This is a genomic window from Ruegeria sp. SAZD013, assembly GCF_059612525.1.
The window spans coordinates 56938-231997 of sequence record NZ_JBXWQT010000019.1 but is presented as its reverse complement, the minus strand read 5'-3'; the positions used below and the strand labels follow the sequence as shown (position 1 = coordinate 231997).

General features: G+C 59.2%; 177 protein-coding genes, 2 tRNA genes, 2 pseudogenes and 1 riboswitch (1 of these 182 cut by a window edge). Of the genes and pseudogenes, 77 read left to right on the top strand and 104 right to left on the bottom strand.

The genetic code is table 11. The features are described 5' to 3' along the window. The first annotated feature begins 104 nt into the window (after positions 1-104). The gene (gene tcuA, locus AC2FLU_RS06245) at positions 105-1250 is read left to right on the top strand and encodes an FAD-dependent tricarballylate dehydrogenase TcuA (RefSeq protein ID WP_496811907.1); all 1146 of its coding nucleotides are present in this window, start codon (positions 105-107) and stop codon (positions 1248-1250) included. Next, complete coding sequence (tcuB, locus tag AC2FLU_RS06240; RefSeq protein ID WP_496715410.1) at positions 1240-2304, top strand: tricarballylate utilization 4Fe-4S protein TcuB; 1065 nt, start codon at positions 1240-1242, stop codon at positions 2302-2304. The genes tcuA and tcuB overlap by 11 nt, the downstream gene beginning before the upstream one ends. 359 nt (positions 2305-2663) lie before the next feature. Here tcuB and AC2FLU_RS06235 read toward each other — a convergent pair whose 3' ends face one another. Next, the gene (locus AC2FLU_RS06235) at positions 2664-3200 is read right to left on the bottom strand and encodes an invasion associated locus B family protein (protein WP_480474205.1); all 537 of its coding nucleotides are present in this window, start codon (positions 3198-3200) and stop codon (positions 2664-2666) included. A 179-nt stretch (positions 3201-3379) separates the two neighbouring features. Between AC2FLU_RS06235 and AC2FLU_RS06230 the strand changes: the two genes are divergently transcribed. Next, positions 3380-4378, top strand: coding sequence for an asparaginase (locus AC2FLU_RS06230; protein WP_496808906.1), 999 nt, complete (start codon positions 3380-3382; stop codon positions 4376-4378). Between the two features lie 5 nt (positions 4379-4383). Here the strand turns inward: AC2FLU_RS06230 and AC2FLU_RS06225 are convergent, their stop codons facing one another. The 11 genes from AC2FLU_RS06225 to AC2FLU_RS06175 form a co-directional block, all read right to left on the bottom strand. Continuing rightward, the gene (locus tag AC2FLU_RS06225; RefSeq protein WP_480605543.1) at positions 4384-4704 is read right to left on the bottom strand and encodes a YciI family protein; all 321 of its coding nucleotides are present in this window, start codon (positions 4702-4704) and stop codon (positions 4384-4386) included. A gap of 22 nt (positions 4705-4726) precedes the next feature. After that, positions 4727-5155, bottom strand: coding sequence for an SRPBCC family protein (locus AC2FLU_RS06220; protein ID WP_480474207.1), 429 nt, complete (start codon positions 5153-5155; stop codon positions 4727-4729). Further along, positions 5143-5472 carry an ArsR/SmtB family transcription factor gene (locus tag AC2FLU_RS06215; protein ID WP_480493917.1) on the bottom strand — a complete coding sequence of 110 codons (330 nt, stop codon included), beginning with the start codon at positions 5470-5472 and terminating at the stop codon, positions 5143-5145. The genes AC2FLU_RS06220 and AC2FLU_RS06215 overlap by 13 nt, the downstream gene beginning before the upstream one ends. Before the next feature lie 41 nt (positions 5473-5513). Beyond that, the gene (gene serB, locus AC2FLU_RS06210) at positions 5514-6392 is read right to left on the bottom strand and encodes a phosphoserine phosphatase SerB (RefSeq protein WP_480546631.1); all 879 of its coding nucleotides are present in this window, start codon (positions 6390-6392) and stop codon (positions 5514-5516) included. 35 nt (positions 6393-6427) lie between these two features. Continuing rightward, positions 6428-7156, bottom strand: a complete 729-nt coding sequence (locus AC2FLU_RS06205) for a metallophosphoesterase family protein (protein ID WP_480624890.1) — start codon at positions 7154-7156, stop codon at positions 6428-6430. A gap of 120 nt (positions 7157-7276) precedes the next feature. After that, complete coding sequence (gene serA / locus AC2FLU_RS06200; protein WP_480493919.1) at positions 7277-8872, bottom strand: phosphoglycerate dehydrogenase; 1596 nt, start codon at positions 8870-8872, stop codon at positions 7277-7279. Positions 8873-8968: 96 nt separating this feature from the next. After that, a complete protein-coding gene (locus AC2FLU_RS06195) occupies positions 8969-10123 on the bottom strand; it encodes a phosphoserine transaminase (RefSeq protein WP_480474210.1) in 1155 nt (384 codons plus the stop codon). Between the two features lie 196 nt (positions 10124-10319). Then, positions 10320-13175, bottom strand: a complete 2856-nt coding sequence (gcvP, locus tag AC2FLU_RS06190; protein ID WP_480493921.1) for an aminomethyl-transferring glycine dehydrogenase — start codon at positions 13173-13175, stop codon at positions 10320-10322. A gap of 113 nt (positions 13176-13288) precedes the next feature. Next, on the bottom strand, positions 13289-13654 hold the full coding sequence (gcvH, locus tag AC2FLU_RS06185; protein ID WP_496808907.1) for a glycine cleavage system protein GcvH: 366 nt from the start codon (positions 13652-13654) through the stop codon (positions 13289-13291). A gap of 18 nt (positions 13655-13672) precedes the next feature. Further along, positions 13673-14767: a glycine cleavage system aminomethyltransferase GcvT gene (gene gcvT / locus AC2FLU_RS06180; protein WP_480554425.1), complete on the bottom strand. Its 1095-nt coding sequence runs from the start codon at positions 14765-14767 to the stop codon at positions 13673-13675. A 288-nt stretch (positions 14768-15055) separates the two neighbouring features. Then, on the bottom strand, positions 15056-16252 hold the full coding sequence (locus AC2FLU_RS06175; protein ID WP_496808908.1) for a Zn-dependent hydrolase: 1197 nt from the start codon (positions 16250-16252) through the stop codon (positions 15056-15058). Between the two features lie 139 nt (positions 16253-16391). On the opposite strand from AC2FLU_RS06175, the gene AC2FLU_RS06170 reads away from it, so the two are divergent. The 4 genes from AC2FLU_RS06170 to AC2FLU_RS06155 are packed head-to-tail and all read left to right on the top strand — an operon-like array spanning position 16392 to position 19894. Further along, entirely contained in the window at positions 16392-17042 is a 651-nt protein-coding gene (locus AC2FLU_RS06170; RefSeq protein WP_480517941.1) for a histidine phosphatase family protein, read from the top strand. Positions 17043-17063: 21 nt separating this feature from the next. Next, positions 17064-17678, top strand: coding sequence for a glutathione S-transferase family protein (locus AC2FLU_RS06165; RefSeq protein WP_480474213.1), 615 nt, complete (start codon positions 17064-17066; stop codon positions 17676-17678). Between the two features lie 14 nt (positions 17679-17692). Then, positions 17693-18748: a saccharopine dehydrogenase gene (locus tag AC2FLU_RS06160; protein WP_496808909.1), complete on the top strand. Its 1056-nt coding sequence runs from the start codon at positions 17693-17695 to the stop codon at positions 18746-18748. Positions 18749-18751: 3 nt separating this feature from the next. Then, positions 18752-19894, top strand: a complete 1143-nt coding sequence (locus AC2FLU_RS06155; protein WP_480605513.1) for a saccharopine dehydrogenase family protein — start codon at positions 18752-18754, stop codon at positions 19892-19894. A 94-nt stretch (positions 19895-19988) separates the two neighbouring features. On the opposite strand, the gene AC2FLU_RS06150 is transcribed toward AC2FLU_RS06155, so the two are convergent. From AC2FLU_RS06150 to AC2FLU_RS06140, 3 genes are all read right to left on the bottom strand, one after another. Next, on the bottom strand, positions 19989-20192 hold the full coding sequence (locus AC2FLU_RS06150; RefSeq protein ID WP_480474216.1) for a DUF1127 domain-containing protein: 204 nt from the start codon (positions 20190-20192) through the stop codon (positions 19989-19991). A gap of 37 nt (positions 20193-20229) precedes the next feature. Further along, positions 20230-20457 (bottom strand): DUF1127 domain-containing protein, encoded by a 228-nt coding sequence (locus AC2FLU_RS06145; protein WP_480474217.1) that lies wholly within the window; start codon positions 20455-20457, stop codon positions 20230-20232. A gap of 245 nt (positions 20458-20702) precedes the next feature. After that, positions 20703-21020: a DUF3775 domain-containing protein gene (locus AC2FLU_RS06140; protein ID WP_209505065.1), complete on the bottom strand. Its 318-nt coding sequence runs from the start codon at positions 21018-21020 to the stop codon at positions 20703-20705. Positions 21021-21171: 151 nt separating this feature from the next. On the opposite strand from AC2FLU_RS06140, the gene AC2FLU_RS06135 reads away from it, so the two are divergent. Continuing rightward, positions 21172-21828 (top strand): sigma-70 family RNA polymerase sigma factor, encoded by a 657-nt coding sequence (locus AC2FLU_RS06135; protein WP_480517947.1) that lies wholly within the window; start codon positions 21172-21174, stop codon positions 21826-21828. A 10-nt stretch (positions 21829-21838) separates the two neighbouring features. Next, complete coding sequence (locus AC2FLU_RS06130) at positions 21839-22489, top strand: ChrR family anti-sigma-E factor (protein ID WP_496811906.1); 651 nt, start codon at positions 21839-21841, stop codon at positions 22487-22489. 63 nt (positions 22490-22552) lie between these two features. Here the strand turns inward: AC2FLU_RS06130 and AC2FLU_RS06125 are convergent, their stop codons facing one another. The 6 genes from AC2FLU_RS06125 to AC2FLU_RS06100 form a co-directional block, all read right to left on the bottom strand. Then, complete coding sequence (locus tag AC2FLU_RS06125) at positions 22553-23782, bottom strand: DNA recombination protein RmuC (RefSeq protein WP_480517951.1); 1230 nt, start codon at positions 23780-23782, stop codon at positions 22553-22555. Between the two features lie 52 nt (positions 23783-23834). Continuing rightward, complete coding sequence (gene mutL, locus AC2FLU_RS06120) at positions 23835-25697, bottom strand: DNA mismatch repair endonuclease MutL (RefSeq protein ID WP_496808910.1); 1863 nt, start codon at positions 25695-25697, stop codon at positions 23835-23837. Positions 25698-25958: 261 nt separating this feature from the next. After that, positions 25959-26888, bottom strand: coding sequence for a metal ABC transporter permease (locus AC2FLU_RS06115; RefSeq protein ID WP_496808911.1), 930 nt, complete (start codon positions 26886-26888; stop codon positions 25959-25961). Beyond that, positions 26885-28090 carry a metal ABC transporter permease gene (locus AC2FLU_RS06110; RefSeq protein ID WP_496808912.1) on the bottom strand — a complete coding sequence of 402 codons (1206 nt, stop codon included), beginning with the start codon at positions 28088-28090 and terminating at the stop codon, positions 26885-26887. Before AC2FLU_RS06110 ends, AC2FLU_RS06115 begins: the two co-directional genes overlap by 4 nt. Before the next feature lie 3 nt (positions 28091-28093). Continuing rightward, positions 28094-28897: a metal ABC transporter ATP-binding protein gene (locus AC2FLU_RS06105; RefSeq protein ID WP_480474224.1), complete on the bottom strand. Its 804-nt coding sequence runs from the start codon at positions 28895-28897 to the stop codon at positions 28094-28096. A gap of 3 nt (positions 28898-28900) precedes the next feature. Beyond that, positions 28901-29854: a metal ABC transporter solute-binding protein, Zn/Mn family gene (locus AC2FLU_RS06100; RefSeq protein ID WP_496808913.1), complete on the bottom strand. Its 954-nt coding sequence runs from the start codon at positions 29852-29854 to the stop codon at positions 28901-28903. Positions 29855-30052: 198 nt separating this feature from the next. Here AC2FLU_RS06100 and deoC point away from each other — a divergent pair, with 198 nt between their 5' ends. The 3 genes from deoC to AC2FLU_RS06085 are packed head-to-tail and all read left to right on the top strand — an operon-like array spanning position 30053 to position 34266. Then, positions 30053-31051, top strand: a complete 999-nt coding sequence (gene deoC / locus AC2FLU_RS06095) for a deoxyribose-phosphate aldolase (protein ID WP_480474226.1) — start codon at positions 30053-30055, stop codon at positions 31049-31051. A gap of 47 nt (positions 31052-31098) precedes the next feature. After that, the gene (locus tag AC2FLU_RS06090) at positions 31099-33432 is read left to right on the top strand and encodes an aldehyde dehydrogenase family protein (RefSeq protein WP_496808914.1); all 2334 of its coding nucleotides are present in this window, start codon (positions 31099-31101) and stop codon (positions 33430-33432) included. A 24-nt stretch (positions 33433-33456) separates the two neighbouring features. Then, positions 33457-34266, top strand: coding sequence for an SDR family oxidoreductase (locus AC2FLU_RS06085; RefSeq protein ID WP_480554417.1), 810 nt, complete (start codon positions 33457-33459; stop codon positions 34264-34266). Positions 34267-34288: 22 nt separating this feature from the next. Here AC2FLU_RS06085 and AC2FLU_RS06080 read toward each other — a convergent pair whose 3' ends face one another. The 7 genes from AC2FLU_RS06080 to AC2FLU_RS06050 all read right to left on the bottom strand — a co-directional run bounded on the left by AC2FLU_RS06080 (position 34289) and on the right by AC2FLU_RS06050 (position 42760). Next, entirely contained in the window at positions 34289-35599 is a 1311-nt protein-coding gene (locus AC2FLU_RS06080) for a M16 family metallopeptidase (protein WP_496808915.1), read from the bottom strand. Next, a complete protein-coding gene (locus tag AC2FLU_RS06075; protein ID WP_496808916.1) occupies positions 35596-36936 on the bottom strand; it encodes a M16 family metallopeptidase in 1341 nt (446 codons plus the stop codon). The genes AC2FLU_RS06080 and AC2FLU_RS06075 overlap by 4 nt, the downstream gene beginning before the upstream one ends. A gap of 81 nt (positions 36937-37017) precedes the next feature. Continuing rightward, on the bottom strand, positions 37018-37533 hold the full coding sequence (locus AC2FLU_RS06070; protein ID WP_480474232.1) for a DUF3035 domain-containing protein: 516 nt from the start codon (positions 37531-37533) through the stop codon (positions 37018-37020). A 50-nt stretch (positions 37534-37583) separates the two neighbouring features. Further along, entirely contained in the window at positions 37584-38060 is a 477-nt protein-coding gene (gene lspA, locus AC2FLU_RS06065; RefSeq protein ID WP_496808917.1) for a signal peptidase II, read from the bottom strand. Further along, positions 38060-39649 carry a bifunctional phosphoribosylaminoimidazolecarboxamide formyltransferase/IMP cyclohydrolase gene (purH, locus tag AC2FLU_RS06060; RefSeq protein ID WP_496808918.1) on the bottom strand — a complete coding sequence of 530 codons (1590 nt, stop codon included), beginning with the start codon at positions 39647-39649 and terminating at the stop codon, positions 38060-38062. The genes lspA and purH overlap by 1 nt, the downstream gene beginning before the upstream one ends. A gap of 22 nt (positions 39650-39671) precedes the next feature. Further along, on the bottom strand, positions 39672-41411 hold the full coding sequence (locus AC2FLU_RS06055) for a heparinase II/III family protein (protein ID WP_496808919.1): 1740 nt from the start codon (positions 41409-41411) through the stop codon (positions 39672-39674). Between the two features lie 89 nt (positions 41412-41500). Then, positions 41501-42760 (bottom strand): RsmB/NOP family class I SAM-dependent RNA methyltransferase, encoded by a 1260-nt coding sequence (locus tag AC2FLU_RS06050; RefSeq protein ID WP_496808920.1) that lies wholly within the window; start codon positions 42758-42760, stop codon positions 41501-41503. Positions 42761-42848: 88 nt separating this feature from the next. Here AC2FLU_RS06050 and AC2FLU_RS06045 point away from each other — a divergent pair, with 88 nt between their 5' ends. Next, a complete protein-coding gene (locus AC2FLU_RS06045; RefSeq protein WP_480605489.1) occupies positions 42849-43031 on the top strand; it encodes a DUF1674 domain-containing protein in 183 nt (60 codons plus the stop codon). A 4-nt stretch (positions 43032-43035) separates the two neighbouring features. Here the strand turns inward: AC2FLU_RS06045 and AC2FLU_RS06040 are convergent, their stop codons facing one another. After that, positions 43036-43890: a LysR family transcriptional regulator gene (locus AC2FLU_RS06040; RefSeq protein WP_480474239.1), complete on the bottom strand. Its 855-nt coding sequence runs from the start codon at positions 43888-43890 to the stop codon at positions 43036-43038. A gap of 99 nt (positions 43891-43989) precedes the next feature. Between AC2FLU_RS06040 and tmpA the strand changes: the two genes are divergently transcribed. The 3 genes from tmpA to AC2FLU_RS06025 are packed head-to-tail and all read left to right on the top strand — an operon-like array spanning position 43990 to position 46378. Continuing rightward, the gene (tmpA, locus tag AC2FLU_RS06035) at positions 43990-45126 is read left to right on the top strand and encodes a 2-trimethylaminoethylphosphonate dioxygenase (protein WP_496808921.1); all 1137 of its coding nucleotides are present in this window, start codon (positions 43990-43992) and stop codon (positions 45124-45126) included. After that, positions 45123-45713, top strand: a complete 591-nt coding sequence (tmpB, locus tag AC2FLU_RS06030; RefSeq protein WP_480493940.1) for a (R)-1-hydroxy-2-trimethylaminoethylphosphonate oxygenase — start codon at positions 45123-45125, stop codon at positions 45711-45713. Before tmpA ends, tmpB begins: the two co-directional genes overlap by 4 nt. Then, on the top strand, positions 45710-46378 hold the full coding sequence (locus AC2FLU_RS06025) for an ureidoglycolate lyase (RefSeq protein ID WP_496808922.1): 669 nt from the start codon (positions 45710-45712) through the stop codon (positions 46376-46378). Before tmpB ends, AC2FLU_RS06025 begins: the two co-directional genes overlap by 4 nt. Before the next feature lie 86 nt (positions 46379-46464). On the opposite strand, the gene dapB is transcribed toward AC2FLU_RS06025, so the two are convergent. After that, the gene (dapB, locus tag AC2FLU_RS06020) at positions 46465-47274 is read right to left on the bottom strand and encodes a 4-hydroxy-tetrahydrodipicolinate reductase (protein ID WP_480517976.1); all 810 of its coding nucleotides are present in this window, start codon (positions 47272-47274) and stop codon (positions 46465-46467) included. Positions 47275-47375: 101 nt separating this feature from the next. On the opposite strand from dapB, the gene rbfA reads away from it, so the two are divergent. The 7 genes from rbfA (at position 47376) to AC2FLU_RS05985 (ending at position 52911) form a co-directional block, all read left to right on the top strand. After that, complete coding sequence (gene rbfA / locus AC2FLU_RS06015; RefSeq protein WP_480474247.1) at positions 47376-47771, top strand: 30S ribosome-binding factor RbfA; 396 nt, start codon at positions 47376-47378, stop codon at positions 47769-47771. Beyond that, complete coding sequence (locus tag AC2FLU_RS06010; RefSeq protein ID WP_480474249.1) at positions 47768-48511, top strand: phosphodiester glycosidase family protein; 744 nt, start codon at positions 47768-47770, stop codon at positions 48509-48511. The genes rbfA and AC2FLU_RS06010 overlap by 4 nt, the downstream gene beginning before the upstream one ends. A gap of 54 nt (positions 48512-48565) precedes the next feature. After that, positions 48566-49471, top strand: coding sequence for a tRNA pseudouridine(55) synthase TruB (truB, locus tag AC2FLU_RS06005; RefSeq protein ID WP_480494047.1), 906 nt, complete (start codon positions 48566-48568; stop codon positions 49469-49471). 21 nt (positions 49472-49492) lie between these two features. Beyond that, complete coding sequence (locus AC2FLU_RS06000) at positions 49493-49996, top strand: DUF1643 domain-containing protein (protein WP_480517980.1); 504 nt, start codon at positions 49493-49495, stop codon at positions 49994-49996. Between the two features lie 95 nt (positions 49997-50091). Then, positions 50092-51126 (top strand): calcium-binding protein, encoded by a 1035-nt coding sequence (locus AC2FLU_RS05995; protein ID WP_496808923.1) that lies wholly within the window; start codon positions 50092-50094, stop codon positions 51124-51126. A 143-nt stretch (positions 51127-51269) separates the two neighbouring features. Further along, positions 51270-51539 (top strand): 30S ribosomal protein S15, encoded by a 270-nt coding sequence (gene rpsO, locus AC2FLU_RS05990; protein ID WP_480474255.1) that lies wholly within the window; start codon positions 51270-51272, stop codon positions 51537-51539. Between the two features lie 196 nt (positions 51540-51735). After that, positions 51736-52911: a S41 family peptidase gene (locus AC2FLU_RS05985; protein ID WP_496808924.1), complete on the top strand. Its 1176-nt coding sequence runs from the start codon at positions 51736-51738 to the stop codon at positions 52909-52911. A gap of 69 nt (positions 52912-52980) precedes the next feature. Here AC2FLU_RS05985 and AC2FLU_RS05980 read toward each other — a convergent pair whose 3' ends face one another. Both AC2FLU_RS05980 and AC2FLU_RS05975 read right to left on the bottom strand, forming a co-directional pair. Further along, entirely contained in the window at positions 52981-53880 is a 900-nt protein-coding gene (locus AC2FLU_RS05980; RefSeq protein ID WP_480493945.1) for a hypothetical protein, read from the bottom strand. Between the two features lie 175 nt (positions 53881-54055). After that, positions 54056-55768, bottom strand: coding sequence for an adenylate/guanylate cyclase domain-containing protein (locus tag AC2FLU_RS05975; RefSeq protein ID WP_496808925.1), 1713 nt, complete (start codon positions 55766-55768; stop codon positions 54056-54058). A 329-nt stretch (positions 55769-56097) separates the two neighbouring features. On the opposite strand from AC2FLU_RS05975, the gene pnp reads away from it, so the two are divergent. Continuing rightward, positions 56098-58248 (top strand): polyribonucleotide nucleotidyltransferase, encoded by a 2151-nt coding sequence (gene pnp, locus AC2FLU_RS05970; protein ID WP_480474259.1) that lies wholly within the window; start codon positions 56098-56100, stop codon positions 58246-58248. A gap of 176 nt (positions 58249-58424) precedes the next feature. Next, positions 58425-59429, top strand: a complete 1005-nt coding sequence (locus tag AC2FLU_RS05965; protein WP_496808926.1) for a Hint domain-containing protein — start codon at positions 58425-58427, stop codon at positions 59427-59429. A 12-nt stretch (positions 59430-59441) separates the two neighbouring features. On the opposite strand, the gene AC2FLU_RS05960 is transcribed toward AC2FLU_RS05965, so the two are convergent. Beyond that, positions 59442-60077, bottom strand: a complete 636-nt coding sequence (locus tag AC2FLU_RS05960; protein ID WP_480482813.1) for a DUF1326 domain-containing protein — start codon at positions 60075-60077, stop codon at positions 59442-59444. A gap of 265 nt (positions 60078-60342) precedes the next feature. On the opposite strand from AC2FLU_RS05960, the gene AC2FLU_RS05955 reads away from it, so the two are divergent. Next, complete coding sequence (locus AC2FLU_RS05955; protein WP_480622595.1) at positions 60343-61032, top strand: outer membrane protein; 690 nt, start codon at positions 60343-60345, stop codon at positions 61030-61032. Between the two features lie 129 nt (positions 61033-61161). Here AC2FLU_RS05955 and AC2FLU_RS05950 read toward each other — a convergent pair whose 3' ends face one another. Next, on the bottom strand, positions 61162-61812 hold the full coding sequence (locus tag AC2FLU_RS05950; protein WP_480517988.1) for a peroxiredoxin: 651 nt from the start codon (positions 61810-61812) through the stop codon (positions 61162-61164). Between the two features lie 214 nt (positions 61813-62026). On the opposite strand from AC2FLU_RS05950, the gene AC2FLU_RS05945 reads away from it, so the two are divergent. Then, positions 62027-63466: an aldehyde dehydrogenase family protein gene (locus tag AC2FLU_RS05945; RefSeq protein WP_480493952.1), complete on the top strand. Its 1440-nt coding sequence runs from the start codon at positions 62027-62029 to the stop codon at positions 63464-63466. Between the two features lie 61 nt (positions 63467-63527). Here AC2FLU_RS05945 and AC2FLU_RS05940 read toward each other — a convergent pair whose 3' ends face one another. Together AC2FLU_RS05940 and AC2FLU_RS05935 are read right to left on the bottom strand one after the other, a co-directional pair. Then, entirely contained in the window at positions 63528-63962 is a 435-nt protein-coding gene (locus tag AC2FLU_RS05940) for a glyoxalase superfamily protein (protein WP_480474265.1), read from the bottom strand. A gap of 177 nt (positions 63963-64139) precedes the next feature. Further along, positions 64140-64991, bottom strand: a complete 852-nt coding sequence (locus AC2FLU_RS05935) for a bifunctional helix-turn-helix domain-containing protein/methylated-DNA--[protein]-cysteine S-methyltransferase (protein WP_480474266.1) — start codon at positions 64989-64991, stop codon at positions 64140-64142. Between the two features lie 117 nt (positions 64992-65108). Between AC2FLU_RS05935 and nth the strand changes: the two genes are divergently transcribed. Together nth and AC2FLU_RS05925 are read left to right on the top strand one after the other, a co-directional pair. Continuing rightward, positions 65109-65753: an endonuclease III gene (nth, locus tag AC2FLU_RS05930; RefSeq protein ID WP_209505105.1), complete on the top strand. Its 645-nt coding sequence runs from the start codon at positions 65109-65111 to the stop codon at positions 65751-65753. Continuing rightward, the gene (locus tag AC2FLU_RS05925) at positions 65750-66739 is read left to right on the top strand and encodes an adenosine kinase (protein WP_480517990.1); all 990 of its coding nucleotides are present in this window, start codon (positions 65750-65752) and stop codon (positions 66737-66739) included. Before nth ends, AC2FLU_RS05925 begins: the two co-directional genes overlap by 4 nt. Positions 66740-66813: 74 nt before the next feature. Here AC2FLU_RS05925 and AC2FLU_RS05920 read toward each other — a convergent pair whose 3' ends face one another. Further along, positions 66814-67713, bottom strand: coding sequence for a LysR family transcriptional regulator (locus AC2FLU_RS05920; protein ID WP_480605464.1), 900 nt, complete (start codon positions 67711-67713; stop codon positions 66814-66816). A gap of 409 nt (positions 67714-68122) precedes the next feature. Beyond that, entirely contained in the window at positions 68123-68614 is a 492-nt protein-coding gene (locus AC2FLU_RS05915) for an RNA pyrophosphohydrolase (RefSeq protein ID WP_496808927.1), read from the bottom strand. A 137-nt stretch (positions 68615-68751) separates the two neighbouring features. Here AC2FLU_RS05915 and AC2FLU_RS05910 point away from each other — a divergent pair, with 137 nt between their 5' ends. Both AC2FLU_RS05910 and AC2FLU_RS05905 read left to right on the top strand, forming a co-directional pair. Further along, positions 68752-70779, top strand: a complete 2028-nt coding sequence (locus tag AC2FLU_RS05910) for an FAD-dependent oxidoreductase (protein WP_496811905.1) — start codon at positions 68752-68754, stop codon at positions 70777-70779. A gap of 405 nt (positions 70780-71184) precedes the next feature. Beyond that, positions 71185-72090 carry a LysR family transcriptional regulator gene (locus tag AC2FLU_RS05905; RefSeq protein WP_480474271.1) on the top strand — a complete coding sequence of 302 codons (906 nt, stop codon included), beginning with the start codon at positions 71185-71187 and terminating at the stop codon, positions 72088-72090. Positions 72091-72142: 52 nt separating this feature from the next. Here the strand turns inward: AC2FLU_RS05905 and AC2FLU_RS05900 are convergent, their stop codons facing one another. Further along, on the bottom strand, positions 72143-73060 hold the full coding sequence (locus tag AC2FLU_RS05900) for a hydrogen peroxide-inducible genes activator (RefSeq protein WP_496811904.1): 918 nt from the start codon (positions 73058-73060) through the stop codon (positions 72143-72145). Between the two features lie 98 nt (positions 73061-73158). Here AC2FLU_RS05900 and AC2FLU_RS05895 point away from each other — a divergent pair, with 98 nt between their 5' ends. After that, positions 73159-74121 carry a sodium-dependent bicarbonate transport family permease gene (locus tag AC2FLU_RS05895; RefSeq protein WP_480474273.1) on the top strand — a complete coding sequence of 321 codons (963 nt, stop codon included), beginning with the start codon at positions 73159-73161 and terminating at the stop codon, positions 74119-74121. On the opposite strand, the gene AC2FLU_RS05890 is transcribed toward AC2FLU_RS05895, so the two are convergent. The 4 genes from AC2FLU_RS05890 to AC2FLU_RS05875 are packed head-to-tail and all read right to left on the bottom strand — an operon-like array spanning position 74114 to position 77030. Next, complete coding sequence (locus AC2FLU_RS05890) at positions 74114-75016, bottom strand: OmpA family protein (RefSeq protein ID WP_496808930.1); 903 nt, start codon at positions 75014-75016, stop codon at positions 74114-74116. The genes AC2FLU_RS05895 and AC2FLU_RS05890 overlap by 8 nt on opposite strands. After that, a complete protein-coding gene (locus AC2FLU_RS05885) occupies positions 75013-75585 on the bottom strand; it encodes a peroxidase-related enzyme (protein ID WP_480474275.1) in 573 nt (190 codons plus the stop codon). The genes AC2FLU_RS05890 and AC2FLU_RS05885 overlap by 4 nt, the downstream gene beginning before the upstream one ends. 15 nt (positions 75586-75600) lie before the next feature. Next, a complete protein-coding gene (locus AC2FLU_RS05880) occupies positions 75601-76311 on the bottom strand; it encodes a GNAT family N-acetyltransferase (protein WP_480518002.1) in 711 nt (236 codons plus the stop codon). Next, on the bottom strand, positions 76308-77030 hold the full coding sequence (locus AC2FLU_RS05875) for a competence/damage-inducible protein A (protein ID WP_480474277.1): 723 nt from the start codon (positions 77028-77030) through the stop codon (positions 76308-76310). The genes AC2FLU_RS05880 and AC2FLU_RS05875 overlap by 4 nt, the downstream gene beginning before the upstream one ends. Before the next feature lie 50 nt (positions 77031-77080). Here AC2FLU_RS05875 and sfsA point away from each other — a divergent pair, with 50 nt between their 5' ends. Together sfsA and AC2FLU_RS05865 are read left to right on the top strand one after the other, a co-directional pair. Further along, complete coding sequence (gene sfsA / locus AC2FLU_RS05870) at positions 77081-77788, top strand: DNA/RNA nuclease SfsA (RefSeq protein WP_480624867.1); 708 nt, start codon at positions 77081-77083, stop codon at positions 77786-77788. An 86-nt stretch (positions 77789-77874) separates the two neighbouring features. After that, positions 77875-79572, top strand: coding sequence for an adenylate/guanylate cyclase domain-containing protein (locus AC2FLU_RS05865; RefSeq protein ID WP_496808931.1), 1698 nt, complete (start codon positions 77875-77877; stop codon positions 79570-79572). Positions 79573-79758: 186 nt separating this feature from the next. Here the strand turns inward: AC2FLU_RS05865 and AC2FLU_RS05860 are convergent, their stop codons facing one another. After that, positions 79759-80559 carry a helix-turn-helix transcriptional regulator gene (locus AC2FLU_RS05860; RefSeq protein WP_496808932.1) on the bottom strand — a complete coding sequence of 267 codons (801 nt, stop codon included), beginning with the start codon at positions 80557-80559 and terminating at the stop codon, positions 79759-79761. Positions 80560-80731: 172 nt separating this feature from the next. Here AC2FLU_RS05860 and AC2FLU_RS05855 point away from each other — a divergent pair, with 172 nt between their 5' ends. Both AC2FLU_RS05855 and speB read left to right on the top strand, forming a co-directional pair. Next, the gene (locus tag AC2FLU_RS05855) at positions 80732-81823 is read left to right on the top strand and encodes an extracellular solute-binding protein (protein WP_496808933.1); all 1092 of its coding nucleotides are present in this window, start codon (positions 80732-80734) and stop codon (positions 81821-81823) included. Positions 81824-81907: 84 nt separating this feature from the next. Then, on the top strand, positions 81908-82852 hold the full coding sequence (gene speB / locus AC2FLU_RS05850) for an agmatinase (protein WP_480605446.1): 945 nt from the start codon (positions 81908-81910) through the stop codon (positions 82850-82852). Positions 82853-83054: 202 nt separating this feature from the next. Here speB and AC2FLU_RS05845 read toward each other — a convergent pair whose 3' ends face one another. The 6 genes from AC2FLU_RS05845 to AC2FLU_RS05820 are packed head-to-tail and all read right to left on the bottom strand — an operon-like array spanning position 83055 to position 87249. Beyond that, positions 83055-84143 (bottom strand): flavin monoamine oxidase family protein, encoded by a 1089-nt coding sequence (locus AC2FLU_RS05845; protein WP_496808934.1) that lies wholly within the window; start codon positions 84141-84143, stop codon positions 83055-83057. After that, complete coding sequence (locus AC2FLU_RS05840) at positions 84140-84631, bottom strand: SDR family oxidoreductase (protein WP_496808935.1); 492 nt, start codon at positions 84629-84631, stop codon at positions 84140-84142. The genes AC2FLU_RS05845 and AC2FLU_RS05840 overlap by 4 nt, the downstream gene beginning before the upstream one ends. Before the next feature lie 21 nt (positions 84632-84652). After that, positions 84653-84814, bottom strand: a complete 162-nt coding sequence (locus AC2FLU_RS05835) for a hypothetical protein (protein WP_496808936.1) — start codon at positions 84812-84814, stop codon at positions 84653-84655. A 4-nt stretch (positions 84815-84818) separates the two neighbouring features. Beyond that, positions 84819-85496 (bottom strand): cupin domain-containing protein, encoded by a 678-nt coding sequence (locus tag AC2FLU_RS05830; RefSeq protein WP_480518013.1) that lies wholly within the window; start codon positions 85494-85496, stop codon positions 84819-84821. Positions 85497-85511: 15 nt separating this feature from the next. Next, the gene (locus tag AC2FLU_RS05825) at positions 85512-86525 is read right to left on the bottom strand and encodes an MBL fold metallo-hydrolase (protein WP_496808937.1); all 1014 of its coding nucleotides are present in this window, start codon (positions 86523-86525) and stop codon (positions 85512-85514) included. Between the two features lie 22 nt (positions 86526-86547). Continuing rightward, positions 86548-87249 carry a type 1 glutamine amidotransferase domain-containing protein gene (locus AC2FLU_RS05820; protein ID WP_496808938.1) on the bottom strand — a complete coding sequence of 234 codons (702 nt, stop codon included), beginning with the start codon at positions 87247-87249 and terminating at the stop codon, positions 86548-86550. A 108-nt stretch (positions 87250-87357) separates the two neighbouring features. Between AC2FLU_RS05820 and AC2FLU_RS05815 the strand changes: the two genes are divergently transcribed. Together AC2FLU_RS05815 and map are read left to right on the top strand one after the other, a co-directional pair. Continuing rightward, positions 87358-87903, top strand: a complete 546-nt coding sequence (locus AC2FLU_RS05815; RefSeq protein ID WP_496808939.1) for a TetR/AcrR family transcriptional regulator — start codon at positions 87358-87360, stop codon at positions 87901-87903. Between the two features lie 488 nt (positions 87904-88391). Further along, positions 88392-89204: a type I methionyl aminopeptidase gene (gene map, locus AC2FLU_RS05810; RefSeq protein WP_480493965.1), complete on the top strand. Its 813-nt coding sequence runs from the start codon at positions 88392-88394 to the stop codon at positions 89202-89204. Here map and AC2FLU_RS05805 read toward each other — a convergent pair. Genes AC2FLU_RS05805 through AC2FLU_RS05790 form a run of 4 tightly spaced genes read right to left on the bottom strand, consistent with a single transcriptional unit; the run spans position 89192 to position 91793 of the window. Then, a complete protein-coding gene (locus AC2FLU_RS05805) occupies positions 89192-89371 on the bottom strand; it encodes a hypothetical protein (RefSeq protein WP_480493966.1) in 180 nt (59 codons plus the stop codon). The genes map and AC2FLU_RS05805 overlap by 13 nt on opposite strands. Before the next feature lie 25 nt (positions 89372-89396). Next, positions 89397-90032 (bottom strand): HAD family hydrolase, encoded by a 636-nt coding sequence (locus AC2FLU_RS05800; RefSeq protein WP_496808976.1) that lies wholly within the window; start codon positions 90030-90032, stop codon positions 89397-89399. Further along, positions 90025-90585, bottom strand: coding sequence for a 16S rRNA (guanine(966)-N(2))-methyltransferase RsmD (gene rsmD, locus AC2FLU_RS05795; RefSeq protein ID WP_480474291.1), 561 nt, complete (start codon positions 90583-90585; stop codon positions 90025-90027). The genes AC2FLU_RS05800 and rsmD overlap by 8 nt, the downstream gene beginning before the upstream one ends. Continuing rightward, on the bottom strand, positions 90582-91793 hold the full coding sequence (locus tag AC2FLU_RS05790) for an NAD(P)/FAD-dependent oxidoreductase (protein WP_480622612.1): 1212 nt from the start codon (positions 91791-91793) through the stop codon (positions 90582-90584). The genes rsmD and AC2FLU_RS05790 overlap by 4 nt, the downstream gene beginning before the upstream one ends. A 99-nt stretch (positions 91794-91892) precedes the next feature. Between AC2FLU_RS05790 and AC2FLU_RS05785 the strand changes: the two genes are divergently transcribed. From AC2FLU_RS05785 to AC2FLU_RS05770, 4 genes are all read left to right on the top strand, one after another. After that, a complete protein-coding gene (locus tag AC2FLU_RS05785) occupies positions 91893-92378 on the top strand; it encodes a peroxiredoxin (RefSeq protein WP_480474293.1) in 486 nt (161 codons plus the stop codon). 103 nt (positions 92379-92481) lie between these two features. After that, the gene (locus AC2FLU_RS05780) at positions 92482-92727 is read left to right on the top strand and encodes a YMGG-like glycine zipper-containing protein (RefSeq protein WP_480518023.1); all 246 of its coding nucleotides are present in this window, start codon (positions 92482-92484) and stop codon (positions 92725-92727) included. 10 nt (positions 92728-92737) lie between these two features. Next, the gene (locus AC2FLU_RS05775) at positions 92738-93085 is read left to right on the top strand and encodes an EF-hand domain-containing protein (RefSeq protein WP_480518025.1); all 348 of its coding nucleotides are present in this window, start codon (positions 92738-92740) and stop codon (positions 93083-93085) included. A gap of 15 nt (positions 93086-93100) precedes the next feature. Continuing rightward, the gene (locus AC2FLU_RS05770; protein WP_480518027.1) at positions 93101-93412 is read left to right on the top strand and encodes a hypothetical protein; all 312 of its coding nucleotides are present in this window, start codon (positions 93101-93103) and stop codon (positions 93410-93412) included. Here the strand turns inward: AC2FLU_RS05770 and AC2FLU_RS05765 are convergent. Genes AC2FLU_RS05765 through AC2FLU_RS05750 form a run of 4 tightly spaced genes read right to left on the bottom strand, consistent with a single transcriptional unit; the run spans position 93409 to position 96151 of the window. Further along, on the bottom strand, positions 93409-93702 hold the full coding sequence (locus tag AC2FLU_RS05765) for a 4a-hydroxytetrahydrobiopterin dehydratase (RefSeq protein WP_209505128.1): 294 nt from the start codon (positions 93700-93702) through the stop codon (positions 93409-93411). The two genes, AC2FLU_RS05770 and AC2FLU_RS05765, sit on opposite strands and share 4 nt — an antisense overlap. Continuing rightward, positions 93699-94886 (bottom strand): GNAT family N-acetyltransferase, encoded by a 1188-nt coding sequence (locus tag AC2FLU_RS05760; RefSeq protein WP_480518029.1) that lies wholly within the window; start codon positions 94884-94886, stop codon positions 93699-93701. Before AC2FLU_RS05760 ends, AC2FLU_RS05765 begins: the two co-directional genes overlap by 4 nt. A 45-nt stretch (positions 94887-94931) precedes the next feature. Next, positions 94932-95699, bottom strand: a complete 768-nt coding sequence (locus AC2FLU_RS05755; RefSeq protein WP_496808940.1) for a glycerophosphodiester phosphodiesterase family protein — start codon at positions 95697-95699, stop codon at positions 94932-94934. Further along, on the bottom strand, positions 95696-96151 hold the full coding sequence (locus tag AC2FLU_RS05750) for a RidA family protein (RefSeq protein ID WP_480474299.1): 456 nt from the start codon (positions 96149-96151) through the stop codon (positions 95696-95698). The genes AC2FLU_RS05755 and AC2FLU_RS05750 overlap by 4 nt, the downstream gene beginning before the upstream one ends. Before the next feature lie 350 nt (positions 96152-96501). Here AC2FLU_RS05750 and AC2FLU_RS05745 point away from each other — a divergent pair, with 350 nt between their 5' ends. Together AC2FLU_RS05745 and AC2FLU_RS05740 are read left to right on the top strand one after the other, a co-directional pair. Beyond that, the gene (locus AC2FLU_RS05745; protein WP_480476848.1) at positions 96502-97272 is read left to right on the top strand and encodes an MlaA family lipoprotein; all 771 of its coding nucleotides are present in this window, start codon (positions 96502-96504) and stop codon (positions 97270-97272) included. Beyond that, complete coding sequence (locus tag AC2FLU_RS05740) at positions 97262-97861, top strand: MlaC/ttg2D family ABC transporter substrate-binding protein (protein ID WP_480554371.1); 600 nt, start codon at positions 97262-97264, stop codon at positions 97859-97861. The genes AC2FLU_RS05745 and AC2FLU_RS05740 overlap by 11 nt, the downstream gene beginning before the upstream one ends. A 102-nt stretch (positions 97862-97963) precedes the next feature. Here AC2FLU_RS05740 and fliP read toward each other — a convergent pair whose 3' ends face one another. From fliP to fliF, 4 genes and pseudogenes are all read right to left on the bottom strand, one after another. Continuing rightward, positions 97964-98695, bottom strand: coding sequence for a flagellar type III secretion system pore protein FliP (fliP, locus tag AC2FLU_RS05735; protein WP_480474301.1), 732 nt, complete (start codon positions 98693-98695; stop codon positions 97964-97966). Next, positions 98695-98982, bottom strand: coding sequence for a FliM/FliN family flagellar motor switch protein (locus tag AC2FLU_RS05730; RefSeq protein ID WP_267364617.1), 288 nt, complete (start codon positions 98980-98982; stop codon positions 98695-98697). Before AC2FLU_RS05730 ends, fliP begins: the two co-directional genes overlap by 1 nt. Next, the gene (locus AC2FLU_RS05725) at positions 98975-99571 is read right to left on the bottom strand and encodes a FliH/SctL family protein (RefSeq protein ID WP_480518033.1); all 597 of its coding nucleotides are present in this window, start codon (positions 99569-99571) and stop codon (positions 98975-98977) included. Before AC2FLU_RS05725 ends, AC2FLU_RS05730 begins: the two co-directional genes overlap by 8 nt. Continuing rightward, positions 99571-101032 (bottom strand): annotated as a pseudogene (gene fliF / locus AC2FLU_RS05720) (flagellar basal-body MS-ring/collar protein FliF). Before fliF ends, AC2FLU_RS05725 begins: the two are co-directional and overlap by 1 nt. A gap of 241 nt (positions 101033-101273) precedes the next feature. On the opposite strand from fliF, the gene AC2FLU_RS05715 reads away from it, so the two are divergent. Genes AC2FLU_RS05715 through AC2FLU_RS05695 form a run of 5 tightly spaced genes read left to right on the top strand, consistent with a single transcriptional unit; the run spans position 101274 to position 105905 of the window. Further along, entirely contained in the window at positions 101274-101771 is a 498-nt protein-coding gene (locus tag AC2FLU_RS05715; RefSeq protein WP_480554366.1) for a flagellar basal body-associated FliL family protein, read from the top strand. A gap of 9 nt (positions 101772-101780) precedes the next feature. Then, positions 101781-102263, top strand: a complete 483-nt coding sequence (locus AC2FLU_RS05710; RefSeq protein WP_480518039.1) for a hypothetical protein — start codon at positions 101781-101783, stop codon at positions 102261-102263. After that, positions 102260-102844 carry a MotE family protein gene (locus AC2FLU_RS05705; protein ID WP_480605405.1) on the top strand — a complete coding sequence of 195 codons (585 nt, stop codon included), beginning with the start codon at positions 102260-102262 and terminating at the stop codon, positions 102842-102844. Before AC2FLU_RS05710 ends, AC2FLU_RS05705 begins: the two co-directional genes overlap by 4 nt. Positions 102845-102891: 47 nt before the next feature. Further along, positions 102892-103761 carry a flagellar motor stator protein MotA gene (motA, locus tag AC2FLU_RS05700; protein WP_480518043.1) on the top strand — a complete coding sequence of 290 codons (870 nt, stop codon included), beginning with the start codon at positions 102892-102894 and terminating at the stop codon, positions 103759-103761. Beyond that, positions 103758-105905 (top strand): hypothetical protein, encoded by a 2148-nt coding sequence (locus AC2FLU_RS05695; RefSeq protein ID WP_496808941.1) that lies wholly within the window; start codon positions 103758-103760, stop codon positions 105903-105905. Before motA ends, AC2FLU_RS05695 begins: the two co-directional genes overlap by 4 nt. A 58-nt stretch (positions 105906-105963) precedes the next feature. On the opposite strand, the gene AC2FLU_RS05690 is transcribed toward AC2FLU_RS05695, so the two are convergent. Both AC2FLU_RS05690 and betB read right to left on the bottom strand, forming a co-directional pair. Further along, on the bottom strand, positions 105964-107331 hold the full coding sequence (locus AC2FLU_RS05690) for an MmgE/PrpD family protein (protein WP_496715153.1): 1368 nt from the start codon (positions 107329-107331) through the stop codon (positions 105964-105966). A 119-nt stretch (positions 107332-107450) separates the two neighbouring features. Continuing rightward, positions 107451-108905, bottom strand: coding sequence for a betaine-aldehyde dehydrogenase (betB, locus tag AC2FLU_RS05685; protein WP_480556392.1), 1455 nt, complete (start codon positions 108903-108905; stop codon positions 107451-107453). Positions 108906-109093: 188 nt separating this feature from the next. On the opposite strand from betB, the gene AC2FLU_RS05680 reads away from it, so the two are divergent. Continuing rightward, the gene (locus tag AC2FLU_RS05680; protein ID WP_480493982.1) at positions 109094-109423 is read left to right on the top strand and encodes a hypothetical protein; all 330 of its coding nucleotides are present in this window, start codon (positions 109094-109096) and stop codon (positions 109421-109423) included. A gap of 3 nt (positions 109424-109426) precedes the next feature. On the opposite strand, the gene AC2FLU_RS05675 is transcribed toward AC2FLU_RS05680, so the two are convergent. Together AC2FLU_RS05675 and trhO are read right to left on the bottom strand one after the other, a co-directional pair. Continuing rightward, positions 109427-109939: a potassium channel family protein gene (locus AC2FLU_RS05675; protein WP_209505145.1), complete on the bottom strand. Its 513-nt coding sequence runs from the start codon at positions 109937-109939 to the stop codon at positions 109427-109429. A gap of 65 nt (positions 109940-110004) precedes the next feature. Beyond that, the gene (gene trhO, locus AC2FLU_RS05670; protein WP_480474312.1) at positions 110005-110910 is read right to left on the bottom strand and encodes an oxygen-dependent tRNA uridine(34) hydroxylase TrhO; all 906 of its coding nucleotides are present in this window, start codon (positions 110908-110910) and stop codon (positions 110005-110007) included. Between the two features lie 97 nt (positions 110911-111007). On the opposite strand from trhO, the gene pncA reads away from it, so the two are divergent. Beyond that, a complete protein-coding gene (gene pncA / locus AC2FLU_RS05665; protein ID WP_480518055.1) occupies positions 111008-111601 on the top strand; it encodes a bifunctional nicotinamidase/pyrazinamidase in 594 nt (197 codons plus the stop codon). On the opposite strand, the gene AC2FLU_RS05660 is transcribed toward pncA, so the two are convergent. Beyond that, a complete protein-coding gene (locus tag AC2FLU_RS05660; protein ID WP_480518057.1) occupies positions 111598-112131 on the bottom strand; it encodes a hypothetical protein in 534 nt (177 codons plus the stop codon). The genes pncA and AC2FLU_RS05660 overlap by 4 nt on opposite strands. A gap of 164 nt (positions 112132-112295) precedes the next feature. Here AC2FLU_RS05660 and pncB point away from each other — a divergent pair, with 164 nt between their 5' ends. Continuing rightward, positions 112296-113588 carry a nicotinate phosphoribosyltransferase gene (pncB, locus tag AC2FLU_RS05655; RefSeq protein WP_480554357.1) on the top strand — a complete coding sequence of 431 codons (1293 nt, stop codon included), beginning with the start codon at positions 112296-112298 and terminating at the stop codon, positions 113586-113588. Between the two features lie 33 nt (positions 113589-113621). Here the strand turns inward: pncB and tnpA are convergent. Both tnpA and AC2FLU_RS05645 read right to left on the bottom strand, forming a co-directional pair. Then, positions 113622-114014 (bottom strand): annotated as a pseudogene (gene tnpA, locus AC2FLU_RS05650) (IS200/IS605 family transposase). Positions 114015-114204: 190 nt separating this feature from the next. Beyond that, a tRNA-Thr gene (locus AC2FLU_RS05645) sits at positions 114205-114280 on the bottom strand. A 238-nt stretch (positions 114281-114518) separates the two neighbouring features. Between AC2FLU_RS05645 and AC2FLU_RS05640 the strand changes: the two genes are divergently transcribed. The 3 genes from AC2FLU_RS05640 to arsJ are packed head-to-tail and all read left to right on the top strand — an operon-like array spanning position 114519 to position 117609. Continuing rightward, on the top strand, positions 114519-115352 hold the full coding sequence (locus tag AC2FLU_RS05640; RefSeq protein ID WP_496811903.1) for an arsenate reductase/protein-tyrosine-phosphatase family protein: 834 nt from the start codon (positions 114519-114521) through the stop codon (positions 115350-115352). Continuing rightward, on the top strand, positions 115349-116347 hold the full coding sequence (locus AC2FLU_RS05635) for an ArsJ-associated glyceraldehyde-3-phosphate dehydrogenase (RefSeq protein WP_480554353.1): 999 nt from the start codon (positions 115349-115351) through the stop codon (positions 116345-116347). The genes AC2FLU_RS05640 and AC2FLU_RS05635 overlap by 4 nt, the downstream gene beginning before the upstream one ends. Then, entirely contained in the window at positions 116344-117609 is a 1266-nt protein-coding gene (gene arsJ, locus AC2FLU_RS05630) for an organoarsenical effux MFS transporter ArsJ (RefSeq protein WP_496808943.1), read from the top strand. Before AC2FLU_RS05635 ends, arsJ begins: the two co-directional genes overlap by 4 nt. Before the next feature lie 200 nt (positions 117610-117809). Here arsJ and AC2FLU_RS05625 read toward each other — a convergent pair. Beyond that, positions 117810-117886, bottom strand: a tRNA-Arg gene (locus AC2FLU_RS05625). A gap of 115 nt (positions 117887-118001) precedes the next feature. On the opposite strand from AC2FLU_RS05625, the gene AC2FLU_RS05620 reads away from it, so the two are divergent. Both AC2FLU_RS05620 and AC2FLU_RS05615 read left to right on the top strand, forming a co-directional pair. After that, the gene (locus AC2FLU_RS05620) at positions 118002-119027 is read left to right on the top strand and encodes a LacI family DNA-binding transcriptional regulator (protein WP_267366879.1); all 1026 of its coding nucleotides are present in this window, start codon (positions 118002-118004) and stop codon (positions 119025-119027) included. Beyond that, positions 119024-120235 (top strand): winged helix-turn-helix domain-containing protein, encoded by a 1212-nt coding sequence (locus AC2FLU_RS05615; RefSeq protein WP_496808944.1) that lies wholly within the window; start codon positions 119024-119026, stop codon positions 120233-120235. The genes AC2FLU_RS05620 and AC2FLU_RS05615 overlap by 4 nt, the downstream gene beginning before the upstream one ends. Positions 120236-120238: 3 nt before the next feature. On the opposite strand, the gene AC2FLU_RS05610 is transcribed toward AC2FLU_RS05615, so the two are convergent. Both AC2FLU_RS05610 and hpaR read right to left on the bottom strand, forming a co-directional pair. Next, complete coding sequence (locus AC2FLU_RS05610) at positions 120239-120937, bottom strand: fumarylacetoacetate hydrolase family protein (protein ID WP_496808977.1); 699 nt, start codon at positions 120935-120937, stop codon at positions 120239-120241. Positions 120938-121539: 602 nt separating this feature from the next. Continuing rightward, complete coding sequence (gene hpaR / locus AC2FLU_RS05605) at positions 121540-121974, bottom strand: homoprotocatechuate degradation operon regulator HpaR (protein WP_480494048.1); 435 nt, start codon at positions 121972-121974, stop codon at positions 121540-121542. 189 nt (positions 121975-122163) lie between these two features. Between hpaR and AC2FLU_RS05600 the strand changes: the two genes are divergently transcribed. After that, on the top strand, positions 122164-122934 hold the full coding sequence (locus AC2FLU_RS05600) for an HpcH/HpaI aldolase family protein (protein ID WP_480518138.1): 771 nt from the start codon (positions 122164-122166) through the stop codon (positions 122932-122934). 4 nt (positions 122935-122938) lie between these two features. Here the strand turns inward: AC2FLU_RS05600 and AC2FLU_RS05595 are convergent, their stop codons facing one another. Next, positions 122939-124081, bottom strand: a complete 1143-nt coding sequence (locus AC2FLU_RS05595) for a DUF3095 domain-containing protein (protein ID WP_480605369.1) — start codon at positions 124079-124081, stop codon at positions 122939-122941. Between the two features lie 140 nt (positions 124082-124221). Between AC2FLU_RS05595 and AC2FLU_RS05590 the strand changes: the two genes are divergently transcribed. The 5 genes from AC2FLU_RS05590 to AC2FLU_RS05570 all read left to right on the top strand — a co-directional run bounded on the left by AC2FLU_RS05590 (position 124222) and on the right by AC2FLU_RS05570 (position 130463). Further along, entirely contained in the window at positions 124222-125394 is a 1173-nt protein-coding gene (locus tag AC2FLU_RS05590; protein WP_480474323.1) for an MFS transporter, read from the top strand. A gap of 21 nt (positions 125395-125415) precedes the next feature. Beyond that, positions 125416-126447, top strand: coding sequence for a glycosyltransferase family 4 protein (locus AC2FLU_RS05585; protein WP_496808945.1), 1032 nt, complete (start codon positions 125416-125418; stop codon positions 126445-126447). A 103-nt stretch (positions 126448-126550) separates the two neighbouring features. Further along, positions 126551-127573 carry an aspartate-semialdehyde dehydrogenase gene (locus tag AC2FLU_RS05580; RefSeq protein ID WP_480474325.1) on the top strand — a complete coding sequence of 341 codons (1023 nt, stop codon included), beginning with the start codon at positions 126551-126553 and terminating at the stop codon, positions 127571-127573. A 123-nt stretch (positions 127574-127696) separates the two neighbouring features. After that, positions 127697-129328 (top strand): DUF4139 domain-containing protein, encoded by a 1632-nt coding sequence (locus AC2FLU_RS05575; RefSeq protein ID WP_496808946.1) that lies wholly within the window; start codon positions 127697-127699, stop codon positions 129326-129328. A 217-nt stretch (positions 129329-129545) separates the two neighbouring features. Next, positions 129546-130463, top strand: coding sequence for an endonuclease/exonuclease/phosphatase family protein (locus AC2FLU_RS05570; RefSeq protein ID WP_496808947.1), 918 nt, complete (start codon positions 129546-129548; stop codon positions 130461-130463). 63 nt (positions 130464-130526) lie between these two features. Here the strand turns inward: AC2FLU_RS05570 and AC2FLU_RS05565 are convergent, their stop codons facing one another. Then, on the bottom strand, positions 130527-131063 hold the full coding sequence (locus tag AC2FLU_RS05565) for an SRPBCC family protein (RefSeq protein WP_480554343.1): 537 nt from the start codon (positions 131061-131063) through the stop codon (positions 130527-130529). 97 nt (positions 131064-131160) lie between these two features. Further along, positions 131161-131811: a carbonic anhydrase gene (locus AC2FLU_RS05560; protein WP_480474329.1), complete on the bottom strand. Its 651-nt coding sequence runs from the start codon at positions 131809-131811 to the stop codon at positions 131161-131163. Between the two features lie 144 nt (positions 131812-131955). Between AC2FLU_RS05560 and AC2FLU_RS05555 the strand changes: the two genes are divergently transcribed. The 3 genes from AC2FLU_RS05555 (at position 131956) to AC2FLU_RS05545 (ending at position 134525) form a co-directional block, all read left to right on the top strand. Next, entirely contained in the window at positions 131956-132345 is a 390-nt protein-coding gene (locus AC2FLU_RS05555) for a hypothetical protein (RefSeq protein WP_480554433.1), read from the top strand. Positions 132346-132408: 63 nt separating this feature from the next. Further along, positions 132409-133791, top strand: a complete 1383-nt coding sequence (locus AC2FLU_RS05550; RefSeq protein ID WP_496715140.1) for a leucyl aminopeptidase family protein — start codon at positions 132409-132411, stop codon at positions 133789-133791. Next, entirely contained in the window at positions 133788-134525 is a 738-nt protein-coding gene (locus tag AC2FLU_RS05545; protein WP_496808948.1) for a C40 family peptidase, read from the top strand. The genes AC2FLU_RS05550 and AC2FLU_RS05545 overlap by 4 nt, the downstream gene beginning before the upstream one ends. Here the strand turns inward: AC2FLU_RS05545 and AC2FLU_RS05540 are convergent. The 15 genes from AC2FLU_RS05540 to AC2FLU_RS05470 form a co-directional block, all read right to left on the bottom strand. Beyond that, positions 134522-134872: a DUF2794 domain-containing protein gene (locus AC2FLU_RS05540; protein ID WP_480474332.1), complete on the bottom strand. Its 351-nt coding sequence runs from the start codon at positions 134870-134872 to the stop codon at positions 134522-134524. The genes AC2FLU_RS05545 and AC2FLU_RS05540 overlap by 4 nt on opposite strands. Positions 134873-134945: 73 nt before the next feature. Further along, positions 134946-136610, bottom strand: coding sequence for an ABC transporter permease (locus tag AC2FLU_RS05535; RefSeq protein WP_496811902.1), 1665 nt, complete (start codon positions 136608-136610; stop codon positions 134946-134948). A gap of 122 nt (positions 136611-136732) precedes the next feature. Next, a complete protein-coding gene (locus tag AC2FLU_RS05530) occupies positions 136733-137950 on the bottom strand; it encodes a phenylacetate--CoA ligase family protein (RefSeq protein ID WP_480482433.1) in 1218 nt (405 codons plus the stop codon). A gap of 19 nt (positions 137951-137969) precedes the next feature. Continuing rightward, entirely contained in the window at positions 137970-138803 is an 834-nt protein-coding gene (locus AC2FLU_RS05525) for an ABC transporter ATP-binding protein (protein WP_480482435.1), read from the bottom strand. A gap of 111 nt (positions 138804-138914) precedes the next feature. Then, positions 138915-140198 carry an ABC transporter substrate-binding protein gene (locus AC2FLU_RS05520; RefSeq protein WP_480586919.1) on the bottom strand — a complete coding sequence of 428 codons (1284 nt, stop codon included), beginning with the start codon at positions 140196-140198 and terminating at the stop codon, positions 138915-138917. A 74-nt stretch (positions 140199-140272) separates the two neighbouring features. Beyond that, positions 140273-141349, bottom strand: coding sequence for a branched-chain amino acid ABC transporter permease (locus tag AC2FLU_RS05515; protein WP_480482437.1), 1077 nt, complete (start codon positions 141347-141349; stop codon positions 140273-140275). 3 nt (positions 141350-141352) lie between these two features. After that, on the bottom strand, positions 141353-141610 hold the full coding sequence (locus AC2FLU_RS05510; RefSeq protein WP_480474337.1) for a hypothetical protein: 258 nt from the start codon (positions 141608-141610) through the stop codon (positions 141353-141355). Further along, positions 141607-141861, bottom strand: a complete 255-nt coding sequence (locus tag AC2FLU_RS05505) for a hypothetical protein (protein WP_480474338.1) — start codon at positions 141859-141861, stop codon at positions 141607-141609. Before AC2FLU_RS05505 ends, AC2FLU_RS05510 begins: the two co-directional genes overlap by 4 nt. Further along, entirely contained in the window at positions 141862-142848 is a 987-nt protein-coding gene (locus AC2FLU_RS05500; protein ID WP_480474339.1) for a branched-chain amino acid ABC transporter permease, read from the bottom strand. 29 nt (positions 142849-142877) lie between these two features. After that, complete coding sequence (locus tag AC2FLU_RS05495; protein WP_480474340.1) at positions 142878-143696, bottom strand: ABC transporter ATP-binding protein; 819 nt, start codon at positions 143694-143696, stop codon at positions 142878-142880. Positions 143697-143774: 78 nt separating this feature from the next. Beyond that, on the bottom strand, positions 143775-145766 hold the full coding sequence (locus AC2FLU_RS05490) for an AMP-binding protein (protein ID WP_480606714.1): 1992 nt from the start codon (positions 145764-145766) through the stop codon (positions 143775-143777). A gap of 288 nt (positions 145767-146054) precedes the next feature. After that, positions 146055-146645 (bottom strand): hypothetical protein, encoded by a 591-nt coding sequence (locus AC2FLU_RS05485; RefSeq protein ID WP_480826511.1) that lies wholly within the window; start codon positions 146643-146645, stop codon positions 146055-146057. 110 nt (positions 146646-146755) lie between these two features. Then, a complete protein-coding gene (mutT, locus tag AC2FLU_RS05480) occupies positions 146756-147154 on the bottom strand; it encodes an 8-oxo-dGTP diphosphatase MutT (protein ID WP_267363933.1) in 399 nt (132 codons plus the stop codon). Beyond that, positions 147151-148377: a bifunctional glutamate N-acetyltransferase/amino-acid acetyltransferase ArgJ gene (gene argJ / locus AC2FLU_RS05475; protein ID WP_480622643.1), complete on the bottom strand. Its 1227-nt coding sequence runs from the start codon at positions 148375-148377 to the stop codon at positions 147151-147153. The genes mutT and argJ overlap by 4 nt, the downstream gene beginning before the upstream one ends. Before the next feature lie 5 nt (positions 148378-148382). Then, complete coding sequence (locus AC2FLU_RS05470) at positions 148383-149231, bottom strand: peptidylprolyl isomerase (protein ID WP_267363935.1); 849 nt, start codon at positions 149229-149231, stop codon at positions 148383-148385. A 177-nt stretch (positions 149232-149408) separates the two neighbouring features. Between AC2FLU_RS05470 and secA the strand changes: the two genes are divergently transcribed. The 3 genes from secA (at position 149409) to AC2FLU_RS05455 (ending at position 154725) form a co-directional block, all read left to right on the top strand. Then, entirely contained in the window at positions 149409-152126 is a 2718-nt protein-coding gene (gene secA, locus AC2FLU_RS05465) for a preprotein translocase subunit SecA (RefSeq protein ID WP_496808950.1), read from the top strand. Between the two features lie 100 nt (positions 152127-152226). Then, positions 152227-153144, top strand: a complete 918-nt coding sequence (locus AC2FLU_RS05460) for a hypothetical protein (protein ID WP_496808951.1) — start codon at positions 152227-152229, stop codon at positions 153142-153144. A 24-nt stretch (positions 153145-153168) separates the two neighbouring features. Then, positions 153169-154725, top strand: a complete 1557-nt coding sequence (locus AC2FLU_RS05455; RefSeq protein WP_496808952.1) for a phosphate ABC transporter substrate-binding/OmpA family protein — start codon at positions 153169-153171, stop codon at positions 154723-154725. A 3-nt stretch (positions 154726-154728) separates the two neighbouring features. Here the strand turns inward: AC2FLU_RS05455 and radC are convergent, their stop codons facing one another. The 13 genes from radC to dnaK all read right to left on the bottom strand — a co-directional run bounded on the left by radC (position 154729) and on the right by dnaK (position 166396). Then, positions 154729-155484 (bottom strand): RadC family protein, encoded by a 756-nt coding sequence (radC, locus tag AC2FLU_RS05450; RefSeq protein WP_209506928.1) that lies wholly within the window; start codon positions 155482-155484, stop codon positions 154729-154731. Positions 155485-155519: 35 nt separating this feature from the next. After that, positions 155520-156254 (bottom strand): ABC transporter permease, encoded by a 735-nt coding sequence (locus AC2FLU_RS05445; RefSeq protein WP_480518168.1) that lies wholly within the window; start codon positions 156252-156254, stop codon positions 155520-155522. Further along, positions 156251-156979: an ABC transporter ATP-binding protein gene (locus AC2FLU_RS05440; protein ID WP_480554331.1), complete on the bottom strand. Its 729-nt coding sequence runs from the start codon at positions 156977-156979 to the stop codon at positions 156251-156253. The genes AC2FLU_RS05445 and AC2FLU_RS05440 overlap by 4 nt, the downstream gene beginning before the upstream one ends. Next, on the bottom strand, positions 156976-157650 hold the full coding sequence (gene tenA, locus AC2FLU_RS05435; protein WP_480518170.1) for a thiaminase II: 675 nt from the start codon (positions 157648-157650) through the stop codon (positions 156976-156978). Before tenA ends, AC2FLU_RS05440 begins: the two co-directional genes overlap by 4 nt. Further along, a complete protein-coding gene (locus tag AC2FLU_RS05430) occupies positions 157647-158582 on the bottom strand; it encodes an ABC transporter substrate-binding protein (RefSeq protein ID WP_480474352.1) in 936 nt (311 codons plus the stop codon). The genes tenA and AC2FLU_RS05430 overlap by 4 nt, the downstream gene beginning before the upstream one ends. Before the next feature lie 18 nt (positions 158583-158600). Continuing rightward, positions 158601-159566 carry a ThiF family adenylyltransferase gene (locus AC2FLU_RS05425; RefSeq protein WP_496715473.1) on the bottom strand — a complete coding sequence of 322 codons (966 nt, stop codon included), beginning with the start codon at positions 159564-159566 and terminating at the stop codon, positions 158601-158603. Then, positions 159563-160159: a thiamine phosphate synthase gene (locus AC2FLU_RS05420; RefSeq protein ID WP_480622651.1), complete on the bottom strand. Its 597-nt coding sequence runs from the start codon at positions 160157-160159 to the stop codon at positions 159563-159565. The genes AC2FLU_RS05425 and AC2FLU_RS05420 overlap by 4 nt, the downstream gene beginning before the upstream one ends. Beyond that, complete coding sequence (locus AC2FLU_RS05415; RefSeq protein WP_480474355.1) at positions 160156-160920, bottom strand: thiazole synthase; 765 nt, start codon at positions 160918-160920, stop codon at positions 160156-160158. Before AC2FLU_RS05415 ends, AC2FLU_RS05420 begins: the two co-directional genes overlap by 4 nt. Positions 160921-160922: 2 nt before the next feature. Further along, a complete protein-coding gene (gene thiS / locus AC2FLU_RS05410; protein ID WP_480474356.1) occupies positions 160923-161117 on the bottom strand; it encodes a sulfur carrier protein ThiS in 195 nt (64 codons plus the stop codon). Then, positions 161101-162078, bottom strand: coding sequence for a glycine oxidase ThiO (gene thiO, locus AC2FLU_RS05405; protein WP_496808953.1), 978 nt, complete (start codon positions 162076-162078; stop codon positions 161101-161103). The genes thiS and thiO overlap by 17 nt, the downstream gene beginning before the upstream one ends. Continuing rightward, a complete protein-coding gene (gene thiD, locus AC2FLU_RS05400; protein ID WP_480518182.1) occupies positions 162075-162878 on the bottom strand; it encodes a bifunctional hydroxymethylpyrimidine kinase/phosphomethylpyrimidine kinase in 804 nt (267 codons plus the stop codon). The genes thiO and thiD overlap by 4 nt, the downstream gene beginning before the upstream one ends. Before the next feature lie 44 nt (positions 162879-162922). Next, a riboswitch (TPP riboswitch) is annotated at positions 162923-163027 on the bottom strand. 241 nt (positions 163028-163268) lie between these two features. Then, the gene (dnaJ, locus tag AC2FLU_RS05395) at positions 163269-164414 is read right to left on the bottom strand and encodes a molecular chaperone DnaJ (protein WP_480474359.1); all 1146 of its coding nucleotides are present in this window, start codon (positions 164412-164414) and stop codon (positions 163269-163271) included. A gap of 74 nt (positions 164415-164488) precedes the next feature. Then, positions 164489-166396 (bottom strand): molecular chaperone DnaK, encoded by a 1908-nt coding sequence (gene dnaK, locus AC2FLU_RS05390; protein ID WP_480474360.1) that lies wholly within the window; start codon positions 166394-166396, stop codon positions 164489-164491. A 212-nt stretch (positions 166397-166608) separates the two neighbouring features. Between dnaK and AC2FLU_RS05385 the strand changes: the two genes are divergently transcribed. Beyond that, positions 166609-167211, top strand: coding sequence for an alpha-ketoglutarate-dependent dioxygenase AlkB family protein (locus AC2FLU_RS05385; RefSeq protein ID WP_480554325.1), 603 nt, complete (start codon positions 166609-166611; stop codon positions 167209-167211). Here AC2FLU_RS05385 and AC2FLU_RS05380 read toward each other — a convergent pair. Then, the gene (locus tag AC2FLU_RS05380; protein ID WP_480482477.1) at positions 167208-168032 is read right to left on the bottom strand and encodes an ABC transporter permease; all 825 of its coding nucleotides are present in this window, start codon (positions 168030-168032) and stop codon (positions 167208-167210) included. The genes AC2FLU_RS05385 and AC2FLU_RS05380 overlap by 4 nt on opposite strands. A 122-nt stretch (positions 168033-168154) precedes the next feature. On the opposite strand from AC2FLU_RS05380, the gene cysQ reads away from it, so the two are divergent. The 7 genes from cysQ to AC2FLU_RS05345 form a co-directional block, all read left to right on the top strand. After that, complete coding sequence (gene cysQ / locus AC2FLU_RS05375) at positions 168155-168952, top strand: 3'(2'),5'-bisphosphate nucleotidase CysQ (RefSeq protein WP_496808954.1); 798 nt, start codon at positions 168155-168157, stop codon at positions 168950-168952. Then, positions 168952-169752 (top strand): 3-deoxy-manno-octulosonate cytidylyltransferase family protein, encoded by an 801-nt coding sequence (locus AC2FLU_RS05370; RefSeq protein ID WP_480518190.1) that lies wholly within the window; start codon positions 168952-168954, stop codon positions 169750-169752. The genes cysQ and AC2FLU_RS05370 overlap by 1 nt, the downstream gene beginning before the upstream one ends. Before the next feature lie 71 nt (positions 169753-169823). Continuing rightward, entirely contained in the window at positions 169824-170807 is a 984-nt protein-coding gene (gene galE / locus AC2FLU_RS05365; protein WP_496808955.1) for a UDP-glucose 4-epimerase GalE, read from the top strand. A gap of 7 nt (positions 170808-170814) precedes the next feature. Next, a complete protein-coding gene (locus tag AC2FLU_RS05360; protein ID WP_480554321.1) occupies positions 170815-171858 on the top strand; it encodes a glycosyltransferase family 2 protein in 1044 nt (347 codons plus the stop codon). Positions 171859-172043: 185 nt separating this feature from the next. Beyond that, a complete protein-coding gene (locus tag AC2FLU_RS05355; protein ID WP_480482893.1) occupies positions 172044-173030 on the top strand; it encodes a glycosyltransferase family 2 protein in 987 nt (328 codons plus the stop codon). After that, complete coding sequence (locus AC2FLU_RS05350) at positions 173027-174727, top strand: DUF5927 domain-containing protein (RefSeq protein ID WP_480554320.1); 1701 nt, start codon at positions 173027-173029, stop codon at positions 174725-174727. The genes AC2FLU_RS05355 and AC2FLU_RS05350 overlap by 4 nt, the downstream gene beginning before the upstream one ends. Positions 174728-174733: 6 nt before the next feature. Next, on the top strand, positions 174734-175060 hold the 5' end (the start) of the coding sequence (locus AC2FLU_RS05345) for a nodulation protein NodH (RefSeq protein WP_480554319.1). It continues 1125 nt past the right edge of the window; the window shows 327 of its 1452 coding nt (coding positions 1-327); it begins with the start codon at positions 174734-174736; its stop codon lies off the right edge, out of view.

Below are 175060 nucleotides of genomic sequence, written 5' to 3'. Positions count from 1 at the left end.
TTTGAAAGGCATCACAGCATCCCGCAGTCAAATCAAAGGACCAGCTACGCATCGGAAACGATTTGTGCAACACGCTCGGGGAGGACGAGTATTTTGACGATCTGATGCGCGTGACCAATGGGAACACCGATGAGGCACTCGCGCGGATGGTTATTCGAACCTCGCAGGACTGCCTTCCCTGGATGGAGGCGCACGGGGTGCGGTTTCAGCCTTCGCTGTCTGGCACACTGAGCCTTGGGCGGACCAATGCGTTCTTTCTGGGCGGCGGCAAAGCGCTGGTGAATGCCTACTACCGGAGGGCGCAGGATCTGGGCGTCGAGGTGCGCTATGAGGCCGAGGTGGTGCATGTGGGGATGGCCGAGGGTGCGTTTGCCCATGTTGAGTTGAAGGACGGCACGCACATCCAAGGCCGTGCATTGGTGATTGCCTCCGGCGGGTTTCAGGCCGATCTGGACTGGCTGGCCGAAGCCTGGGGCCCTGCGGCCCGCAACTTCCTGATCCGCGGTACGCCTTATAATCGCGGCGTCGTTTGGCGCGACATCCTGGATCAGGGGGCGGGCAGTGTGGGCGATCCGACCCAGTGTCATGCGGTGGCCATTGACGGGCGCGCACCGAAGTTTGACGGCGGGATCGTCACGCGGCTAGATTGTGTGCCGTTTTCAGTGGTTCTGAACAAGGACGGTCAGCGGTTTTATGACGAGGGCGAAGACGTCTGGCCGAAACGCTACGCGATCTGGGGGCGGCTGGTGGCGGCGCAGCCCGATCAGGTGGCCTATTCCATCATTGATGCACGCGCGCGCGATCTGTTCATGCCGTCGGTTTTTCCGCCCATCAAGGCAGAGAAGCTTGATGCCTTGCGGATCAAGCTTGGCCTGCCAGAACAGGCGCTGCGCACCATCGAGGCGTTCAATGCGGCCTGCGGCGACGGGCCTTTCAGTCCGCAGGAATTGGACGGCCTGGCCACCCAAGGCCTCACACCGCCCAAAACCAATTGGGCGCGTCCTTTGGTCGAGCCTCCGTTTTATGCCTATGAACTGCGGCCCGGCGTGACGTTCACCTATCTCGGGCTTCAGGTCGATGAAACCGCGCGGGTGCAGGCGAACGGCGCGCCGCTGCCCAACGTCTGGGCGGCGGGTGAAATCATGGCAGGGTCGATCCTTGGCGAGGGCTATCTGGCCGGGTTCGGGATGACCATTGGCACGGTCTTTGGCCGTATCGCAGGCAGGGAGGCCGCAGCGCATGTCAGCTGAAACAAGGCAAGAGGCCCGCCGGCAGATCGAGATTTGCAATGCGTGCCGCTATTGCGAGGGTTACTGCGCCGTGTTCCCGGCGATCACCCGCCAAACCGAGTTCGCCGATGGAGACATCACCCAACTGGCCAACCTGTGCCACAATTGCCGTGGCTGTTACTACGCCTGCCAATACACCGAACCGCATGAGTTTGCGATAAACCTGCCGCGCATATTGGCAGAGGTGCGTACCGACAGTTGGAAGGAGTTCGCATGGCCTTCAGGGTTTGCGCGGGCCTATGACCGGCACGGTGTTGCCATTGGCGCTTTGGTTGTTCTGTGCCTGTTTGCTTTGATTTTTGCCACTGGGACCTTGCAAAAGACCAACGATGGAGCCGGTTTTTATGCCTACATGAGCCATTCCTTGATGGTCGCCGTTTTTGCGCCCGCCTTTGTGTTGCCTTTTCTTGCTACGTTTGTGTCGCTGCGCCGGTATTGGACGCATGTAGAGGGCGGGCGGATCAGGCTGTGCGACCTAAACCGCGCGATGCGGGACGTGGCAAGCATGCGCAATCTGGCAGGTGGGCAGGGGCAAGGCTGTAATTTCGAAGATGAGGACCGGTTCAGCAATGCCCGCCGCATCGCGCATCAATTAACGATGTGGGGATTTTTGCTGTGCTTTGCATCGACCTCTTCTGGCACAGTACTGCATTATGTTTTTGATATGCCTGCACCCTATGGGTTGTTTAGTTTGCCAAAACTCTTCGGAATACCTGGCGGTCTCATGCTAAGCGCAGGCACCCTCTGTATGGCATCGCTCAAATTGCGGGCCGATGGGAGATTGTCCGATGCCCGTGTGCGCGGCGGCGACATGGCATTCGTCCTGTTGCTCTTTGCTGTCAGCACGTCTGGTCTGTTGTTATATGTCGCTTCAGATTCGGGTCTCGAACCCTATCTCCTCACGCTCCACCTTGCTTTGGTGCTGACATTGTTCCTCACGCTACCATACTCGAAATTCGTCCACGGCTTCTATCGGCTGGCCGCTTTGATCCGAAATGCGGACGGCGCAGGCTGAGCTCGTGCGACGCGAGGCAACTTAAAACGAATGTCTGCAAACCGCGAGAAAGTTGAAATGCACTCAGTCGTAGCGAAATGGCAGCTTTGTCCCGCAACTTGATCCTCGCCAACCAAAGTTTCTCTGCACCATGGCTGAATGGCAGCTATCTCCGCCGCCGCGCAGTGCCATGAACCGAGCACGTGCGGCGATTTTCACGCTGCGTGCGCTCGCGGCGAAGAATTCGAATTCACAGGTTGGGCTCAATCCTGCCATTTGAGGGCGGATTGAGCAATCGCAGCATGGACTGACCCACTTGACGGAAGTCCACATAAGAAAAGCGCCGCCAATGACGCGACCATTTGCTTAGGTCGGGGTGCTTACTTGGTGCAGCGCTTTTCGGCGTCTTCGATTGCTGCGGTAAAGCCCAGCAGCGAGAAGGTGTCCTTGGTTTGCGTGCCGCGTTCGGACCGGGCAGTCAGAACAGCCTCGGTTCCGCGTTTCAGCGCGGTGACGATCTTGGCGTCATCTGCATCTGACGCAGGCCAGGCCCACTCACCTTCGGTGAACAGTTCAAACTCGGACCCGTCGACATTCAGGTTCACTGTCGATCCCGGTGCAAACGGATAGCCGCCGGTAAAGGTCACTTGTCCTTTGACCTCGGCATTGGGCCGATAGAACACAAACAACAGGATGTCGCTGCGCCGCACGGATACGACGCGCCCGCCCCGGGTGTTCACGGTTTCCTTGGGGGCCGAAACGCTCCAGCATTCGGTGGGATCATCTTCGACAAAAACGCTCCAGTCCGTTTTTGCAGCAACCCGGTTTGTGCTTGTCGCCTGCTGGGCGATTGCAGAAGTCGCGGCGATGCCTGCCACACACAGGCCCGCAATCGTACGAACGAGCATTGATCCCATTTGTCCAGCCTCCTAGCTCGACCGATACCTCAAATCCATCGGACATGGCTGCGAACCCTTCCGGCCCGTCTATTCCGTTGCGCATTCCGATGATTGCCGACATACACACACTAACGCAGGTTTCGCCACAGGCGAAAGGGCGATTGGCAGAATTTTGCGCATTAATTTCGGAGGTCCAGATGACGCAGCCCGTAGCAATGACAGAACTGTGGCGTGGCAACTTGCTGGAAAGCCTGCATCTGGGCCACGCGGTCATCTGCGACGACTCCGGCCAGATCGTGCGCAGCTGGGGCGACCCGCAGGCGGTTATCTATCCGCGCTCTTCCGCCAAGATGATTCAGGCGCTTCCGCTGGTCACGTCGGGAGCCGCTGCAAAATACGGATTGAACAGCGAACATCTTGCATTGGCCTGCGCGTCACACAACGGGGCTGCGATCCATACCGACCGCGTAACAGCGTGGCTTGATCATCTGGGGCTGAGCGAGCACGACTTGCGCTGCGGGCCACAGGAGCCAGCGGACACTGCCGCGCGGGATCGGCTGATCCTGGCGGATGACACCCCGTGCCAGATCCACAACAACTGTTCCGGCAAGCATTGTGGTTTCCTGACACTGGGTCAGCATATGGGCGCAGGGCCGGAATATCTGGAAATCGATCACCCGGTGCAGCAGGCCTGCCTGTCTGCCATCGAAGAGACGTCAGGCGAAACCAGCCCCGGTTACGGTATTGACGGCTGTTCCGCCCCGAATTTCGCCGTGTCGCTGGCCGGGCTGGCCCGGTCGATGGCATGGTTCGCCAGCGCCTCGGATCGGTCCGACCGTTCCAGCGAGGCGGCGGTGCAATTGGTGGCGGCAATGGTAAAACACCCGGAACTGGTAGCCGGTGATACCCGTGCCTGCACCGAACTGATGCGCGCCATGAACGGGCGTGTTGCCATCAAGACCGGGGCCGAGGCGGTGTTTGTGGCCATCATCCCGGAAAAACGCATGGGCGTTGCGCTGAAGATCACCGATGGCACCACGCGGGCCAGCGAATGCGCCATCGCCGCTATTCTGGTGAGCCTCGGTGTGCTGGAGGCCGATCACCCGGCCACCCGCAAGTTCATGAACGCCCCGCAATACAGCCGCCGGGGGCTGGAATGCGGCGTGATCAAACCTGCGCCGGGTTTCCCCGGCTAAGGCCCCTACATCTCGATCTCGTGCACCTCGGCCACCTCGACCGAGCCCGAGCCATTGACGACCATCGGACAGCCCTTGGCCATCTCGGTCGCGGCTTCGATACTGTCGGCCTTGATCACGGTAAAGCCCGAGGCCGGGTTTGCGCCGCCATTGTCGAGAACCCCGCTGCTGCTGACCGTATAGGACTGTCCGACCGGGTTGCCGGGGATCTCTAACGCTTCGGCCATACCCTGAAACCATGCGCCCCAAGCGGCCATGGTCGCCTCAATCTCGGCGGGGTCGGTCGGGGTGTGTCCCCCGTGATAGACAAACAAATACTGGGGCATATCGCTCCTCCCTGATGAAACCTTATTTGCACTTCGCTTCGAGTTTGCGCAGCGAAGACGTCCAGCCCTGATTGTGGTTCGCGGCTGCTTCGGCATCGGCCAGTTCGCGGTGGTCCAAAACCAAGCGTGACCCTGTGCCCGTCGCTGTGACTGTGAAGGAAACGTGGCTTTCGGCCCCGCGCTGATCCTGATCGTCATGCCAGCCCCAGGTAAACCCCACCGAGTTTGGAGGGTCGACATGCGTGACGTGGCCCGAGACCTTGTATTGCTGGCCCTCGCTGTTTTCCATGACCGAATACCACGGGCCGGTGCGCGAGAAATCCAGATTATGCTCGGGGACATGCATCCCTTCGGGCCCCCACCATTGCAACAACCGGCTGCCGTCGCTGATCCATGCAAACAGATCCTCTGGGCTGACGGGGAAGTCCCGTTCCAGTTTCAGGTCGGCCATGACTTCTCCCTTTCGATGATATCACTGAGGCGATCGAGGCTGCTTTCCCAGAATTGCCGTTTGGAGATCGTCCAGTCGGCAATCATCCGCAGCCCGTCGGACCGGATGGAGTACATCCGTTGGGTGCCCCGCACGCGCTGCTGCACCAACCCTGCCTCGCGCAACACTTTCAGATGGCGCGAAATCGCAGCACCGGACATTCCGCGCCCTTCGATCAGGTCACCGGCGGGCAGTTCGCCCTGCTCCATCAGCTGCTCGACAATCGAGAACCGGGTGGCATCGGACAAAGCGGAAAAGGTGGTCAGAAGCGTGCTCATGACCACTATTTAACACAAATGTTAAATAATGAAAAGCCCTGTCAGGATTCGACAAAATCCGCGCGACTGTACCCTTGCAGGTAAAGCAGTGCCGTCAGGTCGCCGTGATTCACCCGCACGTCGCATTTCGCAGCCACCGACGGCTTGGCATGAAGGGCAACGCCGGTTCCGGCCCGCCCCAGCATGCCCAGATCATTGGCCCCGTCGCCCACGGCGATCACGTCATTTTCGGACAACCCAAGACGCGTGGAAATCTGCTCAAGCGCCTCGATCTTGGCTTGCCGCCCCAATATGGGACGCGCCACATCGCCCGTCAGTTTGCCATCTGCGGCCAGCAGAGTGTTGGCGCGGTTTTCATCGAACCCCAGCAGCTCTGCCACCCGCGCGGTGAAGGCGGTAAAGCCACCGGACACCAGTGCAGCATAGGCTCCGTTGGCCCGCATCGTTGCCAGCAACGCCTGCCCGCCGGGCATCAGGGTGATCCGTTCGCGCAGGACTTTGCCAATGACGCTTTCATCCAGATCCTTCAGCAGGCCAACCCGTTCGATCAGGGCACCTTCGAAATCCAGCTCTCCGTTCATGGCGCGGGCGGTGATGTCCTTGACCCTTTCGCCGACGCCAGCCTCATCCGCCAGTTCGTCAATGCATTCCTGCTGGATCATGGTGCTGTCCATATCGGCCAACAGCATCTTTTTGCGCCGCCCCTGTGCGGGCTGCACAATCAGGTCCACGCCCATGCCTTGCAAGTCTGCCCAAACGTCCCAGCGATTGGCGGGCATGTCACTCAGCTCAAACTCGACCGCCTCGTCCGGGCTGAGCCACAGGACATCTCCACCGCCCCACGCGTTGCGCAGCGATTCAGGCAAGGCACGGTCCAGCGAGGGTGCAACCGGGTTGGTCAGCAAAGTGGCGACGTACATATTCCAATCTCCAGTGTCATACCCATGCGGGACGGTCAGGGCGTCAACAGTGTTCGACCTTGTTCGGTCAGTTCCCAGCAATTCTGTCCCTCGAATACGGCGACGCCCGTCGGGCGTCCGTATCCGGCCCCCGTGTCCAGATTGATCCGGTTGCCATAATGCGTCGCCTGATCCACAGGCGTGTGACCATGAACGATCAGTTTGGGATGCGGGCCGTGGTAGTCGTGGAAGTCCTGTCTGATCCAGATCAGATCACTTGCCTTCTGTTCATTCAGCGGCACACCCGGACGGATACCCGCATGAACAAAGGCAATCTCGGGCGTCTGATGCATCGCCACCAGATCGCGCAGGAAGGTCAGGTGCGACTTCGGCACGGCTGTCTGAGCCATACGGTGCAGGTTTTCAAGGCGGATCTGACCTTCGAATTCCACCCCATAGCTGCGCAGGGTGTCGACCCCGCCCAACCTGTCATGCAGCCAGTGGTATCCCACCAACAAATGCGGATCGTGGCGCGGAGTGTCCTCCATGAACCAGGCAAACATGCGGTCGTGATTGCCCAGAAGAGTAATCCAGTTCCGGCCAGCATCACGCCCGGCAATCAGGCGGTCGATCAGCCCGCGACTGTCAGGGCCGCGATCCACGTAATCACCAAGAAACACGATCTGCGCATCGGGGCCGCCATCGCTTTGGATCAGAGACAGCGCGCGGTCCAGTTCGGCCACCTGCCCGTGCAGATCACCAATGGCATAGACTGGCAATGTCATAGAATCCTCCGGCGGTATGAGTCAGCTCGCTTGTGACTCAGATTGCGAAATCAGAGAAGAAAGGACCCGGGTATTCGTATAACCGGGTCCTGAACTGTTCCTCAAACTCAACAGCCGCGATCAGGCGACGTCGAATTCCAGCGGTTTGATCTGCGTGAACAGACCTGTTTCGGCAAGCTTTGCCCGTGCTTCGGCCGGGACCGGTTCGTCGACATAGAGCAACGCAATCGCTTCGCCGCCAGCCTCTGTGCGGCCGAGGGTAAAATTGGCGATGTTAACGTTGTTCTCACCCATGGTCTGACCCAGCGTGCCGATGATGCCGGGCACGTCTTCGTTGGTGGTGTACAGCATATGAGCGCCGACCTCGGCATCGATATTGATGCCTTTGATCTGGATGAAGCGCGGCTTGCCATCGCTGAACACCGTACCCGCGATCGACCGTTCACGTTTGTCCGTTACGACCGTGACCTTGATATAGCCATCAAAAACACCTGACTTATCCTGATTGGTGGTCGAGATTTTGATCCCGCGTTCTTTCGCGACCACAGGGGCCGAGACCATGTTCACCTCGGGGTTGAACTTTTTCATGATCCCCGCGACCACCGAACAGTTCAGCGCAGCCAGGTTCATTTCAGCGGCCACACCGTCATAGAGGATGTTGATCGCCTTGACCGGTTCATCCGTCATCTGGCCGATGAAGCTGCCCAGATGACCTGCCAGCTTGATCCACGGCCCCATCAGCTTGGCTTCTTCCGCTGTCACGCTGGGCATGTTCAGCGCGTTCTCGACCGCGCCCGTCAGCAGGTAGTTCGAAATCTGTTCAGCCACCTGCAAGGCCACGTTCTCCTGCGCCTCGGTGGTCGCCGCACCCAGATGGGGCGTGCAGACCACGTTGGGCAGGTTGAACAATGCGTTGTCCTTGGCGGGTTCCTCGCTGAACACGTCAAAGGCCGCTCCGGCAACATGACCGGATTGCAGCATTTCGGCCAGAGCCACTTCATCGACCAGACCGCCACGGGCACAGTTGATGATCCGTACACCCTTTTTGGTTTTGGCCAGATTTTCGCGGCTCAGGATGTTGCGGGTCTGATCGGTCAGCGGCACATGCAGGGTGATGAAATCGGCGCGCGCCAGCAGTTCGTCAAGCTCGACCTTTTCGACGCCCATCTTGGACGCTTTCTCTTCGCCCAGATAAGGATCATAAGCGATGACTTTCATCTTCAGGCCCAACGCACGTTCGCACACGATGCCACCAATGTTACCGGCACCGATCACGCCCAGTGTCTTGTTGGTCAGCTCGATCCCCATGAACTTGGACTTTTCCCACTTGCCCGCATGGGTCGAGGTGCTGGCCTCGGGGATTTGCCGCGCCACGGCGAACATCATCGCGATGGCGTGTTCGGCGGTGGTGATCATGTTGCCGAAGGGTGTGTTCATCACGATCACCCCTTTTTTCGAGGCTGCCTCTTTGTCGACATTGTCGGTGCCGATCCCGGCGCGGCCGATGACCTTCAGCCTGTCGGCTTTTTCCAGAAGGGTCGGTGTAACCTTGGTTGCCGAACGGATGGCGAGGCCATCATATTGACCGATCACCTCGGCAAGCTTGTCTTTGTCTTTGCCCAGCTCGGGCATGAAATCCACGTCAATGCCACGGTCGCGGAAAATCTGCACTGCGGTTTCGCTGAGATTGTCGGATACGAGTACTTTGGGAGCCATTTTGGTTGGTCCTTTGAATTCTTCAGGGGGTAGCGGGCTGACGCCCGCCTTACATCAGTGATGGGGTAGGCCGGGCTTCAGCCCGGCACATGAAACTCAGGCAGCCTGCGCCTGCGCTTTGATCTCGGTCGCAAAGGCCCATGCCAGCCAGGGCAGCATCGCCTGAATATCCGAGGTTTCAACCGTACCGCCGCACCAGATGCGCAGGCCCGCAGGCGCGTCGCGATAAGCGCCGATATCAAGTGCGATATTCTCGGCCTCAAGTCGCTTGGCGACCGCCTTGGCAAAGGCTGCACCGTCCTGAATACGCGCGTCGGTGAACTTCAGGCAGACCGAAGTGTTCGACCGTGTCGCCTCATCCTCTGCCAGGTTTGCGATCCAGCCGTTCTGGTCGCAGAACGCGTGTACCGCACCCGCATTGGCATCCGCACGCGCGATCAGCCCCTGCAATCCGCCCACCGAGCGGGCCCAGTCCAGTGCAAACAGATAATCTTCGACCGCCAGCATTGACGGCGTGTTGATCGTTGCCCCGGTAAAGATGCCTTCGATCAGCTTGCCGCCCTTGGTCAGGCGGAAAATCTTGGGCAGCGGCCATGCGGGGGTATAGCTTTCCAGCCGTTCAACAGCACGCGGGCTGAGGATCAGCATCCCGTGGGCTGCTTCGCCGCCCAGCACTTTCTGCCAGCTGAAGGTTGTTACATCCAGCTTGTCCCAGGGCAGATCCATCGCAAAGGCCGCCGAGGTTGCATCGCAGATCGTCAGGCCCTGGCGGTCATCGGCAATCCAGTCGCCATTGGGTACCCGTACACCCGAGGTTGTGCCGTTCCACGTGAACACCACGTCATTTGCGAAATCGACCGAGGCCAGATCAACGATCTGCCCGTAATCCGCGGTCTTCACCTCGGCGTCGATCTTCAGCTGCTTGACCACATCGGTCACCCAGCCGGACCCAAAGCTTTCCCAGGCCAGCATCTCGACCTTGCGCGCACCCAGCAAAGACCACAGCGCCATTTCAACCGCGCCGGTGTCCGAGGCGGGAACGATGCCAATGCGGTAATCCGCCGGAATGCCCAGAATCTCGCGCGTGCCTTCGATGGCCGCCTTCAGCTTATCCTTGCCGACAGCGGCGCGGTGCGACCGGCCCAATGCGGCATCAGCCAGTTTTGTCAGGTCAAATGTGGGGGGTTTGGCACAGGGGCCCGAAGAAAAACGCGGATTTGCCGGCCGCGTCGCCGGTTGTTCGATCGTCATGTGTATTACCCTTCCAGATACACGCCCCTCGTTGGGGAGGGGTGTCCCACGGACAGACCTAGGGGGCCTTCGCACCTGCAGCAAGCAGAAAAGACGCTTTACCGGGTAAAAACGACATCTGAAACGGGCACAAATCAGAACACGCGTTTCCGATTGGCGAAAAACCCCGCCGATGTTTCGGCGGGGTAGGGTTGTGTTACTCTGCGGCGTCTTCGTATGCGTCCATGGGTGGGCATGTGCAGACGAGGTTTCGGTCGCCGTATGCGTTGTCGACGCGGTTGACGGGGGACCAGTATTTGTCGACGCCCATGGAGCCCGGAGGGAAGCAGGCCTGTTCGCGGGTGTAGGGGCGGTCCCAGTCGCCGACCAGATCACGCACCGTGTGAGGGGCGTTTTTCAGCGGGTTGTTTTCCGCGTCGATCTTGCCGTCGATGATGTCCTGCGCTTCCGAGCGGATCGAGAGCATGGCGTCGCAGAAACGGTCCAGCTCGTCCTTGGGTTCGGATTCGGTGGGCTCGACCATCAGGGTTCCGGCCACCGGCCAGCTCATCGTGGGGGCGTGGAAGCCTGAATCGACCAGACGCTTGGCCACATCGTCGACGGTGACATGCGCCGCCTCGTCCAGCGGCCTTGTGTCGAGGATGCATTCATGCGCCACCCGGCCCGTTTCCGATGTGTAGAGGATCGGATAGGCGTCCTTGAGCCGCGCCGCGATGTAGTTGGCGTTCAGGATCGCCACCTTGGTGGCCTGCGTCAGCCCCGCACCGCCCATCAGCAGCACATAGGCCCATGAGACGGGAAGGATCGAGGGCGAGCCGAAGGGGGCCGCCGAGACCGGGCCCACGGCGGTGCCATATTCCGGGTGGCCCGGCAGATGCTCGGCCAGATGCGCCTTGACGCCGATCGGACCCATGCCGGGGCCGCCACCGCCATGCGGGATGCAGAAGGTCTTGTGCAGGTTCAGGTGGCTGACATCGCCGCCAATGTCACCGGGGCGCGACAGGCCGACCATGGCGTTCATGTTGGCGCCGTCGATATAGACCTGACCGCCGTGATCATGGGTGATCTGGCAGACCTCCTGCACGGTGGTCTCGAACACGCCATGGGTCGAGGGGTAGGTGATCATGCAGGCGGCCAGATGGTCCGAATGCTTTTCCGCCTTTTCGCGGAAGTCATTCAGATCGATGTTGCCCTTGTCATCCGATTTCACCGGCACAACCTGCCAGCCCACCATCTGCGCCGAAGCCGGGTTGGTGCCATGGGCCGAGGTCGGGATCAGGCAGACATTGCGCTGCCCTTCGCCACGGGCGAAGTGATAGTTGCGGATGGTCAGAAGGCCCGCATATTCGCCCTGCGCGCCCGAGTTGGGCTGCTGGCTGATTGCGTCATAGCCGGTGATCTGGCACAGCTTGTCGTTCAGATCCGCAATCATCTCGTGATAGCCCCGCGCCTGATCTTCGGGCACGAAGGGATGCAGGTTGCCGAACTCGGGCCAGGTGACCGGGATCATCTCGATCGTGGCGTTCAGCTTCATGGTGCACGAGCCCAGCGGGATCATCGCCCGGTCCAGCGCCAGATCGCGGTCGGCCAGACGGCGCATATAGCGGGTGATCTCGGCCTCGGCCCGGTTCTTGTGGAAGATCGGGTGGGTCAGGTACTCGCTTTCGCGCAGCGCGTAATCCGGCAGGCGGTATTGCTTGTTCGAGCTGTCATCCTTGCGGTCGATGCCGAAGGCACCCCAGACCGCCTCGATGGTTTCGGGGCGGGTCTGTTCGTCCAGGCTGATGCCCACGCGGGTCTCGCCGACCTTGCGCAGGTTGACGCCACGGGCCACGGCGGCCTCCATCACCACGTTCTGCAGGTGGCCGACCTCGACCGTGATGGTGTCGAAGAACACTTCGGGTTCCACCGCAAAGCCCGCCTCTTCCAGACCGGCGGCCAGGCGCGAGGTCTTGCGGTGCACCGATTGCGCGATCGCCTTGATGCCGTCGGGTCCGTGATAGACCGCATACATCGAAGCAATGACGGCCAGCAGCGCCTGCGCGGTGCAGACGTTCGAGTTCGCCTTTTCGCGGCGGATGTGCTGCTCGCGGGTCTGCAGCGCCAGGCGGTAGGCCTTGTTGCCGCGGCTGTCGATGCTGACCCCGATGATCCGGCCCGGCATCGAGCGCTTCAGCTTGTCGGTGGTCGCCATATACGCGGCGTGCGGGCCGCCATAACCCATCGGCACGCCAAAGCGCTGGGTCGAGCCGATGGCGATATCCGCGCCCATCTCGCCGGGGGATTTCAGCAGCGCCAGCGACAGGATGTCGGCGGCGACAACGGCGATGGCGTTATGTTCATGCAGCGCCGCGATCTCGTTCGTGAAGTCGCGCACATGGCCATGGGTGCCCGGATACTGGAAGATTGCACCAAAGACGGCACCTGCATCCAGCTGATCGGGATCGCCCACCTGCACGTCGATGCCCAGCGGCTCGGCGCGGGTTTTGATGACCGCGATGGTCTGCGGATGGCAGTTGCGGTCGACGAAGAAGGCCGCGTTATTGGCCTTGGACCGGCCGCCGCGCTTGGCCATTGCCATGGCTTCTGCCGCGGCAGTGGCTTCGTCCAGCAGCGAGGCGTTGGCCACATCGAGCCCGGTCAGGTCGCTGACCATGGTCTGGAAGTTCAGCAGCGCTTCGAGCCGGCCCTGGCTGATCTCGGGCTGATAGGGCGTGTAAGCGGTGTACCAGGCCGGGTTTTCCAGAATGTTGCGCAGGATCGGCGCCGGGGTGGTGGTGCCGTAATAGCCCTGACCGATCAGCGAGGTCAGAACCTTGTTCTTGCCCGCCACCTGCTTCATGTGAAAGAGCGCATCGCGTTCCGTCATCGCCGGGCCCCAGTCCAGCGGCTCCTTCTGCCGGATCGCGGGCGGGACGGTGGCGTCGATCAGCTGGTCCAGCGTCTTGAAGCCGATCACCTGCAGCATGTCGCGCATCTCGGTGGGCGACGGGCCGATGTGGCGGCGATTGGCGAAGTCATAGGCTTCGTAGTCGGTCAGTTTGAAGGCCATTGCAGCGCTCCTCAAAGAATGTCTCGCCCGGCCGCTCTGGCAGATGCCTCCGGCGGGAGTATTTGGAAAAAGATGAAGCGGGGAGCCCCGGTCTCTGGGGCTCCGGGCCGGATTTAGCCGATGAAGGCCTTGTAGCCGGCTTCGTCCATCAGATCTTCCAGCTGCGTGGCATCGGCGATCTTGATCTTGTAGATCCAGGCCTCGCCTTCGGGGTCGTCGTTCAGCGCGCCGGGATTGTCGGCCAGCGCCTCGTTCACCTCGATAATCTCACCATCAACCGGCGCGTAAAGCTCGGAGGCGGCCTTGACGGATTCGATCACGCCGATCTCGCTGTCCTTGTCGAACTCGTCGCCCACTTCCTGCTGCTCGACAAAGACCACCTCACCCAGCTGCTCGGCCGCGTGTTTGGTGATGCCCAGCGTGGCCGTGTCGCCTTCGACCGCCAGCCATTCATGCTCTTCGGAATAATAGGTTGCCATGGTGTCTCTCTCCTGACTTCAACGCTTGTAATTCTGTTTGACGAAGGGCAGCGCCACGATCTGCGCCGGTTGCGCCTTGCCCCGGATGATCAGGTTGACCTTCTCGCCCGGCTCGCCATGGCCCGCGGACACATAGCCCATTGCAACCGGGCCGCCGACCGTGGGGCCAAAGCTGCCCGAGGTGATCTGACCGATGGTGTTGCCCTCAAGGCATTGCACCTCGACCCCCTGACGCGCGGGCGCGCGGCCGTCGGGCTTGATGCCCACCAGCTTGCGCGCAGGCCCCTCGGCCAGTTCGCGCTGCACACGTTCCGCACCCGGAAAGCCGCCTTCTTCCTTGCGGCGTTTCTGCATCGCCCAGCCAAGGCTGGCCTCGACCGGCGAGGTGCTCTGGTCAATGTCATTGCCATAAAGGCACAGACCGGCTTCAAGCCGCAGGCTGTCGCGCGCGCCCAGACCCGCCGGTTCGCAATCCTCATGCGCCAGGAACGCCCGGGTAATCTCGATCGCCTTGTCTTCGGGGATCGAGATCTCGTACCCGTCCTCACCCGTGTATCCCAGCCGCGAGATGCGGCATTCGACACCCAGGATGTCAGCAATCGTGGTTTCCATGAACTTGAGGTCGCGCGCCGCAGGGCAGAGCGCGCCCACCACATCCTCGGCCTTGGGACCTTGCACGGCCACCAGCGCGCGGTCGAAGATCTCGGTCACTTCGACACCTTCGAGATTGTCGCGCATATGCGGAATGTCCTGATGGCGCAGCGCCGCGTTCACGACCACAAAGTAATGATCCCCCGCATTCGACACGATCAGGTCATCCATGATCCCGCCTTCGGCATTGGTGAAGAACCCGTACCGCGCCTTGCCTTCCTTCAGCGTCGCATAAGCCTGCGGACACAGAGCTTCCAGCTTCTCGCCCACATTCTCGCCCCGCAAAATCACCTGACCCATATGCGACACATCAAACAACGCCGCCTTCTCGCGGCACTGCTTATGCTCGCCCATGATCCCCAGCGGATACTGAACTGGCATCTCCCACCCGGCAAAATCAACCATCTTGCCGCCCAACTCAACGTGAAGCCCATACAACGGCGTGCGTCTAATCTCGGTCATCTTGGATACCTTTTCGTATCTTTCGGTTTCGAACGCATTCCCGTCAGTCTGCCCCACGCTATCAATTTTGCAACGATTCCGGTCAACTTGCGAACCAGAGTACCGCCTGTGGGACAAGTCTGTATACGGGCGTATGCATCCTTAGCGTTCCTATAGGAAACTTTTTTCCGTTAGGCAACATTGGTCTTTTGGCTTTTGCAAGGGTTTGCCGATCACAGTTTCGAGCGCGACGATAACACCAGACAAACCAACCGCAATGGCCTGTAAAAACAGTATTTTGCCCGCACCTTATCGCACCCGCTCTTCAAGTGACTGCACTGCGAGATCCAGCACACTCAGCCCGGCCACAAGATCGCTTTCGGCGGTATCTTCGGCAAAATCGTGGCTTATACCGTTGATTGACGGCACGAACAGCATCGCAACAGGCATCAGGCGCGACACGTTTGTGGCATCGTGCAGCGCGCCCGACGGCATCCTGCGCCAACTGCCGGGGGCCACCTGTTCGGCACCGTGTTCCAGCGCCACGCGCAGGGTCTGATCCATCGTGACGGGTTCCAACCCGAGCAAAGGGCCGTAGGTCAGCACCATGTCCTGTTCGCTGGCTATTTCCTGTGCTGTGGTACGGATGATCTCCTCCATCCGCGACAGCCGATCCGGATCGCCATCGCGCCACTGCATCGAGAACCGCGCCCGACCCGGCACGATGGACGACGCATTGGGGTGAAGGTCGACCCGCCCGATGGTCCAGACGGTTTGCGGTGTCACCACGTTGCGAAACCGTTCGTTGAGGCGCGTGCTGAACAGTGACAACGCCTGAAACGCATCGCGGCGCAAATGCATCGGCGTGGTGCCCGCGTGATTCTGCTGCCCTTCGAAGGTGATCGACATGTCCCGGATGCCGACGATATCGGTAACGACGCCGATCTGCTCGTTCGCTGCGTCCAGAGAGGGGCCCTGTTCGATATGCATCTCGACAAAGCCGCTGAACCGCGCGGGATCGACAAAACCCTGCGACAGGTCCGCCATGGAAGATCGGGCTTCGCCAAAGCTGACGCCAGAACCGTCGGTCAACACATCGGCCTTGTCCAGCGGCAGACCGCCGGACCAGACCGCCGAGCCCGTGGTCACACCGAACCGGCCTTCTTCGTCCTGAAAACTGACGACCGAGATCGGCTGGTCGCTGGACCGCGCGATCTCCAGCGCGGCAATCACGCCGAGCGCGCCGTCCAGCCAGCCGCCTTCGGGCTGGCTGTCGGAATGCGACCCCATGAGCAGAGAACGGCCAGGCGCCAGCCCGAACAGGTTGCCGACCGGGTCGAAATGCGGTGTCAGACCTGCGTCGGCCATACGGTCCGCCAGCCATTGGCGCGCCGCGATATCCGCTTTTGAATAGGCCGGGCGGATGACTCCTTTGCCCACACCCGAGGCACCGAATTCACGCAGCTTGTGCAGATCATCCAGAAAACGCGTGTGATCGACGGCCATGAATCCCTCCGGGCGCAGTTGGTCAGGGCGACCATAGCCAGAAACCGGACAGCTGCGAATGTTTTTCCGGCGAGATCAAGAAACCCCTCTGGTCCCGGCAAGGAACCTGCCCTAAGACTTCGGCGCAAGAGGGAGCGACATGTCACATATCACATTGGTGCGCCACGGGCAGGCAAACACGACAGCGCGCGACGAAGCAAGCTATGACAAGCTGAGCGATCTGGGCCATCAACAGGCCCGCTGGCTGGGCGCGCATCTGCGTGACACCCGCAGCCACTATACACGCGTCTATTGTGGCACCCTGACCCGCCACACCGAGACGGTGGCCAGCATGGAATTGACCGATCCTGTCTGCGACGCACGGCTGAACGAGATCGAGTATTTCACCCTTGCACAGTTGTTCGAAGAACAGCACGGCGTCGAAATCCCGACCGACCGCGAGGGATTTGTCGAACACTTGCCCAAAACCTTCGCGGCCTGGGCCAGTGGAAAGATCGAGAACGCTCCGGAAACCTTCGAGGCGTTTGAAGCCCGCGTCCGCGATGCGCTGCACGAGATCGGGACCGAGGGCGGACCGGCCATCGTCGTGACCTCGGGCGGGTTGATCTCGATGGTGGTGCGGCAGGCGATGGGGTTGGACATCCCGTCGATGGCGCGGGTGGCCCTTGCCATCATGAACACGTCGATGCATCGTCTGCACCCGATTGGCGCGCAGCTGAGCCCGGTCCTGTTCAATGCGGTGCCGCATCTGGAAGCACCTGACCGGCAGTTTGCGCAGACCCACCTGTAGGAAGCAGATTGGAGATCCCAGATGCAGCTTTATTATGCACCCCGAACCATCTCGGTCGCTGTTGCGATTGCTCTGGAAGAGGCCGGACTGGACTATGAAGCAATCAAGCTGGACTTTGCCGATGGGGAACAGACAAAACCGGCCTACAAGCAGATCAATCCCAAGGGGCGCGTTCCGGCGCTGGTGGTCGATGGCGGCATCCTGACCGAGACCGGCGCGTTGCTGGAATATATTGCGGCCAAGGCACCCGAGGCCGGGTTGGTGCCAGCTGATCCGGTCATGGCCGCCCGCATGCGCGAGGTGATGTTCTATCTGGCCTCGACCATGCATGTGAACCACGCCCACAAGCTGCGCGGGCATCGCTGGGCCGATAAGAAATCCAGCTGGAAAGACATGACGGACAAGGTCGCGCAGACGATGACTGCATCTTGCGACTATATCTCGTCAAACGGGCTGCGCGGGCCGTTTGTTCTGGGGGACGCGTTCTCTCTGGCCGATGCCTATCTTTATGTGGTTTGCAGCTGGCTGGAAGGCGACGGCGTCGATGTCTCGGCCTTTCCCAGGATCATCGCCTTCCGCGAGGCGATGGAGGCACGGCCTTCGGTTCAGGCGGTGCGCGCTGCCGGGATGCTCTGACAAAAGGAACTAAGATGACACATCTCTGGGTCAGGGCGGAACAGCGCCCGAACGAGGAACGGGTGGGGCTGACACCCGAAGGAGCCGCAGCACTGATCGCCGCAGGTATCCGCGTGACGGTTGAGGAAAGCTATGTCCGCGCCATTCCGATTGATGGCTACAAGGACGCTGGCTGTGCAATCGCGGCTGAGAATTCGTGGCCCGAGGCCCCGCTGGACGCGATCATCTTTGGCCTCAAGGAACTGCCCGAAGATGGCACCCCCCTGCCCCATCGCCACATCATGTTCGGCCATGCCTATAAGGGCCAGCATTCGGGTCGTGCGCTGCTGGAGCGGTTCAAGGCCGGGGGCGGCACGCTTTATGATCTGGAATATCTGGTGAGCGAAGATGGCCGCCGCGTTGCCGCCTTTGGTTACTGGGCCGGGTATGCCGGTGCTGCGGTAACGCTCAAGACGTGGGCGGCACAGCAACGGGGCGACGCATGCCCGCCGGTTGGAGTATATGCAGGCAAAGACGTTCTGAACGCTGAATTGCTGGCCGAGTTGGACGCCACCGGAGCCCCACGCCCCCGCGCCATCGTGATCGGTGCACTGGGTCGCGTGGGTACGGGGGCCGCAGACCTGTGCGACGCGATGGGCGTCGACGTCACCAAATGGGACATGGCGGAAACCGCCAGCGGCGGACCGTTTCCGGAAATTCTGGACCACGACCTGTTCCTGAACTGCATCTTCGCGCACCCCGGAACCCCGGTCTTTGTTCCGCGTGAGGCGTTGACTGCCCCGCGCACCCTGACCGCTATCGGCGATGTCGCCTGCGACCGGGACAGTGATTACAACCCGGTGCCGGTCTATGACCGTGCAACCACATGGGACGCGCCCGCTTTGCGCGTGGCAACCGATCCGGTGATGGACGTGATGGCCATCGATAACCTGCCGTCGATGCTGCCGGTCGAAAGTTCGGAAGATTATGCGGCACAGCTTTTGCCGTCGCTTCTGACCCTGACCGATCTGGACAGCGGCGTCTGGGGTCGGGCAGAAGCAACTTACAAAACACATATCGAAGGGATCTGAGCGATGACGATTCACTGGTGTGGCACCGGCCTGTCGGCCATCCCCGGCCTGCGCCGTCTGATCGAGGGCGGTCACAAGGTCACTGTCTGGAACCGGACGGTCGAAAAAGCCAGGGCCGAGGTTGGGGACCTGACCAACGATATTCGCGCCTTCGACATCGACGCTCTGGGTGGTGTGCTTGAGAAGGGCGACGTGATCGTGTCCATGCTGCCGGGCGACTGGCACGTACCACTGGCAGAACTGGCGATTGCGAAACAGGCCAATTTCGTGTCGTCATCGTATATCGCGCCCGAAATGCGCGCACTGGACGACAAGGCGCGCGAGGCCGGTGTGGCGCTGGTCAACGAAGTTGGTCTGGATCCGGGCATCGACCACCTGATGGCCCATGCACTGGTCGATGACTATCGCGCCTCGGATGCGTTCGATCCGCAAAACCACCTGAGCTTTATTTCGTATTGCGGTGGCATTCCCAAGATCCCGAACCCGTTCCGCTACAAGTTCAGCTGGTCGCCCTTGGGTGTGCTCAAGGCGCTGCGGTCGCCGTCGAAGTCGATCCGCGACTATGCCCCGCTGGACGTTGCCCGTCCGTGGGATGCGATCAGCAGCTATATCGCGCCGCTGCCAACGCCGGAAAGTTTCGAGGTCTATCCCAACCGCGACTCGATCCCGTTCAAGCCGCAGTACCAGTTCGAGGATCACTGGCCAGTCAGAGAATTCGTCCGCGGCACCCTGCGCCTGAACGGTTGGGCGGATGCGTGGTCGGATGTGTTCCGTGAAATCGAAACCCTGTCGGGCCCGGAAGGGGATGCGCGTCTGAAAGAGATGTCTGACCAGTTCTGGAGCGAAAACGCCTATGACGAAGGTGAGCCCGACCGCGTTGTGCTGTGTGTTGGACTGAAAGCCGAGAAAGACGGCGTTCCTGTCTGGCACAAGACCTATGTCATGGACGCCTGGGGCGATGAGCGCGGCACAGCAATGGCGCGTCTGGTATCGATCCCGGTTTCACTTGCCGTCGAGGCCGTTTTAAACCGCGCCATCCCGGCAGGCGTTCACGCAGCCCCGAGCGACCCAAAACTGGTACAGGGCTGGATGGCCGAGATCGACAGGTTGGCCCAGCACTTGCAGATCGTGGATCATACGGCCTGATCGCACGAAAAAAGCCATTCCAGAGTTTCTGGAATGGCTTTCATTGTTCTTCTTCAGGCATGGTAAACTCGTCTGGATTTCTCTGAAGGTATCTTCAGATATAGCGCTCGATGGTGTCTTCGACATCGCTGCGGTTGATGCCAAGCTCTGCCAGCTGATGGTCGGTCAGGCCGTTCAGATGCTGAGCGGCCCGAACGATATCCGGGCTGATGGCTCGAATGCGCATGGCGCGATCAAACAGCAACAAGGCGCTGGCGGCCGGGGTCGGTTGATTGGTCGAGGGGATAAAGTCAAACATACTGATTACCTCACGCAAGGGTTGCGAAACTTTCGGGTCACTGCTGGTAGGGTGCGTTGTGATACACGCTGTGATAAGCGCGCCGACGGATCTGGTCGCGGGGAATGCCGATATCGTTCAGCTGCTTGTCGCTGAGCTTTTCCAGCTTCCGAACGGTTTTTGAGAAAATCTGGCGTCGGAAATGTTCAACTTTTGCGTCGGCATATTTGGCAAAGAGGCCGTCCAAGAGGCCCTTATGAGTGTCAATCGTCTGTGCATGGGTCATTGCTGGTTCCTCCAATATTTGAGTTGCTTGGTTGTGATAGCTTCAAATAAGGGAGGCCACCGTTAAGGCCGCCAGTCGGAATCATTAAAGTTTGTTGAGATGACGCGTGCAGCTATTCGCGACCGGTCTGCCCTACCTGTTCCTCACTTACAGGAGTGCCCGCGCAGCGGAAGGCGCGTTGGCCTTGGTATCCGACGCTGGCGACCAACGCACAAGTCTGTATTTGGGTGATGCCGCCGAAGGGCCTACATCAGATCGTTTTCTACGTCTTCCGCAGATATTCCCAGTGCGTCCAGACCATTCTCAAGGTGGTCAGACATGTGCGGTGTTCCGATCAGGTAGTCTGCACAGGGGGTCGAAGCCTCGGACTTGGCGGTGGCGATGGCCTCGGCCAGATCTTCCGCGAAAAAGCTCTCGCGCCCGATCCACATGATGGCAACCAGTTCGGCCTGCTCGTCTTCGCTCATGCGGTCGATGAACGCCCGCAATTCGCCCTCGGCCCGGTTCAGTTCGCGGCCCATCATGGCGACCTGGGCGACTTTTCTTGCCGAGATTTCCAACATCTCTTCCACTCCTCGTGTTCGCGGTTGTTACGCCATCACAACCACCGACAGCGGCCTGCGTCTTTGATCTTGAACAAACAGGCGGATCAGCGCCGCGAACAAAATGTCCCGATAAAGTGATCCGGCTTGGGGCGTGCGCCGTAATGTGGTTATGTTTACCCAGACCAATACAGCGACCTTGGACGGACCAGCGGTTGAAACACCCGCCCCTCAACCTTGGCGCATCAACAAACACATCAAGGGTAGGCGGGTGAACGACATCAACGGCAAGCGCGAGACCAGGGCCGAATGGGTGGACCACGTCAGACGCATCCGGGATGCGCAGGATCAGGCGGCATTTGCCGATCTGTTCCAGCACTTCGCGCCGCGTATCAAGGCCTTTCTGATGAAGTCAGGGGCTGATGCCGCCATGGCAGAAGAGTGCGCGCAAGAGGTGATGGCGACCTTGTGGCACAAGGCCCACCTGTTCGATCCGACGCGTGCCACTGTGGCCACGTGGGTGTTCACCATCGCACGGAACAAGCGCATTGACGTGCTGCGCAAGCAACGCCGTCCTGAACCCGAGGATCTGGGTTGGGGTCCCGAGGCAGAGCCCGATCAGGATGACGTCATCGCGCTGCAACAGGAAACCGCGCAACTGCGCACCGCCTTGCAGGCGTTACCGGATGCGCAGCGGGACCTGATCGAGAAGGCGTATTTCGGCGACCTGAGTCACCGGGAAATAGCGTCACAAACCGGATTGCCACTGGGAACAATCAAGTCACGGATACGGCTGGCGCTGGATCGCTTGCGCCACGCGATGAATTGAGATGAGTAAGATGAACAAGTTGATCAAACATCACCTGATAGATGACCTGCTGATGGCCTATGCCGCAGGCAACCTGCCCGAAGCCTTCGATCTGATGGTCGCCACGCATCTGTCCCTATGCGACCGCTGCCGTGCGCGCGCAGAAAGCTATGACGCCGTTGGCGGGCAAGTTCTTGACAAGCAGAGTGAGGCAGTCAGCATGAGCGAAACCTCTCTGGCGGCCACGATGGCTTTGATCGCCAAGGGTGCTCCGGCGCCCAAGCCCGTTCGCCCGGGATGTGCAGTTCTGCCGGCCCCGTTGCAGGATTACGTGGGTGGAACAGTCAAGGACATCCGCTGGAGGCCGATTGGCATGGGCGTCAAACAGGCGATCCTGCCGACCACTAAAGACGCCACCGCCCGATTGCTGTTCATCCCAGCCGGTGCCGCCGTACCGGATCATGGCCATAACGGCATGGAGCTGACAATGGTTCTGCAAGGGGCTTTCTCGGACGAGGTTGACCGCTTTGCCCGCGGCGATGTCGAGATCGCTGACGAGGATCTTGAACATACGCCTGTGGCGGATATCTCGGAAGACTGCATTTGTCTGGCGGTTACGGATGCGCCGCTGAAATTCAACAAGCTGATGCCGCGCCTGTTCCAGCCCTTTCTGCGTATCTGAACGCTTGCAGGCGCTGGCCCATCAGAACCGGCCCGGTGCCGGTTCAGTTTTTCAACAGGATCCTCAGCCTTCGTGACGCGCCAGAGGTACAACCTCTGTTTCAGTATCGGGCGCGATTTCTTCGAAGTCGAAATTATCCAACCGCTGCGCCCGGCGGCCGGCCTTTTCGGCACTGATCTTGATTTCCGAGATATCCTTGGCCGCCTGACCGAAGTGACGGTCGAGGTTTGAAACGCGGTCACCCAGACGGTCCACATCCTTGTGCAGCAATCCCAGTTCTTTGCGGATCGCACCGGCCTGTTCACGCATGCGCGCATCTTTAAGGATCGCCCGCATCGTGTTCAGCGTGGCCATGCAGGTGGTGGGAGAGACGATCCAGACCCGTGCGGAGAACCCTTCGCGCACCACATCGGGCAGGCGGGCGTGCAGCTCGGCATAGATCGCTTCGGACGGGACGAACATCAGGGCACCGTCAGCGGTTTCCCCTTCGAGGATGTATTTCTCGGAAATGGCCTTGATATGCACTTTCACGGCAGCGCCAAAAGCCCGCAGGCATCTTTCAACATCTGCCTTGGTCTGCGCGGCGGCAAGTGCTTCGAAATCCTCAAGCGGGAATTTCGCGTCAATCACGATCGGGCCAGGCGGGTTAGGCAGATGCACCAGGCAATCCGCGCGCCTGCCGTTCGACAAGGTGGCTTGCAGCGAATAGCTGTCCGCGGGCAGTGCCTTGGACACGATATCGTTCAGCTGAATCTCACCAAACATCCCGCGCCGCTGCTTGTTCGACAGGATATCCTGAAGGCTGAGAACATCGCCCGAAAGTTTCGTGATATTGTCCTGCGCCTTGTCGATGGCGGCCAGACGTTCCTGCAGCTGCGTCAGTGATGTCGCCGTCTGTTTTGACGAACCGTGCAGGGTTTCCTTCATCCGTTCCTGCATCTCGGCCAGCGCGCGGGCCGATTTCATCGCGTTATCCGCCAGCCGGTCATTCATCTGCTGCTGGACCGAGGACAAGCGTGCCTCGACCGTCTGGATCACCTGTACCTGCGCGTTGGCTTGCGTGTCCGAAACATGCTGCAAGCCGCCGCGCAACTGTTCCTGCCCCTGCCCCAGCTGCTGCACATGCTGACCCAGAAGCGCCATCTGCCGCGCCAGCGGTTCCGCCATCCGGGCCGAGCGATTAGCGGCGCGCAACGACAGGAACAGCAGTAGCAGGATCAGCGCAACTGTTCCGCCCACGATAAGAACAACCGGGTCATCCAGTGCATATTCTGTTCCTGCAATCTTGATCATGTCGCCTCGAATGTTCTTGTTTTATTCTTACTAACCTGCAGTGGCCAATGGATCAACTGCGCCCGAACAGGCGTTCGATGTCGCTTAGCTTCAGTTCCACATATGTTGGTCGCCCGTGATTGCACTGGCCGGAATGCGGCGTCGCCTCCATCTCGCGCAGCAGCGCGTTCATTTCCTCGGCCCGCATACGGCGGCCGGACCGAACCGAGCCGTGGCAGGCAACCCGGCTGAGAATCGCCTCGATCCTTGCCTGCACCATCTGGCTTTCGCCCTGTTCGGCCAGTTCGTCGAGGATATCCAGGATCATCGCGCGCGCATCGACCTCGCCCAGAATGGCCGGGGTTTCGCGCACGGCAATGGCGCCTCCACCAAAGGGTTCGATGGTCAGCCCAAAACGGGACAGGTCATCACAGACAGCCATCAGACGGGCGCAGTCACCTTCGGACAACTCAACAATCTCAGGGATCAAAAGCGCCTGCGCCGCAACGCCCGTCTTGGCCATCTGTGTTTTCAGCTTTTCATAGACCAGCCGTTCATGCGCGGCGTGCTGATCAACGATCACCATTCCATCGGCAGTCTGGGCGATGATGTAGTTTTCATGCACCTGTCCGCGCGCGGCGCCCAGTGGAAGATTCTGGGCATCAGGCTCCTGACCCTGCGAAGCGGGTGCAACCGGGATCGGATCGACAATGCTGCCGCTGTAATCATGCGCCAGTTCCGCAAAACCCGGAGCCTGTGCCCGGTACGCAGCCTGGCGCGCTGCAGGCGACGGGCGATCCATCTGATAGACCCGCGCTGGTGCAGACTGCGCGGGTTCCGGTCGCATTGCACCCAAGGTCGCATTGGCCACGGTCGAGGACGCGCGATGCCCGGCCTCTGCCAATGCGTGGCGCAGGCTGGATACGATAAGCCCGCGCGCAACGCCGGGATCGCGGAACCGGACCTCGGACTTGGCAGGGTGAACGTTCACGTCAACCAATGTCGGGTCGCAGTCGATGAACAATGCCGCAGCCGGGTGACGGTCCCGGCTTAGGAAATCGAAATAAGCCGCCCGTAAAGCGCCGGTCAGCATCTTGTCGCGCACGGGACGCCCGTTGACAAAAAGGTACTGCGCCACCGCAGCGCCACGGGAATAGGTCGGCAGGGCCGCATAGCCAAAAAGCCTGAGGCCGTCGCGCGAGGCATCGACCCGCAGCGCATTCTCAGCAAACTCGCGCCCGATCACACGGGCAAGACGGGCGTGCAAGGCGTCAAACAGGTCGCCATTCTCGCGATCCGCGCGGAAGATCACGCGGCCTACGCCACCGCCCGAGACATCGCGCAGGGTAAATGTGACGGATGGCTCAGCCATCGCCAGCCGCTTCACCATGTCCGTGATCGCCTGCGCCTCGGCCCGATCGGTGCGCATGAATTTCAGCCGGGCGGGGGTGGCGAAGAACAGATCGCGCAGCTCGACCACCGTGCCCGCGCGCAGGGCGGCAGGCTTGACCGAACCCATCTTGCCACCCGCGACATGGATCTGCGCCGCATCCAGACCCGGCGCACGGCTGGTTATGGTCAGGCGTCCGACAGCCCCCAACGAAGGCAAGGCTTCGCCTCGAAACCCGAAGGTGTGGATATTCAGCAGATCCGATCCGTCGATCTTTGATGTGGCATGGCGCGACAGGGCAAGCGGCAAATCTTCAGCCGGGATACCGCACCCATCGTCGGTCACGCGGATCAGCGTCTTTCCCCCGTCGGCGATTTCGACGGCTACACGCGTGGCCCCGGCATCCAGTGCATTCTCGACCAGTTCCTTGACGGCCGAGGCCGGGCGTTCCACCACTTCACCCGCCGCAATACGGTTGATCGCAGCATCGTCAAGCTGTCTGATCACGGGGCGATTTTCGCTGATATTGGGGTTTGTCTGCGCCATACCCCTAGACCTAGCACAACCGCGCACGATTCTACCACCGGTTTGAGCATGTCTTCTGTTCGGAAAGGGGCACCCGGATAGCTGTGAATGAATCCCATTCCGTACCATCCGGGCGTACCAAAGTGAGTGGTGTGTTCAGCTAGTCAATGGGCAGCCCTCTAGCATGAGACTTCCCAAAAATCTGCTTAAGATTAACCTTAACGGCATCTGGGCAGAGTTTGGCCGATGACGCTCGGGCATCTGCGGCAGGAAAATGCCGTCTCAGGCTGATGTCTGAACACCAACACGAGTGCGGCATGGGCCAAACATGGCCGCCAGCGCCAGGATCAGCCCGGACATCGTTGCGATCATCCCTGCCGCACTGACCGCATCCGCTGCGCCCAGCCACAGGGGCCCGTATCCTGCCAGCACATACCCTGTCACGGCAGAGGTTATAGCGATCACGACGCTCCAGCCAATCTGCGCCTCAAGCCGGTTGGTCAGCATCCGCGCGGCTGCCGGAGGGCAGATAAACATCGCGATCACGATGATCGAGCCTACCGCGTCAAAAGCGGCAACCGCCGCGATAGCCGCAGTGATGACGAGCGCCATGCCCAGAAGTCCCGTGCGAATACCAATCGTGCGGGCGAAACCTTCGTCAAAGGTGGAAATCTTCAACGGCCGCCAAAACAGCCATGTAAACAGCATCACACCCACCAGTGTCAGCGCAATACGGGGCAGTTCCGGGGGCAATCCGGCAAGGGCCTGAGCGTCCAGCAGCGAGGACCACCCAGTCGCGTCCAGCCAGATCAGGCTTTCGAGATTACCGTAAAGCGCATGTTCCACGTCCAGATGCACGGTTGACGTATCCGTCTGCTCAAGCAGCAGGACGCCTGCCGCGAACATGGTGGTAAAGACCACGCCCATGGCGGCACCGGGTTCGATTTGACCCAGTCGGCGAATGGCCTCGATCAGAACCACGGCCACAATGGCAGCGCCCGCAGCACCCAGCATCATCGGCCAGGTCGATATTGCCCCGGTCAGCAGGAACGCCACAACAATGCCCGGCAGCACCACATGGCTGATCGCGTCCCCGATCAGTGCCTGTTTGCGCAGCACCAGAAAGTTGCCGGGCAAGGCGCAGGCGATGGCTGCGAACGTGCCAATCAGCAGCGGCGTCAGAGACAGCGGGACGAATTCTTCACCACTCATGCCGGTATCCCTTGCGGTCCGCCAATCTGGCGGTCGATCTCATCAATCTGGTCCCGTGTCAGAACGGTTTCGATATCGCGCAACCCGTCATAGAGCGCAGCTGTCGCCTCGTGCGCCTGATCGGCACGCACGATTTCCCATCGCTTTTCATCCCGCAGGGCTTTGGCCGCGCGGGCCTTACCGGTGTCCGTCGCCACGCCATCCGCCCGGACAAGCCCGGCACGCCGCAGCAAACGCAAGGTCAGGGGCTCATAGATCTTCTGCCCTTGCGCCATCGCCAGAAGCCCCTGACGAATATGCACTCGGCGCTGAAACCGCAGATGCCGCAGCACTGCCGCCAGAACGCCGCGCATCGGGGCGAAGAAGAGGGAGGCGAGGAAAAAGGCAAAGCTGACCAGCACGATAATCGGGCCGGTTGGAAGATTGGGCGCAGATGCGGATATGGCAGCGCCGATATATCCGGCCAGACCACCGGCCAGCCCGGCCAACAGAACAACGCGTTCCGAGCGGTCAGACCAGAACCGGGCGGTCACTGCCGGAATGATCAGCAAAGCCACGATCAGGATCAGGCCGACGATTTTCAGGCCGACCACGGTCACGGCCATGACCAGCCCCATCATGGCCAGATCGATACGATGCACCGGCAACCCGCGCGCCGCTGCATATTCGGGATCGAATGCGACAAGGGTCATCGGACGGCGGATGATCAGCACCAGAGCCAAGGTCAAGGCTCCACCAAGTGCGATGATCACCGCATCGGCCCACAGCATTCCGGCGGTCGAACCCAACAGGAAACCTTCCAGCCCGGCCTGACGGCCAACCCCCATGGATTGGATGACCGTCAGCAGTACGATTCCAAAGCCGAAGAACACAGACAGGATCGCACCGATCGCGGCGTCCTCAGCCAGGCGGGTACGCCGTGTCAGCCAGTTCATGCACAACAGACCAACCCAGGCTGAAATAGCGGACCCCACCAGCAGGCCCGGCAGGTTACGCCCGTCCCCGCCCAGTGCGACCAGCACCATGAAAGCGATACAGACGCCCGGCAGGGTTGCATGGCTGATTGCGTCGCTGACAAGGGCGCGCTTGCGCAGAAACAGGAATGTCCCCGTTACGCCCGCCGACACGCCCAGCAATGTCGCACCGATGGCAACCAGCGTGGCGTTATAGCCAAGCTGAAGGGTCAGAGCATCCCAAAGCATGAGTTATCCCAGCGCGCGTGAAATCTGATCGATCTGGGCCGTTGCCAACCTGCCACCATAGGCCGATTGCAGCGTTTCCGCAGTGAAAGCCTCGGCCACTGAACCCTCGGCCACCTTGCGGGTGTTGATCAGGAAAACGTGGTCGAAATAGTCGGTCACGGTGGCCAGATCGTGATGCACGACAACGACTGTCTTACTGGCCTCTTTCAGTGATTTCAGCACCGCGATGATGGCTTTTTCAGTAGCAGCGTCGACACCGGCAAACGGCTCGTCCAGTAGATACAGATCAGCATCCTGAGCCAGAGCACGCGCCAGAAACACACGCTGTTGCTGGCCACCGGACAGCTGGCCAATCTGGCGATCCGCGAAATCGCGCATTCCGACACGGTTCAGGCAATCCATCGCACGGGCCTTGTGGCGCGCGCGCAAGCGGCCCAACAGGCCCAGTTCACGCGACAGACCCATCAGAACCACGTCGATCACCCGTGTCGGGAAATCCCAGTCCACACTGGCACGCTGGGGAACATAGGCAACACGTGCGCGTTGCGAGTTCAGCGGCTGACCAAATACTGTCACCTGCCCCGACAATGGCGTAACGATGCCCAGCGCCGCCTTGAGCAGCGTTGATTTTCCAGCGCCGTTTGGCCCGATAATGGCGGTCATCGCGCCGGGCGTAACCGTCATATCAACCGAAAAGACCGCAGGTTTCTGTCCGTAGGAAACCGTCAGCCCCCGCACAGCCAGAGGGCTGTTATCCAGGTTTTGTTCCTGGACCGTCACACCTTCGTTGCTGATCAGCCCCAGCATCTCTCAGAACCCCGCTGACAGTTTGCCGTTCATGCCGCGATCGGGAACTTCTCCGCCCAATGCGCCTGCGATAACGGTGATATTGTGGTCCAGCATCCCGATATAAGTGCCTTCATAGGTGCCATCCTCGCCCATGGCATCCGAGAACAACTCGCCCCCGACCTTCACCTCGTGCCCTTTGGCTGCGGCCCCTTCGATCAGCGCGCGGATCGACCGGTCAGAAACCGAGCTTTCGACGAAGACCGCCGTGATCCTGCGATCAACCAACAGGTCAACCAGCTCTCCGATCCGGTTCAGGCCCGCCTCGGATTGGGTCGAGATGCCCTGAATGCCCAGAACCTCGAACCCGAAACTTTCACCGAAATAACCAAAGGCGTCGTGGGCGGTGACCAGAACCTTGTTGTGATCCGGTACGGTGGACAGGATTTTCTCGGCATAGGCCGTCAGACGGTCTATGTCGGCCAGATGGGCTTGTGCATTCGCGGCAAAAACCTCGGCTGCTTCGGGGCGTGCCTCGGTCAGGGCGCGCTGCACCTCCACAACAACCTCGCGCCACAGCACGGGCGTCATCCATAGATGCGGATCATACTTGTCGGCATAATTGTCGTGCGCGCGCAGCCTGGACTTGTCTACGCCTTCTGCAACCGCAATAACGGTCCGTTTCCGCTCAAGATCATGAAAGAAGTCTTCCATTTGCGCTTCGAGATACAGGCCGTGCCACAGAACCAGGTCTGCTCGGGTCATCGCCACAATATCGCTGCGCGTCTGGCGATAGGCATGGGGATCAACGCCGGGGCCCATAAGCCCTCTGACCTCAACCAGATCACCACCGACCTGACGCGCCGCATCTGCAATCATGCCCGTTGTGGCCACCACTTTCAGCGGTGCCCCGGCAAACGCCATGGCTGGCACCGAAAGGGCCAGAGCCAATAGTGCAAGGTAATGCCGACGAATCATTTCCAACCTCGATTTGGATGCGCGTTGGATCAAATATGAGAACCATTCGCAACTAAGTCAACGCTAATGAGAATTATTCGCAAGAAAACCTCTGTTATTTGTCCAAATGGTCAAAAATATTCGATCATTGCGCCGGAACGCCTTCCATTCCCGAGCCACCCGTGCGATTTTGTCGCAAACCTCCCAAAGGACGTAACCATGGATACGCAGAGCTCAGAAAGCCCCGTGCGCACCGCGCATCTGCCGCAAGTAACCGAACCCCGGAACCCCGGAATGGAACTGGATCTGGACTGGGTGCGCGCCGTTCAGGCCAATACTTCCGCGATTGAACGCCGTGCGGCCACATTGCCGGGCCGCCGTTCGGTCAAGAAGGAATATCAGGCTGCGTGGCTGCTGAAAGCCATCACGATGATCGACCTGACCACGCTGTCGGGCGATGATACGGTGGGCCGTGTGCGCCGCTTGTGTGCGAAGGCCCGTCAGCCGGTTGCGCCTTCGGTTCTTCAGGCTCTGGACATGCCGCCGATCACGACAGGGGCGGTTTGCGTCTATCACGATATGATCGAAACCGCTGTGGACGCCTTGAAAGGCACTGGCATTCCGGTCGCTGCTGTGTCCACCGGCTTTCCCGCCGGCCTGTCCCCGTTCCATCTGCGCGTGGCCGAGATCGAGGAAAGCGTGAAAGCCGGGGCCGAGGAAATCGACATCGTGATCTCGCGCCGTCATGTGCTGTCAGGTGACTGGCAGGCCCTGTATGATGAGATGAAGGCGTTCCGCGTGGCTTGTGGCGATGCCCATGTCAAAGCCATTCTTGCGACCGGAGAATTGGGCAGCTTGCGCAATGTCGCGCGCGCCTCGCTGGTCTGCATGATGGCCGGGGCGGATTTCATCAAGACCTCGACAGGCAAGGAAAGCGTCAACGCCACCCTGCCCGTGTCGCTGGTAATGATCCGCGCGATCCGCGATTACTATGACCGCACCGGATACCGGGTCGGGTATAAACCTGCGGGTGGTATTTCGAAAGCCAAGGACGCGCTGGTTTATCTGTCGCTGATCAAGGACGAACTGGGCGACCGCTGGCTGGAACCGGATCTGTTCCGCTTTGGCGCCTCGTCGTTGCTGGGCGATATCGAGCGGCAGTTGGAACACTATGTGACCGGAGCCTATTCGGCTGGTTACAGGCATTCGATGGGCTGAGCCCGTGGATATGTCTGGACAGTGAGTATTTGGGAAAAGATGAAGTCATGACAGTCAATGAGATTTTTGAGACCATGGAATACGGCCCCGCCCCCGAAAGCGCCGCCGAGGCGCTGGCCTGGCTGGTCGATCAAGGCGACAAGTTCGGACACTATATCGATGGTGCGTTCACCAAGCCTGGCAAAGGGTTTGACAGCCGCAACCCTGCGACCGGGGAGGTTCTGGCGAAACTGACGCAGGCCAAGCAGGCCGACGTGGACGCCGCTGTAGCCGCCGCGCGCAAGGCTCAGCCGAATTGGGAGAAACTGGGCGGCGCGGGCCGTGCGCGGTATCTCTATGCAATTGCGCGCCTGCTGCAAAAGCATTCGCGTTTGTTTGCGGTACTGGAAAGCCTCGACAACGGCAAACCGATCCGGGAATCGCGTGACATCGATATTCCGCTCGCGCAGCGGCATTTCTATTATCACGCCGGCATGGCGCAGCTGATGGAAAGCGAGCTGCCCGACGCCGAAGCGCTGGGTGTGTGCGGTCAGATCATTCCGTGGAACTTCCCCTTGCTGATGTTGGCGTGGAAGATCGCGCCTGCGCTGGCGATGGGGAATACGGTGGTTCTGAAACCGGCTGAATATACCTCGCTGACGGCGCTGTTGTTTGCCGATATCTGCACACAGGCCGGTCTGCCGAAAGGTGTCGTCAACATCGTCACCGGAGACGGTGCCGTGGGTGAGATGATCGTGGCCTCGGACGTGGACAAGATTGCCTTTACCGGCTCGACCGTTGTGGGCCGTCGCATCCGTGAGGCCACCGCCGGGTCAGGCAAGGAACTGACATTGGAACTGGGTGGCAAATCCGCTTACATCGTCTTTGATGACGCCGATATCGACTCTGCCATCGAAGGGCTGGTGGATGCGATCTGGTTCAATCAGGGTCAGGTCTGTTGTGCGGGCTCGCGCCTGCTGGTGCAGGAAGGCATCGCCGACCGTTTCCACGACAAGCTGCGCGCCCGGATGGACACGCTGCGCGTCGGCAATCCGCTGGATAAATGCATCGACGTGGGCGCGGTTGTAGACCCGGTTCAGTTGCAGACCATCAAAGGAATGGTCGAAAGCAACACTGCGGGCCGTGTGCACCAAGCCGCCTGCGATCTTCCCGCAAACGGCTGCTACTACCCGCCAACACTGATCTCGGGGCTCGAGACCTCGGACCCGTTGATGCAGGAAGAGATCTTTGGTCCGGTTCTGGTGTCTTCGACCTTCCGCACACCGGAAGAGGCGGTCGAGCTGGCCAACAACACCCGGTATGGTCTGGCGGCGACCGTCTGGACCGAGAATGTGAACCTTGCGCTGGATATTGCGCCCAAGCTGGTTGCGGGCGTGGTTTGGGTGAACGCCACCAATCTGTTTGACGCTGCTGCCGGGTTCGGTGGGGTCCGCGAAAGCGGCTTTGGCCGCGAAGGCGGCTGGGAAGGGCTGGCCGCCTATACCAAACCCAAGGGCAAGGCGAAGCCGCTGGCAAAGGTCGAGGCAGCCATGGGCGAAGGGGGCCCGGTCGACCCCATCGACCGCACCGCCAAGATGTATGTCGGCGGCAAGCAGGCGCGGCCCGATGGTGGTTATTCGAAACCGATTTGGGGCAAGTCCGGCCTGCTGGGCCATGTGGGTCTTGCCAACCGCAAGGACGTCCGCAACGCGGTCGAGGCTGCGGCAGGTGCCAAAGGGTGGTCCAGGACCACCGGCCATCTGCGGGCCCAGATCCTGTATTACATCGGAGAAAACCTTTCGGCCCGCGCCGATGAATTCGCGGCGCGGATCGACGCCATGACCGGCAGGAAAGACGGCGCGAAAGAAGTTGAGGCCTCGATCCAGCGCCTGTTTACTGCCGCGGCATGGGCCGACAAATATGACGGTCAGGTGCATGGCGTTCCGATCCGGGGCGTGGCCATCGCCATGAAGGAACCCGTTGGCGTGATCGGCGCGCTTTGCGCGGATGAGGCACCGCTGCTGGGTCTGGTCTCGGCTATGGCGCCTGCGATTGCGATGGGCAACCGGACGGTTCTGGTGGCCAGCGAGCCCTACCCGCTTGCAGCGACGGATTTCTACCAGATCCTTGAGACTTCGGACGTGCCCGCTGGTGTGGTCAACATCCTGACCGGTAGTCATGCCGAGCTGGCGAAACCGCTGGCCTCGCATCTGAATGTCGACGCTGTCTGGTCGTTCTCGTCCACTGACCTGTCGAAAGAGATCGAGGTCGTTTCAGCCGGGAACCTGAAACGGACCTGGGTCAATAACGCGACGGCATTTGATTGGAGCATGGACCATTCCCGCCGCTTCCTTCAGGCTGCAACCGAAGTGAAAAACATCTGGGTGCCCTACGGCGAGTAGGGCTCCCTGCCAAGGGAGGCCTAAATGGATTTCTCAGGAAAAACCGTCATCGTGATTGGCGGAACCAGCGGTATCAATCGCGGCATTGCCGAGGCTTTTGCGGCCTCGGGCGCCAAACTGGCCGTGGCCAGCCGGTCGCAGGAAAAGGTCGATGACACCATCGCTGCGCTGAAGGCCGCGGGCGCACAGGATTCGATTGGGGCTGCGTTTGATGTGCGCGATGCCGACGCTGTGGCGGCGGGACTGAAGCAGTTCCATGACGCCTTCGGGGATTTCGATGTGCTGATCTCGGGCGCGGCGGGCAATTTCCCGGCGCTGGCATCCGAAATGTCAGTCAACGCGTTCAAGACCGTGATCGATATCGACTTGATGGGCACGATCCACGTGATGAAGGGGGCCTATCCGTTCCTCAAACGCCCCGGTGCCAGCATCATCAATATCTCGGCCCCGCAATCCTATCTGCCGTATGAGGGCCAGTCCCATGTCTGCGCCGCCAAGGCGGGAGTCGACCAGATCACCCGCACCTTGTCAATGGAATGGGGTGTCGAGGGGATAAGGGTGAATTCGGTTGTGCCGGGGTTCATCGAAGGCACCGAAGGTGCGAGACGCCTTGCGCCCACCCAAAACGCCCACGAAGAACTTCGCCGGGACGTGCCGTTGGGCCGCTGGGGTCAGCCGCAGGACGTGGCCAATGCCTGCCTGTTCCTCAGCTCGGATCTGGCCAGTTATATCAGCGGCACGGTTCTGGCCGTGGACGGGGCACTCTATCAGCGCGGATCGGGCAAGTTCGGGCAGATGATGGGCGATATGCTGCGGAGTATGAAAAAGAGGTGAGCCGCAACTCACCCCTTGCAGTTCAGTTGGTAGTTTCCAGACCAACCGGCTTTCCAACAACAGTGAAATGCAGGCCGTCCGGGTCCAACAGTTCGGATGCAACGCGGTTCACGTCTTCCAGTGTGACCGCGTTCACCTTGTCATTGCGGGTGGCGATATAGTCGATGGGCAATCCCTCCATCTGCATCCCCACCATGATCCCGGCAATCTGTCCGCTGCCGTCAAAGCGCAGCGGATAAGCGCCGGTCAGATAGGTTTTGGCATCGTCCAGTTCCTTCTGCGTCACCCCTTCGGTGGCGGCGCGCGCCCATTCGTTTCGAATAACCTCTATCGCCTCGGCAATGCGGTCATTGGCCGATGACACCGACCCCAGGTAAACCGAGGCCAGATCCTTGGGCACAAGATAGGTTCCAACCCCATAGGTCAGGCCACGCTTTTCGCGCACCTCCTGCATCAGACGGCTTTCGAACCCGCCACCGCCAAGGATGTGGTTCAGGATATAGGCGGCAAAGAAATCAGGATCGTCCCGATCTATTCCGGCATGGCCAAACAGCGCCACGGATTGCGGGGTGTCAAACTCGACAACACTGATCCCGCCGGGGATGGTCACGTTGGCCTTGCCCGGGATGGGCTTGCCCGTTTCCGGCAGGTCGGCGAGCAACGTGTCAAGCAATGCGCCCAGTTCTTCGGCCGTTATATCGCCGACGGCCCCCACATAAAGGCGATCCTTGGCAAAAACGCTTTCATACGCCGTAACCACATCATCCCGTGTCAGCGCCGAGACACTTTCGATCGTGCCCTTGCCTTCGGAACCGTAAGGGTGATCGCCATAGGCCATCTGGGCAAAGTTGCGGCCTGCAATCTCGTTCGGGTCGGTCTGATCTGATCGCAGCCCGGACAGGATTTGCGCGCGCACACGGTCAACCGCGTCCTGATCAAAGCGCGGTTCGTGAATCGTCTCACGCAGCAGGTCGGAAACCTCATCCCGGTTTTCGGTCAGAAAACGTGCGGAAATCGAAACCGTGTCGTCACCGGCGTTATAGCGGAACGATGCGGCCAGCGCCTGAAGCTCGCGCGCATAGGTCCGCGCGTCCATTTCGCCGGACCCTTCCTCGATCAGCCCGCTCATCAGATAGACCGCGCCGCGCTTGTCCGGGTCGTCCAGCGACGTACCGCCACGGAAGCGCAGCTCAAGCGCGGTAAACGGGATCGAGTGATCCTCGACAAGCCATGCGGTGATCCCGCCGGGCGAGGTTACTTCCTCGATCTCGATCTCGGCCAAAGCGGGCAGAGCAACCAGACAGGTAATCAGCGTTGCGAGAAACCGTTTCATTGCGTCACCTCATCATCGCGCATCAGCCAGCCGGTGACCGACGCCTTGGGTTGCAGAACGTCGCGGGCGGCGGCGATGATTTCGTCTCCGGTCACGGTCTGAAGGATATCAGGCCATGCCTGCACGTCCTGTATTGTCAGGCCGCTGGTCAGGGCGCGCCCATAGCGGTTGCCGATCCCGTCCACATTGTCCCGTGCATAGGTCTGCGCGGCCCGCAACTGCATCTTGATGCGGTTCAGATCGTCCTCGTCGACACCTTCGGCAATGAAATCGGCCACGGCCTGGTCCATGGCATCCTCGGCCTCTTGCAGGGAAACCCCTTCGGCGGGAACGACCAGCAGGTCGAATGTTGTGTCGTCCAGCGAGACGTCACGATAGAACGCCCCGGTATAAACAGCCATTTTCTGATCGAATTGCAGCTTTTCGTTCAGGTAAGAGGTCGTGCTGCCCCCCAGAAGTTCCGCCAACAGAAATAGGGCTGCCGCCTTTTCCTGATCGCCCGGATCGCGTTCCGGCGCCAGATAACTGCGCTGGACATAGGGTTGCGCCACGCGAGGGTCCTTGAATGTCAGACGACGTTCGGCGGTTTGCGGGGGTTCCTGCGACCGGACCCGTTCCGGCAAATCCGCATTGGCGGGAATCACACCGTAATACTGATCGGCCAGAGTGCGAACCTCGGCGGGATCAACGTCTCCGGTGACAACCAGAATGGCGTTATTGGGCGCGTAGTGGGTCTGGTAGAAAGACAGCGCGTCTTCCAGTTCCAGTTCTTCCATCTCGTGCTTCCAGCCGATGATCGGCACGCCATAACGGTGATTGAGGTATTGTGCTGCGCTCATCTGTTCGCCGAACAGGGCGCGCGGGTTGTTCTCGGTGCGCTGGTTGCGTTCCTCAAGGATCACATCGCGCTCGGTCACGATATCTTCTTCGCTCAGGCGAATGTTCCGCATCCGGTCCGATTCCATGCGCATCATCAGCTCAAGCCGGTCGGCGGCGACGCGCTGGAAATAGGCAGTGTAATCATACGAGGTGAACGCGTTGTCGTTGCCGCCATTGGCCGCGACGGTGGCCGAGAATTCGCCCGGTGCCAAAGTATCTGTGCCCTTGAACAGCAGGTGTTCAAGAAAATGCGCGACACCCGACGACCCGATCGGCTCATCCGCCGATCCGGCGCGGTACCAGACCATGTGCTGCACAACAGGCGCGCGGTGGTCTTCGACCACGACGACATCCATGCCGTTGTTCAAAGTGAATGTGGTGACCGCTTCTTTCCCACCCTCGGCAAAAGCCGGTGTGGTGGCGATCAGGGCAGCCGACAAGGCAAGGGCCCGAACCATGGGGCATCCTCCGTTTCGTTTCTGTCATTCAAACTACGGTGGTGCGGCCCGGGTTCAAGCCCGATGACGGAAAGTTAAGAATTATTCATTCGGCGGCGAGGTTGGAGTCTCGACCCCGGCCCGGCGGGCGGCTTCGGTTTCCGAATACGGATCGATCGACTGGCGTTCGTAGACCTGATTATAGCGGTCGACAGGGAACAGGCGCAGACCGGTCCAGCGGCCCCGGCGTTTGCGGAATGCGGCGTCCTCGGCTTCGACCACCTGCCGCGTATCGGGTGACACGCCATAACGGCTGGACGCCGTCACAAGCGCCGCATCCGACGACGGCACACCAGCGTTGGGGTTCAGGGCGGCGGCATTACCACCCAGCGCGACCACCAAATCGGCTTTGGGGGTCGGGTCTGTCAGGTTTCCGCCACCCGGCGTGGGTGCCGGCAGAAACGCGTAATCCTGAGGCTGGGTCAGCGGCTTGACTGGCAATACCGAAAATTCATCCGGGCCCTGTCCCGGAGGCGCCAGATCCCGCAGTCCGGGATTCGAACATGCCGCGACCGCAGCGGCAACTGTCAGAACAAATATGGCGCGCGGCATCCGCATTGGTGTCTCCAGCCTGTTTCAGGCGCTTTTATCGCAAATCATTCCGCGCGTCACGAGGGCTTTTTGCCGTCAAACAAAACCAGCCCCAGCGCTCCGGCGAATATGAACACATCCGCCAAGTTGAACACAAACGGGTTGTTGATGCCACAGCAGGACATGTTCAGGAAATCCAGTACAAACCCATAGAGGAGCCGGTCGATCACATTCGCAAGCGCTCCGCCGATCAGAAGGCCGCCACAGAGCAACATGAATTTCGAACGCGTCGAACGACCAAGCCAGACAAGAACACTGATACAGATCACCACGGACACACTGATCAGAAACCAGCGTGCCGCCTCAGAGTCGCCCTGAAACAGGCCGAAATTAATGCCTCGATTCTCGCCGTATTTGAACACCAGCAGCGGTGGCAGAACATCGATACCGTCGGGCCGTTCAGCCACGCGCAGGACGTGAACGACCAGATATTTGCTGATCTGGTCGATCGCAAAGGCGGCCAAGGCTGCCCAGAGAAGCAGGCGTGACCGCATCAGTGACGGAAATGACGCATACCGGTGAAGACCATCGCCAGTCCGGCCTCATCGGCTGCGGCAATCACTTCATCGTCGCGCATGGACCCGCCCGGCTGAATGACGCAGGTCGCGCCCGCTTCGGCGGCTTCCATCAACCCGTCGGGGAAGGGGAAAAACGCATCCGATGCCACGGCCGAACCGATGGTCAGCGGCTGCGGCAAGCCCAGCGTTTCAGCCATGCGTTCGGCTTTCTTGGCCGCGATCAGGGCCGAATCCACTCGGCTCATCTGCCCCGCGCCAACACCCACGGTCGCGCCATCCTTGACGTAGACGATGGCGTTGGATTTGACGTGTTTGGCCACTTTCCACGCGAACAACAGGTCTCGCATCTGCGCGTCGGTCGGGGCTTTCTTGGTCACGACCTTGAGGTCGTCCATGCCGATAAAGCCGTTATCCTTATCCTGCACCAACAGCCCGCCAGCCACCTGACGGACGGTTTTGCCACCTTCGGTTACATCCGGCAGCGCCTCGGTCGTCAGCAGGCGTAGGTTTTTCTTGGCGGCAAAAATCGCCTTAGCCTCGTCCGAGGCACCGGGGGCGATCACAACCTCAGTGAAGATGCCTGTGATCTCTTGCGCTGTTTCTGCATCCAACGGCTGGTTCAGCGCAACAATGCCACCAAAAGCCGAGGTGCGGTCGCAGTCAAATGCCGCCTTGTACGCCTCGAGAAGGGTTGCACCTGTGGCTACACCGCAAGGGTTGGCGTGTTTGATGATGGCGCAAGCCGCGCCTTTCGCCGGATCAAACTCGGCCACCAGCTCAAAGGCCGCGTCCGTGTCGTAGATGTTGTTATAGCTCAGTTCCTTGCCCTGATGCTGTACGGCAGTGGCGGCGCCGGGGCGGTTGGTGCCGTCCGTGTAGAACGCTGCCTGCTGGTGGCTGTTTTCGCCATACCGCAAGGTCTGCTTCAACTCACCGGCAAACGCGCGGCGCTTGGGGGCGTCCAGTTGCAGCGCATCCGCCATCCAGTTCGAAACAGCGGCGTCATAGGCCGCTGTTCGTGCATAGGCCTTTTGCGCCAGCCACTGGCGGAAGCCATAGGATGTCTTGCCATAGTTTTCTTCCAGCTGATCCAGCAGGGACGAATAATCCTCGACATCCACCACCACGTTCACGAAGGCATGGTTTTTTGAGGCCGCGCGGATCATCGCCGGGCCGCCGATGTCGATATTCTCGATACATTCGTCATAGCCCGCGCCCTTGGCGACTGTTGCCTCGAACGGGTAGAGGTTTACGACCAGCAGGTCGATGGCGCCGATGCCATGTTCCTCCATCGCCGCAACATGGGTGTCATTGTCGCGCAGCGCCAGCAACCCGCCATGCACCATCGGGTGCAGCGTCTTGACCCGGCCATCCATCATCTCGGGGAACCCGGTGATTTCGCTGACATCGCGAACCTCAAGCCCTGCATCGCGCAGCGCCTTGGCGGTGCCGCCTGTCGACAACAGTTCGATCCCGCGTTCGGACAGCTCCTTGCCCAGCTCGATCAGCCCGGTCTTGTCGGAAACGGAAAGCAACGCGCGGCGCACGGGATGAAGGTCGGTCATGGGTCCAAAGGTCCTTTTGGCGTCAGTCAAACTTGGGCTCGTCCCGGTGTGTATCGCGCACGGCATAGGCTGTATCCTGCGCCTTGCTCAGCGTCCACCGGATGCGCGTCGCATACTCCATTGCGCGGCCAGATAGAACGATCTGTTTTGTCGCGCGTGGCTTTAAACGGCCTTTTTCAAGGTAAACACTTGGTTTGACAGATAATTTTCCCACGCCATCATGGCGGAAAACCCAGATCTCGCCGCTTTTGAGCGCCATCGACACTGCCGCCCCGCCCAGATCCAGCGCCGCGTCAACGTCAGGATGCAGATGAAAACGGATGTCATAGCCAACGCCCTTGAGGCCCGAGGCGTCCAACGCCCTGTCGAACTGACGCTTGGCCTTGTCGGTTGCGGTCAGCAGAATATCCTCGACCGTCAGCTCACGCCCGTCAAAGCGCAATTCGAATGTGCGCGCGTGGGTCAGCCCGAAGACTTTGACATATCCGTCATGCCCGGCCATGAAACGGATGCCTTCGAACGCATCTTCAAAATCGACCGGAACGTCCCGCGGCGCATCGACCAGCGCCTGACTTTCGCGGCCCGGCAACGGGTTGGCCAACCGCGCGCTCGAGAACCCGTCCAGACACAGGGTTGAGTGAGACGGGGTCGCGCGCCCGGCGCGGCGCCAATCCAGCCCGAAGCTGGCCCCCGATCCACAATTCACGATCAAAGGGCGCCGCCCCGAGGTCAGCTCGAACGCCAGCGTGGATGCGTGCGCGTTGAATGAAGCCGCTCCGGACGGCGGCGCGCTGGCATCCACGATCACTGTGGTGCGCGCTGCGGACAGGCGGGCATAGCCCATTGGCAATTCGGTCGCCGCCTTGTGCTTGACGCCACTTTGCGCAAGCGCCTGTTCCAGCCGCCCTTCGACCCCGCGCCCGCCACCGTGAAACCTTGCCAGCGCGCCATCCGCATGGCGCAGGCTGCGCAAGGTCGGTGCGATCCGCTTGATCGCCTTGGCCTGCGCAACGGGTGTGCCGCGTCCAAGGTCGCTGAGCGCCGCCGACGTCCAGCTGAGCAGCATGAACACTTCAAGCAGCTCTTCCGGGTTGCGTGTTGGAATACCGCCCTGTGCGTCCACCTGCCGGTCACACTCGCCAGCCAAAGCCCGCAGGGCCGGATCGGCCATCTGCTCCAACCCCTCCAGCGCCAACCCGGCTTGTACAAGACCGGCCAGCGCCTCGAAACGCGGCAACCCGGGTGTCGCGGCCTGCCAGCGTTTGGACAGGAACCATGTTTGCTGCGCCAAAGACCGAAAGAACAGCTTGCTTTGCTTTTCATCTGCCCCGCGCAGCAGAAAGAGTGCATGGTTGATCCAGCGCATCACCCGCCGCCCGGTCAGGTCAGGCACCCAGCCCGGGCCCTGCCCGCGGCCATGCGTCTCGATCCAGCCCCAAACCCAGCGCTGCGCTTTTTCCCGTGCGCGCATATCACCGACAGCGGCCAGATCATCCAGCCATGCAAAACCATGGCGTTCCTCGTCAAAGCCGGCGCTGGGGGCAATGACATCCCACAACGCGGTATCGTCTGCCTCGACCAGATAGCCGGCGAACAAGAGATTCCCCGCAACCAGCTGCCGCCCGCGCGCAAACGAACCAACGGTACGCGGCTGGGGCTGCGCAACAAACCCCGTAGCTGCCTTTTGCCGTTGGCTGAGACGCGCGTAGAAACGGTTCTGCAACCGCATCCACCGACTGGCCATGGTGTCCGAATTTGACATGCGCGTGTTACTCTGCCCCTTGCGCTCTGCTGGCGCTTGAGACCCAACGATAGACCGCGCCGATCGTCAAGTCATCGAAAAGCGTGCACTCAGGCGGATTTGTTCAGGCAGGCGATATAGAACCCGTCCATACCCCCGCGATCGGGCCAGTAGTCGGGCCGCAGACGCAGGCCGCCTTCCTCAGTGATCCAGTTGTCTTCGATGCCGGGTAAGTTCAGAGCGGCGCGATCAACACGCATGTCCGGATACATGCCCAGCGCGTCTTCGATCTGAACCTCGCCCTCATCCGGCAAGAGCGAACAGGTGCAATAGACCAGCCGCCCGCCGGGTTTCAGCAGCGTCCACGCATGGGCCAGCATCTGCGCCTGCAAATCAATCAGTCCGCCAAATTCCGAGCCATCCTTGGCAAAAGGCAAGTCAGGATGCCTGCGGATCGTACCCGTAGCCGAGCAGGGTGCGTCCAGCAAAATTGCGTCGTACTGACCCTGATGGTCCAGCGCGTCACCCACGATGACCTCTGCCTGCAACCCGGTCCGGGCGAGGTTTTCGCGCACGCGTTCGGTGCGCGCCGCGGATACATCCAGCGCCGTCACATCGGCCCCCGCCGCAGCCAGTTGCATCGTTTTGCCGCCCGGAGCCGCGCAAAGGTCCAACACCTTCTCGCCCGCCATCGGTGCCAGAACACGTACCGGCAGCGCGGCTGCCGCGTCCTGCACCCACCAATCCCCAGCCTTGTACCCCGGCAAGGCCGAGACCTGACCCGCATCCTGAATACGCACAGACCCGGTGGGCAGCTTTTCGCCCGGGGGGCCTTCTGCCCCCGGCTTCAGTGTAAGGTCCAGTGGTGCGCCCGCGAAATGCGCCTGTTCCATACCGGCAACCGCTTCGGCACCCCAGGCCGCGATCAGAGGTTCTCGCAACCACTCCGGCAGGCGCGGGACACGCATTTTCGGCCATGCCTCGGGACCCTCGGACGCGACCTTGCGCAAAACAGCATTCACCAGCCCTTTCAGACGCCCGTGCTTGTGCGAGCGGCTGATGATTTCAACCATGGAGTTCACCACCCCATGCGCGGCTTCCCCGTTGCACAGTTCGACCGCACCCAGCCTCAGCGCGTTGTGTACGGTCAGGGCGGGTGTTCGGTTCAGGTGGTTGTCCAGCAGACGGTCGGCGCGCTCCAGCCCGCGCAGGGTTTCCGACGCCAGCCGCTGGGCACGCGCGCGATCCTCTGGCCCCAACCGATCCAAAGCGCCCGCAGCGAGGCATTCAGACAACAGGCGGCCTTCGCCCAGAACCTGATCCAATAGATAGATTGCGCTGCGCCGTGCTGCTGTCGCGCTGTTTGTCATGGTACTGCCTTCATGTGACCTGTGCCCGCATTGCCATTGGCGGACGCGGGCGTATATCAAGGCTATGCACGGAAAGGAACCCGATGTCATGAGTGACGACCGCAAAGACCTGCCTCCCGCCGCCCAACGCGCGCTGGCTGAAGCGGAAGAACGCCGCCAAAAAGCCCGGGCCGAGGTCAGGGAAATGCCCAAGGAACTGGGCGGACGCGATGGGTTGGACCCCGCCCGTTACGGCGATTGGGAAAAGAAAGGCATCGCCATCGATTTCTAGGCCCTCAACCGCGCAGGGCCTTCAGAAAATCATCGATCAGGGCGCGCTGTTTCCTGGACTGCGCCCGATCTTCAGGCCATGTCAGCCAATACCCGTCCTTGGTTTGCAGCTCTGGCAGCTCCAATCTGCGCAACCGGCCATCCTTTAGATCACCGGATGCCAGCGGAACCGAGCCCAGAACGATCCCCATTCCGCGCCTTGCCGCCGAAACGGCGTGCTCCATCGAATCGAAACTGACATGTGATGGCGCGACTTCTCCATGCCCGCATTTCCGGACCCACTCGCGCCAGCCCGGACGTTCACCGCGCAGATCGATCAGGGGGGCACCCCATTCAACACCCGGCGCGGCCATCGGCACCAGCACCTCGCGCGCGATCAATACCGCGTCGCGCCCGGCCCACACCCCCCTGCCATAGCGGATTTGCAGCCAGGTGCGTTCCTCGTCCAGCGACGACCGGCGCGCAACCGAGTCGGTCATCACCCGCACCTCGGGGCGCAGATTTCGGAACACAGGCAGGGCTGGTACAACAAGGGCGTGAATGTTTGACGACAACCCGGCGACCCTGAGTTCGCGTGGCGATTTTCCAAACAGATCCTCGGTGTTGCGTTCCAACGCCAGCAGGCTGTCCTGCACGAGCGGCAGATAGCTTTCACCTTCGACCGTCAGCGACACGCCGCGCGCCTCGCGCACAAACAGGGACCGGCCCAGCCACGCCTCAAGATTGCCGATCCTTTGGCTGACAGCGGCCTGCGTCAACCCGAACTCTTTCGCCGCGGCCGAGAACCCGCCAAGCCGCCCGGCGGCTTCGAACACGCGCAACCAATCCAGCGGCGGTAATCCGGTCTTATTCTTAGCCATTAGTTTTTCCAAGCCTCAGCCGAAATAAGGATTAATTGTCGTAATGCCACGAACGGCGTATCTGCTCAACCAAAGCCCGCGCCGAACAGGAGACCCCCAATGCTGCGCACCGCCACCCACGACACCTCGATTGTTACAGTCGCGTTTGATACCGGGACCAAGGCCCGTTTCCACGCCATCTGGCTGCGCGACAACGCACTGGACGCTGATACCCGCGCACCGGGCAACGGTCAGCGCCTGATCACCATCGGCGATATTCCTGCCGACATCTCGGTCAGTTCAGCCGAGGTGGTCGCGGGCGACCTGCAAGTCACGTTCCAGCCTGAGGGCAAAACCGTTACCTTCCCGGCGGACTGGTTGGCCGAAAACGGCTATGACCGCGATCATGACATTGCGCTGGGTCGCATCGCCGCCGGCATCACGACCTGGGAGAGTGGCATCGCCGCGCCCAGCGGCGATTGGAACGAGGTCCATGCCAACCCGGCTGCCAAGCGCAATTGGCTGGCCGCTGTGGCCGAGTTCGGCTTTGCCAAGCTGACTGGCGGCCCGACCGAGCCTGAATCGCTGCTGAAGGTCGCTGACCTATTCGGCTATGTCCGCGAAACCAATTATGGCCCCTATTTCGAGGTGCGGACCGAGGTGAACCCGACAAACCTTGCCTATACCGGGCTTGGCCTTCAGGCGCATACCGACAACCCCTATCGCGACCCGGTGCCGACCTTGCAAATCCTCTATTGTCTGGAAAACTCGGCTGAAGGCGGGGATTCCATCGTTGTTGATGGCTTCCGCGCTATCGAAAAACTGCGTGACGCAAACCCCGAAGGCTTTGCCCTGCTGGCAGGATATCCGGCGCGGTTCGAATACAAGGGCTCGGACGGGGTCTGCCTGCGGTCACGCCGTCCGATGATCGAGTTGTCGCCGGATGGCGAGCTGATCGGCATCCGCTTCAACAACCGCTCTTCTGCCCCCTTCGTAGACGTGCCGTTTGACAAGATGGAGGCTTATTACGCCGCCTATCGCCAATTGGGGAATATCATCGACGATCCGGCGATGGGCGTTTCCTTCAAACTGGAACCGGGGGAAAGTTTTATCGTCGACAACACCCGCGTCCTGCACGCGCGGCTTGGCTATTCCGGAGCCGGATCGCGCTGGTTGCAGGGATGTTACGCCGACAAGGACGGGTTGCTGTCCACACTGGCGGCGATGGAGATGGCGCAGCCGGAGGCAGCGGAATGAAACCCGATTTCTCGACCCTGAACAGGGACAATATCGTTGCCTTCATCGGTGACATCTTTGCGCGCCGCGGCGGTGAAGAATATCTGGGCGAGCCTGTCACCATGGCCCAGCACATGCTGCAAGGCGCCACCATTGCCGAGCAGAACGGGATGCCCGAGGAAATCATCGTCGGCGCATTGCTGCATGACATCGGCCATTTCACATCCGAGTTCGGCACCTACCACCCGGATGACACCGAAGACCGCCACCATGAGGACGCAGGCGCCGAGGTACTGGAGCAGTTCTTCCCTTCGGTCATCACCGATTGCTGCCGCTATCACGTGGCGGCCAAGCGGTATCTGTGTGCCACCAAGCCCGAGTACTTCAATCGCTTGTCCGCCGCATCGGTTCACACGTTGGAACTGCAAGGTGGTCCGATGAGCGCCCAAGAAGTTGCCGCGTTCGAAGCCAACCCGAACCTGAAAGAGATCATTCAGGTCCGCTATCTGGATGAGGCCGGAAAACGCGCGGATATGGAAACCCCTGACTTTGCACATTTTGCGCCGATGGTGCAGCGTATGGTCGACAAGCACATGGAGGCCGCATGAACGCCCCGGAATATATCTTTGAAGCCAGCACCAAACCCTCGTTGCCCTGGCACGAGGTTCCCCTGATCCGCGCAACGGACGCCTCGGTCAAAGGTTATGGATATCTGGTCGATGATCCCGAAGAGTTCGAGATCGAGATCACCCGCTGGCCACAGCAGGGGTGGCGGCCGATCGACGAAGGCACAGGCGATGAAGGCGGCTGGGTCGAAGGCACCTTTCGCGGTGAGTGGAAGGGAGACGTGCTTTACGGCGAGAACGAAGCGGTCAATGGCCACTATGTCCTGGGATGGTCAACCGATCCGCAGCAGGCGCAGACAAGCCGCCAAACAGCGCCCCGCGATCAGGTGCTGCTGTGGCACATGAACTATCACCCGGATGGCGGGCAGATGTTCTGGCCGCTCGACAACAAACCCTTCATCATTCCTGCCGCGTTGCCCGGCGACAACCTGACGCCGGAAAAGGTGGTGGCGTTCTGGTGCGACGGTTCGCGCGGGCTGTATATCCATCCCGGTATCTGGCACGAGGGGATATTCCCGGTTGAAAACAACCAGCGGTTCCTCGACCGGCAGGGTGCGGTGCACGCTCGGGTCAGCGCTGATATCGGTCAGGAATTTGGCGTCTACCTCGCCTGCCCGCTGCGCGCCGACAAGATCAGGGACTTGTAAGAAAAGCACCGCTTGTTGCTGCGGTGCTTTTTTGGAGCACCGCATTCATTCGATTAGTTGATTTGACCGCGTATGTTTAGCAGCGCCTACAACCCCAACACATCCACCATGTCATACTGACCCGGCGCCTTGCCCTGCCCCCACAGGGCCGCCTTCAGCGCGCCGCGGGCAAAGATGGCGCGGTCCGTGGCCAGATGGCGCAGGACGATGCGTTCTCCGGGGGCGGCGAACAGGACATCATGCTCTCCGACAATGTCGCCGCCGCGAATAGCGTGAAAGCCGATATCTCCGCGCTTGCGCGCGCCGGTGATGCCGTCCCGGCCCCGGTCGGACACATCCGACAACTCGACGCCGCGCCCTTCGGCTGCGGCCTCACCCAGCATCAGCGCCGTGCCCGAAGGTGCATCGACCTTGTGATGGTGGTGACCTTCGATGATCTCGATATCGAAATCCTCATCCAATGCGGCCGCGACCTTTTTGGTCAATTGCACCAGAAGGTTGACGCCAAGGCTCATGTTTCCGGCCCGAACGATCACCGCATGGCGCGACGCGGGTTCCAAAGCTGCGATCTGTTCGTCGGACATGCCGGTGGTGCCGATCACATGCACACAGCGCGCCTGCGCGGCCAGCGCGGCAAATTCCAGAGTCGCTTCGGGCGCGGTAAAGTCGATTACGGCCTGCGCCTGTGCAAACGCCTCCAACGGGTCGTCGGTCACGGTCACGCCCAGCGCGGGGCCGCCCATCGCTTTGCCCACGTCCTGACCGATCCAGTCATGGCCTTTCCGCTCGACCACACCCACCAGGCGCGCCTGATCGCTGTCCGTCACGGTCTTGATCAGCATCTGCCCCATACGGCCCGAAGCCCCTGTAATGACGATCCCCGGAATATGGGTCATAGCGCTGGTCCTTTTTGTTCAGGTCGGCAATGTCGGCTCAAAGCCTCCTACCCCGTTCGCGCCCGCTTGGCAAAGCCCTGCTTTCGGCTTAGATCGAAGACATGGCAAAGAACAAATTCCATGATGGCCCCGGCCCGTCCCAACGGCAGCTGCGTGTCGGCGAACTGATCCGTCGCACTCTGTCCGAAGTTCTGGCGCGCGGAGATGTCCATGACCCCGACCTGAACCGCTTGTCGATCACAGTGGGTGAGGTGCGCACCTCGCCCGATCTGAAGATCGCCACCGCCTATGTGCTGCCCCTTGGCGGCCGAGGGCAGGAGGACGTAATCGAGCTGCTGGCCCGCAACAAGGGTGAGCTGCGGCGCATGGTCGGCAAGAAAGTCGGCCTGAAATTCGCGCCCGATCTGCGCTTTCGGCTGGATGACACGTTTGACCGTCTGGACGACACCCGCCGTATGTTCGAACAGGACGCGGTGCGCCGCGATCTGGACGAGTGATCCGCACGTTTGTCACATTGGCGACGCTTCTCTGGGCCGCGCAGGCAGGCGCGGTCACTTGTGAAAAGCTGACCCATGAGGACAAACGTTATACGGTTTGCAACGTTGATGCCGCCAACGAAGACCTGCGGCTGTTTCTGAACGGCGAAGACGGTCAGGTATTGGGGCATTTTTCGGCGGTCAACGAAGTGCTGGCCCCGGAAGGCAAACGGCTGGCTTTTGCAATGAACGCGGGCATGTATCACGACGACCGTTCACCCGTTGGCCACTATGTCGAGGACGGGCAGGAACAGATGCGTGTGATCGCCAACCCCGGCCCCGGCAATTTCGGGTTGCTGCCCAATGGCGTGTTCTGCATCCGCAAGGGTCGGGCGGATGTGTTTGAAACGCTTGATTACGTGGATCAGGCCCCCACCTGCCGCTTTGCTACCCAATCCGGTCCAATGCTGGTGATCGACGGAGAACTGCACCCGCGCTTCCTGCCCGATTCGACCTCGCTTTATGTTCGCAATGGGGTCGGCACCAGTTCCGACGGTACGCGAGCGGTGTTTGCGATCTCGGAAGATTATGTCACCTTCCACGAATTCGGGCGTCTGTTCCGCGATGTGCTTGGCACACCAAACGCGCTGTTTTTCGACGGCAATATCTCGCGGATGTATGAGCGGGCCAGCAACCGCTCGGATCTGGGATTCTCGCTGGGGCCAATTGTCGGCGTGGTCGAAGAAATGCCCGCAAATTGACAGCGGCAGAGTGATCCGCTAACTCGCGCGCCTTAGCAAGATTCAAGGTGCATGATGGGACGTAAACGCAAGGGTCGCGACATTTCCGGCTGGCTGGTGGTGGACAAGCCCGCGGGCATGACCTCGACCGCCGTGGTCAACAAGGTGCGTTGGGCGATGGATGCCAAAAAGGCGGGCCATGCGGGCACGCTGGATCCCGAGGCGACCGGCGTTCTGGCAATTGCCTTGGGTGAGGCAACCAAGACCGTTCCCTATATCACCGATGCGTTGAAAGCCTATACCTTCACTGTGCGCCTGGGGCAGGCCACCAACACGGACGATGCCGAGGGCGAAGTGATCGCGCAAAGCGATACGCGCCCCTCGGATGACGATATCAAGCAGGCGCTGACCCGGTTTCTGGGTGACATCATGCAGGTGCCGCCCAAATTCTCGGCGGTGAAGATCGACGGCCAGCGCGCCTATAAACTGGCCCGCGATGGTGAGGACGTGGAGCTGACCGCCCGCCCCCTCTGGGTCGAGGAACTGATCCTTGTCGACCGCCCCGACGAAGACCATGTGGTGCTGGAGATGACCTGCGGCAAAGGCGGCTATGTGCGCTCGATTGCCCGCGATCTGGGCGAGGCGCTGGGTTGTCACGCCCACGTCAAGGAACTGCGCCGCATCTGGTCCGGCCCCTTCGAGGCCGAGGACGGGTTAAGCATCGAGCAGATTGACGAAATGGCGAAAACAACCGCGCTGGACGAATATCTGCACCCACTGGAAACCGGCCTGTCCGACCTGCCCGAGCTGAAATGCACCGCCGAGGGGGCAACCCGTCTGCGCAATGGCAATCCGGGCATGGTGCTGGCCTCAGACATTGAATACGGCGACGAGGCCTGGGCATCGTTCGACGGCAAGGCCGTGGCCGTGGGCATCTATAAATCCGGTGAATTGCACCCTAGCCGGGTGTTCGTCGACTGAGAGCCGTGTTAGGCGAAGGGCATGATCACCCGTTCCCACACCAAGGGCGACGCGCCCTCGACCGCCATCTATTCCGATTGCGAGAAATACCGCTATAGCCTGACCCGCATCTGGGACCCTGAAGGGCGCAAGGCGCTGTTTGTGATGCTGAACCCGTCAACCGCGACCGAGGTGCAGAACGACCCGACGGTGGAACGCTGTGAACGGCGCGCACGCGCGCTTGGGTTCGGCGCGTTTCAGGTCACGAACATCTTTGCCTGGCGCGATACCGACCCGCGCAAGATGCGGGCTGCCGCCGATCCGGTCGGGCCCGGGAACGACGCGGCCATTCTTGACGGTGTGCGATGGGCCGATCAGGTCATCGCGGCCTGGGGTACGCACGGCGCGCATCTGGGACGCGGCCCTGCGGTGGAAACCCTGTTGCGAGGCACCGGCCAATCGCTGTTCCATCTGGGCCTGACCAAAGACGGTCATCCCAAACATCCGCTTTATATCGCATACACGCGTCAGCCTGAGGTCTGGTGACAAAGGATTAACCATTTTAAAGGTTTACCTTTGACCTGGTGACGGGCGACATGGGATATTCCACCCTCGGAGCATCATGCTTTCGGAGGGGTTCAATGTTTCTGGCCGGATTGCTTGGACTGGCCGCCATCGGCGGCGCTGCTTACGCGATGAGCGATTTTCTGATCGAAGAGGACGACACGCCGGATGAAAACCCGGAAGGTGAGCCATCGGCTGAGGTTGATACCGGTGAGTTTCTGGTCATCGGTGAAGGTGTCGAAGACCCGGAAAACGCTAACACCGAACCTTCGCCGGACAGTGGCGAGGCACCCTCCACCGGGACTGTGATCTCGGAATGTGAAGGCGATCTCGTGATTGCCGGTGGCGATGGTTCGGACGTGATTACCGGGCAGGACGGTGTCGATCAGATCAACGGCTACGGCGGGGACGACACGATAAACGGTGCCAAGGGCAACGACGTTCTGCACGGGGGCGACGGCGCGGATGAAATATCGGGCGGGCAGGGAAATGACATCCTGCACGGTGAGGCGGATGGCGACCTTTTGTTCGGAGATGACGGGGATGACGCCCTTTACGGTCACTTTGGTGACGACACTCTGGATGGCGGTGCGGGTGAGGACGAACTGTTTGGCGGTCAGGGCGACGACAGGCTGGACGGCGGCGCAGGGGATGATGCGTTGCAGGGCGGGTTCGGGGATGATGTTCTGAACGGTGGCGAAGGTGAGGATACTGTCTTTGGCGGGGACGGAAACGACTTTGTTTTCGGGATCGAAGAAGGTGCCGCCGAAAGGGATTTCCTGAACGGCGGTGCGGGTGACGATACCATTCTGGCAGGCGGCAACGACGTGGTGACGGGCGGAGCCGGGGCCGATGATATCGTGCTGAACCCCGGCGACGATCAGGTGACCGTGATGGGTTTTCAACCCGGCGAAGACAAGCTGCTGGTGACGTGGGAGGATGAGACCGACCCGGCAATCGAGGTTGAGGTCGACGCCGAAAACGCCAACCTGACAAGGGTTTTCATAGATGGCCAGGAAGTTGCGCAGGTATATGGTGCCGAAGGGATGACAGCGGCCGACATTCAGCTGATCACCGAAGCCCAGTTGGCGCAATACGGGCAGATGGCCTGAGCCCGTAGAAACCCTTTGCCATTTGGGTCAAATGCGCTTATACGCGCCCATCCGCATCGGAATCGGTGCGGTCTTCTCCATGGGCCTGTGCTGGACGACATCCCGGCCTGCGCCATCAACCCTAACCTTAAAAGGAGACCCCGATGTCGATCACTGCCGCTGAAAAAACACGCGTCATGCAAGAATTCGCAACCAAAGAAGGCGACACCGGTTCGCCTGAAGTTCAGGTTGCTATCCTGACCTCGCGCATCAACACCCTGACCGAGCACTTCAAGACCCACAAGAAAGACAACCACGGTCGTCGTGGTCTGCTGAAAATGGTTGCTCAGCGCCGTAAGCTGCTGGACTACCTGAAGGGCAAGGAAGAGGCGCGCTACCAGGACCTGATCAAAAAGCTGGGCATCCGCCGCTAAACGTAATTGTTACGTTTTGTACCGGTTCTGAACCCCGGTTTGTAAGATTTGTACGCCCGCCCAATAGGCGGGCGTTTTCTTATGTGGACGAATGTCAAGTATTCCAACCGACCAAAGCTGCAGTGGTAAACTCAATCTCGGTTGGCAAGGTGAGCCCAATCTGGACATTGACGAGTGGCCATGCGCATCGTGAGGCATGTCGCTCACGGAAGACCTAAACCAAATTTTAGAAACTGTCTTGCCGACCGATCCCAGCTTTCAGCAGATCGAATATGCGGTGATAGACAATTGCATTAGTGAAACCCGGCGATACGCCTTGGAAGGCTCCACCGAAGCCTTCTTGATGTCCGCGATGCGTCTACTGGCACTTCCCGACAATGGGCACACAAGGCTTATCCCGAACGATGCAATCACAGTGCTTCCGCTGAGGTTCGTGAGCGTAGGGCGTTCTGTGCAACTCGTCGGCGCGTTTCCAGAGATAACTGCACCGCGAGGAGAACTGATTGCAGTCAACGGCGCAGCTTTGAGCCAGATTGAAGCAAAGGCGGAACAGTTTCTTGCGGGAACATGCCAAAGGAAGCGAGTCATCGGACCGATTCTTTTGGCTTGGCCGTACGCCTTGGCACGTTTGGGTTTTTCGTCAAACGGTGGAACGACCGAGTACCGTGTGCAGGACGAAAATGGGCAGATAACCAATCTGAAAGTGGCAAATGGAAACACTGTTCCTGGATCGATGCTCTACCCGAGAAATGAGCACGGCAAGGATGATCCAACCTGGGTGCCTGAGACTTTTGCGGAAATAAAGGACTGGCAAGATCTTGGGCTATCAATAGCGTTGCCGAGCTTTTTTGCTCCGAACGAAACAACGCTGCACAAAGCCGTCTCAGCCGCGGTGGAACGCGTGCGCGCCCGTCCGAACGGAACGCTTTTGATTGACGTTCGCGGAAACACCGGCGGCGATTTTCTTCTGACTATGCCTTTGATAGACGCGATCTCGCAAATCGCAAGCAAGCAGGTTGTTGTGCTTGTTGATAAATTCACGTTTTCCGCGGCGATAGTGTTTGTGGCCATCCTCAAACATCGTTTGGGAAACAGGCTCAAACTCATCGGGGAAGAAATGGGTGACGGGTTGATGTTCTTTGCCGAGGGCGGGTTGCTCGATTTGCCGACCAGCGGGGCGGTTGTTCGATACTCATCAGCCTTTCACGATTGGAAGAATGGAAGGACTGACAAAACCACTCCGCCCGAAATCGCGCGGAAGATCGTTCCCGTAGGGGCACTGAATTTGGATTTGGAATGGGTCGCAAGTCGTGCAGATGAGGATGCGGACGGCGCCTTCTATCAACGAGTTCTCAGAAGCATGAGCACTTAGGCAAACAGCCGCGACGGCACCGCGGTGCCCATCCGCGACGCCGCTCGGTATGGCTTTTGATGTCTCTGGTCAGATTGCCTGCCACTTTTTGTAGGTATCGACCGCCAAGGCGGTGTCGATCACGAACATCGCAACCGCGGTTACCATCGCCAGCATCGACAGCCAGAACGACCCGCTTGCCGAGGCGACGGCCAGTGTCATGCCGCCGACGCAGGTGGCAATCGCAGCGGCTTTTTCAAGGCCGCTCATGTCGGTCAGAACGATGCCCGCAAGTTTGGTGAACCCGACGGACGCCTTGGCGACGCCCAGCATTGCCTTCATCATGGCCAGATCGCTGCCCGCCGTTCCGGCCTTGGCGATTGCACCGGCGTGGCGGCTGATCGGGCCGCTGCATTTGACAGCAATCCCGGCCCCGGCCCGCGTGACTGTCTTGGTTCCGAGCGCCTGATAAACCCCCAGCGCGGCCATGGCCATCGTGATGATATCTGCAAACGCCTTGGCGGCGGCCCCGATAAAGGTGTTCAGCGCAGCTTTCTTGCGCTTTTTCCTGCTGGTGCCCAGCGGAGCCCCCAAAAGCGGCGTGTCCCCCTGCATCAGGATCAGGCTGTCCGCAGTTTCATGCACCGAGAACGGCGCGGCATCGACGGGAACCGTGGCGGCTTCGGCCTCGGGTATCGGGTCGGGAGACAGGAACCGCGCCTTGATCTGCGCCTGCTGGTCGGCCGGTAGCGCGCGGATATCGGCCCCTTCGTCTGAGGCATAAAGCTCTTCCCATGCGCTTTCCATGATCGCGGCCACGTCCGCCGCGCTTGGTTCGGCGGCGGGGGCTGTCATCAGCGGCATCTTGGGGCCTGCATCAAGGTCGATGTCCTCCACCGCGTCCTCGGGGAGCTTGTCGAGCATCTCGATGAATGACTCGTCGAACACATCAGGGTTGAATGAAATGCCAGAGGCGGAATGGAGCTTCATGGGTAAACCTACTTTCTTTAACTTTGACACAATAAGCCTGCACAATAGACGAGTTTTGAATTCTCTCTGTGGTGAACATCACACTTGAACAGCCAGTCGCCCCCCCGGACGCCGCCAGCCGGGGCGCGCGCGGCGTTTCGTGGCAGCAGCAGGACGCGTGTCTGTAGATCAGCCGTTATTCGGGAAGACCGGCCTTTTTCCACCCTTCGCGCCAGCTTTCGGAACAGGCCGGAACGGTAAAGATCGGCAGCCTGGTCTGATCCGAGGAAGCGGTGATATCCGGGCGCAGTGCTTTCAGGTCGCTTATCGCCGCCTGCGCCGCTGCGGCATCGGACATCTGACCCAAGGCGGCAATAAGCATCAGGTGGCTCATGACAAATCCTGACCGAACGGCCAGAGCGTCACGCGCTGCGGCGGCGGCCTCGTCATACCGGCGCAGCTGAAACAGCGCACTTGCCCGGGCGATATGTGCCGCATGACGCATCGGGTCTTTCGGGCTGAGTTCAATGGCATGTGTTGCGTGGTCCAATGCCTCATCCGGTCGGTTCAACATGCACAGGTTGATGGAGGCGAGCATGTGGACGCTTGCAGCATTGGGGTTTTCGGCCAGCGCCTGTTTGAACGCCGCACGCGCACGCGGCAGGTCGCGGGCCAGCATCGAGATTGAATGCGCCGCATAAGCCATGGCAATGCCGTCGGAGCGGTCGCTCATGAGAACGCGTTCAGCCGCGCTGATGGCGGCCTTGGGCCCTTCGCCGATGGGATCAAGCCCCTGCACAAGCCGCTGAATATGCAGCCAGGCCAGCAGCCCTGCGGCAGCGGCGTAATCCGGGTCGCGGTCCAGCGCCAGCGTTGTCAGCCGGATGGCTTCGCGATTGGCGTCATCTGTCAGCAGATGAAAATGCGACAGCGCCTGAAGGTAGAGTTCATAGGCTTCGAGGTTTTCGGTCGGCTTGGCGCGGGACCGGTTCGTTTCGGCGTGGCGCAGCGATGGCTCGATCGCTGTGACGACCTCTTGCGTGACCTTGTCCTGAAGGTCGAAGATATCGTCCAGCACCCCGTCAAAGCGATCGGCCCACAGGTGGCTGCCATTTTCCGCATCAATCAACTGCCCGGTGATCCGGACACGCTGTCCGGCGCGTCGGACGGACCCTTCCAGCACATACCGAACCCCGAGCGTCAGGCCGACCTGTCGGATATCCGTCGTTTTTCCCTTGAAAATGAAGGACGAGTTGCGGGCCACGACCATCAGCCAGCGAAAGCGCGACAGTTCCGTGATGATGTCTTCGGTTATGCCGTCGGCAAAGAACTCTTGCTCGGGGTCGCCGGACATGTTGTTGAAGGGCAGAACGGCGATCCCCGGACGAGTGTCGGCGGGTGTAGCAAGATGGGCGGTTGAACCCTTTGGCCAGCACCAGACACCAACGCGGCGCGTGATGTTCTTCAGCTCGGCCTGCCCGCCGCCGTCGAACAGGGCCGCATCGCCCCGGTCAAGGCTGTGATGCGCCGTGTCCGAGATCAGGATCTGGTCGGGTTTGGCCAATGCTTCGAGCCGGGCAGCGACATTGATGCCATCACCGAAAATGTCTTCGCCTTCCGTGATGACCTCACCCGTGTGAATACCGATGCGCAGCCGCAGCCCTTCGGGCCTGTCGCAGGATTGCAGGGCAATCGCAAAATCCGACGCGTCGGACGTTGACCGGAATTCGGCGATCCAGCCATCCCCCATGCTTTTGATCAATGTGCCGTTGTGGGTTTCCAGCAGGGCAGTGAGCGTGTCGTCACGGAACGATTTCAGTGCTGCAAGTGTACCCTGCCGGTCCTGATCCATAAGCGCCGAGTACCCGACAACGTCAGCCGCCAGCACTGTCGTAAGCCGTCTTTTCATTCGCACCCCCAATGAAAGTGAGGTTAGCGCAGTGATCCGGTTCTGTCAGGCCATTTCCCGGACGGGGCAATGGCACGCATCGCACCATCATGCGGCCCCTGTGCCTTGTATCGCGCTGCGAGGGGTCAGGGCCTGCCTCAGCATGATCCGGCCAGCTTTTTCGGTTTCGCTTTCCTTCCAACGCATTCTCATGTATGCGCGCGGTATCTGAGACGTTGTGCCCTGACCCCGGCACTCGAACGGAAGATAAATGGGGTCGGCGGCAATGGGGCCGCCATGCAAAACCGGAGACCCGCAGGGGCGGGAGTGCTCCGTTCTAGGATACGCATATGTTTGATGTAACGAAGAAATCGATGCAGTGGGGCGAGGAGACGCTGACACTGGAAACCGGCAAGGTTGCCCGTCAGGCCGACGGCACCGTGATTGCCACGCTGGGCGAAACCAGCGTCATGGCCAACGTGACCTTTGCCAAGAGCCAAAAACCCGGTCAGGACTTTTTCCCGCTGACCGTACATTACCAAGAGAAATATTATGCCGCCGGTAAGGTTCCGGGTGGCTTCTTCAAGCGCGAGGCGCGCCCGACCGAGAAAGAGACGCTGACCGCGCGTCTGATCGACCGTCCGATCCGCCCGCTGTTCGTTGACGGTTTCAAAAACGAAGTTCTGGTGATGTGCACCGTGCTGAGCCACGATCTGGTCAATGATCCCGACATCGTTGCAATGATCGCCGCGTCGGCTGCGCTGACCATTTCCGGCGCGCCGTTCATGGGCCCGATCGCCGGTGCCCGCGTTGGATTCGTGGATGGCGAATACGTCCTGAACCCGACCGTGGACGACATGCAGGACCTGCGCCTGAACCCTGAACAGCGTCTGGATCTGGTTGTTGCCGGTACCAAAGACGCCGTGATGATGGTTGAATCGGAAGCCTATGAGCTGTCCGAGGCCGAAATGCTGGGTGCGGTGAACTTTGCGCATGAGCAGATCCAGCCGGTCATCGACCTGATCATTTCGCTGGCCGAAGACGCCGCGAAAGAGCCGTTCGAATTCGTCGCACCCGATTACTCGGAGCTCTACACCGCCGTGTCGGCTGCCGGTGAAGAGCAGATGCGCGCCGCGTTCGCGATCACCGACAAGCAGGAGCGCACCGCCGCTGTTGCCGCTGCCCGTGAAACGATCAAGGAAGCGCTGACCGAGGAACAGCTGGAAGACGCCAACCTTGGTTCGGCGATGAAAAAGCTGGAAGCCGGCATTCTGCGCGGTGACGTCGTCAAGGGCGGCAAGCGCATCGACGGTCGATCGACCACCGATGTTCGCGCCATCGAAGCCGAAACCTCATTGCTGCCGCGCACCCACGGCTCTGCCCTGTTCACCCGCGGTGAAACCCAGGCGCTGGCCGTGACCACGCTGGGCACCGGCGACGATGAGCAGTTCATCGACGCGCTGCACGGCAACTTCAAATCGAACTTCCTGCTGCATTACAACTTCCCCCCCTATTCGGTTGGTGAAGTGGGCCGCGTGGGTTCGCCCGGCCGTCGCGAAATCGGCCACGGCAAGCTGGCATGGCGCGCACTTCAGGCGGTTCTGCCTGCGCCGACCGACTTCCCCTATACCATCCGCGTGGTGTCCGAGATCACCGAATCCAACGGCTCCAGCTCGATGGCGTCAGTCTGCGGCGGTTCGCTGTCGATGATGGATGCGGGTGTTCCGCTGAAAGCTCCGGTTGCCGGTGTGGCCATGGGTCTGATCCTGGAAGATGACGGGTCTTACGCAGTTCTGACCGACATTCTGGGTGACGAAGACCACCTGGGCGATATGGACTTCAAGGTTGCGGGTACTGCAAACGGCATCACCTCGCTTCAGATGGACATCAAGGTCGCGGGCATCACGCCTCAGATCATGGAAACCGCCCTGGCACAGGCCAAGGACGGCCGGATGCACATCCTGGGCGAGATGGGCAAAGCCCTGTCCGAGACCAACGAGTTCTCGGTCCACGCGCCGCGCATCGAGACCATGAACATCCCGACCGACAAGATCCGTGAAGTGATCGGTTCGGGCGGCAAGGTCATCCGCGAGATCGTCGAGGTTTCGGGTGCCAAGGTCGACATCAACGACGATGGCGTCATCAAGATCGCATCGCCCGATGGGGAATCGATCAAGAAAGCCTATGACATGATCTGGTCGATCGTGGCCGAGCCGGAAGAAGGTCAGGTCTATACCGGCAAGGTGGTCAAGATCGTCGATTTCGGTGCTTTCGTGAACTTCTTTGGCAAGCGCGACGGTCTGGTCCACGTGTCCCAGATCGAAAACCGCCGCCTGAACCATCCGTCGGATGTTCTGAAGGAAGGTCAGGAAGTGAAGGTCAAGCTGCTGGGCTTTGACGATCGCGGCAAGGTTCGCCTGTCGATGAAAGTGGTCGACCAGGAAACCGGCGAAGAGATCGTTCCCGAGAAGAAAGAAAAGAAAGAGGAAAGCGCAGAGTAATCTGCCAACCCTTAGATTGAATGCGAAAGGCCCCGGTTTCGACCGGGGCTTTTTTTGTACGTGCGGTCAAGAACACCGGGTGTCCCGTGGCTTGGTAAATCAAATGTTAACACTTCATGCGTGTATTTACTCAACCATAAGGATGATCATGTTGCATTCAGGGATGCTTTTCGACCGTGGCCTCGATTACCGTTTTCGAAATCAGCGCAGACCCCTACAGCAATAAAAGCGTCGATATTACTGCCGCTTATTCCGTTGATATCACAGACAATGACGCCCTGTTGCAGGATCCCGACCCTGACAGCGCGCAGCTTGATCTGTCGACCCTGCCCGGTTTTTCCGGGACAAGCCAGAATTTCAGCACTTTCGAAAGCTATTCGGGAACGGTGAACGGGGCGCCTGTCACCTTCATTTTGGTTCAGTTCTCGAACCCGCGCTACATCATCGTCACCTCGGGTCAGGCGCAGCTGAACGATACGATCACGGGGACCAGCTTTGGCGGGACTGCAGCGCCAACCGCCTATCAGACCTTGCCGTCTTTCGTGTGTTTTACCGCCGGGTCCCTGATCCGGACACCCGCCGGGCTGCGCCGGGTCGAAACCCTGAACCCCGGCGACCCGGTTGTCACTGCCAAGGGCCATATCCGCCCGGTGCGCTGGGTCGGCAGGCGTCGCTTGTCAGCGCAGGAGTTGCAACAGGACCCTCATCTCTGCCCGGTCCGGATCATGGCGGGGTGTTTCGGGCCGAACAGCCCCAGCCGTGATCTGGTCGTCTCGCCACAACACCGGATCGCCGTCACCTCGGCGATGATGGAGCTGATGCATTGCGAGACCGCGATGCTGGCCCCGGCCAAGGGATTGATCAACGGGCGGACAATCGTTCAGGAGCTGCCCGCGCAAGGGGTCGAGTATGTCCATATCCTCTTTGACCGGCATGAGCTGGTGAATGTCGAAGGCGTCTGGTCCGAATCCTTCTATCCCGGCGAAACGACACTGGGCGCGATGGCACCCGCCACAAGGCGCGAGCTGTTCACCCTGTTCCCGGATCTGGCCCGCGGTGCCGGTGGCTATGGATCAACCGCGTTGCCGGTGCTGAAACCCTTTGAGGTTCGGGTGCTGAAGGCGGATCTGACGCTGCCCTGCTGGACTCCTGTCCCGAACACATCTGCACACGCCGCCTGACAGGGGTGCCGATCAGTGGGCAACCCCGCCGGGCCCGTGTTTCAGTAGATGCCACTGGCCATAGCTGTCCTTCAGGTCCAGCTTGATCGCGGCATCAGAGCGGGTCGAGGCGCTGCCGATCTCGGCAATGGAAAACTCGATCCCGCCGGGGATATCGATGCGGACCCGATGCGCGCCGCCGCCATGTGGGGCCTGGATCGGCTGTCCGGTGGATTTCAGGACATCACCAACGGTAACGCTGGCCGTGCGTTCTTCGAGGTCCATCTCGAATTCGATCGGCAGGTAGAGCGTGTCATGGACCGTCTCGCACATTGCCCTGAACACGTACCAATGCGTCGCCATTTCTTCGGTTTCTTCGCCGTGAAAGACCTTTTCCAGCGCGTCGCGCTGTGCCGGGGTTGCTGCGGGATCGACGATCACCTGCATCTCGCCGCCGCCTTCAAAGATCGGCCCCGGCCAGGCATAGATCAGCGCGGCCTTGGTCCCGCTGAGGTCGGTGTCGCCGAAATGCCCTTTGGTCACCTCAAGCACTTCGAACCCCCGGCAATCGCCATGGGTCGGCAACTCTTCGAACTGGCAGGGGCAGGCATAGCCGCAATTGCAGTTCCCGAAACTCTCTCCTTCAACATACCAATCTGTAAAAGCCATGGTCTTCTCCCGCTAAGTACAGTCCGACAGCCCTAGGTGATTGGTCTTATGCCTGAGTTTTGCCCCGGAACATCTTATCACAAATTGCCCCGAACCAGAACCTGAGGGCCGTGAGACGGCAGATGAACGGGCCTGCCCAGCCCCGGATCTATTCATTCACGCGCGTCCAAAACCCTGTGAAACGAAGTGATAACCCCGCGCCTTTCCTTTCCGCCAAGCCCGCCCACATCGAAGCCAAGCAGAGTTTGGAGCAACGGAGACAATCATGATCAAGCACGTTTTACTTACCTCAACGGCCCTCGCCGTCAGCGCGACGGCGCTTGCCGCGCAGAGCCTGGGCGACGGCACCTATGTTCAGGGCTTTGTCGGGTACAGCCAGCTGCAGGACAGCGATTTCGCGGGCACGATCGGCGGCGCGCCGCAATCGGTCGACACGGAGTTCGACGCGGGGTTCGGTCTGGGCGTGGCCATCGGCAAGGAGATCCCGCAATGGTCCAATGACAGGTTCGGCACGCGGATTGAGCTGGAGCTGTCTTACCGCGACAGCGACGTGGATGGTGTGAACTTCTCGGGCAACGGGCCGGGGGCCGAGGGCAATATCTCGGGCGATGTCACGCAGACCTCATTGTTTGCCAATGTGTTGTTTGATTTCAAACAGGCGGGTGCGCTGACGCCCTATGCCGGGTTTGGTCTGGGGGCCACCTATTCGGATCTGGATTTTGCCTATGGGCCGGGTGTGGTACTGGATGACAGCGACACCACCTTTGCCGCGCAGCTGATCGCCGGTGTGGCTTACGAGATCAACCCGTCAACCGCCTTTACCGTCGACGCCCGCTATGCCCGCGCCTTTGACGTCTCGTCGCGGCGACTGGCCCCGAACGGCGCGTTGACCGGCATTGTCGAAGACGATCTGGATACGTTCAGTGTCAATTTCGGGCTTCGGTACAAGTTCTGAGGTCTAGGGGCAGGTTTCTCTCATGTCATCCTGCCCCCGCCTGCTTCATCTGGCCCCAAATATCCTCGGGGGGAATTGTGCCGGCAGGCGCGATGGGGGGCAGACAGCCCCCCTGACCCGGGAACCGCCTCAGGACGGCGCTTTGGTCTTGCGCAGATAGGGGAAGATCGTCTCGAACGCGCCGAATTTGGCCTTGGCGTCTTCGTTCGACACAGACGGTGGGATGATCACGTCTTCACCCGGCACCCAGTTGGCGGGCGTTGCGACACCTTTCGACGACATCTGCAACCCATCCAGCGCGCGCAGGATTTCCGCAAAGTTGCGACCCACGGTCATCGGATAGGTCATCGACAGTTTCAGCTGCTTGTCCGGGCCGATAATAAAGACCGACCGCACGGTGGCGCTGTCCGCCGGGGTGCGGCCATCGGGCAGGTAAGCTTCGGCAGGCAGCATGTCGAAGGCTTTCGACACGGCCAGACCGTCATCAGCGATGATCGGGAAACTGGGATTGGCCTTGCCGTATTCCTCGATGTCCTTCTTCCATTTCTTGTGGTCTTCAACACCGTCAACCGACACGCCGATCACCTTGGTGTTGCGCGCGGCCCATTCGTCGTTCAGCTGCGCGACGGCCGAGAATTCGGTGGTGCAGACAGGCGTGAAATCCTTGGGGTGCGAGAACAGAATGGCCCAGCTGTCGCCAATCCAGTCGTGAAACTGAATGGTGCCCTGATCTGTTTCTGCGGTGAAGTTCGGGACCGTATCGTTGATGCGCAAACCCATGGCTACTTCCTTTCCTGTTGAAAATCCGAGTCGATTGCCTGAAACCTAATCACTTTGTGCGAAGGTTAAACCTTTCATCGTGGTCGCGGCCAAGGAATTTGCCGGTTTCACTGGAAAAATAATTTGATCAAATTATCTATTGCTCCCTCTTCGCTTGGGTGACAGAGTGTCGGCGAACAGCCGGATTCTAGCTGAACCGACAGGAGGGCTCAGGATGATCGAGAAACGGAATTTCTATATCAATGGTCAATGGGTCGCGCCGTCGCAACCCAATGATTTCGAGGTCATCAACCCCTCGACCGAGGAGCCGTGCGCGGTGATCTCGCTGGGTGGTCAGGCCGACACGGATGCGGCGGTTGCCGCCGCCAAGGCCGCCCTGCCGGGCTGGATGGCAACGCCGGTGGAGACCCGCATCGCACTGGTCGAGAAGCTGATCGACATCTACCAGACCCGCGCGGAAGATCTGGCGCAGGCCATGTCGCTGGAAATGGGTGCGCCGATTGACATGTCGCGCAGCCAGCAGGTTGGTGCAGGCACATGGCATTTACAGAACTTCATCCGCGCGGCCAAGGCGTTTCAGTTTGAACGCCCTCTGGGGGATCACGCCCCGAATGACCGGATCATCTATGAGGCGGTTGGCGTGGCCGCATTGATCACGCCCTGGAACTGGCCGATGAACCAGGTCACGCTCAAGGTCGGTGCGGCGGCGATTGCGGGCTGCACGATGGTTCTGAAACCATCCGAGCAAAGCCCGCTGAATGCGATGATCTTTGCCGAGATGATGGACGAGGCAGGGTTCCCGCCCGGTGTCTTCAATCTGGTGAACGGCGATGGCCCGGGCGTTGGCTCGCAGCTGTCGGGTCATCCCGACGTGGATATGGTCAGCTTTACCGGCTCGACCCGTGCGGGTACGGCAATTTCGAAGAACGCGGCGGAAACGCTCAAGAAAGTGCATCTGGAGCTGGGCGGCAAAGGCGCCAATGTGGTCTTTGCCGATGCCGATGAAAAGGCTGTCAAACGCGGCGTCCTGCATATGATGAACAACACCGGCCAAAGCTGTAATGCCCCCAGCCGGATGCTGGTGCAGCGCCCGATCTATGATCAGGCCGTTGAGATCGCGGCCGAGGTCGCCAGCAAGGTCACGGTGGGCAATGCCGCAGACGAGGGCCGCCATATCGGACCCGTCGTGAATGAGGTTCAATGGACCAAGATTCAGGACCTGATCCAGAAAGGTATCGACGAAGGGGCGCGGCTGGTCGCGGGCGGCACCGGACGCCCTGAGGGGCTGAACAAGGGCTATTATGTCCGCCCCACGGTCTTTGCCGATGCCAACAACCAGATGACCATCGCGCGCGAGGAAATCTTTGGCCCCGTCCTGACCATGATCCCGTTCGACACCGAGGAAGAGGCCATCGAGATCGCCAATGACACCCCTTATGGCCTGACCAATTATGTGCAGACGCAGGACAAGGCGCGCGCCAACCGCATGGCGCGAGTTCTGCGGTCGGGCATGGTCGAGATGAACGGCCAGTCGCGCAGCGCGGGCTCTCCGTTTGGTGGGATGAAGCAATCCGGCAACGGGCGCGAAGGTGGCGTTTGGGGGCTGGAAGACTTTCTGGAAGTCAAATCCGTCGGCGGCTGGGCGGCTGAATAATACACCCAGCGCAATGCAAGATGAGAGGGCGAGGCAACGCGGTTGCCTCGCCCGTGTTATGTCAGACAGGCCGCACCACTAGCTGGGGTTCCCCGTCGGACGTATGGCGACGGGAACGACCGTCCCAGCCAATCTCTCCTGTCACGCGCTGGCGATAGGCCGAGAAACTGTCGAACCGGACTACATCGACAGGCGTGTCGAACTGTAGGGTCACCCGGCGGTGTGCACCGTCCCCCAGCATGGTCAGACCACGAATTTCCGCCGTGAAGGGCTGGCCCAGGTATCGACCTTCGACCCGGTCGCCCACGCGCAAGCGCATCCGGTTGCCCGCCATCGCGTGCAATGTGTTCCAGTCGCGCACCCCATGTTGATGAGCCACCAGTTCCAGGGCCTGACCGTGCGACAGCTGAACGCCGGTGTCGTGCAGTTTCCGTCGCAGGCGTTTGGCCTGCTCTTTCAGCTCCTCCAGCGGAGCGATGTCTTGTGACAGTGTCATGTTTTGCCTCGTTTCCTTGAACGGGCGCGAGTTTAGGACGGGGTTCGCATTACCATCCGCGCGCCGGGAAAGGGCAACAGATGTTTGTTCAACCGGGTTTCACCAAAGCCTATGGCCGCGAACGGCAGGGGACCCGAACCTGCGTTGCTTTTTGGCAGCGGTCGGGCCTTCTGTCAATCAGGCGTCGGCCTGCGCCGCCTCATAGGCCAGCATGGCCCGTTTGACCGGCAGACCCCAGTGATAGCCGCCCAACCCCCCTGATTTGCGCAGGGCGCGGTGACACGGGATCAGCCAACTGACCGGGTTTCGCCCGACCGCCGTGCCCACGGCGCGCACGGCCTGCGGCGAACCCACGCGCTGCGCGATCTCGGAATAGGTCGTCACCTGCCCCGACGGGATGTGCATCAGTGCTTCCCATACCTTGATCTGCAAGGGCGAGCCGATCAGGTAGAGCGGCGTCGGCTCTAACCGGTCGCGGGCCGTGCCGAAAGCGCTGAGAACCCAGGGGCGCAGACGCATGGTATCTTCGACATAATCCGCGTTGGGCCAGCGCGAGACCATATCCTCCATCGCCGCCTTCTCTCCGGTTTCGGCCCCGAAGGCGATGCCGCAGATCCCCTTGTCGGTGCCCATGACCAGCGCGGGACCAAAGGGGCATTCAAACCAGCCCCAGTAGATCGTCAGACCCGTGCCCTTGCGGGCGTATTCGCCGGGGCTCATGGATTCCCATTTCAGGAACAGATCATGCAGGCGGCCACTGCCGGACAGGCCGACATTATGGGCGGTTTCAAGCGTGGTGAACCGTTCGCGCAGCAGCGCCTTTGCATGGCCCAGCGTAAGGTATTGCTGATACCGTTTTGGCGACACACCAGTCCAACGCGAGAACAGGCGCTGGAAATGCGCCGGGCTCATATCCATCTGGCGGGCCAACTCATCGAGGCTGAGGGTTTCACCGCCCTGATCAATCAGGTCGATTGCCCGGCGCATGACGTTATAGTGGTATCCGCTTTCGGGGGTCTGGACGTTCATGGTTGCACCTCATTGTCTGGCACAAACCATAGCGCGCGCGACACGCTGCCGCGACCCGGAACTTGCGCATTGGCTTTGGGCTTGTGTCGCGGCCCCTCGGGCGGCATTAAGGCCCGGATGGCAAAGCAACTCGACTATCATACGATCCGCGAGATCTTTACGCGCTTTCAGGAGGCCGACCCCGAACCCAAGGGTGAGCTTGAGCATGTGAATGTCTACACGCTGGTCGTGGCCGTGGCGCTGTCGGCGCAGGCAACCGATGCGGGGGTCAACAAGGCCACGCGCGAATTGTTCAAGATCGCCGATACGCCGCAAAAGATGCTGGATCTGGGCGAGGAGGGCCTGATCGAGCATATCAAGACCATCGGCCTGTTCCGCCAGAAGGCCAAGAACGTCATCAAGCTGAGCCGTATTCTGGTCGAAGACTATGGCGGTGAAGTCCCAAATTCCCGTGCAGCGCTGCAATCGCTGCCGGGTGTCGGGCGCAAGACCGCCAACGTTGTGCTGAACATGTGGTGGCGGCAGCCGGCGCAGGCTGTGGACACGCATATCTTTCGCGTCGGCAACCGCACCGGCATCTGCCCTGGCAAGGACGTGGACGCGGTCGAGCGCGCCATCGAAGACAACATCCCCGCCGATTTTCAACTCCATGCGCATCACTGGCTGATCCTGCATGGCCGGTACCATTGCAAGGCGCGCAAGCCGCAATGCCCGACCTGCATCATCCGTGATCTCTGTCAATTCGAGGACAAGACATTATGAAAACCTACCAGCTGACCGGTATCGGAAATGCCGTTGTGGACGTGATCTCGCAGGCCGATGACAGTTTCCTGGAACTGATGGGCATTGAAAAGGGCATCATGCAGCTGATCGAGCAGGAGCGCGGCGAGCTGCTGTATGCCTCGATGGAGGGCCGGGTACAGACGCCGGGCGGGTCTGTTGCCAACACGATTGCGGGCGCGGGTGCGCTGGGGTTGGATGCCGCCTTTATCGGGCGGGTGCATGACGACGCGCTGGGCCGGTTCTATGCGGATGCGATGAACGAAGATGGCGTCGATTTCGTGAACCCGCCTGTTCCGGGCGGGGAATTGCCGACCTCGCGCTCGATGATCTTTGTCTCGCCCGATGGCGAGCGGTCGATGAACACCTATCTGGGCATCTCCTCGGAACTGTCGTCGCATGACGTGCCCGATGAGGTCGCCGGAAGCAGCCAGATCATGTTCCTTGAGGGCTATCTGTTCGACAAGGAAAAGGGAAAGGCCGCGTTTCTTGAGGCCGCGCGCGCCTGCCACAGGGGCGGCGGCAAGACCGGGATCGCCATTTCCGACCCGTTCTGCGTGGAACGGCACCGGGTCGATTTCCTGCTGCTGATCGAGAATGAGCTGGATTTCGTCATCGGCAACGAGGCCGAAATCAAATCGCTGTTTGAAACCGACGATCTGGAAGAGGCGCTGATCAAGACCGCCGAGATTTGCCCGCTGGTGGTTTGCACGCGATCGGGTGACGGGGTGACCGTCCTGAACGGAGGCTCACGCATCGACGTGCCGGTCAAGAAGATTGTCCCTGTAGATGCAACAGGTGCCGGTGACCAGTTCGCTGCGGGGTTCCTGTACGGAATGGCCACCGGACGCGACTACGAGACCTGTGCCAGGATCGGCAACGTCTGTGCCCGCGAGGTTATCAGCCATATCGGCCCGAGACCCGAGGCGGATATGCTGGAATTGTTGCGGGAAGAAGGGTTGCTTTGAGTCCAAGGTGGACCACGTCAACTCTCATCTCAGAAGGGAACTCGCAATCTTGTCGGCTGCAGCTTCATTCAGCCTTAGGTGGCTTGTTCCTTAAAAATTACCGCATAGCGAGGTGCGAAATATTTGACGAAGGCTCTAACTTCAGGTCGTCGGTAGGCATCTGGTGAAACCAACAACAAATGTGGCGCTGACAGCTCCTCGATCTCGTCGAAGCACCTGATGAGGGTTTTGTCCGGCTCAAGCAACTTCACGTTGCTTATTCCCAACCCTTGACCCGCCCTGATCGCCGAATGCATTAAGTCCAGTTCGCTATAGGTCGCCACAATCTGCTGGGGCTCAATGCGTTCAACTAACCAATGGTGAAAAACGTTGGGGACGTCCCCTCTTTGGAACGTGACGAACCTGTGGCCTTTCAAATCCTGAGATGAGGTGGGTAATCCAAATTCCTGCTCATAACTTTTCCCACCAAACAGCGACCACTTCGCGTCGCTAATCTTCCTTGAAATCAAATTTTGGTCAGGTTCAGTCCGCACCAATCGTAGCGCTATATCTGCTTCACCTGCCATCAGGTCCAGAGCTCTCACTGAAGGCAAGAACTCAAACGCTATGCCGGGGTTACTTGCTGAAAATTCATTGACAATATCGACCATTCGCGGCGAGAAGTTCGCTGAATATGCAGTGATACGAATGGGTTTTGTTGCCGCCAATTCACCTGCATGTCTGGCAAACATATTTGCTGCGGCTTCGAGCGTCTCGGCGCTCTTGACGAGATTGAGTCCGTTTTTCGTGAGTTTGAAGCCTCTGGTGTCACGCTCGAACAGAACTAGTCCGGCTGCATGTTCCAATGCATCGATACGCCTAGCCACAGTAGGTTGGGCCATGCCGAGTTTGCGAGAAGCGGCCAGCGTCGACCCCTCTCTGACGACCATCAGAAAAACGCGTACATCGGACCAGTTCCAATTCTCGCTCTGCATTTATGCAGAACAGCACAAATTCAAGCACGATACCAGAAGGTGATGCTGGCCAATAACCTGAATGGAGAACCCATGAACCAAGGTGGCTAACGATGACTTTGCACATCACCCCACAACTCGATACTTGGAAACCTTTCAGATTGTTGCACAAACTGTTTGAACGTACCCCTGATCCTTCGCGGTGCTGCGAGAACACCCATGAAGCGACACGACAACGACGGGAGTTCATTCAAGAAATGATGCAAAGCCACCCTGAGGCATTTCAAAGTGAATTGGACGTTCAGTACTTGATGCAGTGCTACCCATCTTGGTTTTGAACGTGGCTCCAATGGGAGTGCGCAGTTTTGTGTATTGTTGCGTGTCCGTTTCGTCCCGCTTAGCGGAACAACCTGAAAAGCATCCCTAGCGATCAGAGTTCGTTTAGATAGTCGGAAAAAGCCTCGACCACGCGCTCATACACATCGCGCTTGAAGGGCACGATTTCGGCGATCAGCCGGTCGGGCTCCTGCCATTTCCAGCGGGTGAATTCCGGGTGGTCGGTTTCGATGTTGATCTGATCGTCGGCGCCGGTGAAGCGCAGCAGGAACCATTTCTGTTCCTGCCCGCGATAGCGTCCTTTCCAGATGTGGGGCACGATGTTATGGGGCAGGTCATAGGGCAGCCAGCCCTCGGTTTCGGCGATGACTTCGACCAGATCAGCTGTGACCCCGGTTTCTTCCCACAGCTCGCGCAGGGCCGCGACGCGGGGGTCTTCGCCCTTGTCCACACCGCCCTGCGGCATTTGCCAGGCGTCCGCGTGGCGGTCGTTGCGCTGTCCCACGAAAATCTTGCCCTCGGCATTCATCAGCATCAGCCCGACGCAGGGGCGATAGGGCAGTTTGGCGATTTCTTCGGGGGTCATGCGCGGCCTCATCGGGTTGTTTCGCCCACCTCTAGCAATCACCGGCGCTACAGCAAAGAGGGTGACGTGGGGTTTCGCGTGACAAAGTTGACGCGAACGTCAATCTAGCGGGCAAATTCAGGAGGGAGAGTTCCGCCATGACTGCGTACCCGAATATGCTGGCCCCGCTGGATCTGGGCTTTACCACGTTGAAAAACCGCGTGCTGATGGGCTCGATGCATACGGGGCTTGAGGAGACCGGCGACTGGAACCGGGTGGCCGAGTTCTATGCGGATCGGGCGCGGGGTGGCGTAGCCTTGATGGTGACAGGCGGGATAGGTCCGAACCTTGAAGGCTCGGTCCTGCCGGGGGCCTCGATGATGGTGAGCGACAAGGACGTGGCGCACCATTCCATCGTGACGCAGCGCGTACATGAAGCGGGCGGCAAGATCGCGATGCAGATCCTGCACGCGGGGCGCTATGCCTACGGGCCGAAATGCGTGGCCCCCAGCCCGGTGAAATCGCCGATCTCTCCGTTCCCGCCCACTGAGCTGGATGAAGAGGGCATCGAGAAGCAGATCAGCGATATCGTCAACGCCGCCGTACTGGCGCAAAAGGCGGGCTATGACGGGGTCGAGATCATGGGGTCCGAGGGGTACTTCCTGAACCAGTTCCTTGTGACCCATACCAACAAGCGCACCGACCGCTGGGGCGGGTCTTATGAGAACCGGATGCGTCTGCCGATAGAGGTCGTGCGCCGCACGCGTGAGGCGGTGGGCACCGATTTCATCATCATCTACCGGCTGTCGATGATCGATCTGGTCCCCAACGGCTCGACCCATGACGAGGTGGTTCAACTGGCGCAGGAGATCGAAAAGGCCGGGGCCACGATCATCAATACCGGGATCGGCTGGCACGAGGCGCGGATTCCCACAATTGCCACCAGCGTGCCGCGTGCGGCCTTTGCCTGGGTGACCAAGAAGCTGATGGGCAAGGTGGGGATACCGGTGATCACATCAAACCGGATCAACACGCCCGAGGTGGCCGAAGAGGTTCTGTCGACCGGTTGCGCCGACATGGTCTCGCTGGCCCGCCCGATGCTGGCGGATGCAGATTTCGTCAACAAGGCGATGGCAGATCAGGCGGCAAAGATCGCGCCTTGCATTGCCTGCAATCAGGCCTGTCTGGATCACACGTTCAGTGGCAAGCTGACCTCATGCCTCGTGAACCCGCGCGCCTGTCATGAGACCGAACTGGTGATTGAACCGGCAAAAACGCGCAAATCCATTGCCATTGTGGGTGCAGGCCCTGCCGGTCTGTCGACCGCAATGATCGCGGCCCAGCGCGGTCACGACGTCACCCTGTTCGACCGCGCTGATGAGGTCGGCGGGCAGCTGAACATGGCCAAGCAGGTGCCGGGGAAAGAAGAATTCTGGGGACTGGTCGACTGGTACCGCAACATGATGGATGATCTGGGCGTGAAGGTGGAACTGAACCGCGAGGTTGGCGCAGATGACCTGATCGGCTTTGACGAGGTAGTCATCGCCACCGGCGTAAGACCGCGTGATCCGCAGATACCGGGGCAGGATCGGAACAACGTGCTGAGTTACATCGACGTGCTGCGCGGCAAGGCCGAGGTTGGCAAGTCTGCTGCCGTGATCGGGGCCGGTGGCATCGGCTTTGATGTGTCCGAGTTCCTGCTGGAAGAGGGTCACAGCGCCACGACCGACCTGCCACTGTGGATGAAGGAATGGGGCGTGACGGACCCGGCTGAACACCGTGCGGGGTTGGCGCCCGAGGGGCCGCAACCCAGCGCCCCCGCGCGTCAGGTCACCTTGTTGCAGCGCAAGAAACAGGCGCACGGCAAAGGTCTTGGCAAAACCACAGGCTGGATTCACCGGGCAACACTGAAGATGAAGAACGTCAATTTCGTGGGTGGCGTGAATTATGAGCGCATCGACGATGACGGCTTGCATGTCAGCTTTGGCGAAGAGCGCGCGGACCCGACGGTGATCGCGGCCGACACCATCGTGCTGTGTGCCGGTCAGGTGTCCGAACGGTCACTGGCGGACACGCTGATCGAGCGGGGCATCACCCCCCATGTGATCGGGGGTGCGGATGTCGCCGCCGAACTGGACGCCAAGCGCGCGATCAATCAGGGCACGCGGCTGGCGGCGGAATTCTGATCGCCCCGGTTTAGCGTTTCCCAGTCGGACAGCGCGAGTTTTGCACCCAATGCGCCAAAGGCCGTTGCAAAACTCCGCTTGATCCACGTCATCACCGTTGGACGGCGGATCACTTAGTTGCGGGCCAGAACGGCACCCTTCGGCAGGCAAGGACTGCGATGGTGAAAACGGATTTCTTGACCCCGTCTGTGGTCACAAAAATGCCATTCTAAGATGAACAGAAACGCATAATTGCGCGGAAAACGCAGTATCGCAGGGTTCAGGACCGGTTTGGAAACTACTGTTTCCGCGTTTCTCATACGCAAACGATCCGATTCAAATCCCTGATATTATCCCATGTATGCCCCGATTCCGCCCAGATTCAGAGCGATAGTCGGGTTGGAAATCAATATCTGGGGAACGAGTATGGACCGACTGACCGAAATGGAAGCCTTCGCCAATGTGGTGGACCAGGGTGGCTTCACCGATGCGGCCAAGAAAATGGGCATCTCCAAATCGGCCGTGTCCAAACACGTCTCGAGCCTCGAAGCGCGTCTGGGGGCCCGGTTGCTGAACCGCACCACGCGCCGGGTGTCGCCGACGGAAATCGGCCTGGCCTATTATGACCGCGCACGTCGCGTTCTGAATGATGCGGGTGAAGCGGATTCGCTGGTCACATCGATGCAATCGGCCCCGTCTGGACTGCTGCGCATCAGCGTTGCCACGGATTTCGGCGTCAATCATCTGTCACCGGTCCTGTCCGATTTCCTGGCCGTCTACCCCGACATCACCGTGAACATGGTTCTGAACAACCGCTATGTCGAACTGATTTCCGAAGGATTTGACGTGGCCGTGCGCATCGGCGAGCTGGAAGACAGCACGTTGCGCGCCCGCAAGTTGACCGAAACGGTCAAACGCATGGTTGCCGCGCCCAGCTATATCGAACGGTTCGGACGCCCGCAGAAGATCGACGATCTGAACGAACACAAGTTGCTGCACTATTCCAGCCAGTCGTCAGGCAATGTCTGGAAGCTGACCGCACCGTCCGGTGAAAAGCGTCAGGTGCGCACCGCGGGCTGGCTGAGCGTGAATGACGGACAGTCGCTGCTGAACGCGGCCATTTCGGGGCTGGGGATCGCGTATCTGCCCAGCTATCTTTATGCCGAGGCGTTGAAATCGGGGCAGGTTGTCGATGCCATGCCGTCCCTGCCGGACGAGGTACAAGGCATTTACGCCGTTTACCCGCCCGGCCGCTTCACACAACCCAAAGTCCGGGCCTTCATCGATTTCCTGGTCGATGCGTTCGAAGACAAAAGCCCGATGGATTGGTAGTTTCTCCCTGAAGACCAACCTTTGGCCCGCATGTCAAAGTGCGGGCCTTTTTTTATGAACCGATCACCGTCAGACCAATGGATCGCGCGGAAGAGCGCAGGCTTTCCATCAATACGTTCTGGCCCGGCGGCGGCGTTTCGGCATTGCGCGCCAGCAATGCGATATCGCGATTGGCATTGGGAATGGACAGCGGTCGCAGGCGCACCTCGTCGCGGTAGATCCCCTGTCTGCGAGCATAAAGATCAGGCAGAACCGCAACCCCAACCCCCGAAGCCGCCATCAGAACAATGGAATCAAGCGTCGTGCCTTCATATTCATCCGAAACCACGCCGCCGCATTCCGCTGCCAGCGCATAGACGATGCGCGACAGGCGGTGGCTTTGGTCAAGGGTCAGGAACAGCCGGTTCTGCAAGTCGGCGGCACTGACGCCCTGTGGGTCCTGCGCCAGAACGTCGTCAACGGCCACCGCGACCCAGAGGGGTTCGTTGAACAAGCGGTGTTGCACGGTATTGGGGTGATCCTCGGGCGTTGACAGGATCAGGTCAAATCGACCAAATTTCAGGCCCTGTTCCAGATCGCGGGTGTTTTCCTCGCGCACGACAATGCGTAATCCGGGGCGCAGGCGGTGCACCTCTTTGATGGCTTGCGGCAACAGGTATGGCCCGATCGAAGGCAAAACGCCTAACCGCAACCTTCCTCCAACCGGCATATCGTTGGTCATGGCGTGGCGCAGGTCCTTGACCTCGGCAAGGATCCTTTGCGCGCGCGAGATGAACTCTTCCCCCTTTGTGGTCACCTGAATTCCGCCGCGATTGCGGTCAAAGATCCGAACGCCAAGCTCTTGTTCTACGGTTGCAATTTGCGCCGACAGGCTGGGTTGGCTGACATTCAGCACTTCGGCGGCCAAACTGAACCGCCCGAGGCGGCTGACCGTGACGATGTATTCCAATTGGCGCAGGGTTGGGCGCATTTCATAACCTGAAACTATATTAAACTTAACAAGATAGTATTTGGCGATATCAATTTTGCAAGGCACCTAGCCCTGAAACGAGGGATCAGGAGTCAAGTATGCCCGGAGTGATCGAGACGCTGTCCAGCAACCTGCTGGTGCCCACCATTTTGTTTTTTGCCCTAGGGCTTTTGGCCGCTTTTGTGCGCAGCGATTTGTCTATCCCGGCGGGCGCGGCCAAGTTCATGTCGCTCTACCTGCTGTTGGCCATCGGGTTCAAAGGCGGTGCCAGCCTGGCCGCGCACGGCATCCATTTGCAACTGTTCCTGACCCTGCTGGGCGGAGTGGCCCTGTCCTTTACCATCCCCTTCGTGGCCTTTGCCCTGCTGAGGATGATGACACGGCTGGATGCGTTGAACGCTGCGGCGGTCGCAGGGCATTACGGGTCGATTTCGATTGTCACCTTTGTCACCGCCACCAGTCTGCTGGATCTGGTAGGTCTTGCCCATGACGGGTTCATGGTAGCGGTGGCGGCAGCGATGGAGGTACCGGCCATTCTGTCGGCGCTGTGGCTGGCGCACAAGACCGGCGGAAATGGCGTCAAGGATGACAAGCTGTGGCGTGATCTGCTGGCCAATGGATCAATTGTGCTGCTGACCGGGGCGTTCCTGATCGGGGCCATTACCGGGGGTGACGGCATGCAGATGATCGCGCCTTTCATCGTCACGCCTTTCACCGGCATCCTGTGCTTGTTCCTGCTGGATATGGGCCTTTCGGCGGGGCGTAGCCTGATCAGCAATCGCGACAAACTGTCGGTTGGCCTGTTCGCCTTTGGCGTATTGATGCCCCTGATCGGCGCGCTGATGGCCTGGGCCGTCGGTGCGGTAATCGGATTGCCGCAAGGCAGCCTGTTCCTATTCATGGTGCTGTCGGCCTCGGCGTCTTATATCGCGGTTCCGGCCGCCATGAAAATCGCACTGCCAAAGGCCGAGGCCGGGATTTATCTGACCCTGTCGCTGGGTGTGTCCTTTCCGTTCAACATCACGGTCGGATTGCCGCTGTACCTGTGGTGGGTCAGTTGACGAGCAAGACCGCCTCGACCCGGCGGTTCAGCTCTCGCCCTTCGGGGGTTGCGTTCGATGTGAGCGGGGACAGATAGCCGACGCCCTGTGCCTCGATCCGGTCGGCGGCCACGCCATGCGCATCAATCAGACGGGTGCGGACGGACTCGGCCCGACTTTTGCTGACCGCAATATTGGCCTGCAACGCGCCGGTGTCATCGGTGTGCCCCACCAGCGCCAGGCGCATCTTGGGATTTTCGGCCAGATATCCGGCCAGCAGGGTCAGAGAGGCATAAGTCCCCTCGTCCAGCGCAACCTCACCGGTTGGGAAATGCAGATCGTCCAGTATCACGTGACCCGATGTTGCCAGTGCTTCGAGCAGCCCGCCCGACCCCTCGACAGCCTGTTCGATCACGACCGGAACAGGGTCCGGTGCTTTCTGGGGCGTGACGCGGATCATCTGGACATACCCGTCCGGGGGGTTGCGGCTGACCAGCAGGCTGAGGGCAACAGACCCCTTGGTGGCCGACAGGAAACGGTAATCCTGAATGGCGACGTACATGTCCGGGGTCGGAACGACCTCGGTGCCAAAGCGGAAGTCGAACCCGCCACAGGCGCGGGCATCACATTCGAACAGAATCTTGTAGCCCTGAGTCTCGATCTGGTCGCGCAGCGGGGCCAGTAGCTGGAGGGTTGTGCTGGAGCCCGCCTGAAGCCGCCACGTGTAGCGTTCAACCCGGCCTTCGAGGGTGTCAGCAGGCACCGCGCCATTCGCAAAAGGCCCCGTTGGCAGGTCATAGCTGTCCAACGGCGAGGTGCGGTCGCTGATCTGGCGGGCGCTGGCTGGCAGGGTCAGGTCCTGCGCCAGAACCGGCCCCGCAAAAAGCGTGGCAATGAGGGCGGCTGACCGGATCATCGAAACTGCGCGTGATACTCGGGGTTGGGCACCATTGCCGTGGCGCTGGCCACCCGGTTGGACATGTTGAAGAACCCGGCAACATTGGCAATGTCCCAGATATCGCGGTCGGTAAAGCCTGCATCGCGCAGTTTCTGGCGGTCGGGTTCTTCGATCTCGGCGCTGGCGGTTGTCATTTTGGCGGCAAAGTCCAGCATCGCGCGCTGCCGGGGCTCGATCGGTGCAACACGGTAATTCATCACCAGCATCTCACCCAGTTGCGGGTTGCCCGAAAGCTGCCGGACCGCGGCACCATGCGCGACCAGACAGTAGAAGCACTTGTTGATCGACGAAACGACCACGGCAATCATCTCGCGCTCCAGCTTGGACAGGCCGCTGTCGGCCAGCATCAGATCGTTATACATAGCCGTGAACGTGTTCAGCTTGTCGATGTCGAAGGCGTTTGCCTTTAGCACATTCGGCACCATGCCCAGCTTTTCGACACAGATATCGAAATATTTCTGCGTTTCCGGCGGCAGTGGATCGACCATGGGCAGGTTCAGCGCGGTGGGCATGTCTTTCTGTGTCATGGCGACCCCTTTTGCTCAGACAAGGTGACGGTAATGGTATTCGCTGGCGATCTCCATCCCGAGGGCGCGATAGAGACCATTGGCACCTTCATTGGCCTTGGTGCAGATCACACTGAGGCTTTGAGCGCCGTTGTCACCTGCCCAAATCGCCGCGGCGCGCATGGTCCACTGACCCAGCCCCTGACGGCGGTGCGCGGGCAGGATTTCAAGCGCATGAAGCATCGCGACATCGTCGTGCATCGCTACGAAGGCTGCACCGCTGGGCTTGTCGTTGTGGCGCAGAAGCAAACCGGTTTTGGGACCCTTCGCGCGCTCCATCACCGCCAGACGTTCGGGCCCGATCCCACCGGCCGCCCAGATTTCACGCATGATTTCAAGCGGCTCCCAGACCGAAAACACCATGACCGGAGGGATCGGCTGATCGGTGAGGTGAGAGACGGGGCACGTATAGATGTTGACCGGATCAAGGATGTCATATCCCCGTTGCGCCAGCTTTGCATCCAGCGCCTCATCCCCCGGACGCAGGCAGAAGATGGATTTCTGCCCCATGGCCTGCATCGCGGCCTCGGCCGCGTCGATATCGGCATCGCTGGCCGGGGCCAGTGCATTGGCCGCAGAAACACGCGAGCCACCGCCCTGCCCTTCGCGCAGCTGAAACGGCCCCAGCCTGCGATACCGCGCGGCAGGCCATGTGCCGTCGACGATGTCAGCCCAGTCGCCGCTCAAAGCGCAAGCTCTTTCGCCAGACGGGTCATGGCCGCGTCAATCCGGCTGCCATCGGTGCCGCGCACCACCACGTTGGCCCCAAAGGCCCCGTTGATCTGAAACGGATAGCAACCGATGGACAGATCGCTGAAATCCTCGGCCAGCGCAGACAGGTTTGCGGCGATATCGCCTTCGCCCCGGTCCACGCGCAGGGTTTGCGACAACAAGGGGCTGCCACCGGTCAGCGTGGGCAGGACGCTGGCGACCATAGCCTGAAACACCAGCGGCACCCCGGCCATCACATGCACGTTCTTCAGGGTGAAACCCGGCGCCGTCGAGACCGGATTGTCGATCAATGTCGCGCCATCCGGGATACGCGCCATGCGCAGGCGGGCGGCGTTCAGTTCCAGCCCGGATTTGTCGTAATGCGCCTGCAACAGCGCGCGCGCGTCGTCGCGAACGTCAATCGGGGTGTCGAAGGCGCGCGCAATGCAATCGGCGGTGATATCGTCATGGGTCGGGCCAATGCCGCCGCTGGTAAAGACGGTGTCGTGGCTGTCAGACAGCGCTTTGACCGCCGCTTCGATGGCGGGGGCGTCATCGCTGACGATGCGAACCTCTTTCAGATCAATGCCGTGTTTTGCCAGCTCCTGCGCCAGATAATGCATGTTTGCATCGCGGGTGCGGCCCGACAGGATTTCATCCCCGATCACCAGCATTGCTGCGGTTGGATTGGCCATGGCGCGGACTCCTCTTGATCGTCTTCAGGGGCAGGTATAGGCCGTGAGACATGCGTTTTGGAACCCCTCTTATCCCCGCCCGCCTGATCCGTCGCTACAAACGCTTTCTGGCCGATTGCAGGCTGGACGACGGGCGCGAAGTCACCGCCCATTGCGCCAATCCGGGATCCATGATGGGGCTGGCCGAGCCGGGCCAGTTAATCTGGCTTGAGCCCAACGACGACCCTAAGAAAAAGCTGAAATTCGGGTGGCGGCTGGTGGATCACGAAAACGGGCATTTCACCGGGGTCGATACTTCCGTCCCGAACCGGGCCTTGCGGGCAGCACTTGAGGCGCGCGAGATCCCCGAGCTGGCCGCTTATGAAACCGTCCGACCCGAAGTGAAATACGGGCAAAACAGCCGTATCGACTTCCTGCTGAGCGGCCCCGGTCTGCCAGATGCCTATGTCGAGGTCAAAAGCGTGACCCTTTCCCGTCAGCCCGGTCTGGCCGAGTTCCCCGACAGCGTCACCGGCCGCGGCACCAAACATCTGGGCGAGCTGGCACAGATGGCAACGCAGGGGCACCGGGCGATCATGCTGTACCTGGTGCAACGCACCGATTGCGACCGGTTCGCGCTGGCCGCGGATATCGACCCGTCCTATGCAGCAGCGTTCGAGGCGGCACAGGCTATGGGCGTAGAGCGGATGATTTGCGGGACGCGGATATCACCGGATGGGGTTTGGGTTGACACGAGTGAAACCCGGTTTGGTGTCTGATGGCTCTGAACGGGTGCGAGGCGCCCAGAGTGGACATCGTCTTTAGCAAGTTGGTCTGAAGAGGCTTATCAACTATTGTCGAGTGCATGTCGAACAATGGACTACATTTGCAACGAAAGTTGGCGGCAATACTGGCCGCTGATGTCGTCGGGTATTCGGCACTCATGCATAACGATGAGCAAGCAACACTGCAAATGCTCGATCATCTGGAAACCGACATCGTCACTCCAACAATAGTGGGCCAATCAGGTCAGATCGTGAAAAGCGTGGGCGATGGTTGGTTGGTTCGATTTGACAGTGCGGCACAAGCTGTGACTGCAGCAATTCAGATACAGGAACAATTGGCTGAGCACCCGTTAATGAAAGTGCGGATCGGCGTTCATGTTGGGGATATTACAGAAAAAGCCGACGACATACTGGGTGACGGTGTAAACATTGCTGCGCGGCTTGAGAGCATTGCTCCATCCGGCGGCATCGCTATTTCTGAACCAGTACACTTGAACCTTGACCGCACTCTGGCGGCTGCTTTCGAATCTGTCGGGAAGAAGAAGCTTAAGAACATCGAGCGCAGCCTAGATGTCTGGATGCATCATGGACTGTACGTGGCACCCACGCATAGAGCAGTTTCTTTCGCTGAAACGAACTTGCCAAGGCTCTCCATTTATCCCGTCTCATGCCGCGACCAACGCGTTGAACTAAAGGAAATGGCCGCAGCTCTGACTTCGGATTTCGGTTCCTATTTTCGAACAATCAACTGGTTGAATGCAGCGGTATCCTCGACGGAACCATCAAAGGGATATGCACTTCGTAGCGTGCTACGTGGATACGGGGATCGATTGCGTCTGGAATCCCGCTTACATGATCCTTCTGATTCTGAAATCTGGACCGAGAAGTTCGATGGGGTGGTCGAAGCCATCTTCGATTGGCAAGATGAGGTGGTAGAAAAGCTGTTGGACGCCGTAAGCGGAACCTTGATCGAGTTTGAGACCGCAAAGCTTTCGGTACTGCCTGAAAACGAACTAACTGCCGAGCAATGCGTCCTGAAGGGTATGATCGCTTGGTCTGGTGCCGGGATCGACAGCTACGAAGAAACGTTATCGTATCAAGCCAAGGCGATTGAAGCCAAACCAACTCTCACGGCCGCCTATGCCGAAGCTATTTGGACAATGAATGGCGCGAGGACTTACAATCTGCGTTGCGAACTGTCGACCTACTACGAGAAACTGCCATCTTGGATTGAGGCCGGGCGACGCATGGCAGGTCAAAACCCAACGCTTGATCTGAGTGTCGCCGTGGCTGACTATAATGTGGACGGGGATGCAGATAAGTTGTCCGTGGCGCTTGAACAAATCCAGAAAAGAGCACCGTTAGATGCCCGCCTTCATTTGTTTATGGGGTGGGGGTATAATTGGGCTGGGTTTCCTGAAATGGCACTAAGCTGCTTTCAAACGGCGCTTCGCTTGGGCCGGTATGGTGCTGTTTTCGTGGGCGCTTCCGGAGGTGCCGCCACTTCTTGCGTAATGCTCGGCCGAGACCGTGATGCCATCGCCTATGCAGAAGCAGGTATGCGATTCTCAAAGGATTATGCCGCTCTTCACAGCACGAGAGCTGCTGCACACGCAATGCTTGGGGAAACTGAAAAAGCGTCTGCAGCTTTGATGCAGATGCTGCAATTGGAACCTAGCGAAACGATCTCGAGGTGGCGTAGCAACGTGGATTATGGCGGTTCAGAAGGCGCTGAACGTTATTTTGAGGCGCTTCGACGGGCAGGGATGCCAGAATAGCGGCGCTGAAAACGGATTGTGCTGGCAAACACGTCCTCAAAGCCCGTAAAACCGTCAGTTCGCCCAGGTCCTGATTTTGCGCCCGTAGCGAATGCCGGCAATGTGGGTTGCACCCGCAGCACCCAGAACACCTTGTGAATCTCGGCCCTGGCCACATTCACAAGAAAGTTCTACGGATTTCCCAAGTTAAGGTGGCTTTGATGCCAAATATCGAGTTGCTGCGGAAAACAACTCTGCCTGTGAACTGACGCCCAGCTTGGAGTAGGCGTTGTGGCGATGCACTTTGACTGTACCTTCGGTGATCCCGAGAAATGCGGAAGCAGAGCCGGCTGAGTGGCCTTGCAAAACAAGGCGCACGACCTCGGCTTCTCTTGGGCTTAACCTGTCCGCACCAAAAGTGGCCAACCGTTCCTCAACCTGATTCAGGGCTTCCGGTTGTCTTTCGGCACCCCTCAGGTTCCAGTTTCGGATCACGGCGGCCGACAGGGTCTTATGGATGGAATTGATCTTCGCGACATCCTCAGGGGTAAACCGGGGCTGACGGGCGCCTCGCGACAGGGATATTACGACCCAGTCCCCGCTGATTAGCCTTATCAGCACCCCCAACTCATCGCTGATCCGAACCTTGCGATAAAAGGTCCGGTAGTACTCTGAACGAAAGAACGCCTCATTGACTAAATCGGCCAGACGGTAAGCGCCGGGTTCTTTTCCCGATCTACACGCTTGCGAAAACGGATCCAGCAGGTATGGGCCGGTTGCATAAAACTGAATTGATATGGCCGCCTGCACGTCGTCGAGATCGTGATAGAGCGAGACAGGTGGTGCTTGATCCTGATAGCGCGTGAGGATCATCGATTCAAAACTGACATGCAGTTCCAACATCTTCCTCAGAGCTGTTGGGAAGAAGTCTGTTTCCAACCGCTCCAACAAGATTGCGTAGGTCTCATCCCACTTGGCCGCCGAGATGTCGCCGCTATCTGGTAACATAGCCAATTCCTATAACTAAAGATATATATCCTACCGCAAATTTACAGTGATGGCCATTCGATTCCATTGTTGATGTCAGAACGCTCGCCCGGGGTGCTGACTGTGCCTCGTCACCAAAGCCTCTCCGGACGTGAAAATTCAGGGCGGAATCCTGCAACAAGGAGGAGAAACAATGAAACCGCATTTTGGCCTTTCGGCTGTTGCCATTGCCTCAAACCTCGCGATCGCTTTTCCGGCTTCAGCCGAAGACCTCTCAATCTACAATTGGGCTGATTACTTTAGTGAAACGACAGTTTCGGACTACGAAAAGGAGACCGGCACACATGTCAGCCTGGACTATTACGATTCAAACGAAGTTCTGGAAACCAAGCTGCTGACAGGGGCGTCAGGTTACGATGTCGTTTTCCCCGCCGCGTCCAATGCGCAACGAGAGTTTCAGGCCGGGGCGTTGCATCCGATCGACCCCGCGCGCCTGAGCAACTACGGCAATCTCAATCCGAAAATTCTGGCGTCGCTCGACAGTATACCCGGTGCCCGGCAATTGGGCGTACCTTACACTTGGGGCACAGTAGGGCTTGCCTACAATCCAACCATGATCAAAGAGCGACTGGGCACGGATGTCATCACATCCTGGGACGTTCTTTTTGATCCTCAGATCGCCGCCAAGCTTGCCGACTGTGGGATTGCCGTGCTGGACTCACCGGTAGAAATGGTCTCAGTGGCGCTGAACTATCTCGGGGCTGACCCGTACTCCGATGACCCCGCCGATCTCGACAGGGTTCAGGACCTCTTCGAGGCCGTCACGCCGTCCATTCGTTATTTTCACAACCAGAAAGCATCTACAGATTTGCCCGGTGGAGATGCCTGTTTGGCAGTGATGTACAGTGGTGATGCCGGCATAGCTCAGGCCCGCGCCATGGAGTCCGGCAATGGTGTCGAAATTCTGTATACAATTCCGAGCGAAGGCACTTTGATGTGGATCGACCTCATGTCCATTCCGGTGGATTCAACACGGGCGGATGAGGCATATCGATTCATTGACTACATGCTGCGGCCTGATGTCATCGCAGGAGTGTCCAACTACGTCTATTTTGCGAATGCGAACTCCGCAGCAGATACGTTCGTAGATGAAGCCATTCTGACCGACCCGGGAATCTACCCGGATGAGGCGACATTGAGACGGCTCTTCCCTGATCTGAGTGTCGGCGCGAAAACGCTGCGCAATCGCAACCGTCTTTGGACGAATGCAAAATCCGGCACCTGAACCCTGCCAAGCCCGGCAAAGGCGGGAAAGAATTGCAACACCCCGCCACTCGGGCAGCAATCATCAAAATGAACGGAGCCAATAATGGTGACTTCAACCGACCGCGCCTTTCTGGCGCAAAACGAAATGGGCATGGGGTATGAGCCGACCTTTAGCGGAGCGACAAGTCTGTTCCGGCGACAATATTCCCGCAATCTGGAGAGCGCGGATATGGTCACGTGGGGCGTTCCCTATGATCTCTCTGTGACCAATCGCCCGGGATGCAGGTTCGGGCCACGTGCCATTCGTGCTGTATCGACCAACCTCGCCTGGGATGGTGGGCCCTGGCCCTGGAGGTTTGATCCCTTCGAAATCCTGAACATGGTTGATTACGGCGATTGTGATATCGACCCAGGCTTTCCAGAGCAGATTGCGCTGCAAATTCAGGACCAAGCGCGGGAAATCCTGAAATCCGGTGCCTTTCTTCTGACGATGGGTGGAGATCACTCGGTCACCTATCCGATCCTGAAGGCGCAGGCAGAACGCCACGGCCCCATTTCGCTGATCCAGATTGATGCCCATTCGGATACATGGGAAGAACACCCAAAGCGGATCGACCATGGTTCAATGTTCTACCATGCCACTGTCGAAGGCATCATATCCCCTGAGACGTCAGTGCAGGCAGGCATGCGCACGCTGAATGAAAAGACTCACGGGTTCACGGTACTCGACGCAAATTGGGTTCACGAGAACGGGATTGATGCAACGGTTGCGCGCATCAAAGAGACAGTAGGAGACCGGCCTGCTTACCTGACCTTCGATATTGACGCGCTTGATCCGGCATTCGCGCCCGGAACCGGAACGCCGGTATGCGGAGGACTGTCTACCTATCAAGGGCAGTCTTTGGTACGCAAGCTCGACGGGGTCAACCTTGTCGGGGCCGATCTCGTCGAAGTCTCCCCTCCGTACGATCATGCAGAGATTACAGCTTTGGCCGGTGCATCGCTCTTGCTGGATATGGTTTGCTTAATAGCAAAGGCGCGAAAATAAAGGATAAAGAGATGGCTTGTGAGTGATGCCGCCGCCCAAAGCTCATTCGCACAGCGATCGGGGCCGTGCAACACGTCAGACGTCCAAGCGAAATGGTCGAAAAGTTGCATGTGGCGCGGTGAACCAGTTTCTATTTGGGCGACGGTAGAAATCGTGCAGATCAATGATCCATCCAGGACAAAGGGTGACAGTCAAATGTCGGTCAGACCTTGGTTTCCATAGATCGAGCCGCGCGTTTTGCAACTTTCTCAGCGGCCTCCAGAGCGCCTTCAAGATATCCGCCGAACCCGTGCGCGGTTTCGGTTGAGCAGAGATGGACACCTCGTGCTGCAAGGCTGTTAAGGATCGAAGGCAAGCCGTAGCTTGGGTGGAAGCGAGCCGGAACATGATCCTGCATGCGGGAGATTTCCGCGATTGTTGCCCAATCCTGCAGTTCCAGATCAAGGGGTTGCGCCATCTTGGGGCCAAACATGGCCGTGAGTTGCGCCAAGGCCTGGTCCATCATGGCTTCTTTGTGTGTCGCGCGCATATCGGCGGGGTATCCGACGAATCCGAACAGTGCATAAGGTCCTCCCTTCATGGGGGAGGCATCATGAATTTCGACCATGGGGCCGCGGTGGCTCATCGCGTCACCTGAAAGCCCAGCGTTGCGCCAATGGGGCTCATCGTAAACCGCGAGAATCTTGGCTTGCCCGGCCATCCAGGTCGGAATGTTTTTCAAGGCTTGGATCTGATCCGCATCCAGCGCTGGTTCAAAATTGACGGTATCCGCAATCACCCGCGGCGGGATGGCCAGCATGATCTGTCTGGCTTCGACAGAATAAGGTCCGCCGTCATGGTCGAGAAATGCGGCGATCTTGCCGGGAGAATGCCGGACCGATCTGAGTCTGGTTTGTGTCAGGATACGCCCTGCATCCAGCGATCCGGCAAGCGCGCCGGTCAGGGAACCCATGCCTCCGGCCAGCCGGTAGGATCCTTGCATCGACGCATAGCCGCGGGCGCGTTGGACAGCGCCGGACTGGTCCTGATACACCTGATCCCCGGTTGAATACTGTTCGAAGACCGGGATGTCGAAGCGCCGAGCCAGGGTGGCCATACGCGGCTGGCCAGGCCAGAACCAGGCCGGGCCAAGGTCGAATTTTCCACCCGACAGCTCTTTGGTCAGGATGCGCCCACCGAGGCGGTTCTGCGCCTCGATCAGAAGGAAATCTGCACCCCTCTGCGTCAGGTGGTCCGCGAGGGCGAGGCCAGACAGGCCGCCGCCAACGATGAGAATATCCGTTTGCGTCAAAATGTCTCCCCCATGGGTCTGAGATCCAGTTCGTGAGTCCAGGTGGATCTTGGCTGGCTGGCGAGCGCGAGATAGGTGTCTGCGACATCTGCCGGTTGCATCATCCGCGACGGATCCATGCTGTGCAGATCCCGGCTGGCTTTTGTATCGACGATCCCGTCAAGGATCACATGCACGACGTGCACACCTTTGGGTCCATATTCCCGGGCCAGAGACTGGGTCAATGCCCGCAGACCTGCCTTGGCCGAAGCGAAAGCCGAGAAGTTCTTGCCACCGCGCAGGCTGGCCGTGGCGCCAGACACGATGAAGGTGCCGCCCCCGGTGTCGGCCATCGCGGGCAAAACACCTTGCGCCAGAATGACCGCTGACAGGACCATGGAACGCCAGGTCGCCTCGAAGTCATCCGTGCTTGTCTCCTCGAAGAGCGAGATGACAAGGTTCGCCGTGTTGTGGACCACAAGCTTGGGCGGGCCATGGGTGCAGATCATGTCCCGGAGCTTTGCCCTGCTCTAGCGCTGTTCGGTCAGATCGACAGCCAGCGTGGTACTGGCGCCTTGCGGCACGGTCCGGTTCAGGCCAAAGGCCGTATATCCGTTCTGAGCAAATGACGTGACCAGCGTCTGTCCAAGGCCGGGGCCGGCACCGGCGACGATCGCGAGAGGTTTGTCCATTGTCCTATCCTTGGGTCGGGATGATTGGCGGTTGCGCCAGGTGGTCGGATTTGATCCAAAGACGGGCACCTTCCGACCCGGCCGTGGCGTTGAGCGCCATACCCGGTGGCAGACGCAGCCATGAGTTCTTCTGGAAGACCTCTCCGCCTTCGGTGAAGCTGCCGTCGATCACCAGTGCCTCGAACCCCTTGTGCCCGGTCACGTTTACATGTGCCGATGCGTCCCAGACCTCGATCCGGACCCGTTCACGGGAATCCTCAAAGAGCGGGATTTCGGATATGCCATCTGCAACCGGGCGCGGGTCCTGCGCGTTTGTGTCGATTGTCAGCTGTGTGCGGTCCTCCGGGTCGAACTGCCAAAGCTTGACCAGGATCGTTGCCCCGTCCGCCGCGCTTGGCGTATGCGACGTGGTCGGCGGATTGCGCACATAGGTGCCAACGGGAAAATCCCCGTGTTCGTCCTGAAAGACCCCATCCAGCACCAGAAACTCTTCGCCCCCTGTATGTGTATGGGCCGAAAAGGCGCTGCCCGGTGCATAGCGAACAATCGTTGTTGCCCGTGCAACCTCATCGCCGATCCTATCCAGCATCCGACGGTCGACACCTTTCATAGGTGAGGCGATCCACGGTTCATTTTCCGAATGGACAACCGCACGTTCATCAAAGTTTGCGTTGAATTCCATCTTCTTGTCCTTTTCTCAAATGTTGAACTTCATGCCGACGCCGATTGGCACGACCCGCTTGCCGTACCGGCGTTCCAGTGCGTTCGTCGCACGCCACCCGGTACAGTGGCCGGGCATGATCAGGTCGACGTCGAATTGCGCAAAGTCGGCGACGGTCTGGTCGATGATCTTTTCATTGCCACCGGCAAGGTGAAAGCCGCCGGTCAGGCAATGGATCGGCACGCCGGGAAAATCGCGCTGAGCGGCATGAAGGACGTTGACGATACCCGCATGTGAACAGGCAGAAAACACCACCAGACCTTTGCCCGCAATATTCACCGCGACATAGCGTTCGTCCATGAGCAGCGGGTCGTCTTCCCAACCCGCGCCGTCTTCGGTGCGGCGGACATGGCCCGGAAACCCGACCTCGTAATCCGTGACACGGGGAATTTCGCCCGAAATATAGAACATATCGTCCAACACGCTGACCGGTTGATCCGTGACAACGGGTGTTGCGCCCTGCGCAGCCAGTTCTTCGGGTGTGGCGATTTCTTGTATTTCGATCAGTTCTCCTGACGAAAGCGGAAAAGCACGTTTTCGGAACATTCCGGGATGCAGATAAACCGGTAACTCGCCGGTCCGGCCGTCCTTGCGGATCAGGTCGATGGCCGCTGGAATACCGCCCGCATGATCCCAATGGCCATGCGACAGAGCGATCGCGTCGATGGTGCCAAAGGATGTTCCAAGCCGCGACGCGTTGTATTCGACGGCAAAATCGACCGGCCCGGCGTCAAAGAGCAATGTATGTTCCGTCTCGCCGCGCCGGGCTGTGATGATCAACGCCAGGCCGTGATTTGCACAACATTGACCGGCACCCGAGATCTGCTCCACCCCGGCGTTGTGGAGATTGTCCCACTCATGGGTGAACCCCACGGGCACGCTGGACAGGCTGTCCGTCCGGTTGTCGATGAGAACAAGAATCTCGACACGTCGATGGGTTGAAGCTTGGTGGGCATGGTCTTCTCCGTTTCGGGTTGCCAGGGCGGACAATTGCCCGCCCCGGCGATTTGCGTCAGGCAGCAAGACGCTGCTTGAGCGCTTCCGCGAGTGGGGGTGCCGACGCCGGGCTCTGGCCAGTCATCAGGGCGCCATCTTCGACCACGTTGGCTTCCCAGTTGGCCTTGCTGACGTAGGTGGCGCCACGACGTTTCAACTCGTCTTCAAGCGAGAACAGAAGGTGATGCAGAAGCTCGATCTCGTTGTCTTCGTCGTTCTTGAAGCCGGTCAGGCTGAGGCCCTCAACCAGGTAGCTGCCGTCTGACTTCTTGACATCCCGCAGTATGGCCGGCGCGTGGCAGACCATCGCGACAGGCCGGTCGGATTCGTAGAACTCCCGGATCATCTTGATGGCATAGATGTCAGAAGCCAGGTCCCAGATCAGGCCATAGCCGCCCGGAATGAAGAGCGCATCGAAGGTCGAATAGTCGATCTCACGCAGTTTGCGGGTATTCTGTACCGCGAACATGGCCACCGGATCGTTGAAGAAGCGGTCAGTGTTTTCGGTAGTGAACGGAGCCTTCATCGACAGCAGGTCAATGGGTGCGTTGCCTCCTTTGGGCGAGGCAAAAACAACCTCATAGCCCGCTTCCGTCAGGACGTAATACGGGGTTGCGACCTCTTCGAACCAGGTGCCGGTTTGCTTGCCCGAGATGCCCATCTCGTCAACGGACGACATGACCAGCAAGACGCGTTTTTGTTTGTTTCCAGTAGCCATCAGCGTGTTCCTTTCATGAATACCTATCTATCACTAGGTAGATAACAGTTAGAAGTTGATTCCTGGGCTGTCAACGTTTATCTATCAATCGGTAGATTGGAGGTAGTCATGCCACTGACAATGAAAGAAAAAATTCTTATCGCCGCCGAGAAACGCGTGCGCAGTGCGGGCTTTTCGGAGATGAGTTTCCGTGACCTGGCCAACGATGTGGGAATCAAAAGTGCCAGCGTACACTACCATTTCCCCACCAAACCGGATCTCGGGGAGGCTCTCGTCACCCGCTACGCCGAGCAATTCAAGGCAGAACTGGACAAGATTGACCTGAACGATCTGCATTCTGCATTGGAAGGTTTCGTGGCGCTCTATTCCAGTGCGCTGGTGCTGAACGAGTCCATATGCCTTTGCGCCGTCATGGGCGCCGAAGCCATTGGGCTGCCCGAAAACGTCAACAAACGCACAAAAGCCTTCTTCGAGATGAACAAGGCATGGTTAGAAAACCTATTCACCAAGCACGGGGTCAAGAATGCCGAAGATACCGCAGGCCTCATCGTCGCGGCCTTGGAGGGCGGCATGATTGTCGCCTCCGCTTCAAGCGACCGATCAATATTTGATCAGGTCGCCAAAGCGGCAATTCGCGGCATTGGCCAGGGATAGGAACCGAGTTTGGAGCTGCCCAGTTCGACTACGACATTCTTCATCAAAACGATGTTCTCGTAAGTGTCATCAAGGTAGAATGCGTAATCTCACCGTAGCCTTCCTTTCCAACGCGTGTATTGCGAACCGAGGCTTACAGTACGCTCCTTACGCAGGAACCGCCCTTCTCTTCGGTAAAAAATCTGGCGCAGCTGTTGTTGGTTGTTCCTGGATGCAGCAAAGAATTGTTCAGATTTTGTAGAAATCTGCACGGCTGAATGCCCGCAAGCGGGAACCTCGCGGCGCTACCGATGACCCATCGCTGTGAATGCGAGGGTTTTCTGCGTCACGAAACGCCATTCCCAACAATCAAAACACCCCTCGGTCAGCCGATGCTTGAACTTGCTGCTTTTTGCCCCATCTGACACCCGCAACCTGACGCCCTCTGGTACTTTCTGCACAAGCAGCGTAAAAGAAGTGCCGCGCGTAACATTTGGAGCTTTGCGTCGATGAAAGAGCATCGTGGCCGCCTGACCAAGGACGGTATTCGCATCTATGAACAGGGTGATTTTGCCGGGATGCACGCGGCGGGCGCTCTGGCGGCGCGGATTCTGGATGATATTGCCGCGCATGTCTTTCCCGGTCAGACCACGGGTGCGATTGACGGGCTAATCACGCAGATGGTCGAGGATGCGGGCGCGACCTCGGCCACGATCGGCTATAAGGGGTATGAGCACGCCAGCTGCATCAGTGTGAACCATGTGGTCTGCCACGGTATTCCCGGTGACAAGAAGTTGAAGGAAGGCGATATCCTGAACATCGATGTGACCGTCATCGTGGATGGCTGGTTCGGTGACACCTCGCGCATGTATGTGGCGGGCAAGCTGCCGCGCAAGGCCGAGCGTCTGATTCAGGTGACCCATGACGCACTGTTCAAGGGTATCGAAATGGTCAAGCCGGGCAACACGTTCGGCGATATCGGCCATGCCATTCAGGCCTATGTCGAAGCGCACCGGATGAGTGTTGTTCGCGACTTTTGCGGGCACGGTCTGGGCCGCGTGTTCCACGCGCCGCCGAATGTGCTGCATTATGGCCGTCCCGGCACCGGCGCGGTTCTTGAGGAAGGCATGTTCTTTACCATCGAGCCGATGGTCAATCTGGGCCGTCCCGAAACCAAGACGCTGGCCGACGACTGGACCGCCGTGACCCGCGACAAGTCGCTGTCGGCACAGTTCGAGCATTCGGTAGGCGTAACGGCGAATGGGGTCGATATCTTTACCCTATCACCGGGCGGCAAGTTTCACCCGACCTATTCGTCCTGATCGGCGGCCTGTTCGCGCAGGAGCTTCAGCAACATCGTCTCAGCCCCCCAAGGGGTAACCGCGTCGTGAATGAACACCGGCGCACGCAGGGGTTTGCGGTCAGGTTTCGTGGTGACCTCGGCGTCGCGGGAGATTTTCCAGGCAAAGGGTGTCAGAGCATGGTCCATGGCTGCACCATAGCACAGTTGGGGGTCAAAGTCGCAACAGCGGGTGTGCCTGAGACATATCCGTGATCACCTCGGCCCCCAGATCGGCCAGCCTGTCACCACCGCCATGCGGCGCGTAGGCCAGACAGCGCATATTGGCCCGGATTGCAGCTGTAACACCATTGTGGCTGTCTTCGATAACCACGGGGGCCTGTGCGCCAAAATGTTCCGCCGCCAGTTGGAACATCTTTGGATCAGGCTTGCCGGTGCCAAGCACATGGGCCGAGAACATCACATCTTTGAACCGGTCCCAGAGCCCGTTCTGGCCGAGCGTGATCTGCATCTTGTCCGGGCTGCCGTTTGAGGCCACGCAATAGGAGATGCCCCGCTGATCCAGCGCCGCAAGCAGGTCCGCGACACCCGGCACCAAAGGCACACCGGCGCGCAGGCGGTCGTAGGTTTCGGCATAGACCTGATCAATCCAATCTTCGGGCAGGTCTGCGCCCATCGCACGCGCCTTGTCGCACACCCCGACCATGGTTCCGCCCACAAACAGGGACATGCATTCGGGCAAGGCCAGGTGCAGGCCATAGCCCGCCAGATTGTCCGCCAACACCTGGTTCGAGATCACCTCGCTGTCGACCAGAACGCCATCGCAATCGAAAATGACCAGATCATGCACTCTGATCACCGTTCCGCATCAATGAGATATACGTGTCGCCATATTTGCGACTGTCGTGCAACGTGAACCCGGCCGGGGCCTGCATCCGTGAGTTTTCTTCCCAAACCAGCAGCGCATCATCCGCGATCCAGCCATTGGCCAGCGCGGCGATGGCTTTCTGTCCCATGGCCTTGCCATAGGGCGGGTCCAGAAAGATCAGATCGTAGGGCGCGTCCGGATTTTCGCCCAACCGGGTTGCATCGCGGCGGATCAGGTCGGTGCGCCCGGCACTGCGGGTCAGGTCGATATTCTTGCGGATCAAACCCTGGGCCACGCGCCCGTCATCGACGAAGGTGACATGCGCCGCACCGCGTGACAGCGCTTCGAGCCCAAGCGCCCCGGTGCCAGCAAACAGGTCCAGCACGCGCAGGCCGTCGAAATCGATCTGATGGGCCAGCACGTTGAACAGGCTTTCGCGCACCCGGTCGGTGGTCGGGCGCAGATGTGCGCCCGCATCGCCTTTGCCGACGGGGGTCAGGGCGCGACCGCGGAACTCTCCGGCGATGATCCTCATGCCTTGAGCAGCGATTTAAGGTCTGCATCAGGGTCGGCCACGACAGCCGGGTCGGCCGTTTTTCCCATTTCGATCAGGCGTTTGCCGACCATATAGGCGCGCGGATCGTTCATCGCGTCGACCGCAATCAGTTTATCCCCGTTGTAATACCAGAAGGACACGGTCTGCCCGTCGCCCTGCCGGGTCACCACGCGGTCATATCCGGTGTTCAGACCCGCGATCTGAAGCTTGACCTCGTATTGATCCGACCAGAACCACGGGGTTGCCACATAGTCCTTGGCCGCACCCAACATGTTCTGGGCCACGATCTCGGCCTGATCAATGGCATTGGGGACGCTTTCCAGACGGATGCGGCCTTCGCCATGGGGAAAGGAGGCGCAATCGCCAGCCGCCCAGATCGACGGGTCGGACGTGCGGCCATGGGCGTCGGTTCTGATGCCGTTGTCCAGGTCCAGCCCCGCCATCTCGGCCAGTTGGGTTGCGGGTGCAATGCCGACGCCAACCACAACGAAATCAACGTCCAGCTTTGTTCCGTCAGTCAGAACCGCGCCGGTGACCTTGCCGTTTTCGCCGATCAGATGATCCAACCCGACGCCTTCGCGGATGTCTGCGCCGTATGCACTGTGCAACGCGCGGAAATAGTCGCTGGTCTCGGGCGCTGCGACACGTTGCAGGATACGGTCGGCCATCTCGACCAGAGTGACCTTGACGCCGCGCTTGGCACATACGGCGGCAGCTTCGAGGCCGATATACCCGCCGCCCACGATCAGCGCGCGGGCGCCTTCGGTCACTTTGGGCTCCATCTCGTCGATATGGGCCAGATCGCGCACCACATGCACACCGTCCAGATCGCCACCAATCGCTGCGGGCAGGCGGCGCGGGTCAGACCCGGTGGTCAGCGCCAGTTCGTCGTATGAGATAACCTCATCCCCCAGGGTGACCGTTTTGGCCTTGGGGTCGATACCGGTGACGCGCTGACCCAAACGCAGGGTGATGTTGTTTTCCGTGTAAAAACTTTCGGGCCGCAGGAACAGACGCTCAAGCTCCATCTCGCCCAGCAGATAGGCTTTGGACAGGGGTGGGCGTTGATAGGGCAGATGCGGCTCGGCCCCGATCAGAGTGATCTCACCCGCAAACCCGTCCTTGCGCAGACGAGCCACCAAAGAGGCGCCTGCCTGCCCCGCGCCGATCACGACAATATGGTTCATGCTTTGCCTACCCCGTAGTTTTCAAGTGGTCACCGTGTTCAGACCACCTATATTGCGGCTAAGCACATTTCTGCAAATCCAAACGACAGGAGCTGAATAATGATTTCAACAGGAGATACCCTGCCCGAAGCAACGCTGATTCAGATGGGCGCGAACGGGCCGGAAGAGGTGCGGATTTCAGACAAGACCAAAGGCCGCAAGGTGGTGATCTTTGCCGTGCCGGGGGCTTATACAGGCACCTGCACGACCGCCCATGTGCCCAGTTTCATCCGCACGAAGAAACAGTTTGACGCCAAGGGCGTGGACGAGATCCTGTGCCTTTCGGTCAATGATCCGTTTGTGATGCAGGCGTGGGGGCAATCCACGGGCGCGACCGAGGCGGGGCTGACCATGGTGTCGGACGCAGCGGCAGAGTTCACCAAGGCCATCGGCATGGATTTCGACGCGCCGCCCGTGGGGCTTTTCGCGCGGTCCAAGCGGTATGCAATGCTGGTCGAGGATGGCACGGTCACGGTGCTAAATATGGAAGAAAACCCCGGCGCCTGCGAGATTTCCGCCGGTGAAGGCCTGTTGGATGTGATCTGATTTTGATCGGCCCCGGTCCGACCGGGGCCTTTCGCCGCCAAATTAACTTGTAGCACCGCCCCAGAGCGCGAATACTTGGCGTATTCACACGGGGAGTTTTTTCATGAAACTTAACGCGTTCTACATAGTACTGTCCGGCGCGGCCCTTTTGGCGGCCTGTGGACCGGCCCCAACTCCGCAACAGCAAGCTGCACGCCAGCACGAAATCGCCTGTCTGGGCGGAACGTTGGGCGGGGCGCTGATCGGGGGCGCAATCGGCAACCAGTTTGGTGGCGGATCAGGCAAGACGATCCTGACCGCAGCGGGCGCTGCCGCTGGCGGCATCGAAGGTCAGAGATTCGCGTGCTGAGGAGGTCGATATGAAACAGCTAAGCCTAGTGATGTTCATGGTGGCTTTGGCCGGTTCGGGTCACGCCGAAAGCGTGGCTGAACTGCACGAAAACGAGTTGAAGGCCATCGACGCCAACAATGACGGGTTCCTGTCCAAAGACGAGTTCGATGCTTTCTCGGATTACGCCTTTCAGACGATGGACGAAGACAGGAACGGCACTTTGGGTCAGGCCGAGGCCAAACCGTTCATGGACATCAAACTGTTCCGCAGCGCTGACCGAAACGGCGACAACGTGATCTCAAGACCAGAATTTGACACCCAGATGGGCGAGGATTTCCTGTCCGCCGATCAGGATGGGAATGGTCAGCTTGATTAACAGCAGGAGTTTGGGATGAACAAATGGCTTGGGGTGACGGCGCTGGGGCTGGTTGCAGCCTGTGACGTGCCGCAGGCCCCGTTGGTGACAGGCCCGGACGGGCAGGCCCGCATACAGATCAACCTGTCTGGCCTGACCTGTTATGAAAACAAGTGTCTGGATATCAACCCGGCCGCGCGCAGCGTGCGGCAGATCGGAAACAAGACCACGGGTATTCCAAGGGCGATTGATGTCAGCGACGGCACTGTCACGCCTGTCGAGTTCCGGCAGATGGGCACTGCCGCATCGCTGGCTGGCGGTGAAGGGTCAGGCCGCAACGATCGCTAGCACAGACTGTCCATCTTGCGGGCCAGCTTAGCATCCAGCGACGACAGGCCGCCCACATCATGGGTGGACAAGACGACCTCGACCGTGCGGTAGACATTGAACCATTCGGGGTGATGGTTCCACTTCTCGGCCCAGATTGCCACCTGTGTCATCCAGCCGAAGGCGTGGACAAAATTGTCGAAAATGAAGGTCTTGGTGATCGCATCGCGGCCTTCAACCATGGTCCAACCGTTTTTGAACAGCGGATCCAGAAGCGGGCCACGGGTTTCGGTCGACAAGAGTTCGGTCATTGCTGTTCCTCCGGGTTCGATTTCCTGAACGGGCCGTAATCCGTCAGAATCTCGATCTCTTCTTCCACTGCGTGGCCTTCGGCGTCCAGATATTTCTTGACCGCATCGGCAAAACCCGGATCGCCTACCCAATGCAAGCTATGCGTGCGTGTTGGCAGGTACCCTCGCGCCAGCTTGTGTTCGCCCTGTGCACCTGCCTCGACCCGGGTCAGCCCGTGGGCAATGGCAAAGTCGATTGCCCTATAATAGCACAGTTCGAAATGCAGGCAGGCATGATGTTCGATGCAACCCCAATAACGCCCAAAAAGGGTTTCACGGCCGATATAGTTCAACGCACCCGCAATGGGAAATCCATTCCGTTCGGCCAGCACAAGGGCCATGTCATCTGCCATCGTATCCTGTGCAATATCAAAGAACCGCCGCGTCAGGTAGGGTGAGCCCCATTTGCGCGATCCGGTGTCCTGGTAGAACCGCCAGAACGCGTCCCAATGTTCGGGGCGCAGCTGGTCACCGGTCAGAGTGCGGATCTCGCCACCAAAACCACAGGCCTGCGCACGTTCTTTCCGGATAGTCTTGCGCTTGCGCGACGACAGCGCGCTCAGAAAGCCGTCGAAATCCGAATAGTTATCGTTCAGCCAGTGAAACTGCTGCGATCGGCGCAGCATCAGACCCATCTGTTCGCCAGCCAATGCTTCATCCTCGGTACAGAAGGTCGCGTGAAGGGACGAAACCCGGTTGTCAGCCGCAAGCTGCACCGCCCCCTGAACCAGCGCCGACATACCGATCCGTTCATAGCCCGGACGCACCAGAAACCGCCGCCCGGTTGCCGGGGTGAACGGCACCGCGATTTGCAGTTTGGGGTAATACCGCCCGCCCGCATTTTCATAGGCATGGGCCCAGCTGTGATCGAAGATGTATTCGCCCTGGCTGTGCGACTTGGCATACATCGGGGCCGCCGCGATCAGCATCCCGTCAAGATAGGCGGTCAGGTATTGCGGCTGCCAGCCGGTGCCACGCCCGACCGAGCCGCTGTCTTCCAGCGCCAGCAAAAAGCGATGTGTGGTAAAGGGATCAAGCGGCCGCCCGCCATCGGCAGCTTCGGGGCAGGCGCAGGCATCCCACTCTGCCGCTGAAATCTGCGACAGAGCGCCCAGTACCTGAACCTCGATCTGTGCCTGATCCATATGTCCTCCGCGCCTGTCCTTTATCTGTGACCGCACGGAGGGGGTTCAAGTCGAATGCGCAGCCAAATAGCCTTCGAAGGTCACATTGTCGGCAACCCTGCGGGCTTCTGCCTCTTGTTCGGGCGACCGGATTGTCCAACACAGGATCGGCACGCCCCGCGCCTTGAGTTCCGCCACGCGGGGGCGCGACAGGTCTGCGGCTTCGTGGCTGATGAAACTGGCGCCGACACGGTCGAAATCCGGGATATCGCGCAAGTGATCGCAGACGCTTTGCGGCAAAAGCTCGACACTGGGCTCATACGCGCAGGTCGTGATCCCGCGCGGCAGATGCGGGGCCAGCCGCGCCAGTTCAGCGACCGAGTTGGGATTGAAGGACATCAGGGCCACCGGGCCTTTGTAGCCCTGCAACGCGCGTACGGTGTCGCGTTCAAGCGCGCCCACCTTCGTGCCCATCGCCCCGTCCTGATCCTTTAATTCGATCAGCAACGGCACCCGGCCCGCGACAATTTCCAGCACATCATCCAGTGTCGGAATGCCATCATCCCCATGCAGAAGCGGCGTACCAGAGGCGGCCAGTGCCGTGACCTGCTGAATGGGCCCCGACCGCCCGGTCAGGCGGGTCATGTCATAATCGTGAAAGACCATTGCCTGGTCATCCGATGTCAGTTGAAGATCGATCTCGATCCCGTAGCCAGCTTCAATCGCGGCACGAATGGCCGCCCGGCTGTTTTCCGGGCGGTTCTTGGTAATGTCGTGCAGCGCCCGATGCGCAAACGGGGCCTGCAAAAACACATCTGGTAGGGGCGGCGTCATTCGATTTCGAAAATGCCTTCGATCTCGACCGCGACACCCAGCGGAAGCGACGCCGCGCTGACGGCGGAACGCGAATGGCGACCGGCATCGCCCAGCACCTCGACCAGAAAATCGGACGCGCCGTTGATCACCTGCGGCTGTGCCGTGAATTCAGCGGTCGAGTTCACGAATCCGGTCAGCTTGATCACGCGGACCAGCTTTTCGATATCGCCGCCGCAAGCCGCCTTGACCTGTGCCAGCAGGTTGATCGCGCAGACACGCGCCGCCGCAGCCCCGGCTTCGACATCCAAGTCATCGCCCAGTTTTCCGGTGATCAGCTTATCAGTCTTCGAGATCTGGCCAGATACATAAAGGATGTTGCCGACACGCACGAAAGGCACATAGTTGGCCGCAGGCGCGGGCGCGTCTTCCAGCGTTACACCGAGGCTTTCCAGTTTTGCAGCGATGCTCATTGCGAGGGTCCTTCCCTAATATCAACTCAGCGGGACGCTAACCGGGAAGCACGGATTGGGAAAGACGGAAACCGGCAAATTTCGGCCTTCATGCGATCTGAGCGTATCTTTACTGAAAACTCACTGTTGATCGACGGTCACTTTACCCCACCGTGATGAACAGGTTACACGCAAGGTGTTTCATTTAAGACCTGAAACGACTATGTGACTGCAACTTGTGCCACCCCGGCACGTGGATTTTGGTGGATTATTGATTGAATGTCCGGCGGGCGCATGTGCCGGGCCATTTAGGAGAAACAAAGATCGTGTCGAGCAGAATTCGCCTGAAACACCTTGTTTTACTGTCGGTCATGGCCCTTGTGTCCGCTTGCGCAACAACGCCGCCAGAGGGTGCCTTGCGCAGCGACGTGTTTGATCCGTACGAAAATGCGAACCGGGGAATTCACAAGTTTAATCTGGGTGTTGACCGGTTCCTGTTCCGGCCGGCCTCGAAAGGGTATGTCAAAATCGTTCCTGACCCGATGGTCACCAGTTTCAGCACTTTTGCCGAAAACATCTCGCTGCCCGGTCAGGCAGTTGACTACCTGCTTCAGGGCAATCCAAAACAGATGGGCAATGCTCTGCTGCGCTTTGTGATCAACATGACCGTCGGCGGCTTTGGCTTGTCCTCGCCCGCTGATGAGCTGAACCTGCCACCCGTTGACACTGATTTCGGTGAGACCCTGCATGTCTGGGGGGTTGGCGAAGGCGCTTATGTCGAGCTACCGTTCTATGGCCCGTCGACCCAAAGGGATGCGATCGGGGTTGTGGTCAACCTGTTCTCGAATCCGATCAATTTCAGCCCGACCCGCCCCGCCGACAATCTTGGCGTCTACGCCGAAATTGTGCGGCGCATGGGGGATCGGGGCCGGTTCTCGGATACTGTCGATTCCATTCTTTACGAAAGTGCAGACAGCTATGCGCAGGCTCGCCTGATCTATCTGCAAAACCGCCGCTTCGAACTGGCAAGAGATGACGAAGACGCCTATCTGGACTTGTATTCTGACCCCTATGCCGAAACCGGGACGGACCCGGTCAGGGACCCCTATCTTGACCCCTATGAGGACCCCTATGCTGAATAACGCGTTGAACCGTCGCCATTTTATCGCAGCCGGGCTTGCGCTGGCAGTGCTGCCCGTACCTGCCTTTGCCCAGACCGAGGCCGCCGCCAAGGCGCTTGTGACCAACGTGGTTTCCGACATCAACCGGGTGATCGAGTCGGGTAAATCCGAAAAAGCGATGCTGCGCGATTTCGAAAAGATCTTTGTTCAATATGCTGATGTGCCGATCATGGCGCGCTATGCGTTGGGTGCGGACGCCCGCACAGCCAGCCCGACCCAGCTGAAACAGTTCACCGCTGCATTTCAGGGCTATATCTCGCGTAAATACGGTCGCCGTTTTCGTGAATTTATCGGCGGTGAGGTCGATGTTCGCAATGCCCGCAAGATCAAAGCCGGGTACGAGGTTCGCACGTTGGTCAAGCTGCGCGGATCAGCCCCGTTCGACGTAACGTTCCTTGTTTCCGACAAATCAGGTCGGGACAAGTTCTACAACATGTTCATCGAAGGCGTGAATCTGTTGCTGACCGAGCGAACCGAAATCGGCGCGATGCTGGACGCCCGCAAAGGCAATCTGAATCAACTGATCTCGGACCTGAAAAAGACGGGTTAAGCCGTTTCCGGCACAAAAGTGTGCCGGACAGCTCGTGTTTTTGGAAGTTCAAGAGGGTCGGGTCTGCCTGACCCTTTCTCGTGATGCGCGTGCCTGACAGATTTACGGCATGTAGCTGCGAACCAACGCGCCTGCGATCAAAGCCCACCCGTCAGCGATTACGAAAAACGCCAGCTTGAACGGCAAAGACACGATGGCAGGTGGCACCATCATCATGCCCATCGACATCAATACCGCTGCAACCACAAGATCAATGATCAGAAAGGGCAGGAAGATCAGGAACCCGATCTGAAAGGCGCGCGCGATCTCGGACAGCATGAAAGAGGGCATCAACACCGATAACGGGGCCTGAGCTGACAGCTCGATCGCGTCACCGCCGGGGCGCAGGGCCGCCATTGCATAAAACGTATCTGAATCCAGCCGGTTCGCCATGAAGGTGCGAAACGGCTCTAACGCGCGTTCCAGCGCGGGCTCGACCGCCATGGTTTCTTCCATCATCGGGCGTATTCCCGCGGTCCAGGCCTCGGTGAACACAGGGTCCATGATGAAATAGGTCAGAAACAGCGCAAGACTGACCAAAAGCATATTCGGCGGTGATTGCTGAAGGCCAACACCCTGCCGCAGGATCGACAGCACGGTGATCAGAAACGGGAAACAGGTGATCATGATCGCCAGACCCGGAGCAACGCTGAGCACCGTGATCAACAGGATCAGCTGGATGGTGCGGGCCGAGATCGAACCGCCTTCGCCCAGCGACAGGGTCACATCCTGAGCCGCCGCCATCGACGGCAGGGACACCACTACAGCCAGACCCAGCCAGATCACATAGCGCATCAGCCGATTCCGTTTTGCAGATCCGCAATCTCGGTCAGGCGCACGGCCAGCTGCCCCGCCTGATCGCCCTCCATCTCCTCAAGCACCCCGCGCGCCACCAGCTGATCCCCGACATACAGGTCGACCGGGTCTTCGATCCGCTTGTCCAGAGTCAGAACCGCGTTTTCACCCATGTTCAGCAAATCCCGGATCAACGGGCGGGCGCGACCTACCGAAACGGTCACTTCAATCGGAACAGTTTCGAAAGGATTGGGTTTTTCGGTTTTCGGGAACTGGGTGTCATTCATTGGACAAAGCCTTTCTTGCCTCAAAGACGTATGCGTCAAATGCCTGTGCAATGGTGGACAGCAGGGTCGCGCAATCAATCTCGCGCCGGCTTGTGCCGACCTGCAATCGCGCCTGTCCGGGGGCCAGGCCAGGGTCTTCGATGACGCGCGGTGCGGAGTGCAGGGTCTGCGGCAGCAGGGATTGCACCGCTTGCGCGCACCCTTCCGGCACCATGATCTGCATCGGTTGTTCGATTTCCGTGCGCGCCATTTCGCAAAGCTGTTCGACGATCCGGGCGGCCAACCCGCGTTCGACCATGTCAGGCAATACGGTCTGAACCAGGCTTTCGAACATCGGTTCCAGAGACAATGTCATCCGGGTAAGCGCCTCGTGATAGGTGAAGGACATATCCTCGAGCGATCCCGCCAGTTCGGCCGAAACGCGGTCGCGGTTCTGTTCCTGCGCCTGCGCGGCGTCTTCCCAACCGGCGCCGTACCCGTTTTCGAACGCGGCAAGGCGTTGTTCCTCCAGCGTTTCCTCGTCCAGGTAAAGAACGGCTTCGGCGCTGGTCCGAGTGGTGAAATCCTCAAGCAGATGAGCGATGGACATCACACGCGCTCCTCACCTTCTTCAAGCCAGCTGCGCAGGATCTCGACCGTTTCTTCCTGCTTGTCGCCGATCATTGCGCGCAACCGATCAACCGGATCCCCGATGGCACTGACCCCAAGCACGGGAACGGCCCCTTGTTGGGGCAGCGGCGTGAACTCTGCCGTTCCGTCCGCCGCGATTTCACCGGTCAGGACCGACGGGGCCGGTGCCCCTCCCTCCGCGGCCGGCAACAGCGCCGGGACCATCGCGGGTTTCATCAGGATTGGACGGATCACGAACAACGCCAGCACCAGTGACACCAGCGCCAGCGCTGCCATCTGAATCAGTGACATGGCGTCCAGATGGATGTTTTGCCAAAGCGAAGAGGAAACCAGCGTGCCTTGCGGCGTGACCACTGGTAAATCCAATGATTTCAGCGTGATGACGTCCCCGCGCGCGGCGTCAAATCCCACAGCCGAGGCCACCAGTTCCTCAAGTGCGTCGAGTTCTGTTTGCGGCAGCGGCGTGAAGGATTCAGCGCCCGAAGCATCCAGCGCCCGCGTTCCGTTGACCAGAACGGCAACCGTCAGGCGTTTGATCGCACCGGGGGCGGTGTGCACTTCCAGCTCGGTTTCGGAAACCTCGTAATTCACCCGCTCACGTGTCTGGGTCGCGGTCGAATTCGATTCGTCCCCCCCCCGCACCATCGCCGTCGGGCAGGTTTGAGGCCACCGTGACATCGGCTGACTGGTTGCGCGCGCTGTCGGAGCGTTCCTCGACATCCGTGCTGATAGCCACCCTGCCCTTGGGGTCAAAGCGCCGCTCACGCAGGGATTCTGTCCTGGTTTCAGTATCGACGCTGACCTCGACTACGGCATTCCCCGTGCCAACTCGCGCCTCGACCAGACGCAGAACCCGTTCCCGCAGCTGCCGCGCCTTGTCATCCGCCGTGTCGGCGGCCACGGCGGTGTCCTGCCCGCCAATCACGGACCCGTTCGAATCGATCACAGTCACACTCTCGGGTGTCAGCCCGCTGACGGCAGAGGCGACAAGAAACCGGATGGCCTTGGCCTGATCGCCTGTGATATCGCCCCCCGAGGGCACCAGATAGACCGAAGCCGTCGGTGCGACGCTGCGCTGAAACGGATTGGCAGAGCCGTTGGCGATATGAACGCGGGCCTGGCTGACATGCGGGCTGCCCACGATCGTGCGCGCCAGTTCCCCCTCTTTCGCGCGCCAGTAGGCAGCATCGAACATTTGGGATGTGGTGCCGAAGCCGTTCAGCGAATCCAGCAGTTCATAGCCCTTGTTGCCGTTGGCCGGCAGTCCTTCGCTGGCCAAAGTCATCCGCAGCTCGTCCCGTTGTGCGCCAGAGACGTAAATTGATCCGCCCCGAATCTCGTAGGTCACGCCACGCTGATCCAGCGCACGCACGATGTCCCCGGCGGCACTGCTTTCCAGACCCGCGTAAAGCAAGGTCATCGACGGTGCCGTCGCAAGGCGCGACATCCCGAGGATCCCCAGAAACACCAGCACAACAGCACCGGCAACGAAGATTTGTTTACGCCTCTCCAAACTTGCCCAGACAGTTCCGATCTGCTGCACGCTCACCTCCGACTCGCCGACATTCTGCCCGGCGCGTCCTCTGTTTGGACGATTGCCCTTAACAATCGGTTAGTCCCTGCAAGGTTATGACTGGGCGGATCACAGGAATGAGGACGTCATGACCGACGCAACGGCTGAACAGGCGGAAACCCCGGAAAAGAAGGGAAAAAAAGGGATCATCGTCGGGGTGATTCTGGCCATCTCCGGTGCCGTCGGTGGGTATTTCCTGACCTCGTCCGGGCTGCTGCCGCTGGGGAACAAGGCCGAGAAGGCGGAAAGCCATGACGTGGAAAAAGAAGAACCGGCCAAGGCATTGGCGGATGTTGCCTTTCTCGATTTGCCGCCGGTGATCGTTTCGGTGAATTCCGGCGGCGCGCGGCATCTGAAGTTTCACGCACAGCTTGAGGTTAACGCCCTGTACATGACTGACGTGGAAAAAATGCGACCGCGAATCATGGATGTCCTGAACGGGTATCTGCGGGCCGTCGAATTAAAGGATCTTGAGGATTCACTGGCGTTGATGCGTATCCGGGGCCACCTGCTGCGCCGTATCGAGATTGTCGTTGGCGAAGGTCGCGTGCGCGATGTGCTGGTGATGGAATTTGTTCTGAACTAGGAGGCGAAATTGGAGCTGATTGCAGATATTTTGCTGGTCGCCGGCGCCATGGGTGCGGGTCTGTATTGTCTTGTTCTGTCGCGCCGTCTCAAGCGTTTTGCCGATCTTGAAAAGGGCGTCGGCGGCGCGGTGGCGGTGCTGTCGACCCAAGCGGAAGAGCTGCGGAAATCACTGGATGATGCGCGCAACGCCTCTGATCAGTCGGGCGATCAGCTTAGGGCACTGACGGGGCGCGCCGAAGCGGTGGCACAGCGGTTGGAACTCATGATGGCGTCAATGCATGACGTCGTGCCCGAGAAAGACACTGACCCCCAGCCCGAGGCAGAGGTTTCCGCGACAAACACCGCCACCGAAGTTCCGGAGAGCGTGAAGCACGAAGACAAGCCCAAGCCGCAGGCCAGCGAAGCCGCTGCGCCCGAAGAACAGGCACGACCACCTGAGGGGCTGATGTTCTTCCGGCATGACCGCAAGCAAGGCGAGGCGCAGGCATGAGCCGCGCGCGGACCAACAATCCCAACGCGCGGCCCCGCGGAGGGGTGCTTGCCGTGATCTCATTGCTGATGATCGGCTCGGCCGCCATTCGCATTGGGCTGGAAGCCGGACCCGCCTTTGCCAAACCCGCCAAACCTGAGGCGGAACACGATGAACCCGCCCCGTCGGACACCCGCGACATGCAGGTTCTGCTGACCGAGCTTCTGCGCCGCGAAGAGCGTGTCAAGAAAAAGGAAGACATGCTGCGCGAGCGGGAAAACGCTCTGGAAATCGCGGGTCAGGCTATCGAGATACGCATGGCCGCGCTTGAGGAGGCCGAGGAGTCGTTGCGCACCACTCTGGCGCTGGCGGACAGGGCGGCGGAAAACGACCTGACGCGCCTGACCGATGTCTATCAGAACATGAAGCCGAAAGACGCGGCTGCCCTGTTCGAAACCATGGACCCGACCTTTGCCGCCGGGTTTCTGTCACGCATGCCACCGGATGCGGCAGCCGGGGTTCTGGCGGGGCTCAGCCCCGAAGCGGCCTATACGATCAGCGTTGTCATGGCGGGCCGAAACGCCTCGGCCCCGCAGGAATAGCCGCCCGTGTCCCCCGCGGTTGCAACACACATAGCCGGAGATCTCAGATGATTGGAATTGTTGGAATTGTCGTCATTTTCGTTATGGTCTTCGGCGGTTATCTGGCCGCTGGCGGTAAGATGGCCATCATTCTGAAATCGCTTCCGTTTGAAATGATGATGATCGGTGGTGCCGCGGTTGGTGCCTTTTTGATCAGCAACGACATCGGCGGCGTGAAACACACGATCAAGGACATGGGGAAAGTCTTTAAAGGCCCGAAATGGAAGCCCGAAGATTACCGCGACCTGTTGTGTCTGCTGTTTTCCCTCATTCGCATTGCCCGCGCCAATCCGGTAGAGGTGGAACAGCATATCGAAGACCCCGGCAGCTCTGACCTGTTTTCGTCCTACCCCAGAATTCTAGCCGACAAAGAAGCGGTTGATCTGATTTGCGACACGATGCGGTCCGCGGCGATGAATTACGACGATCCGCATCAGGTCGAAGAGGTTCTGGAGAAGCGGATGGAGGCGAATTTCCACCATGCCCTGCATTCGAGCCACGCCTTGCAAACCGTGGCCGATGGCCTGCCCGCGCTTGGAATTGTCGCCGCCGTTCTGGGGGTAATCAAGACAATGGGGTCCATTGATCAGCCACCGGAAGTTCTGGGAAAACTGATCGGCGGCGCCCTTGTGGGTACGTTTCTGGGCGTCTTTCTGGCCTACGGACTGGTCGGTCCCTTTGCGGCCAAGCTGAAATCCGTGGTCGAGGAAGACAACCACTTCTATCAGCTGATCAAGGAAGTTCTGGTTGCAAACCTGCACAACCACAATGCCGCAATGTGCATTGAGGTGGGACGCCAGAACACACCAACGCATAACCGCCCCGGTTTCTCTGAGCTTGAGGATGCCTTGAAAGAGCTCAAACGGGCAGCGGCATGAGGCAAACCGCGATACTGGTTGCAGCGTTGATCACTCTTGCAACGGCCGCAACCTCTGAAGAGGTGATTGTGCGGTCCGGTGAACATGACGGCTACACCCGGCTGGTTTTCAACGTTCCACCGGATACGGGCTGGGTTCTGAGCCAGCGTAAGAACGGTGCCAAGCTGGCAATTGACCTGAAGGGTGTCACATTTCGGACGGGTTCGGTGTTTAAGCGGTTGACATCAGATCGGCTGGCCGCGCTGTCGCAGGCGCAACCCGGTGGCGCGCTTGAGCTGGAATTCGGGTGCGATTGCACGGCGTCGGCGTTCCTGTTTCGAAACTCGATGATCGTTCTGGACATTGCACCAGCAATAGCCCTGCCGCCCCTACTTGCAGATATCCCTCCGCCGACCCGAATAAATCGGGATGCTCTGAAACCTCAGCCCCCGGAACAAAAGCTTCCTTCCCAGCTCGACCTGCCGCTTCTGACCGGGCAGACGCAAGGGATCAGGGATCAATTGTCGACCCGTCTGGTGCAAGGGGCGGATCGTGAGCTGCTTGACCTGAATCTGGCACCTGTCGGACCGCGCCGTTCTGCCTCGTCCGAGGCCGTGGCGCTGTTACCCGGATTGACATCGAACATCCGCGTGACCTCGGTTCTGGATGATCTGCAGGACATTCTGAACTCTGGTTTGCAGCAGATCGACGACAACCCGGTTTGTATCTCAACGGCTGAACTGGGGTTCACGACATGGTCCGGGACGCGCCCGTTTCCAGAGCAGGTGTCCGCCTTGCGCACCGCCCTATACAAAGAGTTCGACCGTCTTGACGCGGAAAGCGCGCTGAGCCTGGCAAAGCTCTATGCCTATCACGGCTTTGGGGCCGAGGCGCAAAAGGTTTTGCAGTTATTGAACACCCCATCGGAAGAGGCTGGACATGTTGAAGGGATTGCACGGCTGGTGGATGAGCGGCCAGCACAGGTGCCAAATCCATTCAGGGGCCAGCAACGGTGTAACGGCGACGTCGCACTTTGGGCCGTGCTGTCCGAAGGTCAGCTGGCATCCGACGCACATCTTGAAGCCATCGAACACAGCTTTGCAAAGCTGCCAGAGCATCTTCGCCGCCATCTTGGCGCGCGGCTTTCGGATATCCTGACAAACGCGCAAGAGCTTGAGGCCGCGCGCAGGATAATGCGTTCGGTCGACCGGGTTGAACAGAACCCGTCCCCGAACGCCACGCTGGCCCGGGCTGGCGTCGCCGAAGCCGAAGGCAACGGCGCCCTTGAAGAGGCCCTGCTGACCGAGGTCGCGACCTCGGCCGGGACAAAGACCGAAGCGCCTTTGGCTTTGGCCCGGCTGGTGGAAAATCGGTGGTCAGACCGCAAGACCGTGTCTTCAAGGGAACTTGAACTGGCCGCGTCTTACGCGATCGAATTCCGGCGATCCGAACTGGGCCCGATGATGAACCGCGCCCATGCGATTGCCCTGGGTCTGAGTCAGGATTTCGACAGCGCATTCGATGTGATCCAGTCTTTGCCAGACGGCCCGGACAGCAACAGCGCTTTCAACCGTCACCTGCAATTGCTGGCAGAGCGATCAGACGACCTTACCTTTTTGCGTCAGGTTACGCTGGTGCAGCAGTCGGATCGCATGGCGGCGCTGTCCACGGATACCGCGATTGCACTGGCCGAACGCTTGGCCGTGCTTGGCTTTGCCGATCAGGCCGTTGCGCTGACAAACAGGCCTGAAGATCAGGCCCGGCGATCAGAGCGCGCCCGTTTGCGCGCCCGTGCGGCGTTGTTGTCGGACCGCCCGCAACAGGCCATGCTTGAGCTGGCCAATGATACCTCGGATGAGGCGCTCGTCCTGCGGGCGCAGGCGTTGGACAAGGTGCAGGACTACGCCGCAGTGGCCGAACTCATGCAGAGCCGCGGGCAACAGGACGAGGCGAACCGATACCTATGGCTGGCCGGGTTGCCGGGGAAAAGATCGGGGCCATCTGACGGAAGATACGCAAGCCTCAACCAAACTGCGGAGGCCCTTTTGGCCCCGCCGGTTCGCGTGTCAGGCAAGCCGCTGGCTGATGCGGGAAGCCTACTGGAGGACAGTCAGGCAACGCGGCAGAGGATCGTCGAAATGCTGAACACGGTCAGGGTGGAGTGAGGTTTCCCAACCGACCGGACCAATTGCCCGGATCGATGCAGGCAGGACGGGGCGCGGTTCACGGTTCTGGCGGATCAAAAATCAGCGGTGTCAGGTCTGCATACCGCACGCTTTTGTCCGGCCAGCCAAGTATTACACGACGGATGCGGTCGGCACGTACTTCCCCAAGCACAGGGGCTGCAAACTGCATGTATTTGGCGATGACGTCGTCCCGTGTCATGGGGGCCTCGGGGCCGCCGCGGGCATGAATATCCCCGGATTTCAGAACACGGCCATCCGTTGTTGTGATCGTGACATCTGCCCAGCGCCCTTCAGGAAACCGGACGCTGTGGTGTTCGCTTTCCGCGACCGTGATGCGGGACATCAGATTGGCGACCGCGGGATCAGACAGGCCAGACCTTGAGATATGTTCAACGCCGATGCGCCCGTAAACGGCCTGAACTGCCACGGCAAATGGCAGGGAATACTGCGCTTGCGAAGTTGTTTCGGGCAGCCCCGCAAAAAGACAGGCCGCCTGATGAAAGCTGTTGATATGCACTGTTTCGATCTGCGCGCTGGTCAGGTCATGCGCGATCATGACAGCGCGCACGCCATCAATCGCGGCATGGGCCCAGCGACAGATCGGATAGGGTTTTACATATTGATGTTCGACCTGCCAGAAGGTGCCCAGATCATCCCAGTAGGGTTTGACCTCTTCCGCCTCGATGGTGATGGCGGGCGCGCCGGTAAAGCCGCGTTCAGCCAGAACAGCGGCGGAAAGCCCCACCATCGCGCCCCAGCCCGACCCGTCATGCAGCATTGTCGGGTTGGCAATCTCGCGCATCATCTGGCTGCGTGGCCCGTGATATTCGGCGATCCCCATCGCCTGCCGCATCTGGTCGGCAGACAATCCGCGCAGGCGCGCCGCCATCGCGACCACGCCCAGCGCGTTCCAGGCACCGGATGTGTGGTAGTCGCTGACACTGGCGTGCAGTGACAGGCCCGCGCGCCCGGCCACCTCGTACCCGGTGACGACCGCTGCCAAAGCCTCGGGTCCGGTCAGGTTCGGGCAATGTTCGGCCAGTGCGGACAGCGCTGGCAATACGACCACCCCGATATGGCCCTTGGTGGGGTTATATCCGTCGTGACCATCCAGATTGTCGGTTTGCGTAGCGGCGGCATAGGCAGCACCTGCCATGCTGACGGTACGACCATCGAACAGCATCCGTGCGCCATAAGCAGGATCGGAGCTGGCATAAAGCAACGCTGCCGTGTCCCGAGCGATCACACCTGCCTGCATCGGGCCGGATGCGATCAGGATCCCCATCGTGTCGAGCATCATCAGCGCCGCGGCCTCTAGTGCGCTTTCGGGCATGTCCGAGGCCGCGCGGGTCAGCGTGAAATCGGCAACCCTGGAAAATGTATTTGTCTGCGGGTTATGCGTCATGAGAGCTCTCCTGTCGGGCGGGGCCGGTACAGGAAAGTCAGCCACAGGTAAGGGCGGGCTTGTACTCTGTTCCCGACGCCAAATGTCGGGAACAGAGGAAAACGTATGAAGAAGAGACCCTAGTAAGGGGCTTCGACGCCGTTCATGGACACGTAGACTGTTTTCATTTCCGAAAAATGGTTGATCGCAAGCTTCGAATTCTCGCGTCCGACACCCGACATTTTCGATCCCCCGAACGGGGCCTCGACCGGGGCAAGGTTATAGGTGTTGATATAACAGGTCCCCGCCTCGAACCCGGCCACAACACGGTGCGCGCGGGTCAGGTCATTGGTGAAGACGCCTGCAGCCAGACCAAATTCGGTGTCATTGGCACGGGCCATGACCTCGGATTCCGTGTCGAAATCCAGCACCGACATGACGGGGCCAAAGATTTCCTCGCGCGCGATGGTCATGTCATCGTTCACATCCGCAAAAACGGTTGGTTGCATGTAGAAACCGTCGCCTTCGATCCGGTTGCCGCCGAACACCAGCCTTGCGCCCTCGGCCCTGGCTTTGTCGACATAGCTCAGCGCGATGTTCAACTGGTTTTCGCTGACCATCGGGCCAAAGCTGACGTCCTCGTCCATCGGATCGCCGATTTTGGCATTGGCCAGACGTTCGGACAGGCGTTTCAGGAAGGCATCCTTGATCCCTTTTTGCACAAAGACGCGGGTACCGTTGGAGCAGACCTGGCCCGATGAATAGAAGTTGCCAAGGATCGCGCCGGACACCGCGTTTTCGATGTCGGCATCCTCAAAGACGATCATCGGAGATTTGCCGCCCAGCTCCATGGTGACGTGCTTCATGCCGTCAGCTGCCGCGGCATAGACCTTGCGGCCTGTCGGCACCGATCCGGTCAGCGAGACCTTGGCTACACGCGGATCGGTGACCAGTGCGGCCCCCACGTCGCCATAGCCCTGAATCACGTTGTAGACACCCTTGGGTGCGCCGGCTTCGACCAGAATTTCGGCCACTTTCAATGCCGAAAGGGGCGTGGTTTCCGAAGGCTTGAAGACCATTGTGTTGCCGCAGGCCAGCGCCGGGGCACCTTTCCAGCAGGCAATCTGCGTGGGATAGTTCCACGCACCAATGCCCACGCAAACGCCCAGCGCCTGACGGATGGTGTAGACGAAATCTCCACCGCCCAGCGGAATATGCTCGCCGGTCAGAGAGGCGGCCAACCCGCCGAAATATTCCAGCGCATCTGCACCCGATGTGGCATCTGCCACCGTGGTTTCCTGAATCGGTTTGCCGGTGTCATGGGTTTCCAGAACCGACAGGTCGTAGTTGCGGTCGCGCATAATGTCGGCCGCGCGGCGCAGAATGCGGCCGCGTTCTGTTCCGGTCAGTGCGGCCCAAGCTGCCTGAGCGGTTTTCGCGCTGTTCAGAGCCTTTTCTACAATCGCCGGTGTCGCCGAATGCAGACGGGCAATCACCTCGCCGGTAGCGGGGTAGATCACGTCAATGGCCGCGCCATCGGTATCCTCGACATAGGTGCCGTCGATGAAATGGCTGGCCTTGGGCTGAAACTTCATACCGTGTCCTTTTCGCTCGACCCCGTCCGGGCGGGGCATTTGGTCATTTTGAATCGGCCCTAATGGTTATTGACTGGCCAGTCAATAAAATCATCCAAGCGGCAAGGTCACGCCTGCCACCGCGCACAAATCTTGAAATTCTTTGGTTAATGTTCTATATATGTTCCACACAGTCAGAGGACAAACCGATGACCCAGCACATGCGCCACGCGGCCCTGAACGGGCCAAACAATGACTACCACCTGCTTCCGGTAACAGACCGGCAGATGCGATATGCGCGCGCCATTGCCGAGAAATCAGCGCTTGAGATCCCGGTCGAAGTTCAACGTGACAGGCGATTGTTGTCCGACTGGATTTCGGCCCACAAATCATGTGGCACCTCGCAATTCGACAATTACCCGACGGGCAAGCAGGTGGCGTTCGCTGAACGGATTTCACGCAGCAAGCGTCGCCCGATCCCGTCCGAGTGTTTTCGAGACAAGAAAATGATGTCCCGCTGGATTGAGCACAACAGATAAACCTTATTTTGGGTCTTCTGGCGCATGATTGCGGGTATAAAGCGCAACCGCAGCCGCAACAAACATACCCAGCAGAATGTAACCGGTCACAGCCTCGGACACGGCAAGCCCGCGGCACAGGCCGGTCGGGGACATGTCGCCATACCCGACCGTGGTGAAGGTGACATATGAAAAATACAGGACATCCCCCGGACCCTGCGCCCCGACCACACAATTATCGTTGTACCCAAAAGCTCCGTAGACGGCGGCAAACAGGAACGGGACGACCTGGATGAATGACACACCCATCAGGAACAAAAGCCGCCGCGGCGATGTAACCTGGGTCATGTAATACCAGGATTGCGACACCAGCCAGATCAGCAGGCCAACCGACGCGATTGTTCCGATCATGTCACCCGCAGCGGTTTCGTTAAGACGCGATAGCCCGAACCAGGCAAGAAAACTTGTCAGAACCAGCCCCAATGCAGCAATCAGGGTCGATTTCCATTCTTCCAGAGTTGTGGGTTTGCGGTGCATGAACACCCTCTCAGCCTAGTCTGACGGTGATCATCCGACCTAAAGCAAGGGCCTGCAACCCGCTTTCAGTCCTGCCGCAAATGCGGCTCGCCCCGCTTGCGCGCAAGCACTATCTGCTTTTGCCGTTCACGAAAGCGCATCTTGTCAGCCTCGGAGGTCTCGTCGATGCATTGGTGACAGGACACGCCATGTTCATATTCGGGGCGTTTCATATCCTCGGGCAGGATCGGGCGACGGCAGCCATGGCACAGCTTGTGCGGCCCTTCAACAAGGCCGTGGCCAACCGAGACGCGGTTGTCGAACACAAAGCAGTCACCCTGCCACGAGCTGTCTTCGGATGGCATCTCTTCAAGATAGCGCAGGATACCACCTTTGAGGTGATAGACATCCTCGACCCCCTGCCCCAGCAGGTAATTGGTGGACTTCTCGCACCGGATACCGCCGGTGCAGAACATGGCAACGCGCTTGTTGTGAAAGCGATCTTTGTTCGCCTCCCACCAGGCCGGAAATTCGCGGAAACTGGCTGTTTCAGGGTCTATTGCGCCTTCAAACGTGCCGATCGCCACTTCGTAGTCATTGCGGGTGTCGATCACCACGACATCGTCCGAACGGATCAGATCGTTCCAGTCCTGCGGATCGACATAGTTGCCGACACGGGCGCGCGGATCGACATCCGGCTGACCCATGGTCACAATCTCTTTCTTCAGCCGCACTTTCATCTTGCCGAAAGGCGGATGGTCCGAGGACGCCTCTTTCCACTCCAGATCCGAGCAACCGGGCAGAGCCCGGATATGCGCAAGAACCGCATCGATCCCGGCGCGTGGGCCTGCGATGGTGCCATTGATGCCTTCTTGCGCCAGCAACAGCGTTCCCGTGACGGACTGCGCGCGGCACAGATCAAGCAACGGTTCGCGCAGCGCGACAGGGTCCGGGAATCGGGTAAAGTGATAGAGGGCAGCGATCGTGTACATATGCGCGATCTACCCTCGCAAACCCGGAGTCGCAAGGGATTGCATTGACGCCCCGCGCCCAGCCCCCTACCGATAAGGCAGTTATACGGAGGCCGCCATGACCCATGCCCTGCTTGTCATTGATGTCCAGAACGACTTTTGCCCCGGCGGTGCCTTGGCAGTGGCCGGAGGAGATGAAATCGTCGCGCCGATCAACGCCATGATGGAGGAGTTTGACGCCGTGATCCTGACGCAGGACTGGCATCCGGCGGGGCATTCTTCGTTCGCCAGCTCGCACAATGGCAAAAGCCCGTTGGAGTTGATCGACATGCCCTATGGCCCGCAGGTGCTGTGGCCGGACCATTGCGTTCAGGGCTCAAAAGGTGCCGCGTTTCACCCCGAGTTGCGCACCGATGGCGATTTGATCCTGCGCAAGGGGTTTCGCAGTGGCATCGACAGCTACTCGGCGTTTTTCGAAAACGACCATCAGACGCCAACAGGCCTGAAAGGCTATCTTGAAACCCGAGGCATCACCCGTTTGACACTGGTTGGATTGGCGACCGATTTCTGCGTTCACTATTCGGCTGTAGACGCTGCCCGGTTGGGATTTGATGTCACAGTCCGGATGGATGCCTGCCGCGCGATTGACATGGACGGATCGCTGGCTGCCGCACAACAGGCCATGCGCGATGCCGGTGTTACGCTGGCCTAAGGTGTCGCCCCGGCAGCTGCCAGCAACTTGATCGTCACAAACAGAATAACGGCCAGCCCGAACGCCAGCCCGATACGCCCCGAAATAGAACGCCGACGTGCCGAAACGGGCTGCTGTGGCGGTGGCGGCGGTTTGCGCACCTGACGCGTACGCACGATCCCGGCCATGGGCTGTGCCATCCGTATGTAATGCAGAAAGTCCCACAGGTTGAACTCGCCGCAATACTCACCCTGAACGCCGCGCGATTTTATGTTCTCAAACAGAGAACGCAGAATCCTGACCCGGTCCACCTGATCTTCGGCCGGAAACACACCGGGCACGATGCCGCTGTTCCGCGACTCGAGGCTGAACCCCGCATCCAGGAAAATCTTGCGGATTTTCGGCGATGTTCCCCGTAGCGCATCGGCTGTTCTGATGTCGCGAAACACCGCACACACCTGGCGTTCCACATCAGAGGCTGACCCCAGCTTTTCGGGGTCGAAATCGTTCAGTGCTACATTAACAATGTCAAAATCGTACTCGAGACCCATTCACAAACTCAGTTTCGTCTTACCATCCCCTTTTCTCACTAACCGGCGAAGACACTGCACAATAAGCCCGTAATGTGACGTCATGCTGGCATTGTCACCAAATCAGCGACTCTTGCCATTCCCGAAATCGATTGATCTAACTACGGAAATCGCAGGAGTTCCCCATGGTCGACATCGCGACCCGTGTCTACAATCATAAATGGAAGATTGACCCGATTGTCCGGTCTTTAATCGACACAGACTTCTACAAACTGCTGATGTGCCAGTCAGTGTTTCGAAACAAGCCCCAAACAAACGTGGTGTTTTCCCTGATCAACCGGTCGAATCACGTGCCTTTGGCCCGTTTGATTGATGAAGGCGAGTTGCGGGAACAGCTGGATCATATCCGCTCGCTTAATCTCAGCCGGGGGGAAAGCACCTGGCTGCGGGGCAACATGTTCTATGGAAAGCGCCAGATGTTCCGTTCCGATTTCATGGAATGGTTCGAGAATATGCGCCTGCCGCCTTACCACCTTGAATGCAAAGGCGATCAGTACGAACTGACCTTCGAAGGCAAATGGCACGAGGTCATGTTGTGGGAAATTCCGGCGCTGGCGGTATTGATGGAATTGCGGTCGCGCGCGGTGCTGAACGACATGCGCCGGTTTGCGCTACAGGTGCTTTATGCCCGCGCGATGACCCGCGTGTGGGAAAAGATCGAGAAGCTGAGTACGATCAACGGTTTGGGCATCGCGGATTTTGGCACGCGGCGACGGCATTCCTTCCTGTGGCAGGACTGGTGTGTGCAGGCGATGATAGAAGGGCTCGGCCCCGCGTTTACTGGGACATCGAACTGCCTGATCGCGATGCGGCGTGAGGTTGAGGCCATCGGCACCAACGCGCATGAGCTGCCGATGGTCTATTCCGCGTTGGCCGACACCGATGCCGAACTGGCGCAGGCCCCTTATGACGTTCTCAGCGATTGGCACGACGAACATGACGGCAATCTGCGCATCATCCTGCCCGATACCTACGGCACCAAGGGCTTTCTGGACAACGCGCCCGACTGGCTGGCGGGCTGGACCGGTATTCGTATCGACAGCGGCGACCCGGCTACCGCCGCCGAGGTGGCCATCGACTGGTGGAAAGCGCGCGGAGAGGACCCGACCCAAAAACGGATCATTTTCTCGGACGGGTTGGACGTAGGCAGTATTCAGGAATTGCATGCACAGTTTGCGGACCGCACCAAAGTATCTTTCGGCTGGGGTACCTTGCTGACCAACGATTTCCGCGGACTGGTCCCTCATGACGCGCTGGCACCGTTCTCACTGGTCTGCAAAGCCGTATCCGCAAACGGACGCCCGACGGTAAAGCTGTCGGACAATCCGGAAAAGGCAATGGGCCCTGCGGATCAGATCGAGCGATACAAACGGGTGTTCGGCGTGGGCGCACAGGAAGCGATCAAAGTGATTGTCTGAGCTAAGGCATAATACCAAACACTTACCCTCAATTCATATAATGTTAGGACTGAACGACCACCGACTGGCGTCGGTAGGATCGGCGATATGGTTTTCGAGGTATTGCAGCACGATGTCTTCGGTGATGGCACCGTTGGTGGTTGAGAAATACCTCCTGCCCCAGAACCGGCGACCCCAGTAGCGGCTGCGCAGGGCGGGAAGTTCCCGTTGCACCTTGTGAGACGAACGGCCCTTCATCTTGCGCACCGGACCCGAGATGGCAATCTTCGGCGGCACCGACACGAACAAATGCACGGGATTGCTCGACAACACCCCGCGCAAGATGTCGACCTCGTTCTCGTGGCAGACCCAACGGATGATGGCGCGCACCCGCAAGCGCACCGCACCGGTCAGCACCTAGTAGCGATACTTGGTCGACCAGACGATATGGTAGCAGTGATAGAAAACACAGTGCTTGCCAGTGTCATACTACATGACCTTACCCTCTGGAAAATGAGCCTTCGAACCGGCTGCGGCTCATTTTCCAGAGGGTAAGATCATAACACGATTCTCCGCGCTGAAGCAGGTCCGACTGGAGGTCGGAGGGTTTACTCCAATGAGTGGATACTGAAACTTGTGGTGCCGCTGAAGGGACTCGAACCCCCGACCCCATCATTACGAATGACGTGCTCTACCAGCTGAGCTACAGCGGCGCCTTGAGTCATCCGGAACTGGCCTCTACCGGATGAGATGGCCCATTTAAACTGTCAGCCTAAAGCCTGCAAGACCAGTTATGTCCGTTCGGGCCTTTCCCCCCTTTTCACCAGAGGTTGTCGTCGACGTATTGGGCCAATGATCAATCCAATGGGGCGAGCTTCCAGTTTGTGAAATTTTTGTAACGACGCATGAGTAGTTTTGACTCTAAGTTTATTATTCTATATTTCATGAAATATGATGGAAGAGATAACCGACCAGCTGGCCATCCTTGGCCACCCGCAACGTATCACCGTATTTCGCATGTTGATGCGACGGTATCCTGACACTGTTCCAGCGGGGGAACTGGCGTCGGAACTGGGGATCAAGTCCAGCACCTTGTCGAACTATCTCAACGCGTTGCAGCGATCCGGGCTGGTCAAGCAGGAACGATCCGGGACGTCACTGCTCTATTCGATTGAGATGAAGAACGTGCAGCACATGTTCGATTTCCTGCTCGTGGATTGCTGCCGTGGCCGACCCGATCTTTGCATGCCCTTGGCCAAAGGGCGCGAAACCATGGCTGACCGAAAGTTCAATGTGTTGTTCATTTGCGTGGGTAATTCTGCCCGGTCGATCTTTGCCGAATCCCTTTTGCGGGATATCGGCGGGAATCGGTTCAATGTGTATTCGGCCGGCATACGACCGTTTTCCGAACTCAACCCGTTTGCAATTCGGGTTCTGCAAGACAAGGGGCATGATACATCGGCGCTCCGCTCCAAGAATGTATCCGAGTTCTCGCGACCGGGCGCACCTGAAATGGATTTCGTCTTTACGGTCTGCAATCAGGCTGCGAACGAAGAATGCCCCGCGTGGGAAGGCCAGCCGATCAGCGGTCACTGGGGCATGGCGGATCCGGTCAAGGCAGAAGGCACCGATGCCGAGAAAAGCCTGGCCTTTCAAAACGCGTACGGCGCGCTGAAGCGTCGGGTTCAAGCCTTTACATCGCTGCCGGTTGAAAGCCTGGATCGGATCGCACTGCAATCCGCCGTTGATGAAATCGCGCGGTCGCCACTTGAGGATGCGCCATGACGACTTACGCTGTGAACGGCCTTGGCCGAATGGGGAAACTGGCCCTGAAGCCCTTGTTGGAACGGGGCGCAAAGATTGCCTGGATCAACGATGCCTTCGGCGACCCCCAGATGCACGCGCATCTGTTGGAGTTCGACACGGTACACGGGCGTTGGGATGCAGAATTCAGCTTTGATGCCGACAGCATCACTGTGAATGGAACCCGCCTGCCGTTCATCGGCACGAAAGACCTGAACACCCTGCCGCTGGATGGCGTTGATGTCGTGATCGACTGTACGGGCGTGTTCAAGACCGAGGCCAAGCTGGCCCCATATTTTGATGCCGGGGTAAAGAAAGTCGTCGTCTCTGCCCCGGTCAAAGACGGCCCGACGGCAAATATCGTTGTTGGAGTGAATGAAAGCACATATGACCCCGCGACCCATAAAATTGTGACAGCGGCCTCTTGCACAACGAATTGCCTGGCGCCGGTGGTCAAGGTGATCCACGAGAATCTGGGTATCCGCCACGGGTCGATGACTACGATCCATGACGTGACCAACACGCAAACAATCGTTGATCGGCCCGCAAAGGACTTGCGGCGCGCACGGTCGGCCCTCAACTCACTGATCCCGACGACCACCGGTTCGGCCACCGCCATCACACTGATCTATCCGGAACTCAAGGAGCGTCTGAACGGTCACGCCGTCAGGGTGCCGCTTTTGAACGCCTCGCTGACCGATTGCGTATTCGAAGTTGAGCGGGCCACCACGGTTGACGAGGTCAACGCCCTCTTTAAAGCGGCGGCTGAGGGTGACCTGAAGGATATTCTGGGTTATGAAACCCGCCCTCTGGTATCTACCGATTACACCAATGACAAACGCTCCTCGATTGTCGATGCGCCCTCGACCATGGTGACAAACGGGACACAGGTGAAAATCTATGCGTGGTACGACAATGAGATGGGCTATGCGCACCGCTTGGTGGATGTGGCGCTGATGGTCGGGTCCTCGCTGTGACCCAGCGGCCCGAAGGACTGTCGGCTTATGTCGCGGTCACGGCGGCTTATTGGGCCTTCATGCTGACTGACGGGGCGCTCAGGATGTTGGTGCTGCTGCACTTTCACACCATGGGATTCTCACCGGTTCAGCTGGCCTATCTGTTTGTGCTTTATGAGATTGCTGGGATCGTCACCAACCTGGCCGCAGGCTGGATTGCCGCCCGGTTCGGGTTGACGTCCACCCTTCATGCAGGATTGGGGCTGCAGGTGGTGGCGTTGCTTGCCATGACACAGCTTGATCCGCACTGGACCGTTACCGCCTCGGTCAGCTTTGTGATGATGGTACAGGGGGCAAGCGGAGTGGCCAAGGATCTGGCCAAGATGTCGTCGAAATCATCAGTCAAATTACTGGCCCCGGCCGAGGGCGGAGGGTTGTTTCGGTGGGTCGCTGCGCTGACCGGATCAAAAAATGCCGTCAAAGGGCTGGGTTTCCTGTTGGGCGCGGCCATGCTGGCCACGTTGGGATTCATGGCGGCAATCCTGGTCATGGCGGCGGTTCTGGCACTGATCCTGTTCGCAGTTATCCTGTTCATGCCAGCGGGCCTGCCGAAGGGGCGAAAAGGGGCGAAATTCTCGGAAGTATTGTCAAAATCCGCCAATGTGAACTGGCTGTCCGCGGCGCGGGTCTTTCTGTTCGGTGCGCGCGATGTCTGGTTCGTGGTCGGCATCCCGATCTATTTCTACGCCGTCCTGTCGGATGGCACCGAGGACGGCAACCGTTCCGCGTTCTTCATGATCGGAACATTCATGGCGGTGTGGGTCATCCTCTATGGCGCAGTGCAGGCCTACGCGCCAAAGATCCTTCGTGCGGCGGATCGAACCGAAGGCGATTTGATCCGCGCGGCGCGCAGTTGGGCGAGTGCCCTTTTCTGCGTTCCTGCGACTCTAACATTGGCCATTTCGCTGTCACATGGGCCTGAAACCTGGCTAACCACAACGCTTGTGGCTGGGCTGCTGATCTTCGGAGCAATCTTTGCGGTGAATTCATCGCTGCATTCCTATCTGATCCTGGCTTTCACCCGGTCCGAACGTGTGACAATGGATGTCGGATTTTATTACATGGCAAATGCAACAGGACGGCTGATCGGCACGGTTCTATCAGGCCTGACCTACCAGATCGGAGGATTGCCACTGGTCCTCGGGACCGCGACCGTGATGGTGGCCCTTGCTGCGTTGACTTCAGGCAAACTGACGGATCAAACCTCCGAAGCACTGACGTGACCATTTCGAACGATATCTCACGGACTGGATCGCTCTTGCCATGATCGGTGGCGTTCTGATCAGAGGGGCTGCGCAAGGTTATTGAAGAACGATTAGCGAGAATTTTATATGTTTCGGCATATGACCTCGCAAAGCTTAGCAAATCATGACGGCGCCACTGGCCGCGGAAACCCGGTATCTGTTAAACAATACGGTATTTTTGGTGACCCCGGCAGGATTCGAACCTGCAACCTGCCCCTTAGGAGGGGGCTGCTCTATCCAGTTGAGCCACGGGGCCGTGTCAGGCTCTCTGTAACCGGGATTTTCCGGGTTGTCATCGCCTTTGCACAATTGTTGTACACGCCGACCTGTTCACGCTACCATCGGACAAAACAACAACGCAGGTGCCTCCCGTGAACAGTGAAACCAAACGCCCGCTTACCCTTCGTGATGTGTCCGAGGCTTCCGGAGTATCCGAGATGACGGTAAGCCGGGTTCTGCGTAACCGGGGGGATGTGTCTGACGCCACCCGCACCCGCGTTCTGGCCGCCGCCAAGGAGCTTGGCTATGTCCCCAACAAGATCGCGGGCGCATTGGCGTCCAGCCGGGTTAATCTGATCGCGGTGATCATCCCTTCGCTTTCGAATATGGTCTTCCCCGAGGTGATGACAGGAATCAATCAGGTGTTGGAAGACACCGAATTGCAACCGGTGGTCGGGGTAACCGATTATCTGCCCGAAAAAGAGGAGAAAGTGCTGTACGAGATGCTCTCGTGGCGGCCTTCCGGCGTGATCATTGCGGGGCTTGAACATACCGAGGCCGCGCGAGCCATGCTAGATTCGGCAGGTATTCCGGTGGTCGAGATCATGGACACGGATGGCAAGCCGGTGGATGCGATGGTGGGGATCTCACACCGCCGCGCGGGGCGCGAAATGGCACAGGCAATCCTGAAGGCCGGGTATCAGCATATCGGTTTCATGGGCACCAAGATGCCGCTGGATCACCGCGCACGGAAGCGGTTCGAGGGCTTTACCGAAGTTCTTGGCAAGCACGGGATCGAGATCGAGGATCGCGAGTTCTATTCCGGTGGATCGGCCCTGGCCAAAGGGCGCGAGATGACCCAGGCCATGCTGGAACGCTCACCCGAGCTGGATTTCCTGTATTACTCGAACGATATGATCGGGGCCGGTGGCCTGCTGTACCTGCTGGAACAGGGTATCGATATTCCGGGACAGATCGGCCTGGCCGGGTTCAACAATGTCGAGCTTTTGCAGGGCTTGCCCCGAAAACTCGCGACGATGGACGCCTGTCGTCTGGAAATCGGCCGTCAAGCCGCCCAGATCATCGCCGAACGTCTGGAAAATCCTGATACCGAGATCGAGACACGCGTTACTCTGACCCCCACGATCAGTTATGGTGACACGCTGAAACGGCGATGAACACATCCCTGAAAAGGCTCGACAACCGGACGGCCCGGGCGATCTTCATGGACCGGCACGTATTGGGTGAACAACCCTCAGGCTCGGCCAAAGGTTCCGCGCTTCTGGATCTGATCCACCGGCTTGGATTTGTTCAGCTTGATAGCATCAACACCGTTGCCCGTGCCCATGACATGATCCTGTTCTCGCGCAGGCCCGCCTATCGCAGCGCCGACCTAAAAAGGCTCTATGAAAGGGATAACGCGCTTTTCGAGCATTGGACGCACGATGCGGCGGTGATTCCGATGAAATTCTATCAGCATTGGCATCTGCGCTTTCAGCGGGATGCGGATATGTTGAAGGCGCGGTGGAAGAACTGGCGGCGGGATGGGTTCGAACAGCAGTTTGACACAGTCCTGCAACACATCCGCGACCATGGGGCGGTGTCGTCCTCGGATGTTGGCAAGGATGAAAAGAAGGGTTCGGGCGGGTGGTGGGACTGGCACCCATCGAAAACCGCGTTGGAGTATCTGTGGCGCTCGGGTGCCCTGACCGTCGTCGGTCGGGATGGGTTCCAGAAACGCTATGATCTGACAGAGCGCGTGATTGAAACACAGCTCTGCCCCGGAAACACGCCCTGTGATGCCGAAGCGACCGTGGATTGGCTGTGCAACGCCGCATTGGACCGGCTTGGATTTGCAACATCCGGAGAGTTGGCGGCTTTCTGGGACACCGTCAGCGCGGCTGAGGCAAAAGACTGGTGCGCGGCGTCGCTGGAAAGTGGCGATATTGAAGAAATCGAGGTCACCTGTGCCGATGGGTGCCTGCGCAAGACATACGCCCGCCCAAACCTGATGACCGAAGTACCGCAACCACCAGGCCGCATTCGCGTGCTCAGCCCGTTTGACCCCATGCTGCGCGACCGCCGCCGGGCCGAGCGGCTGTTCGGCTTTCGCTACCGCATCGAGGTTTTCGTCCCCGAGGCCAAACGAACCTATGGATACTACGTTTTTCCGCTGCTCGAGGGCGACCGTATGATTGGCCGTATCGATATGAAAGCCCACCGCGATCGTGACCTGCTGCACGTCAAAGCGCTCTGGCCCGAGCGCGGTGTGCGCTGGTCAGATGCCCGTACCCGACGCCTGAACGCCGAGCTGGACCGGGTGCGGAGACTGGCCGGTGTTGAAAATGTGACTTTCGCCAAGGACTGGCTGAAAGACCCTAAATAGGGTCTATTCTGCGTCGGACAGGGACAATTTGATCGGTTCCAGCCCATCAATCTCACCTGTCAGAACATCCCCTGCAACGACTGGACCAACGCCAGCCGGCGTACCGGTCAGGATTAGGTCACCGGGGCGCAGGTGGTAAAAGCCGGACAGGTGCATGACAATCTCGTCGATCTTCCAGATCAGCTCCTCCAGGGTCGCGTTCTGGCGCAACTCTCCGTTTACGCTTAGCTGAATGCGTTTGTCATCCTCCGGGGTCCAGTCGGCAGCTGGTGTCAACGGGGCAAAGACCGCTCCGTTTTCGACGTCCTTTCCCAGATCCCAGGGCCGCTGCTTGTTGCGCTCGCGGATTTGCAGATCACGGCGCGTCATATCCAGGGCGCAGCCATAGGCAAAAACGGCTTCCCACGCCTGCGCACTGGTGGCGCGAAACACGGGTTTTCCAATGGCCAATGCCAATTCCATCTCATGGTGGTAATTCTCGGTCCCGGCAGGATAAGGAACCGTCGCACCTGAGAGTACGGCGTTCGGGGCGGATTTAGTGAAATAGAAAGGTGCCTCGCGATCCACCTCATTCCCCATTTCTGCGGCATGGGCAGCATAATTTCGACCGACACAGAAGATCCGTCCAATGGGATATCCGGCCGCCGCGCCGACAACGGGGATGGTGATCGGGTCCGGAAGCGAAAACAGGCTGTTTGGCATGATAATCCCTGAAGGTTGCGTAACTGCCATATTACGTCTGCCAAACCCGCCAGCAAGCCCGGAAAACACGCTGTATTTCGCCAATCTCGAGGAGGTGTTTCAGCGTGAAACGGCTCAATTCTGACCTGAATGACTGACGCCGTGTCAAAAATTGGTTTCATCAGTTTTTATGGTCTCACCAGTACACAAACAGATCGAAACAACTCTTGGCTCAGTCAAAAGCCGGGCTAAATCCTCAGGTAGTCAGGCCCGTGCCGATTTCGGTGCGGCGTCAAAATTCAGAACAGCAGCTTTGGTAAAGCATTCCACCAAAGTGACGTCGACAAACCATACGCTGACCCATTTACCGATCGGCAACTGCCTAAACCAGTTTCGGAGAGTATAGGTGCTAGGCCCCTCCCCCATGGGCCAAAAAGACCCTGTTCAGAGCCACATTTCAGGCTTTTCGTATACTCCGAAGCACAGGCCGGACCGTCAGGTTTGACGTAACCGGTCTTGGGCCAGGCACCAACGACCAGTCCGGGTCTGGCCGCCCCGTCGGAGACTCCCCCTACAGTTTCCGGCGGGGTCACTGCCAACGACATCGGATACAGTGCCAATAATCAGGAGTCGAGGTCCTTCAACTCGTTCAGCAGATCCAGCAGTAACTCATGCTTGTCCGGTCCAAGCTGAGATCGAATACGTTCCGCCTGGGCCGTGCTTGCAGCCAGATTGGCACGAATGATCTGAACCCCTTTTGTATTGATCTCAACAACCTGACGCCGTCGGTCAGCCGGATGGCTGCGCCGCGTGATCAGTCCACGGTTCTCCAACTTCTGAAGAATGCGCGTCAGGCTTGGCAGCAACAGGCAGGCGCGATCGGCGATGTGGGTCGGCTCTTGTGGGCCTTCTTCGTTCAACACCCGCAACACCCGCCACTGCTGTTCCGTGACGCCAGCGTCAGCCAGCATTGCTCGAATGGGTCCCATAACCTTTTCCCGCGCCCGCAAAAGCGCAATGGGCAAAGATCGCGACGTCAGAGGGAGATCGTCGGTCATAAGAAAATTATCACCGAAATCCGGGATATAAGCAAGCAACCCGACACGCAGCAGCAGCGCCCTCACCCGAATTTGCACCGTCATGCGGGCCGATTTCGGGCTGGACAATTCAAAACGACCGTTGAAGATGCCATCGACATCCGCTTCTTGTCCTTCTCACCCCCTGCGGTCGAAATATGAGGTTTCAGCATGGCAGCCCCACAAAACGCATTCAAACAGGCTCTAATACAGGGCAAACTGCAGGTTGGCTGCTGGATGAGCTTTGCTGAATCCGTCACCGCCGAGATCATGGGAACCGCGGGTTTCGATTGGCTGGTGATCGATGGTGAACACGCACCAAATGATATCCGCTCGATCCGGGATCAGCTGACAGCTTTGGCCAGCAGCGCATCTCATCCCGTTGTGCGGGTTCCTGTCGGAGAGACCTGGCTGATCAAGATGGTTCTGGATGCTGGCGCCCAAACAGTACTGGTTCCGATTGTCGAAAGCGCCGCTCAGGCGCAGGACTTGGTCCGTGCCTGCCGTTATCCGCCGGACGGGGTGCGGGGTGTTGGTGCAGCGGCATCGCGCGCCACGATGTATGGGTCGACAAGCGACTATATCCAGACCGCAGATCAGGAAATCTGCCTGTTGTTGCAGGTGGAAACCCGCGCCGGATTGGCCGCGTTGGATGATATTCTTCAAGTCGAAGGTGTGGATGGCGTTTTCATTGGCCCTGCTGATCTGTCAACCGACATGGGGTACAAGGGCAACAGCGCCGCACCCGAGGTGCGCGAGGTCATCGCGGACGCCCTGGCCCGGATCAAGGCCGCAGGCAGAGCGCCGGGCATCCTTGCCACCAATGACGAAGCACGTCAGACCTATCTGGACATGGGCGCACAATTTCTGGCGGTCGGCATAGATGTGATGCTGCTGGCGCAAGCGGCTCGTGCGCTGGCCGCGCAATGGAAACCATCCTAAACAGTCAACTGCGCATGGCCGCAGCGGCCTGCGCATAGCCGCCCGAGGCTCCATCAACAAAATGCACATGGTCATCCCGCATGGCCGAGGGGACGATACATGTCATCATCGCCTCGTCCTGTGCGTGCAAACCGTATCTGATCTTCCCCCGGCGACGCGCCTCTTCAAGCAGGTGTTCGATTTGGCGCAACGTGTCCGGATCGCAGTCGAGCGTCATTTTCAGCCCGTCATCAAACTTTCGGTAATCGGCATTACTGCTGACCATATGTCTGTAATGGTCCGGCTCAAAGCGTCCCATCCGCAGGCCAGTTTTGAACAATACTGCGATCAACAGGTTCTGAACCAGCAGGACGAGTTTGTGCAAAATCACATGACGCCCGTTGCGCGACACATGAGCGTCGATGTCAAGGCCGGGTGGAGGCCACGCTAAGGGCGGACCCTTTTCCGACACCGGATGGCCTGCGCGATCCAGTGTTTCAGACGCGGACAGGACGGATTGCGCAAGATCGGCAAAGTCCCGTTCGGTTGCTGACGGTGTGGGCTGTACGACCAGCGAAACGATCTGACCGTGACGGGCCGGGCTGTTGGACCACCTGCAAGACAGGCCTGTCAGATCCGGCTGCGCACCTGGCCCGGCGGGTGTGACCATATTTTTCCCGGCTTTCATCCCGGCCTCGGCCCAGGCCAGACCACCGCCGGAAAACATGGCGTAATCCACTCCGGTAGAGGGTGCATAGCGCGCAACGCGCAGATCCTTACCCGCTTTGCGAATATCAGCCACCGACACCAGCGCTGCCCGCAAAGGCATGGAGAATTCTTCATCTGCCCAGCGCCGCAAATCCGCCAGCGTAGTCCGGGCGGTTTCAGCTTTTCCGGGCGGGACAGCAAACCCCGCCCCATCGCCGCCAAAGACATATGGAAACAACGCGCCGTCCATTGCGTTGATCATGGCCGAAATTACCGCAGCGCCCACAGTATTGACAGTCTTGTACCGGCCCCGCGCGATTTCGCCCGTTGAATCGACAATATCAGCAACACCCAGAACCCAATCATCGGGCAGTTTTGAAAACTGCGCGGGGTCTGCCAGACGGGTAAAATCGCGCTGCAAGGGAAGGTTTTCGTAAAATGCGGACTGGAGGTCTTTCATGCTCCCCCTCGGAATCAGTGTTTTGACAAAGATAGCCGTAAGGCGAGCCATGTCCTAACTTTGAAACAATATACACAGGCTTGTGCGTTGCATCACGGCGTGCCAAGCATTTCCCTCGGACGAGCAGGAAAGGGCTGAATATGCAGGCAGGTTTGGTGGTTTTATGCCTGGGCTATGTGCTCAGCCAGTTTTTCCGTGCTTTCCTTGCGGTTCTCAGCCTGGATCTGGAGCGTGACATTAGTGCCGCGCCCGAAGATCTGGCCTTTGCTTCCGGTCTTTGGTTTATCGTGTTCGCCGTCATGCAGATCCCGGTCGGATGGGCGCTGGACAGGATTGGGCCCCGCCTCACGTCCGCCGCGCTGCTTCTGGTGGGCGGGGCAGGTGGGGCGGCGGTTTTCGCAGCCGCAACAACGCCCCTGCACATCAGCATAGCCATGGGCCTGATCGGTGTCGGGTGCTCTCCGGTCCTTATGGCCTCCTACTATATCTTTGCACGCGAATACCCTCCGGCGCGGTTTGCTACATTAGCGGCCGTGATGCTGGGCGCAGGGTCCGTTGGAAATCTGGTGGCTTCTTATCCAACCGCGCTTGCCGTGGAATGGATGGGGTGGCGCGGTACGATGGTCGGGCTTGCCGCGGTGTCCGCCGCAATCGCATTGGGCCTTTGGCTGACTGTTCACGACCCTGCGAAGGTCGAAACAGAACACAAGGGATCGCTGCTGGATCTGCTGAAGGAGCCTGCCTTGTGGCTGATCCTGCCCCTGATGCTGGTTGCTTACGCCCCCGCTGCAGCGCTGCGCGGGCTGTGGGCCGGGCCGTACCTGAATGACGTTTTCGACCTCAGTTCCACTCAGATCGGCACCGCAACGCTGATCATGGGCTCGGCCATGATTGCGGGCACTTTTGTCTACGGACCACTGGACCGTATTTTTGGCACCCGGAAATGGGTGGTTTTCGCTGGCAACGCTTTGGGTTCAGTTGCGCTGGGCCTGCTCTGCCTGTGGATTGATAATGCAATATGGCTGTCCGTCCTGCTGATGGCCGTGATCGGCTTTACCGGTGCCAGCTTTCCGGTCATCATGGCTCATGGCCGGGCCTTCGTGCCTGCGCATCTGGTGGGGCGTGGTGTGACATTGCTGAATCTTTTCGGCATCGGCGGCGTTGGCATTGCTCAATTCGTCACCGGGCGTATTCACGCAGCCACCGTGCAAGACGGATCAACCGTGCCGTACACAGCAATATTCGGGTTTTTTGCGGTTACCCTTGCCATTGGTTGCGTGATCTATCTATTCAGCCGGGATAGTGTGGATTGACGCAGCCATCAGGAGAGTCCGTTGAACGACCCCGTTGTCATAGCCCCAAATCTGAAACGCAGACTGTCGGGCGTAACAGCGACCATAGCAAGGCTGGTTCCGCTGCAGGCGCAATGGATCGACATTGCCGCCACTGGACCAGGTCTGCCCGCCGACACGCCGCACATCCCGCTGGGTCGACTGCCTTTCCTGTCGCGTCGTAAAAGGCGGGTCTGGCACGCACGCCGCAACACCGAGATGTTGCTGGGGCTCATCCTGCGCAATGTGTTCCGGTTGAAACTCAAAATGCTGTTCACAAGCGCGTCCCAAAGGCCGCACACAGGCTATACCAAATGGCTGATCGGCAAGATGGATGCTGTCGTTGCAACCTCGCGCAAAACCGCAGGGTATCTTGAGCGAGACTCACAGGTGGTAATGCATGGCATTAACCTCCAGGACTTTGTTCCACCTTCAGACAAGGCCACTGTCCGTGCCCGACTGGGGCTGCCGGATGGGGTACTGTTAGGGTGTTTCGGCCGTATTCGACACCAAAAAGGCACGGATGCCTTTGTCGACGCCATGATTGACGTGTGCGGGCGGTTCGACACAGTGTCAGGCATCGTCATGGGCCGGGCAACCGAGAAACACACCGCATTTCTGGCCGAACTGAAGACTAAAGTCGCCAAAGCTGGCTTGTCTGATCGCATCCTTTTTAAGCCCGAGGTGACCGTAGATCAGATTGCTGAATGGTATCAGGTTCTGGACCTGTTTGTTGCGCCACAAAGGTGGGAGGGATTTGGTTTGACCCCACTCGAAGCAATGGCCTGCGGTGTTCCGGTTGTAGCCACAGATGTCGGTGCGTTCTCCGAGATCATTACTGATCCATCCTTTGGCAAGGTGGTGGCCCCCGATGATGTTCCCGCCTTGGTCGAGGCGATTGCCCAGATGCTGAAATACAATGATTCCCTGTCACAAGCGGGTCAGGCATCCCGCACCCATGTCGAGCAGAATTTTGACATTCAGGGCGAAGCAAAGACGCTGGTTGCGCTATATGAACGACTTTTGAACGATTGAACCGCTTGAATTCAGCATCAGTCGTTGAAAACCCTGCTGATAGCCCTTTTTTCTTCGCCGCAACGCGGCTATGAACGCGCGTCCTTAACTTTGGAGACATGAAATGGGCTATCGCGTCGTAGTCGTCGGCGCCACGGGTAATGTGGGCCGCGAAATGCTGAACATTCTGGCTGAACGCCAGTTCCCGGTTGATGAACTTGCCGCACTGGCAAGCCGTCGCTCGCTGGGTACCGAAGTAAGCTTTGGCGACAAGACCCTTACGACCAAAGATCTGGACACGTTCGATTTCACCGGCTGGGACATGGCGCTGTTTGCCGTGGGTTCCGAGGCGACCAAAGTCTACGCTCCAAAAGCGGCGGCGGCGGGTTGCGTGGTGATTGATAACTCGTCGCTCTATCGCTATGACCCGGAGATTCCGCTGATCGTGCCGGAATGTAACCCGCAGGCGATCCACGACTACAAAAACAAGAACATAATCGCCAACCCCAACTGCTCGACCGCGCAGATGGTTGTCGCGCTGAAGCCGCTGCATGACCGCGCCAAGATCAAGCGCGTTGTTGTGTCGACCTATCAGTCGGTTTCGGGTGCCGGCAAGGAAGGTATGGATGAGCTTTGGGATCAGACCAAGGCCGTCTACAACCCAACCACCGAAGTCGCTCCGAAGAAGTTCCAGAAACAGATCGCCTTCAACGTCATTCCGCAGATCGACGTCTTCATGGAAGACGGCTCGACCAAGGAAGAGTGGAAGATGGTTGTCGAGACCAAGAAGATCGTCGATCCGTCGATCAAGGTCACCGCAACCTGCGTCCGCGTTCCGGTCTTCGTCGGCCATTCCGAGGCCGTGAATATCGAGTTCGAGGAATTTCTGGACGAAGACGAAGCCCGCGATATCCTGCGCGAAGCGCCGGGCATCATGGTGATCGACAAGCGCGAAGCCGGTGGCTACGTCTCGCCCATCGAGTGCGCAGGCGACTTTGCCACATTCATCAGCCGCATCCGCCAGGATTCGACCATCGAAAACGGTCTGAACCTGTGGTGCGTCAGCGACAACCTGCGCAAGGGTGCCGCCCTGAACGCGGTTCAGATCGCCGAACTGCTGGGCCGGGAAGTCCTGAAAAAGGGCTGAGGGCTCGCGAAGCTGAAAACCCCCAAGGGTCGCCCTTTGCAGGCGGCCCTTTTTTGTGCTTGCAGTCGTCCATTCAGGCTGCAACCTTTGCGGGAATATAACACCTGATTTCCGCGAGTGATTATGAGACCCCTGATTTACCTTCTGGCCCTTGCGCCCACCGTCCTGCATGCTGAAACATTTTTGATCGACACCAAAGTCAGTGAGGTCACGGTTTACCCCAGAGGAGCCGACATTATCCGCACAGGAGCCTACGAAATTCCTGCTGGCAAACATCGTTTGATCTTGCAGGGTATTCCCGCACGTGACGAAAATCAGCTGTTTTCAATACAGGTTCTGACCGAAGGCCTGACACAAACCGCGTTGCTGCGGCGCTTTGAGAACCTTCCGGTACAGGACCGCAAAAGCGAAGCTGTAATGCAGGCCGAGGACCGGATCGAAGCCATCGAAGATCAGATCACTGCTGTCATTGACAAGGCAAAAGCCACCCGTCTACGCGCCGAGGCTGCACGCCAATCCTTATTGTTTCTTGGTCAATTGGGACAGAATGAAGGTCTGCCTGCCGACCCAAACACGCTGCGTGAGATCACCCGCATGATTGCCGAGGAATCTCTGCGCGCCGAGCAAGAAGCCCAAACGGCTGAAATCGAAGCCCGAGGTGTCGAACGGCAACTGGAACAGCTGGAAGAAGATTTGTTGATTGCTCAAGCTGATCTGGCAGCACTGATCCCCGAAGCTGATGACCATGTATTCGTTGCCATCGACGTGACCGCCGAAACAGCAACAAAAGGTGCTTTGACCGTGTCGTACATCGACTCCTATGCCGCAGAATGGTCGCCGGGATACGAGTTTCATTTGGCAACCGGCGACGCGCCCACAGTTCGGATCGACCGCAACCTCCTGATCACGCAGGACACCGGTGAAAACTGGCGCGATGTTACGATGCATGTGTCGACCATTGCCCCAACTGGACAGAACGCTGCATCGTGGCTGCCTTCATTTCGACATTGGATACGCGAAACACCGCAACCGCAACCAGAACAGGGAAATTTCGGGAAATTGGCAGAAGCGGTTGTCGAGGCACCTGTTGTGGTGGAAGAGACATCCATTGGCACGATATTGACCTCGTCAGTAGAAGGCACCGGCATCACTTACACTTTGCCAAATCTCATCTCGGTTTCCACTGGTTATGAGATTACCGAGGTCGCATTGGACGCAATCACCCAATCTGCCGAGGTTTTTGCGCTTGGCGTGCCCTGGCGCGATGACACGGCGTATCGGACCGCTCGGTTCACCAACCCAATGGATCAGAGGCTTCTGGAGTCTGCTGCCGCACGGTGGTTTGTAGACGATGTTCTGGTTGCTGCCGGAGACTCGCAGGAAATTGGTCCTCGGGAAGAAATCGAGATGGGGTTTGGCCCCATCCATGGTCTGACACTTTCCCGACAGATCCTGAACCGCAGCAGCGGTGACACCGGGATTATTTCGCGGTCCAATCAACGGGTCGAACAGGCTGAAATCAGCATTGAAAACCTGACGGACCAAACCTGGCCGTTGCGCCTTTTGGACCGGGTTCCATATTCCGAGCAGGACGATCTGGAAATCACGTGGAACGCCAATCCACGCCCGAATGAAGAGAATGTGGACAACCAACGCGGAATTCTGGCTTGGGAGATGGATATTGCCCCCGATCAAAAGGCAAACATCACCTTGAACCTTGAATTGAATTGGCCTGAGGGGATGGACCTGAGGTAGTTTCCAAAGACGCTCGGCTTTTGCCGTCTATTTCATCAGCCGCACCCATCAAGGCACCGACTGGACCCCAAGCTTCGGCAGAGCGCTGACGGCAATCCAAATTGCCGACCTGTTGACAAATTCAGGCGTGCTTGCCAGCTAAGCACGGACCTGAACGCGACGGATGGGCCAGAACAGACAACAGGTGGTGTCCTGCACAGGGCATCAGAGGTATAGTATGGGAATTTCGACCAAACGCAGAATTGGAAAATACCTGATCATTGGATGTGCAGGCATTCTGGTCGGGCTTATCCTCATCGGCTTTTCTGGGCAATTCCTGGCGGTGGGAGATTCCTTTGCGCTTTTCCGCCCGCAAGCCGGCGTTCTGCTTTTGCCGTGTGCCGCGATCCTGCTGTATATGCGCGCCAGATACCTTGCTTTGGTGACCCTGGCCTTTGCCGCTGTTGCTGTCGGATCAATCGCAACCAGTTTCGCCGCCCCGCCCAAGGACTGCGACGGTCCGTGTCTGACCCTGTATCAAAAGAACCTCATGAGCAGGGCGTGGCCGCGGTATTCGCTGGCCGACGACATCATAGCATCCGATGCTCAGATCGTGACGTTGCAGGAAGTCTCAAGTCACAACCGCGAATACATGAGCAACCTGTTCGAGCATTACCCCGAAAAGGTGATCTGTGAGTTTCGTTCCGAACAAAACGTTGCCATCCTGACAACTTTGCCGATTGTCGAAGGGTCCGGGTTCTGCCTGAAAGGTCATGGTCTTGTCGGAATACAAGTCGAAGCCCCGGACGGGTCTTTGGTCTGGATCGTATCGATCCACCTGAGCTGGCCTTTTCCTTACGACCAATCAACCCAAAGCCGGATCATTGCAGAACGCATTGCGGATCTGGATGGCCCGGTTCTGATTGCCGGGGATTTCAACATGGTTCCATGGGGCGCAAGCGTCCGGCGGATCGCAGCGGCAGCCGACAACCAGAGTTTTGGGGCTGTCCTGAATACGCATAATCTTGGCAGCTGGCACCTACCCTTGCCAATCGACAACCTTTTGTTCCCAAAAGGAACAACCGGAACAGTCGAACTGCGCCCCTTCATGGGATCCGACCACTTCGGCAAATTCGCGCGGTTTCGTTTGGATTGATCCGCGAGGTCCCCGCTGCCTTGGTGGGCAAACCAGAACGCATGTTGCGATCTCAAGAAGGGTCTAGGTGTTATTTTCGATCAGCACTTTCAGATTATTCAACCCGCGCTCGTAATCGCCGCCAACCCATTTATCCATCATCAACCCCATCCAGCGGGACATGGGATTGAGCCCCAGATCGGATTCGAACCCCCAAGTCACGATGGTTGCGTCACCATCGGGTTTCAGTGTGAACGAAGCCGAGGCCGTGCCCATCTGCCCAAAGTCCAGATCTGTTTTGACCAGTTGATTTTCCACGCTTTCGACGATTTCCTGCGTACCGCTGCCAACCTGTGCGTGATCAGAGCTCCAGTTCAACTTGTTGCCGACACCTTCATCGGGGCCACTGTAGCTTAGTTTCGTCTCCGGATCGCGTGACAGCCAGGGGGACCATTTCTCAGTCGCTTGCATGGAATTCACAAACGGAAAGATCACTGCGGCCGGGGCGTCGATGGTGATGCTGCGGGACACTTCCGCCTTGCCGGGCAACACGTAAGAGACTGCGATGAACAGTAAAACAAGGAGGCACAACCCTGCGAGAAATCGCTTAAGCATCTTCATAGCAAGCTCCAAATTCAAACGTCATGAATGGAGTATACGAAATAACGGCTCTGAATCAGAGCCGTATTCCTCATCGTTTATTCACTATGAACTGTCGTCAGACCGGAACGAATTTCTTCTGTATGGGATCGTAACTCTCTAACCCGCCAGCGCCGATATCGGTCCACAACCCGTGCAGGCTCAGAGTGCCCTGTTCGACCGCTGACGAGATAAACGGGAACGTCATCAGGTTTTCAAGCGACGCGACAACCGATTGGCGTTCCAGCTGTCGGGCTTGTTCGAGGCTGTCTTCGATATCAGCGACAAGTTCGAATTTTGGTTTCAGAATGTCCATCCAGCGGCCGACAAAGCTTTCTTTTGCATCCAGTTGCGGCGCCTGACCCTTGCACATGTCGATACAGCCCTGAACGCCACCGCATTGCGAATGGCCAAGAACCATCAGATGCGCAACCTTGAGAGAAGTGACGGCATACTCGATTGCTGCGCTGGTACCGTGATGATCGCCGTCCGGCGCATAGGGAGGCACCAGATTGGCGATATTGCGGTGGATAAAGAAATCGCCCTGATCCGCACCGAACATCGAAGTCACATGGACCCGGCTGTCGCAGCAGGAGATCACCATCGCCCGGGGCCGCTGCCCTTCATCTGCCAGCCGCTTGAACCAGACCTGGTTTTCCGAATACGTGGTCGCTTTCCAGCCGTGATACCGCGTGACCAGATAGCTCGGCAAAGGTTTGGCAAATTCCATTACGGTGTCCCCGTTCTTGTCGCTGATCGATCCTCTAAACCGAATTCTAGGAAAATTCGAGCAATTATCCGATTTCTCTGCAAGGTTTTGCAATGGAATTTGCCACCAGTATCAAACCTGCGCCGTGGGGGCGTCAGAATTAGGGTGAATGTGGTGGAAAAAATAATCACGCTTGAACACAAGGAATCCGTCCGTCTGGATTCGGATCAATTAAGTGGCCTTTACCGTCAACTGGGCGACAAGAACGCGCTGGATGTGCTGTGCCGCACCATCGAAGAACTGGCAGTGCGCCTGTCGAACTGCGAACGCTTTTGGCGTCAGCGCAAGTGGGCCGACCTGCGCAAATGCGCAAGGTCGCTGGTCGCGATTTCCGAACAGGTCGGGATGACGGTTCTGGCCAGGGTTGCAGGTGACGTAGCGCAGGCCGTCGATGCCGGTGACGCGGTAGCAGCGGGCGCGACGCTGGGACGTCTGATCCGCGTTGGTGAGCGGTCGTTGACAGCCGTCTGGGACCAACAGAACCTTTCCGTCTGACAGGGGTTGCGGGCAGATTATGCGCGGCTAGTCTGTGCACAGAAACAATCTGCCGAGGCGCCCATGACTCTGTCCTTCGCCCCATCCTCTGACCCTTCCGTACCGCTTCATGTGATCGCGCAGCCGGATTTGGACGGCTGGCTTCTGGATCAGCCTGAGCGCGTGCAGTCCTGGGTCGCAGCAAACGGGTTTTCCGGCGCTCTGGGGCAGTCCCTGCTTGTGCCGGCAACGAACGGCGCAATTGAATTCGCGCTGGCTGGTTACGGAACCGAAGAAAAACGTGCGCGCAAACGGTTCCCCCTTGCCGCAGCGGCCATGGCGCTGCCGGAAGGCACTTACGGCATTGCTTCGGGCATTCCTGCGGATCTTTTGGAGATGGAGTGTCTTGGCTGGCTGATGACTGGCTATGTCTTCGATCGATACGCGTCCCAGACCGGAGGGTCAGCGGCATTGATTGCACCTGATGGCATCAACGCCGCCCGTATCGAGGCCATGGCAAATGCCGAGGCTCTGACGCGCGATCTGGTCAACACGCCCACTTCGGACATGGGACCGGATCAGTTGCAGCAAGCGGTCGAGGTTCTGGCGAATGAGTTCGGCGCGTCTTGCAAGGTGATCACCGGCCATGCGCTGCTGGATCAGAATTTTCCCATGATTCACACAGTAGGACGGGCCGCGGCGCAGGCCCCCCGGCTGATCGAGTTGAACTGGGGCACCAGTGGCCCCAGACTGACACTAGTGGGCAAAGGTGTATGTTTCGACACCGGCGGGCTGAATTTGAAACCGGGCGCTTCCATGGGCCTGATGAAAAAAGACATGGGCGGCGCGGCCAATGTGCTGGGACTGGCCCGGATGATCATGGCGCTGGACCTTCCCCTGCAACTGCGGATTCTGATCCCGGCCGTTGAAAACGCAGTCTCAGGCAATGCCTTTCGCCCCGGTGATATCCTGACGTCACGCAAGGGCCTGACCGTTGAAATCAACAACACCGATGCCGAAGGGCGTCTGGTTCTGGCTGATGCGCTGACTTTGGCGGATGAAGGGAATCCCGATCTGGTGATCTCGATGGCGACGCTGACCGGTGCGGCGCGCGTGGCCGTGGGCCCTGATCTGGCACCGTTCTACACCGACGACGAAAGCTGCGCGCTGGCCTTGGCACAAGCGGCCAAAACTTCTGCCGATCCGGTCTGGAGAATGCCGTTTCACACACCCTACGAGGCGATGATCGAACCCGGCATTGCTGATCTGGACAATGCCCCCTCGGGCGGGTTTGCCGGGTCTATCACCGCCGCGCTGTTTCTGCGCCGGTTCGTAGGGTCTAGCCGCTATATCCATTTTGACATTTACGCATGGCAACCCAGCAATGAACCCGGCCGCACAAAAGGCGGTCTGGGTCAGGGATCACGCGCGGTGCTGTCGGCCTTACCGGAGGTATTGGGATTATGACCAAGCGCCGCGTATCCAAACCGGTCGTCGACCTGTTGCGTGCTCCTGACGGGCCGCGTGATCGTCAATTGCTGCTGGGGGACACGGTTCACGTCAAAGAAAACCACGGCGGGTGGAGCAGGATCGTCGCAGAAAAACACGGATATGCTGGTTGGCTGGAAACAGACCACCTGTCCGAGGAAATACCTGCAACGCATTGGATCAATGCGCCCGCAACACATGCATACTTGACCCCTGATATCAAAAGCCGCGATCTCGTGTCTCTGAGTTTCGGAAGTAAAATCCACGCGACTGCCGAAACGGATCGGTTTGTGCAGACCGAATTGGGTTTTGTCCCAAAGGTTCACATGGCCCCTATTGCAGAAAAACCGCACGATCCGGTTGCCGTGGCCGAGTTGTTCCTGGGTACGCCCTATCTGTGGGGCGGCAACAGCCGGTTCGGCATCGATTGTTCAGGGCTTGTTCAGGCCGCGTTGCTGGCCTGCGGTATTCCCTGCCCCGGCGATAGCGGCGATCAGGAACAAGCCTTGGGCGCTGCCCTGTCAGCTGGAACACCTGCGCAGCGCGGGGATTTGCTGTTCTGGAAAGGTCACGTGGCCTGGGTTTCGGGCGACAACATGATTTTGCATGCGAACGCCAGCCATATGGCGGTTGTGTACGAGCCGATGGACCGGGCGATCCAGCGCATTCAGGATCAGGGCGACGGGCCTGTTACAGCGCGAAAAAGGCTCTAATCCGGGTTTACGGCCCGGATGAGCTTGCGTTCCAGCACCCGCAGGACGGCTCGCAGATCGTGGCCGCGTTTCAGGATGCGGCCATCCATACCGATGACAGAGTACATCCCCTGCCGGGATTTCAGGCGCGGGTGCTTTTCGACGCGGTAGATCGGGTGCTCAGCAGTGCGCCGGAAGATCGAGAACACCGCCATGTCGCGCAGGTTTGAGATACCATAGTCCCGCCACTCTCCGGCGGCGACCATCCGTCCATAAACGGACAGGATTTGCGACATCTCGTGCCGGTCAAAGGCCACGGGCATCTGCGCTGCGCTTGCCGAAAACCGGTTGGGAGGCTGCATGTTCATACCGCCAGCCTTGCCGGAAATTATGTTTGAATCAAGCCTGATGCGCGGTTGTCCGGCATTTACAACACAAGTGTTACCGCCGACCAACCTGACGGCAGATCAGGATTACCGGCAGCAGGCCGACTGCCAGAATGACCAGTGAGGGCACGGCGGCACCCTCAAGCCTCTCATCCGAGGCAAGCCTGTATGCCTGTACGGCCAGTGTGTCGAAGTTGAACGGGCGCATGATCAGGGTGGCAGGCAATTCCTTCATTACGTCCACAAAGACGATCAACAGCGCAGTCAGCAGCGACGGTGTCAGAATGGGCAGGTGAACGCGCCGCAATGTTCCCAGCGGTGTTTGCCCCAACGACCGGGCCGCGGCATCCATATTGGCATGAACCGTGCTTTGCCCCCCTTCATATGCGCTGAGCGCGGCAGCAAGGAATCGCACCATGTAAGCGGCAACCAGCAACCAAATCGAGCCTGTAACCAACAACCCAGTCGATACATCGAAGGTCTGCCGCATCCAGGCATCCAGCGCGTTGTCAAAGCTGGCGAAAGGTACAATCAAGCCGACTGCGATGACGCCACCGGGCACGGCATATCCCAGCCGCGCCATGTAGGCCGTCGCAGACGACGCGCGCCCGGGTCTCAGACGTTGAAAGAACCCGACACAGATCGCCGCAAAGACAGTGACGACCGCGGCCGTGCCGGCAAGGGTCAGCGAGTTCTGGATGAAACCGATATAGCGCCGCGACAGCAGGTTCTGTTCCGATTCCAAACCCATCTCGACCAGTATGATAACGGGCAGCAGAAACCCGAAGATAACGGGTATCGTACATAACAAGAATGCCGCGACGGCGCGAAGACCGGTCAGATCTTCCGCCGGTTGGGCAGCATGTTTCTTTCCTGCCTGATAGTATTTTGCCTTACCGCGTTGGGTGCGCTCGGCCACAGCCATGATCAGTGCAAAGACAAGCAGGCACCACGCCAGCTGCGCCGCCGCCGCTCGGTCGGCCATGGAAAACCAGCTGGTGTAGATCCCGGTCGCAAAGGTCTGCACACCGAAATACGACACGGTTCCGAAATCGGCGATGGTTTCCATGATGGCCAGAAGCACGCCACCGGCGATTGCCGGGCGCGCCATCGGCAGCGAGACGCGCCGAAACGCCAGCCATGGGTTGTTGCCCAGCGCCCGCGCCGCCAGAAACGCCGTAGCACTTTGTTGCAGGAACGCAGCCCGTGCCAGCAGGTAGACATAGGGGTAAAGCACCAGAATCAGCATCACCGCCGCGCCCCCGGTCGAGCGGATTTCAGGGAACCAGTAGTCGCGCGGCCCCCAGCCCGTTACATCTCGCAAGGTGCTTTGAACAATACCCGGATGATCCAGAAAAAAGGTGTACGCATAGGCGAGCACATACGCCGGAAAGGCCAACGGCAAGACCAGCGCGATCTCAAGGATCCTGACACCGGGAAAGCGGGTCATCGTCACCAACCAGGCAGCGCCCGTGCCGATACTGAACGTACCCGCCGCAACCAGAACCACAAGGATCAGGGTCGTCACGGTATAGCCGGGCAACACCGTGTCCATCAGGTGCGAGATCGTATCTGTTCCGCCGGTCACCGCTGCCAAGACCACGGCCACCATGGGCAGCAGGCACGCGGCAGCCACAAGATAGGCGACAGCGGCCAACAGCCGTGTGCCGCGTACACCGCGATTGCGTGATCCGTTTTCTGAATAGTCGATCTGGGCCATCATCCCGGCTTTTGATTGGCAAAGGCTTAGGGTCTGCCTTTAATCGACCAAAATGCTCGGAAACACCAGTGCGTCGGTCAACAAATCTGCGACACAAACTGCCGCAGACCTGATTTTCACTGCTATTCGTAGACGCGCTGATCCTCAATCACCAGCCCGTCTTTGGGCAGCGAGCCGGGAGCGACGACTTCGATTGCGCCTTTCAGTTTCAGCACTTCGGCCACCGATCTAGCATATGCCGTATCATCCCCGCCTGTGCTTTCGATCTGGACAGTCATCGAATCCATCTCGCCCTGACGGGTGGCAATGACTCGAGCCTTGACGATCTCTTCATGCTTGTCGACCAAAGCGGCAACCTGTTCCGGACGCACGAACATACCTTTGATCTTGGTTGTCTGATCTGCACGCCCCATCCAACCCTTGATCCGGGTGTTCGTGCGACCGCAAGGAGAAATTCCCGGCATCACGGCGGACAGGTCGCCCGTCGCAAAGCGGATCAGCGGGTAATCGGGGTTGAGTGAGGTTACCACGACCTCACCCACCTCACCCGGCGCCACCGGAGTTCCGGTTCCCGGTGTAACAATCTCGACAATCACGTGCTCGTCGATGATCATCCCGTCGATCGCGGCGCTTTCATAAGCAATATTGCCCAGATCCGCTGTCGCGTAACATTGCAGGCACGAGATACCCCGGTCAGCATATTCCTGTCGCAGAGACGGGAACAAGGCCCCACCGCCAACGGCGGCTTTCGAGAAATGCAGTGAAACGCCCATCTCGTCGGCTTTGTCCAGAATGACCTTCAGGTAATCCGGCGTGCCTGCATAGGCCGTACAGCCAACGTCGCGGGCGGCAGTCACCTGCAACTCGGTTTGTCCGGTTCCTGCGGGCAGAACAGCCGCGCCGACAGCCCGTGCGCCATTTTCAAAGATCATACCGGCTGGGGTTAGGTGATACCCAAAACAGTTCTGGACAATGTCCCCTGCGCCAACACCCGCGGCATTCAGGAAACGGCCCATGCGCCACCAGTCGTGATCAGTGCTGCCCGGCTCATAGATCGGTCCCGGCGACTGGAACACATGATGGAAATGCCGCGCCGGTTTCACTGTAAATCCACCAAACGGGGGACGTTTGGCCTGTGCTCTGGTCAGGTCCGATTTCCGCAGAACCGGCAATGTCGGCAAATCTTCAACTGATTTTACCTTATTAGTGTCTGATTCTGACAGATGCGACGCAAATCCAGGGGCCGACATCGCGCGTTTGATCTGCTCCACTAGTGCCCTGGCCTGGTCCGAGGCGCGTTCGTCTGCCGAGCGTGTTTCGAGTGCGTCGAAATAGGTCATAGCCATATCCTCCATCCGCTCACAGCCACCTTTTGCGACGACGATAGGACCGCACATCGCGAAAGCTTTTGCGGCCTTCGTCGGACATGCCCAGATAAAACTCTTTCACATCCGGGTTTTCACGCAGGTCGGCTGCCGGGCCATCCATCACGACACGCCCGGATTCAAGAATGTAACCGTAATGTGCAAAGCGCAGGGCGACGTTGGTGTTCTGCTCTGCCAGCAGAAAGGACACGCCCTCTTTTTCGTTGAGGTCCTTCACGATACTGAAAATCTCTTCGACCAGCTGCGGAGCAAGACCCATTGAGGGTTCGTCCAGCAAAATCGTCTCGGGCCGCGACATCAAGGCCCGCCCCATGGCAACCATCTGTTGTTCCCCACCCGAAGTATAGCCTGCCTGCGACCGGCGGCGTTCCTTGAGCCGGGGAAAATATGCGTAAACCATCTCAAGATCCCGCTGGACCGCAGCCGCCCCGTCTTTGCGGGTGTAGGCGCCGGTCAGCAAGTTTTCTTCGACGGTCAGGTGCTCGAAACAGTGGCGGCCTTCCATCACCTGAATGACACCCTTTTCAACCAGATCGGCCGGGTCGCTTTCATGCACGTTCTGGCCGCGATACTTGATCGAACCTTTGGTGACTTCTCCGCGTTCGGAATGCAGCAGGTTCGATACGGCCTTGAGCGTGGTTGTCTTGCCCGCACCATTGCCGCCCAGCAACGCTGTGATGCCGCCCTTTGGAACGCTCAGGCTGACGCCTTTCAACACGAGGATCACGTGGTTGTAGATCACCTCGATATTATTGACCTCAAGCAGGGTTTCCGCCTGCACGTCAGTGGTTTGTGCCGCATCCAGCATCAGCGCGTTTCCTCATGCCTGCCCGTTCCGGGGCTGTTCGTGAGGAGCGGCAGGTGACCCGCCGCTCCGGTTGTCTGAACGCCCCGGATCACATCCGTGGCGCAACATGCCTTACTCGCAACGTGGCGAGATGCTGTTTTCGGTTGCGTAGGCACCGGAATCTTCTTCGATCAACGCGCCGATAACTTCGGCATCTGTCGGTTTGAAGTCCTGTATCGGGTTCCAGGCGCCAGTCGCCGCATCCCACTGAACAACACCGACAAGGCCGGGGCCGCCGTGGTTTTCGCAGGAGACCGAGAATTCAGGGCCGAACCCGGACATGCCAAGCGCTTCCATCTTGGCGTTGGTCATTTCCAGTGCTTCCATGCCGTCGCGCATCATCGACGCGTCGATATCAGCGGTTCCGTGCATCGCCTGCGCCGTTTTCACAGCCTCGGCTGCCAGCATGGCGGCGTAAAGACCACGGTTGTACTGAACTGTACCCAGCTGATCGCCGGCACCCGCAGCCTTGCCCGAGTCAACAACGTACTTTTTCAGGTCGTCATAGACAGGATAGTCCATGCCAAGGCCGGTAAAGGTCAGCGCCTTGTAACCGGTCGCTTTTTCGCCAGCAGGCTGAACATCGAATTCCGCGCCAGACCACCAGACACCGATGAAGTTTTCCATCGGGAAACGGATGTTGGCCGCTTCCTGAACCGCAACCTGGTTCATGACGCCCCAGCCCCACATGATGACATAGTCAGGCTTTTCGCGGCGAATTTGCAGCCATTGCGACTTCTGCTCCTGGCCCGGGTGATCAACCGGCAGCAAGGACAGCTCATACCCATGCTTTTCAGCCAGAGTTTCCAGCGTCCGGATCGGTTCCTTGCCGTAAGCAGAGTTGTGATAGACCAGCGCAATCTTCTTGCCGCTCAGGTCACCGCCATTTTCATCCAGCAGATAGTTGATCGCACCGGACGCACCGTTCCAGTAGTTGGCCGGATAGTTGAACACATGGCTGAACACTTTGCCGTTCGCAGCCGAGGTCCGGCCATACCCCATCGTGTGCAGTGGAATGCCGTCTGCGGTCACTTTGGGGATCAGCTGATAGGTGATACCGGTCGACAGCGGCTGATACACCAGCGCGCCTTCACCTTTGGTGGATTCATAGCATTCCACGCCTTTTTCGGTGTTATACCCGGTTTCGCATTCGATCACGTTTGCTGGTACACCGCCAATGCCACCGTCCCGCTCGTTCAGAAGCGTGAAATAGTCGGCGTAACCGTCCGCGAATGGAATACCACCGGCCGCATAGGGCCCGGTTCGATAGCTGAGCGACGGGAACACAAGATCCGCCATCGCAGGTCCTGCCGCCATCAGGGCGCTCAGCGCCACGGTTGCCAGTTTCTTGTTCATCGGGTGTCTCCTCCCTTGATTGATCCGATATTGAGTTCGGGCTTGATCACCCGTCTTTATGATTGGGCCAGCCCTCAGTGCGGGAACGGCCAGAGTCTGAGTTTCTCTTTCGCCACGCGCCACAACTGGGCCAGACCGTGGGGCTCGAGGATCAGGAACATGATGATCAGCGCGCCCACGATCACCAGCTGAAGATGGGCAACGATATCGGTCGGCCAACCCAGAAGATCGACGCCAACCAGTTTGAGCAGAACCGGCAGCAGCACGAGGAAGGCCGCCCCGGCAAAAGACCCGAAAATCGAGCCTAATCCGCCGATAATCACCATAAACAGCACCAGGAATGACTTCTGAATGCCGAATGCTTCGCCCACCTCGACCGCGCCGAGATAGACGGCAAAGAACAACGCCCCTGCGATGCCCACAAAGAACGAGCTGACAGCGAAAGCGCTGATCTTGGCTTTCAACGGGTTCACCCCGATGATTTCGGCGGCGATATCCATGTCGCGGATCGCCATCCATGTCCGCCCGGTCGTGCCGCGGGTCAGGTTGCGCGCAATGATGGCGCTGAAGGTCAGGAAGATCAGGCAGAACAGGTATGTCGCCCAGGCCGGGGCGTTCGGGCCCGAGATGATAATGCCGAACACGTCACGTTCCGGTGCGTTGATCTGGCCCGAGGCCGAGTAGTTGTAGAACCACGGCACCCGGTTGAAGAGCCAGACCAGAAAGAACTGTGCCGCAAGCGTGGCCACCGCCAGATAGAACCCCTTGATCCGCAGGGAAGGCAGGCCAAACAAAACGCCTACAATCGCGGTAATGCCACCAGCCAGCAGGACATGAATGAACATGCTGACGTCTGGAAATGCGGTCATCAACTTGTAGCAGGCATAGGCGCCAACAGCCATGAAGCCGCCTGTACCAAGGCTGACCTGCCCGCAATAGCCCACAAGTATGTTCAATCCGATCGCCGCGATGGCATAGATCAGAAAGGGCAGCAGCAGGGCGTTTGCCCAATAGTCGTTGATGATGAACGGAATGATCCCAAACGCCACCGCCAGAACGACATAGTACCGGTACCGGTCGAACTTGATCGGGAAAGTCTGGCTGTCATCCACGTAGGAGGTTTTGAAATCTCCGGCCTCACGATAGAACATCTGTTACTTTCCCCATTCTTCCTGCGCCCGGTTACGGGTCGCGGCGTCCAGCTGGCTGGACCCTTTGGCATATCCGCTCGCCTCAGAGGCGCGCACGAGTTTCAGGTAGGCCAGAACGCCCATGATCAGCCCGGCAAAGGCCAGGATCGCGGCAATCGTCAACTGGCTGTCTGTCAGGTCATTCGAGGTCAGCGCGATGTAGCCAAAGGCCCAGAACCCCGCCCATGCGATTACGTTGATGATGGCGATCACCTTGGTCATGCCGGGGCACCTCTGGTTCTAACGTTCAGCCAATGAACCACTCCGGCCAAGGCTGCGTAGAAGAACAATGAATCCATCGCCCGCAAATATCCTGCGTAAACAAGCATCCTCATCTGCCATTCCGTATCGCCTGTCATTGCAATACTTGAACCCGCCAGGTTGATCTCAAAGCACTCAACCAGCGAACGGGTCAGCCCATATATCAGCAAGGCAATCGGCAGGGCTTTGAAAAGGGGGTTCAGGTTATCCATCTATACTCTCTCGATAATTTTTTCACCGAAGAGACCCTGTGGTCGGAACACCAGAAAGATCAACGCCAGCACATAGGCGAACCAGTTCTCGGTCGCGCCGCCGACCAGCGGGCCAATCGAGAATTCGAACAGCTTCTCGCCCACACCGATGATCAGACCGCCGACGATGGCACCGGGGATCGAGGTGAACCCGCCCAGCATCAACACCGGCAGCGCCTTGAGCGCGATCAGCGACAGCGAGAACTGCACGCCCGATTTGGTGCCCCACATGATCCCCGCGACCAGCGCCACGAACCCGGCCACCGACCAAACCATGACCCAGATAAAGTTGAGCGAGATCCCGACCGAAAGTGCCGCCTGATGGTCATCCGCCACAGCGCGCATGGCCCGCCCCTGCTTTGTGTACTGGCTGAAGGCCACCAGCGCCGCCACCAGAAGCGCCGCGATCACGGTTGCCACGATGTCGAGGTTGTCGATGAAGAAACCATAGCCGAAGATGTTAAAGGTGACCTCGTCGATCCACAGGTTGATGCCCTGGGGCAGACCCACATCCAGCGTCTTGATCTCGGATCCCCACATCAGGTCGGCCACGCCTTCAAGGAAATAGGCCAGACCGATCGTGGCCATGAACAGGATGATCGGCTCCTGCCCAACCAGATGCCGCATGACAAAGCGCTGCACACACCAGGCCAACAGAACCATCACGCCCATTGTCAGGATGATCGCCAACAGGGCGGGGATGGTCCAGCCGAAGTTATAGACATGTGTGCCGAAGGTCGCGTTGATCAAATGCGCGAAAGGCACTTGCCCGTTCATGATCCCGACCAGTGTCATCGCCGCAAACAGGGCCATAACCCCTTGCGCGTAATTGAAAATTCCCGACGCCTTGTAGATCAGCACAAAGCCCAGCGCGACCAGCGCATAAAGCACCCCGGCCATCAGACCGTTAAGGATGACCTCCGTGGCAAAGATTAACTGCTCAGGCATATGTGCCTCCCCGGATATCTGCTTTGGTCTCAGTCATGGCTGACTCCCAGATAGGCGTCGATGACTTCCTGATTGTTGCGCACCTCGTCGGGCGTGCCGTCACCAATCTTCTTGCCGTAATCCATCACGACCACGCGGTCGCTCAGGTCCATCACCACGCCCATATCGTGTTCGATCAGGGCGATGGTGGTGCCGAATTCGTCATTCACGTCGAGGATAAAGCGGCTCATGTCCTCTTTCTCTTCAACGTTCATGCCCGCCATCGGTTCATCCAGCAGCAAGAGCTTTGGTTCTGCCGCCAGAGCACGCGCAAGTTCCACCCGCTTTTTCAACCCGTATGGAAGGCGCGACACGGGCGTTTTTCGGATGTGCTGGATTTCAAGGAAATCGATAATCTTCTCGACCGCCTCACGGTTTTCAACCTCTTCCGCCTCGGCCTTTCCCTTCCACCAGGCCTGCTGGAGGATGTTGGTCTGCATGAAATTCAAACGCCCTGTCATGACGTTGTCCAAAACGCTCATCCCCTCGAACAGGGCGATGTTCTGGAACGTCCGCGCGATCCCCTGCTGCGCCACCTCAAAGGGCCGCATCGCTGGGCGTTTTGATCCGTGGAACCAGACCTCGCCCTCCTGCGGGACATAGAACCCCGAGATGACGTTCAGCATCGATGATTTTCCGGCCCCGTTCGGCCCGATGATGGCGCGAATCTCACCCTCGCGAATATCGAACGAGATATCCTTGATCGCCACGACGCCGCCAAAGCGCAGAGTGATGTTCTTCATCTCCATCACCACGCCGCCGATCTTGCGACCGTCTTCGGTGACATATCCTTCGGCGTTATCCAGCATCAGTCACTCCCTGACTTGCGCAAAAACGGGATGGCGGACAGGGCGATGGCCGCAGGTCGCGCGGTGCTGTGGCGGCCCTCATTCCGCTGCCACCTTGTGCTGCGCAACCGGTACAACCGGCGCGTCCACGATTTTCAGCGTCGCGCTAATCGATCCCTTGCGCCCATCCTCATAGGTCACTTCGGTCGTGGTCGAGACGCTTTCGGACCCGTCGTAAAGCGCCGCAATGATGTCGTGGAACTTCTCTTCGACAAACCCGCGCCGAACTTTCCGGGTGCGGGTCATCTCACCATCATCAGCATCCAGTTCCTTGTGCAGCACCACAAAGCGATGCACCTGGCAACCGGACAGCATTTCATCAGCCGCTACCGATTTGTTGACCTCTTCCACATGCGCCTTGATCGTCTCTAACACACGCGGATGGCCCGCCAGTTCCTGATAGGACGCATAGGCCACGTTGTTGCGTTCCGCCCAGTTGCCGACCGCTGTCAGGTCAATATTGATGAAGGCCACACAGCGATCCTTGCCGTTTCCGAACAGAACGACCTCGAGAATATCGGGGTAGAACTTCAGCTTGTTCTCGACATATTTCGGCGCGAACATGGACCCGTCGGCCATTTTGCCCACGTCCTTGGCCCGGTCGATGATCCGCAGATGGCCCGAGCTTTCCTCGATGAACCCGGCATCACCCGTTGCCACCCAGCCTTCGGCATCTTTGGTTGATGCCGTGGAATCCGGGTTGTTGTAATATTCGACAAACACGCCGGGCGAGCGGTAGTGGATCTCGCCCTTGTCGTCGATCTTGATCTCAACATCCGGCGCGGGCACGCCAACCGTATCGGCCCGAACCTCACCATCCGGCTGTACGGTGATGAACACGGTTGCTTCGGTCTGACCGTAAAGCTGTTTCAGGTTAATGCCCAAAGATCGATAGAAATCAAAGATTTCCGGTCCGATCGCTTCACCCGCTGTATAGCCAACCCGGAACCGGCCATAGCCCAGCGTATCCTTGAGCGGCCCATAGACCAACAGGTTACCCAGCGCGTATTTCATCCGGTCGCCAAAGCCGACGGGTTTGCCATCCAGCAACTTGCCGCCCACCTTTTTGGCATGCGCCATGAAGTGATGGAACATGCGCTGTTTCAGCTTGCTCGCATCCTCCATCCGGATCATTACATTGGTCAGCTGGCTTTCAAACACGCGCGGCGGGGCGAAGAAATAGGTCGGCCCGATTTCGCGCAGATCGGTCATCATCGTGTCGGCGCTTTCCGGGCAGTTCACGCAGAACCCGCACCAATAGGCCTGACCGATGGAAAAGATGAAATCCCCAACCCATGCCATTGGTAGGTAGGAGAGGATATCTTCATCGCGGGTCAGATGGTCGAAGATCGCTGAATTCTTGGCGCTTTCGATCACGTTGCGGTTCGACAGAACCACCCCCTTGGGCTTGCCCGTTGTGCCCGAGGTATAAAGCATGACGCAGGTGTCGTTATAGGTGATCTCAGAGATGCGCTTGTCCAGCTCTGCATCAAACCGCTGATGTCCTGCCTGACCTTCGGCCATGAGGTCTTCCAGCGCGTTCATCTGGCTGTGGTCGTATTTCCGCATCCCTCGCTTGTCGGTATAGAGGATGTGCTTGATCTGGTGCACTTTTTCCTGAATTTCGATGACCTTGTCGACCTGTTCCTGATCACCGCAGACGACGTATTTCGCGCCGCAATGCTCCATCACATAGGTCATCTCTTCGGCGACTGCGTCCTGATACAGAGGCACCGGAATTGCACCGACCATCTGTGCCGCGACCATGGTCCAGTAATGCGCTGGCCGGTTGCGTCCGACCACGGCAATGTGGTCACCGCGCTCAACGCCAATTTCAAGAAATCCAAGAGCGAGCGCGCGAATTTCCTTGGCCGCTTCAGCCCAGGTCCAGCATTGCCAGATCCCAAATTCTTTTTCCCGATAGGCCGGGGCATCCCCGAACTGGGTCGCGTTGCGGTGTAGAAGCGCCGGAAGGGAGTGCAACCCTTCGGCGCCCGACTGCGTCTGAGCCAATCTTTTTCTCCTCCCCATCCGGCCTCCTCTAAGCCGGAAATGGCGGATCCGGGAAAGCCCCCGGATGCCAGTGCCCCGATTTGGGACACCCGCACGATCAGCGTCAAGTTTTGCCTGATGTTTTCTCAATTCTTACGAATTGTAACAGGTGCAGAAGGGTGATGTTACGTTTTGTACAATATGTACAAATGCAGACTGTTACGAGGAACCCGTTCGTCCCACGCAATTACCGTACCAAACAGGTCCTGTGTGCAGCAGGGACGCCGGACCGGCAAACAGAATTCGACCTTCGGCAGGTTGGCGCGGTTACTGATACTTAGCTTTTAATGCTGCTTTTTTAAAACGACCAACAGATGTTGAGCGCAACGTGTACAGCAACCCCAAAAGTTTCGTGTTCAAGGGCATTGTCTTATCGCGGTAAACGAGACTTGCCTCATAGGGCTTGTTGGCGTCGCAAAGTTCAATGATTTCACCTGCGGCCAAAAGCATCTCTTCCATCAAGGCTTCGGCGGCTTCCGCCTTGCTTGCCTCATCCTCTGAAATTGTTTTGTCTCTTTGGGACTTTCGGCGGAAATCCACGATGGCAGCAGGCACGTATTCAGTGACCCGATTTCTGAATCGCGTCATGTCAGAGCCATTGGCCTGAGTGCCGTCCGATTTGGTGTAGGAGTTGTAATCACCGTATAGGGCCAGGATCGTGCTCGTCTGGTGAAACAAAAGATCTTGCCGTGCAAAATCGAGTTCGACGTAGCGGTCAATTCGGGCCTGTTCTTCGATCATGACCGTTATCGCAGTCTTCGCATCATCTGCTTTGGCACTATGAACCGCCAAAACAAATAGGGCCAAAATCAAAGCAATCCTGGACCCCCAAAGCTTTCCAACTCGACTTGCAATCATAACGAGGTACTCCTTCACCATTGAGAAAGCACTCGAACACTACCACAAATCGGCAAATAAATCCGCCAAGCCGAAATTCGGGCCGTTAGCGCCTGACGCCTTTTGAGCCCCTACAACCAATCCCGCAGGATCGGGATCAGGGGCACATCCGCGGCCGGCATGGGGTAATTGCGCAGGTCATTTGCGCGGACCCATTTCAGCGCCTGCCCCTCTTTCGACTGTGGGATGCCCTGCCATTTGCGGCAGGCGAACAGAGGCATCAGCAGGTGGAAATCATCATAGCTGTGGCTGGCGAAGGTCAGGGGGGCAAGGCACGAGGCCCAGGTGTCGATGCCCAGTTCCTCGTGCAATTCGCGGATCAGGGCGGCCTCGGGGGTTTCGCCGGGCTCGATCTTGCCGCCGGGAAACTCCCAAAGACCGGCCATGGATTTGCCCTCGGGGCGTTGGGCCAACAGCACCCGGCCCTCGATGTCGATCAGGGCGACAGCAGAGACCAACACGGTTTTCACGAGCGGTAATCCGCGTTGATCTCGATATATCCGTGCGTCAGATCGCAGGTCCAGACGGTGGAATTGCCTTCGCCCAGGCCCAGATCAACGGCGATGACCAGATCCTGACCTTTCATATAAGCGGCAGCTGTGTCTTCGCTGTAATCGGGGCTGACCCAGCCTTTTTCGGCCACAAGGATGTCGCCGAAGGAAATGCTCAGCAGGTCGCGGTCCGCCGCGGCACCGGATTTACCGATGGCCATGACGATACGACCCCAGTTCGGGTCTTCGCCCGCGATGGCGGTTTTGACCAGCGGAGAGTTGGCGATGGCAAGGCCGTGGATCTTGGCGTCAGCGTCTGTTGCGGCCCCTTTTACGCGGATTTCGACGAATTTCGTGGCACCTTCGCCATCGCGCACCACTTGCTGGGCCAGATCCAGCATCACGGCTTCCAACGCCTCGGCGAAAGCCGCGTTGCCGGTGGCGTCCACACCCGAAGCGCCGGTGGCGCACAGCAGCAGGCTGTCCGAGGTGGATGTATCGCTGTCCACGGTGATGCAGTTGAACGTCCGGTCTGTCTGCGCGCTCAGCATCGCCTGCAACGCTGATTGTTCGACCTGCGCGTCGGTGAAGATATAGACCAGCATCGTCGCCATATCTGGCGCAATCATGCCCGAACCCTTTGCAATCCCCGCAATAGAGACTGTTTTGCCATCAATTTCGACCTGCGCCACGGCCCCTTTCGGGAAGGTGTCCGTGGTCATGATCGCGCGTGCGGCGTCTTCGATCGCGTGACGGCTGAGACCCGCCTTCAGCGTTTCAAGCTTGGCAATGATGCGGTCATGAGCCAGCGGCTCACCAATCACGCCGGTTGAGGAGGTAAAGACCCGCTCGACCGGAACACCAGTCGCCTTCGAGACGGCCTGCGTTACTTCGGCCACCGAGGTCTGACCATAATGCCCGGTAAAGGCATTGGCATTGCCCGAGTTCACCAGGATCGCCGCCGGGCCGTCACTGGGCCCGCCGATCTTGTCCTGACAATCCAGAACCGGTGCCGCCCGTGTGGCCGAACGGGTAAAGACCCCGGCCACAGATGTGCCCGGGTCCAGCACGGCCAGCATGACATCGGTGCGGCCCTGATATCGCACGCCCGCCGCGACGGTGGCAAACCGCACACCGTCAATTGCAGGCAAATCAGGGAAGGACGCTGGCGCCAGCGGCGAAACCTTGGTGATCTTGGCCACGGGGGTTACTCCTGAATCAGGTCCAGCTGGCGCAGGACTTCGGGTCCGGCACCTTCCAGAGCGGGGCGGTCGATCTGGGCCTGCTGTGTCAGTTCATCGATGCGCGCCTGAATGGCGTCCTGCTGAACGGTTTGTGCAAGCTCTTCGCGCACGGCGTCCAGCGCGGGCGCTTCGGTTTTGCGCTTGTCGTTCAGCTTGACCACATGCCAGCCAAACTGCGTCTGAACCGGATCGGACACCTGCCCTTTTTCAAGCGCGACCACGGCTGTTTCGAACTCCGGTACCATCTGGCCCTTGCCGAACCAGCCCAGCGCGCCGCCATTGGGACCGGACGGACCGGTGGAGTGCTCGCGCGCGAGCTCGGCGAAATCGGCGCCGTCATCAAGCTGCGCCTTAAGGTCGTTGGCCTGTTCTTCGGTCTCGACCAGAATGTGGCTGGCATCGAATTCGTCCTCACCCGCGAAATCGTTGTACTGCGCGTCGTAGGCTGCCTGAATGGCCTCGTCCGTGACAACCGTATCGGTCAGGGCTGTGACGGTCTGAACCGCCAGAAGTGAGCGTTCTTCATTTTTCAGCCGCAGCGTGTTCAGTTTGTTCAGCCCATCCTGCTGTTGCCCCAGCAGTTGCTGCTGGATCAGCTGTTCCAGTACGAAGTCGAACAATACATCATCTTCGGCCTGCTGGTATTGCGGCGGCAGGGCGGCAACGGTTGCGATCACGTGACCCAAAGTGATCTCATCCCCGTTCACACGCGCCACCACGGTGGATGCATCCGGCTGGGTTTCGGCGGCCAGCGGCAAGGCCATCATGGCGGTCAGAGCCAGCGATGGCAGAAAAGTGAGGCCTTTGGGCATTGAATCATCCTATTTCCTTGCCGCGGCAGGGCGCAGCGTTGACACTCTGGAACCTGCCGCTTACATCGCTTTGAAGCCTTGGACAGGGCCGCCTTTCACCCCCCGTATCTATGGGTTGCGCGCAAGGTGGGCAAGCCTGTCAAAAACCAAGACAAGAACAGATCCGCTGGAGTGAACATGCTGGGACTCGGAACGCTCGCCAAAAAGGTGTTCGGAACACCGAACGACCGCAAGATCAAGGCGACCCGCCCCCTGATCGAAAAGATCAACGCGCTGGAACCCGAGTTCGAGAAACTGTCCGATCAGGGCCTGATCGACAAGACAGAAGACCTGCGCAAACGCGCGCTGGATGGCGAAAGCCTTGACGATCTGCTGCCCGAAGCCTTTGCCAACGTGCGCGAAGGCGCCCGCCGCGCGCTGGGGCTGCGCGCCTTTGACGTGCAGCTGATGGGCGGTGTTTTCCTGCATCAGGGCAACATCTCGGAAATGAAGACGGGTGAGGGCAAGACACTGGTCGCGACCCTCCCCGCCTATCTGAACGCGCTGACCGGCAAGGGCGTGCATGTGGTCACGGTGAACGAATACCTGGCCAAGCGCGACGCGGAATGGATGGGCAAGGTGTTTGCTGCCGTAGGCATGACCACAGGCGTGATCTGGTCGGGCCAGCCTGACGCGGAAAAACTGGCCGCCTATTCCTGCGACATCACCTATGCCACCAACAACGAGCTGGGTTTTGACTATCTGCGCGACAACATGAAGGCCGATCTGGAGCAGGTTTACCAGAAACACCACAATTTCGCGATTGTGGACGAGGTCGATTCGATCCTGATCGACGAGGCGCGGACGCCGCTGATCATCTCGGGCCCGGCACAGGACCGCTCGGACCTGTATACCGCCATCGATGCGCTGATCCCGAGTCTGACCGACGAACACTACACGTTGGACGAAAAGGCCCGCAACGTGACCTTCACGGATGAGGGCAACGAGTTTCTGGAGCAGCAGCTGTTGGCTGCCGGCCTGATTCCTGAAGGCCATTCGCTGTATGACCCGGAAAGCACGACCGTGGTGCATCACGTGAATCAGGGTCTGCGCGCGCACAAGCTGTTCCAGCGCGACAAGGATTACATCGTGCGCGACGGCAATGTCGTTCTGATCGACGAATTCACGGGCCGCATGATGCCGGGCCGCCGCCTGTCCGAGGGCCTGCATCAGGCCATCGAAGCCAAGGAAAACGTGCAGATTCAGCCTGAGAACGTGACGCTGGCCAGTGTGACCTTCCAGAACTATTTCCGCCTTTACGACAAGCTGGGCGGCATGACCGGGACCGCCCTGACCGAGGCCGAGGAATTTGCCGAGATTTACGGCCTGGGCGTGGTCGAAGTTCCGACCAACAAGCCGATTGCCCGTGTGGACGAGGATGATCAGGTCTATCGCACCGCCATGGAAAAATATGGCGCGATGATCGAAGAGACCAAATTGGCGCAGGAAAAGGGCCAGCCGGTTCTGCTGGGCACGACCTCGATCGAGAAATCGGAACTGCTGAGCCAGATGCTGACCAAGGAAGGCATCGCCCATAACGTTCTGAACGCCCGCCAGCACGAGCAGGAGGCGCAGATTGTCGCCGATGCCGGCCGTCTGGGCGCGGTAACCATCGCCACCAACATGGCCGGTCGCGGTACCGACATTCAGCTGGGCGGCAATGTCGAGATGAAGGTGCTGCAAGCGATTGCGGACAACCCCGAGGCTGATCCGTCGGAGCTGCGCGCCGCAGAAGAGGCGCGCCACGCGGAAGAAAAAGAAAAGGTTCTGGCCGCAGGGGGCCTTTATGTGATGGCGTCCGAACGCCATGAAAGCCGCCGCATCGACAACCAGCTGCGCGGCCGTTCGGGCCGTCAGGGCGATCCGGGCCGTACCGTGTTCTACCTGAGCCTTGAAGACGACCTGATGCGTATCTTTGGCTCGGAACGGCTGGACAAGGTGCTGACCACGCTGGGCATGAAAGAAGGCGAGGCGATCATTCACCCGTGGGTGAACAAGTCGCTGGAACGCGCGCAGTCCAAGGTCGAGGGCCGCAACTTCGACATGCGCAAGAACGTTCTGAAATTCGATGACGTGATGAACGATCAGCGCAAGGTGATCTTTAGCCAGCGCCGCGAGATCATGTCGGCCAATGACCTGTCCGAGATCGTCTCGGATATGCGCGAGCAGGTGATCGACGATCTCATTGACGAATACATGCCGCCGAAATCCTATGCGGATCAGTGGGATACAGACGGTCTGCATGCGGCGATCAAGGACAAGCTGACCATCGACGCCCCGGTTCAGGACTGGGCTGCCGAAGAAGGCGTGGATGACGAGCAAGTGCGGGAGCGCTTGGTTAAGGCCGCAGATGAGATGATGGCCCAGAAGGCGGTTGCCTTTGGTCCCGAAAACATGCGCAACATCGAAAAGCAGGTGCTGTTGCAGACCATCGATGCCAAATGGCGCGAGCATCTGCTGACGCTGGAACACTTGCGCTCGGTCGTGGGTTTCCGCGGCTATGCCCAGCGCGATCCGCTGAACGAATACAAAAACGAAAGCTTCCAGCTGTTCGAAACCATGCTGGACGGTTTGCGGGAAACCGTGACACAGCAATTGTCGCGCGTGCGGCCACTGACCGAAGAAGAGCAGAGGGAAATGCTGGCGCAGATGGCGGCGCAACAGGCGCAGGCACAGCAGGCTGTGGACAAGGCCGCAAGCCAGGCCGAGGCCAAGGCCGAAGCGGCGGCGTCAGGCGATGCCCTGCCGGGGTTTGACGAGAGTGATCCGTCGACCTGGGGTAACCCGTCGCGAAACGACCTGTGCCCCTGCGGATCCGGCAAGAAGTTCAAACACTGCCACGGCAGATTGACCTGACGTTAACACCCTTTAATCACAATGAGTCCGTCTCGCGGCCACAAATTGGCCGCGATTGGTGGCGAGAGTGCAAGCTGCTCCTTCAACTGGGGAGGGTGTCTTGTTTGTAGTTCGCAACTACGTAACCATGTGCGGAACGGTCGCTTGTGCCCTGGGCATAGGCTATCTGATGCAGAACGGACCGGCTGCGCAGCAGAACCGCGCGCAGGGCGGTGTCGATGTGGCCTCTGTTGCCGATCAGTCTTCGATTCTGTCGGGGCTGGACAGTATCGTTCTGACTTCGGCCACCGTATCAGATGCCGATCCGGTCACTGTTACACCGGCACCCCGCGCTGTACCCACTGCCCCCAAGACATCGAACTGCCGGATCAGCGCGCACGCAAACGCAGCACCCGGTGCCTTGGCACACCTGTCGCTGAAAGCGCCGTGCCACAAGAACGAGCGGATTGAAATTCACCATAGCGGCCTGACTGTTAGCCAGATGACGGATGCCACCGGCGCGCTGGACATGGCGATCCCGGCCCTTTCGGAATACGCGATCTTCCTGTTTTCCTTCGAAGATGAAACAGGCACCGTCGCCACCACTCACGTTCCCGAAATCGCCGGTTTTGATCGTGTTGTCTTGCAATGGCAGGGTGATACCGAGCTGCAGATTCATGCGTTGGAATTTGGTGCCAGCTATGGCGCGGATGGCCATGTCTGGGATGACGCATCTGCCGAAGGCGCCGGTAAGGTTATGCGTCTGGGTCAGTCCGGTTCCGGTATGACGCAGAATATCGAAGTGTATTCTTTCCCGGCCAGTACTTCGGATCAATCCGGCACGATTGACCTGACCGTCGAGGCCGAAGTGACCGATGCAAATTGCGGCCACACGCTGAACGTGCAGTCGCTGGAGTTGTTGTCGGACCGCCGCCTGCGGTCGCGCGACATGTCCGTGACTCTGCCGGATTGTTCGCGCGCAGGCGAGTTTCTGGTGTTGAATAATCTGCTCTCAGACCTGACAATCGCGGCAAAGTAATCCGCAGGCAGGCTTGAACCTCTTATGACATTTTTCCGTGTGGCGGTGGCTGCGCTGTTTTCCGTGACGGCGGCGACCGGTGCTTTTGGGCAGGACATCACACTGACCTCGCATGATGGCAAGGTCGAAGTGACCGGCAATCTGCTGAGCTTTGACGGTGAGTTCTATCGCGTCGATACGCAATTCGGGACGTTGACCGTGGATGGTTCGGGCGTCACATGCGAGGGGCCCGCCTGCCCCAACCTGATCGATTTCGTCGCCGAGGTGCAGTTTTCCGGATCATCGGTGATGGCCGAAACGGTGCTGCCCGCCCTGATCATCGGCTTTGCTCGTCAGGAAGACCTGACCGCGACCCCCGCCCGCGTGGATGAGGACACCTTTGTTTACGAGCTGCATCAGGCAGGCCGGGCGGCGCCGCTGGCACGGTTTTTCTTTGACGTGGGCACCACGGATCGCGGGTTCAGCGACCTGATCGCAGACCGGGCGGATATCGTGATGGCCCTGCGCGAGATGCGCGAGGCCGAGCGGGAGGCTGCCGAAGCTGCGGGGTTGGGTGATCTGAAACGCTCGCGGCGATCACGGGTCATTGCACTGGATGCCATGGTCCCGGTCGTGGCCCCCGACAGCGTGATGCGACAGGTTTCGCTGGCGGATCTGGCCCGCATTCTGTCCGGCGAGGTCAGCAACTGGGCGCAGCTGGGTGGGCCGGATGCCCCTATTGCACTGCATGTGCCAGAGGCCGGGTCGGGTCTGGCGCAGGCGGTCGAGGATCAGGTTCTGAAAACCGCCGGTGTGGTGCTGACCGATACGGCGATCCGCCACAATCGCATACATGACCTGACCGCGGCTGTGGCTAAGGATCCGTTTTCCATCGGTATCGCCAGCAAGGCATCGGCCCATGGCACCCGCGCTGTGCCTTTGACTGGCGGGTGCGGGCATCCTCTGGCCGCGACCCGCCAGTCAATCAAGACCGAAGATTACCCGCTGAATATGCCCATGTTCCTGTATCTGCCGGAACGCCGCCTGCCCCGGATTGCGCGACAGTTTCTGGCCTATAGCCAAAGCCCCGAGGCACAGGTGGCGATACGTGACGCAGGATATGTGGATCAATCTGCTGAAACCCTGCCGGTTGGCGTGCAGGGGGACCGGCTTGCCAATGCGGTCGTCACCGGCGGAACTGAGGTCGGACTGGAGGAGTTGCAGCGCATGATCGAAACCTTGCGCCCGCTGTCGCGCCTGTCCCTGTCGGTCCGGTTCGAACCCGGATCGTCCCGCCCGGACGCGCAGTCGCGCGCCAATATTCAGCAACTGGCGCAAATGCTGGACGCGGGTACGTTGCAGGCGCGCAAGGTGGTGTTTGCAGGCTTCAGCGATGGGGACGGGGGTGCCGTTTCAAATGCCCGCATCGCCCTACGGCGCGCGCAAACCGTGCGAAACGCGGTTATCGCCGCGCTTGAAGCCCCGATCCCTGATAGTATCACGGTCACCGCCGAAGGATTTGGTGAAGCGATGCCCATGGCCTGCGATGACACCGAATGGGGCCGCAAGGTCAACCGGCGGGTCGAGATTTGGGTGCAGTAGCCGCTAGAGATACCCTTCGGAACGAAAGCTGAGCTCGGTCGATTTGCCGATGATCAGGTGGTCATGCAGGGTCAGCCCCAGGGCGGAGCAGGCATCCTGAATGCGGTTGGTCATGTCGATATCTGACTGTGACGGCGTTGGGTCGCCCGAAGGATGGTTGTGCACCAATATCAGGGCCGAGGCATTCAGTTCCAACGCCCGTTTCGCCACTTCGCGCGGATAGACCGGCACGTGATCCACGGTGCCTTTGGCCTGTTCCTCATCCGCGATCAGGACGTTCTTGCGATCCAGATAGAAAACGCGAAATTGCTCGGTCTCGCGATGCGCCATTGTCGTGTGGCAATAATCCAGCAGCGCGTCCCAGCTGGATATTACGTGTCGTTGCATCACCCGCGCCCGTGCCATCCGATGCGCGCAGGCTTCGAGGATTTTCAGATCGGTGATGACCGTATCACCAACGCCCTTGATCTGCCGCAGCCGTTCTTCGGGTGCTGTCAACACACGGTTGAAATCGCCAAAGGCATTCATCAATGCCCGCGCCAATGGTTTCACATCCTGCCGAGGGATGGACCGGAACAAAACCAGTTCCAGCAACTCATAATCCGGGATCGCTGCGGATCCGCCCGCCATGAACCGTTCGCGCAGCCGCTTGCGATGGTCTTTGATGTAGGAGGGTAACCGACCATTCGGCAGCGGCTGCGCTGGCGCTTCGTCCGTATCAAACAGCATGGGGGCTTCGGCAAAGGCGTCCTGTGTCATGCGTTTACCCTGACGCAGAATCACTTTCCGAAAGGTTAATGAGCCTCTCCTGCCATACGCGCGGTGGCGCGGCGGACAATCATGTGCAGAAGGATCGAAAATACGCCCAGCGTCAGCATCGCCGCAAACATCAGGTCCGTCTTGGCACGGCCATTGGCCAGCAGCATCAGATATCCCAGACCTTGCGATGAACCGACCCATTCACCGATCACGGCACCGATCGGCGCATACACCGCCGCCAGCCGCATCCCCGAGGCCAGAGACGGCAACGCCGCAGGGATACGGATGTGCCACAACACAGTGCGCTTGCTGGCCTGCATCGTGCGTGCAAGGTCCAGATACCCCTGCGGTGTCCGCATCAAACCGTCAAAAAAGGACGACGTGATCGGGAAATAGATGATCAGGACCGCCATCGCGACCTTGGACAACAGGCCATAACCCAGCCACAGGGTCAGCAACGGGGCCAGTGCAAAGACCGGCAGGGCCTGCGTGAACACCAGCATTGGCTGCACCAAAACTCGTGCGACGCGGGAATTGGCCAGCTGCAATGCAGTGACAACGCCAAGCAGCGTGCCGCAGGCAAGGCCGATAATGACCTCAATGGCTGTGATCCAGGTGTGTTCGGCAATCAGCCAGCGGTTCTGCCACCAGGTCTCGGCAACCACCACGGGGCCGGGCAGGATGAACTTTGGCAATCCGGTCAGGGTCACGATCCCCTGCCAGATGGCAATGGCAAACAGGGTTGCTGCCAGAACAGAGAGGGACTTCATACCCCGCCCTCCCGCAGCAGCCGCAAAAGCGCGCCTTGTGTTTCCAGCGTCTGCAGATCGTCCACGCTGCGCGGGGCTGGAGCAACCGGCGGATCGCACGGCGTCAGCCCGTGCTGTGTCATGACGACGATGGATTGCCCCAGACGCGCGGCCTCGCCCGGATCGTGGGTTACCAGAAGGACAGTGCGGCCCCGCAGCGCCTCGGCGGCCAGATCCTGCATATCGGCACGGGTTCGGGCATCAAGGGCTGAAAAGGGTTCATCCAGCAACACAATCGGCCGGTCTTCCATCAAGGTGCGGGCCAGTGCCACGCGCTGACGCTGCCCGCCCGAAAGCTCGGGCGGTTTCTTGGTCATATGGTCCTGCAACCGCATCCGTTCGATCAGGCGGTCACGCCGGTCAACGTCAACTTTCTCGCCCCGCAGCCGCGCGCCCAGTGAGACGTTTTGCGCAACACTCGCCCAAGGCAGCAACAGGTCGTCCTGCGCCATATAAGCAACCCGGTCTGAAACCGACTGGCCATCGCTGGCGGTGATCCGGCCCGTGAATTCAGCCCCGGTTTCCAGCCCGGCAATCAACCGCAAAACCGTGGTTTTGCCAACACCCGATCCACCCAACAGACAGGTCCACGCCCCTGCGTCAAGCGTCAGGGTCAGCGGCGCGAACAGAGTCGCGCCATCGATCATGGCTGTGCCGCTGATGGTCAGATCGGGCGCCGGGGTCATGGGGTCAGACCCATCTGCCAGAAATTGACTTCCAACTCCGTGGCCGTGCGGAACGTCCTGCACAGACGATCCCAGCGAGGCGACGTTTGGAAATCCGCCCCAATCCGCCTTGTTAGAGCCGAATCCAGCAATTCGCCCACGGCGGTGCAGGCGCTCTGGTAGCCCTCGTCCGCGTAGGTATCGATCCAGCCACGGTAGGTCGTTGATGTTGCCTCCTCAGCCAGGCGGGTGCCTATCTCACCATATCCCATGACGCAGGGTGCAAGTGCTGCCAGAAGATCCAGCAGATCACCGCTATAGCCCGCCTCGAGAACAAAGCGGGTATAGGCCAGATTCTCGGGCCGTTCCGGCGTTGCAAACAGATCGGACTGCGAAATGCCTTCTGCTTCGCAAATACCGATATGCAGCTTCATCTCTTCGCTGATCAGGCCGTTCACGGTACGCGACGCTGCCAGCATTTCAGCATGTGTTTCCGATTTCACCACGGCCAGCGCCCAGGCGCGCGCAAAATGGATCAGGAACACGTAATCCTGACGCAGATAGTGCAGGAACGCCGGGCGTGGCAGGGTGCCGTCTTTCAGGGCTTCGACAAAAGCGTGGCGGGTGTAATCCCGCCACGGCCCCTGCGCCGCATCGCGCATCAGCGCAAAGGCTTTGCCATAATCGCTCATTGCGCGGTTACGTCGATGGCAATGTCACTGACGGGCAGGACGGTGTCGATCATGCCGCTGTCGTTCAGGAATGCCTCGAACCGGGCATAACGGCCAGCGTCAAACCCGGCGGGACGCAGGGCAAAGCGCGGCAGCGTGTCGACCCATGCGCGTGCATTCAGCTCGTCCTGCAGTTCGGGTGAAGTGGCTGAGAAGACCTCCCAGCTTTTTTCCGGGTTGTTGACGATGTACTGAGTCGCTTTTTCGGTCGCGGCCAGGAAACGGGCGATCTTGTCTTTGTCCATCGTATCGGGGTTGGCGACATAGATCAGTTCGTCATAAGACGGCACGCCTTCTTCCTCGATATAGAAACAGGTGCCGGGGCGGCCTTCGATATCCATCTGGTTCAGCTCGAAGTTGCGATAGGCACCAATCACCGCATCCACCTGACCGGTCATCAGCGAGGGTGAGAGCGAGAAATTCACGTTGATCATCTCAACATCATCCAGCGCGACGTCGTATTTGCCAAGCACGGTGCTGAGGATGGCCTCTTCCACACCGGCGACGGAAAAGCCGATTTTCTTGCCTTTGAGGTCAGCGGGCGATTTGATCGGCCCGTCTTTCAGAACCAGCAGGCAGTTCAGGGGCGTCGCGACGAGCGTGCCGACCCGTTTCAGTGGCAGCCCTTCGTGGATCTGCAAATGCAGTTGCGGTTGATAGGATACCGCCAGATCCGCCTGACCGGCAGCCACCAGACGCGGCGGTGCGGATGGGTCGGCGGGGGCAACGACTTCGACCTGCAACCCCTGTTCGGCGAAATAGCCGTTTTCCTGCGCCACGATGATGGGCCCGTGGTCAGGGTTGATAAACCAGTCCAGAAGGACGGTCATTTTGTCTTCGGCCCAGGCTGGCGCGGCGGCCAGAAGGGCAAGGGCTGTCATCAGCTTTTTCATATCACACGTTTCCTTTTCTCAGGAGGCTGAGGCCGCGACGAGCACAATCTCGCCCGGCCAAATCGGTTGGATTTTCTCGGCAGCGCGCCATGCGCGCAGCCCGGTGGCACAGCAAAGGGCGAGGCGTTGCCCCTTGTTTGGGTCTATTTTTTGTATTTCTTCGGGTGAAATGCGCGTTGCATTCGGGTGAGCCGGAACCGGAGCTTCGTTCGGGTCACGCAGTTCGATAATCTGGTCTGTCTCCCTCAACTGACTGGCGGAGAGAAAGCGGAAACAGCTTGACGGTTCCGGCGCGTCATCAAAACGAAACCCGGTGCTGCGCAGGGTTCGCGCATCATATTGCACCATCTGCCCTAGGGGTGATGGGTCAAGCCGCAAGATCAGGCTCAGCGCCATCTGCGCCTGAATGGACCCGATCACACCGACAACGGGACCCAGAACACCCGCCGTGGCGCAGCTTGCGCCACTTTCCGGTGCGTCGGGGAAAACGGCACGCAGAGAAGGCGCACCGCCGCAAAAGCCGCCCACATATCCTGAAAGCCCCAGCACCGAGGCGCTGATCAGTGGCTTGCCTTGTGCCAGACAAGTATCCGACAGCATATAACTGACCGCATAGCTGTCGGCACAATCCAGGATAATATCCGCCTGCGACACCAGATTGGGCGCATTTTCCCCTGTTAGAGCCTGTTTCTTGGCAATCACATCGATTTCGGCATTCAACGCACGGCATCGGTCAGCGGCGCGTTCAGCCTTTGACTGCCCGCAATCTTCTTCTGAAAACAACGTTTGGCGATGCAGATTCGACAGATCAATGATATCACCATCTACAATCGTGATATGCCCCACTCCGGCTCCGGCCAATAGCGGCAGAAGCGGCGCGGCCAGACCACCTGCGCCGACCACCAAAACACGGGCCGCAGTCAGGCGGCCCTGTCCTTCGATCCCAACCTCGGGCAGCAGCGTTTGGCGGACATACCGGCTCATCTCCTGACCTCGATCCAAGCACGCACCCGCGCTTCGGGGTCGGTGTTCAGCGTGATGTCCGTGACGGCCGAGACAATGTCGGCCCCCGCTGCCAGCACCCCTGCTGCGCGCTCGACGCTCATGCCGCCAATACCGACCAGAGGAATGTCCCCAACCCGCGCCTTCCATTCGGTCACGCGGGGCAGGCCCTGCTGATGCCATTTCATCTTTTTCAGGATGGTCGGATAGACCGGGCCCAGCGCCACGTAATCAGGATCCATGGCCAGAACCCGCTCAAGCTCATCATCGTCATGAGTGGAAACACCCAGCTTTAGACCCGCTTTTCGGATGGATTTCAGGTCTGCGTCATCCAGATCCTCTTGCCCCAGATGAACCCAGTCACAACCCAGATCGATGGCCTGCTGCCAGTAATCGTTGATCACCAGAACCGCCCCATAGTCGCGGCACAGATCGCGCGAGGTGGCAATCTGATCGCGCACCACCTCATCCGGCTGATCCTTGATACGCAACTGCACCAGTTTGACACCCAGGGGCAGCATCCGCCGCAGCCAATCCGCGTGATCAAAGATCGGATAGAAACGGTCCAACGTCATGACAGGAAGGCCTTTCCAACAACAGGGGTCGAAGGCTCGGCCATATCACGCGCCTCGATTGGGTCTGCCTGATGGGCCAGTTGTCCGGCATGGATTGCCTGCGCCATCGCCTTGGCCATCAGAACGGGATCACCGGCACGGGCCACAGCTGTGTTCAGCAGAACGGCATCATAGCCCAGTTCCATCGCGTGGGCCGCGTGGCTGGGCAGGCCGATCCCGGCATCCACCACCAGCGGCGTGTCGGGGAACTCGGCCCGCATCGACCGCAGGGCGTATTCGTTGTTCAGCCCACGCCCAGACCCGATAGGCGCGCCCCACGGCATCAGCACTTCGCACCCCGCTTCCAGCAGGCGTTCGCCCACGATCAGATCATCGGTGGTGTAGGGAAACACCTCAAACCCGTCTTCGGTCAGGATTCGCGCAGCCTCGACCAGCTGGAACACATCCGGCTGCAAACTGTCGGTGTGGCCAATCAGTTCCAGCTTGATCCATTTGGTGTCAAACACTTCGCGCGCCATATGGGCTGTGGTCACCGCCTCTTTCACCGTATGACAGCCAGCCGTATTTGGCAGGATCAGAACACCCAGCTCACGGATCATCTGCCAGAATGTCTGCCCCGCGCCGGATTCCCGCCGCAGCGATACCGTTGCAACCGCCGCACCGCTTTCGCGAAAGGCCTGTTCCAGAATGGCGGGGCTGGGATATTGGGCGGTGCCCAGCATCAGCGGGTTCGGCAACTCGATGCCGTAGAACGTTCTCATCCTCAGCCCCCCTGCATCGGCGCGACAACTTCGATCCGGTCGCCATCGGTCAGTTTGTGCGCAATGCGCAGGCTTGACGGCACGAAATCTTCGTTCACTGCGGTGGCCACACGGCCCGAGAAGCCGCATTCCAGCAACAGATCCGACAGGGTTTCAGCGCGCACGTCCCGCGTCTCGCCGTTAAGCACGATCTTCATCGACCATCTCCGAATGTGTGTTGTCCAATGCCAGATCAGCGACACCCCGCGCCAATGCAGGGGCCAGCAGATAGCCATGGCGATACAGCCCATTGGCATAGATTGTCCGACCCAAGCGCCGGATACGCGGCAGGTTGTCCGGAAAAGCGGGGCGCAGGTCGACACCGATCTCCAGCACCTCGGCCTCGCCAAAGGCCGGGTTCACGGCATAGGCCGCGCTGAGCAGTTCCAGCATCGAGCGGGCGGTGATGCGGCTGCTGTCCTCGGATTCGATCATGGTTGCACCCAGCATGTAGACGCCGTCCCCGCGCGGAACGATGTAGAGCGGCATCCGCGGATGCAACAGCCGCACCGGGCGCGAAACGTTCACATCGGGGCAGCGGAGAACCAGCATTTCACCCTTCACGCCGCGTAGGTCATGCAGATATTCGCGCGCGTGCAGGCCCCGGCAGTCAATGGCGTTGTCCAGTTGCGCCGGAGCCAGCTTTCGGTGGAATTCCACGCCTGCGCCTTGCAGGTGACGATGCAGATCGCGCAATGCCTGGCGAGGATCAAGGTGCGCTTCGTTTTCAAAATACAGAGCTTTGCTAAACTTGCTCAGATCAGGCTCTAATTTGATTATTTTCGCGCGATCAAACTCGCTGAACCCTTCGGTCCTGCGTGCAAACCGACGCAGGTCGGGCAGGTCACGTGCGTTGGCAACAACAAGGGTTCCACTTCTGTTTACCTGCGTTCGCTGCACCCACCATTCGATGGCTTCCTGCCCCAGCCGCAGAACCGGTTCTTCCGCATTTTCATATTCACACCAAGGCGCCAGCATCCCACCGGCCCACCAGGAACACCCATGCGGGCCGGGCGGGCCGCCCGGATCAAAAACCTGCACCCTTGCGCCGCGTGACACAAGCTCACTGGCCACGGCCAGACCCGCAACGCCTGCACCTATGACCGACCAGAGCGTCACGCGGGCCAGATCCGATGGAAGTGGTGCACAGGGCCGTGCCCGGCACCAATCTTCAGCTCATCCGCCCGCGCGATGGCCCCTTGGAGATAATCATGCGCCTGCGCGACCGCATCCCTCAGCGGCAGGCCCCTGGCCAGTCCGGCGGCGATCGATGACGACAGGGTGCATCCGGTTCCGTGGGTGTTCTTCGTGTTCTGACGCGGGGCCTGAAACGCGGCCACGATACCTGAGGGGTCGACCAGCAGATCGTGGCAGACATCGCCGGACCCATGCCCGCCCTTCATCAAAACCGCACCTGCGCCCAGATCACACAGGGCCTGGCCTTGTGCGGCCATCTCGTCCGGTGATTGCGCCGGTGTCGCATCCAGCAAACACGCCGCTTCGGGCAGATTGGGTGTCAGCACAGTCGCTGCTGGCACCATCACTTCGCGCAGCGTCCGGACCGCTTCCTGCGCCAGCAAGGCATCTCCGGATTTTGCGATCATGACGGGATCAAGAATTATGGGGCCCTTGAACGTTTCCAGACCTCGAGCCACTGCGTGAATGATCTCTGGCGTGGCAAGCATACCGATCTTAATGGCCTTCACGTCCAGATCACTCAGCACCGCGTCGATTTGAGCAGCAATGACATCCAGAGGAACCCCATGCACCGCAGTGACGGCTTGCGTGTTCTGCGCTGTAATGGCGGTAATGACGCTTGCGCCGAATACACCCAACGCGGACATCGCTTTCAGATCGGCCTGAATCCCGGCGCCTCCGCCACTGTCAGACCCAGCAATGGTCAGGGCAATTGCCGCCATTTCGTCGCTCCATCTTTTTTGGGCAACGAGGTAAGGAAAACGTCTGTGTTCATAAGACCGTTCCCTACGCCGGAATTGCCCGGATCAGGTTCGATGGGTTAGCGCGGCTGCGCCTCTCAGCCCTGATACGGGCACCCCAACGGTTGTCGTGGACAATTTCAGGGTCGACGGTCGGAATCAAGACCCAATTTGGCAAATGCATTGCCACTTTTGGTCATCTGATAAGGCCAATTGAGTGTCTTTAGGGAGTGTTTTGCGAGGCTCTGCCTCGCGCTCCGGGATATTTAGAGCCAGATGAATAACGGATCCCTGCTTCATCTGGCTGGAAATATCCCGGGGGAGGCGCCCGGAACGGGCGGCGGGGGCAGAGCCCCCGGGTAACCCTGGTTGTCAGCTTTTCATACCGTCCCAGAAGGATTTGACGGATGAGAAAAAGCTTTTTGATTCCGGGTGGTTGTCTTCGCCCAGGTCATCAAACTCGCGCAGAAGTTCTTTCTGGCGGGTGGTCAAGTTGACCGGGGTTTCAACCGCCAGTTCGATGAACATGTCGCCAACACCGCCGCCGCGCAATGCGGGCATGCCTTTGCCGCGAAGACGCATTTGCCGACCCGACTGGCTGCCAGCCGGGATCTGCACCCGCCCACGCCCGCCATCGATTGTCGGAACCTCGATCGATCCGCCCAGCGCGGCCTTGGCCATGCTGACCGGTACACGGCAATAAAGGTTTACGCTGTCGCGTTCGAACAACTTGTGATCAGACACTTCCACAAAGATGTAGAGGTCGCCCGGAGGGCCACCACGCATTCCGGCCTCGCCTTCACCCGCCAGTCGAATACGGGTGCCGGTTTCGACACCGGCAGGGATGTTGACCGACAAAGCGCGATCTTTTTCGACGCGGCCTGCACCCTTACAGGATTTGCAGGGGTTCTTGATGATCTGACCCAGACCCGAACAGGTGGGGCAAGTTCGTTCGACCGTAAAGAAGCCCTGTTGCGCCCGCACCTTACCCATACCGGAACAGGTGGGGCAGGTTGTCGGCTCGACCCCGCCTTCTGCACCGGTTCCTTCGCAGGAGGAACAAGCCACGGCTGTAGGTACATTGATGGTTTTCTGCTGGCCCGAGAACGCCTCTTCCAGCGATACACGCAGGTTATAGCGCAGGTCCGAGCCGCGCGCGGCGCGTCGGCCGCCACCACCACGTTGCCCGCCCATGAAATCGCCGAACAGGTCGTCGAATACATCCGAGAACGCGCTGGAGAAATCGCCCTGCCCAAAGCCGCCGCCAGGCCGACCACCGCCGCCCATGCCGTTTTCAAATGCGGCATGGCCAAAGCGATCATAGGCCGCCTTTTTATCGGCATCGCGCAGCACGTCATAAGCCTCGTTGGCTTCCTTGAACTGCGCCTCGGCATCCGGGTTGTCCTTGTTGCGGTCCGGATGCAACTCTTTGGCTTTCGTGCGAAAACCTTTCTTGATCTCATCCGCCGAAGCGCCCTTGGACACACCGAGCACTTCGTAATAGTCGCGTTTTGACATCAGTATTTCCTTCTGCCTCAACGTAAATAGGCCGGCCCGGCATCCGGACCGGCCCACATTGGCCCGGTTACCCGTTAGTTACGCTTTTCGTCGTCCAGATCTTCAAACTCGGCATCGACGATATCGTCATCACCATGTGCGGCATCCGCTGCGACAGGCTCGTCCTCGGCCTCTTCGGACTGCGCCTTGTAGATGGCCTCACCCAGCTTCATCGCTGCTTCGGTGACATTCTGGATGCCAGACTTGATCTTGTCGGCATTGTTGGTTTCCAGCTCGTCCTTGAGTGCGGCGATGGCCAGTTCGATGGCTTCGATCGTGGTCGGGTCGACTTTGTCGGCATGCTCTTCCATCGACTTTTCGGTCGAGTGGATGAGGCTTTCCGCCTGGTTCTTGGCGTCGACTAGCTCGCGGCGTTCCTTGTCGGCTTCCGCGTTCTCTTCGGCGTCCTTTACCATCTTTTCGATGTCTTCGTCGGACAGACCGCCCGATGCCTGGATGGTGATCTTCTGTTCTTTGCCGGTGCCTTTGTCCTTGGCCGAAACCGAGACAATGCCGTTGGCGTCGATGTCGAAGGTCACCTCGATCTGGGGCATGCCGCGCGGTGCGGGCGGGATGTCTTCGAGGTTGAACTGACCCAGGATCTTGTTGTCCGCAGCCATTTCACGTTCGCCCTGGAACACGCGGATGGTCACGGCGTTCTGGTTGTCCTCGGCAGTCGAGAAGACCTGAGACTTTTTCGTCGGGATCGTGGTGTTGCGGTCGATCAGGCGAGTGAACACGCCACCCAGCGTCTCGATGCCCAGCGACAGCGGGGTCACGTCCAGCAGAACCACGTCCTTGACGTCGCCCTGAAGAACACCGGCCTGAATGGCGGCGCCCATGGCAACCACTTCGTCCGGGTTCACACCCTTGTGCGGCTCTTTGCCGAAGAACTTGGTGACTTCTTCGATCACTTTCGGCATCCGGGTCATACCACCGACCAGAACAACTTCGTCCACGTCAGCAGCCGACAGACCGGCGTCTTTCAGAGCAGCCTGGCACGGTTTCATCGACTTCTTGATCAGGTCGCCGACCAGAGATTCCAGCTTGGCACGGGTCAGTTTCATGACCATGTGCAGCGGCTGACCGTTCGAACCCATCGAGATGAACGGCTGGTTGATTTCGGTCTGCGAGGTCGAGCTGAGTTCGATCTTGGCTTTTTCCGCGGCTTCTTTCAGACGCTGAAGGGCCATCTTGTCAGCAGACAGATCGACACCGTGTTCCTTTTTGAACTCATCCGCCAGGTAGTTGACGATGCGCATGTCAAAGTCTTCACCACCCAGGAAGGTGTCACCGTTGGTCGATTTGACTTCGAACAGGCCGTCGTCGATTTCCAGAATGGTCACGTCGAAGGTACCGCCACCAAGGTCATAAACCGCGATGGTTTGGGTTTCCTGCTTGTCCAGACCGTAGGCCAGCGCGGCAGCTGTCGGTTCGTTGATGATCCGCAGCACTTCCAGACCGGCGATTTTACCGGCGTCTTTGGTGGCCTGACGCTGTGCGTCGTTGAAGTATGCCGGAACGGTGATGACCGCCTGCGTGACTTCCTCACCCAGATAGCTTTCCGCGGTTTCCTTCATCTTACCCAGAGTGAAGGCCGAAATCTGGCTTGGGGAGTATTTTTCACCGCGGGCCTGAACCCATGCGTCGCCATTGCCACCATCAACGATGGTATAAGGCACCATTTTCTTGTCTTTTTCGACTTCGGCATCATCCACACGACGACCGATCAGACGCTTGACGCCAAAGATCGTGTTGTCGGGGTTGGTGACCGCCTGACGCTTTGCAGGCTGACCGACCAGTCGCTCATCTTCAGTGAAGGCGACGATCGAGGGCGTGGTCCGCGCCCCTTCGGCGTTTTCGATAACCTTCGGCTGCGAACCGTCCATGATGGCCACGCACGAGTTTGTGGTCCCGAGGTCAATCCCGATTACTTTTCCCATTTTTGCAATCCCTTTCTCTTCAAGGCGATGTCTCGACGACAGGACCCGTTACGGCATCCCGCCCCCGATCTGATGTGCGCGACAGCACTACCATCGCGCGTCCCGGCGTATATAAGGGCGAGACCTGAGGCCTGCAAGCACCGTAGAACGCAGGTTTTAGGGATTCTGATCCCTTTTTTGGCAAGGAATTGGAAAGGATTGGGGTTTCCGGAATGGCGCGATTGGTTTTGCGGGGGTTCGATATCAGGAAAGGTTATCTTGATCCTGCGGCCCAGTCGCGGGTGATCGCGGATTTGCGCCCGATTCTGAAAGCTGCGCCCCTGTTCCGGCCAGTTACCCCCTCGGGCAAGGAGATGTCGGTTCGGATGACCTCGGCAGGCGATCTGGGTTGGGTGACCGACAAGGCGGGGTACCGGTATCAAGATCAGCACCCCAAAGGTGGTGACTGGCCGGAAATCCCCGCCGCCATTCTGGATATCTGGCGCGATCTGGTCAGCACCGAGCGAGCGCCCGATTGCTGTTTGATCAACTACTACGGGGAAGGCGCAAAAATGGGCCTGCACCAGGACAAGGACGAGGCAGATTTTTCATGGCCCGTCCTGTCGGTTTCGCTGGGCGACGATGCCTTGTTTCGGATTGGCAGCACGACGCGCGGCGGCAAGACCGAGTCGATCTGGCTGAGCTCGGGGGATGTGGTCGTCATGGGCGGTCCGGCGCGGCTGGCATATCACGGCGTGGATCGGATCAGGTTCGGATCCTCGCGCCTGTTGCCCAAAGGCGGGCGCATAAATCTTACGCTGCGGGTGGCGCGTTAGCGGCGTGCATTCCAGCTTTTTGAGACGTGCTGACGGGTAAAGAATTCACCCATAAGACCGATCATCAACAGGGCGATTCCAACCCAGGCCGCGTATTCCCAGCTGGTGTTTCTTGGATAATAGTTGCGGAACACGAACCCGCGGGTCTGGTCGATGATATGAAACAGCGGGTTCCAGGCAAACATCATCAACAGCCCGCCACCCAATGCGTTCGCAATGAACATCTTACCGGAAAACACCATGTTCAGACGGCGATATATATTGGTTAGCATCGAAACGGTCGTCGGGGCCCACGGTTTCAACGCCATAAACACAAGCCCCACCGCGCAGCCGGTAAACCAGGCCAGCACCAGCATTGCGAAGGCGCCGCCGGGGTTCTGCACCTCAAGCGGAGCAACCGCGACACTGTAGACGAACAGGATGATGAACATGGCCAGCAGGAACTTATAGAAAGTGCTGAAGGCCGCCGCGAGAATCGTGACCATCACGTTCATCGGCGAATGCAGCATCATCGGGTTATTGGAGGATCCAACCCCGGAAATCGCGCCGATCGATTGTATGTGCAACATGAACGGGAACACACCCGACAGGACATACAGCAGAAATTCGCCCCTGATCCTGGCGACCCCGCCCCGGCCCATCAGCGACATCAGTAGATAGAAGGTGACCATCATCACCAGCAATTGCACAACGTTGAGCATAATCGCGATCACCGCATTCGGATGCTGCGCGCGCACGTTCCGGACCACCGCGTGGAACACCAGTTCCGCAGTCGTCAGTGCACCGCCCAGCAGCGTTTGATTGCGCTTGTAATAGAACACTTAAAGGGTCTTTCCTGCCTCGTCGTCCCTAACCTGGCATGAATATCTTGCCGTTCGGTAACCGTCGCATCATAAGTCGGTCACGAGTTTGGATCAACAAACCACAGGAACGGAGCATTTTTGTGACCTACGACGCGCTTATTCCCGTCATCCGGCGTCTGGCCCTTGAGGCTGGCGACAGGATCATGGAAATCTATGAGGCAGACGATTTCGACGTCAAAGTCAAATCAGACTCCAGCCCTGTGACCGAAGCGGATGAGGCAGCCGATGCGCTGATTTCAGCCGGGTTGCGTCAGGCGTTCCCCGATATCCTGCTGATCACCGAGGAACAGGCCGCCTCGCATTCCGAAAAAGGGGATACCTTTCTGATTGTCGATCCGCTGGATGGCACCAAGGAATTCATCAACCGCCGTGGCGATTTCACCGTCAACATCGCGCTGGTCGAGGACGGAACGCCGACACGGGGTGTGGTTTACGCCCCGGCGCGGGGCCGCATGTTCTATACGCAGGCAGATGGTCAGGCGGTCGAGGAAACAGGCGCGTTTGACAAGGATGCACCCGGCACCTTGACACCAATATCAGTTTCTAACCCGGACAATTCCGCGCTTTTGGTCGTGGCTTCAAAGTCGCACAGGGATCAGGCCACCGAGGATTACATCAACAAGTATCAGGTCAAGGACAGCAAAAGCGCGGGATCGTCTCTCAAGTTCTGTCTGGTTGCGACGGGCGAGGCGGATCTTTATCCGCGGGTCGGGCGCACGATGGAGTGGGACACGGCGGCAGGGCACGCGGTACTGGCCGGGGCCGGAGGCCGGGTTGTGCGGTTTGACGATCACGCGCCGCTTCTCTATGGCAAAGAGGGCTATGCGAACCCGTTTTTTATCGCGTACGCTCCGGGTGTTAAGCTGAAGGAGGCCTGATGTCAGTTCTGATCGCCATCCCCGCCCGCTATGCCTCGACCCGCTATCCGGGCAAGCCTTTGGTGCCGCTGACCGGCGCGACCGGCGTTTCGATGACACTGATCGAACGGTCCTGGCGAGCAGCCACTTCTGTCGCGGGCGTGGACCGGGTTGTGGTCGCAACCGATGATGACCGCATCCGCGAGCTGTCCGAAGGCTTTGGTGCCGAGGTGGTGATGACCTCGGAAAACTGCCAGAACGGCACCGAACGCTGCGCTGAGGCGCACAAGGTTCTGGGCAGCGGATATGACATCGTGGTCAACCTTCAGGGCGATGCACCCCTGACACCGCATTGGTTTGTCGAGGATCTGATCGCAGGGCTGCGCGCGGCACCCGATGCTGGCGTGGCCACACCGGTCCTGCGTTGCGACGGGGATGCTTTGAACAGCCTGCTGAACGACCGCAAACATGGCCGCGTTGGCGGAACAACCGCCGTGTTCGGGCGCGACAACAGCGCGATGTATTTCTCGAAAGAGGTCGTGCCTTTCACCTCGGAGACCTATGGCGGGGATGAACCCACACCGGTGTTTCACCATGTTGGCGTCTATGCCTATCGACCTGATGCGTTGGCGGCCTATCCGGGCTGGCCAACGGGCCCTCTGGAAAAGCTGGAAGGTCTGGAACAGCTTAGGTTCATGGAAAATGGTCGCAAGGTTCTGTGCGTCGAGGTTGACGCCAAGGGCCGTCAGTTCTGGGAGCTGAACAACCCGCAGGACGTGCCCAAGATCGAAGAGATGATGGCTGCGATGGGGCTGGAATAGCCGGTTTTGCCCATGACGCCCCGCGGTTCCCATATCTCGATGACAGGCAATCTGGATCCAAAGGACGTTTCATGAAACCAATCCTCGTGACCGGTGGTGCCGGATATATCGGGTCGCATGCCTGCAAGGCGCTTGCGCAGGCGGGCTATGTTCCCGTGGCCTATGACAATCTGGTCACCGGCTGGCAGGATGCAGTGAAATACGGTCCGTTTGAACAGGGCGACCTGTTGGACCGGGCACGCCTGGACGAGGTATTTACCAAGCATAAGCCGGTTGCGGTGATGCATTTTGCGGCGCTCAGCCAGGTGGGCGACGCGATGCGGCAGCCCGGGTTGTACTGGTCGAACAATGTCACCGGATCGTTGACGCTGATCGAGGCTGCGGTTGCGGCGGGCTGTCTGGATTTCGTGTTCTCGTCCACATGCGCCACTTACGGCGAGCATGACAATGTGGTGCTGGACGAGGCAACCGCCCAACACCCGCTGAACGCCTATGGTGCATCGAAGCGCGCAATCGAGGATATCCTGAGGGACTTCGAAGCGGCCCATGGGCTGCGCCATGTCATTTTCCGGTATTTCAACGTTGCTGGCGCCGATCCCGAGGGCGAAGTGGGCGAGTTTCACCGGCCTGAAACCCATCTGATCCCCCTGATGCTGGATGCGATTGAAGGCAAGCGCGAGGGTTTGACCGTTTTTGGCACCGATTACGATACGCCCGACGGCACATGTATCCGCGACTACGTCCATGTCTGTGATCTGGTCGACGCGCATGTTCTGGGGCTGGGTTGGCTGGAGCAGGGTAAAGAAAGCCGTGTTTTCAATCTGGGCACCGGCTCGGGGTTTTCCGTGCTTGAGGTGATCGAGCATTCCAAGTCCGTCACCAACCGCCCGGTGCCGTATTCGGTCGGTGCCCGTCGGGCGGGCGATTGCACCAAGCTGGTTTCCGGCTCTGTCCGCGCCCAAACCGAACTGGGATGGAAGCCGAAAAGGTCAACGTTAGAGACAATGATTGCGGATGCCTGGCGCTGGCATCAGAACGGCCACTACGAGAAATGAGGCCCCGGTGACGTCCAATACGGTTCAGACACTCCCTGATATCGGTTGGCGACAGGAATACCGGTTGCGCTGGAAACGGCGACGCCTTCTTTGGCGCTCGATGCGCAGCCGACATCAACTGACCTGCCTGAAAGATCAGACAAGCAGGATACGGGGCAACGACATTCTGGCCTTTACCACCTTGCGGAATGAAATCACCCGCCTGCCCTGGTTCTTCCGTCACTATCGCCAGCTGGGCGTGAACCATTTTCTGATCGTCGACAACGGCAGCGATGACGGCTCGGCTGAATACCTGCAAGGGCAACCGGATGTTTCCCTTTGGCAGACCCGGTCCAGCTATCGCGGATCACGCTTTGGGCTGGACTGGCTGAGCTGGCTACAGATGCGATACGGCCATGGCCACTGGTGCCTGATGGTCGACGCGGATGAGCTGCTGGTTTATGCCCGGCACGACCGCCAATCTCTGCATGAGCTCACAGAATGGCTGGACCGGCAGGGGCGGGCCGGGTTTGGCGCTTTGATGCTGGATCTGTATCCAAAGGGGCCGTTGGGCGACCAAACCTATGACCCGGAAACGGATCCGATCAAGGTGCTGAACTGGTTTGACGCAGGCCCGTATCGTGCGCAGCGGCAAAGCCCGATGGGAAACCTGTGGGTTCAGGGCGGCGCACGCGAGCGGGTGTTTTTTGCCCAAGCGCAGCAGCGATCCCCGACGCTGAACAAGATCCCGCTCATGCGGTGGTCGCGGCGCTATGCCTATGTAAACTCGTGCCATTCCGCCCTGCCCCGTCGTCTGAACGCAGAGTATGACGGGCCGGGCGGCGACACCCCGTCCGGCGTGCTGCTGCACACGAAATTTCTACCGGACATTATTGAAAAATCCAAAACTGAAATGCTGCGCCGCCAGCATTTTCATGACCCGAACCAGTTCGGCGCGTATTACGATCAGATACTCAATCAACCAGACATGTGGACCCCGCAATCGGTGCGCTATACCGGCTGGTCGCAGTTGCTGGAAATGGGGCTGATGCGCGACGGCGGCTGGCGTTGAAAACAAATCGAGGGGGATCAACGGCACCTTTACCATTTCCGGGGTTTAAAAAAGTTGCCTCAGAAGAGGTAGAAGTGGCATAAACCCACAATGTCCTGTCGCACCAGCGGTCACGGCAGGTTCGGGGAAAGCTCGCGTCATAATAAAGGTTGGGCAGTCGCGTGAGCCTGTTTGATTCATACAAGATGAGATTGCGGCGCAAGCGCCGTATTCTGCGCTGCCTCAGACGTCGGCGCGAACTTAAGCCCGCCAGCACCAACACGTCTGCCATCCGCCGTGACGATATCCTGTTGATGAGCGTTGTGCGAAACGAGAAAATTCGCCTGCCCTACTTTCTGGAATATTACCGCAAACTGGGCATCGACCATTTTCTGTTCATCGACAATGACAGCGATGACGGCAGTTTCGAATTCCTGAAAGAGCAGGCCGATGTATCGGTCTGGCGGACAACAAGCAGCTACAAACGTGCAAGCTATGGTCTTGACTGGTCGAATTACCTATTGCGCAAATACGCGCATGGACATTGGGTTCTGAGCGTCGACCCGGATGAGTTTTTTATCTACCCCTTCTGCGACACCCGCCCGATCCGCGCCTTGACAGACTGGCTGGACGGAAGCGCCGTGCGCAGCTTTGGCACCATGCTGATCGACATGTATCCCGAAGGGCCTGTCGATGCCGAAACCTATCGCGAGGGGCAGGATCCCTTTGAAATCGCACGGTGGTTCGATCCGGGGAATTACACGATCACCAAGAACCCCGATTACAAGAACCTGTGGATTCAGGGGGGCGCGCGGGCGCGGGTGTTCTTTCGCGACAAGCCATCCAAAGCCCCGGCACTGAACAAGATCCCGCTGGTCAAATGGGATCGGCGGTATGTCTATGTCAGCTCGACCCACTCGCTTTTGCCGCGCGGACTGAATCAGGTTTACGACGAATGGGGTGGGGAAAAGGCCAGCGGTTCGTTGCTTCATGCCAAGCTGATCGACACCCTTGGCGACAAGGCACGCGAAGAATTGCAGCGCAGCCAGCACTATAGCGGTTCTGGCGAATACAAGGCCTATGCCGCACAGCTTGAAGACAAGCCCGTATTCTGGTGCGAATGGTCTGAGGCCTATATCAACTGGCGGCAGCTTGAGATTCTGGGCCTGATGTCAAAAGGAAACTGGGCATGAGCGGTCTGGGCATCGTCATGCTGGTTCATACCTCGCTGGACCGGGCCGAACAGGTCGCGCGCCATTGGACCGCTGCCGGATGCCCGGTTGTGATCCATGTGGATCGCAAGGTGCCCGGTGAAGAATTTGCGCGATGCGTCGCGTCCTGTTCCGACAACCCCCGGATCGCATTTTCTGACCGGCATCAATGCGACTGGGGCGGGTGGGGCATCGTTGCTGCTTCACAAAGCGCGTCCGAACTGATGCTGGAGCGGTTTCCGGAAACGCGCCACATATTCCTGTCGTCGGGGGCCTGCCTGCCGCTGCGCCCGGTTCAGGAGCTGATCGATTACCTGGCCGACCGGCCTCGTGTCGATTTCATCGAAAGCGCGACAACGTCTGATGTCAGCTGGACAATCGGCGGGTTGGATCATGAGAGGTTTACGCTACGGTTCCCGTTTTCCTGGCGAAAACAGCGCGGATTGTTCGACGCATATGTAAAGCTTCAGCGCGCGGTCGGGTTTCGCAGGAAAATCCCCGACGGTCTGGTCCCGCATATGGGCAGCCAGTGGTGGTGCCTGACCCGTCAAACACTGTCTGCCATTCTGCAGGACCCCAAGCGCAAACAATATGACAGCTACTTCCGCCATGTGTGGATTCCGGATGAAAGCTATTTCCAGACATTGGCGCGGCTGTATTCCACACATATCGAGAGCCGATCCCTGACCCTGTCCAAGTTTGACTATCAGGGCCGCCCGCACATTTTCTACGACGATCATCTGCAATTGCTGCGGCGATCAGACTGTTTTGTTGCCCGCAAGATCTGGCCCCGTGCGGAACGGCTGTATCAGGCGTTTCTGACCGATCAGGCCAGTGCGATGAAACCGGCAGAACCCAATCCCGGCAAGATTGACCGCGTGTTTTCCAAGGCGGTCGAGCGGCGGACACGGGGGCGTGACGGGCTTTACATGCAAAGCCGGTTTCCCCGGCACGGCAGTGAAAACGGCCTTACCTCGTCACCCTATTCCGTATTTCAGGGCTTTTCCGAACTGTTTGAAGATTTCGAAGATTGGCTGGCCGCGGCCACTGGCACACGCGTGCACGGGCATCTGTTTGGACCCGAGCGTGCGGAATTTGCAAAGGGTGAAACCATCACAAACGGTGCGCTTAGCGATTGTGCTTTGCTGCGCGATTACAATCCGACGGCCTTTCTGTCGAATCTGATCTGGAACACACGCGGCGAACGCCAGTGTTTCCAGTTCAGCCCCCGCGACACGCAGGACATCAATTGGTTTCTGGCGCGGGACAAGAATGCGCAAATCTCGGTCATCACCGGGGCCTGGGCGATTCCGCTATTCCGGTCGAACCTGAATTTTTCGGATATCCGGTGCGAGGCCGCGCGTCTGCAACAGATCGAAACCAAACAGCTTGAGGTACTGACCTCGGTCTGGACCAAAGCGCGGATGCGCAGCTGGTCTCTGGCCGATTTCATTGAAGCACCCATGGAGCCCTTGCAGACAATCCTGGACGAGATTGGCGCGCATCAGGCCAGCCACCTGACCGAAGTGCCCACCATGGTCGATCTGTCCGGGTTCGGGAAGTTCCTGCAAAACCTCAAGAACCAGGGAATGCACCCTTACCTGATGGGCGATTTTCCTTCGGACGATGTGTTCGGCCGTCAGACGAAACCCTATCGCAAACCCTATCTGGTGCAGTAATCATCCATGCCAGCCAATTTTGACTACTTCGTTGTTCTGGCTGCCATGCGCACAGGGTCGAACCTGCTTGAGGCCAATCTGAACGCGCTGGACGGGGTTTCCTGCCACGGCGAAGCCTTCAACCCGCATTTTGCCGGCAACCTGAAATCCGATACCCTTCTGGGTCTGTCGCTGGAAGACCGCGATGCAGATCCGATGCGGCTGTTGACGGCAATCCGTTCGGCACCGGGCGACTTGAACGGTTTTCGGTATTTCCAGGACCACGATCCACGCATTCTGAAGCCAGTGCTGAACGATCCGCGCTGTGCCAAGATCATTCTCACGCGCAATCCG

Coding starts and splice junctions, on each gene's coding strand:
- AC2FLU_RS05510 (WP_480474337.1), bottom strand. CDS start 141,610: ATGACCAAGGTGATCGCCATCATCAACGTAATCGCATGGGCGGGGTTC.
- AC2FLU_RS05615 (WP_496808944.1), top strand. CDS start 119,024: ATGAACACATCCCTGAAAAGGCTCGACAACCGGACGGCCCGGGCGATC.
- AC2FLU_RS05520 (WP_480586919.1), bottom strand. CDS start 140,198: ATGAACAAGAAACTGGCAACCGTGGCGCTGAGCGCCCTGATGGCGGCA.
- AC2FLU_RS06025 (WP_496808922.1), top strand. CDS start 45,710: ATGAACGCCCCGGAATATATCTTTGAAGCCAGCACCAAACCCTCGTTG.
- AC2FLU_RS06170 (WP_480517941.1), top strand. CDS start 16,392: ATGTCACATATCACATTGGTGCGCCACGGGCAGGCAAACACGACAGCG.
- AC2FLU_RS06135 (WP_480517947.1), top strand. CDS start 21,172: ATGTTTACCCAGACCAATACAGCGACCTTGGACGGACCAGCGGTTGAA.
- rpsO (WP_480474255.1), top strand. CDS start 51,270: ATGTCGATCACTGCCGCTGAAAAAACACGCGTCATGCAAGAATTCGCA.
- AC2FLU_RS05910 (WP_496811905.1), top strand. CDS start 68,752: ATGACTGCGTACCCGAATATGCTGGCCCCGCTGGATCTGGGCTTTACC.
- AC2FLU_RS05855 (WP_496808933.1), top strand. CDS start 80,732: ATGAAACCGCATTTTGGCCTTTCGGCTGTTGCCATTGCCTCAAACCTC.
- pncA (WP_480518055.1), top strand. CDS start 111,008: ATGACCCATGCCCTGCTTGTCATTGATGTCCAGAACGACTTTTGCCCC.
- AC2FLU_RS06055 (WP_496808919.1), bottom strand. CDS start 41,411: ATGTCAAATTCGGACACCATGGCCAGTCGGTGGATGCGGTTGCAGAAC.
- AC2FLU_RS05830 (WP_480518013.1), bottom strand. CDS start 85,496: ATGGAATTCAACGCAAACTTTGATGAACGTGCGGTTGTCCATTCGGAA.
- AC2FLU_RS05705 (WP_480605405.1), top strand. CDS start 102,260: ATGAGCCGCGCGCGGACCAACAATCCCAACGCGCGGCCCCGCGGAGGG.
- thiD (WP_480518182.1), bottom strand. CDS start 162,878: ATGGCGGCAATTGCCCTGACCATTGCTGGGTCTGACAGTGGCGGAGGC.
- AC2FLU_RS05420 (WP_480622651.1), bottom strand. CDS start 160,159: ATGACGTTGGACCGTTTCTATCCGATCTTTGATCACGCGGATTGGCTG.
- AC2FLU_RS05540 (WP_480474332.1), bottom strand. CDS start 134,872: ATGAACATGCAGCCTCCCAACCGGTTTTCGGCAAGCGCAGCGCAGATG.
- AC2FLU_RS05775 (WP_480518025.1), top strand. CDS start 92,738: ATGAAACAGCTAAGCCTAGTGATGTTCATGGTGGCTTTGGCCGGTTCG.
- AC2FLU_RS06235 (WP_480474205.1), bottom strand. CDS start 3,200: ATGGGATCAATGCTCGTTCGTACGATTGCGGGCCTGTGTGTGGCAGGC.
- AC2FLU_RS05805 (WP_480493966.1), bottom strand. CDS start 89,371: ATGGACCATGCTCTGACACCCTTTGCCTGGAAAATCTCCCGCGACGCC.
- AC2FLU_RS05425 (WP_496715473.1), bottom strand. CDS start 159,566: ATGAGCCGGTATGTCCGCCAAACGCTGCTGCCCGAGGTTGGGATCGAA.
- AC2FLU_RS05750 (WP_480474299.1), bottom strand. CDS start 96,151: ATGAGCATCGCTGCAAAACTGGAAAGCCTCGGTGTAACGCTGGAAGAC.
- sfsA (WP_480624867.1), top strand. CDS start 77,081: ATGCGTTTTGGAACCCCTCTTATCCCCGCCCGCCTGATCCGTCGCTAC.
- AC2FLU_RS05920 (WP_480605464.1), bottom strand. CDS start 67,713: ATGCAGAGCGAGAATTGGAACTGGTCCGATGTACGCGTTTTTCTGATG.
- AC2FLU_RS06125 (WP_480517951.1), bottom strand. CDS start 23,782: ATGATCAAGATTGCAGGAACAGAATATGCACTGGATGACCCGGTTGTT.
- AC2FLU_RS05695 (WP_496808941.1), top strand. CDS start 103,758: ATGAGGCAAACCGCGATACTGGTTGCAGCGTTGATCACTCTTGCAACG.
- gcvH (WP_496808907.1), bottom strand. CDS start 13,654: ATGGCAACCTATTATTCCGAAGAGCATGAATGGCTGGCGGTCGAAGGC.
- AC2FLU_RS05640 (WP_496811903.1), top strand. CDS start 114,519: ATGATGGAAGAGATAACCGACCAGCTGGCCATCCTTGGCCACCCGCAA.
- AC2FLU_RS06080 (WP_496808915.1), bottom strand. CDS start 35,599: ATGAAACGGTTTCTCGCAACGCTGATTACCTGTCTGGTTGCTCTGCCC.
- AC2FLU_RS06205 (WP_480624890.1), bottom strand. CDS start 7,156: ATGACATTGCCAGTCTATGCCATTGGTGATCTGCACGGGCAGGTGGCC.
- AC2FLU_RS06150 (WP_480474216.1), bottom strand. CDS start 20,192: ATGTTTGACTTTATCCCCTCGACCAATCAACCGACCCCGGCCGCCAGC.
- AC2FLU_RS05725 (WP_480518033.1), bottom strand. CDS start 99,571: ATGTCCATCGCTCATCTGCTTGAGGATTTCACCACTCGGACCAGCGCC.
- thiS (WP_480474356.1), bottom strand. CDS start 161,117: ATGAAGATCGTGCTTAACGGCGAGACGCGGGACGTGCGCGCTGAAACC.
- rbfA (WP_480474247.1), top strand. CDS start 47,376: ATGGCAAAGAACAAATTCCATGATGGCCCCGGCCCGTCCCAACGGCAG.
- motA (WP_480518043.1), top strand. CDS start 102,892: ATGATTGGAATTGTTGGAATTGTCGTCATTTTCGTTATGGTCTTCGGC.
- AC2FLU_RS05350 (WP_480554320.1), top strand. CDS start 173,027: ATGAGCGGTCTGGGCATCGTCATGCTGGTTCATACCTCGCTGGACCGG.
- pncB (WP_480554357.1), top strand. CDS start 112,296: ATGGTCGACATCGCGACCCGTGTCTACAATCATAAATGGAAGATTGAC.
- dapB (WP_480517976.1), bottom strand. CDS start 47,274: ATGACCCATATTCCGGGGATCGTCATTACAGGGGCTTCGGGCCGTATG.
- AC2FLU_RS05740 (WP_480554371.1), top strand. CDS start 97,262: ATGCTGAATAACGCGTTGAACCGTCGCCATTTTATCGCAGCCGGGCTT.
- AC2FLU_RS06045 (WP_480605489.1), top strand. CDS start 42,849: ATGAGTGACGACCGCAAAGACCTGCCTCCCGCCGCCCAACGCGCGCTG.
- radC (WP_209506928.1), bottom strand. CDS start 155,484: ATGACACAGGACGCCTTTGCCGAAGCCCCCATGCTGTTTGATACGGAC.
- AC2FLU_RS05915 (WP_496808927.1), bottom strand. CDS start 68,614: ATGACCCCCGAAGAAATCGCCAAACTGCCCTATCGCCCCTGCGTCGGG.
- AC2FLU_RS06100 (WP_496808913.1), bottom strand. CDS start 29,854: ATGATTCGTCGGCATTACCTTGCACTATTGGCTCTGGCCCTTTCGGTG.
- rsmD (WP_480474291.1), bottom strand. CDS start 90,585: ATGAGGATCATCGCCGGAGAGTTCCGCGGTCGCGCCCTGACCCCCGTC.
- AC2FLU_RS05890 (WP_496808930.1), bottom strand. CDS start 75,016: ATGATCCGGTCAGCCGCCCTCATTGCCACGCTTTTTGCGGGGCCGGTT.
- tcuA (WP_496811907.1), top strand. CDS start 105: ATGCGCGTGACCAATGGGAACACCGATGAGGCACTCGCGCGGATGGTT.
- AC2FLU_RS05690 (WP_496715153.1), bottom strand. CDS start 107,331: ATGACGCATAACCCGCAGACAAATACATTTTCCAGGGTTGCCGATTTC.
- hpaR (WP_480494048.1), bottom strand. CDS start 121,974: ATGACCGACGATCTCCCTCTGACGTCGCGATCTTTGCCCATTGCGCTT.
- AC2FLU_RS05960 (WP_480482813.1), bottom strand. CDS start 60,077: ATGGCTTTTACAGATTGGTATGTTGAAGGAGAGAGTTTCGGGAACTGC.
- AC2FLU_RS05745 (WP_480476848.1), top strand. CDS start 96,502: ATGGCCCTTGTGTCCGCTTGCGCAACAACGCCGCCAGAGGGTGCCTTG.
- pnp (WP_480474259.1), top strand. CDS start 56,098: ATGTTTGATGTAACGAAGAAATCGATGCAGTGGGGCGAGGAGACGCTG.
- AC2FLU_RS05835 (WP_496808936.1), bottom strand. CDS start 84,814: ATGGACAAACCTCTCGCGATCGTCGCCGGTGCCGGCCCCGGCCTTGGA.
- AC2FLU_RS05535 (WP_496811902.1), bottom strand. CDS start 136,610: ATGGCCCAGATCGACTATTCAGAAAACGGATCACGCAATCGCGGTGTA.
- AC2FLU_RS05885 (WP_480474275.1), bottom strand. CDS start 75,585: ATGACACAGAAAGACATGCCCACCGCGCTGAACCTGCCCATGGTCGAT.
- AC2FLU_RS05445 (WP_480518168.1), bottom strand. CDS start 156,254: ATGAAGTCCCTCTCTGTTCTGGCAGCAACCCTGTTTGCCATTGCCATC.
- AC2FLU_RS05515 (WP_480482437.1), bottom strand. CDS start 141,349: ATGTTCTATCGTGAGGCCGGAGATTTCAAAACCTCCTACGTGGATGAC.
- AC2FLU_RS05660 (WP_480518057.1), bottom strand. CDS start 112,131: ATGGGTCTCGAGTACGATTTTGACATTGTTAATGTAGCACTGAACGAT.
- AC2FLU_RS06085 (WP_480554417.1), top strand. CDS start 33,457: ATGGATTTCTCAGGAAAAACCGTCATCGTGATTGGCGGAACCAGCGGT.
- AC2FLU_RS06175 (WP_496808908.1), bottom strand. CDS start 16,252: ATGGCCGTCGATCACACGCGTTTTCTGGATGATCTGCACAAGCTGCGT.
- AC2FLU_RS05945 (WP_480493952.1), top strand. CDS start 62,027: ATGATCGAGAAACGGAATTTCTATATCAATGGTCAATGGGTCGCGCCG.
- AC2FLU_RS05610 (WP_496808977.1), bottom strand. CDS start 120,937: ATGCCAAACAGCCTGTTTTCGCTTCCGGACCCGATCACCATCCCCGTT.
- AC2FLU_RS05995 (WP_496808923.1), top strand. CDS start 50,092: ATGTTTCTGGCCGGATTGCTTGGACTGGCCGCCATCGGCGGCGCTGCT.
- AC2FLU_RS05500 (WP_480474339.1), bottom strand. CDS start 142,848: ATGCCTGAGCAGTTAATCTTTGCCACGGAGGTCATCCTTAACGGTCTG.
- AC2FLU_RS05760 (WP_480518029.1), bottom strand. CDS start 94,886: ATGGATCAGGCACAGATCGAGGTTCAGGTACTGGGCGCTCTGTCGCAG.
- gcvT (WP_480554425.1), bottom strand. CDS start 14,767: ATGACCGAGATTAGACGCACGCCGTTGTATGGGCTTCACGTTGAGTTG.
- AC2FLU_RS05680 (WP_480493982.1), top strand. CDS start 109,094: ATGACCCAGCACATGCGCCACGCGGCCCTGAACGGGCCAAACAATGAC.
- AC2FLU_RS06160 (WP_496808909.1), top strand. CDS start 17,693: ATGACACATCTCTGGGTCAGGGCGGAACAGCGCCCGAACGAGGAACGG.
- truB (WP_480494047.1), top strand. CDS start 48,566: ATGGGACGTAAACGCAAGGGTCGCGACATTTCCGGCTGGCTGGTGGTG.
- AC2FLU_RS05975 (WP_496808925.1), bottom strand. CDS start 55,768: ATGAAAAGACGGCTTACGACAGTGCTGGCGGCTGACGTTGTCGGGTAC.
- AC2FLU_RS06165 (WP_480474213.1), top strand. CDS start 17,064: ATGCAGCTTTATTATGCACCCCGAACCATCTCGGTCGCTGTTGCGATT.
- AC2FLU_RS05865 (WP_496808931.1), top strand. CDS start 77,875: ATGTCGAACAATGGACTACATTTGCAACGAAAGTTGGCGGCAATACTG.
- AC2FLU_RS05770 (WP_480518027.1), top strand. CDS start 93,101: ATGAACAAATGGCTTGGGGTGACGGCGCTGGGGCTGGTTGCAGCCTGT.
- AC2FLU_RS05440 (WP_480554331.1), bottom strand. CDS start 156,979: ATGACCCCGGCGCCCGATCTGACCATCAGCGGCACAGCCATGATCGAT.
- AC2FLU_RS05715 (WP_480554366.1), top strand. CDS start 101,274: ATGACCGACGCAACGGCTGAACAGGCGGAAACCCCGGAAAAGAAGGGA.
- AC2FLU_RS06115 (WP_496808911.1), bottom strand. CDS start 26,888: ATGAGTGGTGAAGAATTCGTCCCGCTGTCTCTGACGCCGCTGCTGATT.
- mutL (WP_496808910.1), bottom strand. CDS start 25,697: ATGGCGCAGACAAACCCCAATATCAGCGAAAATCGCCCCGTGATCAGA.
- AC2FLU_RS05415 (WP_480474355.1), bottom strand. CDS start 160,920: ATGAGAACGTTCTACGGCATCGAGTTGCCGAACCCGCTGATGCTGGGC.
- AC2FLU_RS06140 (WP_209505065.1), bottom strand. CDS start 21,020: ATGTTGGAAATCTCGGCAAGAAAAGTCGCCCAGGTCGCCATGATGGGC.
- nth (WP_209505105.1), top strand. CDS start 65,109: ATGGCAAAGCAACTCGACTATCATACGATCCGCGAGATCTTTACGCGC.
- AC2FLU_RS05900 (WP_496811904.1), bottom strand. CDS start 73,060: ATGCGCCCAACCCTGCGCCAATTGGAATACATCGTCACGGTCAGCCGC.
- AC2FLU_RS05560 (WP_480474329.1), bottom strand. CDS start 131,811: ATGGAATTTGCCAAACCTTTGCCGAGCTATCTGGTCACGCGGTATCAC.
- AC2FLU_RS06075 (WP_496808916.1), bottom strand. CDS start 36,936: ATGGTTCGGGCCCTTGCCTTGTCGGCTGCCCTGATCGCCACCACACCG.
- AC2FLU_RS05875 (WP_480474277.1), bottom strand. CDS start 77,030: ATGGCCAATCCAACCGCAGCAATGCTGGTGATCGGGGATGAAATCCTG.
- AC2FLU_RS05525 (WP_480482435.1), bottom strand. CDS start 138,803: ATGCTGGATGCGGCACAAACCACTGACGTGCAGGCGGAAACCCTGCTT.
- AC2FLU_RS06050 (WP_496808920.1), bottom strand. CDS start 42,760: ATGACAAACAGCGCGACAGCAGCACGGCGCAGCGCAATCTATCTATTG.
- AC2FLU_RS05925 (WP_480517990.1), top strand. CDS start 65,750: ATGAAAACCTACCAGCTGACCGGTATCGGAAATGCCGTTGTGGACGTG.
- map (WP_480493965.1), top strand. CDS start 88,392: ATGAAAGAGCATCGTGGCCGCCTGACCAAGGACGGTATTCGCATCTAT.
- tmpA (WP_496808921.1), top strand. CDS start 43,990: ATGCTGCGCACCGCCACCCACGACACCTCGATTGTTACAGTCGCGTTT.
- AC2FLU_RS05495 (WP_480474340.1), bottom strand. CDS start 143,696: ATGCTGGATAACGCCGAAGGATATGTCACCGAAGACGGTCGCAAGATC.
- gcvP (WP_480493921.1), bottom strand. CDS start 13,175: ATGGCCTTCAAACTGACCGACTACGAAGCCTATGACTTCGCCAATCGC.
- AC2FLU_RS06040 (WP_480474239.1), bottom strand. CDS start 43,890: ATGGCTAAGAATAAGACCGGATTACCGCCGCTGGATTGGTTGCGCGTG.
- AC2FLU_RS05730 (WP_267364617.1), bottom strand. CDS start 98,982: ATGAATGACACCCAGTTCCCGAAAACCGAAAAACCCAATCCTTTCGAA.
- serA (WP_480493919.1), bottom strand. CDS start 8,872: ATGGCTCCCAAAGTACTCGTATCCGACAATCTCAGCGAAACCGCAGTG.
- betB (WP_480556392.1), bottom strand. CDS start 108,905: ATGAAGTTTCAGCCCAAGGCCAGCCATTTCATCGACGGCACCTATGTC.
- AC2FLU_RS05565 (WP_480554343.1), bottom strand. CDS start 131,063: ATGAAGATGCTTAAGCGATTTCTCGCAGGGTTGTGCCTCCTTGTTTTA.
- AC2FLU_RS05370 (WP_480518190.1), top strand. CDS start 168,952: ATGTCAGTTCTGATCGCCATCCCCGCCCGCTATGCCTCGACCCGCTAT.
- AC2FLU_RS05580 (WP_480474325.1), top strand. CDS start 126,551: ATGGGCTATCGCGTCGTAGTCGTCGGCGCCACGGGTAATGTGGGCCGC.
- AC2FLU_RS05790 (WP_480622612.1), bottom strand. CDS start 91,793: ATGAACCATATTGTCGTGATCGGCGCGGGGCAGGCAGGCGCCTCTTTG.
- galE (WP_496808955.1), top strand. CDS start 169,824: ATGAAACCAATCCTCGTGACCGGTGGTGCCGGATATATCGGGTCGCAT.
- AC2FLU_RS06155 (WP_480605513.1), top strand. CDS start 18,752: ATGACGATTCACTGGTGTGGCACCGGCCTGTCGGCCATCCCCGGCCTG.
- dnaJ (WP_480474359.1), bottom strand. CDS start 164,414: ATGTCAAAACGCGACTATTACGAAGTGCTCGGTGTGTCCAAGGGCGCT.
- AC2FLU_RS06070 (WP_480474232.1), bottom strand. CDS start 37,533: ATGCGGATGCCGCGCGCCATATTTGTTCTGACAGTTGCCGCTGCGGTC.
- serB (WP_480546631.1), bottom strand. CDS start 6,392: ATGTACGTCGCCACTTTGCTGACCAACCCGGTTGCACCCTCGCTGGAC.
- trhO (WP_480474312.1), bottom strand. CDS start 110,910: ATGTACACGATCGCTGCCCTCTATCACTTTACCCGATTCCCGGACCCT.
- AC2FLU_RS06145 (WP_480474217.1), bottom strand. CDS start 20,457: ATGACCCATGCACAGACGATTGACACTCATAAGGGCCTCTTGGACGGC.
- AC2FLU_RS05355 (WP_480482893.1), top strand. CDS start 172,044: ATGAGATTGCGGCGCAAGCGCCGTATTCTGCGCTGCCTCAGACGTCGG.
- AC2FLU_RS05575 (WP_496808946.1), top strand. CDS start 127,697: ATGAGACCCCTGATTTACCTTCTGGCCCTTGCGCCCACCGTCCTGCAT.
- AC2FLU_RS05905 (WP_480474271.1), top strand. CDS start 71,185: ATGGACCGACTGACCGAAATGGAAGCCTTCGCCAATGTGGTGGACCAG.
- AC2FLU_RS05950 (WP_480517988.1), bottom strand. CDS start 61,812: ATGGGTTTGCGCATCAACGATACGGTCCCGAACTTCACCGCAGAAACA.
- AC2FLU_RS05815 (WP_496808939.1), top strand. CDS start 87,358: ATGCCACTGACAATGAAAGAAAAAATTCTTATCGCCGCCGAGAAACGC.
- dnaK (WP_480474360.1), bottom strand. CDS start 166,396: ATGGGAAAAGTAATCGGGATTGACCTCGGGACCACAAACTCGTGCGTG.
- AC2FLU_RS05755 (WP_496808940.1), bottom strand. CDS start 95,699: ATGACGCCGCCCCTACCAGATGTGTTTTTGCAGGCCCCGTTTGCGCAT.
- AC2FLU_RS05635 (WP_480554353.1), top strand. CDS start 115,349: ATGACGACTTACGCTGTGAACGGCCTTGGCCGAATGGGGAAACTGGCC.
- AC2FLU_RS05840 (WP_496808935.1), bottom strand. CDS start 84,631: ATGATCTGCACCCATGGCCCGCCCAAGCTTGTGGTCCACAACACGGCG.
- tenA (WP_480518170.1), bottom strand. CDS start 157,650: ATGAGCGATTATGGCAAAGCCTTTGCGCTGATGCGCGATGCGGCGCAG.
- AC2FLU_RS05470 (WP_267363935.1), bottom strand. CDS start 149,231: ATGCCCAAAGGCCTCACTTTTCTGCCATCGCTGGCTCTGACCGCCATG.
- AC2FLU_RS06220 (WP_480474207.1), bottom strand. CDS start 5,155: ATGGCCGACCTGAAACTGGAACGGGACTTCCCCGTCAGCCCAGAGGAT.
- AC2FLU_RS06215 (WP_480493917.1), bottom strand. CDS start 5,472: ATGAGCACGCTTCTGACCACCTTTTCCGCTTTGTCCGATGCCACCCGG.
- AC2FLU_RS05860 (WP_496808932.1), bottom strand. CDS start 80,559: ATGTTACCAGATAGCGGCGACATCTCGGCGGCCAAGTGGGATGAGACC.
- AC2FLU_RS05600 (WP_480518138.1), top strand. CDS start 122,164: ATGGCAGCCCCACAAAACGCATTCAAACAGGCTCTAATACAGGGCAAA.
- AC2FLU_RS05530 (WP_480482433.1), bottom strand. CDS start 137,950: ATGACCTATTTCGACGCACTCGAAACACGCTCGGCAGACGAACGCGCC.
- AC2FLU_RS06195 (WP_480474210.1), bottom strand. CDS start 10,123: ATGACGATCGAACAACCGGCGACGCGGCCGGCAAATCCGCGTTTTTCT.
- AC2FLU_RS05550 (WP_496715140.1), top strand. CDS start 132,409: ATGACTCTGTCCTTCGCCCCATCCTCTGACCCTTCCGTACCGCTTCAT.
- AC2FLU_RS05590 (WP_480474323.1), top strand. CDS start 124,222: ATGCAGGCAGGTTTGGTGGTTTTATGCCTGGGCTATGTGCTCAGCCAG.
- AC2FLU_RS05785 (WP_480474293.1), top strand. CDS start 91,893: ATGATTTCAACAGGAGATACCCTGCCCGAAGCAACGCTGATTCAGATG.
- tmpB (WP_480493940.1), top strand. CDS start 45,123: ATGAAACCCGATTTCTCGACCCTGAACAGGGACAATATCGTTGCCTTC.
- AC2FLU_RS06000 (WP_480517980.1), top strand. CDS start 49,493: ATGATCACCCGTTCCCACACCAAGGGCGACGCGCCCTCGACCGCCATC.
- AC2FLU_RS06225 (WP_480605543.1), bottom strand. CDS start 4,704: ATGCCCCAGTATTTGTTTGTCTATCACGGGGGACACACCCCGACCGAC.
- AC2FLU_RS05455 (WP_496808952.1), top strand. CDS start 153,169: ATGACATTTTTCCGTGTGGCGGTGGCTGCGCTGTTTTCCGTGACGGCG.
- AC2FLU_RS05985 (WP_496808924.1), top strand. CDS start 51,736: ATGTCGCTCACGGAAGACCTAAACCAAATTTTAGAAACTGTCTTGCCG.
- tcuB (WP_496715410.1), top strand. CDS start 1,240: ATGTCAGCTGAAACAAGGCAAGAGGCCCGCCGGCAGATCGAGATTTGC.
- AC2FLU_RS06110 (WP_496808912.1), bottom strand. CDS start 28,090: ATGCTTTGGGATGCTCTGACCCTTCAGCTTGGCTATAACGCCACGCTG.
- deoC (WP_480474226.1), top strand. CDS start 30,053: ATGGATACGCAGAGCTCAGAAAGCCCCGTGCGCACCGCGCATCTGCCG.
- AC2FLU_RS05505 (WP_480474338.1), bottom strand. CDS start 141,861: ATGGATAACCTGAACCCCCTTTTCAAAGCCCTGCCGATTGCCTTGCTG.
- AC2FLU_RS05780 (WP_480518023.1), top strand. CDS start 92,482: ATGAAACTTAACGCGTTCTACATAGTACTGTCCGGCGCGGCCCTTTTG.
- AC2FLU_RS05385 (WP_480554325.1), top strand. CDS start 166,609: ATGGCGCGATTGGTTTTGCGGGGGTTCGATATCAGGAAAGGTTATCTT.
- lspA (WP_496808917.1), bottom strand. CDS start 38,060: ATGCGGTCACGCCTGCTTCTCTGGGCAGCCTTGGCCGCCTTTGCGATC.
- AC2FLU_RS05820 (WP_496808938.1), bottom strand. CDS start 87,249: ATGGCTACTGGAAACAAACAAAAACGCGTCTTGCTGGTCATGTCGTCC.
- AC2FLU_RS05545 (WP_496808948.1), top strand. CDS start 133,788: ATGACCAAGCGCCGCGTATCCAAACCGGTCGTCGACCTGTTGCGTGCT.
- AC2FLU_RS06130 (WP_496811906.1), top strand. CDS start 21,839: ATGAACAAGTTGATCAAACATCACCTGATAGATGACCTGCTGATGGCC.
- AC2FLU_RS06090 (WP_496808914.1), top strand. CDS start 31,099: ATGACAGTCAATGAGATTTTTGAGACCATGGAATACGGCCCCGCCCCC.
- purH (WP_496808918.1), bottom strand. CDS start 39,649: ATGACCGACCTTCATCCCGTGCGCCGCGCGTTGCTTTCCGTTTCCGAC.
- AC2FLU_RS05595 (WP_480605369.1), bottom strand. CDS start 124,081: ATGAAAGACCTCCAGTCCGCATTTTACGAAAACCTTCCCTTGCAGCGC.
- AC2FLU_RS06230 (WP_496808906.1), top strand. CDS start 3,380: ATGACGCAGCCCGTAGCAATGACAGAACTGTGGCGTGGCAACTTGCTG.
- AC2FLU_RS05980 (WP_480493945.1), bottom strand. CDS start 53,880: ATGAAGCTCCATTCCGCCTCTGGCATTTCATTCAACCCTGATGTGTTC.
- AC2FLU_RS05490 (WP_480606714.1), bottom strand. CDS start 145,766: ATGGGGAGGAGAAAAAGATTGGCTCAGACGCAGTCGGGCGCCGAAGGG.
- secA (WP_496808950.1), top strand. CDS start 149,409: ATGCTGGGACTCGGAACGCTCGCCAAAAAGGTGTTCGGAACACCGAAC.
- AC2FLU_RS05675 (WP_209505145.1), bottom strand. CDS start 109,939: ATGCACCGCAAACCCACAACTCTGGAAGAATGGAAATCGACCCTGATT.
- AC2FLU_RS05570 (WP_496808947.1), top strand. CDS start 129,546: ATGGGAATTTCGACCAAACGCAGAATTGGAAAATACCTGATCATTGGA.
- AC2FLU_RS05955 (WP_480622595.1), top strand. CDS start 60,343: ATGATCAAGCACGTTTTACTTACCTCAACGGCCCTCGCCGTCAGCGCG.
- speB (WP_480605446.1), top strand. CDS start 81,908: ATGGTGACTTCAACCGACCGCGCCTTTCTGGCGCAAAACGAAATGGGC.
- AC2FLU_RS05895 (WP_480474273.1), top strand. CDS start 73,159: ATGCCCGGAGTGATCGAGACGCTGTCCAGCAACCTGCTGGTGCCCACC.
- AC2FLU_RS06105 (WP_480474224.1), bottom strand. CDS start 28,897: ATGCTGGGGCTGATCAGCAACGAAGGTGTGACGGTCCAGGAACAAAAC.
- AC2FLU_RS05430 (WP_480474352.1), bottom strand. CDS start 158,582: ATGAAAAAGCTGATGACAGCCCTTGCCCTTCTGGCCGCCGCGCCAGCC.
- AC2FLU_RS05765 (WP_209505128.1), bottom strand. CDS start 93,702: ATGACCGAACTCTTGTCGACCGAAACCCGTGGCCCGCTTCTGGATCCG.
- AC2FLU_RS05485 (WP_480826511.1), bottom strand. CDS start 146,645: ATGATTGCAAGTCGAGTTGGAAAGCTTTGGGGGTCCAGGATTGCTTTG.
- AC2FLU_RS05940 (WP_480474265.1), bottom strand. CDS start 63,962: ATGACACTGTCACAAGACATCGCTCCGCTGGAGGAGCTGAAAGAGCAG.
- fliP (WP_480474301.1), bottom strand. CDS start 98,695: ATGCGCTATGTGATCTGGCTGGGTCTGGCTGTAGTGGTGTCCCTGCCG.
- AC2FLU_RS05935 (WP_480474266.1), bottom strand. CDS start 64,991: ATGAACGTCCAGACCCCCGAAAGCGGATACCACTATAACGTCATGCGC.